At 72.0% G+C, this 224,971-nt stretch carries 204 protein-coding genes, 7 tRNA genes, 3 pseudogenes and 1 riboswitch (1 of these 215 cut by a window edge); of the genes and pseudogenes, 60 read left to right on the forward strand and 154 right to left on the reverse strand.

Annotation, left to right across the window (positions count from 1 at the left end; all coding sequences use genetic code 11):
• Window positions 1–1,005: 1,005 nt before the first annotated feature.
• Complete coding sequence (locus N4G70_RS24480) at window positions 1,006–2,178, reverse strand: acyl-CoA dehydrogenase family protein (protein WP_261714870.1); 1,173 nt, start codon at window positions 2,176–2,178, stop codon at window positions 1,006–1,008.
• 377 nt (window positions 2,179–2,555) lie between these two features.
• On the opposite strand from N4G70_RS24480, the gene N4G70_RS24485 reads away from it, so the two are divergent.
• On the forward strand, window positions 2,556–3,845 hold the full coding sequence (locus N4G70_RS24485) for a glycoside hydrolase family 18 protein (RefSeq protein ID WP_261714871.1): 1,290 nt from the start codon (window positions 2,556–2,558) through the stop codon (window positions 3,843–3,845).
• Window positions 3,846–3,901: 56 nt separating this feature from the next.
• Here N4G70_RS24485 and N4G70_RS24490 read toward each other — a convergent pair whose 3' ends face one another.
• Window positions 3,902–4,528 carry a TetR/AcrR family transcriptional regulator gene (locus tag N4G70_RS24490; protein ID WP_261714872.1) on the reverse strand — a complete coding sequence of 209 codons (627 nt, stop codon included), beginning with the start codon at window positions 4,526–4,528 and terminating at the stop codon, window positions 3,902–3,904.
• Window positions 4,529–4,642: 114 nt separating this feature from the next.
• Here N4G70_RS24490 and N4G70_RS24495 point away from each other — a divergent pair, with 114 nt between their 5' ends.
• The 3 genes from N4G70_RS24495 to N4G70_RS24505 are packed head-to-tail and all read left to right on the forward strand — an operon-like array spanning window position 4,643 to window position 7,193.
• Complete coding sequence (locus tag N4G70_RS24495) at window positions 4,643–5,257, forward strand: DUF6230 family protein (protein WP_261714873.1); 615 nt, start codon at window positions 4,643–4,645, stop codon at window positions 5,255–5,257.
• On the forward strand, window positions 5,248–6,336 hold the full coding sequence (locus tag N4G70_RS24500) for a DUF6114 domain-containing protein (RefSeq protein WP_315904288.1): 1,089 nt from the start codon (window positions 5,248–5,250) through the stop codon (window positions 6,334–6,336). Before N4G70_RS24495 ends, N4G70_RS24500 begins: the two co-directional genes overlap by 10 nt.
• A complete protein-coding gene (locus N4G70_RS24505; protein ID WP_261714874.1) occupies window positions 6,333–7,193 on the forward strand; it encodes a hypothetical protein in 861 nt (286 codons plus the stop codon). Before N4G70_RS24500 ends, N4G70_RS24505 begins: the two co-directional genes overlap by 4 nt.
• Window positions 7,194–7,204: 11 nt before the next feature.
• Here the strand turns inward: N4G70_RS24505 and N4G70_RS24510 are convergent, their stop codons facing one another.
• Together N4G70_RS24510 and N4G70_RS24515 are read right to left on the reverse strand one after the other, a co-directional pair.
• On the reverse strand, window positions 7,205–7,369 hold the full coding sequence (locus N4G70_RS24510) for an SCO1431 family membrane protein (protein WP_261714875.1): 165 nt from the start codon (window positions 7,367–7,369) through the stop codon (window positions 7,205–7,207).
• 119 nt (window positions 7,370–7,488) lie between these two features.
• A complete protein-coding gene (locus N4G70_RS24515) occupies window positions 7,489–8,853 on the reverse strand; it encodes a C39 family peptidase (RefSeq protein ID WP_261714876.1) in 1,365 nt (454 codons plus the stop codon).
• Between the two features lie 287 nt (window positions 8,854–9,140).
• Here N4G70_RS24515 and N4G70_RS24520 point away from each other — a divergent pair, with 287 nt between their 5' ends.
• Together N4G70_RS24520 and N4G70_RS24525 are read left to right on the forward strand one after the other, a co-directional pair.
• Window positions 9,141–9,791 (forward strand): uridine kinase, encoded by a 651-nt coding sequence (locus N4G70_RS24520; protein WP_261714877.1) that lies wholly within the window; start codon window positions 9,141–9,143, stop codon window positions 9,789–9,791.
• A 332-nt stretch (window positions 9,792–10,123) separates the two neighbouring features.
• Entirely contained in the window at window positions 10,124–12,013 is a 1,890-nt protein-coding gene (locus N4G70_RS24525) for an AAA family ATPase (RefSeq protein WP_261714878.1), read from the forward strand.
• Here the strand turns inward: N4G70_RS24525 and N4G70_RS24530 are convergent, their stop codons facing one another.
• The 10 genes from N4G70_RS24530 to ribD all read right to left on the reverse strand — a co-directional run bounded on the left by N4G70_RS24530 (window position 12,014) and on the right by ribD (window position 20,616).
• The gene (locus tag N4G70_RS24530) at window positions 12,014–13,117 is read right to left on the reverse strand and encodes a hemolysin family protein (RefSeq protein ID WP_261714879.1); all 1,104 of its coding nucleotides are present in this window, start codon (window positions 13,115–13,117) and stop codon (window positions 12,014–12,016) included. It abuts the gene before it with no gap.
• Complete coding sequence (locus N4G70_RS24535; RefSeq protein WP_261714880.1) at window positions 13,114–14,451, reverse strand: hemolysin family protein; 1,338 nt, start codon at window positions 14,449–14,451, stop codon at window positions 13,114–13,116. Before N4G70_RS24535 ends, N4G70_RS24530 begins: the two co-directional genes overlap by 4 nt.
• Window positions 14,452–14,634: 183 nt before the next feature.
• The gene (locus N4G70_RS24540) at window positions 14,635–15,153 is read right to left on the reverse strand and encodes a PH domain-containing protein (RefSeq protein WP_261714881.1); all 519 of its coding nucleotides are present in this window, start codon (window positions 15,151–15,153) and stop codon (window positions 14,635–14,637) included.
• Window positions 15,154–15,188: 35 nt separating this feature from the next.
• Entirely contained in the window at window positions 15,189–16,046 is an 858-nt protein-coding gene (gene hisG / locus N4G70_RS24545) for an ATP phosphoribosyltransferase (protein ID WP_261714882.1), read from the reverse strand.
• Window positions 16,047–16,095: 49 nt separating this feature from the next.
• A complete protein-coding gene (locus tag N4G70_RS24550; RefSeq protein ID WP_261714883.1) occupies window positions 16,096–16,377 on the reverse strand; it encodes a phosphoribosyl-ATP diphosphatase in 282 nt (93 codons plus the stop codon).
• A gap of 35 nt (window positions 16,378–16,412) precedes the next feature.
• Window positions 16,413–16,898: a 6,7-dimethyl-8-ribityllumazine synthase gene (ribH, locus tag N4G70_RS24555; RefSeq protein ID WP_120725285.1), complete on the reverse strand. Its 486-nt coding sequence runs from the start codon at window positions 16,896–16,898 to the stop codon at window positions 16,413–16,415.
• Between the two features lie 73 nt (window positions 16,899–16,971).
• The gene (locus tag N4G70_RS24560) at window positions 16,972–18,270 is read right to left on the reverse strand and encodes a bifunctional 3,4-dihydroxy-2-butanone-4-phosphate synthase/GTP cyclohydrolase II (RefSeq protein ID WP_261714884.1); all 1,299 of its coding nucleotides are present in this window, start codon (window positions 18,268–18,270) and stop codon (window positions 16,972–16,974) included.
• Entirely contained in the window at window positions 18,267–18,911 is a 645-nt protein-coding gene (locus tag N4G70_RS24565) for a nicotinamide mononucleotide transporter family protein (protein WP_261715055.1), read from the reverse strand. Before N4G70_RS24565 ends, N4G70_RS24560 begins: the two co-directional genes overlap by 4 nt.
• A gap of 5 nt (window positions 18,912–18,916) precedes the next feature.
• Window positions 18,917–19,525 (reverse strand): riboflavin synthase, encoded by a 609-nt coding sequence (locus N4G70_RS24570; RefSeq protein WP_261714885.1) that lies wholly within the window; start codon window positions 19,523–19,525, stop codon window positions 18,917–18,919.
• A gap of 2 nt (window positions 19,526–19,527) precedes the next feature.
• Complete coding sequence (gene ribD / locus N4G70_RS24575; RefSeq protein ID WP_261714886.1) at window positions 19,528–20,616, reverse strand: bifunctional diaminohydroxyphosphoribosylaminopyrimidine deaminase/5-amino-6-(5-phosphoribosylamino)uracil reductase RibD; 1,089 nt, start codon at window positions 20,614–20,616, stop codon at window positions 19,528–19,530.
• Between the two features lie 164 nt (window positions 20,617–20,780).
• Window positions 20,781–20,911: riboswitch (FMN riboswitch) on the reverse strand.
• Window positions 20,912–21,210: 299 nt separating this feature from the next.
• Here ribD and N4G70_RS24580 point away from each other — a divergent pair.
• Window positions 21,211–23,574, forward strand: coding sequence for a chitinase C-terminal domain-containing protein (locus N4G70_RS24580; RefSeq protein WP_261714887.1), 2,364 nt, complete (start codon window positions 21,211–21,213; stop codon window positions 23,572–23,574).
• Window positions 23,575–23,689: 115 nt separating this feature from the next.
• Here N4G70_RS24580 and N4G70_RS24585 read toward each other — a convergent pair whose 3' ends face one another.
• Complete coding sequence (locus N4G70_RS24585; protein WP_261714888.1) at window positions 23,690–24,829, reverse strand: ROK family transcriptional regulator; 1,140 nt, start codon at window positions 24,827–24,829, stop codon at window positions 23,690–23,692.
• Between the two features lie 123 nt (window positions 24,830–24,952).
• Here N4G70_RS24585 and N4G70_RS24590 point away from each other — a divergent pair, with 123 nt between their 5' ends.
• On the forward strand, window positions 24,953–26,152 hold the full coding sequence (locus tag N4G70_RS24590) for an MFS transporter (RefSeq protein WP_261714889.1): 1,200 nt from the start codon (window positions 24,953–24,955) through the stop codon (window positions 26,150–26,152).
• Window positions 26,153–26,194: 42 nt separating this feature from the next.
• On the opposite strand, the gene N4G70_RS24595 is transcribed toward N4G70_RS24590, so the two are convergent.
• On the reverse strand, window positions 26,195–27,472 hold the full coding sequence (locus tag N4G70_RS24595; protein WP_261714890.1) for an alginate lyase family protein: 1,278 nt from the start codon (window positions 27,470–27,472) through the stop codon (window positions 26,195–26,197).
• A 283-nt stretch (window positions 27,473–27,755) separates the two neighbouring features.
• On the opposite strand from N4G70_RS24595, the gene N4G70_RS24600 reads away from it, so the two are divergent.
• Both N4G70_RS24600 and N4G70_RS24605 read left to right on the forward strand, forming a co-directional pair.
• Window positions 27,756–29,135, forward strand: a complete 1,380-nt coding sequence (locus tag N4G70_RS24600) for a uracil-xanthine permease family protein (RefSeq protein WP_261714891.1) — start codon at window positions 27,756–27,758, stop codon at window positions 29,133–29,135.
• A 195-nt stretch (window positions 29,136–29,330) separates the two neighbouring features.
• Window positions 29,331–30,095: a DUF5995 family protein gene (locus tag N4G70_RS24605; RefSeq protein ID WP_261714892.1), complete on the forward strand. Its 765-nt coding sequence runs from the start codon at window positions 29,331–29,333 to the stop codon at window positions 30,093–30,095.
• 52 nt (window positions 30,096–30,147) lie between these two features.
• On the opposite strand, the gene N4G70_RS24610 is transcribed toward N4G70_RS24605, so the two are convergent.
• From N4G70_RS24610 to N4G70_RS24625, 4 genes are all read right to left on the reverse strand, one after another.
• A complete protein-coding gene (locus N4G70_RS24610) occupies window positions 30,148–31,839 on the reverse strand; it encodes an NAD(P)/FAD-dependent oxidoreductase (RefSeq protein WP_261714893.1) in 1,692 nt (563 codons plus the stop codon).
• A 160-nt stretch (window positions 31,840–31,999) separates the two neighbouring features.
• Entirely contained in the window at window positions 32,000–32,797 is a 798-nt protein-coding gene (locus N4G70_RS24615) for a carbon-nitrogen hydrolase family protein (protein WP_261714894.1), read from the reverse strand.
• Between the two features lie 757 nt (window positions 32,798–33,554).
• Window positions 33,555–34,010 (reverse strand): Lrp/AsnC family transcriptional regulator, encoded by a 456-nt coding sequence (locus tag N4G70_RS24620; RefSeq protein ID WP_261714895.1) that lies wholly within the window; start codon window positions 34,008–34,010, stop codon window positions 33,555–33,557.
• A 10-nt stretch (window positions 34,011–34,020) separates the two neighbouring features.
• Window positions 34,021–35,490 carry an amino acid permease gene (locus N4G70_RS24625; protein WP_261714896.1) on the reverse strand — a complete coding sequence of 490 codons (1,470 nt, stop codon included), beginning with the start codon at window positions 35,488–35,490 and terminating at the stop codon, window positions 34,021–34,023.
• Window positions 35,491–35,850: 360 nt separating this feature from the next.
• Between N4G70_RS24625 and N4G70_RS24630 the strand changes: the two genes are divergently transcribed.
• The gene (locus tag N4G70_RS24630; RefSeq protein WP_261714897.1) at window positions 35,851–36,930 is read left to right on the forward strand and encodes a GDSL-type esterase/lipase family protein; all 1,080 of its coding nucleotides are present in this window, start codon (window positions 35,851–35,853) and stop codon (window positions 36,928–36,930) included.
• Here N4G70_RS24630 and N4G70_RS24635 read toward each other — a convergent pair.
• The 3 genes from N4G70_RS24635 to N4G70_RS24645 form a co-directional block, all read right to left on the reverse strand.
• On the reverse strand, window positions 36,927–38,408 hold the full coding sequence (locus tag N4G70_RS24635) for a GuaB1 family IMP dehydrogenase-related protein (RefSeq protein ID WP_261714898.1): 1,482 nt from the start codon (window positions 38,406–38,408) through the stop codon (window positions 36,927–36,929). The genes N4G70_RS24630 and N4G70_RS24635 overlap by 4 nt on opposite strands.
• 89 nt (window positions 38,409–38,497) lie before the next feature.
• Entirely contained in the window at window positions 38,498–38,842 is a 345-nt protein-coding gene (locus N4G70_RS24640) for a barstar family protein (protein ID WP_261714899.1), read from the reverse strand.
• Window positions 38,839–39,279, reverse strand: a complete 441-nt coding sequence (locus N4G70_RS24645) for a ribonuclease domain-containing protein (RefSeq protein ID WP_261714900.1) — start codon at window positions 39,277–39,279, stop codon at window positions 38,839–38,841. Before N4G70_RS24645 ends, N4G70_RS24640 begins: the two co-directional genes overlap by 4 nt.
• A gap of 71 nt (window positions 39,280–39,350) precedes the next feature.
• Here N4G70_RS24645 and N4G70_RS24650 point away from each other — a divergent pair, with 71 nt between their 5' ends.
• Genes N4G70_RS24650 through N4G70_RS24660 form a run of 3 tightly spaced genes read left to right on the forward strand, consistent with a single transcriptional unit; the run spans window position 39,351 to window position 43,383 of the window.
• Complete coding sequence (locus N4G70_RS24650) at window positions 39,351–40,922, forward strand: ATP-dependent DNA ligase (RefSeq protein ID WP_261714901.1); 1,572 nt, start codon at window positions 39,351–39,353, stop codon at window positions 40,920–40,922.
• Between the two features lie 22 nt (window positions 40,923–40,944).
• On the forward strand, window positions 40,945–42,294 hold the full coding sequence (locus N4G70_RS24655) for a glutamine synthetase family protein (RefSeq protein ID WP_399036699.1): 1,350 nt from the start codon (window positions 40,945–40,947) through the stop codon (window positions 42,292–42,294).
• On the forward strand, window positions 42,295–43,383 hold the full coding sequence (locus tag N4G70_RS24660) for an amidohydrolase (protein ID WP_261714902.1): 1,089 nt from the start codon (window positions 42,295–42,297) through the stop codon (window positions 43,381–43,383). It abuts the gene before it with no gap.
• 37 nt (window positions 43,384–43,420) lie between these two features.
• Here N4G70_RS24660 and N4G70_RS24665 read toward each other — a convergent pair whose 3' ends face one another.
• The 4 genes from N4G70_RS24665 to fmt form a co-directional block, all read right to left on the reverse strand.
• Entirely contained in the window at window positions 43,421–44,470 is a 1,050-nt protein-coding gene (locus N4G70_RS24665; protein ID WP_261714903.1) for a sugar-binding transcriptional regulator, read from the reverse strand.
• Window positions 44,471–44,572: 102 nt separating this feature from the next.
• Entirely contained in the window at window positions 44,573–45,256 is a 684-nt protein-coding gene (gene rpe, locus N4G70_RS24670) for a ribulose-phosphate 3-epimerase (RefSeq protein WP_261714904.1), read from the reverse strand.
• Window positions 45,257–45,534: 278 nt separating this feature from the next.
• The gene (locus N4G70_RS24675) at window positions 45,535–46,992 is read right to left on the reverse strand and encodes an RsmB/NOP family class I SAM-dependent RNA methyltransferase (protein ID WP_261714905.1); all 1,458 of its coding nucleotides are present in this window, start codon (window positions 46,990–46,992) and stop codon (window positions 45,535–45,537) included.
• A gap of 38 nt (window positions 46,993–47,030) precedes the next feature.
• Window positions 47,031–47,975: a methionyl-tRNA formyltransferase gene (gene fmt / locus N4G70_RS24680; RefSeq protein WP_261714906.1), complete on the reverse strand. Its 945-nt coding sequence runs from the start codon at window positions 47,973–47,975 to the stop codon at window positions 47,031–47,033.
• 338 nt (window positions 47,976–48,313) lie between these two features.
• On the opposite strand from fmt, the gene N4G70_RS24685 reads away from it, so the two are divergent.
• Window positions 48,314–48,853, forward strand: a complete 540-nt coding sequence (locus tag N4G70_RS24685) for a hypothetical protein (protein ID WP_261714907.1) — start codon at window positions 48,314–48,316, stop codon at window positions 48,851–48,853.
• Between the two features lie 113 nt (window positions 48,854–48,966).
• Here the strand turns inward: N4G70_RS24685 and N4G70_RS24690 are convergent, their stop codons facing one another.
• The 14 genes from N4G70_RS24690 to pyrR form a co-directional block, all read right to left on the reverse strand.
• Complete coding sequence (locus N4G70_RS24690; RefSeq protein WP_261714908.1) at window positions 48,967–51,114, reverse strand: primosomal protein N'; 2,148 nt, start codon at window positions 51,112–51,114, stop codon at window positions 48,967–48,969.
• A 112-nt stretch (window positions 51,115–51,226) separates the two neighbouring features.
• A complete protein-coding gene (gene metK / locus N4G70_RS24695; RefSeq protein WP_261714909.1) occupies window positions 51,227–52,435 on the reverse strand; it encodes a methionine adenosyltransferase in 1,209 nt (402 codons plus the stop codon).
• Between the two features lie 231 nt (window positions 52,436–52,666).
• The gene (coaBC, locus tag N4G70_RS24700) at window positions 52,667–53,899 is read right to left on the reverse strand and encodes a bifunctional phosphopantothenoylcysteine decarboxylase/phosphopantothenate--cysteine ligase CoaBC (protein WP_261714910.1); all 1,233 of its coding nucleotides are present in this window, start codon (window positions 53,897–53,899) and stop codon (window positions 52,667–52,669) included.
• A 134-nt stretch (window positions 53,900–54,033) separates the two neighbouring features.
• Window positions 54,034–54,306 (reverse strand): DNA-directed RNA polymerase subunit omega, encoded by a 273-nt coding sequence (gene rpoZ / locus N4G70_RS24705; RefSeq protein WP_005319902.1) that lies wholly within the window; start codon window positions 54,304–54,306, stop codon window positions 54,034–54,036.
• Window positions 54,307–54,401: 95 nt separating this feature from the next.
• Complete coding sequence (gmk, locus tag N4G70_RS24710; RefSeq protein ID WP_261714911.1) at window positions 54,402–54,995, reverse strand: guanylate kinase; 594 nt, start codon at window positions 54,993–54,995, stop codon at window positions 54,402–54,404.
• A gap of 38 nt (window positions 54,996–55,033) precedes the next feature.
• Complete coding sequence (locus N4G70_RS24715) at window positions 55,034–55,357, reverse strand: integration host factor (RefSeq protein WP_053724505.1); 324 nt, start codon at window positions 55,355–55,357, stop codon at window positions 55,034–55,036.
• A gap of 373 nt (window positions 55,358–55,730) precedes the next feature.
• Window positions 55,731–56,564 (reverse strand): orotidine-5'-phosphate decarboxylase, encoded by an 834-nt coding sequence (gene pyrF, locus N4G70_RS24720; protein WP_261714912.1) that lies wholly within the window; start codon window positions 56,562–56,564, stop codon window positions 55,731–55,733.
• Window positions 56,561–57,673 carry a quinone-dependent dihydroorotate dehydrogenase gene (locus N4G70_RS24725; RefSeq protein WP_261714913.1) on the reverse strand — a complete coding sequence of 371 codons (1,113 nt, stop codon included), beginning with the start codon at window positions 57,671–57,673 and terminating at the stop codon, window positions 56,561–56,563. Before N4G70_RS24725 ends, pyrF begins: the two co-directional genes overlap by 4 nt.
• A gap of 81 nt (window positions 57,674–57,754) precedes the next feature.
• Window positions 57,755–61,063, reverse strand: a complete 3,309-nt coding sequence (gene carB / locus N4G70_RS24730; RefSeq protein ID WP_261714914.1) for a carbamoyl-phosphate synthase large subunit — start codon at window positions 61,061–61,063, stop codon at window positions 57,755–57,757.
• Window positions 61,056–62,225 carry a glutamine-hydrolyzing carbamoyl-phosphate synthase small subunit gene (carA, locus tag N4G70_RS24735; protein ID WP_261714915.1) on the reverse strand — a complete coding sequence of 390 codons (1,170 nt, stop codon included), beginning with the start codon at window positions 62,223–62,225 and terminating at the stop codon, window positions 61,056–61,058. Before carA ends, carB begins: the two co-directional genes overlap by 8 nt.
• Window positions 62,222–62,812 carry a hypothetical protein gene (locus tag N4G70_RS24740; RefSeq protein ID WP_261714916.1) on the reverse strand — a complete coding sequence of 197 codons (591 nt, stop codon included), beginning with the start codon at window positions 62,810–62,812 and terminating at the stop codon, window positions 62,222–62,224. The genes carA and N4G70_RS24740 overlap by 4 nt, the downstream gene beginning before the upstream one ends.
• A complete protein-coding gene (locus N4G70_RS24745; protein WP_261714917.1) occupies window positions 62,809–64,095 on the reverse strand; it encodes a dihydroorotase in 1,287 nt (428 codons plus the stop codon). Before N4G70_RS24745 ends, N4G70_RS24740 begins: the two co-directional genes overlap by 4 nt.
• A 2-nt stretch (window positions 64,096–64,097) precedes the next feature.
• Window positions 64,098–65,081: an aspartate carbamoyltransferase catalytic subunit gene (locus N4G70_RS24750; RefSeq protein WP_261714918.1), complete on the reverse strand. Its 984-nt coding sequence runs from the start codon at window positions 65,079–65,081 to the stop codon at window positions 64,098–64,100.
• Between the two features lie 94 nt (window positions 65,082–65,175).
• Complete coding sequence (gene pyrR, locus N4G70_RS24755; RefSeq protein ID WP_261714919.1) at window positions 65,176–65,778, reverse strand: bifunctional pyr operon transcriptional regulator/uracil phosphoribosyltransferase PyrR; 603 nt, start codon at window positions 65,776–65,778, stop codon at window positions 65,176–65,178.
• A 296-nt stretch (window positions 65,779–66,074) separates the two neighbouring features.
• Here pyrR and bldD point away from each other — a divergent pair, with 296 nt between their 5' ends.
• Window positions 66,075–66,575, forward strand: a complete 501-nt coding sequence (gene bldD, locus N4G70_RS24760; protein ID WP_014044812.1) for a transcriptional regulator BldD — start codon at window positions 66,075–66,077, stop codon at window positions 66,573–66,575.
• A 211-nt stretch (window positions 66,576–66,786) separates the two neighbouring features.
• On the opposite strand, the gene nusB is transcribed toward bldD, so the two are convergent.
• From nusB to N4G70_RS24830, 14 genes are all read right to left on the reverse strand, one after another.
• Entirely contained in the window at window positions 66,787–67,215 is a 429-nt protein-coding gene (gene nusB, locus N4G70_RS24765; RefSeq protein ID WP_261714920.1) for a transcription antitermination factor NusB, read from the reverse strand.
• Between the two features lie 2 nt (window positions 67,216–67,217).
• The gene (efp, locus tag N4G70_RS24770; RefSeq protein ID WP_261714921.1) at window positions 67,218–67,784 is read right to left on the reverse strand and encodes an elongation factor P; all 567 of its coding nucleotides are present in this window, start codon (window positions 67,782–67,784) and stop codon (window positions 67,218–67,220) included.
• A 69-nt stretch (window positions 67,785–67,853) separates the two neighbouring features.
• On the reverse strand, window positions 67,854–68,960 hold the full coding sequence (locus N4G70_RS24775; RefSeq protein ID WP_261714922.1) for an aminopeptidase P family protein: 1,107 nt from the start codon (window positions 68,958–68,960) through the stop codon (window positions 67,854–67,856).
• A gap of 510 nt (window positions 68,961–69,470) precedes the next feature.
• Window positions 69,471–70,388, reverse strand: coding sequence for an ATP-binding protein (locus N4G70_RS24780; RefSeq protein WP_261714923.1), 918 nt, complete (start codon window positions 70,386–70,388; stop codon window positions 69,471–69,473).
• 130 nt (window positions 70,389–70,518) lie between these two features.
• Complete coding sequence (gene aroQ / locus N4G70_RS24785; RefSeq protein ID WP_161257918.1) at window positions 70,519–70,968, reverse strand: type II 3-dehydroquinate dehydratase; 450 nt, start codon at window positions 70,966–70,968, stop codon at window positions 70,519–70,521.
• Entirely contained in the window at window positions 70,965–72,059 is a 1,095-nt protein-coding gene (gene aroB / locus N4G70_RS24790) for a 3-dehydroquinate synthase (RefSeq protein ID WP_261714924.1), read from the reverse strand. The genes aroQ and aroB overlap by 4 nt, the downstream gene beginning before the upstream one ends.
• The gene (locus N4G70_RS24795; protein ID WP_261714925.1) at window positions 72,056–72,574 is read right to left on the reverse strand and encodes a shikimate kinase; all 519 of its coding nucleotides are present in this window, start codon (window positions 72,572–72,574) and stop codon (window positions 72,056–72,058) included. The genes aroB and N4G70_RS24795 overlap by 4 nt, the downstream gene beginning before the upstream one ends.
• Window positions 72,571–73,755 carry a chorismate synthase gene (gene aroC / locus N4G70_RS24800; protein WP_261714926.1) on the reverse strand — a complete coding sequence of 395 codons (1,185 nt, stop codon included), beginning with the start codon at window positions 73,753–73,755 and terminating at the stop codon, window positions 72,571–72,573. Before aroC ends, N4G70_RS24795 begins: the two co-directional genes overlap by 4 nt.
• 194 nt (window positions 73,756–73,949) lie before the next feature.
• Window positions 73,950–74,792 (reverse strand): shikimate dehydrogenase, encoded by an 843-nt coding sequence (locus tag N4G70_RS24805; RefSeq protein WP_261714927.1) that lies wholly within the window; start codon window positions 74,790–74,792, stop codon window positions 73,950–73,952.
• The gene (gene mltG / locus N4G70_RS24810; protein WP_261714928.1) at window positions 74,773–76,500 is read right to left on the reverse strand and encodes an endolytic transglycosylase MltG; all 1,728 of its coding nucleotides are present in this window, start codon (window positions 76,498–76,500) and stop codon (window positions 74,773–74,775) included. Before mltG ends, N4G70_RS24805 begins: the two co-directional genes overlap by 20 nt.
• 101 nt (window positions 76,501–76,601) lie before the next feature.
• Window positions 76,602–77,066, reverse strand: coding sequence for a Holliday junction resolvase RuvX (ruvX, locus tag N4G70_RS24815; RefSeq protein WP_261714929.1), 465 nt, complete (start codon window positions 77,064–77,066; stop codon window positions 76,602–76,604).
• Between the two features lie 94 nt (window positions 77,067–77,160).
• Entirely contained in the window at window positions 77,161–79,830 is a 2,670-nt protein-coding gene (gene alaS / locus N4G70_RS24820; RefSeq protein WP_261714930.1) for an alanine--tRNA ligase, read from the reverse strand.
• Complete coding sequence (locus tag N4G70_RS24825) at window positions 79,830–80,177, reverse strand: DUF6167 family protein (protein WP_261714931.1); 348 nt, start codon at window positions 80,175–80,177, stop codon at window positions 79,830–79,832. The genes alaS and N4G70_RS24825 overlap by 1 nt, the downstream gene beginning before the upstream one ends.
• 7 nt (window positions 80,178–80,184) lie before the next feature.
• Window positions 80,185–80,625, reverse strand: coding sequence for a DUF948 domain-containing protein (locus N4G70_RS24830; protein WP_261714932.1), 441 nt, complete (start codon window positions 80,623–80,625; stop codon window positions 80,185–80,187).
• Between the two features lie 176 nt (window positions 80,626–80,801).
• On the opposite strand from N4G70_RS24830, the gene N4G70_RS24835 reads away from it, so the two are divergent.
• Complete coding sequence (locus tag N4G70_RS24835) at window positions 80,802–82,967, forward strand: tetratricopeptide repeat protein (protein WP_261714933.1); 2,166 nt, start codon at window positions 80,802–80,804, stop codon at window positions 82,965–82,967.
• A gap of 21 nt (window positions 82,968–82,988) precedes the next feature.
• Here N4G70_RS24835 and rpsD read toward each other — a convergent pair whose 3' ends face one another.
• Window positions 82,989–83,603: a 30S ribosomal protein S4 gene (gene rpsD, locus N4G70_RS24840; RefSeq protein WP_053723667.1), complete on the reverse strand. Its 615-nt coding sequence runs from the start codon at window positions 83,601–83,603 to the stop codon at window positions 82,989–82,991.
• A 225-nt stretch (window positions 83,604–83,828) separates the two neighbouring features.
• On the opposite strand from rpsD, the gene N4G70_RS24845 reads away from it, so the two are divergent.
• The gene (locus tag N4G70_RS24845) at window positions 83,829–84,509 is read left to right on the forward strand and encodes a DUF2470 domain-containing protein (RefSeq protein WP_261714934.1); all 681 of its coding nucleotides are present in this window, start codon (window positions 83,829–83,831) and stop codon (window positions 84,507–84,509) included.
• Between the two features lie 55 nt (window positions 84,510–84,564).
• On the opposite strand, the gene N4G70_RS24850 is transcribed toward N4G70_RS24845, so the two are convergent.
• The gene (locus N4G70_RS24850; protein ID WP_261714935.1) at window positions 84,565–85,920 is read right to left on the reverse strand and encodes a replication-associated recombination protein A; all 1,356 of its coding nucleotides are present in this window, start codon (window positions 85,918–85,920) and stop codon (window positions 84,565–84,567) included.
• A 90-nt stretch (window positions 85,921–86,010) separates the two neighbouring features.
• Window positions 86,011–86,649, reverse strand: coding sequence for a vitamin K epoxide reductase family protein (locus tag N4G70_RS24855; RefSeq protein ID WP_261714936.1), 639 nt, complete (start codon window positions 86,647–86,649; stop codon window positions 86,011–86,013).
• A 148-nt stretch (window positions 86,650–86,797) separates the two neighbouring features.
• On the opposite strand from N4G70_RS24855, the gene N4G70_RS24860 reads away from it, so the two are divergent.
• The 4 genes from N4G70_RS24860 to N4G70_RS24875 are packed head-to-tail and all read left to right on the forward strand — an operon-like array spanning window position 86,798 to window position 90,343.
• Window positions 86,798–87,667, forward strand: a complete 870-nt coding sequence (locus N4G70_RS24860; RefSeq protein ID WP_261714937.1) for an ABC transporter ATP-binding protein — start codon at window positions 86,798–86,800, stop codon at window positions 87,665–87,667.
• A complete protein-coding gene (locus N4G70_RS24865; protein WP_261714938.1) occupies window positions 87,664–88,509 on the forward strand; it encodes an ABC transporter permease in 846 nt (281 codons plus the stop codon). Before N4G70_RS24860 ends, N4G70_RS24865 begins: the two co-directional genes overlap by 4 nt.
• Window positions 88,467–89,726 (forward strand): sensor histidine kinase, encoded by a 1,260-nt coding sequence (locus N4G70_RS24870; protein WP_261714939.1) that lies wholly within the window; start codon window positions 88,467–88,469, stop codon window positions 89,724–89,726. The genes N4G70_RS24865 and N4G70_RS24870 overlap by 43 nt, the downstream gene beginning before the upstream one ends.
• Window positions 89,723–90,343, forward strand: coding sequence for a response regulator transcription factor (locus N4G70_RS24875; protein WP_261714940.1), 621 nt, complete (start codon window positions 89,723–89,725; stop codon window positions 90,341–90,343). Before N4G70_RS24870 ends, N4G70_RS24875 begins: the two co-directional genes overlap by 4 nt.
• 555 nt (window positions 90,344–90,898) lie before the next feature.
• Here the strand turns inward: N4G70_RS24875 and hisS are convergent.
• Window positions 90,899–92,161, reverse strand: coding sequence for a histidine--tRNA ligase (gene hisS, locus N4G70_RS24880; RefSeq protein ID WP_261714941.1), 1,263 nt, complete (start codon window positions 92,159–92,161; stop codon window positions 90,899–90,901).
• Window positions 92,162–92,175: 14 nt separating this feature from the next.
• Window positions 92,176–92,886: an MBL fold metallo-hydrolase gene (locus tag N4G70_RS24885; RefSeq protein WP_261714942.1), complete on the reverse strand. Its 711-nt coding sequence runs from the start codon at window positions 92,884–92,886 to the stop codon at window positions 92,176–92,178.
• Between the two features lie 152 nt (window positions 92,887–93,038).
• Here N4G70_RS24885 and N4G70_RS24890 point away from each other — a divergent pair, with 152 nt between their 5' ends.
• Window positions 93,039–93,788 (forward strand): peptidylprolyl isomerase, encoded by a 750-nt coding sequence (locus N4G70_RS24890; protein WP_261714943.1) that lies wholly within the window; start codon window positions 93,039–93,041, stop codon window positions 93,786–93,788.
• A 204-nt stretch (window positions 93,789–93,992) separates the two neighbouring features.
• Window positions 93,993–95,222: a DUF349 domain-containing protein gene (locus N4G70_RS24895; protein WP_261714944.1), complete on the forward strand. Its 1,230-nt coding sequence runs from the start codon at window positions 93,993–93,995 to the stop codon at window positions 95,220–95,222.
• Here the strand turns inward: N4G70_RS24895 and N4G70_RS24900 are convergent, their stop codons facing one another.
• The 18 genes from N4G70_RS24900 to pgsA form a co-directional block, all read right to left on the reverse strand.
• Window positions 95,223–96,419, reverse strand: a complete 1,197-nt coding sequence (locus N4G70_RS24900) for a caspase domain-containing protein (protein WP_261714945.1) — start codon at window positions 96,417–96,419, stop codon at window positions 95,223–95,225. It lies immediately after the preceding gene.
• Complete coding sequence (locus N4G70_RS24905; RefSeq protein ID WP_261715057.1) at window positions 96,400–96,771, reverse strand: effector-associated constant component EACC1; 372 nt, start codon at window positions 96,769–96,771, stop codon at window positions 96,400–96,402. The genes N4G70_RS24900 and N4G70_RS24905 overlap by 20 nt, the downstream gene beginning before the upstream one ends.
• Before the next feature lie 85 nt (window positions 96,772–96,856).
• Window positions 96,857–98,152: a serine/threonine-protein kinase gene (locus N4G70_RS24910; protein WP_261714946.1), complete on the reverse strand. Its 1,296-nt coding sequence runs from the start codon at window positions 98,150–98,152 to the stop codon at window positions 96,857–96,859.
• Window positions 98,153–98,253: 101 nt separating this feature from the next.
• Window positions 98,254–100,749: a bifunctional (p)ppGpp synthetase/guanosine-3',5'-bis(diphosphate) 3'-pyrophosphohydrolase gene (locus N4G70_RS24915; protein WP_261714947.1), complete on the reverse strand. Its 2,496-nt coding sequence runs from the start codon at window positions 100,747–100,749 to the stop codon at window positions 98,254–98,256.
• A 197-nt stretch (window positions 100,750–100,946) separates the two neighbouring features.
• Window positions 100,947–101,498 carry an adenine phosphoribosyltransferase gene (locus N4G70_RS24920; protein WP_261714948.1) on the reverse strand — a complete coding sequence of 184 codons (552 nt, stop codon included), beginning with the start codon at window positions 101,496–101,498 and terminating at the stop codon, window positions 100,947–100,949.
• Window positions 101,495–102,592, reverse strand: a complete 1,098-nt coding sequence (gene secF / locus N4G70_RS24925; RefSeq protein WP_261714949.1) for a protein translocase subunit SecF — start codon at window positions 102,590–102,592, stop codon at window positions 101,495–101,497. The genes N4G70_RS24920 and secF overlap by 4 nt, the downstream gene beginning before the upstream one ends.
• A 1-nt stretch (window position 102,593) precedes the next feature.
• Window positions 102,594–104,357 carry a protein translocase subunit SecD gene (gene secD, locus N4G70_RS24930; RefSeq protein ID WP_261714950.1) on the reverse strand — a complete coding sequence of 588 codons (1,764 nt, stop codon included), beginning with the start codon at window positions 104,355–104,357 and terminating at the stop codon, window positions 102,594–102,596.
• Window positions 104,358–104,499: 142 nt separating this feature from the next.
• Complete coding sequence (gene yajC, locus N4G70_RS24935) at window positions 104,500–104,973, reverse strand: preprotein translocase subunit YajC (protein ID WP_261714951.1); 474 nt, start codon at window positions 104,971–104,973, stop codon at window positions 104,500–104,502.
• A gap of 164 nt (window positions 104,974–105,137) precedes the next feature.
• Window positions 105,138–106,229 carry a Holliday junction branch migration DNA helicase RuvB gene (gene ruvB / locus N4G70_RS24940; RefSeq protein ID WP_261714952.1) on the reverse strand — a complete coding sequence of 364 codons (1,092 nt, stop codon included), beginning with the start codon at window positions 106,227–106,229 and terminating at the stop codon, window positions 105,138–105,140.
• Between the two features lie 49 nt (window positions 106,230–106,278).
• Window positions 106,279–106,884: a Holliday junction branch migration protein RuvA gene (gene ruvA / locus N4G70_RS24945; protein ID WP_261714953.1), complete on the reverse strand. Its 606-nt coding sequence runs from the start codon at window positions 106,882–106,884 to the stop codon at window positions 106,279–106,281.
• Window positions 106,881–107,411: a crossover junction endodeoxyribonuclease RuvC gene (gene ruvC / locus N4G70_RS24950; RefSeq protein ID WP_120725158.1), complete on the reverse strand. Its 531-nt coding sequence runs from the start codon at window positions 107,409–107,411 to the stop codon at window positions 106,881–106,883. Before ruvC ends, ruvA begins: the two co-directional genes overlap by 4 nt.
• 130 nt (window positions 107,412–107,541) lie before the next feature.
• Entirely contained in the window at window positions 107,542–108,294 is a 753-nt protein-coding gene (locus N4G70_RS24955) for a YebC/PmpR family DNA-binding transcriptional regulator (protein ID WP_261714954.1), read from the reverse strand.
• A 62-nt stretch (window positions 108,295–108,356) separates the two neighbouring features.
• On the reverse strand, window positions 108,357–108,941 hold the full coding sequence (gene pdxT / locus N4G70_RS24960) for a pyridoxal 5'-phosphate synthase glutaminase subunit PdxT (RefSeq protein ID WP_261714955.1): 585 nt from the start codon (window positions 108,939–108,941) through the stop codon (window positions 108,357–108,359).
• A gap of 6 nt (window positions 108,942–108,947) precedes the next feature.
• Window positions 108,948–109,868, reverse strand: a complete 921-nt coding sequence (pdxS, locus tag N4G70_RS24965; RefSeq protein WP_261714956.1) for a pyridoxal 5'-phosphate synthase lyase subunit PdxS — start codon at window positions 109,866–109,868, stop codon at window positions 108,948–108,950.
• A 130-nt stretch (window positions 109,869–109,998) separates the two neighbouring features.
• Window positions 109,999–110,544: a hypothetical protein gene (locus N4G70_RS24970; protein WP_261714957.1), complete on the reverse strand. Its 546-nt coding sequence runs from the start codon at window positions 110,542–110,544 to the stop codon at window positions 109,999–110,001.
• A gap of 819 nt (window positions 110,545–111,363) precedes the next feature.
• Window positions 111,364–112,524, reverse strand: coding sequence for a glycosyltransferase family 4 protein (locus tag N4G70_RS24975; RefSeq protein WP_261714958.1), 1,161 nt, complete (start codon window positions 112,522–112,524; stop codon window positions 111,364–111,366).
• Window positions 112,521–113,417, reverse strand: coding sequence for a phosphatidylinositol mannoside acyltransferase (locus N4G70_RS24980; protein ID WP_261714959.1), 897 nt, complete (start codon window positions 113,415–113,417; stop codon window positions 112,521–112,523). Before N4G70_RS24980 ends, N4G70_RS24975 begins: the two co-directional genes overlap by 4 nt.
• Window positions 113,414–114,079: a phosphatidylinositol phosphate synthase gene (gene pgsA, locus N4G70_RS24985; RefSeq protein WP_261714960.1), complete on the reverse strand. Its 666-nt coding sequence runs from the start codon at window positions 114,077–114,079 to the stop codon at window positions 113,414–113,416. Before pgsA ends, N4G70_RS24980 begins: the two co-directional genes overlap by 4 nt.
• A 271-nt stretch (window positions 114,080–114,350) precedes the next feature.
• Here pgsA and N4G70_RS24990 point away from each other — a divergent pair, with 271 nt between their 5' ends.
• Together N4G70_RS24990 and N4G70_RS24995 are read left to right on the forward strand one after the other, a co-directional pair.
• Entirely contained in the window at window positions 114,351–116,549 is a 2,199-nt protein-coding gene (locus N4G70_RS24990; protein WP_261714961.1) for an elongation factor G-like protein EF-G2, read from the forward strand.
• A gap of 164 nt (window positions 116,550–116,713) precedes the next feature.
• A complete protein-coding gene (locus N4G70_RS24995) occupies window positions 116,714–118,387 on the forward strand; it encodes a hypothetical protein (RefSeq protein ID WP_261714962.1) in 1,674 nt (557 codons plus the stop codon).
• Window positions 118,388–118,390: 3 nt separating this feature from the next.
• Here N4G70_RS24995 and N4G70_RS25000 read toward each other — a convergent pair whose 3' ends face one another.
• The 4 genes from N4G70_RS25000 to N4G70_RS25015 all read right to left on the reverse strand — a co-directional run bounded on the left by N4G70_RS25000 (window position 118,391) and on the right by N4G70_RS25015 (window position 122,914).
• A complete protein-coding gene (locus N4G70_RS25000; RefSeq protein ID WP_261714963.1) occupies window positions 118,391–118,948 on the reverse strand; it encodes an HIT domain-containing protein in 558 nt (185 codons plus the stop codon).
• 112 nt (window positions 118,949–119,060) lie between these two features.
• Window positions 119,061–121,043, reverse strand: a complete 1,983-nt coding sequence (gene thrS / locus N4G70_RS25005; protein WP_261714964.1) for a threonine--tRNA ligase — start codon at window positions 121,041–121,043, stop codon at window positions 119,061–119,063.
• 99 nt (window positions 121,044–121,142) lie between these two features.
• Window positions 121,143–122,336: a hypothetical protein gene (locus N4G70_RS25010; RefSeq protein ID WP_261714965.1), complete on the reverse strand. Its 1,194-nt coding sequence runs from the start codon at window positions 122,334–122,336 to the stop codon at window positions 121,143–121,145.
• Window positions 122,336–122,914 carry a DUF4365 domain-containing protein gene (locus N4G70_RS25015; RefSeq protein WP_261714966.1) on the reverse strand — a complete coding sequence of 193 codons (579 nt, stop codon included), beginning with the start codon at window positions 122,912–122,914 and terminating at the stop codon, window positions 122,336–122,338. Before N4G70_RS25015 ends, N4G70_RS25010 begins: the two co-directional genes overlap by 1 nt.
• A gap of 190 nt (window positions 122,915–123,104) precedes the next feature.
• On the opposite strand from N4G70_RS25015, the gene N4G70_RS25020 reads away from it, so the two are divergent.
• Complete coding sequence (locus N4G70_RS25020) at window positions 123,105–123,830, forward strand: 3'-5' exonuclease (protein WP_261714967.1); 726 nt, start codon at window positions 123,105–123,107, stop codon at window positions 123,828–123,830.
• Window positions 123,831–123,881: 51 nt separating this feature from the next.
• Here the strand turns inward: N4G70_RS25020 and N4G70_RS25025 are convergent.
• The 4 genes from N4G70_RS25025 to N4G70_RS25040 form a co-directional block, all read right to left on the reverse strand.
• Window positions 123,882–123,953 (reverse strand) — tRNA-Val (locus N4G70_RS25025).
• A gap of 39 nt (window positions 123,954–123,992) precedes the next feature.
• Window positions 123,993–124,493, reverse strand: coding sequence for an SRPBCC family protein (locus N4G70_RS25030; RefSeq protein ID WP_261714968.1), 501 nt, complete (start codon window positions 124,491–124,493; stop codon window positions 123,993–123,995).
• Between the two features lie 101 nt (window positions 124,494–124,594).
• A tRNA-Val gene (locus N4G70_RS25035) sits at window positions 124,595–124,666 on the reverse strand.
• Between the two features lie 52 nt (window positions 124,667–124,718).
• On the reverse strand, window positions 124,719–125,120 hold the full coding sequence (locus N4G70_RS25040; RefSeq protein ID WP_261714969.1) for a TIGR02611 family protein: 402 nt from the start codon (window positions 125,118–125,120) through the stop codon (window positions 124,719–124,721).
• A gap of 199 nt (window positions 125,121–125,319) precedes the next feature.
• On the opposite strand from N4G70_RS25040, the gene N4G70_RS25045 reads away from it, so the two are divergent.
• Together N4G70_RS25045 and N4G70_RS25050 are read left to right on the forward strand one after the other, a co-directional pair.
• Entirely contained in the window at window positions 125,320–125,736 is a 417-nt protein-coding gene (locus tag N4G70_RS25045) for an SsgA family sporulation/cell division regulator (protein ID WP_053723613.1), read from the forward strand.
• 195 nt (window positions 125,737–125,931) lie between these two features.
• The gene (locus N4G70_RS25050; protein ID WP_261714970.1) at window positions 125,932–126,489 is read left to right on the forward strand and encodes a CGNR zinc finger domain-containing protein; all 558 of its coding nucleotides are present in this window, start codon (window positions 125,932–125,934) and stop codon (window positions 126,487–126,489) included.
• Window positions 126,490–126,522: 33 nt separating this feature from the next.
• Here N4G70_RS25050 and N4G70_RS25055 read toward each other — a convergent pair whose 3' ends face one another.
• Window positions 126,523–126,696: a hypothetical protein gene (locus tag N4G70_RS25055; protein ID WP_162952646.1), complete on the reverse strand. Its 174-nt coding sequence runs from the start codon at window positions 126,694–126,696 to the stop codon at window positions 126,523–126,525.
• A gap of 177 nt (window positions 126,697–126,873) precedes the next feature.
• Entirely contained in the window at window positions 126,874–127,317 is a 444-nt protein-coding gene (locus N4G70_RS25060; RefSeq protein ID WP_261714971.1) for a hypothetical protein, read from the reverse strand.
• 140 nt (window positions 127,318–127,457) lie between these two features.
• Between N4G70_RS25060 and N4G70_RS25065 the strand changes: the two genes are divergently transcribed.
• Window positions 127,458–127,976, forward strand: coding sequence for a DsbA family protein (locus N4G70_RS25065; protein WP_261714972.1), 519 nt, complete (start codon window positions 127,458–127,460; stop codon window positions 127,974–127,976).
• A 1-nt stretch (window position 127,977) separates the two neighbouring features.
• Here the strand turns inward: N4G70_RS25065 and N4G70_RS25070 are convergent, their stop codons facing one another.
• Genes N4G70_RS25070 through N4G70_RS25080 form a run of 3 tightly spaced genes read right to left on the reverse strand, consistent with a single transcriptional unit; the run spans window position 127,978 to window position 130,730 of the window.
• Entirely contained in the window at window positions 127,978–128,811 is an 834-nt protein-coding gene (locus N4G70_RS25070; RefSeq protein WP_261714973.1) for a GNAT family N-acetyltransferase, read from the reverse strand.
• 41 nt (window positions 128,812–128,852) lie between these two features.
• Complete coding sequence (locus tag N4G70_RS25075) at window positions 128,853–129,674, reverse strand: aminotransferase class IV (protein ID WP_261714974.1); 822 nt, start codon at window positions 129,672–129,674, stop codon at window positions 128,853–128,855.
• A complete protein-coding gene (locus tag N4G70_RS25080) occupies window positions 129,675–130,730 on the reverse strand; it encodes a chorismate-binding protein (RefSeq protein ID WP_261714975.1) in 1,056 nt (351 codons plus the stop codon).
• Between the two features lie 191 nt (window positions 130,731–130,921).
• On the opposite strand from N4G70_RS25080, the gene N4G70_RS25085 reads away from it, so the two are divergent.
• The 5 genes from N4G70_RS25085 (at window position 130,922) to N4G70_RS25105 (ending at window position 131,420) form a co-directional block, all read left to right on the forward strand.
• A tRNA-Gly gene (locus tag N4G70_RS25085) sits at window positions 130,922–130,994 on the forward strand.
• Between the two features lie 38 nt (window positions 130,995–131,032).
• A tRNA-Cys gene (locus tag N4G70_RS25090) sits at window positions 131,033–131,106 on the forward strand.
• A gap of 1 nt (window position 131,107) precedes the next feature.
• A tRNA-Val gene (locus N4G70_RS25095) sits at window positions 131,108–131,179 on the forward strand.
• Window positions 131,180–131,226: 47 nt separating this feature from the next.
• Window positions 131,227–131,298: transfer RNA gene (locus tag N4G70_RS25100), tRNA-Val, on the forward strand.
• Window positions 131,299–131,345: 47 nt separating this feature from the next.
• A tRNA-Val gene (locus N4G70_RS25105) sits at window positions 131,346–131,420 on the forward strand.
• Window positions 131,421–131,832: 412 nt separating this feature from the next.
• On the opposite strand, the gene N4G70_RS25110 is transcribed toward N4G70_RS25105, so the two are convergent.
• Together N4G70_RS25110 and N4G70_RS25115 are read right to left on the reverse strand one after the other, a co-directional pair.
• Complete coding sequence (locus tag N4G70_RS25110; RefSeq protein WP_120728447.1) at window positions 131,833–132,042, reverse strand: hypothetical protein; 210 nt, start codon at window positions 132,040–132,042, stop codon at window positions 131,833–131,835.
• A gap of 277 nt (window positions 132,043–132,319) precedes the next feature.
• Window positions 132,320–132,598, reverse strand: coding sequence for a hypothetical protein (locus tag N4G70_RS25115; RefSeq protein ID WP_261714976.1), 279 nt, complete (start codon window positions 132,596–132,598; stop codon window positions 132,320–132,322).
• A gap of 193 nt (window positions 132,599–132,791) precedes the next feature.
• Between N4G70_RS25115 and N4G70_RS25120 the strand changes: the two genes are divergently transcribed.
• Window positions 132,792–134,075 carry a protein kinase domain-containing protein gene (locus N4G70_RS25120; RefSeq protein WP_399036745.1) on the forward strand — a complete coding sequence of 428 codons (1,284 nt, stop codon included), beginning with the start codon at window positions 132,792–132,794 and terminating at the stop codon, window positions 134,073–134,075.
• Window positions 134,076–134,398: 323 nt separating this feature from the next.
• Here N4G70_RS25120 and N4G70_RS25125 read toward each other — a convergent pair whose 3' ends face one another.
• The 9 genes and pseudogenes from N4G70_RS25125 to N4G70_RS25165 form a co-directional block, all read right to left on the reverse strand.
• Window positions 134,399–135,217, reverse strand: coding sequence for an RNA methyltransferase (locus N4G70_RS25125; RefSeq protein WP_261714977.1), 819 nt, complete (start codon window positions 135,215–135,217; stop codon window positions 134,399–134,401).
• A 116-nt stretch (window positions 135,218–135,333) separates the two neighbouring features.
• Window positions 135,334–136,554 carry a uroporphyrinogen-III C-methyltransferase gene (cobA, locus tag N4G70_RS25130; protein WP_261714978.1) on the reverse strand — a complete coding sequence of 407 codons (1,221 nt, stop codon included), beginning with the start codon at window positions 136,552–136,554 and terminating at the stop codon, window positions 135,334–135,336.
• Window positions 136,555–136,722: 168 nt separating this feature from the next.
• The gene (gene cobT, locus N4G70_RS25135; protein ID WP_261714979.1) at window positions 136,723–140,217 is read right to left on the reverse strand and encodes a nicotinate-nucleotide--dimethylbenzimidazole phosphoribosyltransferase; all 3,495 of its coding nucleotides are present in this window, start codon (window positions 140,215–140,217) and stop codon (window positions 136,723–136,725) included.
• Between the two features lie 340 nt (window positions 140,218–140,557).
• Window positions 140,558–141,772, reverse strand: coding sequence for a precorrin-6y C5,15-methyltransferase (decarboxylating) subunit CbiE (gene cbiE / locus N4G70_RS25140; RefSeq protein WP_261714980.1), 1,215 nt, complete (start codon window positions 141,770–141,772; stop codon window positions 140,558–140,560).
• A gap of 124 nt (window positions 141,773–141,896) precedes the next feature.
• Window positions 141,897–142,553 carry a GNAT family N-acetyltransferase gene (locus N4G70_RS25145; protein WP_120725105.1) on the reverse strand — a complete coding sequence of 219 codons (657 nt, stop codon included), beginning with the start codon at window positions 142,551–142,553 and terminating at the stop codon, window positions 141,897–141,899.
• A 184-nt stretch (window positions 142,554–142,737) separates the two neighbouring features.
• Window positions 142,738–143,589 (reverse strand): MetQ/NlpA family ABC transporter substrate-binding protein, encoded by an 852-nt coding sequence (locus N4G70_RS25150; RefSeq protein ID WP_261714981.1) that lies wholly within the window; start codon window positions 143,587–143,589, stop codon window positions 142,738–142,740.
• A gap of 69 nt (window positions 143,590–143,658) precedes the next feature.
• Window positions 143,659–144,327 carry a methionine ABC transporter permease gene (locus N4G70_RS25155; protein ID WP_261714982.1) on the reverse strand — a complete coding sequence of 223 codons (669 nt, stop codon included), beginning with the start codon at window positions 144,325–144,327 and terminating at the stop codon, window positions 143,659–143,661.
• Complete coding sequence (locus N4G70_RS25160; RefSeq protein ID WP_261714983.1) at window positions 144,324–145,379, reverse strand: methionine ABC transporter ATP-binding protein; 1,056 nt, start codon at window positions 145,377–145,379, stop codon at window positions 144,324–144,326. Before N4G70_RS25160 ends, N4G70_RS25155 begins: the two co-directional genes overlap by 4 nt.
• 366 nt (window positions 145,380–145,745) lie before the next feature.
• A pseudogene (locus N4G70_RS25165) lies at window positions 145,746–146,114 on the reverse strand (HAD-IA family hydrolase); the annotation flags it as partial.
• Between N4G70_RS25165 and N4G70_RS25170 the strand changes: the two are divergent.
• The gene (locus N4G70_RS25170; protein ID WP_261714985.1) at window positions 146,062–146,421 is read left to right on the forward strand and encodes a hypothetical protein; all 360 of its coding nucleotides are present in this window, start codon (window positions 146,062–146,064) and stop codon (window positions 146,419–146,421) included. The pseudogene N4G70_RS25165 and the gene N4G70_RS25170 overlap by 53 nt on opposite strands.
• Window positions 146,422–146,423: 2 nt before the next feature.
• The gene (locus N4G70_RS25175; RefSeq protein ID WP_261714986.1) at window positions 146,424–146,840 is read left to right on the forward strand and encodes a hypothetical protein; all 417 of its coding nucleotides are present in this window, start codon (window positions 146,424–146,426) and stop codon (window positions 146,838–146,840) included.
• Between the two features lie 3 nt (window positions 146,841–146,843).
• Here the strand turns inward: N4G70_RS25175 and N4G70_RS25180 are convergent, their stop codons facing one another.
• The 3 genes from N4G70_RS25180 to N4G70_RS25190 form a co-directional block, all read right to left on the reverse strand.
• Window positions 146,844–147,347, reverse strand: a complete 504-nt coding sequence (locus N4G70_RS25180) for a GNAT family N-acetyltransferase (protein ID WP_261715059.1) — start codon at window positions 147,345–147,347, stop codon at window positions 146,844–146,846.
• 36 nt (window positions 147,348–147,383) lie between these two features.
• Complete coding sequence (locus N4G70_RS25185) at window positions 147,384–147,887, reverse strand: sigma-70 family RNA polymerase sigma factor (protein WP_261714987.1); 504 nt, start codon at window positions 147,885–147,887, stop codon at window positions 147,384–147,386.
• Between the two features lie 84 nt (window positions 147,888–147,971).
• Window positions 147,972–149,132, reverse strand: coding sequence for a glycerophosphodiester phosphodiesterase (locus tag N4G70_RS25190; protein ID WP_261714988.1), 1,161 nt, complete (start codon window positions 149,130–149,132; stop codon window positions 147,972–147,974).
• Between the two features lie 222 nt (window positions 149,133–149,354).
• Between N4G70_RS25190 and N4G70_RS25195 the strand changes: the two are divergent.
• Window positions 149,355–150,084: pseudogene (locus N4G70_RS25195) on the forward strand (lysophospholipid acyltransferase family protein).
• A gap of 379 nt (window positions 150,085–150,463) precedes the next feature.
• Here the strand turns inward: N4G70_RS25195 and N4G70_RS25200 are convergent.
• From N4G70_RS25200 to argH, 3 genes are all read right to left on the reverse strand, one after another.
• On the reverse strand, window positions 150,464–151,957 hold the full coding sequence (locus N4G70_RS25200) for an MFS transporter (RefSeq protein ID WP_261715060.1): 1,494 nt from the start codon (window positions 151,955–151,957) through the stop codon (window positions 150,464–150,466).
• 38 nt (window positions 151,958–151,995) lie between these two features.
• Complete coding sequence (locus N4G70_RS25205; RefSeq protein ID WP_261714989.1) at window positions 151,996–152,547, reverse strand: TetR/AcrR family transcriptional regulator; 552 nt, start codon at window positions 152,545–152,547, stop codon at window positions 151,996–151,998.
• A 69-nt stretch (window positions 152,548–152,616) separates the two neighbouring features.
• A complete protein-coding gene (argH, locus tag N4G70_RS25210) occupies window positions 152,617–154,044 on the reverse strand; it encodes an argininosuccinate lyase (protein ID WP_261714990.1) in 1,428 nt (475 codons plus the stop codon).
• A 247-nt stretch (window positions 154,045–154,291) separates the two neighbouring features.
• Here argH and N4G70_RS25215 point away from each other — a divergent pair, with 247 nt between their 5' ends.
• A complete protein-coding gene (locus N4G70_RS25215; protein ID WP_261714991.1) occupies window positions 154,292–154,981 on the forward strand; it encodes a L,D-transpeptidase in 690 nt (229 codons plus the stop codon).
• 48 nt (window positions 154,982–155,029) lie between these two features.
• Here N4G70_RS25215 and N4G70_RS25220 read toward each other — a convergent pair whose 3' ends face one another.
• Genes N4G70_RS25220 through argC form a run of 5 tightly spaced genes read right to left on the reverse strand, consistent with a single transcriptional unit; the run spans window position 155,030 to window position 159,875 of the window.
• The gene (locus N4G70_RS25220) at window positions 155,030–155,572 is read right to left on the reverse strand and encodes an arginine repressor (protein ID WP_053723584.1); all 543 of its coding nucleotides are present in this window, start codon (window positions 155,570–155,572) and stop codon (window positions 155,030–155,032) included.
• A 7-nt stretch (window positions 155,573–155,579) separates the two neighbouring features.
• Window positions 155,580–156,776, reverse strand: coding sequence for an acetylornithine transaminase (locus N4G70_RS25225; RefSeq protein WP_261714992.1), 1,197 nt, complete (start codon window positions 156,774–156,776; stop codon window positions 155,580–155,582).
• The gene (gene argB / locus N4G70_RS25230) at window positions 156,773–157,693 is read right to left on the reverse strand and encodes an acetylglutamate kinase (RefSeq protein WP_261714993.1); all 921 of its coding nucleotides are present in this window, start codon (window positions 157,691–157,693) and stop codon (window positions 156,773–156,775) included. Before argB ends, N4G70_RS25225 begins: the two co-directional genes overlap by 4 nt.
• On the reverse strand, window positions 157,690–158,847 hold the full coding sequence (argJ, locus tag N4G70_RS25235) for a bifunctional glutamate N-acetyltransferase/amino-acid acetyltransferase ArgJ (protein ID WP_261714994.1): 1,158 nt from the start codon (window positions 158,845–158,847) through the stop codon (window positions 157,690–157,692). Before argJ ends, argB begins: the two co-directional genes overlap by 4 nt.
• Entirely contained in the window at window positions 158,844–159,875 is a 1,032-nt protein-coding gene (gene argC / locus N4G70_RS25240; RefSeq protein ID WP_261714995.1) for an N-acetyl-gamma-glutamyl-phosphate reductase, read from the reverse strand. Before argC ends, argJ begins: the two co-directional genes overlap by 4 nt.
• A gap of 139 nt (window positions 159,876–160,014) precedes the next feature.
• On the opposite strand from argC, the gene N4G70_RS25245 reads away from it, so the two are divergent.
• The 3 genes from N4G70_RS25245 (at window position 160,015) to N4G70_RS25255 (ending at window position 162,556) form a co-directional block, all read left to right on the forward strand.
• On the forward strand, window positions 160,015–160,233 hold the full coding sequence (locus N4G70_RS25245; protein WP_261714996.1) for a DUF397 domain-containing protein: 219 nt from the start codon (window positions 160,015–160,017) through the stop codon (window positions 160,231–160,233).
• A 64-nt stretch (window positions 160,234–160,297) separates the two neighbouring features.
• Window positions 160,298–161,242: an RNA polymerase sigma-70 factor gene (locus N4G70_RS25250; RefSeq protein ID WP_261714997.1), complete on the forward strand. Its 945-nt coding sequence runs from the start codon at window positions 160,298–160,300 to the stop codon at window positions 161,240–161,242.
• Between the two features lie 105 nt (window positions 161,243–161,347).
• Window positions 161,348–162,556, forward strand: a complete 1,209-nt coding sequence (locus N4G70_RS25255) for an NAD(P)/FAD-dependent oxidoreductase (protein ID WP_261714998.1) — start codon at window positions 161,348–161,350, stop codon at window positions 162,554–162,556.
• A 64-nt stretch (window positions 162,557–162,620) separates the two neighbouring features.
• On the opposite strand, the gene N4G70_RS25260 is transcribed toward N4G70_RS25255, so the two are convergent.
• The 4 genes from N4G70_RS25260 to N4G70_RS25275 all read right to left on the reverse strand — a co-directional run bounded on the left by N4G70_RS25260 (window position 162,621) and on the right by N4G70_RS25275 (window position 166,378).
• On the reverse strand, window positions 162,621–163,877 hold the full coding sequence (locus N4G70_RS25260) for an RNA polymerase sigma factor (RefSeq protein WP_261714999.1): 1,257 nt from the start codon (window positions 163,875–163,877) through the stop codon (window positions 162,621–162,623).
• Window positions 163,874–164,239 (reverse strand): YciI family protein, encoded by a 366-nt coding sequence (locus tag N4G70_RS25265; RefSeq protein WP_261715000.1) that lies wholly within the window; start codon window positions 164,237–164,239, stop codon window positions 163,874–163,876. The genes N4G70_RS25260 and N4G70_RS25265 overlap by 4 nt, the downstream gene beginning before the upstream one ends.
• A gap of 114 nt (window positions 164,240–164,353) precedes the next feature.
• Entirely contained in the window at window positions 164,354–164,785 is a 432-nt protein-coding gene (locus N4G70_RS25270; protein WP_261715001.1) for a GNAT family N-acetyltransferase, read from the reverse strand.
• 141 nt (window positions 164,786–164,926) lie between these two features.
• A complete protein-coding gene (locus N4G70_RS25275; RefSeq protein WP_261715002.1) occupies window positions 164,927–166,378 on the reverse strand; it encodes a PLP-dependent aminotransferase family protein in 1,452 nt (483 codons plus the stop codon).
• Window positions 166,379–166,406: 28 nt separating this feature from the next.
• On the opposite strand from N4G70_RS25275, the gene N4G70_RS25280 reads away from it, so the two are divergent.
• The gene (locus N4G70_RS25280) at window positions 166,407–167,303 is read left to right on the forward strand and encodes a DMT family transporter (RefSeq protein ID WP_399036767.1); all 897 of its coding nucleotides are present in this window, start codon (window positions 166,407–166,409) and stop codon (window positions 167,301–167,303) included.
• An 88-nt stretch (window positions 167,304–167,391) separates the two neighbouring features.
• Here N4G70_RS25280 and N4G70_RS25285 read toward each other — a convergent pair whose 3' ends face one another.
• A complete protein-coding gene (locus N4G70_RS25285) occupies window positions 167,392–168,720 on the reverse strand; it encodes a glycoside hydrolase family 10 protein (protein ID WP_399036770.1) in 1,329 nt (442 codons plus the stop codon).
• A 139-nt stretch (window positions 168,721–168,859) separates the two neighbouring features.
• Between N4G70_RS25285 and N4G70_RS25290 the strand changes: the two genes are divergently transcribed.
• Window positions 168,860–169,720: a 3-hydroxybutyryl-CoA dehydrogenase gene (locus N4G70_RS25290; RefSeq protein WP_120725057.1), complete on the forward strand. Its 861-nt coding sequence runs from the start codon at window positions 168,860–168,862 to the stop codon at window positions 169,718–169,720.
• Between the two features lie 192 nt (window positions 169,721–169,912).
• Window positions 169,913–170,170 (forward strand): hypothetical protein, encoded by a 258-nt coding sequence (locus tag N4G70_RS25295; RefSeq protein ID WP_261715005.1) that lies wholly within the window; start codon window positions 169,913–169,915, stop codon window positions 170,168–170,170.
• An 11-nt stretch (window positions 170,171–170,181) separates the two neighbouring features.
• On the opposite strand, the gene N4G70_RS25300 is transcribed toward N4G70_RS25295, so the two are convergent.
• The 9 genes from N4G70_RS25300 to infC all read right to left on the reverse strand — a co-directional run bounded on the left by N4G70_RS25300 (window position 170,182) and on the right by infC (window position 180,244).
• Window positions 170,182–170,718 carry an NUDIX domain-containing protein gene (locus tag N4G70_RS25300; protein WP_261715006.1) on the reverse strand — a complete coding sequence of 179 codons (537 nt, stop codon included), beginning with the start codon at window positions 170,716–170,718 and terminating at the stop codon, window positions 170,182–170,184.
• Between the two features lie 51 nt (window positions 170,719–170,769).
• Window positions 170,770–172,110: a transcriptional regulator gene (locus N4G70_RS25305; RefSeq protein WP_261715007.1), complete on the reverse strand. Its 1,341-nt coding sequence runs from the start codon at window positions 172,108–172,110 to the stop codon at window positions 170,770–170,772.
• A 364-nt stretch (window positions 172,111–172,474) separates the two neighbouring features.
• Window positions 172,475–175,003 (reverse strand): phenylalanine--tRNA ligase subunit beta, encoded by a 2,529-nt coding sequence (gene pheT, locus N4G70_RS25310; RefSeq protein WP_261715008.1) that lies wholly within the window; start codon window positions 175,001–175,003, stop codon window positions 172,475–172,477.
• Entirely contained in the window at window positions 175,003–176,124 is a 1,122-nt protein-coding gene (gene pheS / locus N4G70_RS25315; protein ID WP_261715009.1) for a phenylalanine--tRNA ligase subunit alpha, read from the reverse strand. Before pheS ends, pheT begins: the two co-directional genes overlap by 1 nt.
• 147 nt (window positions 176,125–176,271) lie before the next feature.
• Complete coding sequence (locus N4G70_RS25320) at window positions 176,272–177,384, reverse strand: ATP-binding protein (RefSeq protein ID WP_261715010.1); 1,113 nt, start codon at window positions 177,382–177,384, stop codon at window positions 176,272–176,274.
• Window positions 177,385–177,450: 66 nt separating this feature from the next.
• Entirely contained in the window at window positions 177,451–178,305 is an 855-nt protein-coding gene (locus N4G70_RS25325) for an RNA methyltransferase (RefSeq protein WP_261715011.1), read from the reverse strand.
• A 483-nt stretch (window positions 178,306–178,788) separates the two neighbouring features.
• A complete protein-coding gene (gene rplT, locus N4G70_RS25330; protein WP_003970214.1) occupies window positions 178,789–179,172 on the reverse strand; it encodes a 50S ribosomal protein L20 in 384 nt (127 codons plus the stop codon).
• Window positions 179,173–179,276: 104 nt separating this feature from the next.
• Complete coding sequence (rpmI, locus tag N4G70_RS25335) at window positions 179,277–179,471, reverse strand: 50S ribosomal protein L35 (protein ID WP_053723558.1); 195 nt, start codon at window positions 179,469–179,471, stop codon at window positions 179,277–179,279.
• Between the two features lie 104 nt (window positions 179,472–179,575).
• Complete coding sequence (gene infC, locus N4G70_RS25340; RefSeq protein WP_261715061.1) at window positions 179,576–180,244, reverse strand: translation initiation factor IF-3; 669 nt, start codon at window positions 180,242–180,244, stop codon at window positions 179,576–179,578.
• A 372-nt stretch (window positions 180,245–180,616) separates the two neighbouring features.
• Here infC and N4G70_RS25345 point away from each other — a divergent pair, with 372 nt between their 5' ends.
• A complete protein-coding gene (locus N4G70_RS25345; RefSeq protein ID WP_120725041.1) occupies window positions 180,617–180,976 on the forward strand; it encodes a DUF1844 domain-containing protein in 360 nt (119 codons plus the stop codon).
• Window positions 180,977–181,020: 44 nt separating this feature from the next.
• Here the strand turns inward: N4G70_RS25345 and N4G70_RS25350 are convergent, their stop codons facing one another.
• The 3 genes from N4G70_RS25350 to N4G70_RS25360 are packed head-to-tail and all read right to left on the reverse strand — an operon-like array spanning window position 181,021 to window position 184,194.
• Window positions 181,021–181,749, reverse strand: coding sequence for an SseB family protein (locus N4G70_RS25350; RefSeq protein WP_261715012.1), 729 nt, complete (start codon window positions 181,747–181,749; stop codon window positions 181,021–181,023).
• 49 nt (window positions 181,750–181,798) lie between these two features.
• Complete coding sequence (mycP, locus tag N4G70_RS25355; protein ID WP_261715013.1) at window positions 181,799–183,142, reverse strand: type VII secretion-associated serine protease mycosin; 1,344 nt, start codon at window positions 183,140–183,142, stop codon at window positions 181,799–181,801.
• Window positions 183,139–184,194 (reverse strand): hypothetical protein, encoded by a 1,056-nt coding sequence (locus tag N4G70_RS25360; RefSeq protein WP_261715014.1) that lies wholly within the window; start codon window positions 184,192–184,194, stop codon window positions 183,139–183,141. Before N4G70_RS25360 ends, mycP begins: the two co-directional genes overlap by 4 nt.
• A 194-nt stretch (window positions 184,195–184,388) precedes the next feature.
• Here N4G70_RS25360 and N4G70_RS25365 point away from each other — a divergent pair, with 194 nt between their 5' ends.
• Window positions 184,389–185,591 carry an amino acid deaminase/aldolase gene (locus N4G70_RS25365; protein WP_261715015.1) on the forward strand — a complete coding sequence of 401 codons (1,203 nt, stop codon included), beginning with the start codon at window positions 184,389–184,391 and terminating at the stop codon, window positions 185,589–185,591.
• A 57-nt stretch (window positions 185,592–185,648) separates the two neighbouring features.
• On the opposite strand, the gene N4G70_RS25370 is transcribed toward N4G70_RS25365, so the two are convergent.
• From N4G70_RS25370 to N4G70_RS25390, 5 genes are all read right to left on the reverse strand, one after another.
• Window positions 185,649–186,566 carry a DUF2510 domain-containing protein gene (locus N4G70_RS25370; protein WP_261715016.1) on the reverse strand — a complete coding sequence of 306 codons (918 nt, stop codon included), beginning with the start codon at window positions 186,564–186,566 and terminating at the stop codon, window positions 185,649–185,651.
• 23 nt (window positions 186,567–186,589) lie between these two features.
• Window positions 186,590–187,903: an HAD family hydrolase gene (locus tag N4G70_RS25375; RefSeq protein ID WP_399036782.1), complete on the reverse strand. Its 1,314-nt coding sequence runs from the start codon at window positions 187,901–187,903 to the stop codon at window positions 186,590–186,592.
• Window positions 187,904–187,991: 88 nt separating this feature from the next.
• On the reverse strand, window positions 187,992–188,807 hold the full coding sequence (locus N4G70_RS25380) for a 3-oxoacyl-ACP reductase (protein WP_261715018.1): 816 nt from the start codon (window positions 188,805–188,807) through the stop codon (window positions 187,992–187,994).
• A gap of 6 nt (window positions 188,808–188,813) precedes the next feature.
• Window positions 188,814–190,184, reverse strand: coding sequence for an aldehyde dehydrogenase (locus tag N4G70_RS25385; protein WP_261715019.1), 1,371 nt, complete (start codon window positions 190,182–190,184; stop codon window positions 188,814–188,816).
• 8 nt (window positions 190,185–190,192) lie between these two features.
• Window positions 190,193–191,557: a glutamine synthetase family protein gene (locus N4G70_RS25390; RefSeq protein WP_261715020.1), complete on the reverse strand. Its 1,365-nt coding sequence runs from the start codon at window positions 191,555–191,557 to the stop codon at window positions 190,193–190,195.
• A gap of 77 nt (window positions 191,558–191,634) precedes the next feature.
• Here N4G70_RS25390 and N4G70_RS25395 point away from each other — a divergent pair, with 77 nt between their 5' ends.
• The 4 genes from N4G70_RS25395 (at window position 191,635) to N4G70_RS25410 (ending at window position 195,913) form a co-directional block, all read left to right on the forward strand.
• Complete coding sequence (locus N4G70_RS25395; protein ID WP_399036787.1) at window positions 191,635–192,387, forward strand: FadR/GntR family transcriptional regulator; 753 nt, start codon at window positions 191,635–191,637, stop codon at window positions 192,385–192,387.
• Window positions 192,388–192,653: 266 nt separating this feature from the next.
• Window positions 192,654–194,105, forward strand: coding sequence for an ethanolamine permease (gene eat / locus N4G70_RS25400; protein ID WP_261715021.1), 1,452 nt, complete (start codon window positions 192,654–192,656; stop codon window positions 194,103–194,105).
• Between the two features lie 27 nt (window positions 194,106–194,132).
• The gene (locus N4G70_RS25405; RefSeq protein ID WP_261715022.1) at window positions 194,133–194,819 is read left to right on the forward strand and encodes a gamma-glutamyl-gamma-aminobutyrate hydrolase family protein; all 687 of its coding nucleotides are present in this window, start codon (window positions 194,133–194,135) and stop codon (window positions 194,817–194,819) included.
• Between the two features lie 410 nt (window positions 194,820–195,229).
• Window positions 195,230–195,913 (forward strand): GNAT family N-acetyltransferase, encoded by a 684-nt coding sequence (locus N4G70_RS25410; protein ID WP_261715023.1) that lies wholly within the window; start codon window positions 195,230–195,232, stop codon window positions 195,911–195,913.
• A gap of 79 nt (window positions 195,914–195,992) precedes the next feature.
• Here the strand turns inward: N4G70_RS25410 and N4G70_RS25415 are convergent, their stop codons facing one another.
• On the reverse strand, window positions 195,993–196,931 hold the full coding sequence (locus tag N4G70_RS25415) for a LysR family transcriptional regulator (protein ID WP_261715024.1): 939 nt from the start codon (window positions 196,929–196,931) through the stop codon (window positions 195,993–195,995).
• A 70-nt stretch (window positions 196,932–197,001) separates the two neighbouring features.
• Between N4G70_RS25415 and N4G70_RS25420 the strand changes: the two genes are divergently transcribed.
• Window positions 197,002–198,114, forward strand: coding sequence for a TDT family transporter (locus N4G70_RS25420; protein ID WP_261715025.1), 1,113 nt, complete (start codon window positions 197,002–197,004; stop codon window positions 198,112–198,114).
• A 13-nt stretch (window positions 198,115–198,127) separates the two neighbouring features.
• Here N4G70_RS25420 and N4G70_RS25425 read toward each other — a convergent pair whose 3' ends face one another.
• The 4 genes from N4G70_RS25425 to N4G70_RS25440 form a co-directional block, all read right to left on the reverse strand.
• Window positions 198,128–198,841 (reverse strand): helical backbone metal receptor, encoded by a 714-nt coding sequence (locus N4G70_RS25425; RefSeq protein WP_261715026.1) that lies wholly within the window; start codon window positions 198,839–198,841, stop codon window positions 198,128–198,130.
• Window positions 198,842–198,905: 64 nt separating this feature from the next.
• Window positions 198,906–199,460 carry a helix-turn-helix domain-containing protein gene (locus N4G70_RS25430; protein ID WP_261715027.1) on the reverse strand — a complete coding sequence of 185 codons (555 nt, stop codon included), beginning with the start codon at window positions 199,458–199,460 and terminating at the stop codon, window positions 198,906–198,908.
• A gap of 223 nt (window positions 199,461–199,683) precedes the next feature.
• Window positions 199,684–201,486 (reverse strand): ABC transporter permease/substrate binding protein, encoded by a 1,803-nt coding sequence (locus tag N4G70_RS25435; protein ID WP_261715028.1) that lies wholly within the window; start codon window positions 201,484–201,486, stop codon window positions 199,684–199,686.
• Window positions 201,479–202,582 (reverse strand): glycine betaine/L-proline ABC transporter ATP-binding protein, encoded by a 1,104-nt coding sequence (locus N4G70_RS25440; protein ID WP_261715063.1) that lies wholly within the window; start codon window positions 202,580–202,582, stop codon window positions 201,479–201,481. Before N4G70_RS25440 ends, N4G70_RS25435 begins: the two co-directional genes overlap by 8 nt.
• Window positions 202,583–202,880: 298 nt before the next feature.
• Here N4G70_RS25440 and N4G70_RS25445 point away from each other — a divergent pair, with 298 nt between their 5' ends.
• Both N4G70_RS25445 and N4G70_RS25450 read left to right on the forward strand, forming a co-directional pair.
• Window positions 202,881–203,789 (forward strand): 5'-3' exonuclease, encoded by a 909-nt coding sequence (locus N4G70_RS25445; RefSeq protein WP_261715064.1) that lies wholly within the window; start codon window positions 202,881–202,883, stop codon window positions 203,787–203,789.
• Window positions 203,790–203,905: 116 nt separating this feature from the next.
• Window positions 203,906–204,751 carry a siderophore-interacting protein gene (locus N4G70_RS25450; RefSeq protein WP_261715029.1) on the forward strand — a complete coding sequence of 282 codons (846 nt, stop codon included), beginning with the start codon at window positions 203,906–203,908 and terminating at the stop codon, window positions 204,749–204,751.
• 69 nt (window positions 204,752–204,820) lie between these two features.
• Here N4G70_RS25450 and N4G70_RS25455 read toward each other — a convergent pair whose 3' ends face one another.
• Window positions 204,821–207,037, reverse strand: a complete 2,217-nt coding sequence (locus N4G70_RS25455; RefSeq protein WP_261715030.1) for an MMPL family transporter — start codon at window positions 207,035–207,037, stop codon at window positions 204,821–204,823.
• 259 nt (window positions 207,038–207,296) lie between these two features.
• Here N4G70_RS25455 and N4G70_RS25460 point away from each other — a divergent pair, with 259 nt between their 5' ends.
• The 4 genes and pseudogenes from N4G70_RS25460 to N4G70_RS25475 form a co-directional block, all read left to right on the forward strand.
• Window positions 207,297–208,814, forward strand: coding sequence for a sensor histidine kinase (locus N4G70_RS25460; protein ID WP_261715031.1), 1,518 nt, complete (start codon window positions 207,297–207,299; stop codon window positions 208,812–208,814).
• Window positions 208,811–209,515, forward strand: a complete 705-nt coding sequence (locus tag N4G70_RS25465) for a response regulator transcription factor (RefSeq protein ID WP_261715032.1) — start codon at window positions 208,811–208,813, stop codon at window positions 209,513–209,515. Before N4G70_RS25460 ends, N4G70_RS25465 begins: the two co-directional genes overlap by 4 nt.
• A 234-nt stretch (window positions 209,516–209,749) precedes the next feature.
• Window positions 209,750–210,661 (forward strand): hypothetical protein, encoded by a 912-nt coding sequence (locus N4G70_RS25470; protein WP_261715033.1) that lies wholly within the window; start codon window positions 209,750–209,752, stop codon window positions 210,659–210,661.
• A 99-nt stretch (window positions 210,662–210,760) separates the two neighbouring features.
• A pseudogene (locus N4G70_RS25475) lies at window positions 210,761–210,970 on the forward strand (ADP-ribosylglycohydrolase family protein); the annotation flags it as partial.
• Window positions 210,971–210,983: 13 nt separating this feature from the next.
• Here N4G70_RS25475 and N4G70_RS25480 read toward each other — a convergent pair.
• From N4G70_RS25480 to N4G70_RS25540, 13 genes are all read right to left on the reverse strand, one after another.
• A complete protein-coding gene (locus N4G70_RS25480; RefSeq protein WP_261715034.1) occupies window positions 210,984–212,351 on the reverse strand; it encodes a cytochrome P450 in 1,368 nt (455 codons plus the stop codon).
• A 379-nt stretch (window positions 212,352–212,730) separates the two neighbouring features.
• Complete coding sequence (locus tag N4G70_RS25485) at window positions 212,731–215,559, reverse strand: RNA helicase (RefSeq protein WP_261715035.1); 2,829 nt, start codon at window positions 215,557–215,559, stop codon at window positions 212,731–212,733.
• Window positions 215,560–215,604: 45 nt separating this feature from the next.
• Window positions 215,605–216,537, reverse strand: coding sequence for a diacylglycerol kinase (locus tag N4G70_RS25490; protein ID WP_261715036.1), 933 nt, complete (start codon window positions 216,535–216,537; stop codon window positions 215,605–215,607).
• A gap of 37 nt (window positions 216,538–216,574) precedes the next feature.
• Window positions 216,575–217,528, reverse strand: a complete 954-nt coding sequence (gene tatC / locus N4G70_RS25495) for a twin-arginine translocase subunit TatC (protein ID WP_261715037.1) — start codon at window positions 217,526–217,528, stop codon at window positions 216,575–216,577.
• 70 nt (window positions 217,529–217,598) lie between these two features.
• Window positions 217,599–217,883 carry a Sec-independent protein translocase subunit TatA gene (tatA, locus tag N4G70_RS25500; RefSeq protein ID WP_261715038.1) on the reverse strand — a complete coding sequence of 95 codons (285 nt, stop codon included), beginning with the start codon at window positions 217,881–217,883 and terminating at the stop codon, window positions 217,599–217,601.
• A gap of 214 nt (window positions 217,884–218,097) precedes the next feature.
• Window positions 218,098–218,295, reverse strand: coding sequence for a hypothetical protein (locus tag N4G70_RS25505; protein WP_261715039.1), 198 nt, complete (start codon window positions 218,293–218,295; stop codon window positions 218,098–218,100).
• A gap of 11 nt (window positions 218,296–218,306) precedes the next feature.
• Window positions 218,307–218,561, reverse strand: a complete 255-nt coding sequence (locus N4G70_RS25510) for a hypothetical protein (RefSeq protein ID WP_261715040.1) — start codon at window positions 218,559–218,561, stop codon at window positions 218,307–218,309.
• Window positions 218,562–218,576: 15 nt separating this feature from the next.
• Window positions 218,577–219,551, reverse strand: coding sequence for a YafY family protein (locus tag N4G70_RS25515; protein WP_261715041.1), 975 nt, complete (start codon window positions 219,549–219,551; stop codon window positions 218,577–218,579).
• 16 nt (window positions 219,552–219,567) lie between these two features.
• Window positions 219,568–220,518 carry a YafY family protein gene (locus tag N4G70_RS25520; RefSeq protein WP_261715042.1) on the reverse strand — a complete coding sequence of 317 codons (951 nt, stop codon included), beginning with the start codon at window positions 220,516–220,518 and terminating at the stop codon, window positions 219,568–219,570.
• A gap of 146 nt (window positions 220,519–220,664) precedes the next feature.
• Window positions 220,665–221,042, reverse strand: a complete 378-nt coding sequence (locus N4G70_RS25525; RefSeq protein ID WP_261715043.1) for an FKBP-type peptidyl-prolyl cis-trans isomerase — start codon at window positions 221,040–221,042, stop codon at window positions 220,665–220,667.
• Between the two features lie 40 nt (window positions 221,043–221,082).
• On the reverse strand, window positions 221,083–222,096 hold the full coding sequence (locus N4G70_RS25530; protein ID WP_261715044.1) for an FKBP-type peptidyl-prolyl cis-trans isomerase: 1,014 nt from the start codon (window positions 222,094–222,096) through the stop codon (window positions 221,083–221,085).
• 137 nt (window positions 222,097–222,233) lie between these two features.
• Window positions 222,234–223,595: a Pup--protein ligase gene (pafA, locus tag N4G70_RS25535; RefSeq protein WP_120724981.1), complete on the reverse strand. Its 1,362-nt coding sequence runs from the start codon at window positions 223,593–223,595 to the stop codon at window positions 222,234–222,236.
• A 9-nt stretch (window positions 223,596–223,604) separates the two neighbouring features.
• The gene (locus N4G70_RS25540) at window positions 223,605–224,864 is read right to left on the reverse strand and encodes an MFS transporter (RefSeq protein WP_261715045.1); all 1,260 of its coding nucleotides are present in this window, start codon (window positions 224,862–224,864) and stop codon (window positions 223,605–223,607) included.
• Between the two features lie 102 nt (window positions 224,865–224,966).
• Between N4G70_RS25540 and N4G70_RS25545 the strand changes: the two genes are divergently transcribed.
• Window positions 224,967–224,971, forward strand: partial view of a LacI family DNA-binding transcriptional regulator gene (locus N4G70_RS25545; RefSeq protein WP_261715046.1) — the beginning only. Its footprint extends 1,093 nt past the window's final position; only the first 5 of its 1,098 coding nucleotides appear in the window; its start codon is at window positions 224,967–224,969; the stop codon falls past the right edge of the window.

Here is a 224,971-nt window from a genome sequence, read left to right on the forward strand (position 1 = left end):
GGGGGATGGGGCGGGTCGGGGGCATGGGGTGACCTCCACGTGGACGAAAACCTGACGGTACGTCAGCTAACCCCACCTGGCCATACCCCGTCACCCTGGCCGGCCCCCGAGGCACGTTCCCCACCCACCCGTGACGGGGGTTGAATGCCCCCGGCCCTCCTGGGGCTCCGCCCCAGACCCCGAAGCACCTTTGCCCACCCACCCGCCCGTGACCCGGGGTTGGCTGGTTCGGGCCTTCCTGGGGCTCCGCCCCAGACCCCGTATCGCGCCTGAACGGCGCTCGTCCTCAAACGCCGGACGGGCTGAAATGCCCGATGCAGGCCAGCACCAACACCGCTAAGGGGCGCGGGGAACTGCGCGACCAGCCCCGCACGGCCCGCAAGCCAAAAGCGGGTTTGGGGGCGCGGGGAACTGCGCAAAAGGCCACGCACGGCCCGCAGCCGAAGACGGGTTTCGGGGCGCGGGGAACTGCGCGAGAAGCGGGCACGGTCCGCGGACCAAAGGGGTTGGGGCCGCGGGGAACCGCGCGAGAAGCGACCGCCATCCGCGGACGCAAAGGGGGTTGGGGGCGCCGCGGGGAACTGTGCAGAAATCGTGCCGGCCGCAGGGGCGCCGCCCCCAGCGCGAGGGGCCGGGGCGCGGCAGGGCCGCAGGGGGGCGGGACGGGGGCACCGGTCACGCCGCGGGAGGCGGCACCGTACAGAGGGGCGATTCCGCCGAGGGGTGACCACCCCTCGGCGGCCCGCGTTGGCCAGACCATGAGCCTGCTCTATTCGTCCGCACCCGGCCGAGGACGGCGTCGACGCGTGACGCCCCCACCCCCACCCACCCCCGCCGCGACCCCAGAGGAATCGGTTCTGCAGTACGCCGACGCCGATCCGCCCATCTATCAGTCCCTGCTGCGCCACTGGGCGAGCAGGGGGCGGACCCTGCCGGGGCACCGGGACCAGGAGTGGGCCCGGATCGTGTCGGCCCCGGTGTGGCCGGGGCGGGGGCCGACGGGGGTCAGCGCGTCTCCGGACCCGCGAGGTGGCGGGCGATGACCATGCGCTGGATCTGGTTGGTGCCCTCGACGATCTGAAGGACCTTCGCCTCGCGCATGAAGCGCTCGACGGGGAAGTCCGCGGTGTAGCCGTAGCCGCCCAGGACCTGGACCGCGTCCGTGGTCACCTTCATCGCCGCGTCCGTACAGAACAGCTTGGCCATCGCGGCCTGGCGGGAGAAGGGGCGTCCGGCGTCGCGGAGCCGGGCCGCGGCCAGGTAGAGCGCGCGGCCCGCCTCGATCTGGGTCGCCATGTCCGCGAGCATGAAGCGCAGGCCCTGGAAGTCGGCGATGGGCCGGCCGAACTGCCGGCGGCCGGTGGCGTAGGCGAGCGCCTCGTCGAGGGCGGCCTGGGCGACGCCGATGGCGCAGGCCGCGATGCCCAGTCGGCCGGAGTCGAGGGCGGAGAGGGCGATCGCGAAGCCCTGGCCCTCCTCGCCGATGCGGCGGGCGTCGGGGACGCGTACGCCGTCGAAGTGGAGCTGGGCGGTGGGCGAGCCCTTCATGCCCATCTTCTTCTCGGGGGCGGCCGGGCTCAGCCCCGCCGCGTCGCCCGGCACGAGGAAGGCCGTGATGCCGCGGGCGCCCTCACCGCCGGTGCGGGCCAGGACGGTGTAGAAGTCGGCGACCCCGCCGTGGGTGATCCAGGCCTTGGTGCCGGTGATGACCCAGTCCGAGCCGTCCCGCACGGCCTTGGTGCGCAGCGAGGCGGCGTCCGAACCCGAGGCGGGCTCCGAGAGGCAGTACGCGCCGAGCAGGCCGCCGCCGAGCATGGCGGGCAGGTGCTCGGCCCGCTGTTCCTTGGTGCCGTAGCCCGCGAGCGCGTGGCAGGCCAGCGAGTGGACGCTCACGCCGAGGCCGACCGTGAGGCGGGCCGACGCGAGCTCTTCGAGCACCTGGAGGTAGACCGCGTAGGGCTGGTCGCCCCCGCCGAACTCGGAGTCGTAGGGAAGGCCGAGGAGGCCGGATTCGGAGAGCAGGGTGAAGATCTCGCGCGGGAAGTGCCCGGCGTCCTCCTGCTCTGCGGCCCGAGGCGCGATCTCCCGCTGGACGATGTCGCGCACCAGCGTGACAAGGTCCCGGGCCTCTTCGGTGGGCAGCTCTCGTTCCACCGGCTGTGGGGCACGGTCGGGCATGGCGCGCTCTCCTCCCTGTCGGGCGCTACGACGGACGCACGCGCAGGGTGTGGCGGCGCCGCCGGTGACTCTGCTCTACGGCCGATGCCTTCCCTTCCGGGTCACGGAAGTAGCAGGCGGGTGGCCGTGGCGCTGTGAGTATGCCCGATCGGACGCGTCCCGTCACTGGCCCCAAGATCACGATTTCCCCGGGCCGCGACGGGCACCGGGCGGGACCCCGCGCCGGAGTTGAGCACTCCGGAATTGGTCCGAACCATTGACCGCACTGGTCTAGTCCTTCTAGCGTTCCCTTCGGCGCCTTAGTGCGTTCATGTCAAAGAAGACGTCACAGCGGTCGTGCCCAGCCCCCTCTCTCCCCTCCCCACGAGGAGATCACGATGCTCGGACCCCGTCCTTCACTCCCCCACGCTCCCGGCTCCGGCCGGGCCGGGCGCGCCCCCGGCCGCGTCAAGGCCCTGGTCGCCGCCGCGTGTACCGCCGCGCTCGGCGTGACCCTGCTCGCCGGCGCGGGCAGCGCCACCGCCTCCCCCGAACGTGCGGCCCCGGCCCCGCAGGCGGCCGCGGCCGGTTCCCGGGTCGTCGGATACTTCACCGACTGGGGCGTCTACCAGCGCAATTACCACGTCAAGAACATCGAGACGTCCGGCTCGGCGAGCAAGCTCACCCACATCAACTACGCGTTCGGCAACGTCACCGGCGGCAAGTGCGCCATCGGTGACGCCTACGCCGACTACCAGAAGACGTACGACGCCGCCTCCAGCGTGGACGGCACCGCCGACACCTGGGACCAGCCGGTCGCGGGCAGCATCAACCAGCTGCGCGAGCTCAAGAAGAAGCACCCCGGGCTCAAAGTGCTCTGGTCGTTCGGGGGTTGGACCTGGTCGGGCGGCTTCGCCGAGGCCGCGAAGAACCCGGCCGCGTTCGCCTCCTCCTGCTACGGCCTGGTCAAGGACCCGCGCTGGGCGGACGTCTTCGACGGCATCGACATCGACTGGGAGTACCCCAACGCCTGCGGCCTGTCCTGCGACACCAGCGGGCGCGCGGCCTTCAAGAACCTTCTGGCGGCGCTGCGTTCGAAGTTCGGCGGGTCCAGCCTGGTCACCGCCGCCATCACCGCCGACGCGTCGGCGGGTGGCAAGATGGACGCCACCGACTACGCGGGCGCGGCGAGTTACGTCGACTGGTACAACCCGATGACGTACGACTTCTTCGGCGCCTGGGCCGCCAAGGGCCCGACCGCCCCGCACTCCCCGCTGACCTCCTACAGCGGCATCCCCACGCAGGGCTTCACCACCGACGCGGCCATCCAGAAGCTGAAGGGCCTCGGCATCCCGCCGAACAAGCTCCTGCTGGGCATCGGGTTCTACGGGCGCGGCTGGACCGGCGTGACCCAGAAGGCGCCCGGCGGCACCGCGACGGGGCCCGCGGCGGGCACGTACGAGCAGGGCATCGAGGACTACAAGGTGCTCAAGACCAAGTGCCCCGCCAACGGCACGGTCGCCGGCACCGCGTACGCCTACTGCGGTACCGACTGGTGGAGCTACGACACCCCCTCCACCATCGCCGGGAAGATGACCTACAAGAACAACCAGGGGCTCGGCGGCACCTTCGTGTGGGAGCTCAGCGGCGACACCACCAACGGTGAGCTCATCAAGTCCATTCACTAGCACGGGAGTTGGACCGAGGGGGCGGACGGCCGTGACCGTTCGCCCCCTCGGCACGTCTAGGACGGCTCCGGCGAGGGGCAGGACGGCTCGAACTCCTCGATGGTGTCCAGGGTGCGCCGCAGCATCCGCACCAGCAGCTCGCGCACGGTGTCGCGGGAGGGCTCCAGGGTGCCCAGCCAGTCCAGGGTGACGCTCTCCACGCTGCCCAGCCAGCCGAGCAGCGCCAGGCGCGCGAGGACCGGGATGTCCCGGGTGCCGTAGGCGCCTTCGGCGAGGGTGGCGATCAGTTCCTGGCGGACCGCGTCCCGGATCGCCTGCACCTGGGTGTCGAAGCCGACCCCGCCGGTCACGATCGTGCGGTACGCCGCCTGGTGGTGTTCGGCGTAGCGGAGGTAGCCGTCGATGGTGCGGTGGACGCGTTCGGCGCGGGGCAGGTCGGTGTCGCTCCCTGCGCGGGACACCAGATCGGCGACGGAGTCCTCGACGATGGCCAGGTAGTAGCCCCGTTTGGACTTGAAGTAGTAGTAGATCAGCCCCTTGGCGACTCCGGCGTGCTTGGCGATGTCGTCCATCGACAGCGCGTCATAGGAGGTGTCGGCGAACAACTTCCGGCCGGTTGCGATGAGTTCGGAGCGACGGACCTGGGATCTCTCGGTCGTACCGCCCTGTTGACTATTATTCAAATTCGGCCCTACTCTCCAACTGCCACAGGATGCCCGCAGAGTATGGCAGACCTGTCCGCACGCCCCCCCTGCACCGCCTCTTCGAAGCTTCGCCGTCTCGTACGGGAGGATCAAGTGAGCGCAGCCGCACGGCCGTTGGCCGAGGGAAGAACAGCCTGGAAGAAGACGGCGATCGTCGCACTGCCGGCGGTCGTCGCGGTCGGGATCATGGCCAATGTGATGGCCGAGGGCGCGCTCGCCGCGTCGTTCGCGGTCTCCGGGACCAGTTTCCAGGTCGCGTCGGGGAAGCTGACCAGCTCGGGGCTCTCCTCGTTCGTCCAGACGGACAAGTCGGTCGACGGGAAGGGCCACCCGGTGGCGCTGCTCGGCATCGGCGACGCGAAGCTCAGCGACATCTGCCAGTCCGCCGAGGTGGGCACCCCCGTCGGCACCGTCGTGTTCAAGTTGACGGCGGGCGGCGACGCGGGCGAGGTGACGGCCAGCAACCTGGTCATCGACGGCGAGGACCTGGTCGGCGATGCCCGGTTCGGCACGGCCGAGATCGGGCGGGACGCCTCAACTCTGGACGCCGTCAAGGGAGTTCAGGGCGAAAAGGGCAAGTTCGGGCTTCAGGCCGGGGACATCGAGGTCGCCGGTGTGCGCTCGCACGCCTGGTCGGCGACCGGCGGCAACTTCCGGCTGAAGGGGATGAAGGTCGATGTGAGCCTCGGCGGCAAGAAGTGCTTCTGAGACGGCTCGGCCTGCTGCGGATCCCTCGCACCGGCGCGACCACCCCCACGCCCCGGCCGCCGGTGCGAGTGCAGGGCGCCCCCCGGGCACCCGAGCCCACCGCCCCCCGGCCGGACGCCACGGAGGACCGCGCCTCCTGGGGCGGGCCCGCCGGGGGCGGGAGCCGGGTGCGGTCCGGGTGGCTGGATGAGCGGCTGCCGCTGCCCGAGGCGCGGCGCTCGTTCCGCGGCTGGCGGCGGACCCGGCCGTTCTGGGCGGGCCTGTTCCTCCTGCTCGGCGGCGTCGAACTGCTGGTGGTGCCGCTGTCGCCCCTGACCATCCTGGTCAGCCTCGGACTCGGCGGCATCGCGGCGATCGGGATCGGTCTCGCGCTGGTGGTCGCCGGGCTCTTCCTCTGGTTCCTGCCGCACACCCGGCACTATGTGTCCATCAACGCGCTGATCCTGTCGGTGCTCTCGTTCGCGGCCACCAACCTGGGCGGGTTCCTGATCGGGATGGCCCTGGGCATCACGGGCAGCGCGATGGGCTTCGGCTGGACGCCGAAGGAGGAGACGGGCCCACGGGTGGGGAACGTCCGCACCCAGCGCACCCTGGCCGCCGCCCTGCCGGTCGCCCTGCTCGTCACGCTCGGCGGGCGCCCCGTCGAGCAGCCGCCCGGGCCCGGCCCGGTGACCGTCGCCCCGGCCGTCCCGCCCACGGTCACCACGACCCGGTTCTCGCCCCACGGCTTCCTGCTGGCGGGTGTGACGACCGTGCCGACCGCGCGCGGCCCCCTCAAGGCGATGGTCCTCAGGATGACCTCGGCCTCGCTCACCGACTACCGGCTGCGCACCCGGGACGGCCACGACGAACTCGCCCTCGGCGCACGCTCGTTGGACCTCAGCGGACGGGTGACGCTCTATCTCACCAAGTTCAGCGGCTGCCTCGAAGGGCTGATCTGCGTCACCTTCGACCCCAACACCCTTCCGGTGCCGCCGATCGTCCCGCCGTTCGTCTTCATGACCGATGTGACGGCCGAACAGGCCCTGGTCACCTCGGACTCGATCGCCGCGAACGGGCTGACCCTGGGGGCCTCGTGATCCAGATCCAGGCCGCGCTCTTCTGGGCGTACGCGACCGGCGCGACCTTCGCCCTCTCCGCGGCCCGCCAACTCCAGTGGTGGCAGCGCTCGGTGCACGAGGAGGGCGTCCGCACCCGCAGCCGGGCGGCCAACCCCTATCTGCTGCTGACCCTGCTGTTCGCGGCCGTACTCCTGGTGCCCACCGGCCTGTTCATGATGTGGCGCAACCCCTCGTGGGCCACCATGCAGGTCGCCGGGGACCACCGCGGCATCTGGGCCGGGTTCGTGCTGTTCTACGCGGGCGGGATCGTCGTGGCCACCCTGCTCGGCTTCGTCGTGGCGCAGTCGCTGGTCCTCGTCGGGGCGGGCTACTGGGCGTATCTCCAGTGCGTGGGCGGGCACTTCCTGCTGTTCGGGGTGCTCGTGCACGGCTGGGACGGGAACGGTTACCGGCGGCTGCTCACCACGAACCGGGCGGCCCTGCGGGAGTGGCCCAAGGACAGCGTGGTCAACGACCTGCTGCGTTTTGTGACGTCGGGGACGTTCCTGGCGCTGCTCGTCCTCGGGGCCGCCGTGATCGGCACCCTGGTGGTGACGGAGATCGGCTGGCTGATGGAGGGCTGGGCGCTGCCGGGCGCGGACGAGGACCGGAAGGTGGCGCGGGTCCTCGCGGTCGCCGTCGCCGCGGCCGGGGTCTACGGGCTGCCCTTCGCCGGCGCCGTCACCGCGAGCCTGCTCATGCGCCTGCTGGGCCCGGCGCCGGGGCTCGCGCTCTTCGCCGTCCTGGCGGGCGCCGTGCTGCTCGCCCGGCGCTCACCGGTGCGGGCGCTGTACGCGGTCGTGGGCATCCCGGCACGGCACTGGACGGCGCTCTGAGCCCAGCCGCCCTACAGCAGGCCGGTCTGGGTGACCAGCATCGCGATGACCACGACGAGGGTCCAGCCCAGGACGTGCTCGAGGATCTTGGGGCCGGTGTCCTTGGGGCCGCCGGTGCGGGCGCGGAGCTCGGCCAGGGCGCGGGGGTCGTCGAGCGTGGTGGCAGGCAGGGTCATGTGAACTCACTCGGTCGTGTGGCGGTGCACGGTCCCCCCGGTGACCGTTCCACAGTGCCAGCGGACCGGGCCCCCGGGGTAGAGACGTTCATCACTGCCCGGGGGCGCAGGCCGCCCTCTCAGCGGATGCCGACGGCCGCGAGGGCCTTGCGCTGCCTGGGCGAGGGGTGTGCGGGCCAGTACAGGTAGCAGATGCCCCCTGTGCCGGACGCCACGTTTCCGCTCGCGTTGTGGCGCTTGGTGCGCAGCCAGATGTTCTCGAACTCGCGCCGCCGGTAGACACGGCGTACGGCCGCGTCATCGGGCGATGCCGGGTCGTGGGCGATCACGTCGCCGTCCTCGGTGAAGCCGGTCACGGTCATCAGGTGACCCGAGGTCCCGTAGCCCGCGCCGGTCAGCTCGGACGCCAGGAAGGACTGGGACGTTATGGCCGGGATGCCGGCCCGGACCAGCGTCTCCACGTCGTTCAGCGAGCGCAGCCTGGTCACCACGGCGCTCAGGTCCCGGTAGGTGGCGGCGTAGGCGGCGTTGAAGGGCCAGTTGCCGCAGCCCTTGTACTGGTGGTCGTACGTCTGACGGGCGGCCTGGCAGACCTGTGGGTCGGCATAGGAGGGGTCGACCCACGCGAGGTCGGCCGGGTCCGGCTTCCGCCCCCAGTGCTCGATGATCATCTGCGAGGAGGTGGGACTGCACCAGGCCTCGCCGCCGTTGTCGTACTGCGGGTACTGCCCCTTGTGGATCTCCTGCGAGTAGCTCGGCACCTCCAGCTCGCCCGCGTAGGTGGGGGTCGAGGCGTCCACCGTGAAGCGGTCGGGGATGTCGGAGGCCATCGCGCCGAGCCGCCACACGGTCGGCGTGAGCCGGCTGCCGGGCGGGCGGTGGAGGGTGACCCGCAGCCGGTAGGAGGCGAGGCGGGCACCGCCGGCCGGGGCGTCGATGGCGAAGGTGTCCGTCGAGATGGAGCTCCTGCCGTCGCCCTGGCCGTCGACGGAGGTGCGCCGGATGTCGCTCTCGCCGTCGCCCGCCGTCCAGCGGCCCATGACGTACGCCGGGGTGGGGGTCCCGTCGCCGTAGGTGCCGAGCAGTTCGATCTGGATCCAGGTGCCGGCCGGGGTGTGCGCGTTCCAGTGGGCGACGGCCTCGGTGGCGGGCACCGCGCAGCGGTGCTCGGGCGAGGTCCAGCTCGCGTACTCCCAGGTGGTGGTCGTCCCGGTGTGCGGGTCGGTGTAGACGGTGGTTCCGGCGGGGTGGGCGATGACGATGCCGGGGCGCGGGCCCCCTTCGGCGCGCACCCCGTTCGCGGAGCCGGAGCGCCACTGGGCGTACGAGGTCCAGGCCTGGTTGTCCACGAGCTGCTGGCCCTGCTTGGGTCGGGAGGCGGCGCCCGCGGCGGCCGCCGGTCCGCCGGACGCGGTCACGACGGCACCGGCCGCGACGGCGACGGCCGCGGCGAGGACGGTTCTGCGGGGGGTGGAGCTGGTCACGGTGAGGACCCCCAGTCGGTCACGGATGGGGTGGCGAGTGCACGACAGCGGGCCAACTATCGCGGGTGAGGACCCCCTTCGGCCAGTGATTCGGCACGCGCCCCGCCGCCAATATTGGTCTCGTCCACTGGCATGACCTGGGCGGGGGCCGCCGCATCCGGGTAGTCCGGCCGCGACCGTGGCCGCGCGGCGGCACGGTGCCGCCGCGCGCGTCGTCACCGGGTACGGTCGAACCCCTCCCCCGGGCCCGGCCCGGGGCCATCCCCCGCACCACCAGGCAGGACGCGATGACCAGCACGCCCTCCTCCGGCGCCGCCGTGGACCAACTGGCCGCCCTGGTACGGAAGTTGCCGCCGTCCTGCGGGCCGGTGCGGCTGGTCGCGGTGGACGGGCACGCGGGTTCCGGCAAGTCCACGTTCGCGGGCCGCCTGGCGGGGGCCCTGGGCGGGGCGCCGGTGCTGCACCTGGACGATCTGGCCACCCATGAGGAGTTCTTCGGCTGGACGCGGCGACTCCGTCTCCAGGTGCTCGATCCACTGGGGCGCGGCGAGACGGCCCGGTACGACCCGTACGACTGGGAGCTGCGGCGCTTCGGGGCCCCGCGCGCCCTGGAGCCGGCGCCGGTGGTCCTCGTCGAGGGCGTCGGCGCCGGCCGCCGGGCGCTGCGCCCCGCGCTCGCCCTGGTCATCTGGATGGAACTCGACGCGGCGGACTCCTGGGTACGGGGCCGGCACCGGGACGGGAGGGGACTTTCCGCCTTCTGGGACGACTGGACGGAGGCGGAGATACGCCATTTCGCCGAGGACCCGTCGAGACCTTTCGCCGACGCCCTGGTGCGCCAGGTGCCAGAGGGGTACGAGTGGCTCCCGGGGCCCAGTGCGACAGCCCGTACGACCCATTCGCTCACTGAGCGTGACGACCTCACCCCACCGCCCTGAACCGTCGCAAAACAGCCCCTGAAGTGCTTCAACTCCGCTTGACCCGGGGGCCATACAGGTCTTACGTTCTCAATGTGCGGCTTTCCGAAGCCGCCGCGGACGCGAAGCCCCCGGTTGTTCCCCCGTGATCGGGGGCTTCGTTCTGCCTTTTCTCCCCCTTTGAGCCCGTCACCCAGGGCGTTCCGCTCACCCTCGGTCACCATCGGTGCTCCTCCCCGGCCCCCTTCGGCAGCGGCCTTTCCGCAGGTACGATGCACATCGGTGCGGTCAACTCCCGTCAATTCCGTTGTGTGAATGGGCGGTTCAGCACGGGGCACGGTGTGGGGGACGTGATGGACTTCGGCACTACGGGCGCACACGCCCCGGCCGATCTCGCCTGGCTGCGCGGTGTGGACGCGTACACCATGGGCGCGTATCCGCAGGCCGGGGAGGAGTTCCGCACCGCGGTGCGGCTCGACCCCGCCATGGCGGACGGCTGGCTCGGGCTCCACGCCCTGCGCGTGGACACCACGACCGCGCTGCTGCGCATGTACCGCCATCGCGAACGCTTCGGCGAACAGCGGGCGGCCCACCGCAGGACCCTCAACTCCTGGTACTGGCTGGGCTGGTGGGTGCAACCCGTCCTGGAGAGCCCGCGCGATCTCCTGCTCGCCCATGCCTCGCACTGGCTGGACGGCCGCCATGTCCCGGAGCTGGACCGGGCGTTGGCGGGGCTGCCGCCCGTCGACGCCGATCCGCAGGTGCGCTTCCTGCATGCCTGCCGTGCCTATCTGGTCAAGGACTGGGACCAACTGGTGCGCCACACGGAGCCGTTGGTCGACGATCCCCTGCTCGGCATCGAGGCCGGCCTGTTCGCCGGGATGGCGCGGGTGCGCCTGGAGATGTTCGGCCAGGCCGAGCCGCTGCTCTCGGCCGCCCTGATGCGCTGCCGCAGCGAGCAGCCCCAGCGCAAGGAGTTGCGCTACTGGCTGGCCCGCGCCCACGAGGGCACCGGGCGCTCGGCCGCTGCGCTGCCCCTGTACCGGGCCGTGCACCGGGTCGACCCGGCGTTCATGGACACCTCGGCACGGCTCACCGCCATCACCGAGAACGACGGGTACGAGGGCTCCGACGACTCCGGCGACCTCGCCGCGGTCGCCCTGACCGGCTTCGGCGACACGGTGGAGGCGGAGGCCGAGTCCGCGCTCGGGCCCGATCCGGCCGAGGGGCGGGAGCTGCGGCTCGGCGGCGAACCACAACCGCCGCTCGCCGGGCCCCCGGCGCGCGACGGCGCCCGGGACAAGCCCGGCGTTCCCGCGCAGCCCGCTCCCCCGGCCTTCCCGGCCGGCCCCACCGACTCCGTCCTGCTCGCCGAGGCCTTGGCCCAGCTGGAACGGATGGTGGGGCTCGAACCGGTCAAGCGTCAGGTCAAGGCGCTGTCCGCGCAGCTCAACATGGCGCGGCTCAGGGCCAGTCAGGGGTTACCGGTCCAGCCGCCGAAACGTCACTTTGTCTTCTCCGGCCCCTCGGGCACCGGGAAGACCACCGTGGCCCGCATCCTGGGCCGGGTGTTCTACGCGCTCGGCCTGCTCGGCGGCGACCATCTGGTGGAGGCCCAACGGGCGGACCTGGTGGGCGAGTTCCTCGGCCAGACGGCCGTCAAGGCCAATGAGCTGATCGACTCGGCGCTCGGCGGGGTCCTCTTCGTGGACGAGGCGTACTCGCTCTCCAACTCCGGTTACAGCAAGGGCGACGCGTACGGGGACGAGGCACTCCAGGTGCTCCTCAAACGCGCCGAGGACAACCGGGACCACCTGGTGGTCATCCTGGCCGGCTACCCCGAGGGCATGGACCGGCTGCTCGCCACCAACCCGGGCCTGTCCTCCCGCTTCACCACCCGCGTCGACTTCCCCTCCTACCGCCCCCTGGAGCTGACCTCGATCGGCGAGGTGCTCGCCGCCGAGAACGGCGACGCCTGGGACGAGGAGGCGCTGGAGGAGCTGCGCTCGATCAGCGGTCATGTCGTCGACCAGGGCTGGATCGACGAGCTGGGCAACGGCCGCTTCCTACGCACCCTGTACGAGAAGAGCTGCGCCTACCGGGATTTGAGGCTGTCGATGTATCCGACGACGCCGACCCGCGACGACCTGGCCACCCTGCGCCTGCCGGATCTGATGCAGGCGTACGGCGAGGTCCTGTCGGGTCGCGGCCCCACGCGCCGCGACCCCCAGGAACCGCTCTAGCTATCCGGCCAGCGCCTGCTGGGCCTGTTCGCCGCGCTGCTCGGCGAGGCGGGCCGGCGGGGCCGGCTCCTCGCGGTGGGCGGGGTCGCGGACCTCGCCCACCAGCTTTTCGAGGACGTCCTCCAGGGCGACCAAGCCGAGTACCCGGCCCGAGCCGTCGGTGACCTGGGCCAGGTGGGTGGCCGCGCGGCGCATCACCGTCAGGGCGTCGTCCAGGGGCAGTTCGGCCCGCAGGGTGATGAGCGGACGCCACAGCTGCTGGGGCACCGCGCGCTCCCGCTCCTCCACGTCGAGGACGTCCTTGACGTGCAGGAACCCCATGAAGGCACCGTAGGCGCCACCCTCCGCGCACACCGGGAAGCGGGAGTAGCCGGTGCGTACCGTCAGCTCCTCCAGCTCCCGGGGGGTCACCGAGCAGCCGACCGTCACCAGCGAGGCCCGGTCGAGCAGGACGTCGGTTACCGGCAGGCTGCCCAGTTCCAGGGCGTCCTCCAGGCGCTCCTGGGCCTCGGGTTCCAGGAGCCCGGCCTGGCCGGAGTCCTCGACGAGGCGGCCGAGCTGGACGCTGGTGAAGACGGCCTCCACCTCGTCCTTCGGCTCGACCCGGAACAGCTTCAGGACGAGCCGCGCACAGGCTCCGAGCGCGACGGTCACCGGCTTGCAGACCCGGGCGAAGGCGACCAGGCCCGGGCTGAACCAGAGCGCGGTCCTCTCGGGCGCGGCCATCGCCAGGTTCTTGGGCACCATCTCGCCGATGACCAGGTGCAGCGAGACCACCAGGGCGAGCGCGATCACATAGCCGAGCGGGTGGACGAGCCCCCCGGGGATCCGGGCCACCTCGAAGAGGGGCTCCAGGAGCCGGGCCACGGTCGGCTCGGCGACCGCGCCGAGCGTCAACGAACAGACGGTGATGCCGAATTGGGCCGCGGCCATCATCTGCGGCAGGTTCTCCAGGCCGTGCAGCACCTGGCGGGCCCGCTTGGACGTCGCGGCCAGCGGCTCGATCTGGCTGCGGCGCACCGAGACGAGTGCGAACTCGGCCCCGACGAAGAACCCGTTGGCGAGCACCAGCAGCAGCGCGAAGAGGAGTTGGAGCACGCTCATCGGACCGCCTCCGCCACCGGTGCGTCGGCCGCCCGCACGAAGCGGACCCGCTCCGCGCGGTACCGCTCGACGCGGCGGACCTGGATGCGCCAGCCGGGCAGTTCGACGCGGTCGCCGGGGACCGGGATGCGGCCCAGCAGATCCGCGACGAGGCCGGCGACGGTCTCGTACGGGCCCTCCGGCGCGTCCAGGCCTATCCGGCCGAGGGAGAGGACCCGGCAGCTGCCGTCGGCCTCCCAGGCGGGCCTGCCGTCCTCGCCCGCCACCACGGCCAGCTCGGGGCGGGCGGCGTCCGCGCCGTCGTGCTCGTCGCGGACCTCGCCGACGAGCTCCTCGATGATGTCCTCCAGGGTGACCACGCCGGCCGTGCCCCCGTACTCGTCAACGACGACGGCTATCGGCTGTTCGCTGCGCAGCCGACCCAGAAGCTGCTGCACGGGCAGTGTCTGGGGGACGAGCAGCGGTGGCACGGCGATCAGACCGACCGCGGTGCGCAGCCGCTCGGCCGGCCGCACCGCGAGCGCGTCCTTGAGGTGGACCATGCCGACGACCTCGTCGATGCGCTCCCGGTAGACCGGGAAGCGGGAAAGCCCGGTGGCCCGGGTGAGGTTGAGGACGTCGGCGGCGGTCGCCGTGGTCTGGAGCGCGCTGACCTTGACGCGCGGGGTCATCACGTTCTCGGCCGTGAGGTGGCCGAGCGAGAGGGTCCGTACGAAGAGGTCGGCGGTGTCCTGTTCCAGGGTTCCGGCCCGCGCCGAGTGCTTGACCAGCGAGACCAGCTCACCGGGGGTGCGGGCGGAGGCCAGCTCGTCGGCGGGCTCCACGCCGAGCGCCCGCACCAGGCGGTTGGCGACGGTGTTGAGCAGCGCGATGACCGGCCGGAACAGCCGCGAGAAGCGGTCCTGCGGCCCGGCCACGAAACGGGCGACCTGGAGCGGCTTGGAGACCGCCCAGTTCTTCGGTACGAGTTCGCCGACCACCATCTGGACGGCGGCGGCGAGCAGCATGCCGAGCACGACGCCGATGCCGGAGACGGCGCCGGCCGGGAGGCCGGTGGCGCCGATCGGGCCCTCGAGCAGATCGGCGAGGGCGGGCTCGGCGAGCATGCCCACGACGAGCGAGGTGATGGTGATGCCGAGCTGGGTGCCGGAGAGCTGGAAGGACAGCTCGCGCAGGGCGCGCACCACGGCGCCGGCCCTGCGGTCGCCCTCGGCGGCGGCCCGTTCGGCGTCCGGCCGGTCGACGGTGACCAGGCCGAACTCGGCCGCCACGAAGAAGCCGTTGGCGAGGATCAGAAGGAATGCCGCGACGAGCGGCACAAGCGTGATGGTCATGCCGCCGCCTCCTGGGAGGGGGCGGCGCACGTACTACCGGACGATCCGTCCATTGCTGGAGGGAGTCACTCCTCGGGTCGCAGGTACCCCGCGGCCGATGACGCAGGCCCGTGTGCGGGGTGGGGCGCGCGGGGCGCCCCCGACATCAGGGTAATCAAGATGGTGCCGGGCGGGGCAGCGGGCTCAGCCGTTGTCGCGAGCCGTGCCGGGCGCGGCGGGTCCGGCGCCGTGGGCGCCGTGCGCCTCGGCGAGCGCGCGCAGCGCCCGGGCGTCCCGGACGGCCCTGGCCCTGCCGCTGCCGGGCTGGATGCCGAGGGCGGGCAGGCTGGTGCCGTCACTGAGGTCGAGGAAGACCCAGGGGTCGCCCTGGCGCAGGTTGACCCGCAGGATCTCCGCCCAGGCGAGCCGGCGCCGCGCGGTGAGGTTGACCACGGTGACGCCCGATTCGTCGGCGACGACCTTGGGCCTGCTGAGCAGTACGAGCACCCCCGCGAACAGGGCGGCCGTCACGATGAAGCTGGCCCGCTCGCCCCCGCTCAGGGTGTCCAGGAGCAGCGACATCACCGTCATCGCGACGAAGAGGGCGGCGGCGCTGGTCAGCAGGACGGCCCGGGTGACGGTCGGCCTGAACGTGACCGGCAGGACGGGCGGTTGGGGCACGGGGGCGGACACGGTGTCGTTCGCTTTCGTCGCTGTCGTCATGTCACCGGCGGCTTGGGCGCCGGCGTGGCCGGGTGTCAGAGGCGGCAGGCGTGGATGGCCGTGGTGAGGATCGCGCGGGCACCCAGTGCGTACAGGTCGTCCATGACGCGCTGGGAGTCCTTGGCGGGGACCATGGAACGCACGGCGACCCAGCCCTCGTTGTGCAGCGGCGAGATCGTGGGCGACTCCAGGCCCGGGGTGAGCGCGACCGCGCGCTCCAGGTGCTCGGCGCGGCAGTCGTAGTCCATCATCACGTAGCTGCGGGCGACCAGGACGCCCTGGAGGCGGCGCAGGAACTGCTCGATCTTGAGCTGCACCGCGGGGTCGGCCTCGGCGCCGGTGCGGCGGATGACCGCCGCCTCGGACTTCATGATCGGGTCGCCGAAGACCTCCAGGCCCGCGTTGCGCAGCGAGGTGCCGGTCTCCACGACGTCCGCGATGACCTGGGCGACGCCCAGCTCGATCGCGGTCTCCACGGCGCCGTCGAGGTGCACCACGGAGGCGTTCACGCCGGCCTCGGCGAGGTGCTTGGCGACGATGCCCTCGTAGGAGGTGGCGATCGTCTTGCCCGCCAGGTCCTCGATGCCCGAGACGGTGCCGGGCTTGGCCGCGAAGCGGAAGGTGGAGCGGGCGAAGCCGAGCGGCAGGATCACCTCGGCGTCGGCGCCGGAGTCGACCAGCAGGTCCTGGCCGGTGATCCCGATGTCGAGCCTGCCCGCGGACACGTAGATCGCGATGTCCTTGGGGCGCAGATAGAAGAACTCGACCTCGTTGACGGGGTCGACGAGGACGAGCTCCTTCGACTCCTTGCGCATCTGGTAGCCGGCCTCATGGAGCATCGCCGACGCAGGCCCGGAGAGTGAACCCTTGTTGGGGACGGCGATGCGCAGCATGAGGTCGGCTTCCTTCGGTGCGGAGGGGGTGGTGACGGGACGGGCTGGCTCAGAGGTGGGCGTAGACGTCGTCGAGGGAGATGCCGCGCGCCACCATCATCACCTGGACGTGGTAGAGCAGCTGGGAGATCTCCTCGGCGGCGGCTTCCTTGCTCTCGTACTCGGCGGCCATCCAGACTTCGGCGGCCTCCTCGACGACCTTCTTGCCGATGGCATGCACGCCCTTGCCCACCAGTTCCGCGGTGCGGGAGGTGGACGGGTCGCCGCCTGCGGCCTTGAGCTGGAGCTCGGTGAAGAGCTCTTCGAAGCTCTTGGAGGGTGTGTTCGCCATGATGCTTCTCAGGGTAAGGGGTGGCTTCGGGTCGCTCAGCGCCAGGGTTCGCTGACCGTGCGCAGCGTGGCCGCGGTGGCGACGGCGGCGGTGACCGCTTCGTGCCCCTTGTCCTCGTTCGACCCTTCGAGGCCGGCCCGGTCGAGGGCCTGCTCCTCGGTGTCGCAGGTCAGCACGCCGAATCCGACGGGTACGCCGGTGTCCACGGTGACCTGGGTGAGGCCGAGGGTGACACCCTGGCACACGTACTCGAAGTGCGGGGTACCGCCCCTGATGACGACGCCGAGCGCGACGATGGCATCGTAGCCGCGGCCCGCGAGCACCTTCGCCACGACCGGCAGTTCGAAGCTGCCCGGGACGCGCAGCAGCGTCGGCTCGTCGATGCCGAGCTCGTGCAGGGCGCGCAGGGCGCCGTCGACGAGTCCGTCCATCACCTTCTCGTGCCACTGTGCCGCCACCACGGCGACACGGAGGTCCCCGCAGTTGCGTACGGACAGTTCGGGTGCGCCCTTGCCACTCACGTGCTCTCCTTCAGGTGTTCTCGGTCTTGCTGAGCTGTGCGGTGTTTTTCGCCGTGCGGTGTTCCGCGTGTCGTTACTGGTTGCCGCAGGCCGAGATGGGCGACGGGGCGCCCTCCAGCCACGGAAGGTCGTGTCCCATCCGGTCCCGCTTGGTGCGCAGATAGCGCAGGTTGTGCTCGCCGGCCTGGATGGGCATGGGCTCGCGGCCCGACACGGTCAGGCCGTACCGGACGAGCGCGGTGATCTTGTCGGGGTTGTTGGTCATCAGCCGCAGGCTGTGTACGCCGAGGTCGGCGAGGATCTGGGCGCCGGCCGCGTAGTCGCGGGCGTCGGCGGGCAGGCCGAGCTCCAGGTTGGCGTCGAGGGTGTCGCGGCCGCGCTCCTGGAGTTCGTACGCCCGCAGCTTGGACAGCAGGCCGATGCCGCGGCCCTCGTGGCCGCGCAGATAGACCACGACACCCCGGCCGGCCTCGGTGATGCGCTGCATGGAGGCCTGGAGCTGGGGGCCGCAGTCGCAGCGCAGGGAGCCGAAGATGTCGCCGGTCAGGCACTCGGAGTGGACCCGGACCAGGACGTCCTCGCCGTCGCCGATCTCGCCGTGGACCAGCGCCACGTGCTCGACGCCGTCGACGGTGGAGCGGTAGCCGTAGGCGGTGAACTCGCCGGAGGAGGTGGGGAGTTGGACCTCGGCCTCGCGGCGGACGGTCGGCTCGGCGGAGCGCCGGTAGGCGATCAGGTCCTCGATGGAGATGATCGTCAGGCCGTGCTTGCGGGCGAAGGGGATGAGCTCGGGCAGGCGCAGCATGACGCCGTCCTCGCCGGCGATCTCCACGATGGCGCCGGCCGGGGCGAGCCCGGCGAGCCGGGCGAGGTCGACCGCGGCCTCGGTGTGGCCGTTGCGCACCAGGACGCCGCCGGGCTTGGCGCGCAGCGGGAAGATGTGGCCGGGGCGGACGAAGTCGCCGGGGGCCGAGCGGCCGTCGGCGAGCAGGCGCAGCGTGGTGGCGCGGTCGGCGGCCGAGATGCCGGTGCTCACGCCGTGCGCGGCGCTGGCGTCCACGGAGACGGTGAAGGCGGTCTTCATCGACTCGGTGTTGTGGTCGACCATCTGCGGCAGTTCGAGCCGGTCGAGGTCCTCGCCCTCCATGGGCGCGCAGATCAGGCCGCGGCACTCGCTCATCATGAACGCGACGATCTCGGGGGTCGCCATCTCGGCGGCGATGACGAGGTCGCCCTCGTTCTCGCGGTCCTCGTCGTCGACGACGACCACGGGCCGCCCGGCCGCGATGTCGCGGATGGCCTGCTCGACGGGGTCCAGCGAGAGGTCCTCGCGGTTGTCGGTGGAGTACCAGGTGGGTGCGTGCGTGGTCATGCCGTCGCTCCTTCCAGGACGGGCTTGACGCTCAGGCGCGAGCGCAGCCACCAGTCGCGCAGGCCCCACAGGACGAGCGCGCCGTAAATGACGTAGACGAAGCCGGAGAAGGCGTAGCCGTTGGCGAAGTTGAGGGGGACGCCGACGACGTCGACGAGCAGCCAGGCGAACCAGAACTCGACCATGCCGCGGGCCTGGGCGTACATGGCGACGACGGTGCCGACGAAGACATAGGCGTCGGGCCACGGGTCCCACGACAGGGCGGGGTAGGCGGTGAACAGGCCCGCGACGGCGACCGTGCCGAGCGCGGCGCCGCCGAGCAGGAAGGCCCGCTCGCGCCAGGTCGCGAACCGTACGGCGATGGAGCCGTCCTGCGCCTGCCGCCTGCCGCGTGTCCAGGCGAGCCAGCCGCCGGCGGCCACGACCATCACCACGACCTGCTTGCCCGCGCTGCCCGAGAGGTGTCCGGCGGCGAAGGCCACGAACAGGATGAGGCCGGAGACGAACTGGGCGGGCCAGGTCCATATGGACCGGCGCCAGCCGAGCGCCAGGGCGATCAGGCCGATCGTGTTGCCGATCATGTCCGACCACTTGATGTGCTGATCGAGGACCGTGAAGGCCTCGCCGTTCAGCCAGTTCACTGCGCTCACTTGTCGTTCCCCCCGTGGCTCGCGCCGAGCAGTCGCTCGACGTACTTGGCGATGACGTCGACCTCGAGGTTGACCGGGTCGCCGGGCTGTTTGATGCCGAGCGTGGTCAGCGCGAGGGTGGTCGGGATGAGGCTGATGGTGAAGTAGTCGGCGGCGGCCTCCACGACCGTGAGGCTGACGCCGTCCACGGTGATGGAGCCCTTCTCCACGACGTACTTGGAGAGGTGCCCGGGCAGGGCGATCTTGACGATCTCCCAGTTCTCCGAGGGGGTGCGGGCGAGCACCGTGCCGGTGCCGTCGACGTGGCCCTGCACGATGTGCCCGCCGAGCCGGCCGCCGACGGCCATGGGCCGCTCCAGGTTGACCCGGGAGCCGACCTCCAGGGCGCCGAGGCTGGAGCGCTTGAGCGTTTCGTCCATGACGTCGGCGGTGAACTCGCCGTCGCCGAACTCCACGACCGTCAGACACACCCCGTTGACGGCGATCGAGTCGCCGTGTCCGGCGCCCTCGGTGACGAGGGGGCCGCGCAGACGGAAGCGGGAGGCGTCACCGAGGGTCTCGATGGCGGTGACCTCGCCCAGCTCTTCGACGATTCCGGTGAACACGTTCAGCGCTCCTTGGCGACAGGGGTGGCGGTGATGCGCAGATCGGGGCCGATGCGTACGGCCTCGGTGAGGGTGAGACGCAGCGCCTCGGCGATGGTGGGGATGCCCGCTCCGGCGAGCGCGGCGGGTCCGGCGCCGAGCAGGGCGGGCGCGAGGTAGCCGACGACGCGGTCCACGGCGCCCGCGGCGACGAAGGCCCCGGCCAGGGTCGGGCCGCCCTCCAGGAGTACGGAGCGCACGCCCCGGGTGTGCAGGGCGGCGAGCAGGGCCGGGATGTCCAGACCGGTGGCGGCGCGCGGGACGCGCAGGACGGCGGCTTCGGGCAGATGGGCGGCGTCGGCGTCCTCGGCGACCGCGATCAGGGTGGGCGCCGCGTCGTCGAGGATGCGGGCGCCGGGCTTGACGGCGGTGGCGTTGGTGTCAACTGCCAGGCGCAGCGGCTGCGTTGCTCCCTCGATGCCCCGGACGGCGAGGTGCGGGTCGTCGGTGCGCGCGGTGCCGGAGCCCACGACAACGGCGTCGCACTCGGCGCGCAGCCGGTGGACGTCGGCGCGGGCCTCGACGGAGGTGATCCAGCGGCTGGTGCCGTCCTCGGCGGCCGTCCTGCCGTCGAGGGTGGCCGCGTACTTCCAGGTGACGTGCGGGCGGCCGAGGCGTACGGAGGTGAGCCAGGCGGTGTTGCCGGCCTCCGCCTCGTCACCGAGCAGCCCCTGCTCGACGTCGATCCCGGCCGCGCGCAGGGTGTCGGCGCCGCCGGTGGCCTGCAGGTTCGGGTCACCGACGGCGTAGTGGACACGGGCCACGCCGGCCTCGATGAGCGCCTGGGCGCAGGGCCCGGTGCGGCCGGTGTGGTTGCAGGGTTCGAGAGTGACGTACGCGGTGCCGCCCCGGGCCCGCTCACCGGCGGCCGCGAGGGCGTGGACCTCGGCGTGCGGTCCGCCGGCCCGCTGGTGGAAGCCCTCGCCCACGACGGTGCCCGAGGCGTCGGTGATGACGCATCCGACGACCGGGTTGGGGCTGGTGGCGCCGAGTCCGCGCGCCGCGAGCTCGATGGCTCGGCGCATGGCGTCCGCGTCGGCTGTGGGTGCCACCGGGTCCTCCTGCCTCTTGGGGCACGGACTCCGGGGCCTGTCGATGACGACAGAGAGCGGGAAACAGACCATCACGCACAGCTCACGCCACGGCCGAAAGAGACCGGTGCCACGGAGGGCGACCGGTAACAGACGGCCGGCGCGACCGTGGAACGGTCCGCCCGCCGCGCACTGCCTCCCATCCGGACTTTCACCGTCGGTCCAGGAATTTCACCTGGTCAACCGGCCGCTGGATGCGGACGGGTCGCGGACTATAACCGCCGGTTCGGAATTACACCGACCCCGGAGTGCGCTGCTGCTGGTACAGGGCCAGTGTGCCACGCCCGATCGAAGGCCATGCGAGTGAGTGGATGTGGCCTGGCTCACAGAGTGGCCGGATTCGAGCGCCACCCCACCGGGGGTCCCTCGCGCGTCGAGTGCGGGCCCAGCACCTGCCGTTTCGCTTTGGTCCATACCTATTGACGCACTGGTCTAGTCCTTTTAATCTCTGCGTCACCTCCGAGGAGAGGCCCGCCGGTGTGCGCACACCGGGGCCGTGCACGACCACCGCCTTGTTCGTTGCGTTCCGCCCGACCTCCCAGGAGGAACCCGCTCGTGTTCTCCCCCACCCGCAGACGCACCGTGCTGCTCACGACCGCCACCGCGGTCGCCGGGCTGCTGTTCGGCGCGCTGTCCACCGGCGTCTCCCAGGCCGCCGTCGCCAACGAGGCCTGTCGCCCCGACGGCCTGTACAAGACCCCGGGCGTCGACGTCCCGTACTGCTCGGTGTACGACACCGAGGGCCGCGAGAAGATGGGCGCCGATCACCAGCGCCGCGTCATCGGCTACTTCACCGGCTGGCGCACCGGCCAGGACGGAACGCCGGCCTACCTCGCGTCCGACATCCCGTGGGACAAGGTCACCCACGTCAACTACGCCTTCGCGCACGTCGGTTCGGACAACAGGATCTCGGTCGGCTCCGACAGCGAGAAGAACGCCGCGACCGGCATGACCTGGCCGGGCGTCGCGGGCGCCGAGATGGACCCGGCCCTCCCCTACAAGGGCCATTTCAACCTGCTCAACAAGTTCAAGAAGCAGCACCCCAACGTCAAGTCCCTCATCTCCGTGGGTGGTTGGGCGGAGACGGGCGGCTACTTCGGCGACGACGGCAAGCGCGTCGGCTCCGGCGGCTTCTACTCCATGGCCACCAACGCGGACGGCTCGGTGAACCAGGCGGGCATCGACACGTTCGCCGACTCGGCGGTCGCCTTCATCAAGAAGTACGGCTTCAACGGCGTCGACATCGACTACGAGTACCCGACGACGATGAAGGACGCGGGCAACCCGCTCGACCTGACCCTCTCCAACGCGCGGCGGGCCGGACTGGTCAAGGGCTACGCGGCGCTGATGAAGTCGCTGCGCGAGAAGCTCGACCGCGCGGGGGCGGCCGACGCGAAGCACTATCTGCTGTCCGTCGCGGCGCCGTCGTCGGGCTATCTGCTGCGCGGCATGGAGACCTTCCAGGTCCAGCGGTACCTGGACTACGTCAACATCATGTCCTACGACCTGCACGGCGCCTGGAACCAGTACGTGGGCCCCAACGCCTCCCTCTTCGACGACGGCAAGGACCCCGAACTCGCCTCCGCCGGCGTCTACTCCACGTCCCAGTACGGCGGGATCGGCTATCTCAACGCCGACTGGGCCTACCACTACTTCCGCGGCTCGATGCCGGCCGGGCGCATCAACATGGGCCTGCCGTACTACACCCGCGGATTCCAGAACGTGCAGGGCGGCACCAACGGGCTGTGGGGCAAGGCGCCCTCGACCACCTGCCCGGCCGGGGCGGGCCTGACCACCTGCGGTGACGGCGCGGTCGGCGTCGACAACCTCTGGCACGACCTGGACGCGAACGGCAAGGAGGCCCCGGCCGGCTCCAACCCGATGTGGCACGCCAAGAACCTGGAGAAGGGGATCGTCGGCGACTACGTCACGAAGTACGGCCTGCCCGCCGACACCAAGCTGACGGGCAGCTACGTCCGCAACTACGACACGACGCTGGTGGCGCCCTGGCTGTGGAACGACCAGAAGAAGGTCTTCCTGTCCACCGAGGACGAGCAGTCGGTCGGCGCCAAGGCCGACTACGTGGTGGACAAGGGCATCGGCGGCACCATGGTCTGGGAGCTGGCCGGCGACTACCAGTGGAACGCGGCCAAGGGCCAGTACCAGCAGGGCTCGACCCTGACGAGCGCGATGTACGACAAGTTCAAGTCGGCCACCCCCTACGGCAACAAACGCTCCACCATCGCCCTGCCCAGCCAGGCGCTGAACATCGGCGTGGACTTCGGGCAGTTCCCGCTCGGCGACTCCAACTACCCCATCAGCCCCAAGGTGACGCTCACCAACAACACCACGGCGACGCTGCCCGGCGGCACGGAGTTCCAGTTCGACTACGGCACCTCGGCCCCGGCCAACGCCAAGGACCAGTCCGGCTTCGGCACCACGATCGTGCGCAGCGACCACACCGCGGCGAACAACATCGGCGGGCTCAAGGGCGACTACAACCGCGTCTCGCTGAAGCTGCCGAGCTGGCAGTCGCTCGCCCCGGGCGCCTCGGTCACCCTCGACTTCGTCTACTACCTGCCGGTTTCCACCCCCTCGAACTGGACGGTGACCTTCGGTGGCAAGACCTACGCACTGGCCGGCGACCACAGCCGGGGCGCCGTCGTGAGCGACCCGGGCACCTCCTCGCCCTCCCCCACGCCGACCCCGACGCCCTCGGGCTCGACCGGCCCCTCGCCGTCGCCCACGCCCCCGGGCGGCACCTGCTCGGCGCCCCTGTGGTCGGCGGGCTCGTCGTACGGCGGCGGCACGACCGTCTCGTACAAGTCGCACACCTGGAAGTCCAAGTGGTGGACGAAGGGCGAGGAACCGGGTACTACCGGTGACTGGGGAGTCTGGCAGGACCTCGGTCCCTGCTGAACCGGCTCCCCGCCCAGACGCCCGGCGGCGGTCTCCCGGCCCTTGGCCGCCGTCGGGCTCCAGGGGTCTGATGGTTCGTCATGAGGCATGCGGCCACTGCGTGTTCGGGATGTCCTCAGGCCTTCGGCCCGAAGAGTTCGTCCTGGGCGGCGTCCCTCGCGGTGAGCAGGGCGCCGCTCAGGACCGCGCCGTCGCCCAGCGCGCTCGGCCTGACCTCGGTGGCGAGCGGGGTGAGGGCGGACAGGGCGCGCTGCACGCGGGCCGCCAGCAACTGCCCGCCCGCGTGACCGAGTTCGCCGCCGAGCACGATCAGGCCGGGGTCGAGGACCGCGACCACGCCCGCCGCCCCGATCGCGAGGCGCTCGGCCAGCGCGTCGAGGAAGGGACCGTCGGCGTCGCGGACGGCCTCCTCGGCGCTGCCGGACCGCCCGTGCGCGGCGGCGAGCCGGGTCACCGCGCCCGCGTGCGCCAGCTCGTGGAAGCCTCCGTCGCACCCGGTCGCGGACGGCAGCCCGCCGGTGCCCGGCACCGGCATGAAGCCGATCTCGCCCGCACCGCCCGACGCTCCCCTGCGCAGCCTGCCGTCGAGGACGACGGCCGCGCCGATGCCCTGCCCCAGCCACATCAGCACGAAGGTGTCCCGACCGCGGGCCGCGCCGAGCCGCTGCTCGGCCACGGCGGCCAGGTTGGTCTCGTTCTCGACGAGTACGGCGGCCGGCAGCCGCCGGGCCAGGACGCGGACGAGTTCGCGGTGCCAGGCGGGCAGCCCGCTGGTGTCCCTCAGCTCCCCGCTCGCCGGGTCGATGAGCCCGGGGGCGCCGATCCCCACGCTGTGCAGCCGCTCGGCGCCCGCCTCCTTCGCGGTGCGCTCCAGAAGGGCGACGGCCTGCTCCACGGCGGGGCCGGTCCCGGCCTCCGGCTCGACGGGCAGCGTCGCCTCGGCCAGGGTGCGCCCCAGGAGATCGGCGACCACCAGCGAAACGCCCTCGGTGCGCACGTCCAGGGCCGCGAGGTGCGCCCGGTCGGCGACGAGCGCGTACAGGCGCGCGTTGGGGCCGCGCCGCTCGGCGCCCGACTCGCCCACGACATGGACCAGGCCGGAGCCCTGGAGGCGCTCGACGAGGTCGGCGACGGTGGGCCGGGAGAGCCCGGTGAGGTGCTTCAACTGGCCTGCCGTCAGCGGTCCCTCGTCCTGCAACAGACGCAGGGCGAGACGGTCGTTGATGGCCCGGGCGGTGCTCGGGGATGCGGGCATGCGGGGGATCCTTCCAGATCACCGAAGGCGGGGTTGCGGTCTCTTCCATTTATCAGGCAGGGTTCCTGATAGTTTACGGCTCGGCGGCGAGGAAGCCGCCCCCCAGGGAGGGAAACCCGGTCGATGGCAGCCGAACTGGCTCTGGACCAACGGCAGTTGAGGCGGGCGCGGATCGCGATCGCGGCGGTGTTCTGTGTGCACGGGGCGGTGACAGGCAACTTCGCCACCCGGGTCCCCTGGATCCAGGAGCATGCCGGAGTCTCGGCGGGACAGCTCGGCCTCGCCCTCGCCTTCCCGGCGATCGGCTCGTCCCTGCTGATGCCGCTCACGGGGGCGATCACCCATCGGTTCGGCGCGCGGGGCGCGCTGCGCGCACTGCTCGCCCTGTGGACGCTGGCCCTGGCGCTGCCGGCGCTGGCCCCGAACGTCTACACCCTGTGCGCGGTGCTCTTCGCGTACGGCGCGAGCGCCGGCATGGCGGATGTGGCGATGAACGCGCTGGGCGTGGAGACCGAGAACCGGCTGGGCCGTTCGATCATGTCCTCGCTGCACGGCATGTGGAGCGTGGGCGCCCTGATCGGCTCGGCCGCGGGCACCCTGGCCGCTCACCTCGGGGCCGACGCGCGACTGCACCACACGATCGCGGCCGGCGTGCTGACCTTGCTCGGGCTCGCCGCCTGTCACGGCGTACTCGATCTGCGCAGCGCCCCCGGCGAGGCGCCGCCGCCCCGGTTCACGCTGCCTCCCAAGTCGGCGCTCCTCATCGGGATGGTGGGGTTCTGCGCGGTGTTCGCCGAGGGGGCGAGTCTGGACTGGTCGGCGGTCTATCTGCGGGACGTGCTCGACACCTCGGCCGGTACGGCCGCGGCCTGCACCACGGCGTTCACGCTGACGATGGCGGTGGCCCGGCTCGCCGGCGACCGGGGCGTGGACCGCTTCGGCGCCGTACGCACGGTGCGCGCCGGCGGGGTCCTCGCCACCCTGGGCGGGGCGCTCGTGGTGATCGCGCCGGGGGCCGCCGTCGCGATGGCGGGGTTCGCCCTGCTGGGTCTGGGGGTGGCGGTGGTGGTGCCGCTCGCGTTCGCGGCGGCGGGCCGCAGCGGACCCAACCCGAGCCAGGCCATCGCGGGCGTCGCGACCATCACCTACACCTCGGGCCTGGTCGCGCCGTCCGCCATCGGCGGCATCGCCGATCTCACCTCCCTGGTCGTCTCGTTCGGCCTGGTCACCGTGTTGGCGCTGGGCCTGGTGGTGGGGGCGCGGGTGCTGCGGACGGACGCGGGTCCGCAGGAGGCCGTGGCGGCGCCGACCCGCCGGGCCTGAACCGGCGCCGCGCGTCCGGGATCGCCGTACGGCCAGGTGGGATCAGCCGGCGATGGAGTCGAGCTGCTCGGCGGCCGGTCGCAGGGCCCACAGGTCGCCGCCCGGCGGGGCCTGGAGCCGGGGAACGGCCGCCTTGGCCGCCGGGTCCCCCGCGTCGGCGGCGGCATGGACGACATCGCTCGCCGCGTACCGGTAGAACTCCAGCTCGGGATGGGGCCAGGCGGCCGCCCCCGTGGCGGCGGGCAGCAGATAGCGGACGGCCTTGAACAGGCTCTGCCCCTGGGGCCCTCGATAGGCCCAGAGAGGGACGCCGACCTGGTTCCCGATGGCGGCGAGCCGGGTGTAGGCGACGAGGTCGAAGGTCGAGTAGTGCCAGCTGCGGGTCCTGGTCAGCTCCTGCGGCTGGCTGCCGTCGGCCGCGATCTGCGGGTCGATGCGCAGTTTCCCGGCGCCGAGCACGGTCCTGCGGGCCAGTGCCCGGTCGCCGGTGGCCAGGGCGAGGGCGGCGATCTGGAGGTCCTGGAAGGTGCCGTGGTTGTTGGCGGCCGCCGACTCCTGCTTGCCGAAGGCCGAGCCGACCTCCCAGTCCAGGAACGCCTTGTTCCAGGCGAGCATGGCGGAGCGGTCGCTCGCCCTCCAGCCGGGCGCCCCGGTGTCGAGGACGGCGATCGCGTCGAGGACGCTGGAGTACTGCTGGGAGAAGTCGATGATGCCGATGGCCCGGCCGTCGTACTTGCAGGGGATGAACTGGCCGTGGTCCAGGTTCGGGTTCATCCGTGTGGCGGGGTCCAGGAACCAGGTGCGCAGGATGGTGGCCGCGTGCTCGGCGTACCGCTTCTTGCCGGTGTAGTACCAGGCCAGGCTCAGGCTGGTGACCGAGTTGAACACCTTGCCGAGGTCCGGTCGGTCGGTACCGGTGTCGACCTCGGGGTTGCGCTGCCCGTCCTTCTGGACGTACGGGCAGCCCCAGGGGTTGTCGGCGGTCCTCGGCCGGGACGGCCACCAGTAGGGCGCCTGGCTGAGGTAGTCGTGCACATCGCCGCCCGGGGCGGGTTTCGGTTTGTCGACCACCGTCCAGGGCCCCTGTCCGAGCCACCCGTCGGCGGCCGCCGTCAACTGGCCAAGCGCGGCCCGTAGTTGGGGGTCGCCGTGGTCGAGGCGCCGCTCGGTGTCCTGGAGCCGTGCGCCGTCGAGGACCACGGTGCGGGGGGCCTTGGCCGAGGCCGGGGCGGCGTACGTGGTCGCGGGTACGAGCGCGGCGGCGATCGCCACCGCGAGGGACAGCACGGCGACCAACCCGCGCCGGGGTCGTCCTTTCATCGGGCACTCCGATCGGTAGGACAGTGAGGGGAAGGCCGGAGCGGGGGAAACCACTGACAGAGCCACAGACAGAGCCACACCAATTCAGCTATATGAACTGAGTTCATGCTCCGGACCGTGTGAGCGTAGGGCTCGCTGCTCCGGCTGACAACGGCCTCGGCGCGGATTCACGGATGGGACCTTCGGCCCGCCCGCTCCGGTGCGTGGTGCCGCTGATCCGGCATTAATATTTGGCCTGAACTTTTCGCGGTACCGATCCCCCTACGGACGAACTGGAGCGACCATGCGTCTCGGCGTGCGCTGGACCCTGCACGGCGACGGGCGGACCCCCGCTCCCGGAGCCGTCGTACGCCCCGACGAACGGCTCTCCTGGCCGCGCACCATCGGCCTCGGCGCCCAGCACGTGGTCGCCATGTTCGGCGCCTCGTTCGTCGCTCCGGTCCTGATGGGTCTCGACCCCAACCTCGCGATCATGATGTCCGGCGTCGCGACGGTCATCTTCCTGCTCGCCACCAAGGGCCGGGTGCCCAGCTACCTCGGCTGCTCGCTCTCCTTCGTCGGCGTCGCCGCCGCCATTCGCGCCACCGGAGGCACCAGCGCCACCGTGACCGGCGCGGTCCTCGTCGTGGGCGCCGTGCTGTTCCTCGCGGGCCTCGCGGTGCAGCGGTTCGGCGCGCGGATCATCCACGCCGCGATGCCGCCCATCGTCACGGGCGCCGTCGTCATGCTGATCGGCTTCAACCTGGCGCCGGTCACCGCCGCCACGTACTGGCCCCAGGACCAGTGGACGGCCCTGATGGTGATGCTGTTCACCGGTCTGGCCGTGGTGTGTCTGCGCGGTTTCTGGTCACGTGTCGCGATCTTCCTCGGACTGATCTTCGGATACGGCGTCTCCTGGCTCCTGGACCGCGTCTTCGGGAAGATCCACTCGGTGCACGGCGGCCCGGAGGCCGTCGACCACTGGCGCCTGGACCTGTCCGGCCTCGCCAAGGCCGACTGGGTCGGGCTGCCCAGCTTCCACGGGCCCACGTTCGAATGGTCGGCGATCCTCGTCGCGCTGCCCGTCGTCATCGCCCTGATCGCGGAGAACGCGGGCCATGTCAAGGCCGTCGGCGAGATGACCGGCGCCGACCTCGACGACAAGCTGGGCACGGCGATCGCCGCCGACGGCGCCGCCTCCATGCTGTCCACGGCCGTCGGCGGCCCGCCGAACACCACGTACTCCGAGAACATCGGCGTCATGGCCGCCACCCGTGTCTACTCCACGGCCGCCTACTGGGCCGCCGCCGGATTCGCGCTGCTCTTCGGCGTGTGCCCCAAGTTCGGCGCGGTCGTCGCGGCGATCCCGGGCGGTGTGCTCGGCGGCATCACCGTCATCCTGTACGGCATGATCGGCCTGCTCGGCGCCCAGATCTGGATCAACGCCAAGGTCGATCTGCGCAACCCGCTGAACCTGGTGCCGGCCGCCGCGGGCATCATCATCGGCATCGGCAACGTCACTCTGAAGTTCAGCGAGAACTTCCAGCTCAGCGGCATCGCCCTGGGCACGATCGTGGTGATCACCGGCTATCACGTGCTGCGCGCCCTCGCGCCTGCCCACCTCAAGGAGCAGGAGCCGCTGCTCGACTCGGGCACCTCGTCCTACGAGAACGACCGGGCCTGAGCGGCTCGCGGGACGAAACCGGCCGCGCCCGGACGCCTCGCCACAACGAAGGCGCATCGGGCGGGGCCCGTCGCGAGTGACCATCCATAGCCCCTCGACGTACGAACCGGGGCTCCGCGCCGCCTTGTTCATCCGTTCCGGTCATGCCCTCGTACGGCGGTGCTCGGCGCGGCGGCCAACTGGGACGCTGCCCCCATGACGCAGACCGCATGGAGCGAGACCGGACACCTTGCGCACACCCACCGGTTCGCCACGCCGCTGGACCCCGTGGTCCGGCGGATGCGGGCCCTGCGGGCCGATCTGCCTCCCCGGGACGGCATCGCGGTCTTCAACCGCGTCTATCTGACGGTGACCGAGGAGATCTCCCGGCTCCTCGCACACGGCGCCTTCGCCGACCCCCGCGCCGCGGCCACCCTGGACATGCTCTTCGCCGGGCGCTATCTCGCGGCCGTGGAGGGGACGTCCTTCGGCCGTCGGCCACCGGACTGCTGGCGCCCGCTGTTCCAGTACCGGCGCCATCCGGGAGTGCGGCCGCTTCAGTTCGCCCTGGCCGGGATCAACGCGCACATCGGGCACGATCTGACGCTCGCGGTGGTCGACAGCTGCCGCGCCCTGGAGTGCGAACCGGAGTCCCTGGAGCGGGACTTCGACCGCGTCGGCGACACCCTGACGCTGCTGGAGGAGCGGATCCGCGAGGAACTCATGCCCGGGCCCGACCTGTTCCAGGTGGCCGACCCCATGACCCATCTTCTGGCGTCATGGAGCCTGGACCGGGCGCGGGACGCCTCCTGGTCGGCGGCGAAGGTCCTGTGGCAACTGCGTGAACTCCCCTCCCTGGCACGGGAGTTCACCGACCGCCTGGACGCGGGCGTGGGCCTGGTGACCCGCTGCCTGCTCACGCCGCTGTCGCCCGCGGCGCCCGCTTCGACCCGCCCGGCGTTCGAGGGCGGGCGCTCGTGAGGCGCGGCCGGGGCGCGGGGACCGGAACCCCCGGGCGCCCGGCCGCGCGAGGCTAGTCCTCCGGAAGCTCGACCGGGGCGATCGAGTCGTAGAGGTCGCCCGGCCCCGGGTTGGACGCGTCGGTGGAGCCGCCGAAGTGGTGCATGACGCCCCACACCGCGTTGAGCGCGGTCTGCACGGCGCCCTCGGCCCATCCGGCCGTCCAGGAGATGTCGTCGCCCGCGAGGAAGATCCCCCGCTTGTCCTCGGGCAGCGAGTCCTGCATGAAGTGCGTGAACAGACGGCGCTGGTAGCGGTAGTGCCCGGGCAGGTTCGCCTTGAACGCGCCCATGAAGTAGGGCTCGTTCTCCCACGACACCGTCACCGGGTTGCCGATGATGTGCTTGCGGATGTCGACCTTGGGATAGATCTCGCCGAGCGACTTGAGCATGACCTCCATGCGCTCGCTCGCCGACAGCGGGAGCCACTTGAGGCTGTCGTCGCACCACGTGTAGGAGAGGCAGATGACGGCGGGCTTGTCCGGGCCGTTGTCGAGCAGATACGTGCCGCGCGTCATGCGGTCGGTGAGCGTCATCGACATGACGTCCCGGCCGGTCTCCTCGTCCTTGTCCAGCCAGAACGGCCGGTCCACCGGCACGAACAGCTTGGAGGACTCCATGTAGTGGGTGCGCTCGATCGCCGTCCAGTGGTCGATCGGGAACAGCGAGTCGTCACAGGCGATCTTGGACAGCAGCATCCAGGACTGGGCGGTGAAGATCGCCGCACGGAAGGTGCGGATGTCGCCGTCCGCGTCCGTCACGGTGATGCGGTTGCCCGCCGTGCGGTGCAGCCGGGTCACGGCCGGCCTGGGCGCGCCGTCGTGGAGCGAGGAGAGCGAGGTGCCGGGCGCCCAGTGCACGAGCTTCTCGGGCTCGCGCTCCCACAGCCGCAGCGGCAGCTGCTGGGAGCCGCCGACGATGCCGCGGTGGAGGTCGTCGGCCTCGGTGTAGACGACCCGCAGGATCTCCAGGATGGAGTTCGGGAAGTCGGTGTCCCAGCCACCGGTGCCGAAGCCCACCTGGCCGAAGATCTCGCGGTGCCGGAAGGACTTGAAGGCCTCCGAGTCGCAGAGGAAGCCGTAGAAGGTCTGGTTGTCGAACTTCTCGACGAGCTTGGCCCAGATCTCGCGGATGCGCGGGATGTCGCGCTCGCGGATGGCCTGGTTCATGTCGGAGAAGTCGGCGCCCTCTTCGAGACAGGCGTTCCACGCGTCCATGACCTCGCGGTACACGGTCGGCAGCTCGTCGACCGAGGTCGCGTAGTGGGACTCGCCCTTGAGGTCCACGACCGTCGAGGGGGTGTCGGCGGCGAGCGGGTTGGGGAACGGCTTGGTCTCCAGGCCCACCAGGTCGATGTAGTGCTGGAGCGCGGTGGAGCACGGCGGGAACCGCATGGCGCCCATCTCGGCGGTGAGCTCGGGGTCGCAGCCCGGGAAGCCGACGGTACGCAGCCGGCCACCGATCTGGTCGGCCTCGTAGACGACGGGCTTGAGGCCCATCTTCATCAGCTCGTACGCGGCGACGATGCCGGAGAGGCCGCCGCCGATGACCGCGACCTCCGCGCCGTGCTCGGTCGCGGGTATCTGGCCGAGCCCGGCCGGGTGCGCCAGGAAGTCGTCGTACGCGTAGGGGAAGTCCGGCCCGAACATCGTGACGGGCGGCTGCTCGTCGATGTGCTGGACGGCGGTGGGCACCGTGGACGTCATGGGGTACGGACTCCTTGCACAGTACGGAAGGTGAGGGGGCAGGACCTCGGACCCGGGGCTCGGGGGCGGAGCTCGGGGATCGGGACCGAGGGCTGGGGAGGGGCTCAGGGCTCGAGGCTCGGGGCCCAGAACTCAGGACTCAGGACTCAGGACTCGGGGTTCAGACGAGGGAGGCGTAGAGGCCCGGGCGGCGGTCGCGCAGATACGGGTTGTTCGCGCGCGAGGCGGCCAGGAACTCGGGGTCGACATCGCCCACGACCAGCTCGGTGCCGCGTCCGGCGCGGGCCCGGGCGGCCCCGTCGGGTCCGGCCAGGCAGCTCAGACCGACGAACTCGAACTCGCCCTCGGGGCCGGTGCGGTTGACGTACGCGACATAGAGCTGGTTCTCGAAGGCGCGGACCGGGACGAGGGACTCGGCGACGAACTGGAAGGGGTGCATCTGGGCGGTGGGCACAAGGAGGAGGTCGGTGCCGGCCAGCGCGTGGGCCCGTACGTTCTCCGGGAACTCCACGTCGTAGCAGATCATCATGCCGACGCGGAGGCCGTTCAGCTCGGCCTGGACGACCGGCTGGTCGCCGGGGGTGAACGCCTCCTGCTCGAAGCAGCCGAAGAGGTGGGTCTTGCGGTAGTTCGCCAGGCGGGTGCCGTCGGAGCCGATGAGCTGGACCGCGTTGTAGACGGCGTCGCCGTCGCGCTCGGGATAGCCGTAGACGACCGCCAGGCCGTGGCACACCGCGATGTCGGCGATCGCCCGCGCGGAGGGGCCGTCGGCGGCCTCGGCGAGCTTGGCCACGTCGTCGCCGATGGCGTATCCCGTGAGGAACAGCTCGGGGCAGACGATCAGACCGGCACCGGTCGCGGCCGCCCGCCCGGCGGCCTCGTCCAGCGTCTTCAGGTTCGCGGCGACGTCCGAGAGACTGCCGGAGCTCTGGAGCAGGGCGGTGCGCAACGCGGGCATGGGCAGTCCTCGGCAGGGGCGGAAGTGCGGGGTGGGGTCACTAGACGGTACGTTCCGCCGCTCGACCCGGACAAGGCGGGAGCGTTGCGTGTGGCCGCGCGATTCGTTGCGCAAGATCGGTGGGTGGCGGTGATTCGTTGCGCTGGGTCGTGCGGCGGGGGGGCGTGTGGCGCGCTGGGCCGTGCGGCGGGGGGCGTGCGGGCGTGCTGCGCGTTCGTGCCGCGCGGGGTCCGCGTCCCTGGCGGTGCTGGGCGACTGCGGGGCGTGCCCGACCGCGCGCGGGGCGGTGCTGGTTGGCTGCGGTCGGGTGCGGGCCGGTGGTCGCTTCTCGCGCAGTTCCCCGCGCCCCTAAAAGCCCTTCGGTCTGCGGGCCGTGCGTGGCTGGTCGCGCAGTTCCCCGCGCCCCTGGCGGGATCTGTGCCGGTCGGCGTGGACGGCTGCGGCGCATCGGCCTTCGGGCCAGGGGCCGTCTTTGCGGGTGCGGCCCGGTGGGGGTACTCGCGCAGTTCCCCGCGCCCCTTAACCACTCGGTGCCGGCCCGCATCGGGCATTTCAGCCCGTCCGGCGTTTGAGGACGAGCGCCGTTCAGGCGCGAACGGGGTCTGGGGCGGAGCCCCAGGAAGGCCCGAACCATCCAACCCCGCCGCACGGGCGGGTGGGTGGGCAAGGCGCCTGGGGTCTGGGGCGGAGCCCCAGGGGGCCCGGAACCAGCCAACCCCGCTGCATGGGCGGGTGGGTGCGAAAACGGGGCCGGGGGTCAGGCTGGGGAGCCTGAGGTGTAGCGGCGTAGCAGCGGCGAGAGGACCAGCACGGACTTCGTCCGTTCCACGTACGGCTCCCCCGCGATCCGCTCCAGCACCCGCTCGAAGTGCCGCATGTCGGACGCGAAGACCTGGACGATCGCGTCCGCCTCACCGGTGACGGTGGAGGCGGACGCGACCTCGGGGTACCGCTCGAGCCCCCGCCGAATGGCGTCGGGCGAGGTGTTGCGACGGCAGTAGATCTCGATGAAACCCTCGGTCTCCCAGCCCAGGGCCGCCGGGTCCACCCGTACGGTGAAGCCGGTGATGGCACCCTCGGCCCGCAGCCGGTCGACGCGCCGCTTGACGGCCGGCGCGGACAGGCCGATCAGCGAGCCGATGTCGGCGTAGGAGCGCCGGGCGTCTTCGGCGAGCGCGTGGACGATGCGTTCATCGAGGTCATTGAGTCGCACTGCGGGTGGATCACTTCTGTGAGGCGGTGGCCAGCCTGGAACGGCGGTAGCCGTATCCGAAGTAGATCACGAGACCGGCGGCCATCCAGTATCCGAAGTACTCCCAGGTGACCCCGGACAGGTTCCACATGAGGTAACCGCAGCTGAGGAAGCCGAGGATCGGGACGACCCAGCCGAGCGGCACGCGGAAGGTGCGCGGCATGTCGGGGCGGGTCTTGCGCAGGATGACGACAGCGACGTTGACCAGCGCGAAGGCGAAGAGCGTACCGATGCTGGTGGCGTCGGCGAGGTTGCCGAGCGGGACGGCGGCGGCGAGCACACCGCAGAACAGCGAGACGGCGACGGTGTTGGCGACCGGGGTTCCGCTGCGCGGGCTGACCTTGGCGAACACCTTGGGGACAAGGCCGTCGCGGGACATCGCGAAAAGGATGCGGGTCTGGCCGTACAGCACGGTCAGGACGACGCTGGCGATGGCGATCACGGCGCAGGCCGCGAGGAGCGTGGCCCAGAAGGAGTGTCCGGTGACGTCCTTCATGATTCCGGCGAGCGCGGCCTCGGAACCCTCGAACTGCTTCCAGGGGCGTGCGCCGACAGCCACGAAGGCGACCAGGACGTACAGCGCGGTGACGATGATCAGCGAGAGCATGATCGCGCGCGGCAGGTCCTTCTTCGGGTTCTTGGCCTCCTCGCCGGCCGTGGAGGCGGCGTCGAAGCCGATGTAGGAGAAGAACAGCGTCGAGGCCGCGCCGCTGACACCGGCCGTGCCCAGCGGCATGAAGTTCGAGTAGTTGCCCGACTTGAAGCCCATGAATCCGATCACGCAGAACAGCACCAGGGCGGCGATCTTCACCCCGACCATGATCGTGTTGATGCGGGCGGACTCGCGCGCGCCACCGAGCAGCAGACCCATGGCGAGGACCACGACGATGAGGGCCGGCAGGTTGAATATCCCGCCGTCGCCGGGCGGGGCGGACAGCGCGTCGGGGATGGTGACGCCGATCGTGCCGTCCAGGAACTCGTTGAGGTACTGGCCCCAGCCGACGGCCACGGCGGCCACCGAGACGCCGTACTCCAGGATCAGGCACCAGCCGCAGATCCACGCGACGAGTTCGCCGAGCGTTGCGTAAGTGTACGAGTACGACGAGCCCGCGACGGGGATGGAGCCCGCGAGCTCGGCGTAGGAGAGGGCGGAGAAGAGGGCCGTGAGACCGGCGAGGACGAACGAGAGCGTGACGGCGGGTCCGGCCTTGGGGACGGCCTCGCCGAGCACCACGAAAATACCGGTGCCGAGCGTCGCACCGATGCTGATCATGGTGAGCTGCCACATGCCCAGGGAGCGCTTGAGGGAGCCGCCCTCACCCTGGCCACCCTCCGCCACCAGCGCTTCCACCGGCTTGCGCCGCATGAGACCGCGACCGGGGCGCGGGCCCCCGGCGGCTGGGGATTCGGTCGAGGGTGGCGCTGCGCCATGATCCAACACTGAGGTGGCTCCTTATCGCTGCCAATCGGACGGCGGGTGACCGCGGCGGTCCGGCCGTCCACAGAGGGATGTTTCGGGCAGCATGGAGCCTTCCCGTGGCCGGTTCCGCCGAGCAGGCGGTCCCCGCCACTCCACGTACGGCGAGAACCCTATGGGTTTCCGCTTCCCGCTCGTAATGCAGCAACCTTGCGCACTGGCGGTAGATCATTGCGCACGACGGCCAGGGGTGGATGTTTGTTGCACGGCATCGTTCGATCCGTGCGTATGCCCTGCTCGGGGCCCTGTTCACGGCTCCGCGCAGTGGCTCTGGTCACGGGGCCCGCTTGACACCGCATCAGGCCTGTTGCAGGGTCGCGCCCCATGGATCTGGACACACCGCACGAGATCGCCGGAGACCCGGCCACGGGCTGGCAGGACCCGGCCCCCTTCCTGCGCGGGGTGGCCTGGCTGGACGCCGAGGGGCAACCGGTCCGCGTGGATCCGCAGGACGCGATGCGGCTGCCGTGGGACACCGGTGAGCGCGCCGCGCTGCCCATCGGGATGCGGATCGAGTTCACCGCGCGGGACGCCTCGGCGGTGGAGATCCGTTACCGCGCCCGGGTGCCGGAGCCCGGCGAGGCCCTGCATGACCTGGCCCACACCTTCGCGCTCTGGCAGGGCGACCACTGCCTCAGCGAGACGACGGCCACCCCGCATCAGGATGGCCACGTACGCATCCAACTCCCGCGCTCCCACGGCCCGTTCACCATCCACCCGCCCGAGACGCAGGCGCCGCACATCGACGCGGTGCGGGCGGTCGGCGGCACGATCGCACCGGCCCGGCGCACGGCACGCTGGCTCGTGCACGGGGACTCCATCACGGAGGGCTGGTGGTCGACCCGGCCCGCGCACGCCTGGCCGGCCGTCGTCGGACGGACGCTGGGCCTGGACACGGTGAACCTCGGCTACGCGGGCGGGGGCCGCGGCGAGCTCGCCACCGCCGAACAGCTCGCCCGGCTGCCCGCCGACGTCCTCACCCTGGCCTTCGGCACCAACTGCTGGTCGGCCGTTCCGTTCTCGGCACCGCTGATGCGCGAGACCACGCTCGCGTTCGTCCGTCTGGTGCGCCGCGGCCACCGGGAGACCCCGCTGCTCCTGGTCTCCCCGCTGCTGCGCCCGGAGGCCGAGGGGACGCCGAACGCGCTGGGCGCGACGCTCGCCGAATTGCGGGCGGCCATGGAGAGCGCGGCCCGGGAGTTGATCGACGCGGGCGACCACGCCCTCCAACTCCTGCCCGGGCAGGGCCTGTTGACGGCGGATCACCTCATGGACGGGCTCCATCCCACCGACGAGGGCCATGCCCGGGTCGCCGGCGCGGTGGCGCGGGCGCTGGCCCCGCACGTGCCGGAGCCCCCGCGAGAGGACTCACGGGGGCTCCGGGCGGTACAGCCGGGCGACTAGCTCCAGCTCGCGTGCAGCGGCTTGCCCTCGGCGTAACCGGCGGCGGACTGGATGCCGACGACGGCCTTCTCCTCGAACTCGGCGAGCGAGGAGGCACCGGCGTAGGTGCAGGAGGAGCGCACGCCCGCGATGATCGAGTCGATCAGGTCCTCGACACCCGGGCGGGTCGGGTCCAGGAACATGCGCGAGGTGGAGATGCCCTCCTCGAACAGGGCCTTGCGGGCCCGGTCGTACGCGGACTCCTCGCTCGTACGGTTCTTGACCGCGCGGGCCGAGGCCATGCCGAAGGACTCCTTGTAGAGGTGGCCCTCGGCGGAGGTGTGGAGGTCGCCCGGGGACTCGTAGGTGCCCGCGAACCAGGAGCCGATCATCACGTTGGAGGCGCCGGCGGCGAGCGCCATGGCGACGTCGCGCGGGTGGCGCACCCCGCCGTCGGCCCAGACGTGCTTGCCGAACTTCTTGGCCTCGGCGGCGCACTCCAGGACGGCGGAGAACTGCGGGCGGCCCACGCCGGTCATCATCCGGGTGGTGCACATGGCGCCGGGGCCCACACCGACCTTGATGATGTCCGCGCCGGCCTCGATGAGGTCGCGCACGCCCTCGGCGGCGACGATGTTGCCCGCGACGATCGGGACGTGCGGGTCCAGGCCGCGGACGGCCTTGATCGCGGCGATCATCGACTCCTGGTGGCCGTGCGCGGTGTCCACCACCAGGGTGTCGGCGCCGGCGTCCAAGAGCTGCTTGGCCTTGCCGGCCACATCGCCGTTGATGCCGACGGCGGCCGCGATGCGCAGCTTGCCCTGGGCGTCGGTGGCCGGCGTGTACAGCGTCGCGCGCAGGGCGCCCTTGCGGGTCAGAATGCCCGCGAGGCGGCCGTCGGCGTCCACGGCCGGGGCGTAGCGGCGGTTGGCGTTGTCGAGGCGGTTGAAGGCCTCGCGGGGGTCGATGTCGGCGTCGAGGAGGAGCAGGTCCTTGGACATGACCTCGGAGAGCCGGGTGAAGCGGTCGACGCCGGTGAGGTCCTGGTCGGTGACGACACCGATCGGCTTCTGGTCGGCGTCGACGACGACGCCCGCGTTGTGGGCCCGCTTGGGCAGCAGGGCGAGCGCGTCGGCGACGGTCTGGCTCGGAGCGAGGACGATCGGGGTGTCGAGCACCAGGTGGCGCTTCTTGACCCACGAGATCACGTCGGTGACGACCTCGATCGGGATGTCCTGGGGGATCACGACGATGCCGCCGCGCCGGGCCACGGTCTCGGCCATGCGGCGGCCGGCGATCGCGGTCATGTTGGCCACGACGAGCGGGATGGTGGTCCCGGTGCCGTCGGGGGAGGCGAGGTCCACGCCCTGGCGGGAGCCCACCGCTGAGCGGCTCGGCACCATGAACACATCGTCGTACGTCAGGTCGTACGGCGGCTTGATGTCGTTGAGGAAACGCACGTGCTGAACATCCCAGTCGATCGAGGTGGCCCCAGGCATTTCAGCCAGGGGAAAAGCACGTAGTTCATTGTCCCATGTTCGTACGATCGCGCCGCCCGGGCCGATCGTCCAGGGACCGGGCAGCGGGCCTAGTGCGATCCTCCGAGCGCGAGGTGCACGGCCAGCGTCCCGTGCGGCCCGGCCACGGCCGCGCCGCCCAGCACGTCCAGGGCGAGCGCCCACTCCTCGGGCCGCAGCACCGCGTACTCCTGCCAGCGGGTCACCACGACGAGGCGGCCGGGGCGGGCCGGACCCCAGTCGGGGTCACCCAGACAGTCGGCGAGGGCGTCCCAGTTCCGGCCGAACCAGTCGGGCAGCCGCAGCGCGGTGGCCACCCGGTCCATGAAGGCGGCCTTGTCGTCCACTCCGTCGAGGTCGACGAGATCGACCAGCCACCCCGCGGCCCGCACGGAGTCGAAGGGTTGGGCCGTCATCGCAGCACCGCCTTGAACGTCTTGTAGTGGTCGTCGGTGTAGTAGAATTCGCCGCCCTGCCCGGTGATCAGGCGTCGCGCGCCGCGGTCCCGGGAGTTCGGGGTCTCGACGGTGTACTCGTGGTAGTAGCCGCGCTTCTGCCGGGGCAGCAGCTTCTCGACGTTGCCGAACACCACACCGTCCTTGCTGTACGGGTACGGGCCGCCCTTGTCGATGAGGGTCAGGGTCCGGCGTGCCTCGGGCGGCAGCCGGTCCGCCGGGACCGTGGCCATGCCCTTGGCCCAGGCGGGGGTGGAGGCGGAGGCGGAGGCGGGGACGGACGCGGAGGCGCTGGGACCGGCGGGTTTCGCGCTGTCCTTGCCGCCGCAGCCGACGAGCAGCACGGCCAGACACGCCAGCACCGAGGCGAGGGCGATCCGGGCAAACCTGGTGATCATGTGCCGATGCTCCCATCCGGTGGCGGCGCGAGCGAATGCGTGGGCGGCCGATTCCGGGTCACGATGGAGTCATGCTGCTCGCCGACGTGGCCACGACCTCGGCCGACATCGCCGCCACCGCCTCGCGCTCGGAGAAGTCCGCGCTGCTGGCCCGGCTGTTCTCGGCCACCGAACCGGACGAGGCGCCGCTGGTGGTGACCTATCTCGCGGGGCGGCTCCCGCAACGGCGCACGGGGCTCGGCTGGAACACCCTCAAGGACCGTCCGGCGCCCGCCGACACGCCCACCTTGACCGTGCGGGACGTCGACCAGCGCCTGGAGGCCATCTCGGCGGTGGCGGGCAAGGGCGCGCAGGGCGAGCGCCGGAGGCTGGTCGGGGAGCTGATGGCGGCGGCCACCGAAGGGGAGCAGCGCTTCCTGGTCGCGCTGATCACCGGCGAGGTCCGCCAGGGCGCGCTGGACGCGGCGGCCGTGGAGGGGCTCGCGGCGGCGGCCGGGGCCCCGCCCGCCGAGGTGCGGCGCGCGGTGATGCTGGGCGGTTCGCTCGGCACGGTGGCCCGGGCGCTGCTCGCCGAGGGTCCGGCCGCGCTCGCCGCGTTCCGCCTGGAGGTGGGCCGCCCCGTCCTGCCCATGCTGGCGCACAGCGCGAAGGACGTCGCCGAGGCGCTCGACCGGCTGGGCCCGTGCGTCGTCGAGGAGAAGCTCGACGGCATCCGCGCCCAGGTGCACAAGGACGGCGACACGGTACGCGTCTTCACCCGCACCCTCGACGAGATCACCGAGCGCCTCCCCGAAGTGGTGGACGCGGCACGGGAGTTGGCGGCCGAGCACGCCGTGCTCGACGGCGAGGTGATCGCGCTCGGACCCGACCGCAGGCCGCGCTCGTTCCAGGACATCGCCGGGCGCGTCGGCTCCCGGCTCGATGTGGCGGGAGCCCAGGAGCGCCTGCCACTCTCCCCCGTCTTCTTCGACCTTTTGTCGGTGGACGGACGGGACCTGCTCGACCTGTCGGTGCGCGAGCGCCACACGGAGCTGGCCCGCATCGCGCCCGAGCCACGCCGCGTTCGGCGGTATGTGGTGGAGGACCCCGCCGACCCCGAACAGCGGCGCGGCGCCGAGGAGTTCGCCGCCGAGACGCTGGATCTGGGGCACGAGGGGGTGGTGCTCAAGGCGCTCGACTCGACGTACGCGGCCGGTCGGCGCGGGGCCTCGTGGCTGAAGGTCAAGCCCGTCCACACCCTCGATCTGGTGGTTCTGGCCGCCGAGTGGGGTCATGGCCGGCGCACCGGCAAGCTCTCCAATCTGCACCTCGGGGCGCGCCGCGAGGACGGTACGTTCGCCATGCTCGGCAAGACCTTCAAGGGGCTCACCGACGCGCTCCTGTCCTGGCAGACCGAGCGGCTGCGGGAGTTGACGGTGGCCGAGGAGCCGTGGGGGGTGCGGGTGCGGCCGGAACTCGTCGTCGAGGTGGCCTATGACGGCGTACAAAGATCATCGCGTTACCCGGAAGGGGTCACACTGCGTTTCGCACGGGTAGTGCGCTATCGCGAGGACAAGAGGGCCTCGGAAGCGGACACGGTCGCCTCGGTGACCGCTCCCCCCGGTTCTCGGCCTGGGTCGAACGGGGAGGACCGGGACACCTGAGGCGACGGGAGGGATTGAAGCGGTGGAGCAGGGTCACAGCGCGGGGCAGGCGGAGCGGGCACAACGGCGGGCGCAGGAGGCCGGGTTGGCGGCCGCCCGGCTGACCGCGGAGGGGGTGCGGGCGATCGCGCTGACCTGGGTGGACGTCGCGGGCCTGACCCGCGTCAAGGTCGTGCCGACCACACGGCTCGCGCAGGTCGCGGCGCACGGCGTCGGCATGTCGCCGGTCTTCGACGTGTATCTGGTGGACGACTCGGTCACCACCAGCCCCCACATCGGCGGCCCCGACGGCGATCTGCGGCTGATCCCCGACCTCGACCGCCTCACCGTGCTCGCCGCGCAGCCCGGGTGGGCCTGGGCGCCGGCCGAGCGCTTCGAGCAGTCGGGGCAGCCCTACGACGCCTGCCAGCGGCAGTTCGCGCGCCGCATGACGCGGCGGGCCGCCGAGCGCGGCATCGAGCTGCGGATGGGCTTCGAGACGGAGTGGGTCGTCGACCCGCCGCTGGGCGGCCCTGCGTACGGAATGGCGCGGATCGTCGAGCGCTCGGCGTACGTGGGTGATGTGCTCGCCGCGCTGGAGGCGCAGGGCGTGGAGGTGCTCCAGATCCACCCGGAGTACACGCCGGGCCAGTTCGAGGTGTCGGTGGCCCCGGCCGATCCGGTGGGCGCGGCCGATCTCGCGGTGCTCGTGCGCGAGACGATCCGGGCGGTGTCGCTCCAGCACGGCCTGACCCCCTGGTTCGGGCCGGTCGTCGATCCCGAGGGCGTCGGCAACGGCGGCCATCTGCACCTCAGCCTCTGGCAGGACGGCCGCAATCTGTGCCGGGGCGGCGAGGGCCCCTCGGGGATGAGTACGACCTGCGAGTCCTTCCTCGCCGGCATCCTGGAGGCGCTGCCCGCGCTGCTCGCCATCGGCGCCCCCACCCCGGCGAGCTATCTGCGTCTGGCGCCGTCGCGCTGGGCCGGCGCCTTCCAGTGCTGGGGGCCCGAGAACCGGGAGGCGGCGCTGCGCTTCGTGCCCGGGCCGCCCGGCGCCGAGAGCGCGGCCAACGCCGAGGTCAAGTCGTTCGACCCGGCAGCCAACCCGTACCTGGTGACCGGCGCGGTGATCGCCGCCGGACTGGCCGGACTCGACGCGGGGCTGCGGCTGCCGCCCCCCGTGGCGGGCGACCCGGTGAACACGGTCGGCGCCCGGCGGCTGCCCGCCTCACTGCCCGAGGCGCTCGGGCACTTCACCGAGTCGGCGGTCCTGCGCGAGGCGCTCGGCGACCGGCTCTTCGAGGCGATCGCCGCGGTGCGCCAGGCCGAGACGAAGCTGTTCGACGGCCGGACCCCGCAGGAGATCGCCGAGGCCACGCGCGGGAGGTACTGAGTGCTGCCGCTCGTCGACCACCACTGTCACGGCGTGCTGCGCTCGGACCCCGACGACGCCGCCTTCGAGGCGTTCTTGACCGAGTCCGACGCACCGGCCGCGCCCGGCACCAGCTTCTTCGACACCCAGCTCGGCTTCGCGGTGCGCCGCTGGTGCCCGCCGCTGCTGGGCCTTGAGCCGCACTGCCCGCCCGAGCGCTATCTGGCCCGGCGTCGTGAGCTCGGCGCCGAGGAGGCCAACCGGCTGCTCCTGAGGGCCACCGGCATCGGCACCTATCTGGTGGACACCGGACTGCCCGGGGATCTGACGGGCCCGGCCGAGCTGGCGGCCCTCGGCGGGGCCCGGGCGCGCGAGATCGTACGCCTGGAACACCTCGCGGAACGCGCGGCCGAGGGGGTGCGGGATCCGGACAAGTTCCTGGCGGTGCTGAGCGACGCGATCGCCGCCGCGGCGGACGGCGCCGCGGGCTTCAAGTCGGTCGTCGGCTACCGGCACGGCCTGGACTTCGCGCCGGAGCCGCCGGGCCCGGCCGAGCTGCGCGCCGCCACCGCGGACTGGCTGGCCGCCGGGGCGGGCCGGATCACCTCGCCCGTCCTGCTGCGCCACCTGCTGTGGTCGGCGGCCGGGACGGGGCTGCCGCTCCAGCTCCACACCGGATTCGGCGACCCGGACCTCACCCTGCACCGCTGCGACCCGCTGCTGCTCACCGACTTCATCCGGGCGATCCGCCCGACGGGCTGCCGTCTGGTCCTGCTGCACGGCTACCCCTACCACCGGGGCGCGGGATATCTGGCGCACGTGTACCCGCATGTGTACGCCGACGTGGGGCTCTCGCTCGGGCACACGGGGGCGCGGGCCGAGGCGGTGCTCGCCGAGTTCCTGGAGCTGGCGCCCTTCGGCAAACTGCTGTTCTCGACGGACGCGTACGGACTCGCCGAGCTGTACGTGGTGGGTGCCCGGCTCTACCAGGAGGCCCTGGAGCGGTTGCTGAACGGCTGGACCGGGTCCGGCGCGTGGTCGGCGGCGGACGCGGAACGGGTGGCGGCGCTGGTGTCGGCGGGCAATGCCGAGCGGGTCTACGGCGGGTGACCGGACGGGGCTCCGGGGGCTGGGCGCCCCCGGAGCCTCAGACGCCGTCCGGGTCCGCGCGGTTGAGGGCGGGCCGGGGCTTGGGGCCCGTCTCGTTGAGCAGGAAGTCGGCGGCGGCCGTGTCCGTGACGAGGCTGGTGACCAGGCCGGACCGCAGCACCGCGTCGATCGCGGCGGCCTTGCGCTGGCCCCCGGCGATCGCGACGACCTCCGGGATGCGGCGCAGCCGGTCCGCCTCGACGGTGATGCAGCGCTCCCCCAGGTCGCGGCCGACCCGCCGGCCCTGCGCGTCGAAGAGGTGCGCGGACATCTCGGCGGCGACGCCGAGCGAGGCGTAGTGGGCCCGCTCCTCGTCGCTCAGCATGTCGTGCACGGTGGAGATGCCGGGCTCCCACGAGCCGATGGAGACCGCGGCGACGGTGACCTTGTCGAAGTACTCGAAGGCGCGGGCGATCCCGGTCTGGTTGCGCAGCGCCGCGGCGGTCGCCGGGTCGGGCAGGAGCATCGGGGCGTAGATGGGGTGGGCCTCGCCGCCGGAGACCTGGGCGGCCCGGCGCACCGCCTCGACGGAGCCGCGCTCGGCGGTGCCCGCGTCGTAGACCCCGGTGAGCTGGACGACCGTGCAGGGCGGCAGCCGGTCGAGGGCGGCGGCCATGTGGATGGTGGAGCGGCCCCAGGCCAGGCCGAGCACATCGCCCTCGCTGACCAGCTCCCCGAGCAGGTCGGCGGCGACCTCGCCGAGGTTCTCCGGGTCGGGCGAGGTCTCCTCGCCCTCCGCCGGGGACTCGACGACGACCGCGTGCCGCAGTCCGTACCGGGCACGCAGGGCGTCGGAGCGCTCCGCGTCCAGCTCGGCGGGGACCCGGATCTCGATCCGTACGAGGTCGCGTTCCAGGGCGGTCTCCAGGACCCGGGCCACCTTGAAGCGGCTCACGCCGAACTCCTCGGCGATCTGGATCTTGGACTTCCCCTCCAGGTAGAAGCGGCGGGCCATGGCCGCCGCCTGAACCAGCTCCGCGGGTCCCATCCGCAGGGCTGACCGACCCGCCGACATTGCAGACACCGCGATCTCCTCACTGCTGTTCACAACTGCTGTTCACGCACCGGACTCGCTGTTCATCCTGTCAGATCCCACGGTCCTTGATCAGCCCGGAGGGTTCCGTCGCCGCGGTGGCGGCTCGGAGGCGGCTCAGTGGGCGCACGCCCAGGGTGCGCCCGCCGTCGCCGCTTGCGCCAGGGAGCGCAGGGACCGCACCGCTTCGGCCGGGTCCTGCGCACCGTAGACGGCCGAACCGGCGACGAAGACATCGGCGCCGGCCTCGGCGCAGCGCTCGATGGTGGAGGCCGAGACGCCGCCGTCGACCTGGAGCCAGAGTTCAAGTCCGTGTTTGCCGATCAGCTCACGGGTCCGGCGGATCTTCGGCAGCATGATGTCGAGGAAGGACTGACCGCCGAAGCCGGGCTCCACCGTCATGATCAGCAGCATGTCGAGCTCGGGGAGCAGGTCCTCGTACGGCTCGATGGGCGTCGCGGGCTTCAGCGCCATCGAGGCGCGGGCGCCCTTGGCGCGGATCTCCCGGGCCAGCCGTACGGGAGCGGCGGCCGCCTCCACGTGGAAGGTGACCGAACCGGCCCCGGCCTCCACGTACTGCGGGGCCCAGCGGTCGGGGTCCTCGATCATCAGATGGCAGTCCAGCGGCGTGTCCGTCGCCCGGCTGAGGGATTCCACGATGGGAACCCCCAGCGTGAGGTTGGGCACGAAGTGGTTGTCCATGACGTCGACGTGCAGCCAGTCGGCGCCTTCGACGGCCTTGGCCTCGTCGGCCAGCCGGGCGAAGTCCGCGGAGAGGATGCTGGGGTTGATCTGAGCCATGCCCCAAGCCTGCCATGCCCTGGGCGACTTGCCTGCCACGGCGGCGGACCAAGCCTGTCCGGTTCCGCGCGGGGCGGGCGATCCTGCCGGTACCGCGGGGCTTCGGCGCATGATCCTTCGCCCGCGCACCCGATGGCCGGAGCCCCTGCGGCGCGGCGACGACACTGCGCCGACCGAACCGTGATCCGCCCAACTGCCGTGCCCCGGCGCCGAGTTCGGGGGCGTCGCGCTGCGCGCACGCGCCGCGACGCCCCGCGATCGGAGAGGTCCGCCCGGCGTCAGGCCAGGCGCCGGAGCAGCGCCAGATACATCGCGTCCGTGCCGTGCAGATGCGGCCAGAGCTGGACGTCGGGGCCTTCGCCGAGACCCGCGACCCCCGGCATCAGCGGCCGCACGTCGATCCACTCGGCCTCGACGGGCTCGGCGCCGCCACGGCCCTTGAGGACGTCCTCGACCACGATCCGGGTCTCGGCCAGGTGCGGCGAGCAGGTGGCGTACCCGACGACACCGCCGACGCGGACCGCCGAGAGTGCCTCGCGCAGCAGCGAGCGCTGAAGCGGTGCGAAGCCCTCCAGGTCCTCCGGACGCCGGCGCCAGCGGGCCTCGGGACGGCGGCGCAGGGCGCCGAGACCCGAGCACGGCACGTCGACCAGGACCCGGTCGAAGGAGTGCGCCAGCCACGGCGGCCGGGTGCCGTCGGCCGCGATGACCTGGTACGGGCCCGGGTTGCCGGCCAGCGCGCGCTCGACCAGGCGGGCCCGGTGCGGCTGCTTCTCGGAGGCGAGCAGGGCAGCCCCGCGCCCCGCCGCGAGGGCGGCGAGCAGCGCGGCCTTGCCGCCGGGACCCGCGCAGCCGTCCAGCCAGCGCTCGTCACGGCCTTCGAGCGGGGCGTTGGCGAGGGCGGCGGCCACGAGCTGGCTGCCCTCGTCCTGGACGCCCGCCCGGCCCTCTCGCACGGCGTCGAGGGCTCCGGGCTCGCCGCCCTCGGCCATCCGCACGGCATACGGCGACCAGCGGCCGGGCAGGCCGCCGTCCTCGCCCAGCGCGTCGAGGAGTTCGTCGGTGGTGGAGCGGCCGGGGCGGGCGACCAGGGTCACCTCGGGACGCTCGTTGTCGGCCTCCAGAAGGTCCTCGATGCCGGCCCGGCCGCCCCCGAGCGCGTCCCACAGCGCCGAGACGACCCAGCGGGGGTGCGAGTGGACGACCGCGAGATGGTCCTCGGCGTCGTCCTCGTAGGGGGGCGCGACCTTCTCCAGCCAGCCGTCGAGATCGTGCGCCGCGACCTTGCGCAGTACCGCGTTGACGAACTTGGCCCGCCCGTCGCCGAGCACCACCCGGGCCAGCTCCACGCTCGCGGAGACCGCCGCGTGGGTGGGGATGCGGGTGCCGAGCAGCTGGTGGGCGCCGAGGGCGAGCACATCGAGCACCGGCGGGTCGACCTCGCGCAGCGGCCGGTCGATGCAGGCCGCGATGACCGCGTCGTAGGTGCCCTGGCGGCGCAGCGTGCCGTAGACCAGCTCGGTGGCGAGCGCCGCGTCCCGGGTGTCGAAGTCGCCGCCCTCGCGCGCCTTGCGCAGCAGCGGGGGCAGCACGAGGTTGGCGTAGGCGTCGCGCTCGTCGACGGCCCGCAGCGCCTCGAAGGCGAGGATGCGGACCGGGTCCTTCTTGGGACGGCGGTAGGGCTTGCCGCCCTTGCCCGCTTGGGGGGCCGGGCTGCGACGTGGCGAATCGTTCACGTGAAAGGTGCTCCGCGGATCAGATGGGGCGAACCCCCTCAGCGTACGTCCGCCGCTCCGAGGCGCTCACCCGGGGCGATGCGCACTCCGCGCGCCCAGTCCGCGCCGCGCATCGGCTTCTTGCCCTGCGGCTGGACCCAGAGCAGCTCCACGGCGTGCGAGCCGGTGCCCACGTGCACGTTGTTCTTGGCCGCGGCGAGCTCGCCGGGCGCCAGGTCGGTGCGGTCGGTGACCAGGGCCGCCTGGATGAGCTTGAGGCGCTCGCCGCGGAACACCGTCCAGGCACCGGGGGCCGGGGTGCAGCCGCGCACCACGCGGTCCACGCGCAGCGCGGGGGCCGCCCAGTCCACGTGCGCCATCTCCACGGTGATCTTCGGCGCGAGCGAGATGCCGTCGGCGGGCTGCGGAACGGCCTTCAGGGTGCCGTCCTCGATGCCGTCCATGGTCGCGGCGAGCAGCCCGGCGCCCGCGAAGGCGAGCCGGGTGAGCAGGTCTCCGCTGGTGTCGGTGGGCCGGACCTCCTCGGTGACGGTGCCGTACACCGGACCCGAGTCGAGCCCCTCCTCGATGAGGAAGGTGGCGGCACCGGTGATCTCGTCGCCGGCCATGACCGCGTGCTGGACGGGCGCGGCCCCGCGCCAGGCGGGCAGCAGCGAGAAGTGCAGGTTGACCCAGCCACGCGCCGGGATGTCGAGGGCGACCTTGGGCAGCAGCGCGCCGTACGCGACGACCGGGCAGCAGTCCGGCGCGATCTCGCGCAGCCGGGCCAGGAACTGCTCGTCCCGCGGCTTCGCCGGCTTCAGCACCTCGATACCGGCCTCCGCGGCGCGCTCGGCGACGGGGCTCGCCACCAGGTGGCGGCCGCGTCCGGCGGGGGCGTCGGGCCGGGTGACGACCGCGGCGACCTCGTGCCGGCCGGAGGCGATCAGGGCGTCCAGGGCGGGGACGGCGACCTCGGGGGTGCCTGCGAAGACGAGCTTCACTGGGGGTTACCTCGCTTTGTCGAGAGCAGCGTCTCAGTCTATGGGCCCGTGAGCGGCGGCCGTACGCCCAGGTGCGCCGGGCCTCGCGCGCGGCTTCGCGCCTCCCCGTACGGCAGGGGCGTACGGGGACGCGCGCGCCCTGCGCATATGCCCATACGCCCCCGCAGCGTGACCACAACAGGAGGTGGCGCGTTGGTCAAGAGAGATTGACCGAATCGGGCCGCTTGTGCGGCCCGCGCCTTTTCAGCACCCGCACCACGTCAACACAGCAGACAGCACCACGCAGTACCAGCACCGCAGTCACCCTCCCTTTCACCGCCGGTTCGAGAGGCTTGCCCATGGCCGACCACGCAACCCACGACGCCCAAGCGCGGGCCAGCCTGCATCTGTTGGTGCGGGACATCGAGCGGGTCCGCCGACAGGTGGACGCACTGCGCACCCTCACCGCGCAGCTGGGCAACGTCTACCGCCCCCGCCGCTCGGGTCCATCCACGGGCTTCGTCGTGTACGGACGCGCCCCGGCCCCGACCGTACGGCTCGCCCAGGAGTTGCGGGACAGCGTCGAGACCCTGGTGACCGCCGCCGTCGACTTCGACCGCTCCCTCGGCTTCTCCTGGGACGCGGTGGGCTCCGCGCTCGGCGTCACCAAGCAGGCGGTGCACCGCCGTTACGGGTCCCGCCGGGCGACCGCCCAGGCCGCGGGCCAGGTCGACGCCGAGCGTCCGGCCGAGGCCGTGCCGCCCCGGGCGCTGCCCCCGCTGCCCGCCATGCCTTCGGTGCCCGCCGCCCGTTCGATGCCGCCGCAGCCGACGGCGAGCAGCCAGTCCCTTCGCGAGGAGGTCCGCACCAGCGCCTTCCCCGGTCCCCGCAACGGCTGACCCGCTTTCGCCCCTTCGTGCCCTCGCGACCCCGGTACGGGGTACCGCGAGGGCACACCTCTGTGCGCGCCAGGACCCATGGGGTACGCGGCGGCGCGCCCGGGCCGGGAGGCTCAGCCGATGTCCGGCGGGTCGATCCTGATGCGCACCGGATCGCCGCCGCCGCGGGCGAGGCGCGAGGCCTGGGCGGCCTTCAGGGCGGCGGCGAGCGCGGCACCGCTGCCCGGCGGCACCCGCACCAGCGCCCGCTCCCAGCGCTCCCCCACGGGCGGGTCGCCGGGCCTGCGCGGGCGTCCGGGGTCGGACACCGGGAGCGGGACCGGCCCCAACACCTGTGCTTCGGGCGGCAGTTGGGCCGCCTTCAGGAAAGCCTCGACCGCCTCGGGGCGGCCGATGGCCTCGGCCATCCGGGAGACCGGCGGGAAGTTGAGCTCGGCGCGCTCGGCCAGTTCGCGCAGGGCGTGGCCCACCGGATCCCAGCGGACCAGCGCCTGCACGGGGCGCAGCGTGGGCTCGGCCACCACGACCACGGTGCCGCCCGCCTCCTGCCCCCGTACCAGCGAGGACGCCGAGATCCAGCGCCGAAGCGCCTCCTCGCCGGCCCGGATGTCGGGACGGCTCAGCATCGCCCAGCCGTCGAGGAGCAGCGCCGCCGCGTAGCCGCCCTCGGCCACCGGCTCGGCACCGGGTGTGGACACCACGAGGGCGGGCTGTCCCGGCACGCTGTCCAGGACGTGGTCCCGCCCGGAGGTGCGCACGGGCACCGCGGGGAAGGCCCGGCCCAGCTCCTCGGCGGTGCGCCGGGCGCCGACGATCTGGGCGCGCAGCCGGTTCGCACCGCACTCCGCGCAGTGCCAGTCGGCCTCCGGTGTGCCGCACCACGCGCAGGCCAGCTCGCGCTCGTCCGGCGCCTCCAGGGGGCCCGCGCACCGTCCGCAGCGGGCGGGGGCGCGGCAGCGCGCGCAGGCCAGGCGGGGCGCGTACCCCCTTCTCGGCACCTGCACCAGGACCGGGCCGCTCTTCAGGCCCTCGCGCACGGCCTGCCACGCCAGGCTCGGCAGGCGGGCCGCGCGGGCCGCCTCGTCACGCGCCAGTTCGCCGTCGCCGACGGTACGCACCAGCGGGGCGGCGGACCGCACCACCGTGCGATCGGCGACCAGGGGCGCGGCCCAGCCGCTCTCCACGAGCTGGGCGGCCTCGACCGTGCAGCTCGTACTGCCGAGCAGAAAGCCGCACGTGTCGTGGGCCGCCCGCAGTTCGAGCACCTCGCGCACATGAGGGAAGGGCGCGTTGTCGTCGCTGTGGCTGGAGTCTCCGTCCTCCCACACCACGACCAGGCCCAGGTTCTCGACGGGCGCGAACATGGCGGCGCGGGTGCCGACCACGGCCCGCACCGCGCCGCGCCGCACCGCGAGCCACTGCCGGTAGCGCCGCTCCGGGCCGGAGTCGGCGGTGAGCAGGGCGTGCCGGCCCTCGCCGAGGAGTGTGGTCAGGGCCGCGTCGAGACGGCCCGCGCTGCGCCCGTCCGGCACGACGACGAGGGCGCCGCGGCCCGAGGCGAGCGTCGCGGCGACGGCCCGCGCGATCTCCTCGCACCAGTGCGGCCCCGGCAGTGCGGTCCACACCGCGCGGGGTGCGCCGCCGGTGCCCAACGCCCGCAGGAACGCGGGGCCTTGGGGGTAGCGCGCCCAGGTGCCGGGCTCGGGCCGCGCCGGGCGTGGCGGCGGCTCGGGAGACGGCTTGGCCTCGGCGCGGGCGTTCCTGGGCGGCACGGCGAGTTGGAGCACGTCGGCGAGGCTGCCCGCGTACCGGTCGGCGACGGCACGGGCGAGCGAGAGCATCTCCGGGCTCAGCACCCGCTCCGGTGAGACGACACCGGCAAGCGCGGCCAGCGGACCCGAGTAGTCCGACTCGGCCCGGCGCTCGACGAGGAACCCGTCGATCAGCCCGCCGCCCTCCCGGCGCCCGTCCCGGACATGGCGCGCCCCGGCCCCGAACCGCACCCGCACCCGCACCCCGGGCTGCGCGTCGGCGTCCAGCTCCTCCGGCACGGCATAGTCGAAGAACTGGTCGAGGTGCAGCACCCCCTTGTTCACCACGACCCGGGCGACCGGCAGCTCCCTGGCGAGCGCTGCCCCCCGCCAGGTGCGCGGCTTGGCCTTGGGCACCTTGGCCTTGCGCACCGTCTCCCGAATCAGCGCAAGCTGCTCGGGCGCCCCACCCTCGGGGCCCCCGCCCTGCCGTTCGTTCTCGCTGCTCACAGCCAAATTCCTACCAGAGGGGACTGACAACCGCGGCCCTCGGCCGACGCCGGTACGCGCACGAGAGCCCCGGACCGGCTTCGGTCCGGGGCCCTCGTCGGGTGGCTCGTGCCTACAGACCCGCGGCGCGGCGCAGCGCGTCCACGCGGTCCGTGCGCTCCCAGGTGAAGTCGGGGAGCTCGCGTCCGAAGTGGCCGTACGCGGCGGTCTGGGCGTAGATCGGGCGGAGCAGGTCGAGGTCGCGGATGATCGCGGCCGGGCGCAGGTCGAAGACCTGGGTGATGGCGGTCTCGATCTTCTCGTTGTCGACCGTGTTGGTGCCGAAGGTCTCGATGAACAGGCCGACCGGCTCGGCCTTGCCGATCGCGTACGCGACCTGGACCTCGCAGCGGGCGGCGAGGCCGGCCGCCACGACGTTCTTGGCGACCCAGCGCATGGCGTAGGCGGCCGAGCGGTCCACCTTCGACGGGTCCTTGCCGGAGAAGGCGCCGCCGCCGTGGCGGGCCATGCCGCCGTACGTGTCGATGATGATCTTGCGGCCGGTCAGGCCGGCATCGCCCATCGGGCCACCGATCTCGAAGCGGCCGGTCGGGTTCACCAGGAGGCGGTAGGCGTCGGTGTCCAGCTTGATGCCGTCCTCGACGAGCTGCTTGAGGACGTGCTCGACGACGAACTCGCGGATGTCGGGGGCGAGCAGCGACTCCAGGTCGATGTCGCTCGCGTGCTGCGTGGAGACGACGACGGTGTCGAGGCGGACGGCCTTGTCGCCGTCGTACTCGATGGTGACCTGGGTCTTGCCGTCGGGGCGCAGGTAGGGGATGGTCCCGTTCTTGCGGACCTCGGTCAGACGGCGCGAGAGACGGTGCGCGAGGTGGATCGGCAGCGGCATCAGCTCGGGCGTCTCGTCGCAGGCGTAGCCGAACATCAGGCCCTGATCGCCGGCACCCTGCTTGTCCAGCTCGTCCTCATCGCCCTCGACCCGCTTCTCGTACGCCGTGTCGACGCCCTGAGCGATGTCCGGGGACTGGGCGCCGATGGACACCGAGACGCCGCAGGAGGCGCCGTCGAAGCCCTTCTTCGACGAGTCGTAGCCGATTTCCAGGATCTTGTCGCGCACGAGCTGGGCGATCGGTGCGTACGCCTTGGTCGTGACCTCTCCGGCCACGTGCACCAGGCCCGTGGTGATGAGGGTCTCCACGGCGACGCGCGAGGTCGGGTCCTCGCGCAGGAGCGCGTCGAGGATCGTGTCGCTGATCTGGTCAGCGATCTTGTCGGGGTGACCCTCGGTCACGGACTCCGAGGTGAACAGACGACGGGACACAATGCTCCCTGGGGTTGCAGCGGCTGCTGGCTGATCATGGTAGGTCGCGCCGGGAGCTGCGCCCGGCTGCGTTCCGAGACCAGTTTATCGGTCGGTTCTGCTCGTGGGACCACGTGTCTCGATCCGTGGAGTGCGGAAGATCTCCGGATCCGGTCGTTCCGGCGTCCGGTGCGCACGGCACGGGCGCCGCGCGCGGGCCCGCCGGCACGGGCGGGGGCGGGTGCCGCGCGGCTAGGAACGGTCGGCGGCCGGGGTGTCCGGCCGGCCGAAACGGGGGCCCACCAGATCCCACACCGTGTCGGCGAGGGCTTCCTTGGGGCCGTGGGGGACGGGCGTCTCCGAGCCGTCGGAGGCCAGGACGACGGCCTCGTTCTCCTCGGAGCCGAACGTCTTGCGCTCGCCGACCTCGTTCACGACGAGCAGATCGCACCCCTTGCGGCGGAGCTTGAGGCGGCCGTTGGCCAGCACGTCGTCGGTCTCGGCGGCGAAGCCGACAACCACCTGGTCCGGCCGGGCCCGCTCGGCCGAGATCTCGGCGAGGATGTCCGGATTGCGGACCAGGGCGAGCGGCGCGGGCTCCTCACCGTCCTTCTTCTTGATCTTCCCGGCGGCGTACGCCCCCGGCCGGAAGTCGGCGACGGCGGCCGCCATGACCACGGCGTCGGCGTCCGCCGCGGCCTTCAGGACGGCCTCTCGCAGCTGTACGGCGGTGCCGACGCGGACCACGTCAGCACCGGCCGGGTCGGGCAGACCGGTGTTGGCCTCGATCAGAGTGACCCGGGCCCCGCGCGCGACGGCCGTCCGGGCCAGCGCGTACCCCTGCTTGCCGGAGGAGCGGTTGCCGAGATAGCGGACGGGGTCGAGCGGCTCGCGCGTGCCCCCCGCGCTGACCACCACATGCCGTCCGGCCAGATCCCGCTCGGCACTCCCCCGCGCGAGCACCCGGCGGCACACCTCGAACAGCTCGCCCGGGTCGGGCAGCCGGCCCTTGCCGGTGTCGACGCCGGTGAGCCGGCCGACGGCGGGCTCGACGACGACCGCGCCGCGCCGGCGCAGGGTGGCCACGTTCTCCTGGGTCGCGGGGTGCTCCCACATCTCGGTGTGCATCGCGGGCGCGAAGACGACCGGACAGCGCGCGGTGAGCAGGGTGTTGGTGAGCAGGTCGTCGGCGAGGCCGTGGGCGGCCTTGGCCAGCATGTCGGCGGTGGCGGGCGCCACGATCACCAGGTCGGCGCCCTGTCCGATGCGGACGTGCGGCACCTCGTGGACGTCCGACCAGACCTCGGTCGAGACGGGGTGGCCGGAGAGCGCCGACCAGGTGGCGGCCCCGACGAAGTGCAGCGCCGACGCGGTCGGCACCACCCGGACGTCGTGCCCCGACTCGGTGAGCCGGCGCAGCAGTTCGCACGCCTTGTAGGCGGCGATGCCGCCGCTGACCCCCAGAACGACCTTCGGCTTGCCCATCGGAAAACTCGCCTCTCCCCGCGCGCCTGATGCGTGCGCCTACCTGCGTGTGTGCACCTGCGTGTACGTACCCATGACACACCACAGGCCCGGCAGTCGCGCTGCCGGGCCTGGGGTGGAAAACGTCACGCTGCCTACTGGGCGGGGCCCTCGATGGCCTCGGAGGTCAGCAGACCCGCGTTGATCTCACGCAGCGCGATCGAGAGCGGCTTCTCGTGGACGTGGGTGTCCACCAGCGGGCCGACGTACTCGAGCAAACCCTCACCGAGCTGCGAGTAGTACGCGTTGATCTGGCGGGCACGCTTGGCCGCGTAGATCACCAGGCTGTACTTCGAGTCGGTTGCCTCGAGGAGCTCATCAATCGGAGGGTTGATGATGCCCTCGGGGGCGGTAATGGAAGAGGACACTCTCTGCCTTCCGATGGGGATCGAAGATGCGCGTCGCGCGATGCCGGTCGTCTCGGCGTCATCGGTATGACTACGGATGACGTCATACGACGGAATCAAACAACTCGCATCAAGGCTAGCAGCTCACGGGCCACGTCCTCGACCGAGGTGTTGACCAGGGTGGTGTCGAACTCCGCCTCGGCGGCCAGTTCGACCTTCGCGGCGGTGAGCCGGCGCTCGATGACGTCGGGCGCCTCGGTGCCGCGACCGGTGAGCCGGCGGACCAGTTCGTCCCAGCTCGGCGGTGCGAGGAAGACGAGCTGCGCCTCCGGCATCGACTCGCGGACGAGCCGGGCACCCTGGAGGTCGATCTCCAGGAGGACGGGCTCGCCCGCTTCGAGACGTTCCAGAACGGCCTGGCGCGGGGTTCCGTAGCGGTTGCCCGCGAACTCGGCCCACTCCAGCAGTTCGCCGTTGGCGACGAGCTTGTCGAACTCCTCGTCGTCCACGAAGAAGTACTGCACGCCGTGGCGCTCGCCGGGGCGCGGCTTGCGGGTCGTCGCCGACACCGAGAGCCAGACCTCGGGGTGGACCTTGCGCATATGAGCGACGACCGTGCTCTTGCCGACCCCGGAGGGGCCGGAGAGCACGGTCAGCCGCGGACGTGCGTCCGGGGGTACGGGGGTGGTCCCCCGGGGGGTTACTGCCATGCGGCGATTATTCCAGCTTCTCGGGCATGCCCGAGACGTCAGGCCCCGGAGCCGCCGAACTCACGCTCAAGGGACGCGATCTGATTGGAGCCGAGCCCCCGCACGCGGCGGCTCTCGGAGATCCCGAGCCGCTCCATGATCTGCTTGGCACGGACCTTGCCCACACCGGGCAGGGACTCAAGGAGGGCGGAGACCTTCATCTTCCCGATGACGTCGTTCTCCTGGCCCGACTTGATGACCTCGTGGAGGGAGGCGCCGGAGTGCTTGAGTCGATTCTTGACCTCGGCCCGCTCCCGGCGAGCCGCGGCGGCCTTTTCGAGCGCGGCTGCGCGCTGTTCAGGGGTAAGGGGCGGAAGAGCCACGCCTACGTCACCTCGGATGTCGAACTGTCGGATACGGACCGGTGAGGAACCTAATCGCCCCACACCAGGCGAGCAACGAACAACGCACTCGCGCACGTGCTCGTCTGCTCTCGTCGGAGACTAGCGGCCAAGGCCGCTCCAGTCAGCGAGAACAGACGAAAAGTCCTGGTCAGCCTCGACCGACCGGGACTTTCCGGACATAACACCCTGGTTTCGTGTAAGGAAATTGTCAACGATCGGTACGCGCGCACCGCGCAGCCTCCCGCGAGGGGTGGATTCCGGGTCGTGGCGGCCGGGAACCGGACCGTCGCCGCATGTCGGGAAAGCACGGCGCCCCGGTGCGACGCATGTCACACCGGGGCGCCGCCGTGGATCAGGCGCGCTCGATCGCCTCGCGCACCTCGTCGGCGTACCGGGCCGCCGCCGCGCGCAGGGCGCTCACGTCCGGGCCGTGGCGCAGCACACCGCGGCTGACGCTGGGGACCACGTTGCCGACGGCGGAGCCGAAGACACCGGGCAGATCGGCCGGGGTCGCGCCCTGGGCGCCGATGCCAGGGGCGAGCAGCGGGCCGTTGATGTCGAGGTCCACACCGGCGTCGCCGAGTGTGGCGCCGACCACGGCGCCGACCGAACCGAGCGGGGAGGCATCCGCGTTCTCGGCCCGCATGTGGTCCAGCATCACCTGGGCGAGCGGCCTGCCGTCGGCAGCCGTCGAGCGCTGCACCTCGGCGCCCTCCGGGTTGGAGGTCAGGGCGAGCACGAAGACGCCCGAGCCGGACGCGGCCGCCAGGTCGAGCGCGGGGCGCAGCGAGCCGAAGCCCAGATACGGCGACACCGTCACGGCGTCCGAGAAGAGCGGGGAGGCGGGGTCCAGGTAGGTGGCCGCGTACGCCGCCATGGTCGAGCCGATGTCGCCGCGCTTGGCGTCCATCAGGACCAGCGTCCCGGCCGCGCGGGCCTCCTCGACGGCCCTCTCCAGGACCGCGACGCCGCGCGAGCCGAACCGCTCGAAGAACGCGGACTGCGGCTTGAGCATCGCGACCCGGTCGGCGAGGGCCTCGACCGTGGTGCGGGTGAAGCGCTCGAGGCCCGCGATGTCGTCGTTCAGGCCCCAGTCCGCGAGCAGGGAGGCGTGCGGGTCGATGCCCACGCACAGCGGGCCGCGGGTGTCCATCGCCTCGCGCAGGCGGGTACCGAAGGGGGTCATGCGGCGGCCTTCTTCCGGGTCTCGGCGCCGACGGCCTCGGCGAGCGTCGCGTACGGGGAGGTGGCGAGGCGGGCCGCGAGGCCCTTGTGGATGGCGCGGGCCCAGAACGGGCCTTCGTAGATGAAGGCGCTGTAGCCCTGGACCAGGGTGGCTCCGGCGAGGATGCGCTGCCAGGCGTCCTCGGCGTTCTCGATGCCGCCCACCCCGATGAGGACGAGCCGGTCGCCGACGCGGGCGTACAGGCGGCCGAGCACCTCCAGGGAGCGCTCCTTGAGGGGGGCGCCGGACAGGCCGCCGGTCTCCTTGACGAGGCCGGCCGGGGACTTCAGGCCGAGCCCCTCGCGGGCGATGGTGGTGTTGGTGGCGATGATGCCGTCCAGGCCGAGTTCGACGGCGAGGTCGGCGACCGCGTCGATGTCGGCGTCGGCGAGGTCGGGGGCGATCTTGACGAGCAACGGGACGCGACGGCCCCGGACGCTGCGGTCGGCGGCCTCGCGCACGGCGGTCAGGAGCGGGCGCAGCGACTCGGTGGCCTGGAGGTTGCGCAGGCCGGGGGTGTTCGGCGAGGAGACGTTCACGACGAGGTAGTCGGCGTGGGCGGCCAGGCGCTCGGTCGACTTCACGTAGTCGGCGGCGGCCTCGGCCTCCGGGACCACCTTGGTCTTGCCGATGTTGACGCCGACCGTGGTGCGGAACACGGCCTTGCGGGCCGCCAGGCGCTCGGCCACGGCCGCCGAACCCTCGTTGTTGAAGCCCATGCGGTTGATGAGCGCGCGGTCCGGCACGAGGCGGAACAGGCGCTTCTTGGGGTTGCCCGGCTGGGGCTCGCCGGTGACGGTGCCGATCTCGATGTGGTCGAAGCCGAGCATCGCCATGCCGTCGATCGCGACGGCGTTCTTGTCGAAGCCGGCCGCGAGGCCGAACGGGCCGTGCATGCGCAGACCGAGGGCCTCGGTGCGCAGCTCCTTGTAGCGGGGCGCGAGGACGGCGGCGACGAAGGTGCGCAGGACGGGGACGCGGGCCGCGAGGCGGATCCAGCGGAAGGCCATGTGGTGGGCCTGCTCGGGGTCCATCCGCTTGAAGACGAGGTTGAAGAAGAGCTTGTACATGGTCGGTGTCCTCAGGGGCTCTGGAAGAGGGCTCATGAAGAGGGGGACACCGTTTCCGGTGTCCCCCTGCTTCCCCGTCTGCTAGTCGCGGGCCGCGGTCAGGTGTTCCGCGTGCTCCTGGAGCGAACGCACCCCCACGTCCCCGCGGTTGAGCGCGTCGATGCCCTGGACGGCGGCGGCGAGCGCCTGGACCGTGGTCAGGCAGGGCACGGAGCGGGCGACGGCCGCCGTGCGGATCTCGTAGCCGTCGAGCCGGCCGCCGGTGCCGTACGGCGTGTTGACGATGAGGTCGACCTCGCCGTCGTGGATCAGCTGGACGATCGTCTTCTCGCCGTTCGGGCCCTCGCCCTCGCTGAGCTTGCGCACGACCGTGGCGTTGATGCCGTTGCGGCGCAGGACCTCGGCGGTGCCGGAGGTGGCCATCAACTCGAAGCCGTGGGCGACCAGTTCACGCGCCGGGAAGATCATCGTGCGCTTGTCCCGGTTGGCGACCGAGATGAACGCGCGGCCCTTCGTCGGCAGCGGACCGTACGCGCCGGCCTGCGACTTGGCGTACGCGGTGCCGAACACCGAGTCGATGCCCATGACTTCACCGGTGGAGCGCATCTCCGGGCCGAGCACGGTGTCGACGCCGCGCCCGTGGACGTCGCGGAAGCGGCTCCACGGCATCACGGCCTCCTTGACGGAGATCGGCGCGTCCAGCGGCAGCGTGCCGCCGTCGCCCTCCTTGGGCAGCATGCCCTCGGCGCGCAGCTCGGCGACGGTGGCGCCGAGCGAGATGCGCGCGGCGGCCTTCGCGAGCGGCACCGCGGTCGCCTTCGAGGTGAAGGGGACGGTGCGCGAGGCGCGCGGGTTGGCTTCGAGGACGTACAGGATGTCCCCGGCCATCGCGAACTGGATGTTGATCAGTCCGCGGACGCCAACTCCCTTGGCGATGGCCTCCGTCGAGGCGCGCAGCCGCTTGATGTCGAAGCCGCCCAGCGTGATCGGGGGCAGCGCGCAGGCCGAGTCGCCGGAGTGGATGCCGGCCTCCTCGATGTGCTCCATGACGCCGCCGAGGTAGAGCTCGGTGCCGTCGTAGAGGGCGTCCACGTCGATCTCGATCGCGTCGTCGAGGAAGCGGTCGACCAGGACGGGCCGGGTCGGGCTGATCTCGGTGGACTCGGCGATGTACGAGGACAGCCGCTCCTCGTCGTACACGATCTCCATGCCGCGTCCGCCGAGCACGTACGACGGGCGTACGAGGACCGGGTAGCCGATCTCGTCGGCGATGGCCTTGGCGCCCGCGAAGGTGGTGGCGGTGCCGTGCTTGGGGGCGGGCAGGCCTGCCTCGGCGAGGACGCGGCCGAAGGCGCCGCGGTCCTCGGCGGCGTGGATGGCCTCGGGCGAGGTGCCCACGACCGGGACGCCGTTGTCCTTGAGCGCCTGCGCCAGACCCAGCGGGGTCTGGCCGCCGAGCTGGACCACGACGCCCGCGACCGGGCCCGCGAGGGTCTCGGCGTGGACGATCTCAAGGACGTCTTCGAGGGTGAGCGGCTCGAAGTAGAGGCGGTCGGAGGTGTCGTAGTCGGTGGAGACCGTCTCCGGGTTGCAGTTGACCATCACGGTCTCGTAGCCGGCGTCGCTCAGCGCGAAGGAGGCGTGGACGCAGGAGTAGTCGAACTCGATGCCCTGGCCGATGCGGTTGGGGCCCGAACCCAGGATGATCACCGCGGGCTTCTCGCGGGGCGCGACCTCGCTCTCCTCGTCGTAGGAGGAGTAGAAGTACGGCGTCTTGGCGGCGAACTCGGCGGCGCAGGTGTCGACCGTCTTGTAGACCGGGCGCACGCCGAGCGCGTGGCGCACCTCGCGCACGACGTCCTCGCGCAGGCCCCGGATGTCGGCGATCTGGGCGTCCGAGAAGCCGTGCCGCTTGGCCTCGGCGAGCAGCTCGGGGTCGAGCTTGTCGGCGGCGGCCAGCCCGTCGGCGATCTCCTTGATGAGGAAGAGCTGGTCGACGAACCACGGGTCGATCTTCGTGGACTCGAAGACCTCCTCGGGGGTGGCGCCCGCGCGGATCGCGTACATGACCGTGTTGATCCGGCCGTCGGTCGGGCGCTTGGCCTCTTCCAGGAGGGTGGCCTTGTCGCCGACGGGGCTCGTGAAGTCGAACTGCGAGCCCTTCTTCTCCAGGGAGCGCAGCGCCTTCTGGAGCGCCTCGGTGAAGTTGCGGCCGATCGCCATGGCCTCGCCCACCGACTTCATGGTGGTGGTGAGGGTGGAGTCGGCGGAGGGGAACTTCTCGAAGGCGAAGCGCGGGGCCTTCACCACGACGTAGTCGAGGCTCGGCTCGAAGGAGGCCGGCGTCTTCTCGGTGATGTCGTTGGGGACCTCGTCGAGGGTGTAGCCGATGGCGAGCTTGGCCGCGATCTTGGCGATCGGGAAGCCGGTGGCCTTGGAGGCGAGCGCCGAGGAGCGCGAGACGCGCGGGTTCATCTCGATCACGATGACGCGGCCGTCGGCCGGGTCGATCGCGAACTGGATGTTGCAGCCGCCGGTGTCGACGCCGACCTCGCGGATGATCGCGATGCCGATGTCCCGCAGGCGCTGGTACTCGCGGTCGGTCAGCGTCATCGACGGGGCGACGGTGATCGAGTCGCCGGTGTGCACGCCCATCGGGTCGAAGTTCTCGATGGAGCAGACGACCACGACGTTGTCGTTCTTGTCGCGCATCAGCTCCAGCTCGTACTCCTTCCAGCCGAGGATGGACTCCTCCAGGAGCACCTCGGTGGTCGGCGAGAGCGTGAGGCCCTGCCCGGCGATGCGGCGCAGTTCCTCCTCGTCGTGCGCGAAGCCGGAGCCGGCGCCGCCCATGGTGAAGGAGGGGCGCACCACGACGGGGTAGCCGCCGAGGGTGTCGACGCCCTTGATGACGTCGTCCATGGAGTGGCAGATGACCGAGCGGGCGGACTCGCCGTAGCCGATCTTCTCCTTGACGGCCTCGACGACGCCCTTGAACAGGTCGCGGTCCTCGCCCTTGTTGATGGCCTCGACGTTGGCGCCGATCAGTTCGACGCCGTACTTCTCCAGGACGCCCTGCTCGTGCATGGAGATCGCGGTGTTGAGCGCGGTCTGGCCGCCGAGGGTGGGCAGGAGGGCGTCGGGGCGCTCCTTGGCGATGATCTTCTCGACGAACTCGGGGGTGATCGGCTCGACGTAGGTGGCGTCGGCGATCTCCGGGTCGGTCATGATCGTGGCCGGGTTGGAGTTGACCAGGATGACCCTGAGGCCCTCGGCCTTGAGGATGCGGCAGGCCTGGGTGCCCGAGTAGTCGAACTCGGCGGCCTGGCCGATGACGATCGGGCCGGAGCCGATGACCAGGACGGACTGGATGTCGGTGCGCTTAGGCACGCTCGGCCTCCATCAAAGATACGAAGCGGTCGAAGAGGTACGCGGCGTCGTGCGGGCCCGCGGCCGCCTCGGGGTGGTACTGGACGCTGAAGGCCGGCTGGTCGAGCAGTTGGAGGCCTTCGACGACCTGGTCGTTCAGACAGACGTGGGAGACCTCGGCGCGCCCGTAGGGCGTCTCGGAGACCTTGTCGAGCGGCGCGTCGACGGCGAAGCCGTGGTTGTGCGCGGTGACCTCGACCTTGCCCGTGGTGCGGTCCTGCACCGGCTGGTTGATGCCGCGGTGGCCGTACTTCAGCTTGTACGTGCCGAAGCCGAGCGCGCGGCCGAGGATCTGGTTGCCGAAGCAGATGCCGAACAGCGGCGTCCTGCGCTCCAGGACCGCCCGCATCACGGCGACGGGGCCGTCGGCGGTGGCCGGGTCGCCCGGGCCGTTGGAGAAGAACACGCCGTCGGGGTTGACGGCGTACACGTCCTCGGCGGTGGCGGTCGCGGGCAGCACGTGCACCTCGATGCCGCGCTCGGCCATGCGGTGCGGGGTCATGCCCTTGATGCCGAGGTCGACCGCGGCGACGGTGAACTTCGCCGTGCCGATCGGGACGGCTTCGCCGTCGGGCCCGATCGCGGGGACCACGTAGGTCTCCTTGGTGGCGACCTCCGCGGAGAGGTTCGCGCCGACCATCTGGGGCGCTTCCTGCACCCGGGCCAGCAGCGCCGCGTCGTCCGCGACCGCCTCGCCGGAGAAGATGCCGACGCGCATGGCGCCGCGCTCGCGCAGGTGGCGGGTGAGGGCGCGAGTGTCGACACCGCTGATCCCGACGACGCCCTGCTGGACGAGTTCGTCGTCCAGGGAGCGGCGCGAGCGCCAGTTGGAGGGCATGCGGGCGGGGTCGCGCACGACGTAGCCGGCCACCCAGATCCGCTGCGACTCGGGGTCCTCGTCGTTCACGCCGGTGTTGCCGACGTGCGGGGCGGTCATCACGACCACCTGGCGGTGGTACGACGGGTCGGTGAGGGTCTCCTGGTAGCCGGTCATTCCGGTGGAGAACACGGCCTCGCCGAAGGTCTCCCCCACGGCCCCGTAGGCGCGGCCGCGGAAGATGCGGCCGTCCTCCAGGACGAGTACGGCGGGAACCTTGGCGGCTCCCCGGGTGGAGGTCGTCATCGTGCGGCGCCTTCCGTCGTGTTGGTGGGTTGTTCAGGAGTTTTCGTCATGGAGTTGATGGCCTCGACCCAGGCCGGGTGCTGCTCGGCCCGGTCGGAGCGGAAGCCCGAGTCGATGAGGCGGTCGCCGTGGCTCCAGGTGACGACGAGCAGGCCGCCCTCGGTGAGGACCTTGCCCGCGATGCCCTTGTCGAGCCGGGCGCCGCGGAGCCGGTCGGCCGGGACGAAGAAGTCGTTCGCCCCGGGACGTACGACGTCCAGGCCCGCGTCCGTCAGGGTGAGCTCGGCCTTGCTGCGTACGCCCAGGCCGTGCGCCACGATGCGGTCGAGCCACTGCCCGGCGGTGGTGGAGCCGTGGTAGCGGCCGCTCAGCCTCAGTTTCGCCTCGCCGGGCTCTTCGGGCGCGGTGAAGAGGTCGGGCAGGTCCGCCTGGAGGCGCCGGCGCCACTGCCAGCCCTGGCGCATCAGCCAGTAGACGAGGGCCACGAAGAGCGCGAGCCCGACCAGCCAGCCGATGCGTCCGCCCCAGTTGGTCACCTCGGCGGACTTCTCCTCGGCGGCCAGATCGATCAGTGATGCGTACGTCACGCGAGCTTCCCGTCCACAAGCGTTGCCCGGCCCCGCAGGAAGGTGTGGGTGACACGCCCGGGCAGCTCGCGGCCCTCGTAGGGGGTGTTGCGGCTGCGGGAGGCGAAGCCCGCGGGGTTCACCTCTCCACGGTATGCCGGATCCACCAGGGTCAGGTTGGCGGGTTCGCCTGCCGAGACGGGGCGCCCGTGGCCCTGGGCCCGGCCGATCTCGGCGGGCTTGTGCGCCATGCGGTCGGCGACGCCGGCCCAGTCGAGCAGCCCGGTCTCCACCATCGTGTGCTGGACGACCGAGAGCGCGGTCTCCAGGCCCACCATGCCCATGGCGGCCGCGGCCCACTCGCAGTCCTTGTCCTCGTGCGGGTGCGGGGCGTGGTCGGTGGCGACGATGTCGATGGTGCCGTCGGCGAGCGCCTCGCGCAGCGCCATGACGTCCTTCTCGGTGCGCAGCGGCGGGTTGACCTTGTAGACCGGGTTGTACGAGCGGACCAGCTCGTCGGTGAGGAGCAGGTGGTGCGGGGTGACCTCGGCGGTCACGTCGATGCCGCGGGACTTGGCCCAGCGGACGATCTCGACGGAGCCTGCGGTCGAGAGGTGGCAGATGTGCACCCGGGAGCCGACGTGCTCGGCGAGCAGCACATCGCGGGCGATGATCGACTCCTCGGCGACGGCGGGCCAGCCACCGAGGCCGAGCTCGGCCGAGACGACGCCCTCGTTCATCTGGGCGCCCTCGGTCAGGCGGGGCTCCTGGGCGTGCTGGGCGACGACGCCGCCGAAGGCCTTCACGTACTCCAGGGCGCGACGCATGATCACCGCGTCGTGGACGCACTTGCCGTCGTCGGAGAAGACGGTGACACCGGCGGCGGAGTCGTGCATGGCGCCGAGCTCGGCGAGCTGCTTGCCTTCGAGGCCGACGGTTACGGCGCCGATGGGCTGCACGTCGCAGTAGCCGGACTCCTTGCCGAGCCGCCAGACCTGCTCGACGACGCCCGCGGTGTCGGCGACGGGGAAGGTGTTGGCCATGGCGAAGACCGAGGTGTAGCCGCCGCGCGCGGCCGCCCGGGTGCCGGTGAGGACGGTCTCGGAGTCCTCGCGGCCGGGCTCGCGCAGATGGGTGTGGAGGTCGACGAGGCCGGGCAGCAGGATCTGGCCCGCCGCGTCGACGACCGTCGCGTCGCCCGCGTCGAGGCCGGTACCGACGGCGGCGATGGTCTCGCCGTCGATCAGTACGTCCTGGACGTCACCGCCGAGGACCTTCGCACCACGGATCAGGATCGTGCTCATGGTTACTTGTTCTCCGAATCGGTGGGGCGGGCGTGGCTGACGGCGGGCTCGTTGCCGCCGAGCAGCAGGTAGAGGACCGCCATGCGGGTGTGGACGCCGTTGGCGACCTGTTCGACGACCGTGCAGCGGTCGGAGTCGGCGACCTCGGCGGTGATCTCCATGCCGCGGACCATCGGGCCGGGGTGCATCACGATGCCGTGCTCCGGCATCTTGGCCATGCGCTCGCCGTCCAGACCGTAGCGGCGCGAGTACTCGCGCTCGGTCGGGAAGAAGGCGGCGTTCATCCGTTCTCGCTGCACACGCAGCATCATCACCGCGTCGGACTTCGGCAGCACGGCGTCCAGGTCGTACGACACGTCGCAGGTCCAGTGCTCGACGCCGACCGGGAGCAGCGTCGGCGGGGCCACCAGGGTGACGTCGGCGCCGAGCGTGTGCAGCAGGTCGACGTTGGAGCGGGCGACCCGGCTGTGCAGCACGTCGCCGACCAGGGTGATGCGCTTGCCGGCCAGGTCCTGGCCGAGCGCGTCCCTGCCGACCAGGCGCCGGCGCATGGTGAACGCGTCGAGCAGCGCCTGGGTGGGGTGCTGGTGGGTGCCGTCGCCGGCGTTGATGACGGGGGCGTCGATCCAGCCCGAGGTGGCCAGGCGGTAGGGGGCGCCGGAGGCGCTGTGCCGGATGACGACGGCGTCGACGCCCATCGCCTCCAGGGTCTGCGCGGTGTCCTTCAGGGACTCGCCCTTGGAGACCGAGGAGCCCTTGGCGGCGAAGTTGATGACGTCGGCCGACAGTCGCTTCTCGGCGGCCTCGAAGGAGATCCGGGTGCGGGTGGAGTCCTCGAAGAAGAGGTTGCAGATGGTCCGGCCGCGCAGCGCGGGGAGCTTCTTTATCGGCCGGTCGGAGACCCGGGCCATCTCCTCGGTGGTGTCGAGGATGAGCACGGCGTCGTCGCGGGTGAGGTCGGCGGCCGAGATGAGGTGACGCATCATCGGGGGTTCTCCAGGTGTGGTGGAGGGTGGGGCGTGCGGGCGCGCAGAAGCAGGCCGTACGGCTCGGTGCGGGCCGTACGGGGCCGTGTGGGGCTTACTGCTCGCCGGCCGGAGCGGTCTGCTTGACGCCGAGCAGCACGGCGTCGCGGCCGTCCTCCTCGGCGAGCTGGACCTTGACCGTCTCCCGCAGCGACGTGGGGAGGTTCTTGCCGACGTAGTCGGCGCGGATCGGGAGTTCGCGGTGGCCGCGGTCGACCAGGACCGCGAGCTGCACGGCGCGGGGGCGGCCGATGTCGCCGAGCGCGTCGAGGGCGGCGCGGATGGTGCGGCCGGAGAAGAGGACGTCGTCGACCAGGACGACCAGGCGGCCGTCGACGCCGTCGCCGGGGATCTCGGTGCGGCCGAGCGCGCGGGCGGGCTTCATCCGCAGGTCGTCGCGGTACATGGTGATGTCGAGGGAGCCGACCGGGGTCTTGCGCCCGGTGATGCCCTCCAGCTTCACGGCGAGCCGCTCGGCGAGGAAGACGCCGCGAGTCGGGATGCCGAGAAGCACGACGTCGTCGGCGCCCTTGGCGCGCTCGACGATCTCGTGGGCGATACGGGTCAGGACGCGGGCGATGTCGGGGCCTTCGAGAACGGGCCGCGCCGCATCGGGGTGCGCCGGATCCTGCTGGTTCTGCGGGTGCTGCGTGTCCATATGAAACGGACCTCCTTCTCCGCCTCACGGGACGGACCTTAAAGGACGTCGAAATTGCGTCCCCACGGTACCAGGGGCCGGAGGCCGCCCCGCACCGGGGCCGTCACTCGAACGGGTGAAGCGGGCCGGGGAACCGCCCTGCCCCGTGGGGGCGCGCCCCACGCGGAGCGTGTCACTCCTGCGGGGCGGGGGTGTGGACCATTCGGCTTGACGCGGCCAAGTAACGCTGCGTAACCTCACAGTGAGTTACAGCCGCGCGGCGGAGCCGCACGTTGTCACAGCGTCCGGGGAGCTATATGTCCAGCGAATACGCAAAACAGCTCGGGGCCAAGCTCCGCGCCATCCGCACCCAGCAGGGCCTCTCCCTCCACGGCGTGGAGGAGAAGTCCCAGGGCCGCTGGAAGGCCGTCGTGGTCGGTTCGTACGAGCGCGGCGACCGTGCCGTGACCGTGCAGCGCCTTGCCGAGCTGGCGGACTTCTACGGCGTTCCGGTGCAGGAACTGCTGCCGGGCACCACGCCGGGCGGGGCCGCCGAGCCGCCGCCGAAGCTGGTCCTCGACCTCGAGCGCCTCGCGCACGTCCCGCCGGAGAAGGCGGGCCCGCTCCAGCGTTACGCGGCGACCATCCAGTCGCAGCGCGGCGACTACAACGGCAAGGTCCTCTCGATCCGCCAGGACGACCTGCGCACCCTTGCCGTCATTTACGACCAGTCGCCCTCGGTCCTCACCGAGCAGCTCATCAGCTGGGGCGTCCTGGACGCGGACGCGCGCCGCGCGGTCGCCCACGAAGAGGGCTGACGCCCCTTCAGCAGAAACGTGCCGCCGGGCCCGGTGGGAGCACTCGCTCCCACCGGGCCCGGCGGCGTTTCGGCAGCCCGGTGGGTTGGTGACGGGTCGGCGGGTTCGTGACGGGCCCCGGGGGTTTGTGGCGGGCCGGCGCGGACATGCCGAAGGGCCCGCGGCACGGATCGTGTCGCGGGCCCTTCGTTGGCCTTGTCCCCGCCGGAGGCTAGTCGCGGCGCAGGCTCGGCTTGAGGTCCTTGAAACGGGCCAGCAGCCCGTTCACGAAGGCCGGGGAGTCGTCCGTGGAGAACTCCTTCGCCAGCTGGACGGCCTCGTCGATGACGACCGCGTCGGGCGTCTCGTCCTCCCAGACCAGCTCGTACGCGCCGAGCCGCAGGATGTTCCGGTCGACGACCGGCATCCGGTCGAGCGTCCAGCCCACCGCGTAGGTGGAGATCAGGTCGTCGATGCGGTCCACGTACCCCGCGTAGCCCTCGACGAGCTGCATCGTGTACTCGGTGACCGGCGGCTGACGGTCGTCGGACCGCGAGTGCCGCACCCAGTCCGCGAGGACCGTCTGCACGGACTCGCCGCGCTGGTCGGCCTCGAAGAGGATCTGGAAGGCGCGCTTGCGGGCCTTGTTCCGGGCAGCCACGGTTAGCTGTTCACCCGGCCGAGGTAGTCGCCGGTGCGGGTGTCGACCTTGATCTTCTCACCGGTGGTGATGAAGAGCGGGACGCCGATCTCGTACCCGGTCTCCAGCTTGGCCGGCTTGGTGCCGCCGGTGGAGCGGTCGCCCTGGACGCCCGGGTCGGTGTGCTCGATGGTCAGCTCGACGGCGGCGGGCAGCTCGACGTAGAGCACCTCGCCCTCGTGCTGCGCGACCGAGGCGGTGAAGCCCTCGATCAGGAAGTTGGCGGCGTCGCCGACGGCCTTGCGGTCGACCATCAGCTGGTCGTACGTGGTCATGTCCATGAAGACGAAGTACTCGCCGTCCATGTACGAGAACTGCATGTCGCGGCGGTCAATGGTGGCCGTCTCGACCTTCACACCGGCGTTGAAGGTCTTGTCGACGACCTTGCCGGAGAGCACGTTCTTGAGCTTGGTGCGCACGAAGGCCGGGCCCTTGCCGGGCTTGACGTGCTGGAACTCGACGACGGACCAGAGCTGGCCTCCGTCGAGCTTGAGCACCAGGCCGTTCTTGAGGTCGTTCGTGGAAGCCACGGTTGCGGAATCTCCTGGACTGAAAGCTGGTGGACGACCGAGGGTACGTACACGGGGCACGTACGCGTGCTAGAGCGCTAGCAGCTCCTTGGTCGTGATGGTGAGTAGCTCGGGGCCGCCGTCCGCCTCGGGGCGTACGACGAGCGTGTCATCGATCCGGACGCCGCCCCGGCCCGGGAGGTGGACCCCCGGTTCGACGGTGACCGGCACGCAAGTGTCCAGTTTACCCATGGCTCCAGGTGCCAGCTGCGGCTCCTCGTCGATTTCGATCCCGACCCCGTGTCCGGTGAGCGGTCCGAAGGCCTCCGCGTGACCCGCGGCGTCCAGCACCTGACGGGCGGCGCGGTCCACCGCACGGTACTCGGCCCCCGGCACCAGGGCCTCGCGGCCGGCCCGCTGGGCTGCGAAAACGGCTTCGTACAGCTCGATCTGCCAGTCCGCTGGGGTGGTGCCGATCACGAAGGTACGGCCGATCTCGCAGCGGTATCCGCGGTAGGTGGCACCCAGGCAGACCGACAGGAAGTCGCCCTCCTCGACCCGGCGGTCGGCCGGACGGTGGCCTGCCCGGCCGGAGTTGGGGCCGGTGCCGACCGAGGTCATGAAAGCGGGCCCGTCGGCGCCGTGGTCGACCAGGCGGCGCTCCAGCTCCAGCGCGAGATGGCGTTCGGTGCGGCCCACCAGGATCGACTCCAGGAGCTCGCCCAGCGCCTGGTCGGTGATCTCGGCGGCGATGCGCAGACAGGCGATCTCCTCCTCGTCCTTGACCAGCCTGCGCTGCTCCACGGCTCCCCCGAGGTCGTTCAGGAGCAGCCGGGGCGCCACCGAGCCGAGGGCGCGGTGGCGGGCCACGGACAGGTGGTGCTCCTCGACGGCGAGGGAGTCGGCGCCGCTGGCCTGCGCGAGGTCGGCGGCCGCGACGGCCGGGTCGCCGTCCGGCGCGGGCAGCACGGTCAGCCGCAAGTGCTCGTCCAGGTGCCCCTCGATGAGATCGCCCGACGGTGTGCGCGGACACAGCAGTACGTCCTCGACGGGCCCGAGCAGCAGGACCGCGCCGGGCGGGGCGCCACCGGCGAGATAGCGGACATTGGCCGGGCGCGAGACCAGGGCGGCCGCGCTGCCTGCGGCCGCCGAGCGGTCCCGCAGCCAGCCGCGGCGTGCCGCGAACACCTCTGACATGACCCGAGCGTATGAGGGGGGCGGGGGTTCGGCTGGTTCTGCGCGTCCGACCGGGGGCCGCCCCGGTGGTCGGTCCGTCCTTGCCCTCAGTCGCCGGGCGGGCTGGGGGTTGCTGCTTGGCCCCCTGCATGGCCCCCCGTACTTGGTCCTCAAACGCCGGACGGGCTGAAGGGGGTGCGACCTACCCCACTGCACGGCCCCCACGCTTCGTCCTCAAACGCCGGGCGGGCTGAGGTTGCCCATGCCGGCCAGCACCGAGCACTTGAGGGGCGCGAGGAACTGCGCGACCAGCCACCCACGGCCCGCAGCCAAAAGAAACCTGGGGCTCCGCCCCAGACCCCGATCGCGCCTGAACGGCGCTCGTCCTCAAACGCCGGACAGGCTGAAGTGCCGGCCAGCGCCGAGTAGCTAAGGGGCGCGGGGAACTGCGCGACCAGCCCCCCACAGCCCGCACCGGACAGACACCCCCGGAGGGTTTCGGGAAGGGGCGGGGTGGGGAAAACCCGGCCCCTACCAGCTCGGCGGGCTCGCGATCGTTCGGGCCAGGACGTCGTCCAGGAGGCGGGCCGTGGTGGGGACGTCGTACTGGGAGTTGTCGATGATCGGGAGCCCCGAGCCGTACCAGCCGGCCATCCGGCCGTGGATGCCGGCCACCTCCTCGTCCGAGAGGCGACGATTGCCGCTGCGTTCCGCGTTGCGCTCCAGGACCACTTCGAGGCCGGGCAGGAGGACGACCGGGAGCAAGCCCGGGCCGACGTGCCGCTTCCAGCCGCCGAGGCCGACGACCGGCCGGTCGGGGAAGACCGCGTCGTCGAGGATGCAGGAGATCCCGTTGGCCAGGAAGTTGCGCGCGGCGAAGCCGCAGGTGCGGCGGGCCAGGCGGTACTGGGCCTCGGAGTGGTCGTTCCAGCCGGACTGCGGGTCGGCGAACCCCGAGCACACCCATTCGCGTACGTCGTCGAGACTGATGTGCGCGGTGGGCACCCGGCGGTGCTGCGCCCAGTACCGGGCCACGGTCGTCTTGCCCGCTCCGGCGGGGCCGATGAGCAGCACCGCGAGCGTGGTGGCCCCGGTGCCCTCGGGCGCCTGCGGCATCGGAACGGGGCCGCCGGGCGGCAGGGCGACGTGCCCCGTCGTGTCGCGGGAGGGCGGCCGTGCCGAGGCGTGCTGCGGCGCGGGCCCGTGCCAGCCCTGGCCGGGCGGCTGGGCCGCTCCGGGGTGGTGGGGCGCCGGAACCTGGGCAACCCCGGATCCCGGTGGCGGCCCCGGTTGGTAGGGCGGGACGCCACCCGGCACGGGCGGCGCGGCCGGGGGCGCGCCCGGCCTGAGCGGAGCCGTGCCCTCCGGCTCGATCGCCCGGGCCCAGTCGTGCGGGGGCTGCCCCGGGGCGTGGGGCGGCGGCAGTGGAGCCCCCCCTGCGTGCTGCATCCGGTGCCACTCCGTCTCGTACAGGCAACTGGCGCTGGTCGGGCGCCCGTCGGTGTGGGCGGCCCGGTGCAGAACCGTACCTCCCCCGGCCGCCACAGTGTGAACGGCCGAGGGAGGCGAGCCGTGCCCGTCAGCCGAGTTCGTCGGCCAGTTCGTCGGCGAGTGCACGCAGTGCCAGGCGGTAGGAGCCGATGCCGAAGCCCGCGACCGTGCCGGTGGCGACGGGTGCGATCACCGAGGTGTGGCGGAATTCCTCACGGGCGTACGGGTTCGAGATGTGCACCTCGATGAGCGGCGCGGTGCGCTGGGCGGCCGCGTCGCGCATTCCGTACGAATAGTGCGTGAAGGCACCCGGGTTGATGACGACCGGAATTCGACCGTCCGCGGCCTCGTGGAGCCAGCGGATCAGCTCGCCCTCGTCGTTGGTCTCGCGGACCGAGACCTCGAAGCCGAGTTCCTTGCCGAGGCCTTCGCAGACCTCTACGAGGCCCGCGTAGGTGGTGGCGCCGTACACGTCGGGCTCGCGGGAGCCCAGGCGGCCGAGGTTCGGGCCGTTGAGGACGAACACCCGCCGGGTCATGCGGAGACCTCGCCGTAGGCGGCGAGCAGCACCGCCGGGTCGGGACCCTCCAGGACGGTCGGCTTGGCGAGGCCGTCCAGGACGATGAAGCGGAGCAGGTCGCCGCGGGACTTCTTGTCCAGCTTCATGTTCTCCAGGAGCTTGGGCCACTGGTCGCCGCGGTAGGTGAGCGGAAGACCGACCGACTCCAGGATCGCACTGTGCCGGTCGGCGGTCGCGTCGTCCAACCGCCCTGCCAGACGGCCGAGTTCGGCCGCGAAGACCATGCCGACGGAGACGGCCGCGCCGTGCCGCCACTTGTAGCGCTCGTTCTTCTCGATGGCGTGCGCCAGGGTGTGGCCGTAGTTGAGGATCTCGCGCAGACCCGATTCCTTCAGGTCGCTGGAGACCACGTCGGCCTTGACGCGGATGGAGCGCTCGATGAGCTCGGCGGCGTGCGGCCCCCCGGGGGTGCGGGCGCCGGCCGGGTCGGCCTCGATGAGGTCGAGGATGACCGGGTCGGCGATGAAGCCGGCCTTGATGACCTCGGCCAGGCCCGACACGTAGTCGTTGACCGGCAGCGAGTCCAGCGCGGCCAGGTCGCACAGGACGCCGACGGGCGGGTGGAAGCAGCCCACCAGGTTCTTTCCCTCGGCCGTGTTGATGCCGGTCTTGCCGCCGACGGCCGCGTCCACCATGCCGAGCACGGTGGTCGGCACCGAGATCCAGCGCACCCCGCGCAGCCAGGTGGCCGCGACGAAGCCGGCGAGGTCGGTGGTGGCGCCGCCGCCGACGCCCACGACGACATCGGTGCGGGTGAAGCCGGACTGGCCGAGCGCCTTCCAGCAGTAGGCGGCGACCTCGGCGGTCTTGGCCTCCTCTGCGTTGGGCACCTGGATGGCGATGACCTCGTAGCCCTGGGCGTCGAGGTCCTCGCGGATCGCGTCACCGGTGCCGGCCAGGGCCTCGGGGTGGATGATCGCGACGCGCTTCGCCCGGTCGCCGATGAGTCCGGCCAGCTCGCCCAGCAGGTTGCGGCCGACGAGCACGTCGTACGGGTCCGTCCCGGCGGTGCCGCCGACCGGAATCCGGGTGGGTGCCTGCTCCGTCATGCGTCCTTCAACTCCAGTGCGTCGAGGACCGCCTGGGCGACCTCTTCGGGGGTGCGCTCGTCGGTCGCGACGACCACACGGGCGACTTCGGTGTACAGATGGCGCCGCGCGTCCATCAGCTCGCGCCACTGCCGGCGCGGGTTGACCGCGAGCAGCGGCCGGGCGGTGTTCAGGCCGACGCGCTTGACCGCCTCCTCGACGTCCATCGACAGATAGACGACGGGGTGCGGCGCGAGCAGCGCGCGGGTGTCGGCGTCGAGGATCGCGCCGCCGCCCAGCGCGAGCACGCCGGGGTGCTCGGCGAGTGCGAGCCGTACCGCGTCCCGTTCCAGGGCGCGGAAGTACGGCTCGCCGTCCTCGATGAAGATGTCCGAGATCGGGCGGCCCTCGGCGGCCACGATGTCGGCGTCGGTGTCCCGGTAGGGCGCGCCGAGCCGCTCGGCGAGCAGCGCGCCCACGGTGGACTTGCCGGAGCCCATCGGCCCGACCAGCACGACCAGGGGTGAGGTGCTCACCGGATCTGGAGGTTGTCGAGGTAGGACACGACGTTGCGACGGGTCTCGGGCACGCTGTCGCCGCCGAACTTCTCGGCGACCGCGTCCGCGAGGACGAGCGCGACCATGGCCTCGGCGACGATGCCCGCGGCCGGCACGGCACACACGTCGGAGCGCTGGTGGTGGGCCTTGGCGGCCTCGCCGGTGGCGACGTCGATGGTGGCGAGCGCGCGGGGCACGGTCGCGATCGGCTTCATCGCCGCGCGCACGCGCAGCAGTTCACCGGTGGTCAGTCCGCCCTCGGTGCCGCCGGAGCGGCCGGAGGTGCGCTTGACGCCCTCGCCGGTGTTGACGATCTCGTCGTGCGCCTGCGAGCCGGGCACCCGGGCGAGCCCGAAGCCGTCGCCGACCTCGACGCCCTTGATCGCCTGGATGCCCATGAGGGCGGCGGCGAGCCGCGCGTCCAGACGGCGGTCCCAGTGGACGTGCGAGCCGAGGCCCACGGGCACGCCGTAGGCGAGCACCTCGACGACTCCGCCGAGGGTGTCGCCGTCCTTGTGGGCCTGGTCGATCTCGGCGACCATCGCCTTCGAGGCATCCGCGTCCAGGCAGCGCACCGGGTCGGCGTCCAGCTTCTCGACGTCGGCGGGGGTCGGCAGCACGCCGTAGGGGGCCTTGGCCGCGGCCAGCTCCACCACATGGCTGACGATCTCGATGCCGGCCGTCTCCTTGAGGTAGGAGCGGGCCACCGCGCCGAGGGCGACGCGGGCCGCGGTCTCCCGGGCGCTGGCGCGCTCCAGGATCGGCCGGGCCTCGTCGAAGCCGTACTTCTGCATGCCGGCGAGGTCGGCGTGGCCGGGCCTCGGACGGGTCAGCGGGGCGTTGCGGGCCAGCTCGGCGAGGACCTCGGGGTCCACCGGGTCGGCCGACATGACCTGTTCCCACTTGGGCCATTCGGTGTTGCCCACCATGATCGCGATCGGCGAGCCCATGGACAGGCCGTGCCGTACGCCGCCGAGGAAGGTCACCTCGTCGCGCTCGAACTTCATGCGGGCGCCGCGTCCATAGCCGAGCCGCCGCCGGGCCAGGTGGTCGGCCACCATCTCCGTGGTGATCGGTACGCCGGCGGGAAGACCCTCCAGCGTCGCGACAAGTGCGGGTCCGTGGGACTCCCCCGCGGTCAGCCAGCGCAACCTGCTCAACGGTGCTCCTCGTTGCTCGCGCGTCCAGGACTACTACGGCGCCCGGGGTGCGCGGCCCTGGCCCGCCACCCCTGATCCTCCCACGTCCGAGATGGTGGGCCGGGCCCCGGTCCAGCAGACGGACTGGGACGGGGCCGGGAGCGGGCGGCCGCGCACCGTCCCGAGGTCCCGCGGGGCCGGTCGGCGAAGCGGTCTCAACGGCCCGCCAGCGCCGCCTCGCCCGCCTTGCGCATGGCGTCGAGCGGGGCGCTCGCGCAGCCCGTCATCTGCTCGACCTGGAGCACGGCCTGGTGCACAAGGAGGTCGAGCCCGCCCACCACGGCTCCCCCGCGCCTCGACCAGGCGGCCGCCAGCGCGGTCGGCCAGGGCTCGTACAGCACGTCGAAGAGGGTGCCGACGCGCTCGGGGACGGCCGCGGCGAGCGCGTCGGTGGTGCCGGCCGGGGTGGTGGCGATGACGAGCGGCGCCGCGAACGCTTCGTGCGCCCGCGACCAGTCGGCTGTGCGGACGTCGACGCCGAGCCGCTCGCCCCAGCCGCGCATCTCCTCGGCCCGGGCCTCGCTGCGTACGTACGCCGTGACCGGGCCGACGCAGATCCGGGCGAGCGCGGCAAGCGCCGAGGAGGCGGTGGCGCCGGCGCCGAGGACGGCGGCGGACTCGACCCGGGTCACCCCTTGCTCCCCCAGGGCCGCGATCATGCCGGGGATGTCGGTGTTGTCGCCCAGGCGCCGGCCGTCGTCCGTGAAGACGACGGTGTTGACCGCCTCGACGGAGGCCGCCGTCGCGCTCACCGCGTCGAGCAGCGGGATGACCGCCCGCTTCAGCGGCATCGTGAGCGAGAGACCGGCCCAGGAGGTGTCGAGCCCCGCGAAGAAGCCGGAGAGCCCTGCCTCGTCGATCTCGAACCGGTCGTAGGACCAGTGGCCGAGGCCGAGTTCGGCGTACGCGGCCCGGTGCAGGACCGGAGAGAGGGAGTGCGCGATGGGCGACCCGAGTACGGCCGCCCGTCGCGCTCCCTCACTGGCCGGACTGGGCATTGAACTCGTCCTTCAGCTTGTTGAACTCGGCCAGCGTCTTGGCGAATTCGGTCTTGTGCTTGCCGTCGGTGGCCACGAAGTACATCCAGCCCTCGCTCGTCGGGTCCAGCGCCGCGGCCATCGCCTCGCTGCCGGGGTTGCCGATCGGACCGGGGGTCAGGCCCCGCCACTTGTAGGTGTTGTACGGGTCCGGGTTGCTGTTGATCTCCGACAGGCCGATCTTGATGTTGCTCTGGTTGGTGAGGTAGTTGTACGCCGAGTCGAACTGGAGCTTCTGGTTGGTCTGGGTGTTGTCCGGCTTGAGGCGGTTGTAGACGACCTCGGACATCCTGCGGAAGTCGTCGGGCGTCTTGCCCTCGGCCTGCACCAGGCTCGCGACGGTGATGAGCTGCCAGGGGCCTTCCAGATGGAGCTTCTTGGCCTCGGCGGCCAGGTCCTGCTTGCCGTACTCGGAAGTGGCCCGGTTGACCATCTTCTTGAGCACGTCCTCGGGCTTCATGCCCTTGGCGACCGGGTAGCTCGCCGGGTAGAGGAACCCTTCCAGCGGGTCCTTGACGTTCTTGTGGTTCTTGGCCCAGTCCGGCAGACCCATGCTGTCGGCGTTCTTGAGCGCGACCTCCTTGGTGGTGCCGGAGGAGACGCCGAGCCGCTTGTCGATCTCGCCATAGACCCAGGCGTTTCGTTTGCCTTCGGGAATGATGAGGGAGTTGCGGCTGGCCGGGTTGAGCATCAGCTTGATCGCGCTGGCCGCCGACATGCCCTTCCTCAGCGTGTAGGCGCCGGCCTGGATCGTCTTGCCCTTGGGGTCGTCGTTCTGCGCCTGGACGAAGGCGTCGATGCTCTTGACGACACCGGCCTGTTTGAGGAGCTGGCCGATCTCGGAGCCGCCGGCGCCGGTCGGCACCTCGATGGTGACGCTCTCGCCTGCGCCTTCGCCCACATAGTCGGGGGCCGCGCCGAACTTCTTCTGGTAGAAGTCGTAGCCCACGTAACCGATTCCGCCGGCCCCGACCGCGAAGATCACCGCGAGGACGAGGCAGGCGCGCCCGCTCTTGCCCTTCTTCTTGGTCTTGCTCCGCCGGTCGCGGCCGCCGGTCGCCGCGCCGCGGCGGGACTCGCGCGGCTCGTCGTCGTCGCGTTCGCTGTCGTCAACACCGGTGAAGAACGGGTGGTTCTCCTCCTGCGGTTCGGCGTTCCACTCGTGGCCCTGCTCGGGCACCTCGGGCACGGTGGGGGCCTGCCGCTGACCGGGCGGCTGCGGCGGCGGATACGCCTCCGCCGTGCCGTAGGGGTCATGGCTCTCGTCGGCGTAGCCGTTGAGATACGGGTCCGGCTGCTGGCCCGCGTACGGCATCGCGGCCTGCCGACCGGTGGCGTCCCAGCCCCCGTCGTAGTGCTGCGGCTGCTGCGGCGGGGCCGCGTACTGCTGCGCGTACTGCTGCTGGGGGTAGCCCTGTTGGGGCTGTTCGACGTAGCCCTGCTGCTCGGCGTAGTGCGGCTGCGGCTGCGCCTCGGGGTAGGGCTGCTGCCCGTACGGGTCCTGCGACTGCTGCGGGTAGTACTGCTGCTGGTACTGCTCCTGCTGCTGGTGGCCGTCGTGCGAAGCCTGACCGGAGGCAGCCTGCTGCGCTCCCCACCCCTGGTCCCCGAAGAGGGGGTCCTCTGGGTGCCACGGTTCGGAGCCTTGGCCCCGGCCATACTCAGTCATCGGTCCCCTAGAGCCGCGAGGCATCCGGACGGTCCGCCTCTTTTGCTGTGCGGTGACTGTTCGAATGCCTCCGCATCGGCCGGAACGTTACCGTATCGCGATCAGATAACCACTTCGACGCCTTCGCCCGGAGCGTTACCTGACACCCGTTCGGCCTCAAGCGCGTTCTGAAGGATGATCACGGCGGCTGCCTGGTCGATGACGGAACGTCCCTTCTTGGACTTCACCCCCGAGGCGCGCAGTCCCTGCGTGGCGGTCACCGTCGTCATCCGCTCGTCCACGAGCCGCACGCCGATCGGGGCGATGCCGCGCGCCAGCTGCTGGGTGAAGACGCGGACCTTGGCGGCCGCCGGGCCCTCGCCCCCGTTGAGGGAGCGGGGCAGTCCGACGATCACCTCGATCGGCTCGTACTCCTCGACGAGTTGGCGCAGCCGCCGGTGGGCGGCCGGGACATCGCGGCCCGGCACGGTCTCCACCGGCGTGGCGAGCACCCCGTCGGGGTCGCACGAGGCGACCCCGATGCGTGCGTCCCCGACATCGATCGCGAGTCGGCGTCCTCGTCTCATCGGGCACCTGCCCGATGGTTCGCTTCTCCGACCGCGCGGCGCGCGGCCGCGGTCATCGTCGTCGGCCGCGGCCCGGCTGCCGCGCGGTCGTCGCTCACGAGGTCTCGGCGACCTGGCGCTCGACGGCGTCGATGGCGTCGCCGATCGCGTCCGGGTGCTGGCCGCCGCCCTGGGCGACGTCCGGCTTGCCGCCGCCTCCGCCACCGAGGGTCTTCGCCGCGGTGCGGACCAGCTCGCCGGCCTTGAGACCGCGCTCGCGGGCGGCCTCGTTGGTGGCGATGACCGTCACCGGACGGCCGTTGGCGGTGGTGAACAGGGCGACGACCGCCGGGCGGTCGCCCGGGATGCGGCCGCGCACGTCCAGGACGAGCTTGCGCAGGTCGTCGGCGGAGGTGCCGTCCGGCACCTGTCCGGTGACGAGCGCGGTGCCGCGGATGTCCTTGGCGGAGTCGACCAGACCGGCGGCGGCCTGGAGGACCTTCTCCGCGCGGAACTTCTCGATCTCCTTCTCGGCGTCCTTCAGCTTGCCGAGCATGGCGGAGATCTTCTCCGGGAGCTCCTCGGAACGTCCCTTGACCAGCTCCTGGAGCTGGGCGACGACGGTGTGCTCGCGGGCCAGGAAGTTGTACGCGTCGACGCCGACCAGGGCCTCGATGCGGCGTACCCCGGAGCCGATGGACGACTCGCCGAGCAGCTTCACCAGGCCCAGCTGGGCGGTGTTGTGGACGTGGGTGCCGCCGCACAGCTCCTTGGAGAAGTCGCCGATGGTGACCACGCGCACCCGCTCGCCGTACTTCTCGCCGAACTCGGCGATGGCGCCCTGCTTCTTGGCCTCGTCGATCGACATGACCTCGGCCTGCACGTCGAGTTCGCGGGCGAGGACCTCGTTGATCTTCTGCTCGACATCGGTGAGGACCGTGCCGGGAACGGCGGCGGGCGAGCCGAAGTCGAAGCGGAAGCGGCCCGGCGAGTTCTCGGAGCCGGCCTGGGCGGCCGTCGGGCCGAGCGCGTCGCGCAGCGCCTGGTGGGTGAGGTGGGTGGCGGAGTGGGCACGCGCGATGGCGCGGCGGCGCTTGGTGTCGATGGCGGCGTACGCGGACGCGCCGACCGTCACCTCGCCGACCTGGACGACGCCCTTGTGCACATGGACGCCGGGGACCGGCTTCTGCACGTCGCGGACCTCGATGACCGCGCCGCTGTCGAGCTTGATGCGGCCCTGGTCGGCGAGCTGGCCACCGCCCTCGGCGTAGAACGGCGAGCGGTCGAGGACGACCTCGACCTCGTCGCCCTCGGTCGCGGCGGGCGAGGGCACACCGTCGACGAGGAGGCCGACGATGGTCGACTCGTTCTCGGTGGCGGTGTAGCCGGTGAAGTCGGTGGCGCCGGAGGCGTCGGCCACCTCGCGGTAGGCGGACAGGTCGGCGTGACCGGTCTTCTTGGCGCGGGCGTCGGCCTTGGCCTGGTCGCGCTGCTGCTTCATCAGGCGGCGGAAGCCGTCCTCATCCACGGACAGGCCCTGTTCGGCGGCCATCTCCAGGGTGAGGTCGATCGGGAAGCCCCAGGTGTCGTGGAGCAGGAACGCCTTGTCGCCGGCCAGGACCGTGCCACCGGTGGCCTTGGTCTCGGTGATGGCGGTGTCCAGGATGTTGGTGCCGCCGCGCAGCGCCTTGAGGAAGGCGGCCTCCTCGGCGAGCGCGACCGTCTCGATGCGCTTGCGGTCGGTGACGAGCTCCGGGTACTGCTGGCCCATCGTCTTGATGACGACGTCGATCAGTTCCTGAACGACGGGACCGGTGGCGCCCATGAGACGCATGTTGCGGATGGCGCGGCGCATGATGCGGCGCAGCACATAGCCGCGGCCCTCGTTGCCGGGGGTCACGCCGTCGCCGATGAGCATCACGGAGGTGCGGATGTGGTCGGCGACCACACGCATCGAGACGTCCGACTCGTGCTTGTCGCCGTAGCGCACACCGGTCAGCTCGGTGGCCTTGTCCATGACGACGCGCAGGGTGTCGGTCTCGTACATGTTCTGCACGCCCTGCAGGATCATCGCGAGGCGTTCGAGGCCGAGGCCGGTGTCGATGTTCTGCGAGGGGAGGTCACCCAGGATCGGGAAGTCCTCCTTGCCGTCGCCGGCGCCGCGCTCGTACTGCATGAAGACCAGGTTCCAGATCTCCACATACCGCTCGTCGTTGACGGCCGGGCCGCCCTCGGCGCCGAACTCGGGGCCGCGGTCGTAGTTGATCTCGGAGCAGGGCCCGCACGGTCCGGGCACGCCCATGGACCAGAAGTTGTCCTTCTTGCCCAGGCGCTGGATGCGCTCCTTGGGCACGCCGACGACCTCGTGCCAGATGCGCTCGGCCTCGTCGTCGTCCAGGTAGACGGTGATCCAGAGCTTCTCGGGCTCCAGGCCGTAGCCGCCGTCCGCCACGGAGCTGGTGAGCAGCTCCCAGGCGTACGTGATGGCGCCTTCCTTGAAGTAGTCCCCGAAGGAGAAGTTGCCGCACATCTGGAAGAACGTGCCGTGCCGGGTGGTCTTGCCGACCTCTTCGATGTCCGGCGTCCGCACGCACTTCTGCACGCTGGTGGCGCGCGGGGCGGGCGGCTTGGTCTCACCCAGGAAGTACGGCTTGAAGGGGACCATGCCCGCGTTGACGAGCAGCAGAGTCGGGTCGTCCGCGATGAGCGACGCCGAAGGGACGACGGTGTGGCCGCGCTCCTCGAAGAAGCTCAGCCAGCGGCGGCGAATCTCGGCCGACTCCATCAGTGGTCCTCATTCCGGTCGTACGAATGCTTGGTGTGCGGGTGCTGCTGCTTGGTGTGCTGCTGTGAAGGGGTCTCGAGGGCGACGAGGCGGCGCTGCGCGGGCAGTTCGCGCGGCTCGCTCCCGTCGATGCCCAGGACGTCGTTGAGTTCGGCCTCGCGCTGTGCCATGCCGGACTTGATGTCGAGGGCGAAGTCCTTGAGCCGGTGGCCGGCTTCGACCGCCTTGTCGGCGGTGCGCGCGGCCAGGCTCTCCGGGGTGAGCTGTTTCAGCTTCCGGTTGACCTTGGTGGTGGCCCAGACCCCGGCGGCCGCGCCCGCGGTGAACCAGAACGTACGGCGGAACATCGCAGCGTCAGCCCTTTCGCTTCGAGCGCCGCGCGGGGGGCACGGTCCGCCCGACGATCACGGTACGTCGTGCCGACTTGGCGGGCACATCGGCCGGGGCGGCGCCCTTGCGCCCGATCGCCCGGCGCACCCCGTACCCGAACGCGGCCACCTTCACCAGCGGGCCGCCGAAGGTGGAGGCCACGGTGGTGGAGAGCGCGGACGCGTTGGAGGTGACCTCCTGGACGTCGGAGGCGATGGCGTCGACCCGGTCGAGCTGGGTCTGCGCGGAGCGCACCGCGACGGAGGCGTCCGCGAGCAGCGGGACGGCCTGGTCCGTCACCTCCGCCACCAGCTTGGTCGTCGCCCTCAGCGTCTGGGCCAGCCTCACGAGAACGACCGCGAGGAAGGACACCAGGATCGCCCAGAAGACGGCCACCAGGATCCCGGCCACCTCTCCACCGGACACTTGCACCGCTCCCCGCAACCCGTCGGAACCCGAAAACCTCGAAAACCTCGAAAAAAGGTGTCCTACGAGCCTATCGCGCCGCCGATGGCTTCCCGTACCGCGTTCCCCGCCGCCACAAGCGGAGTTGCGCAAGCCGATTGTACGCAGTGCATACCCTTGAGTACGCTGCGTGTTCCATGCGCTCCCATCTGCCCGCAGAGTTGAACCGCTTCGTCGGGCGAGACCGAGAACTGGCCCGGGTGGACCGGCTGCTCCGCGAGGCGCGCCTGGTCACCGTGACCGGCGTCGGCGGGGTGGGCAAGACCCGTCTCGCGCTGCGGGCCGCGGCCACCGCGGCGGAGCAGGAACGCTACTGCGACGGCGTCCGACTGGTCGAGCTGTCCTCGCTGAACGACCCCGCCCTCCTCGACCACGCCGTCGTCGAGGCGCTGGGCCTGACCGACCACACGGCGAGAGCGCCGCGCCGGCTGCTCCTTGACCACCTCGCGGAGCGTGAACTCCTGCTGGTGCTCGACGGGTTCGAGCAGCTGGTGGCGGACTGCGCCGAGCTGGTGCGGGATCTCTTGCGGAGCTGCCCGCGTCTGCGGGTCCTGGCCGCCGGGCGGCTGCCGCTCAGGATCGAGGGCGAGCGGATGTTCACGCTGGCGCCCATGAACGAGCGGGACGCGCTGCTTCTGTTCACCGAGCGGGCGGCCGACTCCCGGGGCGGCGAGCGGCCGACCGAGGGGCACGAGGCGGCCGCCGCCGAGCTGTGCCGGCGTCTCGACGGGATTCCGCTGGCCCTGGAGCTGGCGGCCGGGCGTCTTGGCACGCTGTCGGTCGAGCAGTTGCTGCGCCGCCTGGACGACCGGTTCCGGCTGCTCACCGGAGGCGGGCGGGGGGTGCTGCCCCGCCACCAGACGCTGCGTACGACCATCGGCTGGAGCCATGAACTGTGCACGGGGGCGCAGCGGTTGCTGTGGGCGCGGCTCTCGGTGTTCGCGGGCGCCTTCGATCTGGAGGCCGTCGAGTACATCTGCGTGGGCCCCGATCTGCCGCAGCAGGACGTGCTGGACGTCCTCGGCGAGCTGCTCGACCAGTCGGTGGTGGTGCGTGAGGACGGCGCGGGCGGCATCCGCTACCGGCTGCTCGACACGGTCCGCGAGTACGGCGCCGAGTGGCTGACGGCGATGGGCGACGAGGAGCGGCTGCACCGGCGCCATCGCGACTGGTACCTGGGGCTCGCCACCTGGTGCGAGCTGGACTGGTTCAGTCCGCGCCAGGCCGAGGTGGCGGCCCGGGTGGAGGGCGAACTGCCCAACTTGCGTGCCGCGATGGAGTTTTCGCTGGCCTCTCCCGAGGACGCGCACCTCGCCCAGTACCTGGCGGGCACGCTCTGGTTCTACTGGGCCGGCTGCGGGCGGCTCGCAGAGGGCCGGCACTGGCTGACCCAGGTCCTGGACGCCGAGAGCGAGCACGACAGTTCACGGCTCAAGGCGCTGTGGGTGCTCGGCTATGTGGCGGTGCTCCAGGGCGACGCGGTGGCGGCGATCGCCGCGTTGCAGGAGTGCCGCGAGGAGGCCGAGCTGCGTGGCGACGCGGTCGCCGTGGCGTACGCGGTGCACCGCTCCGGGTGTCTGGCGCTGGTCACCGACGACATGCCGCGCGCCGAGGAGTTGCTGCGCGAGGCCCTCGCCGGGTACGAGGAGGTCGGCGAGCTCAACAGCAATGTGCTGATGGGCCGGGTCGAGATGGCGATGGCGGTGGGCTTCAGGGGCCGGCTGGACGAGGCGGTCTCGGTCTGCGAGCACGTCGTGGAGGTCTGCGAGGAGCACGGCGAGCGCTGGGCGCGCGCCTATGCGCTGTACGTCCTGGCCTACGCGGCCTGGTACGCCGGTGATCCGGCCCGCGCGCGCACCTTGCTGCGCGAGACCCTCGCCGTCAGTCACACCTTCCACGACCTGGTCGGCACGGTGCTCACCCTGGAGATGCTGGCGCTGGTCGAGGTGGACGCCGGGGACCCGGCGGAGGCGGCCGTGCTCCAGGGCGCGGCCGAGCGGATCTGGCCCTCGGTGGGGCTGCCCCTGTTCGGTTCGGCGTACTTCTACGCCGCGCACGTGCTCTGCGAGGAGCGGACGCGGGAGCGACTGGGTGACGCGGCGTACGAGGAGCACCGGCGGCGCGGCGCCCGGATCGAGACGGAGGTCGCGGTGGCGCGGGCACTCGGAGGAGGCCAAGAGGCCGACGACGTACGGGAGTTGCCGTCCGCGCGCGAGGGGCAGCAGCCCGAGGGCCCCGCACATGCGGAAGCCCGCCGCCTCCCGCTCCGTGCGGAGCGGGGGGACGGCGGGCTGAAGCGCTGAGGCTCCGGAGTTACGCCTGGATCAGCGGGCGTAGTACTCGACGACGAGCTGCTCGTCGCAGATGACCGGGATTTCCTTGCGGTTCGGGTCGCGGTCCAGGCGGAAGGCCAGGGCCTTCAGGTTCACCTGGAGGTAGCGCGGGGTCTCGCCCTCGCCGGCGTAGCCACCCTCGCGGGCGACCTGGAAGGGGACCTTCTCGCGGCTGCGCTCGCGGACGGTCACGACGTCGTCCGGACGGACGCGGAACGACGGCTTGTCGACCTTGCCACCGTTGACCTGGATGTGACCGTGCACGACCATCTGGCGGGCCTGGTAGATGGTGCGGGCGATGCCCGAACGCAGGACCAGGGCGTCGAGGCGACGCTCGAGCTCGACGACCAGCGCCTCGCCCGTCTTGCCCTCGGCCTTCTTGGCGCGGTCGTAGGCACGCGCCATCTGGCGCTCGCTGATGTCGTACTGGGCGCGCAGACGCTGCTTCTCGAGCAGACGGACCTTGTAGTCCGAGTTCTGCTTGCGGCCACGGCCGTGCTCGCCCGGCGGGTAGGGGCGGGCCTCGAAGTACTTGACGGCCTTCGGCGTCAGCGCGATGCCGAGCGCACGAGACTTCTTGACCTTGGGACGCGACTGGTTAGGCACGTTCTCCAAACCTCCATGGTTGGGTTAGGTTAGGCTCACCTTACTCAAGGAGATCGCATGTCGCGTCCGGGGAACACCAGTCACATCACGGACAACACGAAGAAGGCCGGCCAAACGCCGCTTTCGCGGGAGGCCGACTCTCCCGGCTCCGCTGGAGCCGGGCACGTGACGGAGGTCCGATCAGATCGTGGTCAGCCGCGTCCCAGCGGACTTGAAATCGCGCGGATGCCGTCAGCAGCCGAGCGCACACGAACTCTCGTACAGAGTACCTGCTCGGCGGTGCTGCTCGTACCGGGCCCCCGGGGCGCCCGCCCGGAGCAGCTCCTGACCGGCGAACGGGGCGTCGGTCCCGACGGGGATCTGTTCCTCGTCCTGCCCGCCCGTTCCCCGGCGGGCAGGGCCGCCGAGGGCGCACCGGACGACGAGGTCCCGGCGGTCCTGGAGCTCACGGATGTGGCCCCGGTCTCCGTTCCTCACCGTATCCGGGGCCGGGCCTGGATCTCCGGGCGGCTGACCCCGGTGCCCGGGCAGGCGGGGCCCGGGCAGGTGATGCTGCGCCTCACGGTGGGCGAGGCCTCCGTGGACGACCTGTGGGGCGCGGCCACGGTGGACCGGCGGGACTTCGCCCTGGCCGCGCCCGATCCGCTGGTGCGGTACGAGACCGAGCTCCTCCAGCACCTCGCCTCCGCCCACGGTGAGCAACTCGGGCTGCTGTGCGGGCTCGTGGAACGGGAAGGAGTGGAGCGGGTCACTCCGCTGGCACTCGACCGCTTCGGGCTGCGGGTCCGTTTCGGCGGGAGCGACGGCCACACCTTCGACGCCCGCTTCGACTTCCCCGAGCCGGTGACCGACATCACGGCGCTGCGCCGCGCGATGCACCAGCTCTTCGAGGCCGCGGGCGGCTAGGCACGGCCGCCCGCGCTCCCCCCGTGAGACTCCCCTGTAGAAACCGAAAAAGGGGTCAGTCCCCGTCCCTGCCCAGGCGCTCGCGCACCTTCTCCACCACGTCCGCGTACCGCGCCTCCGCGCCGTACCGCGTCGGCTCGTAGTAGCGCTTGTCCGCCACCGCGTCCGGCGCGTACTGCTGGGAGGCGATCGCGCCCGGCACGTCGTGCGGGTAGATATAGCCCTGCGCGTGGCCCAGCTTGGCCGCGCCCTTGTAGTGGCCGTCGCGCAGATGGGGCGGGACGGGGCCGGCAAGCCCCGCCCGGACGTCCGCCATCGCGGCGCCGATCGCGGTCGTCGCCGAGTTGGACTTCGGGGCCAGCGCCAGCGCGATCGTGGCGTGGCTCAGGGTCAGGGCCGCCTCGGGGAAGCCGATGAGGGCGACGGCCTGCGCGGCCGCGACCGCGGTGGGCAGCGCCGTCGGGTCGGCCAGGCCGATGTCCTCGCTCGCGGAGATGATCAGGCGTCGCGCGATGAAGCGGGGATCCTCGCCCGCCTCGATCATGCGGGCCAGATAGTGCAGGGCCGCGTCCACGTCCGAGCCGCGGATCGACTTGATCAGCGCGCTCGCCACGTCGTAGTGCTGGTCGCCACCCTTGTCGTACGTCACCGCCGCCCGGTCGACGGTCTCCTCCAGGGTCTGGAGCGTGATCTCCTGCTCCGACTTGGCGAGCGCCGAACCGGCCGCCGCCTCCAGGGCGGTCAGGGCGCGCCGGGCGTCACCCCCCGCGATGCGCAGCAGATGCGCCTCGGCGTCCGAGGGCAGGGTGACGGCGGACCCGAGGCCCCGCTCCTCGGTGAGCGCCCGCCGGACCAGGGCGCGCAGGTCGTCGTCCGTGAGCGGTTCGAGGGTGAGCAGCAGGGAGCGCGAGAGCAGGGGGGAGATCACCGAGAAGTACGGGTTCTCGGTGGTCGCCGCGATCAGGGTGACCCAGCGGTTCTCGACGGCGGGGAGCAGCGAGTCCTGCTGGGCCTTGGAGAAGCGGTGGATCTCGTCGAGGAAGAGGACGGTCTCCTTGCCGAAGCCGCCGATGGCGCGGCGGGCGCCGTCGATGACCGCGCGGACCTCCTTGACGCCCGCGGTGATCGCCGAGAGCTCCACGAACCGCTTGTTGGTGGCCTTGGACACCACATACGCGAGCGTCGTCTTTCCCGTGCCGGGCGGACCCCACAGGATCACCGAGGACGGGCCGGCCGGGCCGCCCGCCCCCTCCCCCACCAGGCGCCGCAGGGGCGAGCCCTGCTTCAGGAGGTGCTGCTGGCCGACCACCTCGTCGAGGACGCGCGGACGCATCCGTACGGCCAGAGGGCTGCCCGCCGGGTCTTTCTCCTGGCGGTCCTCTGCGGCTGCGGTAAACAGGTCGGGTTCCACGTCAACGAGCCTATGGCACACCACTGACAACGCGGCCCGGCCTGCGCGAACGCGGGCCGGGCCGGGAGGGAAGGAGGCGGGGGGGGCGGGTCAGCTCGTCCAGAAGTCCCACCAGCGGGTCAGGATCAGCATGCCGATGATCCCGACGTGCAGCACCGGCAGCACCCAGGTGAACTCGGACAGCAGGTTCTTGGCCCAGCGCGGCGCGGGCAGCAGCCCCTTGCGGAGGTTGAACGACGTCACGTACCAGAACATGAAGATGGTGGCGACCCACGCCAGGCAGCACCACAGGCACAGCGAGTTGATCCGGTACAGCGACTCGAACTGGAGCCAGCTCACGAAGCCGACGCCGAACAGCGTGCCCGCGTTGAACGTCAGCCAGTACCAGCGGCGGAAGCGGGCACCCGCCAGGATGCTCATGCCGACGCAGACCACCATGCCGTAGGCGACCAGACCCAGCATCGGGTTGGGGAAGCCGAAGGCCGCCGCCTGGTCGCTCTTCATGATGTTGCCGCAGGACACCACGGGGTTGAGGCTGCACCCCGGCACGAAGTTCGGGTTCTCCAGCAGCTTGAACTTGTCGAGCGTGATGACCCAGGCCGCCACCAGCCCGGCCACGCCGGTGATGACGAGCAGCCAGGCGAAGGCGCGGCTGCCGCCGATCGCTCCCTTGCCGCTCACCTCGCGGTGGCCGGAGTCGGAGGAGACGTCGTCAAGTGTTGTGGTCATAGCTCCGGTCCGTCATCCCGTCTAGGTGATCGCCTGTGCTGCCGCCGCCTCATTCTGCCGCACGGGGAGCACTGTCCACCGTTCGATGGACATAAGGAGGTACGCACGGGGGGCCCTGAACCGCGGGCTCCGCGCGAGGCTCTTTGCCATGACAGCACTGGCGGTTGATGTACGCGGCCTTCGCAAGCAGTACGGCGAGGTCAGCGCGGTCGACGGACTGGACCTCGGGATCCGGCACGGAGAGGTCTTCGGCATCCTCGGCCCGAACGGGGCCGGCAAGAGCACCACCGTGGAGATCCTCCAGGGGCACCGCGACCGGGACGGCGGCGAGGTGACCGTCCTCGGGGCCGACCCGGCGACCGCGGGGCGCGCCTGGCGCTCCCGGGTGGGCATCGTGTGGCAGGACGAGTCGGCGCCCGCCGAACTCACGGTCCGCGAGACCGTGCACCACTTCGCCCGCTACTACCCGAGGCCGCGCGACCCCGAGGAGGTCATCGCGCTGGTCGGCCTCGAAGCCAAGGCCTCGGCCCGGGTCAAGGGGCTCTCGGGCGGGCAGCGGCGGCGCCTGGACGTGGCGCTCGGCGTGATCGGCGGTCCCGAGCTGCTGCTCCTGGACGAGCCGACGACCGGCTTCGACCCGGCGGCCCGCCGCCAGTTCTGGGAGCTGATCCGGCGGCTCGCGGCGGAGGGCACCACCATCGTGCTGACCACGCACTACCTGGAGGAGGCGGAGGCACTGGCCGACCGGCTCGCGGTGATCGCGGGCGGCCGGGTCGTCGCCGAGGGCGAGCCCGCCGCGCTGCGCCAGAGCCTCGGCACCGGCGCCACCGTCGAGTGGACCGATTCCGGCGGTGTCCCGCGCAGCGTGCGCACCGAGACGCCGACCCGCACCGTCGCCGAGCTGATGCACCGCTTCGACGGCGAGATACCCGGCCTCAAGATCGGCCGCCCCACCCTCGAGGACGTCTATCTGCGGCTCACCGGCCAGCTGGACCCGCAGCAGGAGGAAGCACGATGACCACCGCCGACACCCTCGCCCCCGCCCGCACCGGCGAACCCGAACTGCCCGGCGTCTGGTCCCTGGGACTGCGGCGCGGCGCCCTGGAGATCCGGCAGTTCGTCCGCCAGCGGGACCAGGTGATCTTCACCTTCGCCTTCCCGGTCGTCTTCCTCGCCCTGTTCGCCTCGATCTTCAGCGGCCGGGTCGAGAACGCCGGGATCACCGCCTCCCAGCTCTACGCCGCCGGAATGATCGCAGCGGGGATCATGTCGGTCAGCTTCCAGTCGCTCGGCATCTCCATCGCCATCGAACGGGACGAGAAGGTGCTGCGCCGGCTGCGCGGCACACCGATGCCACCGGCCGCGTACTTCCTCGGCAAGGTCTGGCTCGTGCTGGCCACCGGTGTCGCCGAGACGGCCGTGCTGCTCCTGTTCGGCTCCACCCTGTTCGATCTGGACCTGCCGAGCACGGCGGCCAAGTGGTTCGACTTCTCCTGGATCTTCGTTCTGGGCATCACCGGCTGCGCCCTGCTCGGGATCGCGATCAGCAGTCTGCCCAGGTCGGGCAAGAGCGCGAGCTCGGTGGTCGTGCTGCCGTTCCTGGTCCTCCAGTTCATCTCCGGCGTCTACATTCCGGTGGGCACCGTGCCCGACTGGCTGCTGAACATCAGCGCGTTCTTCCCGCTGAAGTGGATGTGTCAGGGCTTTCGCGGGGTGTTCCTGCCGGAGTCCGCCTCGGTGCTCGAACAGGCGGGGAGCTGGGAGTTCGGACGGATCGCGCTGGTGCTCGGCGCCTGGTGCATCGGAGGATTGGCGCTGTGTCTGATGACCTTCAGGTGGAAGAGCCGTCGCGACGGCTGACGGAGTTCGCGGCCGCGGCGGGAGCGCGCGACACCCATGTGTGGGACCGCTCGTTCCTGCCGTGGGACGCCTACTTCGCGGTGGTGTGGCTGGCCACGGCGGTCTTCGTGCTCGGCGCCGACCTCCCCTCGCTGCCGTACCGGATCACCGCGGTGGCGCTGATGTCGCTGCTGATCCCGTGGTACCTGCGGGCCGGGCGGCCCGCCATGCTCAGCGACGGGGCCGACGAGCGGCAGTCCCTGCGCTACGTCGTGGCCTCGGTGGTGATCTTCCTGCCGCCCGCCTTCCTGGTCGGCGAGACCCGGCTGATCACCTTCGCGCTCGCACCGCCCTGCTTCATGCTGCTGCCGCTGCGCAGGGCGATGGTCACCATGGCGGTCGTGAACGTGGTGCCCGTGGCGGGCTGGGCGCTGATCTGGCGGCCCGGGTCCCAGGTGGTCTTCTTCAACTCGGTCTTCGCGGTGGCCACCCTCGCCTTCTCCGGGTTCTTCGGGGCCTGGGTCATCCGGATCATCGAGCAGAGCAAGGAACGGGCTTCCCTGATCGGCGAGTTGGAGCACAGCCGGGAGGAGGTGGCCCGGCTCTCCGCGGAGCGCGGCGCGCTCACCGAGCGGGAGCGGATGTCGAGGGAGATCCACGACACCCTCGCACAGGGCTTCACCAGCGTGCTGATGCTGGTGCAGGCCGTCCAGTCGGAACTGGACCACGATGTTCCGCTGGCCCGCCGCCATCTCGACCTCATGGAGTCCACCGCCCGCCAGAACCTCGCGGAGGCCCGGGCCCTGGTCGCCGGGGGCGCCCCCGCCGACCTGGACGGCGGTTCCCTGCCCGACGCGGTACGCCGCCTGACCGCCCGGCACGAGTCGCCCGCCGTCCTCGAAGTGACGGGCGCCGTAAGGGAGTTGCCCGCCCCGCTCGAAGTGGTCGCGCTGCGCTCCTGCCAGGAGGCGCTCTCCAACGCCCGCAAGCACGCGGGCCCCGGGGCGCCGGTGCGGCTCTCGCTCGCATACGGTGAGGCCGAGTTGACCGTGTCCATACGGGACGAGGGCGACGGCTTCGACCTCTCGGCGCCGCGTGCCGGCTACGGCCTGGCCGGGCTGCGGGCGCGGGCCGCCGAGGTGGGCGGCACCGCCGAGGTCCGCAGCGCGCCGGGCGAGGGCACCACGGTCGGCGTCCACCTGCCCGTCCCCGCCCCGCCCCCGAGGAGCCCTTCGTGATCCGCATCCTGCTCGCCGACGACCATCCGGTGGTACGGGAGGGCCTGCGCGGGATGCTCGCGGCCGAGCCCGACCTGGAGGTGGTGGCCGACGCCGCCAACGGCCCGCAGGCCGAGGCCCTGTGCGCCGAACTGAGGCCGGACATCGTGCTGATGGACCTGCGGATGCCGGGCGGCGACGGGGTGGAGTCGATCGGGCGCCTCACCGCGTCGGGGCTTCCGTGCCGGGTGATCGTCCTGACGACGTACGAAACGGACCGGGACATTCTGCGGGCCGTCGAGGCGGGGGCGGCCGGCTATCTGCTCAAGGACCTGGCCCGGGGCGAGCTGGCCCAGGCGGTGCGGGCGGCCGCGCGGGGCGAGACGGTCCTCGCGCCCTCGGTCGCGGCCCGCCTCGTCGACCAGCTCCGCGCCCGCCCGGAGCGGCCCCGGCTCTCCGACCGCGAGGTGGCGGTGCTGCGGCTGGTGGCCGAGGGGTGCACGAATGCCGAGATCGGCCGGCGGTTGTTCGTCGCGGAGTCGACGGTGAAGACCCATGTGGTGCGGATCTTCGGCAAGTTGGGGGTGGACGACCGCACGGCGGCGGTGACGCGAGCGATGTCCCTGGACCTGCTGTAACCCCGGCCCACCCAGGCAGGGGCTCCGCCCCCCGCACCCCCGCATCGCTCCTCAAGGGCGCTCGTCCTCAAACGCCGGACGGGCTGAAGGTGCCCGGCACCGGCAGGGGCTCCGCCCCCGCACCCCCGTTCGCCCCTGAACGGCGCTCGTCCTCAAACTCCCCCAAGGCCTTAAGGGCCAGGGGGACCCCCATGACGGGCTGAGGTGTCCCCCACTGGCCGGCACCGAGTAGCCAGGGGCGCGAGGAACAGCGCGAAACGCGACCACGACCCGCAGCCCGAAGGGCCTTGAGGGGCGCGGGGAACTGCGCGAAAAGCGACCACGGCCCGCACACGGCCGCGGGTTCAGGGGCGCGGGGAACTGCGCGACCAGCCACCTGCGGCCCGAGGCCGAAAACGGGTTTCCAGGGGCGCGAGGAACTGCGCGAAAAGCGACCACGGCCCGCACACGAACAGCGTCCCCGAGGCACCGCGCGGGCGGGCCCGCAACCCGGGGGCGGGCGATGGCCCGGGGCGGGGGTGGCCCACCCTCGGGACGGCCACCCCCGGCCCACCGTCAGGCCAGACGCTCCCGGACCGCGTCCACGATCGCGTCCAGCGCCACCGGCCCCTGCTCCCCCGACTCCATGTCCTTGAGCTGGACCACACCCTCCGCGAGGTCACGCTCGCCCGCGACCAGGGTGAAGCGCGCACCCGAGCGGTTCGCGTTCTTCATCGCGCCCTTCAGGCCCTTGCCCCCGAACGCGAAGTCCGCCGCGATGCCGGCCCGGCGCAGCTCCATCACCTTGGTGAAGAGCACGCGCCGCGCCTCCTCGCCGAGCGGAACCGCGAACACGCTGGTCGTGGAGGGCAGTTCGAGAGTGACGCCCTCGGCCTCCAGCGCCAGGACCGTACGGTCGACGCCCAGCGCCCAGCCCACCGACGGCAGCGCGGGGCCGCCGATCATCTCGGACAGGCCGTCGTAGCGGCCGCCACCGCCCACCGCGGACTGCGAGCCCAGACCGTCGTGGACGAACTCGAACGTCGTGCGCGTGTAGTAGTCCAGGCCGCGCACGAGCCGCCCGTCGTCCTCGAAGGCCACGCCCTGCGCGGTGAGCAGGTCGCGCACCTCCTCGTGGTACGCCTTGCAGGCGTCGCACAGGTAGTCGCGCAGGAGCGGGGCCCCGGCGAGCTGCTTCTGGACCGCCTCCCGCTTGTCGTCGAGCACCCGCAAGGGGTTGATCTCGGCCCGCCGCAGGGTGTCCTCGTCGAGGTCGAGCCCGCGCAGGAAGTCCTGGAGCGCGGCACGGTAGACCGGGCGGCACTCCTTGTCGCCGAGCGAGTTCAGCAGGATGCGGAAGTTCCGCAGACCGAGCGAGCGGTACGCGTCGTTGGCCAGGACGATCAGCTCGGCGTCCAGCGCCGGGTCCTCCGCGCCGATCGCCTCGGCACCCACCTGCGAGAAGTGCCTGTACCGGCCCTTCTGCGGGCGCTCGTAGCGGTAGTACGAGCCGGAGTACCAGAGCTTGACGGGGAGGTTGCCCGCCTTGTGGAGGTTGGCCTCCAGGGCCGCGCGCAGCACGGAGGCGGTGCCCTCGGGGCGCAGCGCGAGCCTGTCGCCGCCCTTGGTCTCGAAGGCGTACATCTCCTTCGTGACGATGTCGGTGGACTCGCCGACCCCGCGCGCGAAGAGCTCGACGTTCTCGAAGCCCGGAGTCTCGATGTAGCCGTAGCCCGACCGCTTCAGCGGCGCCGCGATGGCCTCGCGCACGGCGAGGAAGCGGGCCGAATCCGGCGGGATCAGGTCGTAGGTGCCCTTGGGGGCCTGGAAGGTACTCATGGAAAGGCTTCTCGTCACATTCCTCGTCGGGGAGAGGCGGTCTGCTCTCCCTGGCCCGCGGCCACCTGCCGCAGATACGGGTTGGTGGCGCGCTCCTGGCCGATGGTGGTCTGGGAGCCGTGGCCGGACAGCACCACGGTCGAGTCGTCGAGCGGCAGGCACACACGGCCCAGCGACTCGAGGAGCTCGGCGTGGCTGCCGCCGGGCAGGTCGGTGCGTCCGACGGAGCCGGCGAAGAGCAGGTCGCCCGAGAACAGGATCGGAGGAATGTCCTCCGCCTCGGGCAGCCCGAACGTCACCGACCCCCTGGTATGGCCGGGCGCGTGCGACACGGTCAGCTCCATCCCGGCCAGCGCCAGCTTGGCGCCGTCGGTCAGCTCCTTGACGTCGTCCGGCTCCCCCACCGTCAGATCGCCCATCAGCTGCGCGCCGAAGGCGCGGCCGAGGGCCTTCTCCGGGTCGCTCATCATGTAGCGGTCCTCGGGGTGGATCCAGGCGGGTACGTCGTGGGCTCCGCAGACCGGGACGACCGAGGCGCAGTGGTCGATGTGGCCGTGGGTGAGGACGACGGCGACGGGCTTGAGCCGATGCTTCTTCAGCGTTTCCTCGACGCCCTGGGCGGCCTGGTGGCCGGGGTCGATGATCACGCATTCCTCGCCTGCGGCGGGGGCGACCAGGTAGCAGTTGGTCCCCCAGGCCCCGGCGGGGAACCCGGCAATCAGCACGATCGTCCTCGATTTCTTGCGCAGCGGGTGATGACGGCTGTTCAGAGCCTACCGGCGCCGCTCCGGTCACAGCGAACCCATATACGGTACGGGTCACAGTCAGCTCGCAGGCACATACCAGCACCCCTCGAGCCCGTACAAGGAGACGACCGGTGGTCAGCAGCGAACAGCGTCGGCGCCAGCTCGCGCGCGAGAAGTTCGAGCGGCAGCAGCAGCGCCGGGAGGCGGCCCGGCGCAAGGCCAGGCGCCGCAACACGATCATCGCGACCACCCTCGCGGTGGTCGTGGCGGCGGGCGGGGTGGCGTTCGCGACGGGCGCCTTCTCCGGCGACGGCAAGAAGTCGGACAGCGCCGACCCCTCGGCCGAGCCGAAGATGACGGTGGACGCGAAGGCCAAGTACGACATGGCCCTCAAGACCAACGCCGGTGACATCAAGATCACGATGGACGCCGCGAAGACGCCGCACACCGTGAACTCGTTCAAGTACCTCGCCGACAAGGGGTACTTCGACAACACCAAGTGCCACCGGCTCACCACGCAGAACATCTATGTGCTCCAGTGCGGCGACCCCAAGGGCACCGGTTCGGGCGGCCCCGGCTACACGATCCCGGACGAGGACCTGACCGGGCTCGGCAAGGCGGGCGCGGACGGCACGGTGACCTATCGGGCCGGCACCGTCGCGATGGCCAATACCGGCCAGGCGCACACCGGCGGCAGCCAGTTCTTCCTCGTCTACAAGGACACCAAGCTGCCGCCCAGCTACACGCCGTTCGGCACGATGGACGCGGCCGGCCTCAAGGCGGTGCAGGACGTCGCCAAGGAGGGCGTCGAGGGCGGTTCGACGGACGGGGCGCCCAAGAAGGCCGTCACCATCCAGAAGGCCGCCGTCACCAAGGAGTGACGCCGCCGGACGCCCGGCACCGAGCGTGAGGCGCTGAATTCGGCCGCGCTGAGTGCGGACAGCCGGGCGGCCGGTCGCCTAGATTGGCGTTGTGCAGCGCGGGCTCGAACCGCGCTGTGGAGGGCGGGCGAGGCCCGCCGGGAAACTGTGGACGATGCCCCGGGGGACGAACCCCCCGCGCAGGCATCATGTGGAGGAGGCGCTGTGAGCAGCGACCCGTGGGGCCGCGTCGACGAGACGGGCACCGTGTATGTGCGTACAGCCGAGGGCGAAGCGGTCGTCGGATCGTGGCAGGCGGGCTCTCCCGAGGAGGCCCTGGCCTACTTCGAGCGCAAGTACGAGGGCCTGGTTGTCGAGATCGGCCTCCTCGAACGACGGGTGAGGACCACCGACCTGTCGGCGAAGGACGCGCAGGCCGCGATCGACCATCTGCGGGCGCAGGTGGACGAGCATCACGCGGTCGGTGACCTCGACGCGTTGCGGGGGCGCCTCGACAAGCTGGTCGCGACCGTCGAGTCGCGCCGCGAGGAGCGCAAGGTCCAGAAGGCCAAGCAGACCGACGAGGCCAAGCACGCCAAGGAGGCGCTGGTCGCCGAGGCCGAGGAGCTGGCGCAGAGCGAGCAGTGGCGCTCGGCGGGCGAGCGGCTGCGTGCCCTGGTGGACACCTGGAAGGGCCTGCCGCGTCTGGACCGCAAGTCCGACGACGAGCTGTGGCACCGCTTCTCGCACGCCCGCTCGGCGTTCTCCAAGCGCCGCAAGGCGCACTTCGCCTCCCTGGACGCGCAGCGCGAGGACGCCCGCAAGGTCAAGGAGAAGCTGGTCGTCGAGGCCGAGGCCCTGTCCGGGTCCACGGACTGGGGCACGACGGCGGCGCGCTACCGCGACCTCATGGCCGAGTGGAAGGCGGCGGGCCGCGCCCAGCGCGAGGCCGAGGACGAGCTGTGGAACCGCTTCCGCGGCGCCCAGGACGTCTTCTTCGCGGCGCGCAGCGAGGTGTTCGCCGAGCGCGACGCCGAGCAGACCGAGAACCTGAAGCTCAAGGAGGAACTGGCCGTCGAGGCCGAGAAGATCCTCCCGGTGACCGACCTGAAGGCGGCCCGCGCCGCGTTCCGGGCGATCAACGAGCGCTGGGAGGCCATCGGTCACGTACCGCGGGACGCACGCCCCAAGGTCGAGGGCCGGATGCACACCGTGGAGCGGGCGATCCAGGAGGCCGAGGAGGCCGAGTGGCGCCGCACGAACCCGGAGGCGCGGGCGCGTGCCGCGGGCCTCACCGGACAGCTCCAGGACGCGGTCGACAAGCTGCACAAGCAGATCGACGCGGCCCGCGCGGCCGGTAACGACGCCAGGGCGGACAAGCTCGGCCGCGAGCTGGAGGGCCGCCAGGCCCTGCTCGACCAGGCGCTGAAGGGCCTTCAGGAGTTCGGCGGCTGATCACGCACCGCCCAGTAGGCCCCCGGAGCCGTCTGGTTCCGGGGGCTTTCGCGGCTGGGCCGCCGGGCCGGAGGCGCGCTCCAGCATGTCCAGGGCGTGCAGCAGCACCTCGCAGGCCTGGCTGTGGTTGCCGGCGGACTGCAGGAGGGCCGCGAGGCGGCGGCAGACGGTGACGGCCTCGGGGCCGAACCGCTTGCGCGTGATGTGGAAGGCCTGTTCCAGGATGTCGATCGCCTGGGTGTCCTGGCCCGACTCGGTGAGCAGGTCGGCCAGTTCCAGGTGGACGACGACGGCGTCGCCCGTCGCGCCGGGCACCTTGCTCTGCAGGATCATCCGCAGGATCGGCAGCGCGTCGCGACTGCGGCCCACCGATCGGAGCAGGCGCGAGAGTTGGAGCCCGGCGGAGATCATCGCCCCTTCGACCTCGGCATCGATGACCGGGCCCGCGGGCGTGCCGCCCGAGGCCCTCGCACGGTTGCGTACCAGCGGCAGCCGGCCCACGTCGTTCTCCTGGCTGCGCTGTGGGCGCGGGCGGTTCTTGGAGCCGAGCCGGGCGTCCACGGCCCGGTACAGGGTCTCCAGGTCGAGGGTGTCGGGCGCGTCGGGCAGGCCCCGGCGCAGCACGTCGAGCAGCTCCCCGGTGAAGGCGGTGTGCCGCTCGCCGTCCGGCGCGAGGGCCACATGGTCCTTCGGGGACGCGGTCAGGACGTACACGCCCTGCATCCCGGCCTGTGCGGCGAGGGCGCCCGGGCCACCGAGGGTGCGGGCGGCCCGGCCGCTGAAGCAGCAGTCGAGCACGACGATCTTGCGCTGCGCGGGCGAGGCGAGGATGGCGCTGCGCAGGTGCCGGTACTCGACCGCGGTGTAGCCGGCGCCCTCCCTCGATCCGGTGAGGGCGACGTAGAGGTCGGCCGACTCCGAGTCGCGCAGGCCGTGCCCGCAGTAGTACACGAACAGGGTGTCCCGGGCGCGCTCGCCGGCCGCGTACACCGGGTCGAGGAACTCCGCCGGCGTCCCCGGGTCGGCGACCGTGAACGTGTGCGCCTGGGGCAGCCCCCAGATCGTGGCGTCCTGGAGGACGGTGGCGAGATCGGCGAGGTTCGAGCGCACCGCGGGGAGCTGCGCCAGGTGCAGATAGTCGGCCGTGCCGATCAGGACGGCGGCCGACGCCGAGGGGTCAGGCAGTTCCGCCGTCACCGGCCCGCTCCTCCTCCGCCAGGAGGGCGGTGACGCCCCGGAGCACGGCCGGGTCCGCCCCGTGGACCTCGATCTCGACGCCGCCTCGACGCAGGACCACCCCCGTCGGCGCCCGGCGGGCGGCCCTCCACTGGTGGATGGAGAGCGCGAACTGGGCGGCCGCGAGCCCGTTGCCCACCGTCAGCGAGATGACGTCGAGCAGGGCGCCCATGTGCTCGGGGTCCGCCGGCGCCGAACTGCCGAGCATGCCGTGGACTCGGGGGCCGATCTCGTCGTCCGCCTTGAGCCACCGCAGCAGCGAACGCAGTTCGGCCTCGGTGTCGGCGACGCCGTGCACCCGGATCTCGATCATCGGCACCGAACGTTCCTTTCCTTCCCCCGTACGCCGCCGGGGTGGTTGACGTGTGTCGTAGCGCGGGGAGGTCGTCCGGGACGGGTCACTCGAGCAGGGTGCCCTCCGCCGCCGACACCTCGGCGAACTTGGCCACGGCGTGATCCCCCGCGCCGAGCCGGGCCAGGCACACGCCCTGCCAGTAGACGCAGGTCAGCGTCGTGGGGTGGACCGGCCCGAGCGAGGCGCGGCAGGCGTCGGCCAGCCTGCTCAGCAGGCCCACGGCCTCCTCCAGGGAGCCGCGCAGCACCATGCCGACGGCTTCCCGCTGCCGGGCCTCGGCCACGGCCGGGGTCATCGCGTGCAGGATCTCGCTGCGGGTGGCCTCGCTCAGCGCGAGGGCCGAAGTCCCGTGCGGGACACGGGCGTCGAGGTCGGCCATCTCCGCGACCCGCGCGGTGGCCGTGGCATCCCGGCCCGCTACGGCGGGCGGGGACCCGGGGCCGCCGACGACCGCCGCCGGGGCCGGCCCGAAGTCGCGTACCGCCCGGGCGCGCAGGTCCTCGGTGACCGTCTCGGCGATCAGCTCGGCCGCGTTCGGGGGGCAGCGCAGCCGCTCCAGCGTGCCGGCCGCCGTGGGGCGCGCGGTGGGTTCCTTCGCCATCAGGTCCCGCACCAGGTCGGCGAGGTCGTCCGGGGTGTGCGGCCGGCCGCGCAGCCGGGGGGCCTCCTCCTGGACGATCTTGAAGATGACCTCCACCATCGAGCCGCCGCTGAAGGGCTGCTCCCCGGCGAGCATCTCGAAGACGCAGACGCCCAGGGCGTAGAGATCGGTGTACGGGCCGGGGGCTTCCCCGCGCACCACCTCGGGCGCCATGTAGGAGGGCGTGCCGACCACGACGCCGGTCGCGGTCTGGTGGGTGGCGTCCAGGAGGTGGGCGATCCCGAAGTCCTGGAGGACGACCCGGCCGGCCCGGGTGAGGTGGACGTTTCCGGGCTTGACGTCCCGGTGCAGGATGCCGGCCTCGTGGACGGCGGCGAGCCCCGAGCACATGCCGGCGGCCACGGCCCGTACGAGCGCGTGCGGCAGGCGGGACCTGCGGCCGAGCAGGCTGCGCAGGTCGACGCCCTCCAGGAGCTCCATGACCAGGTAGGGCACGTCCCCGTGGAGTCCCACGTCGTGCACGACGACCGTGTTGGGGTGGGCGACGCGGGCGAGCGCCCGGGCCTCCCGGCCGAACCGCTCCCGCATGTCGGAGCCCCCGAGGTCGGAGCGGATCATCTTGACCGCGACCCGGCGTTCCAGTTTGACGTCGAGTGCCTCGTACACCTCTCCCATGCCGCCCGACCCCAGGCGTCCAAGGAGCTGGTAGCGATCGGCGATCACGCTCTGTTCCGCCATGGCACCCCCCCCGGCCCGTTTGACCCGATCATCGCCCTCAACTCGCCTTGCGGGCAAGCCACTTGGGCAATTGCGGGGCACCGGCCCAGGGGGTGGAACCGCTACGGCCGGCGGGCCGAGGTCACGCGGTACACGTCGTACACGCCCTCCACTCCCCGGACCGCCTTCAGGACGTGCCCCAGGTGCTTGGGGTCGCCCATCTCGAAGGTGAAGCGCGAGGTGGCGACGCGGTCGCGGGAGGTCTGCACGGCCGCCGACAGGATGTTGACGTGCTGGTCGGACAGGACGCGGGTGACGTCCGACAGGAGCCGGGAGCGGTCCAGGGCCTCGACCTGGATGGCGACCAGGAAGACCGAGGACTGGGTCGGCGCCCACTCCACTTCGAGGATCCGCTCGGGCTGCTGGGACAGCGAGTCCACGTTCACACAGTCCGCGCGGTGCACCGAGACGCCGCTGCCCCGGGTGACGAAGCCGATGATGGGGTCGCCGGGAACGGGCGTACAGCAGCGGGCCAGCTTGACCCACACGTCGTCGACGCCCTTGACGACCACACCCGGGTCGGCGTTCTTGCGGCGCTTGCTGCGGCCCCGCGAGGGCGGCGCCGACTCGGCGATGTCCTCGTTGGCCGCCTCCTCGCCGCCGAGCGCCTGCACCAGCTTCTGGACGACGCCCTGGGCTGCCACATGGCCCTCGCCGATCGCCGCGTACAGCGAGGAGATGTCGGGGTAGCGCATCTCGTGGGCGAGGGTGACCAGGGAGTCGCCGGTCAGGATCCGCTGGATCGGCAGGTTCTGCTTGCGCATGGCGCGCGCGATGGCGTCCTTGCCGTGCTCGATGGCCTCCTCGCGGCGCTCCTTGGAGAACCAGGCGCGGATCTTGTTGCGGGCGCGCGGCGACTTGACGAAGCCGAGCCAGTCCCGCGAAGGCCCTGCCCCGGCCGCCTTGGAGGTGAAGACCTCCACCAAGTCACCGTTGTCCAGGGTCGATTCGAGCGGGACGAGCCGCCCGTTGACCCGCGCGCCTATCGTGCGGTGGCCGACCTCGGTGTGGACGGCGTACGAGAAGTCGACGGGCGTCGAGCCCGCCGGGAGCGCGATGACGTCTCCCTTGGGCGTGAAGACGAAGACCTCGTTGCGGGAGAGGTCGAAGCGCAGCGACTCCAGGAACTCGCTGGGGTCCTCGGTCTCCTTCTGCCAGTCGAGCAACTGGCGCAGCCACGCCATGTCGTTGAGGTGGTCGTCCTTGCCGGTCTTGCGCGGCACGTCGGTGCGCACCTTGGAGGCGCCGGCGACGGCCTCCTGCTTGTACTTCCAGTGCGCGGCGATGCCGTACTCGGCCCGGCGGTGCATGTCGAAGGTGCGGATCTGTAGCTCGACCGGCTTGCCGTTGGGCCCGATCACCGTCGTGTGCAGCGACTGGTACATGTTGAACTTGGGCATCGCGATGTAGTCCTTGAACCGGCCGGGGACCGGGTTCCATCGCGCGTGGACGGTGCCGAGTGCGGCATAGCAGTCGCGGACCGTGTCCACGAGGACGCGGATGCCCACCAGGTCGTAGATCTCCGCGAAGTCACGGCCGCGGACGATCATCTTCTGGTAGACGCTGTAGTAGTGCTTGGGGCGGCCGGTGACGGTCGCCTTGATGCGGGCCGCGCGCAGATCGGACTGGACCTCGTCGGTCACTATGGCGAGGTACTCGTCGCGCTTGGGGGCGCGCTCGGCGACCAGCCGCACGATCTCGTCGTACATCTTGGGGTAGAGGATCGCGAAGGCGAGGTCCTCCAGCTCCCACTTGATGGTGTTCATGCCCAGGCGGTGGGCGAGCGGCGCGTAGATCTCCAGGGTCTCGCGCGCCTTCTTCTCCTGCTTCTCGCGCTTGAGGTACCGCATGGTGCGCATGTTGTGCAGGCGGTCGGCGAGCTTGATGACCAGGACGCGGGGGTCCTTGGCCATGGCGACGACCATCTTGCGTACGGTCTCGGCCTGCGCGGCGTCGCCGAACTGGACCCGGTCGAGCTTGGTGACGCCGTCGACGAGCAGCGCCACCTGGTCGCCGAAGTCGCGGCGCAGGGTGTCCAGGCCGTACTCGGTGTCCTCGACGGTGTCGTGCAGCAGGCCCGCCATCAGCGTGGCCGGATCCATGCCGAGCTCGGCGAGGATCGTGGTCACCGCGAGCGGGTGCGTGATGTACGGGTCGCCGCTCTTGCGCTTCTGGCCGCGGTGCCAGCGCTCGGCGACCTGGTAGGCACGCTCGACCTGGCGCAGCGTGGCGGTCTCGATCTTGGGGTCGTTGCTGCGCACGATCCGCAGCAGCGGTTCGAGCACCGGGTTGTACGCGGAGGAGCGCTGCACACCCAGACGGGCGAGGCGGGCGCGTACGCGGTTGGAGGACCCACCGGAGCGGGACACCGCGCCGGCCGGCACCACGGGCTTGGCGACCGGCGCCGGAGCGGGCGCCTTGGCCGCGTCCCGGTCGGGCCCGGGCGCCGCCTGCTTCGGCTCGGCCGGGGGCTCGGAGGGCGTGGCCGGAGCCGCCGCGGCCTCTGCGGCCTGTGGATCGGGCTGCGCGGCGGAGAGTGGCTGGGCCTCGTCTGGCAAGAGCGCTCCTCTGGGGGTCCCCCGGACGGACTCTGGGGGAGGGTCCCGGGTCCCCCGGTCAGGCCCGGAAGTACCCATGATATCGAGCCGGGCGCCCCGCCTCTCCCCCGGCCGGTGTGACGGCTGTGCCCGGAGAAACGCCGACGGCGGGCACCGGATTCCTCCGGGCCCGCCTCGACGGTGGTGCGACCGCTCGTTCAGATGGTGATCAGGGCGTCCAGCGGGGCGCCCCGCAGGGCCGGCTCCAGGCGCTCCCGGCCGCCCAGGAAGCCGAGCTCCATCAGGACGGCCACTCCGGCGACCTCGGCCCCGGCCCGGCGGATCAGTTCGAGGCAGGCCCCGGCGGTGCCGCCGGTGGCCAGCACGTCGTCGATGACCAGGACGCGGTCGCCCGCGCCGAGGTCCTCGGCGTGCACCTCGATCTCCGCGGTGCCGTACTCCAGCTCGTACGCCTGCTTCAGCGTGGCTCCGGGGAGCTTGCCCGCCTTGCGTACGGGGATGAAGCCGATCCCGGCGCGCACCGACACGGGGGCGGCGAGGATGAAGCCCCGCGCCTCCAGGCCGACGATCTTCGTCGCGCCGTGCTGGACGCACAGCGCGGCCAGCGCGTCGGTGAGGGCCGTGAACGCCTCCGGGTCCGCGAGCAGCGGGGTGATGTCCTTGAACATCACGCCGGGCTTCGGATAGTCCGGCACGTCACGGATGCGGCTGAGCAGCAGCCCCGCGGTCTCGGTGGAGACGCTGGTCATCGACGCTTCCCCCGGTTGTTGCGGCTCGGCTGGCGGCGCTGGCCGACGACCGCGCCGGCGGTCCCCAGGTCGTCGTCCTCGTCGAGCGGGGCGGCGTCCTGCGACTCCTCGGACTCGCCCTTGGCGGCGGCCGCCGCGCGCTTGGCGAGCACCCGCTTCTTGAGGGCCTTCATCTCCGGCATGGTCTCCTTCAGGTCGGCGACCAGCGGAGTGGCGATGAAGATCGAGGAGTACGCGCCGGCCGCGAGGCCGACGAACAGCGAGAGGGAGATGTCGTTCAGCATGCCGGCGCCGAGGACGCCGCCACCGATGAACAGCAGGCCCGCGACCGGCAGCAGCGCCACGACGGTGGTGTTGATGGAGCGGACCAGGGTGCCGTTGAGGCTCTTGTTCGCCATCTCGCTGTAGGTGACGCGGGTCTGCTTGGTGATCCCCTTCTGGCCCTCCTTGAGTCCGTCGAAGACGACGACGGTGTCGTAGAGGGAGTAACCGAGGATGGTGAGCAGACCGATCACGGTGCCCGGGGTGACCTCGAAGCCGACCAGGGCGTAGACGCCGACCGTGATCGTGAGGTCGTGGATCAGGGCGACCAGGGCCGCGAGTGCCATCCGCCACTCGAAGGCGATGGCCAGGTAGATCACCACGAGGATCATGAAGACGATCAGACCCGTCCAGGCCTTCGTGGCGATCGTCTCGCCCCAACTCGGGCCCACCAGATCGGCGTTGATGGTGTTCGCGTCGACCTTGAGGTCCTTGGCGAGCTCCGTCTTGATCTGGTCGGACTTGGCGGTGTCGATGCCGCCGATGGTGATGCGGATCGAGCCGTCGCCGAGCTTCTGGGCGATCGCGTCGTGACCGGAGGCCGTCTGGGCCGCGTGCTCCGCCTGCGAGGCGGACATCGAGGTCTTCGGGGTGGTGAAGACCGCGCCGCCCTCGAACTCGATGCCCATCGTCAGGCCCCGCACCGCCAGGCCCACGATGGCCGTGATGGTGATCAGGATCGAGATGCCGTACCAGATCTTCCGCTTGCCGACGAAGTCGTAACCGACCTCACCGCGGTACAGCCTGGCGCCGAGAGTGCCGAGCTTCGACATCTCACGCCTCCTTCGGGTTGTCGACGGGGGCGGAGGTGGTGCGGCGGGCGCGGCGCAGCGGGGGCTTGGCGCCGAGCCGCTTGGGGTCGAGCCCGGACCAGGGGTGGCCGCTCGCGAAGAACTTGCGGCGGGCCAGGAGCGTCATCACCGGCTTGGTGAAGAGGAAGACGACGACGACGTCGAGCAGGGTGGTCAGACCCAGGGTGAACGCGAAGCCCTGGACCTTGCCGACCGTCACGATGAACAGCACCGCGGCGGCCAGGAACGACACGAAGTCGGAGACCAGGATGGTGCGCCGGGCGCGCGGCCAGGCACGCTCCACGGCGGGACGCAGGGTGCGGCCCTCGCGGATCTCGTCACGGATGCGCTCGAAGTACACGATGAACGAGTCCGCAGTGATGCCGATGGCGACGATGGCGCCGCAGACCGCGGGCAGGTTCAGCGCGAAGCTGATGGTGGAGCCCAGCAGCGTCATGATCGTGTACGTCAGGATCGCCGAAACGACGAGGCTGAGGATGGCGATCGTGGCGAGGCCGCGGTAGTAGGCCACCAGGTAGATGACGACCAGCGCGAGGCCGATGGCACCCGCGATCAGACCGGCGTGCAGCTGGTCGGCGCCGAGGGCCGCGGTCACGGTGGAGACGCTCTGCTCCGTGAAGGAGAGCGGCAGCGCACCGTAGGACAGCACGTTGGCCAGGTCCTGGGCGGTGGACTGGGTGAAGTTGCCGGAGATCTCGGCGGAGCCGCTGAGCGTGGAGCTCACGGTGGGGGCCGAGACGACCTGGTTGTCCAGCGCGATTGCGAAGCGGTTGTTCGGGTACTGCTGCTGGGAGAGCTTGCCGGTGATCGCCGCGAACTTCTTCGAGCCGCCGCCCGTGAAGTCCATCTGAACGATCCACTGACCGTTCTGCTGGTTGATCACGGCCTGCGCCTTGGCGACGTCGGTGCCGTCGACCTCGGCCGGGCCCAGGATGTACTTCTCCTGGCCGTCCTTGTCGCACGCCACGGTCGGCTCCGAGGACTTGGCGCCCTCGCCGGCCTTGGAGCGGGCTTCCTTGGTGGTGCAGTCGAGCGAGGCGAACTGGGCCTGGAGCTTGGCCGCGGCCGCCGAGTCACCGGCACCGGTCGGGTTCGGCGCGGGGGTGGGCGGCTTGCTCGCGCCGGGCGTGGGCGTACCGGAGGCCTTGAGCGCGTCCGTGAGGGCGCGGCCCTGGGGCGTGCCGGTGGCGCTCGGCTTGCCCGTGGCGCTCGGCGTGGCCTTGCCCGTGGGGCTGGGGGTCGTCTTGCCGGAGGGAGTGGGCGTGGCCTTGCCGGAGGGGCTCGGAGTACCGCTCGGGGTGGGCGGGGCCGCGGCCGGCTGGGCGGTCAGGACCGGCCGGAAGTACAGCTTGGCGGTCTGGCCGACCTGCTGGCGGGCCTGCTCCGAGTCCGTACCCTTGGGGATGTTGACAATGATGTTGTCGCTGCCCTGGGTCTGGACCTCGGCCTCGGTGACGCCAAGACCATTGACACGGCGGTTCATGATCTCGACCGCGGTGTCCATGTTCTTCTTGTTGATCGCCGACTTCTGGCCGGGCTCCGGCTTGGCCTTGAGCGTGATGCTCGTGCCGCCGGCGAGGTCGATGCCCAGCCTCGGTGTGGTGGTGTGGGAAATGAACATCCCACCGGTGAGCGCGACCATGGCGATGAGGATGAAGGCCAGGGCGCGGCCCGGCTTGCTCTGACCCCCCGCCGCCGGCCTTCGGCCCTTGTTCGGTGCTGCCACCTTGTCGTTTCTCCCTGTCCAACCGCCCTGCGCCGGGTGTGCGCGTGGGCGGCCACGAAGTGTTGTGGGGACGTCCCCCGTGGAAGTGGGCGCGCTCCGGGGACCGTCCGCGCCGGTCGGGCGCCGCGGTCCCGGTGCGTGACTACTTCGTGTCGGCCCCGCCGTCGGCCTTGCCGTCCTTGCCGTCCTTGGGCGCGGCGGCGTCCTCCGCCTCGTCCTTCTTGCCCAGGTCGATCTTGGCGTCCTCGGCGACCGCGGCGTCGGCCTCGGCGGCCTCGGTGCTCTCCGTCAGCGAGGAGGCGTCGTCCGGCACCGCCGGGAGCTCCTCCTCGGTGTCACCGTGGACGATGCGGTTGTACTCCTCGTCGCTCAGGACCGCGCCGATCGCGTTCTTGGCGTAGACGGCGTGGACGCCGGGCGCCACCTCCAGGAGGACCGTCTCGTCGCCGATCTCCTTGACGGTGGCGTACATGCCCCCGATGGTGCGGACGCCGGTGCCGGGCTGCATCTCGTTGCGCATGGCGGCGGCCGCCTGCTGCTTCTTCTTGGCGGACCGGGTCATCAGGAACATGGCCCCGATAAGCACAATGAAGGGGAGGAGAGTGATAGGGCTCACGGGACGGAACTTCCTTCGCATGACCACGCCAGGGGCGCGGCCTGATCTGGGGGTGGGTACGCCGGCCTGGAAGGGCGGCATCGGCGGAGTCTAAGCGAGTCCGCACAGATGGAACAACGCCCAGCATCCCACCGGGGTTCCTCGCCGTGCGACCCTCCGCGCCGTCACGCCCCGAACAGCCCCTGTTGTCCGCTTCCTGCCGCGCCGCCGCCCTGCTGCGGGGGGACGAGGCCGAGGTGGGCCCAGGCGGCGGGCGTGGCCACCCGGCCGCGCGGGGTGCGGGCGAGCAGCCCCTCGCGGACCAGGAAGGGCTCGGCCACTTCCTCCACCGTCTCGCGCTCCTCCCCCACCGCGACCGCGAGCGTCGACAGGCCCACCGGGCCGCCGCCGAACAGCTTCAGGAGGGCTTGCAGGACGGCCCGGTCCAGGCGGTCGAGACCGCGGGCGTCGACCTCGTACACCCCGAGCGCGATGGAGGCGATCTCGGGGGTGATGACGCCGTCCGCCTTGACCTGGGCGTAGTCGCGGACGCGGCGAAGCAGCCGGTTGGCGATGCGCGGGGTGCCCCGGGAGCGGCCCGCGATCTCTGCGGCGCCGGCCCCGTCGATCTCCACGTCGAGCAGCCGGGCCGAGCGGTGGATGACCCGCTCCAGCTCGGCGGGCTCGTAGAACTCCATGTGCCCGGTGAACCCGAACCGGTCGCGCAGCGGGGGCGGCAGCAGGCCGGCCCGGGTGGTGGCGCCGACCAGGGTGAAGGGGGGCAGCTCAAGCGGGATGGCGGTGGCGCCGGGGCCCTTGCCGACGATGACGTCGACCCGGAAGTCCTCCATCGCCATGTAGAGCATTTCCTCGGCGGGCCGCGACATCCGGTGGATCTCGTCGAGGAAGAGGACCTCGCCCTCCTGGAGGGAGGACAGGATCGCGGCGAGGTCGCCGGCGTGCTGGATGGCCGGGCCGCTGGTGATGCGGATCGGGGCGCCCATCTCGGCCGCGATGATCATCGAGAGGGTGGTCTTGCCGAGGCCGGGGGCGCCGGAGAGCAGAACGTGGTCCGCGGTGGCGCCCCGGGCGCGGGCCGCGCGCAGGACCAGGTCGAGCTGTTCGCGGACCTTCTCCTGACCGACGAACTCATCGAGGTCCTTGGGTCGCAGGGCGGCCTCGACGGCGGTGTCCTCACCGTCCGCGTCGGGCCCCACGAGGCGGTCGCCGGCCGTCGCGGACAGGTCCGCCGTGTCGGAGCCGTCTTCCCAGTTCATGACGTGTGCCTCGGATCGTGGTCGCGGTGGGGGGTGCGGGCGGGCGCGCTCAGCGGGCGCGGTTCAGGGTCTGGAGGGCGGCCTTCAGGAGGGCGCCGACGTTGGGCTTGTCGGAGGCCTCCGCCTGGGGCGCTACCGCCGAGACCGCCTCGTCGGCCTCTCGGGGCGCGTAGCCGAGCCCGACGAGGGCGGCGTGCAACTGGTCGCGCCAGCCCGAGGCGGCCGGGGCGCCGGCCGCCGGGGCGGTGCCGGTGGGCGCGCCGAGGCGGTCCTTCAGCTCGATGAGGAGCTTCTGGGCGCCCTTCTTGCCGATGCCCGGCACCGCGGTGAGCGCCTTCTCGTCGCCACTGGCGAAGGCGCGGCGCAGCGCGTCCGGGGTGTGCACCGACAGGACCGCCTGGGCGAGCCGGGGACCGACCCCGTTGGCGGTCTGGAGCAGCTCGAAGACCTGCTTCTCGTCGTCGTCGGCGAAGCCGTACAGGGTCAGCGAGTCCTCCCGTACGACCAGGGAGGTGGCGAGTTTGGCGTGCTGCCCGATGCGCAGTTCGGCCAGGGTGTTGGGCGTGCACTGGAGGGCCATGCCGATGCCGCCGACCTCGACCACCGCGGCGTCGGGTGCGAGGGCGGCGACCGGGCCGCTGACGAAGGCGATCATCGGGTGACCTTCCGTACGGAGTGCTGGGCGTGGGCCTGTTGGAGCCGGTTGAGCGCGGGGGCGCGCCAGATGTGGCAGATGGCGAGGGCCAGCGCGTCCGCCGCGTCGGCCGGTTTGGGCGGGGCGTCGAGCCTCAGCAGCCGGGTCACCATCGCGCCGACCTGTGCCTTGTCGGCCCGGCCGCTGCCGGTGACGGCGGCCTTGACCTCGCTCGGGGTGTGCAGGGCGACGGGGATGCCGCGCCGCGACGCGCACAGCATGGCGACCGCGCTCGCCTGGGCGGTGCCCATCACCGTGCGCACGTTGTGCTGGCTGAACACCCGCTCCACGGCGACGAATTCGGGCCGGTGCGCGTCTAGCCACTCCTCGATGCCGCGCTCGATGGCGACGAGGCGATGGCCCAACTCGGCGTCCGCCGGGGTCCGTACGACGCCGACGCCCAGCATCGTCAGGGGCCGGCCCGCGAGCCCCTCGACCACGCCGACGCCGCACCGCGTCAGCCCGGGGTCCACCCCGAGTACCCGCATGGCCCCTCCCCCTGACGATCCCCTGACGATCTTCGACTTCCTGCCAGGCTATCCGCTGCCACTGACAACGGCGGCGGGCCGATGGGACGTGTCCCATCGGCCCGCCGAAAACGCCCGGTCCGCGACCGCGTTACGCGTCGACCTTCTCCATGACCTCGTCGGAGATGTCGAAGTTGGCGAAGACGTTCTGCACGTCGTCGCTGTCCTCCAGCGCGTCGATCAGCTTGAAGATCTTCCGCGCGCCCTCCTCGTCCAGCTCGACCTGCATGGTCGGGACGAAGTTGGCCTCGGCCGAGTCGTAGTCGATGCCGGCCTCCTGAAGCGCCGTGCGGACCGCGACCATGTCGGTGGCCTCGGAGATGATCTCGAAGGTGTCACCGAGGTCGTTGACCTCCTCGGCGCCCGCTTCCAGAACGGTCTCCAGCACGTCGTCCTCGGAGAGTTCGCCCTTGGGCAGGACGACAACGCCCTTGCGGTTGAACAGGTACGAGACGGACCCCGGGTCGGCCATGGAGCCGCCGTTGCGGGTCATCGCGACACGTACGTCGGAGGCGGCGCGGTTGCGGTTGTCGGTGAGGCACTCGATGAGCACCGCGACACCGTTGGGGCCGTAACCCTCGTACATGATCGTCTCGTAGTCGGCACCGCCCGCCTCGAGACCGGCGCCGCGCTTGAGCGCGGAGTCGATGTTCTTGTTGGGCACCGACTGCTTCTTGGCCTTCTGTACGGCGTCGAAGAGGGTCGGGTTGCCGTCGATGTCGGCGCCCCCGGTGCGGGCCGCGACCTCGATGTTCTTGATCAGCTTCGCGAAGAGCTTGCCGCGCTTGGCATCGATCACGGCCTTCTTGTGCTTCGTCGTAGCCCATTTAGAGTGGCCGGACATCTGCCTGTCTCCTTCGCGTAACCCATTCTGCGTCGTTCGGCAGAGATCCTACCGGGACCCGGTCACCGGGCGGCGCGCACCATGTCCACGAACAGCTCGTGCATGCGGTGGTCGCCCGTGAGCTCGGGGTGGAACGAGGTCGCCAGCGCGTTGCCCTGGCGCACGGCCACGATGTGGCCGCCGTGCTCGGCGAGCACCTGGGCGCCGGCGCCCACGGACTCGACCCAGGGGGCGCGGATGAACACGCCTTCCACCGGGCCGACTCCCGTGACCTCGACCGTCGCCTCGAACGACTCGTTCTGGCGGCCGAAGGCGTTGCGGCGGACGATCATCTCGATGCCGCCGATGGTCTCCTGGCCCGAACGCGGGTCGAGGATCTTGTCGGCGAGCATGATCAGCCCGGCGCAGGTGCCGTACACGGGCATGCCCGCCCGCACCCGCTCGCGCAGCGGCTCCAGCATGCCGAACAGTGCGGCGAGCTTGGAGATGGTGGTGGACTCGCCGCCGGGGATGACCAGGCCGTCCACCTCGGCGAGCTCCTCGGGGCGCCTGACCGGCCTGGCCACGGCGTCCGCCGAGGCCAGGGCGATGAGGTGCTCCCGTACGTCGCCCTGGAGCGCCAGGACTCCGATCACAGGGGTGTTCATGAGTGACTACCAGCCGCGGTTGGCGTAGCGCTCGGTCTCGGGCAGCGTGTCGCAGTTGATGCCGACCATGGCCTCGCCCAGGTTGCGGGAGGCGTCCGCGATGATCTTCGGGTCGTCGTAGAAGGTGGTGGCCTTCACGATGGCGGCGGCGCGCTTGGCCGGGTCGCCCGACTTGAAGATGCCGGAACCGACGAAGACGCCCTCGGCGCCGAGCTGGCGCATCAGCGCCGCGTCGGCCGGGGTGGCCACGCCGCCGGCGGAGAACAGCACGACCGGGAGCTTGCCGAGCTCGGAGACTTCCTTGACCAGCTCGTACGGGGCGCGCAGCTCCTTGGCGGCGGCGTACAGCTCGTTGTTGTCGAAGCCACGCAGCTTGGCGATCTCGTTCTTGATCTGGCGCAGGTGACGGACGGCCTCGACGACGTTGCCGGTGCCGGCCTCGCCCTTCGAGCGGATCATGGCCGCGCCCTCGGCGATGCGGCGCAGGGCCTCGCCCAGGTTGGTGGCGCCACAGACGAACGGCGTGGTGAAGGCGAACTTGTCGCTGTGGTTGACCTCGTCGGCCGGGGTGAGGACCTCGGACTCGTCGATGTAGTCGACACCGAGGGACTGGAGGACCTGGGCCTCGACGAAGTGACCGATGCGGGACTTGGCCATCACCGGGATGGAGACCGCCTCGATGATCTCCTCGATCATGTTGGGGTCGGACATCCGGGCCACGCCGCCGTCCTTGCGGATGTCGGCCGGAACCCGCTCCAGGGCCATGACGGCGACGGCGCCCGCGTCCTCGGCGATCTTCGCCTGCTCGGCGTTGACCACGTCCATGATCACACCGCCCTTGAGCTGCTCGGCCATGCCGCGCTTGACGCGGGCGGTGCCGAGGGCGGGGCCGTCGGACTGGGGGGTGCTGGAAGGGGTGCTGGACACGGAGCGCCTCACTGAGTGAAGAAGGGGATTCTGCTTCTCCGAGACAACCCCGGCCGTCCAGTCCACATCAAGGGCCAATGCTCAGCCGGTGGATCGTTTTCGCGGATCGGCCGGGCGCCGGTCGCACGGCTCAGGTCCCCGGACGGTCGGCCAGCGCCGTCGGGGGCTCGTCGTCCATCTCGAACGCGAGCGGGAACGGCGCGTGGCCCGCGAGCCGCAGCCAGCGCACCGTGCGGTGCCTGCGCAGGGCGCGGGCCGCGCGCACCGCGTCGTTGTGGAAGCGCCGGGCCATCGGCACCCTGCGCACCGCCTGCGCCAGTTCCTCGGCGGCCTCCACTCCGCCGGGCGCCTCGCGTACGGCGTCGACCTGCGCGGGCTCCCCGAAGACGGCCCGCAGCGCCTGGCTGAGCTCGCTCTCGGCGACCTCCCGGTGCTCCTCCTCCGCCTGGCGCGCGGCGTGCGCGGCCTCGTACAGCACGATGGAGGCGGCCGGGTCTAGCACCCCGCTGGTGGCCAGTTCCTGGGTGACCGAGGCGCGGCGCAGCAGCTGGGCGTCCAGGGAGGCGCGGGCCAGGTCGATGCGGGCGTGCAGCCGGTCGAGCCGGCCGGCGGTCCAGCTGAGGTAGAGGCCGATCGCGACGAGGGCGACGACGATCCAGATGAGGGTTACGGTCACGGGCCGCAAGGCTACCGGGGGGCCCTTGGCAGGGTGCGCAGTACGGCCCACCTTCGCCCCTCCCGCCGCGCAACACCGGCCCACGCGGCCCACCTCAGTCGACGCCCTGCCCGGCGCGGGCCCACGCGGCCCACCACTGCCCCGCCGGCTGCTCAGCACCGGCCCATGAGGCCACCCCAGCCCGTCCGGCGATTGAGGACGAGGGCCCTCCAGGCCCGAACGGGGTCTGGGGCAGAGCCCCAGGCAACCCCGCATTCGACTGCGGACCGTGCCCGCATCCCGCGCAGTTCCCCGCGCCCCCAAGCGGTACCGGCGCCGGCCAGCACGCGCACCCCCAGCCCGACATGGGGGCCGTCGACTGCGGACCGTGCCCGCCCCCCGCGCAGTTCCCCGCGCCCCCAAGCGGCACCGGTGCCGGCCAGCACGCGCACCCCCAGCCCGACACGGGAGGCCGTCGACTGCGGACCGTGCCCGCAACCCGCGCAGTTCCCCGCGCCCCCAAGCGGTACCGGTGCCGGGCGGCATGTGCACCCTCAGCCCGACATGGGGGCCGTCGACTGCGGACCGTGCCCGCAACCCGCGCAGTTCCCCGCGCCCCCAAGCGGTACCGGCGCCGGGCAGCATCCGCACCCCCAGCCCGACACGGGGGCCGTCGGCTGCGGACCGTGCCCGCATCCCGCGCAGCTCCCCGCGCCCCAAGCCGCACTGGTGCCGGCCAACATCCGCAGCCTCAGCCCGTCCGGCGATTGAGGACGAGGGCCCTCCAGGCCCGAACGGGGTTCGGGGCGGAGCCGCGGCGCCCCCGGAGTGAGGCGGGGTTCAGTCGCGGGCGAGGCCGAACCGCGCACGGAATCCGGTGCGTTCGTCCGCCGCCACCGCCGCCGCCCCGTGCGTCACCGTCTCGTACACCGCGAGGATGTCCGCGCCGACCGTCGCCCAGTCGAAGCGCCGCACATGGGCGGATCCGCGCTCGCTGAGGCCCGCGCGGCGCTCGGGGTCGCCGAGCAGGCGTACCGCGGCCGAGGCCAGCGCGTCCGCGTCCTCGTTGGCGAAGAGGTCGCCGGCCGCGCCCTGGTCCAGGACCTGGGCGAAGGCGTCCAGATCGCTGGCGAGGACCGCGGCGCCGGCCGACAGCGCCTCGACGAGGATGATGCCGAAGCTCTCGCCGCCGGTGTTGGGGGCGACGTAGACGTCCACGCTGCGCAGCAGCCGCGCCTTGTCCTCGTCGCTCACCATGCCCAGGAACTCGACCCGGGAGTGCAACTCGGGCGGAAGCGACGCCACGGCTTCCTCCTCGTCGCCCCGGCCCGCGACGAGCAGCCGGGCCTCCGGACGCTCCGCGAAGATGCGCGGCAGCGCCTTCATCAGGACCGGCAGGCCCTTGCGGGGCTCGTCGATGCGGCCGATGAAGCCGAGGGTCCCGCCCTGCCACTCCTTCTTCGGCTCGGCCTTGGCGAAGAAGTCGACGTCGACGCCGTTGGGGATCACCACAGCGTCACCGCCCAGGTGTTCCACCAGAGTGCGCCGGGCGTACTCGCTGACCGCGATGCGCGCGCTGATCTTCTCCAGGGCGGGCTGGAGGATCGGATAGGCCGCGATCATCGCGCGGGAGCGGGGGTTGGAGGTGTGGAAGGTCGCCACGATGGGCCCCTGGGCGGCCCAGCAGGACAGGAGGCCGAGCGAGGGCGAGGCCGGCTCGTGGATGTGGATGACGTCGAAGGTGCCGTCGTGCAGCCAGCGCCGCACCCGGGCGGCCGAGAGGAACCCGAAGTTGAGCCGCGCCACCGAGCCGTTGTACGGGACCGGGACGGCGCGGCCGGCCGAGACGACGTAGGGGGGGAGCGGGGTCTCGTCGTCGGCCGGGGCCAGGACGGACACCTCGTGGCCCAGCCGGATCAGGTGGTCGGCCAGGTCCCTGATGTGGAACTGGACGCCGCCGGGGACGTCCCACGAGTACGGACAGACGATGCCGATCTTCACGGCCGTCGCTCCTCCAGGTCCACGAGCCACAGGCGTTGCAGCATGTGCCAGTCCTCGGGGTGCTCGGCGATTCCGGTGGCGAAGGCGTCTGCCATCGCCTGTGTCATCGAGGACGTCCTGGAGGCCCGGTCACCTGTCTCGGGCACCTCGATGGGCGGATGCACCCGGCCCTTCATGACGGGCGTCTCGTCGTACCAGAGCGTCACCGGCAGGAGCAGCGCGCCGGTCTGCTGGGCGAGCATGGCGGGCCCGGCCGGCATCCGGGCCGTCTCGCCGAAGAACTTGACCTCGACGCCGGAGGCCGACAGGTCGCGGTCGGCGACCAGGCAGACCAGACCGCCCGCGCGCAGCCGCCGGGCGAGTATGCCGAAGGCGGCGCCGCCGGTGTGCGGCAGCACCTCCATGCCCAGGCCCTCGCGGTAGGCGACGAAACGGTCGTAGAGGGTCTCGGGCTTGAGGCGCTCGGCGACCGTGGTGAAGGGGATGTCCAGCTTGGTGGTGACCCAGGCACCGGCGAGGTCGTAGTTGCCCATGTGGGGCAGCGCGACGACGACACCGCGGCCGGAGGCCAGCGCGTCGCTCAGGTGGTGGACGTCCTCGGGCACGAAGCCGTTCCTCATCCGGTCCCTGCTCCACGCGGGCAGCCGGAAGGACTCCATCCAGTACCGCATGTACGAGCGCATCCCGGCCCGGGAGAGTTCGGCGAGCCGGGCCGGACCGGCGTCGGGCACGACGCGCGCCAGGTTGGACTCCAGGCGCAGCACGCTCTTGCCGCGCCGCTTCCAGACCTGGTCGGCGATGCGCCGCCCCAGCCCGTTGGCGACGGGTTCCGGCAGCTTCTTGACGGTGGACCAGCCCAGGCCGTAGAGCGCGTCGGTCAGGCGGTCCTTCATGCGTCCGCCCCGTCGGCCGTCCGGGCGGCGGCCGCGTCGGCCTCCTCGGACTCGCGGCGCACGGTCACCACGCGCTGGATCAGCGTGATCAGGCTGCCCACGGCGACGATCCACAGCGCGATGGGGAGCAGCACCTGGATGCCCGGCACCCCGAACTTGTGCAGGCCCGCGAGGCCCGCGGCGACCAGCGAGATGACGAGCCGTTCGGCGCGCTCGACCAGGCCGTTGACCGCGACCGGCAGGCCGATCGCCTCGCCGCGCGCCTTCGTGTACGACACCACCTGGCCGCTGGCCAGGCAGAAGATGGCGACCGCGCACAGGACGTCGTTGTCGCCCTGCCCCGCGTACCAGAGGGCGAAGCCGCCGAAGATCGCGCCGTCGGCGACCCGGTCGAGCGTCGAGTCGAGGAAGGCGCCCCAGCGGCTGGAGATCCCGGCCTGGCGGGCCATGTTGCCGTCGACCAGGTCGGAGAAGACGAAGAGGGTGATGACGATCGTGCCCCAGAACAGCTCTCCACGGGGGAAGAAGACCAGCGCACCCGCCATCACTCCGGCCGTGCCGATGAGGGTCACCGCGTCGGGGCTGACTCCGCGGCGGAGCAGAAATGCGGCGAACGGCGTGAGGACACGCGTGAAGAATGCACGCGCGTACTTGTTCAGCATGGCCTTCCCGAGGGGTCGGTGTGGCCGCGCGGCCCCTGCTGGCCACCGGCCGACCCATCGTAGCCACGACTGCGCGGCCGCACCGCCGGGCACCCGCCGGGCGCCCTCCGGGCCGCCGACGTGGCGCGATCGCGCACGACGTATGGACGCACCGTGGGCGGAGTGGAAAGCTCGAATTATCGCGGGCGTCGCAGATGCCGCCTCCGCACGCGGAGTCCGCGTGTCCGCGCCCCTCACGACCTCACCGCGCACGAAACCGGGAGGAACGGACATGGGCGACAGGACCAACGCACACCCCGGAGCCGCCGGCAGGGCCCCAACGGCCGACCACCCCGCATCCCTGCGGAATGTGGTGCTGGTCGGCCACAGCGGATCCGGCAAGACCACACTGGTGGAGGCGCTCGCGCTGGCGGCGGGGGCCGTCACCCGCGCGGGCCGGGTCGAGGACGGCGCCACCGTCTCCGACTACGACGAGATCGAACACCGCCAGCAGCGTTCCGTACAGCTCTCGCTGGTGCCGGTCGCATGGGGCGGGTTCAAGATCAACGTCCTGGACACCCCCGGATACGCCGACTTCGTCGGGGAGCTCAGGGCCGGTCTGCGAGCGGCGGACGCGGCCCTCTTCGTGGTCTCGGCCGCCGACGGCGTGGACGGCTCGACCCGGATGGTCTGGGAGGAGTGCGCGGCCGTCGGGATGCCGAGGGCCATCGTGATCACGCACCTGGAGGCGGCCCGCGCCGACTTCGACGCCATGACCGCGATCTGTGCCGAGGCGTTCGGCGGCGACGACCCCGACGCGGTGCTCCCGCTCTACCTGCCCGTGCACGGCACACCGGGCGCCGACGGCCACGCCCCGGTGACCGGTCTGATCGGGCTGCTCTCGCAGCGGGTCTTCGACTACGAGTCCGGCGAACGCAAGGAGACCCAGCCGGACGCGGCCCAGCTTCCGCTGATCGAGGAGGCCCGCAACCGGCTCATCGAGGGGATCATCGCGGAGAGCGAGGACGAGACCCTGATGGACCGCTACCTGGGCGGCGAGGAGATCGACTTCTCGACCCTGGTGGCGGACCTGGAGCGGGCGGTCGCCCGCGGCACCTTCCACCCCGTCCTCGCCGCGGCACCGGCTGCCGAGGGCGCCCGGCAGGGCCTCGGCACGGTCGAGCTGCTCGAACTCGTCACCGGCGGCTTCCCCTCCCCGCTGGAGCGGGCGGCCCCCGAACTCACCACCCCCGAGGGCAAGCCGCGCCCGGCCCCCGCATGCGCGGTCGACGGTCCCCTGGTGGCCGAGGTGATCAAGACGTCCTCCGACCCGTACGTGGGCCGGATCAGCCTGGTGCGGGTCTTCTCCGGCACCCTGCGCCCGGACGAGACAGTGCACGTGTCCGGCCACGGGTTGGCGGACCGCGGCCACCAGGACCACGACGTGGACGAGCGCGTCGGCGCCCTGTCGTCGCCGTTCGGCAAGCAGCAGCGCCCGCTCACCCGGTGTGTGGCGGGAGATCTGGCGTGCGTGGCGAAGCTGTCCCGGGCCGAGACCGGCGACACCCTGTCCTCGAAGGACGACCCCCTCCTGATGTCCCCCTGGGACATGCCCGACCCGCTGCTCCCGCTGGCCATCGAGGCCCACAGCAAGGCCGACGAGGACAAGCTCTCGCAGGGCCTGGCCCGTCTTGTGGCCGAGGACCCGACGATGCGGCTCGAACAGAATCCGGCCACCCACCAGTTGGTCCTGTGGTGCCTGGGCGAGGCCCACAAGGAGGTCGCCCAGGAGCGGCTGCGCGGCAGGTACGGCGTCCAGGTCGACGTCGTCCCGCACAAGGTGTCGCTGCGGGAGACCTTCGGCGCGAAGGCGGCCGGGCGCGGCCGGCACGTCAAACAGTCCGGCGGACACGGACAGTTCGCGATCTGCGAGATCGAAGTGGAGCCGCTGCCGCCGGGCAGCGGCATCGAGTTCGTGGACAAGGTGGTGGGCGGCTCCGTGCCCCGGCAGTTCATCCCCTCGGTCGAGAAGGGCGTACGGGCCCAGGCGGCCAAGGGCGTGGCCGCGGGCCATCCGCTCGTCGACGTGCGGGTCACGCTGGTGGACGGCAAGGCGCACTCGGTGGACTCCTCCGACGCCGCCTTCCAGACCGCGGGCGCGCTCGCGCTGCGCGAGGCGGCCGGCGAGGCCCGCATCGACCTGCTGGAACCGGTCGCCGAGGTCCAGGTGCTGGTCGCCGACGACTACGTGGGCCCGGTGATGAGCGATCTGTCCGGGCGCCGGGGCCGGGTGGTCGGCACCGAGCAGTCCAGTGGCGGCCGCACCCTGGTGCGGGCCGAGGTGCCGGAGCTCGAGATCGGCCGGTACGCCCTCGACCTCAGGTCGCTCTCGCACGGCACCGGACGCTTCAGCCGCAGGTACGCGCGGCACGAGCCGATGCCGCCTCAGCTGGCCGACAAAATGCGCGAACAGGCCGAAGAGGGACGGTAATTGACAGATCCTCAGCAATCCGCTCGCCGCACCGGCCGCGCGGCGGGCGGCATTGCGATGTCCCCTGACGGGCGGGCCGTGTCCCCGATACGCTGGGGTGCCAGTTCAGCAGGTGTGCGGGGCACGGTAGTCGGGAACAGGCCGCAGAGCGACGGTGTGCGGCGATGGGGGCGGCAGTGACGACGGAAGAGCCATTCTTCGACTTCTTGCCCAGGCCGCAGGTGCCGCTCCAGGGCGGCGCGGGCCAGACGGCGGCGACCCAGGCACTCGCCTCGGCCGCGTACCGGGACAGCCCGGTCCAGGACATACTCAAGGCCAACAGCGAGTGGCACGAGTCCACGGTCACCAAGGGCAGGCTCTCGCTGCTCGAACCCAACCTCGGCGAGGCGTTCGCGCGCGCCGTGCAGTCCCGGATGCTCGGCGCCACCCGCAAGGGCATCATCCAGTCCTTCGGCACCGAGCCGGGCACCATCGTCGAGCACTGCCTGGCCTCGATCCGCATCCGCAAGGAGCGGGACACCAAACTCACCCTGGTCATGGCCGTCTTCGGGCTGCTCTTCCTGCCCGGGATGCTGCTCTGGCTCGGCCTGTTCCAGTTGCGCCGCACGCTGGCGGGGGCCAAGGACCGGCGGGCCGGAGCTCTCGGTACGATCCTGCTCGGGGCGGCCGGGGTGCTCGCCGTGATCTTCCTGATCAAGCTGCCGTTCCACGGCGTGCTCGGGCTCTATCTGCGCGCCATGATCGTGGCCCCGATCATCGGCTGGTACTGGGCGAAGGTCATCTGCGAGAAGACCGCGCGCGATCTGCGCTCGCGCTGGGACAGCCTGCTCGGCGGCGGAGGGGTCGGCGCCAAGATCCCCGAGGCGGTGCCCAAGAGCGCGGCGGCCGGCTCCGCGGAACAACTGCGCCAGTCGCTGGTCAAGCTGGCCGCGGAGGACCAGAGCAACATCGTCTTCTACGCGGGCCCCAAGGGCATACTCGGCATGGGCACCCGCTGGGGCAGTTGGCAGCTCGCGGAGGAGCTGGAGCCCAAGGAGCCCGGCAAGGAGATCCACGGCTTCCGCAGCTGGGACGTGATACGCGCCATCCAGGACCGCCTCCAGCTCCTGGAGCGCGGCCCCCTGCACACCGGCGGCTTCCCCACCCCCTCCATCAGGAACTGGGTGGTCTCGCCGATCGGCGAGGGCGCCAAGGAGGTGTCACGCCCCGGCGGCCAGGACATCGACAACTTCCAGGTGCGCCAGCACGAGATACAGCGCATCTGCAACGAGCAGCAGTTCTCCAGCGGCAACCGGCACTACCTCGGCATCCAGTTCACGCTCTGGGACGGCCAGTTGGTCATCACCATGATGGTCACCGTCACCGTGCTGCACGAGACGCTGAGGATCGAGGTCACCGGGCACGCGCTCGGCCCGGTGCACGCCCTGTTCACCACCAAGCCCGCGCCCAAGACCAAGGAGGTCGACAAGGCCTTCAAGTTCTGGGAGAAGAAGACGGTCCAGTTGCCGCTGGTGGACGCCTCCGAGGTGGTACGCCTGGCCGCACGCGCCCCGCTGACCTGGTTCCCGCCGCTGCTCGACCACCTGGGCGGGCGGATAGCGCTGCCGGAGCCGTTCGGGCTGCGGCACGCCTGGGCGGACAAGCCCTGGCGCCACCGCTTCATGGCCGACGACGCGATGCGTGCCGCGACGCCGGTCCTTCGGGTGGTGCACTCCGCCGCCATGAAGGTGCTGGACGAGCACGGAGTGAACACCGACCGCTTCACCAACCGCTCGATGATCCTCAGCGGTCTGGTGCAGGACCCGGCGCCGCGGAAGGCGGACGTGTACGACGCGTAGGGCTCAGCGCGGCCAGGCGTCGGCCAGCATCGCGCGGGTGTCCGCGAGGAGTTGGGGCAGCACCTTGGTGTGGCCGACGACCGGCATGAAGTTGGTGTCGCCGCCCCAGCGCGGCACGATGTGCTGATGCAGGTGGGCGGCGATCCCGGCGCCGGCCACCGAGCCCTGGTTCATGCCGATGTTGAACCCGTGCGCCCCCGAGGCGGAGCGCAGGGCGGTCATCGCCTGCTTGGTGAGCTCGGCGAGCTCCAGCGTCTCGGACTCGTCCAGCTCCGTGTAGTCGGCGACGTGGCGGTAGGGCACGACCATCAGGTGCCCGCCGTTGTACGGGTAGAGGTTGAGCACCGCGTACACGTGCTCGCCCCGCTTGATGATCAGCCCGTCCTCGTCCGACTTCGCCGGAAGGGAGCAGAACGGACATCCGTCGCCGGACTCCGGCCCCGTCGGCTTGTTCTCGCCCTGGATATAGGCCATCCGGTGGGGCGTCCACAGGCGCTGGAACGCGTCCTGCGTCCCCACTCCGATCTGCTGCTCCGGCTCAGTCGTCATGATGTGCAGCATATGACTTGGACGGCCGTGGGCGTCGCCCGGGTGGCCGATGACGCAACGCCCGAGGTCCCCGGGAAGACGGGCTTCCCGGGGACCTCGGACCCCGTATACGGGCGGGGAGGGCTCAGACCTGCACGCGACGCTCCACCACGTCCACGAGCTTGGCCAGCGCCTCGTCGCGCGGGATGCCGTTCTCCTGCGAGCCGTCGCGGTAGCGGAAGGAGACGGTGCCCGCGGCCATGTCCTCGTCACCGACGATGATCATGAAGGGGACCTTCTGCTTCTGCTGGTTGCGGATCTTCTTTTGCATCCGGTCCGACGACGCGTCCACGTCGACCCGCAGCCCCTTCTTCTTCGCCTCGGCGGCGAACTCCCGCAGGTAGGGGATGTGGGCGTCGCCGATCGGGATGCCGACGGCCTGGACCGGGGCCAGCCACGCCGGGAAGGCACCCGCGTAGTGCTCCAGAAGGACCGCGAAGAACCGCTCGATGGAGCCGAACAGGGCGCGGTGGATCATGACCGGCTGCTGCTTGGTGCCGTCCGAGCCGGTGTATTCGAGGCCGAACCGCTCGGGCTGGTTGAAGTCGACCTGGATGGTCGACATCTGCCAGGACCGCCCGATCGCGTCCCGCGCCTGCACCGAGATCTTCGGCCCGTAGAAGGCGGCGCCGCCCGGGTCCGGGACGAGCGGGAGGTTCTGCTTCTCGGCCGCCAGGCGCAGCGCCTCGGTGGCCTCCTCCCAGGCCTCGTCGGTGCCGATGAACTTGTCCGACTCCGGGTCGCGGGTGGACAGTTCCAGCTCGAAGTCGTCCAGGCCGTAGTCGCGCAGCAGGTCCAGCACGAAGGTCAGGAGCGAGTCGAGCTCCTGGGGCATCTGCTCCTTGGTGCAGTAGATGTGCGAGTCGTCCTGGGTGAAGCCCCGCGCACGGGTCAGGCCGTGCACCACGCCCGACTTCTCGTAGCGGTAGACCGTGCCGAACTCGAAGAGCCGCAGCGGCAGTTCGCGGTAGGAGCGGCCGCGCGCCTTGAAGATCAGGTTGTGCATGGGGCAGTTCATCGCCTTGAGGCGGTAGTTCTGCCCGTCGAACTCGACCGGCGGGAACATGCCGTCGCCGTAGTGCGGCAGGTGCCCCGAGGTGACGAAGAGCTCTTCCTTGGAGATGTGCGGGGTGTTCACGAACTCGTAGTCCGCGTCCTCGTGCTTCTGGCGCGAGTACGCCTCCATCTCCCGCCGGACGATGCCGCCCTTGGGGTGGAAGACCGCGAGGCCGGAGCCCAGCTCCTCGGGGATGGAGAACAGGTCGAGCTCGGCGCCGAGCTTGCGGTGGTCGCGCTTCTCGGCCTCGGCGAGGAATTCGAGGTGGGCCTTGAGCTCTTCCTTGGTCGGCCAGGCGGTGCCGTAGATGCGCTGGAGCATCGGGTTCTTCTCGCTGCCGCGCCAGTAGGCGCCGCCGGAGCGCATCAGCTTGAACGCCGGGATGTTCCGCGTGGTCGGCAGGTGCGGGCCGCGGCAGAGGTCCTTCCAGCACAGCTCGCCGGTCTTGGCGTCGAGGTTGTCGTAGATGGTGAGCTCGCCGGAGCCGACCTCGGCGTCCGCGCCGTCGGCGGCCTGGGCCGCGTTGCCCTTCAGGCCGATGAGCTCCAGCTTGTACGGCTCGTCGGCGAGCTCGACGCGGGCGGCCTCGTCGGTGGTGACGCGGCGCGAGAAGCGCTGGCCCCGCTTCTGGATCTCCTGCATCTTCTTCTCGATGGCCTTGAGGTCCTCGGGCGTGAACGGCTTCTCGACGTCGAAGTCGTAGTAGAAGCCGTCACGGACCGGCGGGCCGATGCCGAGCTTCGCCTCGGGGTGGAGCTCCTGCACGGCCTGGGCCATGACGTGCGCGGTGGAGTGGCGCAGGATGTTCAGGCCGTCCTCGGAGGAGATCTCGACGGGCTCGACCTCCTCGCCGTCCCGCACCTCGTACGCGAGGTCCTTCAGCTCACCGGCCACGCGGGCCGCGACGACGGTGCGCTCACCGGCGAAGAGCTCGGCCGCCGTAGTGCCCGTCGTCACCACGCGCTCTTCCCGCTCGGAATCGCGTTGGATGATCACACGGACGTCTGACACCGGACTTCTCCTGCCGTAGGGGGGCGCGCAGCGCGTGTCGCGTACGCGGGACGATCCTACCGAGCCGGTGGGCCGTGCCGCGAAACGGTTATGGCCCCCTCAGCCGTCCGCCGGGTCCGGTTCCGCTCCGCAGGCCTCCTCGAAGAAGTCGAGGTTCTCCTGGAGCGACTTCATCAGCCGGTCCCGCTCGGCGTCGTCGACCTGTACGGGGGTGACCTCGCCCGCGCCGGACAGCCGCCGGAAGGCGCCCCTGCTCTCCAGGCGTCCCGCGACCCGGATCGGAAGCCCGACCAGATGGGCGTGCCCGGCGATGCGGTACGCCTCCTCGTCCAGCTCGACGCGTACGTACGGGATCTCGGCGCCCGCCAGCACCCGCAGCCGTACGACGCCGGGGCCGCGCGGCGCCGAGCGGCGCAGCCGCACCACGGCGCCGGTGATCCGCACCGGCATGGAGGGCTCGGCGCCCAGGTAGCGGGTGCCGGCGGCGCGCAGGGCCGGCAGGTCGCCGGGTGAGAAGTCGACGGGTTCGGGCCGGGCCGCGCATCCGGCGGGCACCCCGGCCGCGGGCGACCAGGCGAGGGCGATCCGCACGCCTTCGGTGCCGTGCACCAGGGCGACGACGGACTCGGTCAGCTCCCGGCTGACGCCCGCGCGTACGGCCGCGTCGAAGGCCTCCATGCCCCCGGTGGTGCGCTGGTAGTCGACGGCGTCGCGCACCGCGTTGAGGCCCGCGTAGAGCCGGACCACCGCGGGCCGCCCGGAGGCCGTCGGCACGAAGGCGGTGAGCCCGCCGCCGGTTCCGGGCTCGACCAGGACGCCTTCCAGAGAGGCGAGGGCCGGCCCGCGGTGGCGGGCCCCGTGGTACCCGGCGGCTGCGCGCACGGCGAGCGCGCCGGCGAGCAGCATCCGGTGGGCCGCGTCGCGCAGGCGTTCCTGCTCGCTCCAGGAGGCGGTGCCGGCCGGCCCTTCGGGCACCTCGCGCCACCAGCGCACCTCGTCGCTGGGCACCGCGAGCGAGACCAGCACCTCGCGGGCGGAGGGCGCGGCGCTGCGGGCGAGCGCGGTGAGGGCCTCGCCGAGCAGGTCGTCGCTGTCGGGGAAGGCCCTGCTCTCGGGGACCAGCAGGCTGGTGCCGGACCCGGCCGGACCGGGCGGCGTCCAGCGGGCATAGTGGCCGGGCGCTCCCCCGCGACGGCGCCAGCCATGCCGGTGGAGCAGCGCCCCGAGCACCGCTGGGTCGATGGGGCCGGGAACCGGCGGGCTCCCGCCGGGTTCGTCGTCGAGCCGACGCATCAGGGCCTCCCTCCCACCCCGACCCGCGTCATGATCTCGCAGAGCGCGCGGTCGTCGAAGATCCGCGAGGTCGGTACGCGCACCGTGGTCCTGCGCCGGCCGGTCACCGGGTGTCCGGCCAGATTGATCCAGTAGCAGCAGTGCCGAAGGGCCAGGCGGTCGTGGCCCGCGCGCAGCCACTCGTCCCGGCTCCTGGGCGCCAGCATCACGACCAGGATCTTGTGCACCGACACCGGCGTGCGGGCCAGCTTCACCAGGTGGTCGTTGTCCAGCGTGAAGGAGAAGGTCCCGCCCGGCGGACGCGGCGGGATCTGGTAGGTGCACTTGAGCTGCACCTTGATCGTCACTTCGTCGTCGACCGTGTGGCCGGGGGCGCTGTGACTCACGTGCCAGTCGATTCCGTTGTCGGGGAAGGGCTGCGACAGCGAGCACCCCGCCGCTGCCGCCACCGCGTGCAGGTAACCCACCTGAAGGGTCTCCATGCAGGCGGTGGTGGCGAGCGAGCCGCGCAGCGGTGCGATCCGCTCGGGCAGCAGACCGTGCCCGGGCGCGGCCGGATCGGGCTGCGCGAGCGCCATGGCTGTCGTAGGCCTTCCGGAACTGTGCCGAACTTTTCCGTGACGGCCCGTCACATCCCGTACCCGTCACCTGTGTTGTCTCCGAACTCGGGGCCCCGCAAACGGCGTATGCCGCAAACGGCCCGGGTATCACGGAATCGGGCAGGGGATGCACGCCATCTGCCGCGAGTACGCGAGGAGTTGAGTAGACATGACGTGCTGGTACGAGGGCCCCCTGGCGGCATTCGACACGGAGACGACCGGGGTGGACGTCGAGGGCGACCGGATAGTGGCGGCCGCGCTGGTGGTCCAGGACGGGCCGGGGGCGCGGCCCCGGTCGACGCGCTGGCTGGTGAACCCGGGGGTGCCCGTCCCCGCGGGCGCGACCGCCGTCCACGGGCTGACCGATGAGCACCTCCAGCTGAACGGGCGCTGGCCGGCCCCCGTGATGGACGAGATAGCCAAGGGCCTGGCCGAGCAGTGCATGGCGGGCCGGCCGCTGGTCATCATGAACGCCCCGTTCGATCTGACGCTCCTGGACCGGGAGTTGAAGCGCCATCGCGCCGCCCCGCTCGCCCACTACCTGGGCCAGAACCCGCTGCGGGTGCTCGATCCCCGGGTCCTGGACAAGCACCTGGACCGCTATCGCAAGGGCCGTCGCACCCTCGCCGACCTGTGCGAGCACTACGGCGTGACGCTGGAGGGGGCGCACGACGCGTCCGCCGACGCGCTGGCCGCCCTGGAGGTCGTCCGGGCGGTGGGGCGCAGGTTCGCGGCCCGCCTGGAGCGGCTGACGCCGACCGAGTTGCACACCCTCCAGGCGACCTGGCACGCGGCGCAGGCGCGCGGTCTCCAGGCCTGGTTCACCCGGCAGGGCACGCCGGAAGTGGTGGACACGGCGTGGCCGCTGCGGCCCGAACTCCCGGCGGCGGCCTGAGCGTTGACAGCAAGAAGGCCGGCCCGTCGATGACGGACCGGCCTTTCCCGGTGGGCGATACTGGGTTCGAACCAGTGACCTCTTCGGTGTGAACGAAGCGCTCTCCCACTGAGCTAATCGCCCGGGAACGCACCGAACAATACAGGCCCCCGGGCCCAGCTTTCAAACCGCCCGCCGGTCATCCGGCCGGCGCCCCCCGACGGCGCGCCCGGTGGGGCTTTCTTCGTCGAGCCGGCGCCGCAGCCCGCGCAGGCCGGACCTCATCATCAGGGCGTGGTTGGCGCGGAACACCGGCCGGCCGGGCACCGCGAGCCGTCGCATGAGGGGCTTGCGCACCTCGACGGCCTGCTCGTAGACGGCCCGCGTTCCGCCGCGGTGCCCGAACAGCGTCCAGCGCGCCCAGCCTTCGAGGTCACCGCTCAGCGCGGCCTCCAGGACGAGCCCGGCGGGGTCGCGCCGGCTCTCGCGGGCGGTGACACACAGGTCGTACGGGACGAGGGAGCGGAAGCGGGTGGTGGCGGTGCGCTCGTCGACGCGGTGCACCTCGCGGACCTCGCGCCACCAGCGCGGGTACTCCTCGACGCGCTCCAGGACGGCGTACACGGCGCCGGGCGGCGACGCCAGGTCCCAGACGCTGCGGAAGCGGTAGCGGCACCAGTCCATGCCCCCAGTCTGCGCGCCGGGGCGGGTGGCGAAACGGGTGGCGGCCGGGAACGCCGAAGGCCCCGGAGATCGAGGTGATCTCCGGGGCCTTCGGTCCGGGGTGGGCGATACTGGGTTCGAACCAGTGACCTCTTCGGTGTGAACGAAGCGCTCTCCCACTGAGCTAATCGCCCGGGCGCACCGCAAACATTACCGCATGTCAGCGGGGCCTTTGACCAGGTGCGGTCACTCGTTGATCTTCCACGGCATCACGAAGCCGAACTTCCAGACGTAGATCGCGACGAGCACGGCGACGATCACCAGGCCGACCGTGGTCAAGATGATGTTGCGCCGCCGCACCTTGGGGTCCAGCGCCTTCTGCGCGGCCTCGGTGACCTTGCGCTTGGTCCAGCGCAGCACGAGCTGGGCCCAGACGAATTCGGTCGCCCAGATCGCCATGCCGCCGAAGATCACCAGCCAGCCGGGGCCCGGCAGCGGCAGCATCACGACGCCTGCCGCCACGACCGCGAGACCCACCACGAAAACGCCGACCTGCCAGCTCAGATGCAGCGGCCTGGACGCCTTGATGAACTTCGGCGCCCGCGAGCCGAGAGCCACGTCGCCCTGTTCGTCACTCCCCGTATCCATGCCTCCCAACCTACCGGAAGGGTGTCTCGAAAGGGGTTCACCGAAATGGACCTATAACCCAAAGTAATAGTCCGCCGTACGAGCTACGTGAACCCCTGCAAAACGGTCAGAGGGGTTTACAACGGCACCGTAGGTGGCATGTCGATTTCGCCGACGTGCGAATCCCCGAGCGCACACTGAGCGAAAGGCCCTGGCGCTTATGAACACCACGGTCAGCTGCGAGCTGCACCTGCGCCTCGTTGTGTCGAGCGAGTCCTCACTGCCTGTACCCGCGGGCCTGCGGTATGACACGGCCGATCCCTATGCCGTGCACGCCACCTTCCACACCGGAGCCGAGGAGACCGTCGAGTGGGTATTCGCCCGCGACCTCCTCGCCGAGGGCCTGCACCGGCCCACCGGAACCGGCGACGTCAGAGTCTGGCCGTCACGTAGTCACGGCCAGGGCGTCGTCTGTATCGCCCTGAGCTCGCCGGAAGGAGAAGCCCTGCTCGAAGCCCCGGCGCGGGCCCTGGAGTCGTTCCTGAAGCGGACCGACGCCGCGGTGCCGCCCGGCACCGAGCACCGTCACTTCGATCTCGACACGGAACTCTCACACATCCTGGCCGAGAACAACTGAGGTCAGGCCGAGAGCCGCACGGCGCCGTCCGACTCGGGGCGACGGCGCCGCGCGGACAACCACATAGCGGCACGCACCGGTGCCGTCCCCCATGAAAGCCGTCATGGGGGACGGCACCGGTGCGTGCCGGGCACGAGCCGCTAGAGTCGGCCAGCACCGACGGGCGCCCGCCCGCGGCAGGCCAGGGAGCGAATCGTGCTGATCCCTCACGACACCCGGATCGCCCTCGACATGGTGGTCGATCTGGTGAACACCGCGCCGGAGAGCGAGCCGACCGACCGCCTCGCGGACGTGGACGCGCTGTACGGCTTCGTCCAGGACCACAGCGTCAGCGGTGTGGAGCGGCTCTCCGCCGGTGACCTCCTGGGCGTCCAGGGCGTGCGGAGCAGGTTCGCCGAGATCTTCGCGGCGCCCGACGCCCGCACCGCCGCCGAGCTCGTCAACCAGCTCGTAGCGGCCGCCGGCACCACCCCCCAGCTCACCGACCACGACGGCTACGACTGGCATGTGCACTACTTCGCGCCGGGCGCCTCGGTCGCCGACCACCTGGCCGCCGACGGCGGCATGGCGCTCGCCTTCATCGTCGTCACCGGCGAACAGGAACGCCTTCGCCGGTGCGAGGCCCCGGAGTGCGGGCGGGCCTTCGTGGACCTCTCCCGCAACCGCTCCCGCCGCTACTGCTCCAGCCGCACCTGCGGAAACCGGCTGCACGTGGCGGCGTACCGGGCCCGGCGCAAGGAAGCCGCGGGCTGATCCCGGACCCCCTCTCCCCCGGCGCCGGACCGCTCAGAGCAGGAACAGATCGTGCACGGCCGCCATGAGGAGCAGGCACCCGATCACCCCCAGGAAGATCATCAGGGGCGGCTGGGAGAGCGCGAAGAGACAGCCCCGTGCCTGCGGGTCGGGCGCGCTCGGCTTGTCGGTCGGTGCAGGGGTGGAGCCCTGGGAAGTGTCCAGCATCTCCGGGCGATGATGACCCAGCCGCACCGCATGGGTATACCAACACGCCCATAAGCAGAGGGAGTTCGCCCGAACTCGTAGCGCGTACGGGGACGGACACGCTAGATTTCCGCGCCCTCGGGCTGCCGTGCTCCGGCTCGCGGTCGCCCGGCCGGCCCGGACGGGCGACCGGGGCCCTCAGATGCCGTGTTTCTTCAGGATGGCCTCGATGTCGCTGAAGTCCTCGCTCGCGGCGGGCTCGGCCCGCGCCGTCGGCTGCGCGGCCGGCGCCCGGCCGGCGCCGAGCGAGGGGGCCGAGGCGGTCGGGGCCACCGCGCCCCGCTGGGCGCCGGCCGCGGCGGCCTTGCGCTCCTTGCGGGTGCCGCCGCCGCGCCGCTCGACGGCCCGGGTCGTCAGGAACAGCAGCCACGCGACCCCGAGCAGGCCGAAGCCCAGCCACACGCTCGGTTTGAAGACGATCCCCGACACCCACGCCACGACCCCGGTCATGACGAGACCGACCGGGACCAGCGCATAGGCGGCGATGCGCGTGGCCGCGAGGAAACGCCTGCGGTACGCCGTGACGGCAGCGATGCCCAGTCCGGCCGCGGACACGGCGGAGCAGACGGTCTCGGCTAGCATCCGGTTCCTCCAGGCATGGGGGGTATGGCTTCTTCCATCCTGCACCGGAACCCGCCCCTCGGGCCACGCTCCGCCGCGACCTCAGGGAGATCTCCGGGGCGGCATCCTCCCCAGGTCCCGGTTGCTGGAAGACTGGTCCCATGAGCGACACCACCCCCTCCAGCACCGCCGGCCCCGTCGTCCTCGACGTGTGGTGCGAGCTGCAGTGCCCCGACTGCCGTACCGCCCTCGACGACATCCGCGCCCTGCGCGCCCGCTTCGGCGACCGGATGGACATCCGGCTGCGGCACTTCCCGCTGGAGAAGCACCAGCACGCCTTCGCCGCGGCCCAGGCCTCGGAGGAGGCCTTCGAGCAGGGCCGGGGCTGGCCGTACGTGGAGGCGGTGCTCGCCGGCACCGAGCGCCTCGCCGCCCAGGGCGAGTCCTTCCTGGTGGAGGTCGCGGCCGAACTCGGCCTGGACGCCGAGGAGTTCGAGACCGCTCTCATCGACGGCCGGCACATCCTGATCGTCGACGCCGATCAGGCCGAGGGCAAGGCGATCGGCGTGACCGGAACGCCGACGTACGTCATCGGCGACGAGCGCCTGGACGGCGGCAAGAGCCAGGAGGGTCTGCGCGAGCGCATCGAGGAGATCGCGGAGCGCCTGCTCGCCGCCTAGCTCAGAGCAGGCGCTTGTACTGGTGGAAGAGGGTGGGCCGGTACCCGAGCGACTCGTACAGGCGCAGCGCCGGGGTGTTGTCCGCGAAGACGTGCAGCCCGATCGTGTCCATCCCGTCGGCCAGCGCCACCCGCTCCGCCAGCAGCATCAGCGAGCGGCCGTGACCCCGGCCCCGGTGCTCCTCGGCGACGTTGACGTCGAAGACGTACGCGCCGTCCCCGGGGGCCGGCGCCCTGGCGACCCATACGGTGCCGACCGCGCTCCCCCGCTCTTCGAGGACCAAAAAGCGCGCCCCCGCGGTGGCGAGCCCTTCCGGCATCAACGCGCGGTGTTCCGCGGCGGAGCGCTCCCGGGCCTGCGCCTCGGGCACGCCCCGCTCGGTCCAGCTCCGCGCGTAGCTCTCCACCTCCGCGCGCTCCCAGCGCTCGAACTCCTCCGCCGTCATCGCCCGCCCGGTCACGGTGGGCGCCAACTCGGGCGCGGCTGACGGGAGTTGCTTGACCATGTTGCGGCTGCCCTCCAGGTATCCGAGGGCGCGCGCCATGCGCAGCGCCGCGTCCGCGTCGGCCGGAACGGAGAGGCGGACCTGTTCGCAGCCCCAGCCGCGCAGCACCTCCTCGGCGGCGAGCGCGGCGACGGTGCCGCGCCCGCGGCCACGGTCGGGCCGGTCGATGTGGAGCTCCTCGATCCGGCCCATGGCGGCCCCGAACCGCCCATCGGTGGTGATCTTGATCCGTCCGACGCGTCGGCTGTTCACACACACGTCGTACATACGCGACTTGGCGCCGTCGGCGCCCTGCTGAAGCGGCTCGGTCGGCCGAATGGTGGTGGTCATCAAGGCCGTTGTACCTGCCGGGGCGCCGTCCGTCACCAGCTTTACGGGTCCAGATCCGATCCGGCCCGCTCGTCGAAGATCCGCATGGCCTTGACCGTGACGGGCCCGGGCGCGGCGGCCAACTGCCGTCCGTCCACGCGGTGTACGGCCTGCACATCGCGCAGCGTGGAGGTCAGGAAGATCTCCTCGGCGCTCTCCAGGACGTCGAGCGGCAGCTCGGTCTCGTGGGCACCGGTCCACTCGACGGTCAGGGCGCGGGTGATCCCGCCGAGGCAGCCGGAGGCGAGCGGCGGGGTGTGCAGCCGGCCGTCGACGACCACGAAGACGTTGGTGCCGGTGCCCTCGCAGAGGTGCCCCGCGGTGTTGGCGAAGAGGGCCTCCGAAGCACCCGCTTCATGAGCCTTGGCGAGGGCGACGACGTTCTCGGCGTACGACGTGGTCTTCAGGCCCGCGACCGCGCTGTGCTCGTTGCGGGTCCACGGGACGGTGATCACAGCCGTGGTGTCGGGCCTGCGGGCGGTCTCGCCGATCGCGACGACCAGGGTGGGCCCGGTGGCTCCCCGCTCGGAACCGAGGGGGGAGAGCCCGCCGGTGTAGGTGATCCGCAGCCGGCCGAGCGGCATGGGATTGGCCTCGACGACGGCCGCGCAGGCGCGCCGCACCTCGTCGAGGTCCGGATCGGCCAGGCCGAGTCCCCGGGCCGAGCGGGTCAGCCGCTCCAGATGGCGGGTGAGCGCGAACAGCCTCCCGCCGGTCGCTTTGACCGTCTCGAAGACACCGTCGCCCACGGTGAGCCCGTGGTCGAGGACGGACACCCGCGCGGCGTCGGCGTCGCGCAGAGCGCCATTGACCCAGATCTGCATTTACCCGGTCCTTCCACTGTGCCCGCTGTGGGCACCCGCGCCCGACGCTACCGTCAGCAGGCGCGACGCCTTCAGCTCGGTCTCCTCCCACTCCCGCTCCGGGTCCGAACCCCAGGTGATGCCCGCCCCGGTGCCGAAGCGCAGTACCCCGCGCGGCCGGTCCACCCAGAAGGTACGTATCCCTACGGCGAGCTCGGCGGTGCCCCGGTCGGCGTCGACCCAGCCGATGCCGCCGCAGTAGGGGCCGCGGGGCGCGGTCTCCAGGGCTTCGATGATCCGCAGAGCGCTGGTCTTCGGCGCACCGGTGACCGAGCCCGGCGGGAACGTGGCCCTCAGCAGATCGCGCCAGCCCGCGCCCGCGCGCAGCTCTCCGCGCACGGTGGAGACCAGGTGGACCAGGCCGGGGTGCTCCTCGACGGCGCACAGCTCGGGCACGGTCACCGAGCCCGTGGCGCAGACCTGCCCCAGGTCGTTGCGGACGAGGTCCACGATCATCACGTTCTCGGCGTGGTCCTTCTCCAGAAGGTCCTCGGCGGTCCGCCCGGTCCCCTTGATGGGGCCCGACTCGATCACCCGACCGGTGCGCCGCAGAAACAGTTCGGGCGAGGCGGTCGCGATCTCGACCCCGTGCGCGGGCAGCCGAATCGTTCCGGCATAGGGCGCCGGGTTGCCTCGGGCCAGCAGCGCGGTGAGCGCGTCGACGTCGGCCGCCGCCGGGTCGGGCAGCGGCGCGGTCAGCACCCGGCAGAGGTTCGCCTGATAGACCTCGCCGGCCGCGATGTGCTCGCGGATGCGGCGCACTCCGGCCGTGTACGCGGCCCGGTCGAGGGAGGACGTCCAGTCCTCGGCGGCGGGCCCGCGCCAGGCCCCGGGCACCGGTTCGGGGACCGGTCGCGTACGGACGTCCGCGAAGCGGGCGCAGACGAGACGGCCCTCGAAGTCGGCGGAGACGGCCCAGAAGCCGGTGGAGTCGAGAGCCTCGGGATCACTGGTGACATCACGCAGGTCCGAAGCGACAAGGCGGCCGAAACGGGCCAGCGGAGCGAGGTCGTGCACGCAGACGAGTCTAGGGCCGGTGCAGGTGGGGTGCCCCGGAGTGACCTGGAGACGAACAGGCGACCGCCCCCTGACCGGGGTCCGGACCGGGTGCAGGGCAGCACGCTGCACAAACGCGTTTTTGTGCTGGCCCGGGAATCCGCTAGAGTTCAACACGTCGCCGGGACGCGCAAGCGAAACGGAAACGACAAGCGGACGTGGCTCAGTTGGTAGAGCATCACCTTGCCAAGGTGAGGGTCGCGAGTTCGAATCTCGTCGTCCGCTCGATGTGGGGGATCTTCCCGAACCCCATATGCACTCCTGGTGGAGTGGCCGAGAGGCGAGGCAACGGCCTGCAAAGCCGTCTACACGGGTTCAAATCCCGTCTCCACCTCCAAGCGCGATTAGCTCAGCGGGAGAGCGCTTCCCTGACACGGAAGAGGTCACTGGTTCAATCCCAGTATCGCGCACGCAGTAACACGAAGTAACCGGCCCCGGTAGGTTGGGGGGCCGTCCCGCGCGATTAGCTCAGCGGGAGAGCGCTTCCCTGACACGGAAGAGGTCACTGGTTCAATCCCAGTATCGCGCACGCAGTAACACGAAGTAACCGATCCCGGTAGGTCTGGGGATCGTCCCGCGCGATTAGCTCAGCGGGAGAGCGCTTCCCTGACACGGAAGAGGTCACTGGTTCAATCCCAGTATCGCGCACCACCCGGAACCCCCGGCCTTCTCCAAGGCCGGGGGTTCCGCCGTTCCCGGCGCTGTACGGCGGCTCTGCCGGGCGGGCCCGCATGAGGGGCGCCTGCGAGGGGCCTGCGCGAGGGGCCCGTAGGTCAACTCGCTTGCGGGGAAGGCCGGTTGGGCCGGGGCTCGGCGAGTCCGGTCGGCGTCCGGGAGAGCGGGCAGGGAAGCGGGCGGGACGCGGGGACGCGGGCGGGACGGCGGGCGGGACGCGGGGAAGCGGGCGGGACAGCGGGCGGGCATGCAAAAGGCGTTGCCCGATCGGCTCCCCAGCCGATCGGGCAACGCCTTCTACTGCCGTCCGCCGCACCCCCGTCCCCACGGGGCTGAAAAGAGGCCGGATGTCCCGACCCGGTCCGCTCTACCGGGTCCGGAGCGCCGCTCAGCGCCCCAACATCACGCCCACGGACGACGCCTGTGTGACCACCGCGTCCCAGCCACCGAAGACGACGACGAGCAGGGCGGCCAGGGGAAGGACCATGGCCGTCGCCACCAAGGGGTGGCGCGGGCCGGAGCTGCGGGCACCGAACGCCGCGCTGTACGCCCTGCGTCCCCGCGTGCGGATGATCGTCCGCGCAGCCGTGTCCGCCATGGTCCTCTCCTGTTCGCTCATCGGTCGGTTCGCCGATCGCGCCGCGTCGCATGCGTTGGTACTTCGCCTGCGCGGGTTCGGCGGTTGCGCTGGTCTGCCGGTTGTCGGTTTGCAGCGGCGGGCGTCTGACCTCGGGGGACGAGTGCATCACCCGCCGCTTGACTTCAACACTAGGGATCCTCGCGGCGCCGGACGTCATGCCCTCGTACCGATCCCCGGGCCTCCCAGGGGATGAGCCGTCGCCCCGCGCCTACTCCCCAGGGTGGAGACGGACCCCCTACGCCTTGGGGTCTTCCCGGAGGGGGCGGCCCTGCGCCCGGGCCTCGGCCTCCCCCACGTCCTGCCTCGGGACGGGCTGCTCCACCAGGGCGAGCACCCGGGTGGCCATGAAGCGGGCGGTGCGCACGACAGTGCCGCTGCGGGTGACTTCGCTCACTTCCACCACCCCGCGCCGGACCGCCGTCTCCACCCTGCGACCCGCCCGGCTTGCCACCACTTCGTACGTCCGGGTCGTGTCTCCCGCGTCCACCACTATCTCCACGCGGTCACCCTTCATAGATCCAAACCCCCTTCTGCGACGGACCGTTGAGATCTCGCACGGGGCAGCGGCCATGGATCCGCGGCCTGCTGACCACTCCTCAAGTTTCCCACCGGGCACTGACAATCGCTCGGGCCGCGAGGGCGCGGCCTATGAGCACACCGGGCGACGGGTACGTAAGCTGTGCCCGTCAACAGGACTGGCAGCGGGGATGAAAATGGCGATGATGCGGCTCCGGCGCGAGGACCCGCGTGTCGTCGGCTCGTTCAGGCTCCACCGGCGGCTCGGCGCGGGCGGCATGGGGGTCGTGTACCTCGGGTCCGACCGGCGCGGACAGCGGGTGGCCCTGAAGGTGATCCGGCCCGATCTCGCCGAGGACCAGGAGTTCCGGTCCCGGTTCGCCCGTGAGGTCTCGGCCGCGCGCCGGATCCGGGGCGGTTGCACGGCCCGCCTCGTGGCGGCCGACCTCGAGGCCGAGCGGCCCTGGTTCGCTACGCAGTACGTACCCGGGCCCTCCCTGCACGACAAGGTCGCGGAGGAGGGGCCGCTCGCGGCCGCCGACGCCGCCGCGATCGGGGCCGCGCTGTCGGAGGGGCTCGTGGCGGTGCACGAGGCCGGTGTCGTCCACCGCGACCTCAAGCCGTCCAACATCCTGCTGTCTCCGAAGGGGCCCAGGATCATCGACTTCGGCATCGCGTGGGCCACGGGTGCCTCGACGCTGACCCACGTCGGCACCGCGGTCGGCTCCCCCGGCTTCCTCGCGCCCGAGCAGGTACGCGGGGCGGCCGTCACCCCGGCCACCGACGTCTTCTCGCTGGGCGCGACGCTGGCGTACGCCGCGATGGGTGACTCGCCCTTCGGGCACGGCAGTTCCGAGGTGATGCTCTACCGCGTGGTGCACGAGGAGGCTCAGCTGCGCGGTGTTCCTGACGCGCTGGCGCCGCTCGTACGGGCCTGCCTGGCGAAGGATCCGGAAGAGCGTCCCAGCACGCTTCAGCTCTCGATGCGGCTCAAGGAGATCGCGGCGCGGGAGGCGCAGGGGGGGTTGCACGGGCAGGGGGCGGAGGGGCGGCCGCCGGCCCAGCGTGAGCGGGTGGAGGTCGATCGGCTCGATCGGGCTGAGCGGCTTGAGCGGTTGGAGCGGCCTACGGGGCGGCTCGATGACCGTACGCAGCGGTACACCGAGGCCGGTCGGGATCGGGGTACCGGGGCGTCGGCCTCCCGTCCGGAGGGGCGGGGTGGTTCCGTGCCCCGTACGGGGGGTTCGCGTACGGGGGGGTCGGCTACGGGCGGGGCACGTCCGGGGAGCTCGCGTACGGGGGGTTCGCGTGGCACCGGCTCGCGGCCCGGGCGGCCGGGCACCCGGACCGGGGCGCGCACGTCGGGCGGAGGGCTGCGGCCCGCCAACCCGCGGCTGCTGCGGCAGCGGCTTACCGTGTTCGTGCTGGTGACGTTGATCGTGTTGCTCGGGATTGCTGCGGTCAAGCAGTTCTGAGGGTTCTGGTGGGTTGCGGGGGGCCCGCTGGTGGTTCGGCTGCGGGTTGTGTGGGGTTGCTCGCGCAGTTCCTCGCGCCCCTATAGGGCGTGCTGCTCGGCGGGGCCGTGTAGCCGGGCTCTGCTTCCCCGGGGCGGGGCGGGTGTTCGGGTGCGGATCGTGCGGGGTGCTCGCGCAGTTCCCCGCGCCCCTCAAGGGCATGCGGCTCGGCGGGGCCGTGTAGCCGGGCTCTGCTTCCCCGGGGCGGGTGTTCGGGTGCGTGCCGTGGTTGGTTGCTCGCGCAGTTCCTCGCGCCCCTCAAGGGCACGTCCTCGCCCGGGGGGTCAGGGGGTTGGGGTGCCTGTTGCTACGGCGTAGAAGGCCACTGCCGCTGCCGCTCCCACGTTCAGGGAGTCGACCCCGTGGGCCATCGGGATGCGGACCCACTCGTCGGCCGCCACCAGGGCCTGGGTCGAGAGGCCGTCGCCCTCGGCGCCCAGCATCAGGGCCACCTTGTCGAGCTGGTGGGGGGCCGCCTCCTCGATGCTGGAGGCCTTTTCGTCGGGGGTCAGGGCCAGCAGGCGGTAGCCGGCGCCGCGGACCGTCTCCAGGCCCTTGGGCCACGACTCCAGACGGGCGTACGGGACGGAGAAGACCGCGCCCATCGACACCTTCACCGAGCGCCGGTACAGGGGGTCCGCGCAGTCCGGGGACAGCAGGACCGCGTCCATGCCCAGGGCCGCCGCGCTGCGGAAGATCGCGCCGATGTTGGTGTGGTCGTTGACCGCCTCCATCACCACCACCCGGCGCGCGGCGGCCAGGAGCTCGTCCGAGGCCGGAAGCGGCTTGCGCTGCATCGAGGCGAGCGCGCCCCGGTGCACGTGGTAGCCGGTGACGCGTTCGGCCAGGTCCGGGCTGACCGCGTACACCGGCGCCGGGAGCTCGTCGATGACGTCCCTCATGACGTCGACCCACTTGGCCGAGAGCAGCATCGAGCGCATCTCGTAGCCGGCGTCCTTGGCCCGTCTGATGACCTTCTCGCCCTCGGCGATGAAGAGGCCTTCGGCGGGCTCGCGGCGGCGCCGCAGCTCCACGTCGGTCAGGCCCGTGTAGTCGCGCAGTCGCGGGTCGTCGGGGTCGGTGACGGTGATGAGATCGGCCACAGGGTGATACTGCCTTGTCCTGGGTGGGGTGCCAACGGCTGGGACGGAGATCCGGCGCCGGTGGTCGTGGGTGGGGATGCCCGCCCCTGGGCGCTCATGGGCGGGCGTACGCGGCGCTACGGGCGGGGGTTCACCGCGACGACGTCACCGATGACGATGACCGCCGGAGGCTTGACCGCCTCGGCCCTGACGACCTCGCCGACCGTTCCCAGGGTGGCGTCCACGCGGCGCTGGGCGGCGGTGGTGCCCTCCTGGACGAGGGCGACCGGGGTGGACGGGTTCTTGCCGTGGGCGACGAGGGCTCCGGCGATCGCGCCGATCTTGTCGACGCCCATCAGGATCACCAGGGTGCCGCGCAGTTGGGCCAGCGACTTCCAGTCGACGAGTGAGCGCTCGTCGTCCGGGGCCACATGGCCGCTGACCACGGTGAACTCGTGCGCCACCCCCCGGTGGGTGACCGGGATGCCGGCCGCGCCCGGCACCGAGATGGAGCTGGAGATGCCGGGCACCACCGTGCAGGCGATGCCGGCCTCGGCGAGCGCCTGGAGTTCCTCCATGCCGCGCCCGAAGACGTAGGGGTCGCCGCCCTTGAGCCGCACGACCGCCTTGCCCGCCTTGGCGTGCTCGATCAGCGCGTTGTTGATGGCCTCCTGCGCCATGAACCGCCCGTAGGGGATCTTCGCGGCGTCGATGACCTCGACGTGCGGGGGGAGTTCGTCGAGCAGGTCGCGGGGGCCGAGCCGGTCGGCGATGACGACGTCCGCCTCGGCCAGCAGCCTGCGGCCGCGCACGGTGATCAGGTCCGGGTCGCCGGGGCCGCCGCCGACCAGGGCGACACCGGGGGTGCGGGTGCGCTGCTGCGGGGCGACCAGGGTGCCGTCGCGCAGGCCCTCGACGACGGCGTCGCGGATGGCGGCGGAGCGCCGCGGGTCGGGGGTGTCCGTGGTGAGCACGGCGACGGTGACGCCCTCGGAGCGGCCGGTGGCCGGGGTCCAGGCGGTGGCGGCGGTCGCGTCGTCGGAGCGTACGCACCAGACGCGGAAGCGCTCGGCCTCGGCCGAGATGCGCGCGTTGGCCTCGGCGTCGGCGGTGGCGACCAGGGCGTACCAGGCGTCCGCGAGGTCGCCGTCGGCGAAGCGGCGGCGCTCCCAGCGGATCTCGCCGGCGTCCGCCATCGCCTCGACGGAGGGGGTGGCGCTCGGGGAGACCAGGGTGACGTCGGCTCCGGCGGCGATGAGGGCCGGCAGCCGGCGCTGGGCGACCTGGCCGCCGCCGACGACGACGACGCGGCGGCCGGTGAGGCGAAGGCCTACGGGGTACGCGGGGTGTTCGACCATGGCGGCGGTGCTCCTCGGGCGGAGTGACGTGCGGTGAGCCGCTGCGGCGGTGAAGCGGCTGGTGGGAGGGGGTACGCGATCCCGCGGACAGCCTAAGGGGCGGGCGGGTGGTGCGGCACGAGTGGGGGCCGGGGTCTGTGACCCCGGCCCCCCGCTCATGCGTACGGGCTACTTCTCGGTGACGCCCGCCGAGTCGAACGTGGCGACCTCGTGCATCGCGCGGGCCACGCTCTGCACCACCGGGAGGGCGAGCAGGGCGCCGGTGCCTTCGCCGAGGCGGAGGTCGAGGTCGACCAGGGGGCGCAGGCCCAGCTTGTTGAGGGCGGCCGCGTGGCCGGGTTCGGCGCTGCGGTGGCCCGCGATGCAGGCGGACAGCACCTCGGGGGCGATGGCGCGGGCGACCAGGGCGGCCGCTCCCGTGCTGACGCCGTCCAGGATCACCGGCGTACGCAGCGAGGCGCCGCCGAGCAGGAAGCCGACCAGGGCCGCGTGCTCCAGGCCGCCGACCGCGGCGAGCACGCCGATCGGGTCGGCCGGGTCCGGCTGGTGCAGTTCGAGGGCGCGGCGGACGACATCGACCTTGCGGGCGTGCGTCTCGTCGTTGATGCCGGTGCCCCGGCCGGTGACCTCGGCCGGGTCGACGCCGGTGTACAGGGAGATCAGGATGGCCGACACCGTGGTGTTGGCGATGCCCATCTCACCCGTCAGAAGCGCCTTGTTGCCGGCCGCCACCAGATCGCGGGCGGTCTCGATGCCGACCTCGATGGCCGCGATCGCCTCCTCGCGGGTCATCGCGGGACCGGTCGTCATGTCGGCCGTGCCCGGGCGCACCTTGCGGGGCAACAGGCCCGGGGTGGCCGGGAGTTCGGAGGCGACGCCCACGTCGATGACGCACACCTCGGCGCCCACCTGGTTGGCGAAGGCGTTGCAGACCGCGCCGCCGCCGAGGAAGTTGGCGACCATCTGGCCGGTGACTTCCTGGGGCCAGGGGGTGACGCCCTGGGCGTGCACCCCGTGGTCCCCCGCGAAGATCGCGACGGCCGCGGGCTCCGGGATCGGCGGCGGACACTTGCGGGACAGGCCGCTGAGCTGCGCGGAGATGATCTCCAGCATGCCGAGCGCACCGGCCGGCTTGGTCATCCGCTTCTGCCGCTCCCAGGCCTCGCCGAGCGCCTTGGCGTCCAGCGGGCGGATGCCGGCGACGGTCTCCTGGAGCAGGTCGTGCGGGTCCTCGCCGGGCAGCGCGCGGCGGCCGTACGTCTCCTCGTGGACGACCCAGGACAGCGGGCGGCGCTTGGACCAGCCCGCCTGCATCAGCTCGGGCTCCTCCGGGAACTCGTCCACGTAGCCGACGCAGAGGTAGGCCACGACTTCGAGGTGCTCGGGCAGTCCGAGGGCGCGCACCATCTCGCGCTCGTCGAAGAAGGAGACCCAGCCGACGCCGAGGCCCTCGGCGCGGGCCGCGAGCCACAGGTTCTCGACGGCGAGCGCCGAGGAGTACGGGGCCATCTGCGGCTGGGTGTAGCGGCCCAGGGTGTGCCGGCCGCCCCGGGTCGGGTCCGCGGTGACGACGATGTTCACCGGGGTGTCGAGGATGGCCTCGATCTTCAGTTCCTTGAACTGCTTGGCCCGGCCCTTGGGCAGCGACTTGGCGTACGCCTCGCGCTGGCGCTGGGCGAGTTCGTGCATGGTGCGGCGGGTCTCGGCGGACCGGATGACCACGAAGTCCCAGGGCTGCGAGTGTCCGACGGAGGGCGCGGTGTGGGCCGCCTCCAGGACGCGGAGCAGCACCTCGTGCGGGATGGGGTCGCCGCGGAAGCCGTTGCGGATGTCGCGGCGCTCGCGCATGACGCGCAGGACGGCCTCGCGTTCGGCGTCGTCGTAGGCCGGGGCTGCGGGCGCCTGCTCGGGCACCTCGACGGCCTCGGCGACCTGCTCGGCGGCGGGCGCCTCCGGCTCGGCCGAGGGGGCGGCGGGCTCGGGCTCCGGTGCGGCGGACGGCTGGGGCGCGACGATCACTTCGAGGGGCTCGTCCGGCACGGACATGGCCTCGGAGACGACGGGAGCGGCCACCGGAGCCTCTTCGGGGGCCGCCGCCGGAACGGCGACGGACTGCTCGGCGGCTTCCTGCTGTCCCGGCTGCTCCTGCTGCGGTACGAGCACGGGCTCGGGCGCCTGGACGGGCTCGGCGACGGGCACCTGCGCCGTCTCGGGTGCCGGCACCTCGGCGGCGGGCTCGGCCGGGCTCGCCTGCTGCGGCGTCTGCTCGGCCACTGCGGCCTGCGGCACGCGCAGGGCCACGTGCGTGGCGGCCTGGCTCTGCGGCGCGGCCTCCTCGACGACGGGCGGTACGGCGACGGGCTGTTCGGCGACGGGCTCGACCGCCACGGGCTGCTGCGGGAGCGGCGCCTCGACGACGGGCTCGGCCACGGCCTGCTCGGCGGGCCCGGGCTCGCCCACGACCGGCTCGGGCGTGACGGGCTCGGCGGTGGCGGTCTCGGCCTGAGCCGGCTCGGTCACGATCGGCTCGGCGGACGCGGGTTCGTCGGCGACCGGCGCCGCCGGGGCGGCCTGCTGCTCGGCGACCGGTTCCGGCGCTGCCTGTTCCGCGACGGCCTGTTCGGCCACCGGGGCCTCGGCGGTGGCGGATCCGGCCCCGACCGGGGCGACGAACCCGGCGGGAGCGGCCTGCTCGGGCTGAGCGGCCGGCGGTACGGGCTCGGCGGCCATCGGCACGTCCTGCGCCACAGGCTCCTGGGGCACGTCCTGCGCGGGCGCGGCCGTGGCCGGCGCGAGGTGGGGGCCGGTCGGAACGGACCCCTCCACGGGCACGAACTGGCCGACGGGCTGCGGCTGTTCGGGCTGCCGCGCCATCTGCTGGGCGGCCTGCCGCGGCGCCTGCTGGGCGACGAGCTGGTCCACGAGGAGCGCGGGCTGGGCAAGGGCCTGTGCCTGCGCCGCGTGTTCGGCGCCCTGGTGCTGGGCGCCCGAAGTGGCGGCCTGCCCAGCGAACTCCTCGAACTCCTCGGGGACGACCGTTTCTGCAGGGGGCATGGGGGTGTTGAGCGAGGCGTGCGGCGCCGAACGCTGCTGAGGCGTCCATGCCATTCCGGGCCCCGGCGGGAGGTCCCCGAACTGCGGTCCCGGCGCCTGGGCGGCCGGCTCCTCGCGCGGGATGTCCAGGTATTCGGGGCCCGTGGTCGCGGGCCCCTGGGTGCGCGCGGCCGTCGGGTTGCCCGGCGTTCCGGCCGGGCCGCGGTCGGCGAGGGAGCGTACGACGCCCCCGGAGGCGTCCGGGACCTGCGGGCCGAGGTGCAGGGGGCGGCGGGACGGCGGCGGGGTGGTGGCCGCGGGCGCCTGGGCCGCGCGGGCGCCGCCGAGTTCCACCGAGCCGGTGTCGCGGCCGCCGGCCTCGTGCGCGCCTGGCTCGGCGCGGCCGGGCGCCTGGGCCATGACGGGAGCGGGGGCGGGCGCGGACTGCGGGTCGATCCAGGCGCCCTGGGCGCCCGGCATCAGCAGCAGATCGTCGTCGTCCACGGGGTTCACCGAACTGTCTGCGGGATCGAGGAAGGTGTAGGCGCCGGGAGCGGGGAAGCCCGGCTGTTCCACCATGCCTGCGTTCTCCGGCAGTCCCTCGCCCGGGACCTGGCCGGTGTCAGTCATGCGTACCCCTCGCCCATCTGTAGTGCTCCTTCGGCCTGCGCCCGGGGAGCCGCGCTCATGTCACGCGCGGCACCCGTCGCTCGCGACGAGTGCGCCGCGCGGTGGCGAGCGGCCCGCAGGCGTCAACGACACCATGCATTGTCGCGGGCCTTCGCCGCCGTGGCGGTCAGTCTCGGCCACGGACCGTGTGGGCTGCGCCACGTTGCGCGTCCCCCGGATGTGCCGTACCGCCGACGGCGCCAAAGGGGGCCCCTTTTCCGGCCCTTGACGAGGTGAGCGCCGAACGGCCGGGTGCGGTACAACGATCGGCCAGCCTACCCCCCGCGACGCGCCGGAGGAGTCACGGGGATCTTTCTTTCCGCCTTCCGGAGAGCAGGAAGGCGACCGAGCGTTCGCGCTCCGTCCAGGCGCTCGTGTCGAGGTCGACCGATTGCAGCAGGGCGCACTCGACGTCGTATCCGCCGGCGCTCAGCGCCGCTCCCACGGCCTCCGCCCCGTCCCGGGTGGCCGCGTGCGTCACGATGCGCTCCGGTCTGCGGTCGGCGCACGCCGCCACGACGGCGGCGCCGCCCCCTCCGACGCGTACGACGTCGGGTTCGGGCAGCGACTCCAGTGCGTGCGGGGCCCTGCCGTGGACGGCCTGGACCTGGACGCCGAAGCGGCGGGCGGTGGACTCGGTGCGTGAGCAGGCCTCCGCGTCGGCGTCGACGGCGATGACGGCGGCGCCGAACCGGGCCGCCTCGGCGGACAGCGCGCCGCTGCCGCAGCCGATGTCCCAGACGAGGTCGCCGACGCGCGGCCCGAGCCGGGCGAGTTGGGCGGCGCGCAGTTCGGTGGACTCGCCCGGGCCGAGCCCGGCGCCGTACTCGCGGGCGGGCAGCGCCCAGCCGCGGGGCGCGGAGGGGTAGCCGGGGGCGGGTCCGGCGAGCCAGCCGTCGCCCTCGGTGGCGGGGCCGCCGCCGAGGACGATGACCACGTTGGGGTCGCGCCAGGCGTGGTCGGCGGCGTTCTCGGAGGTGAGGACGGTGACCTGTTCGCGGTCGCTGCCGAGTTCCTCGCAGATGACGAACGTGCGGTGGACGCCTTCGAGGAGCAGCGCGAGTTCGGCGGGCCCGGCGCCGGGCGAGGTGAGGACGGCGACCTTGCGGTGGGCGCGGCAGACGTTGACGGCGCGGCGCAGGGTGCGGGGGTGGGCGACGACGATCCGGGCGTCGTCCCAGGGCATCCCGGCGCGGGCGAAGGCTCCGGCGACGGACGGGACGGCGGGCACGACCTCGACCTCGAGGCCGTGCTCGGGGTCCCTGAGGGTACGGACGACGCCGAAGAATCCGGGGTCGCCGTCGGCGAGGACGACCGCGCTGCCGCGGTGGCCGGCGATCCGGCGGGCGGCCAGGCCCACGCTGCCCAGGCGGATGCGCTCGGCGCCGGGCGGTACTTCGGGGAGTGCGAGGTGGTGGGCGGCGCCGGCCACCAGGGTGGCCGCGGAGAGGGCGGAGGTGGCCGCGGGGGTGAGGGGCGAGCCGTCCCAGCCGATCACCGTGACGCGGTCGGCCATCTTCGTCAGACTCCAGGTGTGGTCGCGGGTCGGGGCGGCAGCGGTGCCGGCGTACGGAACGAGGGTAGTCGCGGACGATCCGCGCGGCTGTCGGCGGTGGGCCGGTTCCCGTCGGTGCGGGGGATCAGTTCCAGTCGGTGTAGGAGGCGTATCCGGCGTCCGCGAGCTGGTCGGCGATCCCGTCCAGGTCCTCGGGGAGCAGGCTCCACACGATGAGGTCGGTGCGGATGTCCGTCCAGCCGCCGTCCTCGGTCTGCGTACGCGCTATCCACGCGTTGCGCAGCACCCCCTCGCTGATGCAGCCGATCTTCTGCGCGACCTGCTGGGAGGCGGTGTTGTCGGCGGCGGTGCGCAGTTCGAGGCGCTCGAACCGCTGGTCCCTGAACAGCCATTGGGCGGTGGCGAGCACGGCCTCGGTGGCATAGCCCTCGCCGCGCGCCCAGGGCGCCACGACATAGCCGACCTCGGTGGCCAGGGTGCGCCAGTTGGTGTTCTGGAGGTGAACGATGCCGACGAGGCGCTGGGTGAGGAACTCGGTGACCGCCAGAACGATTCCTCGGCCCTCGGTGCGCTCGCGCGGGGCGATGTGGCGGACCCAGTCGTCGGCGTCGCGGGCCGTGTAGGGGTGGGGCACGGCGGTCCAGGCGACGACCTGCTCGTCGTTCATCATCTCGATGAGCGCGGGGCTGTCGGCATCCTCGAAGGGGCGCAGCACCAGGCGGTCCGTGCTGATGGAGATGTCCGGGAAGACCGGAAAGGGGGTAGTCATGTGCCGCTCCATGCCGTGGACCGCCGTGGGGACCGCGGGGCCCCTGGGGCCTCCGTGGCCCGTCAACCGATAAGGACCGTAAAGGCACAGCATGCAGCATCGGGCCGTCGGCGCGCATGGCCGGGTGGCCGTGGCGACGAAGGTCCCGGACACCTGACGAGGCGTCCGGGACCTTCGTACGGCCTTACGGGGAGCGCTACTTGGCGGCGCCGAACGCGGGGACGACGGAGCCCGCGTACTTGTCGGTGATGAACTTCTTGACCTCGTCGGAGTTCAGGAGCTTGACGAGCTTCTGGACGCGCGGGTCGTTCTCGTTGCCCTGCTTGACGGCGAGGAAGTTGGCGTAGGGGTTGCCCTCCGCCTTCTCCAGGGCGAGGGCGTCCTTGGCCGGCTTGAGGTCGGCCTCGATGGCGTAGTTGCCGTTGATGACGGCGGCGTCCACGTCGCTCAGGGCGCGGGGCAGCGTGGCGGCCTCCAGCTCCTTGAACTTCAGGCCCTTGCTGTCCTTGATGTCGGAGAGCTTGGCGCCGGAGCCGGCCCCGTCCTTCAGGGTGATCAGGCCGTTGGTGGCGAGGAGTTGGAGCGCGCGGCCCTCGTTGGTGGTGTCGTTGGGGACGGCGACCGTCTGGCCGGAGGTGATGTCCTTGAGGGCCTTGACCTTGTGCGAGTAGAGGCCGAGGGGCTCCAGCTCCACATTGACGACGGGCACGATGTGGGTGCCGTTCTTCTTGTTGAAGTCGTCCAGGTAGGGCTTGTGCTGGAAGAAGTTGGCGTCGACCTGACCCTGCTCGGTGGCGGTGTTCGGCAGGACGTAGTCCGTGAACTCCTTCACCTCCAGCTTGAGTCCGGCCTTGGCCGCCAGGTTGTCCTTGACGTACTTCAGGATGTCGGCGTGCGGGGTCGGGGACGCCGCGACGACCAGCGCCTTGGACTCGTCGGCCTTGCCGCCGGCCGTCTTCGGGTCGGAGGAGGAGCCGCAGGCGGTGAGGCCGGCGGCGAGCGCGGCGGTGACGACGGCGACAGCGGTGATCTTGGTGTTCTTACGCACGAAAAGTGCCTCTTTCCGGTGGTGCGGTGTGACGCCCGGACAAGGAGTGCGGGCCGTTGGGGAGAAGGGTCAGGAGGTCCGGCCGCGGCGGGCGAGCAGGCGTACGACGCCGTCGCCGAGCAGCTGGATCACGGTGACGATGGCGATCAGGACGGCCACCGTGACGAGCATGAAGGTGGTCTCGAAGCGCTGGTAGCCGTAGGTGATGGCGACCGAGCCGAGACCGCCGCCGCCCACCGCGCCGGCCAGCGCGGAGTAGCTGACGAGGGTGATCACGGTGGTGGTGATCGCGGAGACGAGCGAGGGCAGCGACTGCGGCAGCAGCACCTTCCACACGATGGTGGGAATGCCGCCGCCCATGGACTGGACGGCTTCGACGAGCCCGTGGTCGACCTCGCGCACGGCGGTCTCCACGAGGCGCGCGAAGAAGGGGACGGCGCCGATGGACAGCGGCACGATCATGGCGCTGGGGCCGATGAAGGTGCCGACGAGCCAGGTGGTGAAGGGGATCAGGGCGATCAGCAGGATGATGAAGGGCAGCGAGCGGCCGATGTTCACGATCACGCCGATGACCTTGTTCACCGGGCGGTTCTGGAGCAGGCCGCCCTTGTCGGTGAGCACGAGCAGCACACCGAGCGGCAGCCCGAGCCCGATGGTGACCAGGGTCGCCCAGAGCACCATGTAGAGGCTGTCGTACGTTCCCTGCGACAGCAGCGGCTGCATGTCCGACCAGCTCACTTGGCACCTTCCTCGACCAGGTCGAGCGCCTGGCTGTCGTTCGGGACGCTGTCGTCCACGACGTCCACCTGGAGGCCCTGCTCGCGCAGGAAGCCGACGGGGACGACGTTCTCCTCGTAGCGGCCGGGCAGTTCGATCCGCATCCGGCCGATCTGCTTGCCGGCGACGGTGTCCATGGCCGCGCCGAGGATCGAGATGTCGATGTTGTACGTCCGCGACAGCTGGGAGATGACCGGCTGGGTGGCGGCCTCGCCGTGGAAGGTGACGTCGATGACGGTGCGCTCGGGGCCGGAGGCCTCTCCGGTCACGGGGAAGAGTTCGGAGGCGAGTTCGGAGCCGGGGGTGGCGAGCAGCTCGCCGACCGTGCCGGACTCGATGACGCGGCCCTTGCGCATGAGGGCGGCCGAGTCGCAGATCGTCTTCACGACGTCCATCTCGTGGGTGATGAGCAGGACGGTGAGGCCGAGCTGCTGGTTGAGGTCGCGAAGGAGCTGGAGGATCGAGCGGGTGGTCTCCGGGTCGAGGGCGCTGGTCGCCTCGTCGGAGAGCAGCACCTTGGGGTCGCCGGCCAGGGCGCGGGCGATGCCGACGCGCTGCTTCTGGCCGCCGGAGAGCTGGGCGGGGTAGGCCCTGGCCTTGTCGGCGAGGCCCACCAGGTCGAGCAGTTCCAGCGCCTTGCGGGAGCGCTCCTTGCCGGAGATCCCGAGGATCTCCAGGGGCAGCTCGACGTTGTCCTGCACGGTGCGCGAGGACAGCAGGTTGAAGTGCTGGAAGACCATGCCGATGCGGGAGCGGGCCCGGCGCAGGTCCTTGCCGGCCCGGCGGCCGCGCCCGGCGAGCGCGGTCAGGTCGACGCCGTCGACGGTCACCGTGCCGGAGGTGGGGCGCTCCAGGAGGTTGACGCAGCGGATGAGGGAGGACTTTCCGGCGCCGCTCTGGCCGATGACGCCGTACACCTCGCCCTCGCGCACATGCAGGTCGACGCCGTCGAGCGCGGTGATATCTCGTCCGCGCGACTGGTAGACCTTGGTCAGGCCCGTTGTGGTGATCACAGGATTTCCGTCACTGTCGAGTGCGCGGCGCGGGGTGGGCCGGGCACGGGGCAAACGTGTTCGGGGCGCGGCTCGGCCTCATCGGTGGATACCGGGGGCACGGTGGCGCGGGGCAGGCCGGATCCGTAGCTCGTGGTACGGAGACGGGCGCGGCCGACGTGGTCTCGCTTCGGGGCGCGAGGCTCAGGCGGGGGCCCTCAGAAGGCGCACATTCGACACAGACAACGAGCACCGGGCGTCGTGATCGCCTCGGTCGCAAGGGTGCGGCTGCTCGTCGTGGTCATGTCGCAAGTAAAGCAGAACCGGTCGGGAACGAATCAGGGATGTCCGAATACCGGACATCCCTGGACTGCCATGTGGACGCTCTCACTCCGCCGCGGTGATCTCCACTCCCCCGTCCGTGACCAGCGCGGAGACGGCCGACAGGTGCTTCCCGACCACATCGGCGAGGAGCTCCTCGGCCCGGTGCGTTGTGGCCAAGGCCACGGTGGTCACGCCCGCGGCCCGGGCGGCCGCGAGCCCCGCCGGGGCGTCCTCGAAGACCACCCAGCGGGCCGGGTCCACGTCGAGGCGGGCGGCCGCGAGCAGGAAGGGCTCGGGTCGGGCTTTGCCCCGGGTGAGCCTACGGGCGGGGGTGGGGGTGAGCGCATCGGGCCTTTCGGCCCGTAATACCCTCGACCCCATGCTCGATGCCCTGACGATCGCGGTCGCCGCCGCCGCGCTCGCCCTCGCCGCCTGGTGCGGATTGGCCGCATACCGGGACCAGGCCACCAAGGACTGGCACTTCATCGGCATGGCCGTGGTCACCGTCCTCGCGCTGGCCCAGCTCGTGGTCGGGCTCGTTCAGCTCGGCCGCGGCGAGCGGCCCGAACAGGGCGTCGCGATCTTCGTCGCGTATCTGGCCGGAGCCTTCGCGGCCGTCCCGGCGGCGGGCTTCCTCTCGCTCTCCGAGCGGACCAAGTGGGGCTCGGTGACGGTGTCCGCGGGCGCCGTGGTGCTCGCCGTGCTCGAAGTGCGTCTCTACGACATCTGGGGAGGCTGACCGTGACCGAGTCCGCCACTGACACCACGCCCGCCGAGAAGCTCGGCTCCGGGCCCGGCCGGGTACTCGTCTGGTTCTACGGGGTGTTCACCGTGGCCGCGGCGTCCCGCTCGATCGTCCAGATGATCATGGACTTCGGCAAGGCCCCGCTGGCGTACGTACTGTCCGCGATCGCGGCCTGCGTCTACGGCTTCATCACGTACTCACTGGTGCGCGGCGGCGAGAAGGCCCGCCGGGCGGCGCTGGTGTGCTGCGCGGCGGAGCTCCTCTTCGTCCTGATCGTCGGCACCTGGACCCTGGCGGACGCCTCCGCCTTCCCCGACGCCACGGTCTGGTCGGACTACGGCATGGGCTATCTCTTCATCCCGGTGATCCTGCCGGTCCTCGGCATGCTCTGGCTCAGGCGCGCCAAGCCCTGACGATCAGGCGCTGGCCGCGAACTCCGAGGCCGCCGCGTCCTTTTCGAGGGTGATCAGGGAGAGCCGCGCGCTCACGGCCTCGGTGGCCACGGTCGCGTACCCGTGTCTGCGGTAAAGGCGCAGGTTCGACTCGCTGCGGTGGCCGGTGAACAGCTGGAACCGCTTGGCGTCGAGTTCGGCCGCGCAGTGCGCCTCGATGGCGTCCAGGAGCCGGCCCCCCAAGCCGTGTCCCTGCATCCGGGGGTGCACGATCAGCTTGTCGATGCGGCCGGTGCCGGACGCGTCCACCCGCCCCCGCACCGAGGCCACGACCTCGTCGCCGAGCCGGGCCACCAGGGCGTATCCGGTGGAGAGTTCGGCCCTCAGCTCGTCGAGGGTCTGGGTCAGGGGCTGGATCGAGTAGTCGCCGTAGAGCTCGGCCTCGCGCTGATAGCACAGGAACTGCAGCTTCAGTATCTGCTCGGCATCCTGTGCGCCGGCCGCAGAGATGGTCACGCTCATGCCCATGTGTGCATGCCTCTCGCTCAACTGGTCCCCGATTGTCTACCGCTCCTTTCCCCCATGTTCAGGAGCGGCAACCTCCGCCGCCAGCATTCTGCGCAGGCATCCCAGGCAACGGGAACGCATCGGCCCCAGACTGCCCTGTGAGATATCCAACTCCCCTGCGATTTCCCGGTAGGTGGGGTCCTGCGGCGAGAGCAGCGCGGTCAGCAGCCGGGGGCAGTTGCCCGGGGTGCGGCCCACCGCGGCGCGCAGCGTGCGGCGCCGCTCGGCGGTGAGGGCGGCGAGTTCGGGCCCCGGTGCCGGGTCGGCGGCGGGCGCGCTGGCGTACGGACTCTCCCGGCGGCGCAGGCGGCGGGCCCGGCGCGCCTCGGCCCGCACGGCGGTGCGCACCCAGCGCGCCGGGACCGGGGCGCCCGACTGCTGTTGTTCCAACAGCCTGAGCCAGACGGCCTGTTCGAGGTCGGCGGCGTCGACCCCGGTGCCGGCCGCCTCCGCGGCGGCCTCGGCGGCGAGAAGCGGGCTGAGCTCTGTGACGAGATCCATGCCCGGCGGGACGCGCCCGCCGCGGCGACCGGTTTCCGCGACGGGCACTTCTCACTCGTACGGGGACGAAGGGCGCTCCGGCTCTCAGCGCCCGCGGAAGTCGGCCGCGGCGAGCAGCGCGGTGTCCGCGTTGTCGGAGAACACCGCGTCGATACCGGTGGCGAAGTACGTCCTGAAGGCGCCGAACGCGTCGCCGTAGGCGTTGGGGTCGGTGCCGCGGCGGAAGTCGGCGGGCAGGAAGGTGTTCTCGTTGCGCATCGTGTAGGGGTGCAGGATCAGCCCCCGCGCGTGCGCGTCACGGACGAGGGAGGTCGGCCGGGTCAGCCGGCCCGCCGCGTCCTTGGGGATGATCAGGTCGAGGGTGGGGCCGATGCCCTGGGCGTACGAGGCGATCCACTTCAGGCCGTCGGGCCTGACCAGGTCGTCGACGGTACGGGGGTCGCCGCTGACGACGAAGTCCCAGGGCCTGGTGCCCGCGTTGGACAGCAGCACCACCGAGGGCGTGTCGACCAGCTTCGCCAGGCGCTGGATGCTGCTGGGCTCGAAGGACTGGAGGAACTGCGGGGAGTCGGCGCGGTGGCGTCCGTAGCGGCGCAGCATCGAGGCGAGCCGGTCCTCCAGGGGCAGCCCTATGCCGCGGAAGTAGGTGGGGTGCTTGGTCTCGGTGTGCAGCCAGATCCGGCGTCCCAGGCGCCGGCCCTGCTCCTGCGCCCAGCGCAGCACCTCCTCGAAGGTGGGAATGTCCCAGCGGCCGTCGTACAGCGTGTTGCGCTGACGGTTGGCCGGGATGCGCTCCTTCGCGCGCAGCGTCTTGAGCTCGGCGAGCGTGAAGTCCTCGGTGAACCAGCCCGTGACGGAGACCCCGTCGATGCTCTTGGTGGTCTTGCGGGAGGCGAATTCGAGGTGGTCGGCGACGTCGGTGGTGGCCGAGATGTCGTTCTCGTGGCGGCACACCAGATGCCCGTCCTTGGTGGGCACCAGATCCTGCTCGATGACATGGGCGCCCAGATCGAGGGCGTGCTGGTAGGAGCCGAAGGTGTGCTCCGGGCGGTAACCGGCGGTCCCCCGGTGCCCGATGACATACGGGACGGGCAGGTCGCGGTAGGAGCCGGGGCCCCGGCCGTGGCGGTCGGCGGCCGAGGCCGGTGCGCCCGCGAGCCCGGTGGCCGCGGTCGCGAGCACGACGGCACCGGCCGCCCCCAGCACGCCGCGCCGCCCGGGACTCATCCGCTCACCCTCAGTCATGAACACTCCTCAGTCATCGGTTCCCCCGCGCCTTTTCGCGCGCCGGGCACGCTTGTCCCGCACCTGCCAGAGCGAGGAGTCGAGCGTAGGCAAAGAGAGCTGAAGAAAGGGATGCTTCGGGGGTACCCGGGGACCAACGCGGGCGGAAGTCGGCGCGAACACATGTCAACAGCGCGTATCCACTTCGTGAACCCGGTGTGCGATCAGAGGTGACCCGCGAGTATCGTCCTCACCTGCACACATCCCACCCACCCAGACCCAGACGACCCCGGAGGGCCCGTTGTCCCGCTTCGCGCTCATCAAGGCAGTGCTCGGACCGATCATGCGCCTGATGTTCCGCCCACAGGTGGAAGGCGCCGAGAACATTCCGGGCACCGGTCCAGTGATCCTCGCCGGCAACCACGTGACGTTCATCGACTCGATCGTGCTGCCCATCGTGTGCGACCGGCAGGTGTCCTTCATCGGCAAGGACGAGTACGTCACCGGCAAGGGTCTCAAGGGTCGCCTCATGGCGTGGTTCTTCACCGGGGTCGGAATGATCCCGGTCGACCGGGACGGCGCGAACGGTGGTGTGGCGGCGCTGATGACCGGCCGCCGCGTCCTGGAGGACGGCCAGATGTTCGGCATCTACCCGGAGGGCACCCGCTCCCCCGACGGCCGTCTCTACCGCGGCCGTACGGGTGTCGCCCGCCTCACCCTGATGACGGGTGCGCCGGTCGTGCCGTTCGCGATGATCGGCACGGACAAGTTGCAGCCGGGTGGTGCGGGGATGCCGCGGCCCGGCAAGGTGACGGTCCGCTTCGGCGAGCCGATGGAGTTCTCGCGCTACGAGGGCATGGACCGGGACCGCTATGTGCTGCGGGCGGTCACGGATTCGGTGATGGCGGAGGTCATGCGGCTGTCCGGGCAGGAGTACGTAGACATGTACGCCACCAAGGCCAAGGCCGCCTAACCCCAACTCCCCACCCCTTCAATGCCCTTGGCCCCCACCCCGCCAGGGCACGCCCCAACCCCGCCAGGGGCGCGGGGAACTGCGCGACCAGCCCCAGCCGACCCGCACCCAAACCCTCAGCCCCCAGGGCACAGCCCACGTCCGCTCCAGACCGCAGACCGTGCCGGGCCGATCGCGCAGTTCCCCGCGCCCCTGGCAGCACTGACGCCCAAGCACCCCGGGCCCCCGGCGGCGCCAACGCCCAGGCCCCCAAACCGCAGAGGGACGCCCGCACCCGGGCGGCGTCCAAGCGCGGGCACCCCCGACCGAGCGGGGTAATCGGCGCGGGCACCCCCGGCCAAGCGGGGTAATCGGCGCGGGCACCCCCGGCCGAGCGGGGTCAGTCCGGTGGGGACTCCGCGAGGGCCTGGCCGCGGAGGAGGAACCAGGCCGCCAGCGCCGTGGCGAACAGCACCACCGACCCCACCGCCGCCGCCGTCTGGAAGCCGTCCGTGAACGTGGCCCGCGCCGCCGCGAGCATCGCGTTCGCCTGGTCCGCCGGGAGCTTCGCGGCCGCCTCCACCGCCCCGCCCAGCGAGTCGTGCGCCTCGGCCGCGACATCCGCGGGGACACCGGCCGGGGCCTCGAAGCCCCGGTAGATGCCGGTCACCACCGAGCCGAGCAGCGCGATCCCGAGGGCCGCGCCGAGTTCGTACGCGGTCTCGGAGACCGCGGACGCCGCCCCCGCCTGCTCCTTGGGCACGCTGGAGAGGATGACGTCCGCCGTCACCGTGAAGGCGAGGCCCGCGCCGAGCCCGCCCACGAACAGGGCGATGCCGAGCGAGACCACCCGCGTGTCCGCGCCGAGCACCACGCAGGCCGCGAGGGAGAGCCCCACCGCCGCGAGCCCGCCGGCGACCGCGCTGCGTACCGAGGCCCGCCGCGCGATGGTGCCGGCCGCGAGTCCGGCCCCCACCGCTCCGACGGCGGCGGGCAGTTCGATGAGCCCGGCCTCCAACGGGGAACGCCCCTGGACGAGTTGGAGGAACTGGGAGAGGAAGAAGACGAGCCCCGACAGGCCGAGGATGGTCAGCAGGTCGGCCAGGACGGCCCCGGAGAAGCCCCGGTGGTGGAAGAGGCGGATGTCCAGGAGCGGCGAGTCCAGGGTGCGCTGGCGGCGTACGAACCAGACGAGGGCCGCGATGCCGAGCACGGCCGACACCGCGATGTCCCAGCGGAACCCGCTGACCGCCGCCTCCTTGACCGCGTACACCACGGCGACCATGCCGACCAGGGAGAGACCGACGCTGATGAGGTCCCAGGGCCCGGGGTCCGGATCGCGCGACTCGGGGAGCAGCTTGATGCCGACCAGCACCAGGACGGCCATCACGGGCAGGTTGATGAGGAAGACCGAGCCCCACCAGAAGTTCTCCAGGAGGAACCCGCCGACCACCGGCCCGACCGCCGCGCCCGCGGAGGCGGCCGCGCCCCAGATGCCGACGGCGAGGCTGCGTTCGCGGGGGTCGTGGAAGATGTTGCGGATCAGGGCGAGGGTGGACGGCATGAGGGTCGCGCCCGCGACGCCGAGCAGCGCCCGCGCCAGGATCATCATCTCGGGGCTGGAGGCGTAGGCATTGAGCACGGAGACCGCGCCGAACGCGACGGCGCCCACGAGCAGCAGCTTCTTGCGGCCGATCCGGTCGCCGAGGCTGCCCATGGAGACCAGCAGTCCGGCGATGACGAAGGAGTAGACGTCGCCGATCCACAGGAGCTGGGTGCCGGACGGTTTCAGGTCCTCGCTGAGGAAGGGCGTGGCGAGGCCGAGCACGGTCGCGTCGACAGCGACGAGCAGCACGGCGAGTACGAGCACCGCGAGCGCGAGCCAGCGGCCCATCGGGCCGACGGCCTGGGGCGCCCGCTGTTCGGTTGCGGTCACTTCTCCACGCTCCGCCGTACACCGCCGAGCAGCAACTCGGCGATCATGTACTGGAAGTCCTTGGCGGCGACCCGGCCGTCCTGCACCGCCCAGGCGCCGGACCCGATGAGCCCGTAGAGGGCCTCGGTGAGCCAGGCGGGGGTGAGGTCGATCCGGAACGCGCCCTGCTCCTGGCCGCGCCGGAACAGCGCGGAGACCCGGGCGTCGATGCGGGCCCAGCCCTGGTTCATCTGTTCGCCCTCGAAGAGCTGGTTCTCGGTGACCAGGAAGGCGAGCAGGCCCGCGACGGGCTCGACCTCGGCGACCAGGCGGCGCAGCGCGTCCGGCGCGCCGTCCTCGTCGAGCCGGGCCGCCTCCAGGGCGGCCTCCAGCTCGCGGATGCCGAGCTCTTCGAGCGCTCTGACCAGGGCCTCGCGCCCGGCGAAGTGGCGGTGGAGAGTGGCGCGTCCGATGCCGGCCGCGCGGGCCACCTCGTCCATGGTGGCGGTGGCCTTACGGGTGAGGAGGGCTGCGGCGGTGCGGAGCACCTGGTCTCGGTCCACGGTCATGAGACAAGCCTAGCCCCGATGAGACACGGACGTCTCATCGGGGCTTGAGGGGCTGCCCGCCGGCCGGGGCTACTTCTTCGCGGTCGCCCAGGCGTGCTGCGTCGTCAAGTCCGCCTTGACCTCGGCCAGTTGGGCCGCCACCGCCGAGGGCGCCGTGCCGCCGCGGCCGTTGCGGGAGGCGAGCGCGCCCTTGACGTTGAGGACCGTACGGACCTCGGGGGTCAGATGCTCGGAGATCTTCGCGAACTGCTCGTCGGTGAGCTGGTCCAGCTCGATGCCCAGCGCCTCGCACTCCTTGACGCACCCGCCCGCGACCTCGTGCGCGACCCGGAACGGCACGCCCTGCTTGACCAGCCACTCGGCGATGTCGGTGGCGAGCGAGAACCCGGCCGGGGCGAGCTCCTCCATGCGCTCCCGGTTGACGGTCAGCGTGGCCATCATCCCGGTGAAGGCGGGCAGCAGCAGCTCCAGCTGGTCGCAGGAGTCGAAGACCGGCTCCTTGTCCTCCTGGAGGTCCCGGTTGTACGCCAGCGGCAGCGCCTTCAGGGTGGCCATCAGGCCGGTGAGGTTGCCGATGAGGCGGCCCGACTTGCCCCGCGCCAGCTCCGCGATGTCCGGGTTCTTCTTCTGCGGCATGATCGACGACCCGGTGGAGAAGGCGTCGTGCAGGGTCACGAAGGAGAACTCCTTCGTGTTCCAGATGATGATCTCCTCGGCGATCCGCGAGAGGTTCACGCCGATCATCGCCGTGATGAAGGCGAACTCCGCGACGAAGTCCCGCGAGGCCGTGCCGTCGATCGAGTTGCCGACCGAGCCGTGCTCGAAGCCGAGGTCGGCCGCGACCGCCTCCGGGTCGAGCCCGAGCGAGGACCCCGCGAGCGCCCCGGAACCGTACGGCGAGACCGCGGTGCGCTCGTCCCACTGGCGCAGCCGCTCGGCGTCCCGCGACAGCGACTGGACGTGGGCGAGCACATGGTGGGCGAAGAGGACCGGCTGGGCGTGCTGGAGGTGCGTACGGCCCGGCATGGCGACGTCCGGGTGCGCCTCGGCGAGGCCGACCAGGGCGTCCTGGAGCTCGGCCAGCAGACCGCCGATGGTGCGGGCGTGGTCGCGCAGATACATCCGGAAGAGCGTGGCGACCTGGTCGTTGCGGGACCGGCCGGCCCGGAGCTTGCCGCCGAGATCGGCGCCGAGGCGCTCCAGGAGGCCACGCTCCAGGGCGGTGTGGCAGTCCTCGTCGGCGACGGTGCCGACGAACGAACCGTCGGCGACGTCGCTCTCCAGCTGGTCGAGGCCCGCGACCATGCGCTGGAGCTCGTCGGCGGTGAGCAGGCCCGCCGTGTGGAGCGCCCGCGCGTGGGCACGGGAGCCGGCGATGTCGTAGGGGGCGAGCCGCCAGTCGAAGTGGACCGACGCGGACAGCTTCGCCAGCGCCTCGGCGGGACCGTCGGCGAACCGGGCGCCCCAGAGCCGTACGTCACCGTTGTTGCTGCTCACAGCTCAAGCTCCTCAGAAGTGGATGTGCCGCCCGCCGCCAAGGAGCGGGGAGGTGGCCGTTCAACGATCCGCGCCCACCTGAGGTCGCGCCGCGCGACCCTCTCGATGATGAGCATAACTATGCAGTCCTCTGTATGTTTTGTCAAAGGCGTCGCCGCTCGCGCACGACCCGCGGGCATCGCGCGTACGGAGCAATTCCGGCCCGTCCCTGCGGCTCGACGGGCGGGCGGCGCATACGGTCCGGAGCATGCGCCTCACCGCCCTGCTCCTCGCGTCCCTGCTGGTCCCGCTCGCCGGGCCCGCGCCCACCGAGCCGCTGCCCGCGCGGATGGCCCGTACCGGGGGCGGCAGCCAGCTCCTGACCGCCGAGGCGCCGAGCCCCGGGGCCACCGAGGGCCGGCTCACCTGGTGGGACCGGCGCGGCCGGCGCTGGGTGGCGGTGGGCTCGGCGCCCGCCAGGTTCGGCGCCAAGGGCCTGGTGGAGGGCGCGAAGCGGGTCCAGGGCACCGACACCACGCCGACCGGCCTCTACGCGCTGCCGTACGCCTTCGGGGTGGCGGCCGCACCGCCCGGCACCCGCTACCCCTACCGGCGCGCGACGGACCGGTCCTGGTGGTGCCAGGACAACGAGTCGCACGCCTACAACCGCTGGGTGGAGGGGCTGCCCCGGGACTGCCGGGCGAGCGAGTCCGAACATCTGACGGCGTACGCCACGCAGTACGCCCGGGCGCTGGTCATCGCCTTCAACTACCGCAAGCCGGTGCGCGGCCGGGGCGCCGGGATCTTTCTGCACGTCAACGGGAAGGGTGCGACGGCCGGTTGTGTCTCGGTGCCCGCCGAAGCGATGGACCGGGTCCTTGCCTGGGCCGATCCCGTACGGTTCCCGCACATCGCGATCGGCACGGAGAGCGGCCCGACCGCGATCACCGGGTACTGAACTCGCCCTGCGAGGGCGGGAGTTGGGGGCTCGCGCCCCCGACTCGCCTCAGCGGTGGTCGTTCTGGGCCAGCCGCAGCAGATGGTCGGCAAGCGCCTGGCCGCCCGAGGGGTCACGGCTGATCAGCATCAGGGTGTCGTCGCCCGCGATGGTGCCGAGGATGTCGTGCAGCTCGGCCTGGTCGATGGCGGAGGCGAGGAACTGGGCGGCACCGGGCGGGGTGCGCAGCACCACGAGATTGGCCGACGCCTCCGCGGAGATGAGGAGTTCGGCGGAGAGCCTGCGCATCCGCTCCTCCTTCGCGGACTCGCCGAGCGGCGCCTTCGGGGTGCGGAAGCCGCCCTCGCTGGGCACCGCGTAGATCAGCTCGCCGCCGGTGTTGCGGATCTTGACCGCGCCCAGCTCGTCGAGGTCGCGGGAGAGCGTCGCTTGGGTGACGCTCAGCCCGTCGTCCGCGAGGAGTTTGGCGAGCTGGCTCTGGGACCGCACCGGCTGCCGGTTGAGGATGTCCACGATCCGGCGGTGGCGGGCGGTGCGGGTCTGCGGTACGGCGGGGCCGCCCGGCTCGAAGTCCTGCGCCTCGTCGGTCATCGTCGTCTCATTCTCCGGATCGTCCGTCCCCGCCTGCTTCGTCGAGAACACCGGGCAGCGCCTGGAGGAACGCGTCCACCTCCGCGTCACCGATGATGAGCGGCGGCATGAGCCGTACGACATCGGGGGCGGGTGCGTTGACCAGGAAGCCGGCATCCTGAGCCGCCTGCTGCACTCTTGGTGCGAGGGGCTCGTTGAGCACGATACCCAGCAGCAGCCCCGCACCACGGACGTGGGAGACCAGTGGGTGCCCCAGCGCCTCGATTCCGTCGCGCAGCCTCTCCCCGGTCCACTTGACCCGGTCGAGGACTCCGTCGGCGGACAGCGTGTCCAGGACGGCGATTCCGGCGGCGCAGGCGACCGGGTTCCCGCCGAAGGTGGTGCCGTGCATTCCGGGCCGGAACAGCTCCGCCGCGGCGCCGAAGGCGACGGTGGCGCCGAGCGGGAGACCGCCGCCCAGGCCCTTGGCCAGGGTCACGACGTCCGGGTCGACGCCCTCGTGCCGCTGGTACTCGAACCAGGCGCCGGTCCGCCCGATGCCGGTCTGCACCTCGTCCAGGACGAGCAGCGTTCCGGTGGCGCGGGTGATCTCCCGGGCGGCCTTGAGGTAGCCGGCCGGCGGGACGACCACGCCGATCTCGCCCTGGATCGGCTCGATGACGACGAAGGCGGTCTCCTCGGTGACGGCGGCCCGCAGCGCCTCCACGTCTCCGAAGGGCACATGGGTGACATCGCCGGGCAGCGGCACGAACGGCGTGCGCTTGCCCTCCTGGCCGGTGAGCGCGAGCGCGCCCATCGTGCGGCCGTGGAAACCGCCGTGGGTGGCGACCATGTGGGTGCGCCCGGTCAGCCGGCCGAGCTTGAAGACGGCCTCGTTGGCCTCGGCACCGGAATTGCAGAAGTACACGCGACCGGGCCGGCCGAAGAGCGTCAGGAGGCGCTCGGCGAGCGCCACCGGCGGCTCCGCCACGAACAGGTTCGAGACATGGCCGAGCGAGGCGATCTGCTCGGACACCGCCCGCACCACGGCCGGGTGGGCGTGGCCGAGCGCGTTGACGGCGATGCCGCCCACGAAGTCGGCGTACGCGGTGCCGTCCGCGTCCCACACCGTGGCCCCGGCGCCCCGCACCAGCGAGAGCTTCGGTGTGCCGTAGTTGTCCGTCATGACGTGCTGCCAGCGCTGTGCGAGTTCCTGGTTGGTCACCGCGCTCCCCCTTGTCCGTCCGTCACGCCTTTGTCGTCCGGCACGACCATCGTGCCGATGCCCTCGTCGGTGAAGATCTCCAGCAGGATCGAGTGCTGGACCCGCCCGTCGATCACGCGCGCGGTGTTGACGCCGTTGCGCACCGCGAACAGACAGCCCTCCATCTTGGGGACCATGCCGCTGGAGAGCTCGGGCAGCAGTTTCTCCAACTGGGTGGCCGTCAGTTTGCTGATGACGTCGTCGCTGTTGGGCCAGTCCTCGTAGAGGCCCTCGACGTCGGTGAGGACCATCAGGGTCTCGGCGCCCAGCGCAGCCGCAAGTGCCGCAGCCGCCGTATCAGCATTGACGTTGTAGACATGTCCGTCGTCCTGGGAGCGGGCGATCGAGGAGATGACCGGGATCCGGCCGTCGTCCAGGAGCGCCTGGATGGCGCCCGGGTCGATCGCGGTGATCTGACCGACCCGGCCGATGTCGACCAGCTCGCCGTCGATCTCGGGGCGGTGCTGGGTGGCGGTGATGGTGTGGGCGTCCTCGCCGGTCATGCCGACGGCGAGCGGCCCGTGCTGGTTGAGCAGCCCGACGAGCTCGCGCTGCACCTGCCCGGCGAGCACCATGCGGACGACGTCCATGGCCTCGGGCGTGGTGACCCGAAGGCCCGCCTTGAACTCGCTTACCAGGCCCTGCTTGTCGAGCTGGGCGCTGATCTGCGGTCCCCCGCCGTGCACGACGACGGGCTTGAGGCCGGACTGGCGCAGGAACACCACGTCCTGGGCGAACGCGGCCTTCAGCTCCTCGTCGACCATGGCGTTGCCGCCGAACTTGATGACGACGGTCTTTCCGTGGTGCCGGGTCAGCCAGGGCAGCGCCTCGATGAGGATCTGCGCCTTGGGCAGTGCGGTGTGTTTGCGAGTGCTCATGAGCTGTACGCGCTGTTCTCGTGGACGTAGTCGGCGGTGAGGTCGTTGGCCCAGATGACGACGGGCTCGCAGGTGCCGGCCGCCAGGTCGGCGGTGATCCGGACCTCCCGGTAGCGCATGTCGACCAGGTCGCGGTCCTCGCCGACGGAGCCGTTCCTGCAGACCCACACATCGTTGATGGCGACGCCCAGCCGGTCCGGGTCGAAGGCGGCCTTCGTGGTGCCGATGGCGGACAGCACCCGTCCCCAGTTGGGGTCCTCGCCGTGGATGGCGCACTTGAGGAGGTTGTTGCGGGCGATGGAGCGCCCGACCTCGACGGCGTCGTCCTCGCTCGCGGCGTTGATCACCTCGATGCGGATGTCCTTGGAGGCGCCCTCGGCGTCGCCGATGAGCTGGCGCGCGAGGTCGTCGCAGACGGTCCGTACGGCGTCCGCGAACTCCCCGTATTCCGGGGCGAGTCGAGAGGCTCCGGAGGCGAGCAGCAGCACGGTGTCGTTGGTGGACATGCAGCCGTCGGAGTCGACCCGGTCGAAGGTCTGGCGGGTCGCGTCGCGCAGTGCCTTGTCGAGGGTGGCGGCGTCCAGGTCGGCGTCGGTGGTGAGCACGACGAGCATGGTGGCGAGGCCGGGGGCGAGCATGCCGGCTCCCTTGGCCATGCCGCCGACCGTCCAGCCGTCCTTGGTGACCACGCTGGTCTTGTGCACGCTGTCGGTGGTCTTGATCGCGATGGCGGCCTTCTCGCCGCCGTGCGGGGAGAGTTCGGCGGCCGCCCGCTCGATGCCCGGCAGGAGCTTGTCCATGGGGAGCGTCACGCCGATGAGACCGGTGGACGCGACGGCGATCTCGCCGGCGCTGTGGCCTTCGAGGACCTCGGCGGCCTTCTCGGCGGTGGCGTGGGTGTCCTGGAAGCCCTTGGGGCCCGTACAGGCGTTGGCACCACCGGAGTTGAGGACGACGGCGCTCACCTCGCCGCCCTTCAGGACCTGCTCGGACCACAGGACGGGCGCGGCCTTGACGCGGTTGGAGGTGAAAACGCCGGCGGCGGCGCGGCGGGGCCCGGTGTTGACCACGAGGGCCAGGTCCGGGTTGCCGTTCTCCTTGATCCCGGCGGCGATGCCCGCCGCCGTGAACCCCTGCGCTGCGGTCACGCTCACGGCGCAACTCCAATCGTGGAAAGGCCGGTGGACTCGTCGAGTCCGAGGGCGATGTTCATGCTCTGCACCGCGCCGCCGGCGGTGCCCTTGGCGAGGTTGTCGATGGCGCTGACGGCGATGACCCGGCCCGCGCTCTCGTCGAGGGCGACCTGCACCTGGACGGCGTTGGACCCGTACACGGAGGCGGTGGCGGGCCACTGCCCCTCGGGGAGCAGGTGCACGAACGGCTCGTCCGCGAAGGCCTTCTCGTACGCGGCCCGCACGCTCTCGGCGCTCACGCCGTCCTTCGCCTTCGCCGAACAGGTGGCGAGGATGCCGCGGGACATGGGCGCGAGGGTGGGCGTGAAGGACACGGTGACGGCCCGGCCGGCCACGGCGCTGAGGTTCTGGATCATCTCGGGGGTGTGCCGGTGCCCGCCGCCGACGCCGTACGGGGACATGGAGCCCATGACCTCGCTGCCGAGCAGGTGCGGCTTGAGCGCCTTGCCCGCGCCGGAGGTGCCGGTGGCGGCGACGATCACGGCGTCGGGCTCCACGAGGTCGCCGTGGTACGCCGGGAAGAGCGCGAGGGAGACGGCGGTCGGGTAGCAGCCGGGCACCGCGATGCGCCGGGTCGACCCCAACGCGGCGCGCGCGCCCGGCAGTTCGGGCAGACCGTAGGGCCAGGAGCCGGCGTGCGCCGAGCCGTAGAACCTCTCCCAGTCCCCCGCGTCGCGGAGCCGGAAGTCGGCCCCCATGTCGACGACGAGGACGTCGTCACCGAGCCGCTCGGCGACCGCCGCGGACTGGCCGTGCGGCAGCGCGAGAAAGACGACGTCGTGCCCGGCGAGGACCTCGGCCGTGGTGGGCTCCAGGGTGCGCCCGGCGAGCGGAACGAGATGCGGCTGGAGTGAACCCAGGAGCTGCCCGGCGTTGGAGTTGGCGGTCAGCGCGCCGATCTCGACCCCGGGGTGCCCGAGCAGCAGACGCAGCAGCTCCCCGCCCGCATACCCACTGGCCCCTGCCACTGCCGCACGTACCGCCGCCATCGAATTCCTCCTCGGTGATGGCATGACTATACGCAGTTATGCAGTTTTATGCAAAGAAGTGGCGGAGCTCGGCGGATGTGCACAGGCGGCCGATCCGGCGCACGGTGGAACGTGGAGAAAGTGGAGAAAGGAGACCATCATGCGCAAGCACGAGTTGTACGAGCGGGACGTCTCGTCCGCCGCGTGGCGCACGAGCACCCGCAGCGAGGGCGGTGCGAGCTGTGTGGAGGTGGCCGGCCTCGGCGGCGGCGCGGTCGCCGTGCGGGACTCCAAGGATCCCGTCCGGGGCGACCTGCGCTTCACCGGGCAGCAGTGGGCGGCCTTCCGCGACGGGGTGCGCGACGGCGAATTCGGCTGACGGGCGGCGTCTTGGCGGTCCGGCCGGCGGGGTCGGCCCGCGAGGGGGGAGCTAGGATCCCGGCATGGCTGTGACCATGAGGGACGTGGAGCGGTTCGAGGCGTTCAGGCCTCGCCTCGAGGCCATCGCCTACCGGCTTCTCGGCTCCGCGAGCGAGGCCGAGGACGCGGTACAGGAGACGTACCTGCGCTGGCAGGCCTCCGGCGTCGAGCACATCGAGGTCCCCGAGGCCTGGCTCACCAAGGTCCTCACCCACCTGTGCCTCAACCAGCTCACCTCGGCCCGCGCGCGGCGCGAGACCTATGTGGGCCAGTGGCTGCCCGAACCGCTGCTCGCCGGGGACCCGATGCTCGGCCCCGCCGAGACCGCCGAACAGCGCGAGTCGGTCTCGTACGCGGTCCTCGCCCTGATGGAGCGCCTGTCCCCCAACGAGCGGGCGGTGTACGTCCTGCGGGAGGCCTTCGGCTACTCGCACCGGGAGATCGCGGAGGTCCTCGACCTCAGCGAGGCCGCCAGTCAGCAGATCTTCCACCGGGCCAAGAGGCACGTCGCGGAGGGCAGGCCCCGCACCGAGGTCGACGAGGCCGCGGCGCGGCGGATCGTCGAGGAGTTCCTGGCCGCGGCCACCAGCGGGAAGACCGAGCCGCTGGTGCGGCTGCTCACCGCCGACGCCGTATCGATCGGCGACGGGGGCGGGAAGGTACCGGCGCGCGCCAAGGCCTTCGAGGGCGCGCTCGCGGTGGCGACCTTCATGCGGGGGCTGTTCAAACCCGGCAAGGCCAAGCGCGCCCTGGTCGGCGGCACGGCCGAGATCCATGCCACGACCGCCAACGGCGCCCCCGCCGTCGTGGCGGTCGTCGAGGGCCGGGTCGTCGGCGTCATGTGCCTGGAGGTGGGCGCGGACGGCATCACCGCGTTCCGCAACCAGGTCAACCCCGACAAGCTCGACCGCGCGACCCGGCGCTGGGCGGCCGCCGACCACGGAGAGCCCCTGTTCCGCGCCTTCTGACCGGGCCTCCGGCCGCGATGTGAGCTGCTTCACACCACCCACCTGTCAGGAAAGGGCGGGCTGCCCGGTTCAAGGGGCGAAACCGCGCGAGACAGGAGCAGGGACATGCAGCACCGCATCATCGTCCTCGGAGCCGGCTACGCCGGAGCCATCGCCGCCGGGCGCCTCGCCAGGCGGCTCCACCGCGACGACGTGGCCATCACCCTCGTCAACGCCGAGTCCGACTTCGTCGAGCGGGTGCGGTTGCACCAGCTCGCGGCCGGCCAGGATCTCAGGCCCCGGCCCTTGAGCGGGATGTTCGCGGGCACCGGCGTCGACGTGAGGCTCGCGAGGGTCACCGGCGTCGATGTCGAGCGCGGGACCGTCACCGTGGTGGACGCGGACGGCGGGCGGGGCCAGGAGCACGAGCTGGAGTACGACACGCTCGTCTACGCCCTCGGCAGCGGCTGGAGCGACCAGGGCGTTCCCGGCAGCGCCGAACACGCCCACGAGATCGCCTCGCGCGCCGGTGCGCTGCGGCTGCGCGAGCGGCTGGCCCGGCTCGACGCCGGGCGGCCGGTGGTCGTGGTCGGCGGCGGCCTGACCGGTCTGGAGGCCGCGACCGAGATCGCGGAGGCCCGCCCGGACCTCCGGGTCGCCCTCGCGGCACGCGGCGGCCTCGGCGACTGGCTCTCCCCCAGGGGTCGTGACCATCTACGGCGCGTCTTCGGCCGGCTCGGCATCACCGCGTACGAGCACACCGAGGTCACCGGCGTCCGGGAGGATGGCGTCGTCCTCGCGGACGGCACGTCGATCGAGGCCGCGGTCACCGTGTGGACCACGGGCTTCGCCGTGCACCCCCTTGCCCGGGCCACCGCGCTCGAAGTCTCCGGAAGCGGCCGGATCATGGTCGACGCGACCATGCGCTCGGTCTCGCACCCGGACGTGTACGCGATCGGCGACGCGGCACAGGCGATCGGCCCCGGCGGCAAGCCGCTGCGGATGTCGTGCGCCTCGGGCACCCCCATGGCCTGGCAGGCCGCCGACGCGATCGCGGCCCGCCTGACCGGCGGAAAGCTCCCCGATGTGCCGCTGCGCTACGTCAACCAGTGCGTCTCGCTGGGCCGCGAGGACGGCCTGATCCAGTACGTGACCGCCGACGACCGCGCGGTGCGGGCCGCGCTCACCGGGCGGGTCGCCGCCCTCTACAAGGAGTTGGTCTGCAAGGGCGCGGCCTGGGCCGTCGCCCACCCGCTGCTGGGAATGCCGGCCCGGCGGCGCCGCGTGGTGCGGGAGCCGGTCCGGCCGGCCCCGGCGGTCAAGGCCTCGCTCTGACCCGCGAGCCGCCCTCGGCGCCGGGTCGTCCACGACCACCCACGCGCCCCTGCCGCCGGACCCTTCAGGCCTCCGGCCGCCCGCCCGACTCCGCCAACCTCCGCTCCAGGAAGGCGCGTTCGGCGTCGTTGGCGGTGCGGTCGAGGGCCCGGCCGTAGGCGAGGGCCGCCTCCCGCGTGCGGCCGAGGCGGCGCAGCAGGTCCGCGCGGGTGGCGTGGAAGAGGTGATAGGCCTCCAGGTCGAGCGCGTCGACGAGGGCGAGGGCCCGGTCCGGCCCCTCGGTCTCGGCGACCGCGACCGCCCGGTTGAGCGCGACGACCGGCGTGGGCGTGAGGGCGAACAACTGGTCGTACAAAAGCCGGATCTGGCGCCAGTCCGTCGCCTGCGGCGTCCGGGCGTCGCTGTGTACGGCGTTGATCGCGGCCAGGATCTGGTAGGGGCCCGGCCGGTCGCGGCGCAGGCAGCGGCGCACCAACTCCTGTCCCTGGGCGATGAGTTCGGGGTCCCAGCGGGTGCGGTCCTGGTCGGCGAGGAGGACGAGTTCGCCGCCGGGGGTGGACCGGGCGGCCCGGCGGGACTCGGTGAGCAGCATGAGGGCGAGCAGGCCGAGCGCCTCCGGTTCGTCCGGCATGAGCTCGACGAGCAGCCGGCCCAGACGCACCGCCTCGGCACACAGGTCCGCCCGTACGAGGTGCTCGCCCGAGCTCGCCGCGTACCCCTCGTTGAAGATCAGGTAGAGCACGCCGAGGACCGCCCGGAGGCGGTCGGGCAGGTCGGCCTCGTGCGGGACGCGGTACGGGATGCGGGCGTCGCGGATCTTGCCCTTGGCCCGCACCAGGCGCTGGGCCATCGTCGGTTCGGGCACCAGGAAGGCGCGGGCGATCTCGGCGGTGCTGAGCCCGCCCAGGAGCCGGAGCGTCAGGGCGAGTTGGGCCGCGGGGGCGAGCGAGGGGTGGCAGCAGGTGAAGATCAGCCGGAGCCGGTCGTCGCGCACGGGGCCCTCCTCCACGGGTTCCGCGGCGGCGTCCAGCCGTTCCCGGCGGACCGCCTCGGCCTGCCGGTCCGCGCGGGTCGCCTCCCGGCGGAGCCGGTCCACGGCCCGGTTGCGGGCGGTGGTGATGATCCAGCCGGCCGGGCTGGGCGGGATGCCGTCCTTGGGCCATCGGGCCACGGCCGTCGCGAACGCGTCCTGGACCGCCTCCTCGGCGAGGTCGATGTCCCCGAGGACGCGGACGAGGACGGCGACCGCGCGGCCGTACTCGGCGCGGAAGACCCGCTCGATCGCGGCGTCCCCGGGTTCGCCGGACTCCGGTGGCCTCACTCGTCGACGTGGCCGTGGAAGGGCCGGACCTCGATCGGCAGGGTGGTCGCGCGCAGCGCCTTGCGGCCCCACTCCAGGGCCGCGTCGAGGTCGGGCGCCTTCACGATGCACAGGCCGCCGAGGTACTCCTTGCTCTCGATGTACGGGCCGTCGGTGGTGAGCACCTCGCCGTTCTTGTCGCGCAGCACCGTGGCCGTGCCGGGGGCCGCGAGGCCTCCGGCGAAGACCCAGGCTCCGGCGTCCTTCAGTTCCTGGTGGAAGGCCTGGAGGTGCTCGGTGATCCGCGCCATGCCCTCGGCGTCGGGCGGGGTTCCCTCGGCCGGCTGGACCACGCTGAGCAGGTAGTACGCCGCGTTCGTCATCACGATCTCCTCGGACGGTGGCGCCCCGGCGGGGCGGCCCTCACCATCTATACGAACGGGGCCCCGCCGGATCGACACGGAACGCGAAGGCGCGCCGATGTTTTTTCGAGCGGGTCACTGCCGGCCGAGCGCCATCCACTTGTCCGTGGTTTCCAGGGGGCGGAAGCCGATCTTCTCGTAGACCCCGTGGGCGTCCGCCGTGGCCAGCAGGATCCTGCGCAGCCCGGCCGGTTCCAGGTGGTCGCGCACGGCGGTGACCAGTGCCGTGCCGAGACCCTGGCCACGTGCCGCGCGGTCCACGTACACATCGCACAGCCAGGCGAAGGTGGCGTGGTCGGTGACGATCCGCGCATAGGCCACCTGGTCCCCCGAACTCCGTTCGTACGCACCGAAGTTGAGGGACCCCGCGATGGCGGCGTCCTGCTTCTCGCGGCTGCGGCCGAGCGCCCAGTACGCGTCCGTGGAGAGCCAGTTGTGGACCCGCGCGGCGTCGAGGCGGCCGGGGTCGCTGGAGATCACGTAGTCGCGGAAGATCACTTCACTCATGGCGGGAGCCTGCCAGGTGGCGGGGCGATTGTCAGTGGCGGGTGCCACGCTGGAGGTCCGGGGTGGAGGTGATCGGGGCACGGGTCGACCAGGGGGTGTCCAGGGAGTATTGACCGTCCGGGAAGGCGAGCGGGGTGGGGGTCATTGGTCCAGCGGCCGGGCGAGCGCGCCGTCCAGGGCGGTGCGCAGTCTGCGGACCGCCTCGCCGATCTCCACGCGGCCCGTCACGCCCGCGAAGCTGAGGCGGAGGTGGCCGGCGGGGGGTTCGGCGCTGAAGTAGGGGCGGCCGGGGGCGACGGCGACGCCCGCGCGCAGGGCCGCGGACAGCATCGCGCTCTCGGGGAGCCCGTCGGGCAGGCGGAGCCAGAGGTGGTAGCCGCCGGAGGGGATGTGCGGCAGGGCGAGTTCGGGGAGGTGGTGCAGGACGGCGGCGGCGAGGGCCTCCCGGCGTGCGGTCAACTCGGCGGACACCGCGCGCAGATGACGGCTCCAGGCCGGGGAGCCGACGAGTTCGAGGGCGGTCTCCTGGAGGGGGCGCGGCACGAAGAAGGAGTCGACGACCTGGATGGCGCGCAGCCGTTCCAGTACGGGTCCGCGCGCGGCGAGCGCGCCGACGCGCAGGCTCGGCGAGGTCGCCTTGGTGAGCGAGGAGACATGGACGACGACGCCGTCCGGGTCGTCGGCGGCGAGCGGGGCGGGCAGCGGGCCCGCGTCCTCGTGGGCGAGCCGGCGGGCGAAGTCGTCCTCGACGACGAACGCGCCGCACTCGTGCGCTATGCGGACCACTTCGCGGCCCCGTTGCGGGGAGAGCAGGGCGCCCGTCGGGTTCTGGAAGAGGGGCTGGCAGACCAGGACGCGGGCGCCGGTGGCGGCGAAGGCCCGGGCGAGGAGTTCGGGGCGCAGGCCGTCGGAGTCGAGGGGGACGGGGACGGGGCGCAGACCGCAGGCGCGGGCGATGGCCAGCAGGCCGGGGTAGGTCGGTGATTCGACGAGGACGGGCGCGCCGGGCGCGGCGAGCGCGCGCAAGGTGGTGGTCAGCGCGGTCTGGCCGCCCGCGGTGACCAGGACGTCCGCGGCGGTGACGCCGCCGCCGATCTCACGGGCGAACCAGGCGCGCAGCTCGGTGAGCCCCTCCACGGGCGGACGGCTCCAGACCCCGGGGCGCCGGCCGGCCCGGCCGAGGGCCGCCGCCATGGCCCGCTCGGGCTGGAGGCCGGGGTCGAGATAGCCGCCGCTGAGGTCGATGACGCCGGTCGGCGGGACGGCGAGGGTGGCGAGGACCCCGGTGGCGTCGACGGCGCGGGGAGCGGCGTCGGTGGCGCCGTCGGCGCTGAGCGCGACCTCCTGCCAGGAGGTGTCGCCGGTGCGCGGGGTGGATTCGCGGATCTCGGCGCGATAGGCACCCGCGCCGGGCCGGGTGACCACCAGGCCCTCCGCGACGAGCTGGGCGAGCGCGCGCGACACCGTCACCGGGGAGACCCGATAGCGCTCCACGAGCGTCCGACTCGACGGCAGCTTTCCACCCGGCGAGTAGCGGTTCAGTTCGTTCCGCAGGGATGTGACCAGCTCGGACACACTGCTACGCTCGTGCATGACAGCACAGGATAGCGCTACTCTCCCGATGACGATAGCGGTCGACGCCGACAGCCGGGCCGGTTCCGTTCTGCCGCGCGGGGGGCTTCTCGCCGCGCTCGGCGTGGTCTCCTTCTCCCTGACCTTCCCCGGCACCATGTGGGGCCTGGAGAGCTTCGGCCCCTGGTCCCTGGTGTCGTTGCGGATCGCGCTGTCCGCGCTGATCGCGGGCGCGCTGCTGCTCGGGCAGCGGGTGCCCGTGCCCGACCGGGCGCACTGGGCCGGCCTCGCGGTGGTGGCGGGCGGCTCGCTCGTCGGGTTCCCGCTGCTCACCACCCTCGCCCTGGAGACCTCGACGACGTCGCACGCCGCCGTGGTGATCGGGCTCCTTCCGCTGGCCACGGCCGCGCTGGGCGCGGCACGGACCGGGCGCAGGCCCTCCCGCGCGTTCTGGGCGGCCGCGCTCGCCGGGGCCGCGGTGGTCGCCGTGTTCACGGTGCAGCAGAGCGGCGGGGCGCTGTCCGCCGGGGATCTGTACCTCTTCGCGGCGCTGCTGGTGTGCGCCGCCGCCTATGTGGAGGGCGGCCGGCTGGCCTCGGTCATGCCGGGCTGGCAGGTGGTCGGCTGGGCCCTGGTGCTGTGTCTGCCGTTCGCGCTCGCCGGGTCCGCGGTGGCGCTCTCCTACGAACCCTGGCACCTCACCGCGCACGGGGTGGCCGGTCTGGTGTGGCTGGCGGCCGGCTCCAACTGCTTCGGCCTGTACGTCTGGTACCGGGGGCTCGCCGCGGTCGGGGTGACCAAGGCCAGCCAGCTCCAGCTCGCCCAGCCGCTGCTCACCCTGGTCTGGTCGGTGCTGCTGCTCGGCGAGCACCTCTCGCCCGCCGCCCCGCTGGCGGCGGCCGGCGTCCTGGTGTGCATCGCGGTCACCCAGCGGGCCAGGTCCTGACCCGCCGCTCTCGCCGGCAGGCGCGCTGCCCCGGACGACCGGGGCCCGCCGGGGTCCGCCTGAGCGACGGCGGTTCGGGCCCGGGTCGTCAGCGAGCCCGAACCGCGTAGTGGTCGGCGACGACCCGGGCCATGGCCCCGATCCGGTCCTCTGCGACCTCCTTCGCGGCGAAGAAGCAGTGGCCGCGCACCGAGGCGTAGCGCCCGGCCAGGGTCAGATGGCGGGAGAGCTCGGCCGGGTCCTGCCAGGCGGCGGGCTGGGCCGGGTCGCCCGCCTTGTACAGGGCCTCGCCGACGTACAGCTCGACGCCGGTGCCCCGCGCGACCTCGTCCCACCAGGGCACCAGGACCGCGTAGTCGGCGGCGGGCAGCCCGATGTTCCAGTAGAGCTGGGGGCAGATGTAGTCGACGAGCCCCGCGCGCACCCAGCCCCGGGTGTCGGCGTACAGGTCGTCGTAGGTCTGCGCGCCGGCCGTCGTCGCCGAGCCGCGCGGGTCGCTCGCCGCGTTGCGCCACACCCCGAACGGGCTGATCCCGAACCGGACTTGGGGCCTGATCTCCTTGATCCTGGCGGCCGTCTCCCGCACCAGCAGGTCGATGTTGTCGCGCCGCCAGGCGGCCCGGTCGGGAAAGCCCGCGCCGTGGTCGGCGTACGCCTCGTCGTCGTCGAAGCTCTGGCCCGCCACCGGGTACGGGTAGAAGTAGTCGTCCCAGTGGACGCCGTCGATGTCGTAGTGGCGGACCGCGTCCAGCATGGCGTCCTCGACGAACCGGCGGACCTCGGGCAGACCCGGGTTGTAGTAGAGCTTCCCGCCGTAGGGCACGATCCAGTCGGGGTGCACGCGTGCCGGGTGGGACGCGATCAGACGCGAGGGGTCGGTGTGGTTGGCGACCCGGTACGGGTTGAACCAGGCGTGCAGGGCGAGGCCGCGCCGGTGCGCCTCCTCGACGGCGGTGCCCAGCGGGTCCCAGCCCGGGTCCCGCCCCTGCACGCCCGTCAGCCACTGGGACCACGGCTCGTACGGGGACGGCCACAGCGCGTCGGCGGTGGGGCGGACCTGGAGGACCACGGTGTTCAGACGGCGCTCGACCGCCTTGTCGAGGTGGCCGATGAGCTCGGCGCGCTGGGCCTCGGCGGTCAGGCCCGGCCGGGAGGGCCAGTCCCGGTTCACCACGGTCGCCAGCCACACCCCGCGGAACTCGCCCCCCGTGCCGTCGCCCGCCTCCCGCTCCGCCCGGGCCCGCCCCTGCGGGCGGCCCGCGGCCGCATCCCGCACGGCCCGCTCCAGGGAGCCGTCCCGGTCCGCGGCGGCGACCGCGCCGCCCGCCGTGATCAGCCCGCCGAGCGCTCCGGCCGTGCCCGCCACGAAGCCCCGCCGCGTGATTCGCCCCACGTTCGCCCCTCGCTCAGGTCCCATGTGCCCAGGTGTACCGGACGGCGTGGCCGCCCCGGACCCACGGGCCCGCGCGCGTTCGGAGTAACGTCAGGGGCCGAAGGCGGGCGCCGGAATCACACGGGGGACCTGCCGGGGACTGCAGTAGAGCGAAAGGCACGATGTGACCGACATCGAACGCGTCGGAATTGTGGGCTGTGGCCAGATGGGCGCGGGCATCGCGGAGGTGTGCGCCCGCAGCGGCCTGGACGTCATGGTCGCCGAGACCACCGGCGAGGCCCTGGAGATCGGCCGCACCCGGCTGCACAACTCCCTCTCGAAGGCCGCCGAGCGCGGCAAGATCTCCGAGGAGGAGCGCGACGCGACGCTCGCCCGTCTCAGCTTCACCACCGACCTGGGCGAGTTCGCCGATCGCGATCTCGTGATCGAGGCCGTCGTGGAGAACGAGCAGGTCAAGACCGAGATCTTCCAGATCCTCGACCAGGTGGTGACCCGCCCGGACGCGATCTTGGCGTCCAACACCTCCTCGATCCCGCTGGTGAAGCTCGCCGTGGCCACCTCGCGCCCGGACCAGGTCATCGGCATCCACTTCTTCAACCCGGCCCCGGTGCAGAAGCTGGTCGAGCTGATCCCCGCGCTCACCACCTCCGAGGGCACCATCAGCCGGGCGCAGGTGCTGGTCGAGAAGGTGCTCGGCAAGCACGCCATCCGCGCCCAGGACCGCTCCGGCTTCGTGGTCAACGCGCTGCTCATCCCGTATCTGCTCTCGGCGATCCGGATGTTCGAGTCGGGCATCGCGAGCCGTGAGGACATCGACAACGGCATGGAGCTGGGCTGCGCCCACCCGATGGGCCCGCTGAAGCTGTCCGACCTCATCGGCCTGGACACCGTCGCCTCGGTCGCGGACTCGATGTACGACGAGTACAAGGAGCCCCTCTACGCCGCTCCCCCGCTGCTCCAGCGGATGGTGGACGCCGGACGCCTCGGCCGCAAGACCGGGTCCGGTTTCTACTCCTACGCCTGAGCACATCGGCGTACGTCTGTATACGCGGGCATACGCCTGAAAGGCGTGGGCCGGGCTCGCGCCGCGCACACCCGGTGTGCGGTACGAGCCCGCATATGCCCGTCGCACACGCTCCCGCCCCTGGTGCACGGCGAGTTGACTCTGAGCCAGCACATTCCTGGCACGTCCGGAACAGGACTAAGGAGCCACACCGTGTCCACCCACTCGGGACATTCGACCAGCGTCGACGAACTGGCGGAGTTACGCCGCTGTCTGGAAGTCGGCATGGCCCACATGGACGGTCAGCTCGCGCTGCTCGCCCAGCGGGGCGAGCAGACGGAGCGTGAACTGACCGAGACGGCGGGACGGGTGGCGGCCCTCGAACACCTGAGGTGGCCGCTCCCCGCCCTCACCGTGCTGACCGCCATGGGCGCGTTCTCGCTCGCCCTGTGGCAGGCCCTGGGTCACTAGGGTCGCCGCGGTCAGCCGTCGGCCGGCCGCAGATGGTGCAGGAGGAGGAGTCCGGCCGCCATGTTGGCGGCCGGGACCTCCCCTCGGGCGACCATGTCGGGCACCAGCTTGAGGGGTATCCACTCACGGCGGGACGACTCGAAGTCGTCCTGGGGGTGGCCGATGTACTCGGCCGACTCGGACCAGAACAGATGGTGCCGGGCGTCGATGAGCCCGTTGGCGGGCTCGACGGTGAGCAGGGGTTTGAGCGGTCCCGGCCGCCAGCCGGTCTCCTCCTCCATCTCCCGGGCGGCGGCGGCCGCGATGTCCTCGCCGTCCTCGACGACTCCGGCGGCCAGTTCCCAGCCCCAGCTGTCGGTGATGAAGCGGTGCCGCCACAGCAGCAGCACCTCGTTGGCGGCGTTGACGGCGGTCGCGACGGCGACCGGCCGCAGCCTGATCAGGAAGTGGTCCAGGTGTCGCCCGTCCGGAAGCGCTACGTCCGCGAGGTTGACCCGAAACCAGCGATTCTCATACACGGTTTGTTCGTTCAGGTTCGTCCACTGCACGTTTCTGCCACCTTCCGACAAGTAGATGGCAATATCGCAGCAGGCTGACGGTTACAGGGGAACGCGAAGTGCCCCGTCGATCAGCTCGGCGGCCTCGTCGGCGCCCGCGCAACCGCTCTCGATCAGGTGCTCGCGCACCAGGCGCAGCCGGTCACGCAATCGCTGCGACTCCATCCCCCGGGCGCGCTCCGCCATCTCGACCGCGGTGGCCACGGCCCGGTCGGCGTCGCCCTGCCGCAGCTCGATCTGGGCGAGCATCGCAAGGCGGTGCACCCTGCCCCTGTCGTGGCAGGGCTCCTCGGCCGCGAGCGCGGCCTGTTCGCGCGCGGCCGTCAGATCGCCGAGACTGAGCAGGGCCTCGGCCACCTGGACGTTGACCAGGCCCGGCTGGACATAGCCGGTCTCGGCCGGCTCCTCGCCCGGCCTGATCCGCCCGGCGGCCGACTCCGCGCTCCTGATCGAGGACAGCGCGCTGTGCCCGTCTCCCAGATGCGCGTACGCCTTGCCCTGCATGGCGTGCAGATCGGCGGCGAGCGCGGGGCTCAGCCGGCCGCCCGCAGCCCGCAGCGCCGCCTCCGCGAAGGCGACCGACTGGCGGTAGTCCCGCATGAACAGGGACTGGTTGACGAGCAGCGCGATGACATAGGCCCCAAGTCCCCTGTCACCACTGGCCTTCGCGAGCCGCAGCGCCTGGTGGAAGTAGCGCTGGGCCAGACCCTGGGCGTTGGAGTCGTACGCGCAGATCCCGGCGACGGCCACCAACCCGCCGGTGGCGCGGTGGAGTTGGCGCCCGGTGGCGTCGGTGTAGCCGCCGCGCAGCAGCGGGGCGGTCTCGGCGTTGAGGAAGCCCACGATGCGCGAACGGGTCGCGATGCCGCCCGCCTTGCGGTACATCAACTCGTAGTGCTCACGCGCCGAGCGCAGCATCTCGATGTCGGACTCGCTCACCGCGGTCTGCCCGTCGCGGGACACGTCGGTATCCTCCGGCGGGTTCTCCCACTCCCATACGGGCATCACGGCCGGGGTTCCGGTGACGGCCGGGGCGTCGAGGATGTGGGTGCGCTGCTGTTCGTCCGAGCGCCACAGGGCGGTGGCGCGCTCGACGAACCCGGCGAGCGGCGAGCCGTGCACGGGGGCCGGCCCGCCCGGCACTCCGAGGCCGATGTCGTCGAGGGTGACCCGCCGGCGCAGCCGTCCCGCCAGCACCTCGCAGATCAGGTCGGGCACCTGACCGCGCGGCCGCTGGCCCTTCAACCACCGGGCGACCGCGGTGTGTTCGTATCTGAGTGCGAGACCTCTGGCACGTCCCGCCTGGTTCACCCGGGCCGCGAGCCCGGCGTGGGAGATCCCCGCCTCGTCCACCAGGGAGTCGAGCAGGGTGTTGGGCTGCATGGGGCCCTCCGTCGGCTCGGTGCGGCCAGCGTAATCGAGGGCGGTTCACACGGGGTGTGAAGCGAGTACCCGCATTTACGCGCCGCGCTCTCTGCCCGTGAGCGTCCCCAGTCGGTTGACTCTGAACCGCCTCCCGTTGAGGCGAACGGGCCGCCTGCTCCCCCTCGTACAGTGCGGCGGCCCGCTCCCGGCGCCGTCCGCCCTGTCCGCGCTGCCCGGCACTCCCGGCAGGGCGAACGGCGCCTCATCGCGCGGTGTGCCTCCGGCCCCGACGGGCTTGGTGGTACGGCCCGTTCACCCACGCCGAGAGGGGCGCACCGGACGTTCCCGGTGCGCCCCTCTCAGCGCGTTCTCGCGGCGCGGATCACGCCCCGCGCAGCACCGCGCCCGTTTCCTCACCGGCGCGGGCGACCGCGGCGTCGCGGGCGGCCGAGGCCTCCTCGACGGTCAGGGTCCGGTCGGCCGCGCGGAACCGCAGCGCATAGGCGAGCGACTTCTTGCCCTCGCCGATCTGCTCGCCGCTGAACACGTCGAACAGGCGGATGGACTCCAGGAGTTCACCGGCCCCCGAGCGCAGCGCGTGCTCCACCGAGGCGGCCGGCACCGAGGCGTCGACGACGAGCGCCACGTCCTGGGTCGCCACCGGGAAGGAGGAGATGCGCGGCGCCTGGACCACCCCGTCGACGGCCCGCTCCAGGGCGTCGAGGTCGAGCTCCATCGCGCAGCTCCGGGCGGGCAGCCCGAACGCCTTGACGACGCGCGGGTGCAGCTCACCGGCGTGCCCGACCAGGGTCTTCGCGCCGCCGGGGAACACATACAGCTCGGCGCAGCGGCCCGGGTGCCAGGGGCCGTACTGGCCCTGCTCCACGGCGAGTTCGAGGCCCGCCTCGGCGGCCACGGCACGCGCCGCCTCGACGGCGTCCGCCCAGTCGGCCGGGCGGCCCTTGCCCCACCAGCCGGCCTGCTCGCGCGCACCGGCCAGGACGGCGCCCACGTGGCGCGGCTGCACGGGCAGCACCGCGTCCAGGGAGGCGATCTCCGCCTCGGTGGGGCGGCGGTCGACGGGCAGCCGGGCCGCGACGCCCGGGTTCGGCGACGGGTGGAAGACCAGGCCCGTCTCGAAGAGCGCCAGGTCGTGGCTGCCGCGGCCGACGTTGCGGCGCAGCGTGGCAAGCAGCCCCGGAAGGAGCGTGGTGCGCAGCGCCGGCTCCTCGTCGCTGAGCGGGTTGACCAGCTTCACGACGTCGCGGTTGGCGTCGTCCTTGTCGAGACCGAGCTGGTCGAAGACCGACTCGGCGACGAACGGGTAGCTCGGCGCCTCGGTGAACCCGGCCCCGGCGAGCGCCCGGCCGACCCTGCGGTGCAGGCGCTGACGCTCCGTCAGACCCCGTCCGGCGGGCGGCTTGGGCAGCGTGGAGGGCAGGTTGGCGTAGCCCTCCAGGCGGATGACCTCTTCGGCCAGGTCGTTCGGCTCGGTGAGGTCGGGGCGCCAGGACGGCACGGTCACGACGAGCTCGTCCTGCCCGTACGCGTCGCAGCCGACCTCCTGGAGGCGGCGTACGACGGTCTCGCGGCCGTACTCGATGCCCGCGACGCGGTCCGGGTGGTCGGCGCGCATGGAGATGGTGCGCGGCGCGGACGGCGAGACGATCTCGGTGACGCCGGCCTCGGCCGTGCCGCCCGCGAGCAGCACGAGCAGGTCGACGGTCCGCTGGGCGGCGGCCGCCGCGGCCTGCGGGTCGACACCGCGCTCGAAGCGCTTGGACGCCTCGGAGCTCAGCCTGTGGCGGCGCGCGGTGCGGGCGATGGCGACCGCGTCGAAGTGCGCGGCCTCGATGACGACCTCGGTGGTGCCCCTGACCTCACCGGTCTCGGGGTCCGTGACGGAGTCGGCGATCTCGGTGTTGGCTCCGCCCATCACGCCGGCGAGGCCGATGGGGCCCCGGTTGTCGGTGATGACGAGGTCGGCGGCGTCCAGCGTCCGCTTGGTGCCGTCCAGCGTGGTCAGCACCTCGCCCGCCTCGGCGCGGCGCACGCCGATGGGGCCGTCGACCTGGGTGCGGTCGTAGGCGTGCAGCGGCTGGCCCAGCTCGATCATCACGTAGTTGGTGATGTCGACGGCCAGCGAGATCGGGCGCATCCCGGCCTTCTGGAGTCGGCGCTGGAGCCAGATCGGGGAGCGGGCCTCGGGGTCGAGACCGGTCACGGTGCGCGCCGTGAAGCGGTCGCAGCCGATCGGGTCGGCGACCTTGACCGGGTAGCCGTAGGAGTTGGGCGCGGGCACGTCGAGCAGGGCCGGGTCGCGCAGCGGCAGACCGTAGGCGATGGCGGTCTCGCGGGCGACGCCGCGCACCGACAGGCAGTCGCCTCGGTTGGCGGTGACCGCGATGTCCAGGACCTCGTCGACGAGTTCGAGCAGCGCGATGGCGTCGGTGCCGGCCTCGTGCTCCGGCGGCAGCACGATGATGCCGCCGGTCGGGTCCGGGCCCATGCCCAGCTCGTCGCTGGAGCAGATCATGCCGTGCGAGGTACGGCCGTACGTCTTGCGCGCGGCGATCGCGAAGTCACCGGGCAGCACGGCGCCGGGCAGCACCACGACGACCTTGTCGCCGACGGCGAAGTTGCGGGCGCCGCAGACGATCTCCTGCGGCTCACCGGTGCCGTTGGCCGCGCCGACGTCCACGGTGCAGAAGCGGATGGGCTTCTTGAAGCCCTCCAGCTCCTCGATGGTGAGGACCTTGCCGACGACGAGCGGGCCCTTGAGCCCGGCGCCGAGCTGCTCGACGGTCTCGACCTCGAGGCCGGCGTCGACGAGCCTGGCCTGCACATCGCGGCCGGTCTCGGTGGCGGGGAGGTCGACGTACTCCCGCAGCCAGGAAAGCGGGACCCGCATCAGATCTCCATCCCGAACGGCCGGGTGAACCGAACGTCACCCTCGACCATGTCTCGCATGTCTTCTACGTTGTGGCGGAACATCAGCATGCGCTCGATGCCGAAGCCGAAGGCGAATCCGCTGTACTTCTCGGGGTCCACACCGCAGGCGGTGAGCACCTTCGGGTTGACCATGCCGCAGCCGCCGAGCTCGATCCAGCCCTCGCTGGAGCAGGTGCGGCAGGGACGGTCCGGGTTGCCGACGGACGCGCCGCGGCAGACGTAACAGACCATGTCCATCTCGGCGGACGGCTCGGTGAAGGGGAAGAAGTTCGGCCGCAGCCGCGTCTCGATGCCCTCGCCGAACAGCGCCTTGACCATGTGGTCGAGGGTGCCCTTCAGGTCGGCCATGGTCAGGCCCTCGTCCACGGCGAGCAGCTCGACCTGGCGGAACACCGGGCTGTGCGTGGCGTCCAGCTCGTCGGTGCGGTACACCCGGCCGGGGCAGATCACGTACACCGGCGGCTCGCGGTGGAGCAGGGAGCGGATCTGCACGGGCGAGGTGTGGGTGCGCAGCACGACGCCGGAGTTGGCGGAGTTGTCCTGGCCCTGCACGAAGAAGGTGTCGTGCTCGGTGCGGGCCGGGTGGTCCGGGCCGATGTTGAGCGCGTCGAAGGTGAACCACTCGGCCTCGGCCTCGGGGCCCTCGGCGACCTCGTAGCCCATGGCCACGAAGACGTCCTCGATGCGCTCCGAGAGCGTGGTCAGCGGGTGGCGGGCGCCGGCCGGTACACGGTCGTGGGGCAGGGTGACGTCCACCGCCTCCTCGACCAGGACCCGGGCGTCGCGCTCGTCCTCCAGCTCGGCCTGGCGGGCGGCCAGGGCCTTGTTCACGGCGCCGCGGGCCATGCCCACGAGCTTGCCGGCCGCGGCCTTGGCCTGCGGCGGCAGCGCGCCGATCTCGCGGTTGGCGAGCGAGAGGGGTGAGGTGCCACCGGTGTGCGCGGTCTTCGCCTGGGCGAGCGCGTCGAGGTCGCCGGCGGCGGCGAAGGCGGCGAGCGCCTCGTCCCGCATGCGCTCGATCTCTTCCGGTTTCAGCGCCTCGACCTCAACAGGGTCGTACGACTTATTGGGTGCCGACATCTCTTCCCGTGCTTCCGATTGTCTTGGCTGGGGGTCCCCGCGACCGCGACGCGATACCGCGATAGCGCGCGGACACAAACGCGCCAAAAGTCGAGTCTAACGGGGTGAAGGAAGGCGAGTGCGCCCGTGGGCGGCTCGGAGGGCGATCTACTGGAGATACGCCGGAGCGCCGACGGGCAGGATAAATCGGAACTGGGCGCCGCCGCCGGGGCCCCGCCCGACCGCGATGGTGCCGCCGTGCGCCTCGACGATGCCCTTGACGATGTACAGACCGAGCCCGGTCCCGCCGCGCTTGCTCCCCCGCCAGAAGCGGGTGAAGACACGGCCCATCGACTCCTCGGGGATGCCGGGACCTTCGTCGCTCACGGTGACGGCCGTTCCCTTCTCGTCGTGCTCGTCGATACGGACCGGCGCGGACGCCACCTCAATGGTGACGGTTCCCTCGCCGTGGCGCACCGCGTTTTCCAGCAGGTTGCCCAGGATCTGGTCGATCTTGTCGGGGTCGGCCCACAGATCGGGCAGCGGCCGCTGGACGCGCACCAGGAAGCGGTCCGGGGTCTGGCCAGAGGCGACGTGGGCCTGGAGGTGGCGGCCGACGGCGGCCGGGATGTCGACCGGCTGGCGGCGCACTTCGAGGCGGCCCGAGTCGATGCGCGAGATGTCCAGGAGTTCGGCGATGAGCCGGGTGACGCGGTTGGCGTCGGCGTCGACCGTCTCCAGCATCAGCCGCTTCTGGTCGTCCGTGAACCGCTCCCACTTGGCGAGCAGCGTCGCGGTGAAGCCCTTGACGGAGGTCAGGGGAGAGCGCAGCTCATGGGCGACGGTGGCGATCAGCTCGGCGTGCGAACGCTCGGTGCGGCGCCGGGCCTCGGTGGAGCGCAGGCTGACCACGACCCGGCGCACGGGTCCCCTGGGGCGTTCGCGTACGTAGCGGGCGGAGACCAGCACTTCGCGTCCGCCGGGCAGCAGCAGATTGCGCTCGGGCTGGCCGACCCGGATGGCGAGGCCGCCGTAGGGGTCGGTGAGCTGCCACCAGCGACGTCCCTTGAGGTCCTCCAGGGGCAGGGCCCGCTCCAGCGGGAAGCCGATCGCCTCGTGCTTGGCGATGGCCGTGATCCGGACGGCGGCGGCGTTGAAGCAGATGACCCGGCCCGTGTCGTCGGCGACCACGATGCCGTCGGGCAGGTCGTCGGGGTCGAAGCCGAGGACGTCAGGACCGCCGGACGGACACAGCGCGGTGCTGTTGCCGTTGCTGCTCATGCCGACAGCCATCCCCCTATCCCACCTCCCCGAAGCGCTGAGTGGGCCCCCGGGCCCGCAACACTACTAGGAGGAGGTCACGGAGCGGCACCCTCCGGCAGCACGCTGCGCACGAGCGGAGGCGTAGAGGCACACGGCCGCGGCGGTGGCGAGGTTGAGGCTTTCGGCCTTGCCGTGGATGGGCACGCGCACCACGGCGTCCGCGAGCGCGCGGGTCTCCTCGGGCAGGCCCCAGGCCTCGTTGCCGAAGATCCAGGCGGTCGGGCCGCCCATCGTGCCCGCGTCCAGCTCGGCGTCGAGGTCGTCCTCGCCCGCGCCGTCGGCCGCCAGGATGCGTACGCCCGCGTCCCTCAGGCCCTGGACGGCCTGCTCCACGGGGACGCCCACGGCGACCGGCAGATGGAAGAGCGAACCGACCGACGCGCGCACGGACTTGGGGTTGTACAGGTCGACGGAGGCGTCGGTGAGGACGACCGCGTCGGCGCCGGCGGCGTCCGCGCAGCGCAGTACGGTGCCGGCGTTCCCGGGGTCGCGCACGTGCGCGAGCACGGCGACGAGCCGGGGCCGGGCGCGGAGGATCTCCTCGAACGGCGAGTCCAGGAAGCGGCAGACGCCGACCAGGCCCTGCGGGGTGACGGTCTGGGAGACCTCGGCGAGCACCTCGTCGTCGGCGTAGTGGACACGCGCCCCCGCGTCGAGGGCGGCGGCCACGATGTCGGCGTACCGCTCGGCGGCCTCGACGGTGGCGAACAGTTCGACGAGCGTGGCCTCACCACCACTGCGATGCCCCACGGCCTCCCTGACGGCCTGCGGCCCCTCGGCGATGAACCGGCGCTCCTTCCCCCGGAAATTACGCCGCGCGAGCCGCCGGGCGGCGGCGACGCGGGGGGAGCGCGGGGAGATCAGCTCGGGGGTGGGCATGTAGGCGGTCTCTCTACGAGGGGGGTGGGTCCAGGGGCGGGCCGGCATAGGTAAGCGGGTTGCGGAGGCGCGGAACCTCGACCCGCCCCCAAGAGGGGGCTGAGCGGCGCGGGGAACTGCGCGACCAGCCACCCAGGACCCGCAGACGTCAACGGGTTCCAGGGGCGCGGGGAACTGCGCGACCAGCCGCCTACGACCCGCAGACGTCGACGGGTTCAGGGGCGCGAGGAATCGCGCGAGAACCGACCACGGCCCGCAGACATAGCAGACATAAACGGGGGTCAGGGCGGAACGCCCCCGAAGAGGGAGCCGGGAAGCGCAACCCCGAAGCAGGGTCCAGGGGCGCGGCCCCGGAAGGGCCTCCTCGGGGCGCGGTCCCAGGAGGGGGCTCGGGGGCACAGCCCCCGCAGGTGCCCGCAACGCACCCGGACCCGCAGGCCAGCGGCCTGCGGGTCCGGTCCGGCTCAACCAGCCGTCAGGCGCTTACGCGGCCTTCGGGGCGTTGACGTCGCTCGGGAGGGCCTTCTGGGCCACCTCGACGAGCGCGGCGAACGCGTTGGCGTCGTTGACGGCCAGCTCCGCGAGGATCTTGCGGTCCACCTCGATGTTGGCGGCCTTCAGACCCTGGATGAGGCGGTTGTAGGTCATGCCGTTCTGGCGGGCAGCGGCGTTGATGCGCTGGATCCACAGCTGACGGAAGTCGCCCTTGCGCTTCTTGCGGTCGTTGTAGTTGTAGACCAGCGAGTGGGTGACCTGCTCCTTGGCCTTGCGGTACAGGCGCGAACGCTGACCGCGGTAGCCGGAGGCCGCCTCGAGAATTGCCCGGCGCTTCTTGTGGGCGTTGACTGCCCGCTTGACGCGTGCCACTTGTTAACTCCTTGTAGCGGGGCCGTGGTTGGACTCACACGACCCGAAATCGAATAGGTCCCGGTCTCGACGTTCCGCCTCCGGCGAGCGGAGGCGGAGGAACGTCACTTGCCGAGAAGCTTCTTGACCTTCTTGGCGTCGGCCGGGGCCAGAACGACCGTGCCCGTCAGCGAGCGGGTCTTCTTGGACGACTTGTGCTCGAGCAGGTGGCGCTTGCCGGCACGCTCACGGAGCACCTTGCCGGAGCCGGTGATCTTGAAGCGCTTGCTGGCACCGCTGTGCGACTTGTTCTTCGGCATAGCGCCGTTATCTCCTCGTCAGTGGCGCTCCCAGCCGGTCCGGAGACCGGCGCTCGGGAGCGTCATATGTATCGGATTGATATCCGGAACGGGCTGTCCCGGAATCAGGCCTCGGCGGGGTGTTCCTCGGCCACGGCTTCGGCGGCGGGCGCCTCGGCCACGGACTCGTCCTCGACGGACTCGTCCGACGTGGCCGACAGACCCTGGCGCTCCGCCTTGCGGGCCGCCTGGGCCTCGCGGGCTTCGGCCATCGCCTCGGTCTTCTTCTTGTGCGGACCGAGGACCATGATCATGTTTCGGCCGTCCTGCTTCGGGCTGGACTCGACGAAGCCGAGGTCCTCCACGTCCGAAGCGAGGCGCTGGAGCAGTCGGTAGCCGAGCTCCGGCCGGGACTGCTCACGACCACGGAACATGATCGTGATCTTGACCTTGTCGCCCTGCTTGAGGAACCGGACGACGTGACCCTTTTTGGTGTCGTAGTCGTGCGGGTCGATCTTCGGCCGGAGCTTCATCTCCTTGATGACCGTGTGCGCCTGGTTCTTGCGCGCCTCACGGGCCTTCATGGCCGACTCGTACTTGAACTTCCCGTAGTCCATGAGCTTGCACACGGGCGGACGGGCGGTCGCCGCGACCTCGACCAGGTCGAGGTCGTACTCCTGGGCGAGCTCCAGGGCCTTGGCAAGCGGAACAATTCCGACCTGCTCGCCGCTGGGGCCGACAAGTCGGACCTCGGGAACGCGAATCCGGTCGTTGATGCGGGGCTCGGCGCTGATGGATCCTCCTCAGTAGCACCACACGACTGTCTGGGGGACAGCCGCGTATGTCTCTAGTGACATGACCAACCGCCTGGAGGCACAAAAAATGCCCCGGACGGACACAGGCGGGGCTCCAAGAAAACCGGAACACCGCCGCGGTCCACCGCGGGGCGCACATCGGGCGGCTCCATCGTCCGTACGGAACGATGGGGGCCACCTGACCGGAAGACCCGCCTCCCGTGAGGGTGGTCGGGTGGGAGATCGGAGCCTCCACTTGTGGGCCGGGCACACGTGCCTGGCCGGTCGTTACACAAGGTTAGCAGCAACCGGACAGAGGGGCTAATCGAGTGCGCGGGAAGAGGGGGCGCGCGCACCGCATATCGTGTGGGCATGAGTGAGACGCCCCCCAATGAAACCGCAGACTTCGACACCATGGCCCGCGACATCGCGGAGGTTCCCGCGGTCGAGGTGATCGTGACGGTCGCCGTGAACCTGATGAGCGCCGCCGCCGTGAAGCTCGGTCTGACCGAGGAGGGCGACCAGTACAAGGACCTCGACGAGGCCCGCAAGCTGGTGCACGCCCTGGCCGGGCTCCTCGACGCCGGGGCCACCGAGATCTCGTCGTTCCACGCCGCTCCGCTGCGGGACGGCCTCAAATCGTTGCAGCTCGCGTTCCGCGAGGCGTCCATCGTGCCGGACGCGCCGGGCCAGGGGCCGGGCGAGAAGTACACGGGCGCCGTCTTCGGCTGAGCCCGCCTCCCCTTCCGGTTCCGGCGAACGAGCCGCTCCTCACCTCACCGGGTGAAGAGCGGCTCGTTCGGCTGTGGGGCCCCGGGCGGCAGCAGGGCGAGGTCGAGGCCCGCCACGAGCCGTGCCCGCAGGGTCTCGTCGGCGGCGAGCAGCTCGGCCACCCGGCGTCCCGCATCGGCGGGCGCCGCGCCGTCGGCCAGGACCAGGGCGAGCGTGCCGTCCGCGCTGCCGGGGCCGAGATGGGCGCGGACCACGGCGGGTACGGCCGCCACCGCCGAGCGCACCGCCTCGATCACCAAGGGGTCCCGGAGCGGGTCCGCGCTGTCGCGTCCCTCCGCGAGGGCGAGCAGGGCCGCACCCCTCAGTTCGTACGCCACCGGGCCCGCGAGGTCGATGACCACGGTGTCCGCCTTCTCGTGGACGGCGGCCGCGAGCGCCTGGTGCAGCGGTACGGCGACCGGCCGGGCCTCGGGGTCCCACAGCGCCAGCGCCTCGATCGAGGTGAACGCGGGCAGGGCCGTGCGGTCGCCCGCCTTCAGGGTGGGGACCGCCATGTCGCTGGTCTTCTCGCGCTTCAGACCGTTCTCGTCGATCTCGCTCTCGCCGAGCATCGCCACCACGGGCACGAGCAGCCGGGCCGTGCGCAGGGCGGCGAGCACCCGCGGCTCGGCCGATCGGTCCTTCGCCCAGGCGGCCAGCGCCTCGGTCAGTTCGGGGGCGGCAGTGCCGTCGTCGTCGGAGAAGCCGGAATCCGGAATGTTCTTGAGCGCCACGTCACGAGCCTAACCGGGCCCTTTCGCGGCCCCGCCGCGGCCCGTCGGCTCAGAGCCATTCGCGCGGGGTCCTGACCCGGGTGGAGCGCCAGAGCGCCACCCCGGCGCCGAGCAGCAGGACGCCGCCGCCCGCCGAGAGAGGGGCCAGCCAGTCCGCCGGGTCGTCGGAGGCGACGGGCGCGTCCGGGCCGCCCCCGAAGTACGTCGTGCCGTACGCCGCCGACTCCGGGCGCAGCCCCGCGGGCTTCAGCTTCGCGGCGGCGGTGAGGGCGGCGGCCGGGTCGATCATCCCGTAGCCGCGGGCGTCGTCGCGGCCGCCCTCGGGGGCGTTGCGGGCGGTGTCCTCGAGGAGCTGCTTGATCTGGGCCGGGGTGAGGCCGGGGTGGGCGGCGCGGATCAGGGCGACGGCGCCGGAGACGAACGCGGAGGCGGCGCTGGTGCCCCAGCCCTCGTAGTACTTGCGGTCCGGGTCGGCTATGACGACGTCCACGCCGGGGGCGCTGACGGTGGCGTACCAGCGCCGGGTGGAGAACGAGGCGTGGGTGCCGTTCTTGTCGACGGCGGCCACCGCGATGACGCCGGGGTAGGCGGCCGGGTAGGAGATGTGGTCGCCCTGGTCGCCGCCGTTGCCCGCGGAGGCCACGACGACGGCGCCCTTGCCGAGCGCGTACTGGATCGCGGCGTCCTCGCCGGGCTCGGGGTGGGCGGACTCGCTGTCGTCGCCGAGCGAGAGGTTGATGACGTCGGCGCCGTTGTCGGCGGCCCAGCGGATGCCCGCGGCCAGGGCGCCGCCCTTGGTCTCGCGGGCCTGCTTGCGGGCCGGGTCGGTGGATTCCAGGATGACCCGGACCGGCAGGATCTTGGCGTCGGGGGCGATGCCGAGCACTCCCGCGCGGTTCCCGGCGCCATGGCCGTGGCCCGCCACGATGCCGGCCATGGCGGTGCCGTGCCGGGCCCAGTCGCGGCTGCCCTGCCCGGCCCCGAACCCGATGAGGTCGTTGCCGGGCAGCACCTGCCCGGCGAGGTCGGGGTGGCTTCCGTCGACCCCGGTGTCCAGGACCGCGACGGTCACACCCCCGCCCCTGGTCGTACGCCACGCCTGCTCGGTGTGCATGGCGCCCAGCTCCCACTGCCGGTCCCGGATGCCGTCGGCGCGGGCCGGCGCGGCGGACAGGAGCAGGGTGAGCACGGCGACGGAGACGAGGGCGGCGGCGCGGCGCGGGCGGGGGCCGGGGAGGGCGGCACCGGTCGGCGCGGTCGTGGTGGGCGCGGTCGCGGTGCCGGTGGGCCCGGTGCCGGTCGGCGCGGTCGTGGTGGGCGCGGTCGCGGTGCCGGTGGGCCCGGTGCCGGTCGGCGCGGTCGCGAGGGGCGCGGGCTCGGGCGGTCGGGTCATGGGGCGGGCTCCGGGCTTGCGGCGGCCTTTTTGCGCAGGCCGCGTTCGACGTTGTCGGCGATGCCCTTGGCGTCGTGGCCGAGGCCCGACTCCGCGACGGGTCCGCTCGCACCGCCGGCCGTGGCCTGCTCGGCGGACTGGGGGGCGGCGAACGGGCGGCCGTCGGCGAAGCCGGAGGTGGCGGTCACCACCACGGGGGCGTCGGTGAGGACCCGCACCGTCCAGCTCGCCCGCTGTTTGTCGCCGAACGCGGCGGCTTCGGTGCCCTTGACTGGGTAGGCCCGCGGCATCAGATCGGAGCGGGCGCCCAGCTTCTCGGTGCTGAACCGGTTCGCCAGGGCGGCCATCGCGGCGGGTTCGGCACGGGTGAAGACCAGGCCGACGGTGGTCACGCCGCTGTGCGTGGCGTCGGTGTAGGTGGCGCGCACCATGCGGGCGCAGCCGACCGGTTCGAGCACCTTCAGCAACAGGGGGTCGAGCGCCTCCGCGCAGCCGCTGTCCGGCGCGACCCCGACGCGGGTCCACTCGCGGTCGGCGCCCCCGGGGCCCGCGCCGGTGCCCCGGATGGTGCGCGGGAAGAGGGTATCCACGGGCACGCTGTGCCACAGGTCACGGGCGGCCGTGTAGGTGCTGGTGGCGGTGGGCCCGTCGGAGTCCTGGTCGAGCCAGGTGCCCGCGGCGGCCCCGCCGATCAGGCCGGTGCCGAGCACCACGCAGATCATCGCGGCCGCCACGCGTCCGGGCCGGCGCGCGGGCACCGGCCGCAGCGGGCCCGGCTCGTCGGACAGCGGCTCCGGGGGAAGCAGGGGCCTCGGCGGAGCGAGGGGTGGCGGGGGTATCGCGGGAGGGCGCGGGGCCGAAGGCGTGGGCGATATGGGGGTGTTCGGCAGGACCGGTCCCGGATCGATGAGGTCGAGGGCGGAGCGGAGGCGGTCCGCCGCCTCGTCGGACGACGGCGCGGGGGCGCCCGCGGCGGGGGGCTCGAAGGGCGGGGATTCCGGTGCGGGCGGCGGCAGTTGAGGGGAGCTCGGGGGTCGTGCGTCGGTGGTCATCCGCCCCCCTCGTGCCCCTCTTGCCGTCCAGCTCAGCCCGTTACCGCCAGGGCGTCACTCTACGGGCTGCTCCCGGGCGAACGCAGACCGGCCGGGATCCGCATCCGTACCGGTCCCGGCCGCCCGCCACCGCTTCCCACATCCACCCCCGCCCTCCCCTACCTTGTGGTAACCCGTTCTGGCAGGCTTCCGCCATGACACCCCGCGCCGCTGACCGCGCCCGGTACGACCGGGCGACCGCTCATCTCGATGCGCCCGTGGCCATCGTCGACCTGGAGGCGTTCGACGCCAACGCGGACGACCTGGTCCGCCGGGCGGCGGGCAAGCCGATCCGGGTGGCCAGCAAGTCGGTGCGGTGCCGGGCTCTGCTGGAGCGGGTGCTGGCCCGGCCCGGGTTCGCCGGGATCATGTCGTTCACGCTCGCCGAGTCGCTGTGGCTGGCGCGGGCCGGGTTCGAGGACGTGCTGCTCGCCTATCCGTCCGCCGACCGGGCCCACTTCGCCGAACTGACCTCGGACCCCAAGCTGGCCGGGGCCGTCACCGTGATGGTGGACGATCCCGCGCAGCTCGACCTCGTGGACCGGGCGCGCGAGCGCGAGGGCCTGGAGGTGCGGGTCTGTCTGGAGCTGGACACCTCGCTCCAGTTGTTCGGCGGCCGGGTGCGCGTCGGGGCCCGCCGCTCCCCCCTGCGCACTCCGGCCCAACTCGCGGACCTGGCCCGCTCGGTGGCCCGTCGGCCCGGGTTCCGGCTGGTGGGTCTGATGGCGTACGAGGGTCACGTCGCCGGGGTCGGGGACGCGGTGGCGGGCAGTCCGCTGCGCTCGCGGGCGATCCGTCTGATGCAGGCCGCGGCGCGCAAGGAGCTGGCGGCGCGGCGCGCGGAGGTGGTGCGTGCGGTGCGGGCGGTCGTGCCGGACCTGGAGTTCGTCAACGGCGGTGGCACGGGCAGTGTGCAGCACACCGCGGCCGAGGCGGCGGTGACCGAGATCGCGGCGGGTTCGGGGCTGTATGTGCCGCGCCTCTTCGACAACTACACGTCGTTCAGCGGGCGTCCGGCCGCGCTGTTCGCCCAGCCGGTGGTGCGCCGGCCGGGCGTCGGCGTCGTCACGGTGCTGGGCGGGGGCTATCCCGCGTCGGGTGCGCCGGGCGCGGACCGGCTGCCGGTGCCGTATCTGCCGGAGGGACTGCGCTATGACGCGCAGGAGGGCGCGGGCGAGGTGCAGACCCCGCTGCTCGGGTCCGCCGCCGACGACCTGCTGATCGGCGACAAGGTGTGGTTCCGGCACGCCAAGGCGGGCGAACTGTGCGAGCGTTTCGAGGAGTTGAGCCTCGTCGAGGGTGACCGGGTGACGGCGACCGTACCGACGTACCGGGGCGAGGGCCGCACCTTCCTGTAGGCCGCGCGGTCGCCTCGTGCCACGGGACCCGGCCGCACCTTCCTGGGGCCCGGCCGGTCACAGGGACGGCGGGGGCAGGCTGGTGCCGACTCCGCCGTTCGTTCCGCCACCGCCGATCGGCGCGATGCCGCGGGTGATGGTGTCCATCAGGGCGAGCGGCGGCCCGCCGGGGCCCGCGTCGAAGGCGAACCGCGCGATGACCATCGCCTCGCTGCCCACCGTGGAGGGAAAGGCGAGCGACTCGACGTAACCGCCGGGCCCCGAGCCGGTCTTGACCTGCCAGCGCACCAGGTATCCGGTGCGGCCGTCCACCGCCACCGGGCCGGACTTCACCTCGTGATGCGCGGTGATGCCGTTGTAGAGGCGGGTGCCCACGGCGTCGTGGTCGTAGGCGTCGTCGGCGGCGTCCGCGATGTCGTTCTTGGCGACGGCTTCGGCGGTCTTGAGGTCGGTCGCGGTGGCCGTCGACGTGGTGGCCTTGCCGTGGTGGCAGAAGCCCGAGCCGCCGGGGCAGTCATAGGTGTCCTTCGTCGCCATGGTGACGAGGCCGCCCACCATGTCGTCGGACCTCTCCCAGCCGTCCGGGATGGGCAGGGTGATGCCGTTGAGCTGGTCGACCAGCGTGTGCGGATCACCCGAGGGAGCCGAACTCGCGGATGTAGAGGGCGAGTTGACGACCACTGGCGCGGTCGCGCTCCTGGTCGTGCCGGTGGTGCCCGGCTCGTCGTCCGTGTCGCCGAGGAGCGCGAGCCCGGTGGCGACCGCGGCCACCAGGACCGCGGCGGCCACGCCGGCCGCCACCAGCGGGCGGCGTCGTCGCGCCGCGGGCGCGGTCACCGCCGTGACCGGCTGCCCGAGCCCGAAGGCCTGACCGGCCGCCCGGGTGTGGGCGCTCCAGGCGGCGCCGTCCCACCAGCGTTCGGTGCCGGGCGCGCCCGGATCCGGGTACCAGCCGGGCGGGGTCGTCATGCTCATGGCCCACACCCTAGGACCCGTGCTCAGCCCCCGTACACCGAGTCCCGCTGGTTGGGGACGACCGAGCCGTCGGCCCGGCGCACCGGGGCCGGGGTGCCGTCGTGGTCGGTGTAGCCGGTGGTGGCGCAGGGGTAGGGCGCCGCCTTCCGGCCCTTGGGCTCGATGAACATCGGGTTCACGATCCAGCGGCCGTCGCTGTCGTCGTACGCCCGGCACATCAGCTCGTTCTTGTTGCGGTTCAGGACGAGCCGCAGCCCGGTGGCGTCGCGCAGGAAGGAGACGTCGGTGTCGGAGTCGCCGGCCGCGAACACCTGGCGCCTGGCGGCGGGCTGGACCTTCTCGGCGGCGGCACCCCGCACGCCGAAGATCTCCTGGTTGATCCAGCAGCGCTTGCCGTCGATGTAGGTGATCATCGAGTCGTCGCCGTCCTTGGCGGCGCCGCAGCCCTTGAGGTGCGAGGTGAGGCGGCCGTGCTCGGTGGTGGAGCGGATGCCGATCGCGTGGTCGGGGTCGACGCCCGCGCCGCGTGCCCAGGCGTCGACGACGGGCTCGGGCGAGGCCGAGGTGATCCAGACGTCGAAGCCGGCCTTCTTGAGCGTACGGATCAGATCGCGCTGCTGGTCGTAGTAGCGCACCCAGGCCGTCGCCTTGGTGTTGCTGCCCACGGTCTGGACGGCATCCGCCGGCGCGTTGAGGTTCTCGGCGCGGGCCGCGCTCGCGAAGGCCCTGACCTGGGCCGGGGACCAGCCGTGCAGGAGCTGGGCGAGCCAGGCGTAGGAGGGCTCGATGGTGCGGCGGTCGTAACCCGCGAAGGCGGGGGCGCCCTTGCCCGTCCTGCCCTCGCCGTAGACCGCGAGTATCTCGTCGGCGCAGCGGGTGTCGGTGGCGGTCGGCAGGGTCGTGGAGCGGCCGGCCGGGCAGGCGGTGGCGAGGGACGCCGCCGCGTCGTCGGTGAGATAGCGGCTGGTGGTGTGCCAGTCGCCGCGCACCGGGCGCTGGATCTTGGAGTGGCGCAGCAGCCAGTACATCGTGGCGTCGCCGACGTCGTTCTTGACGACGGTGTTGTCCCAGTCGAAGACGGCGACCGGCTTCTTGCCGTGGCCCGCGCCCGCACCGCACGTCCCGTACGTGTCGATCAGCTCCTGGAGGCGGGTCTGGTTGTCCCCGTACCACCCTGCGGAGATGGTCAATTGGGGGCAGTGGGGCGTCCGCGCCTCGGCGGGCTGGGCGGCGGCGAGGCCGGCGGCGGCGAGGGAGAGGGCCGCGGCGAGGACCGGCAGTCGCCGGGCGGTGCTGGACGTGGACACGCTGGAGGACTCCTGTCGTCGGTGGATCATCGCGGACGGTAGACAGGACAGCCGGGCGTCGTGCGACGCCCGGCTGCCGGGTGGGTGACCCCCGGGTGAACAACGGGGGTGGAGGACTCTAGAGGGGGGTGACGTACGCCCCGGAGATGCCGCCGTCCACCAGGAAGTCGGTGGCGTTGATGAACGAGGAGTCGTCGCTGGCGAGGAAGGCGACGGCGGCGGCGATCTCGTCGGCCTCGGCGAACCGGCCCGCCGGAATGTGCACGAGGCGGCGCGCCGCGCGCTCCGGGTCCTTGGCGAACAGCTCCTGGAGCAGCGGGGTGTTGACCGGGCCCGGGCACAGCGCGTTGACGCGGATGCCCTCGCGGGCGAACTGCACACCGAGCTCGCGGGACATGGCGAGCACGCCGCCCTTGGAGGCGGTGTAGGAGATCTGCGAGGTCGCCGCGCCCATGATGGCCACGAACGAGGCGGTGTTGATGATGGAGCCCCGGCCCTGGCGCTGCATGTAGGGCAGCGCGGCCTTGCAGCACAGATAGACGGAGGTGAGGTTGACCTCCTGGACGCGGCGCCAGGCGTCGAGCCCGGTGGTGAGGATGGAGTCGTCGTCGGGCGGCGAGATGCCCGCGTTGTTGAACGCGATGTCGACGCTGCCGTAGGTGTCGAAGGCCGTCTTGAAGAGGGCCTCGACCTGCTCCTGGTCGGTGACGTCGACCTGGACGAAGGTGCCGCCGACGGCTTCGGCCGCCGCCTTTCCGGCGCGTTCGTCGATGTCGCCGCACACCACGTTCGCGCCTTCGGCGGCCAGGCGCCGGGCGGTGGCGAGGCCGATGCCGCTGCCGGCTCCGGTGATGACGGCGGTGCGGCCGACCAGGCGGCGGCAGACGGGGGTCTGGGGGGAGCCCCCCGAAGTCGTTGCGGTGTCGTCGGTCATGGGTGCTCAGGCCTCCGTGCTGATGAAGACGTTCTTGGTCTCGGTGAAAGCGGTGAGGGCGTCGGGGCCGAGCTCGCGGCCGAGGCCGGACTGCTTGTAGCCACCGAAGGGGGTCGAATAGCGCACGCTGGAATGGGAGTTGACGGAGAGGTTGCCCGCCTGCACGGCCCGCGAGACGCGCAGCGCGCGCCCCACGTCCCGGGTCCAGATCGACCCGGAGAGCCCGTAGTCGGTGGCGTTGGCGAGCCGTACCGCGTCCTGTTCGTCGTCGAAGGGCAGCACGACCGCGACCGGGCCGAAGACCTCCTCGACGGCGGCGGGCGCGTCCGGGTCGAGCCCGGTCAGGACGGTCGGCGGGAACCAGAACCCGGGCCCTTCGGGCGCGCTGCCGCGCACGCCCGGTGCGTCGTCGGCGACGTAGGAGCGCACGCGCTCCAGTTGGACGCGCGAGATGAGCGGGCCCATCTGCGTCTTCTCGTCGGACGGGTCGCCGACCACGATCCGCTCGATCGCGGGGCCGAGCAGCTCCATGAAGCGGTCGTACGCGGTGCGCTGGACCAGGATGCGGGTGCGGGCGCAGCAGTCCTGGCCGGAGTTGTCGAGGAAGGACATCGGGGTGGCCGCCGCAGCCGCCTCGATGTCGGCGTCCGCGAAGACGATGTTGGGGCTCTTGCCGCCGAGTTCGAGGGTGACCCGCTTCACGCGGTCCGCGCACGCGGCCATGATCTGCTTGCCGACGCGGGTCGAGCCGGTGAAGACGATCTTGGCGACGCCGGGGTGTTCCACGAGCGCGTTCCCCGCGATGTCGCCCGCCCCCGGCAGGACCTGGAACAGGCCCTCGGGGAGCCCCGCTTCCAGGGCGAGTTCGGCCAGGCGAAGGGCGGTGAGCGGGGTGGTCTCGGCGGGCTTGAGGATCACCGCGTTGCCGGCCGCGAGCGCCGGGGCGGTCGCCCAGGCGGCGATCGGCATCGGGAAGTTCCAGGGGGCGATGACGCCGATCACGCCGAGCGGTTCGAGCAGCGTGATGTCGAGGCCGCCCGCGACCGGAATCTGACGGCCGCTCAGCCGCTCCACTCCCCCGGCCGAGAAGTCCAGCAGATCGCGGACGTTGCCGGCCTCCCAGCGGGCGTTGCCGATGGTGTGGCCGGCCTCGCGCACCTCCAACTGGGCCAGTTCCTCGACGTGTTCGTCGACGAGGGCCGCGAAGCGGCGCAGCAGGCGGGCCCGGTCGGCGGGGGCCGCGGCGGCCCACCGGTGCTGGGCGGCCCGGGCCCGTACGACCGCGGCGTCCACATCGGCCGGAGTGGCACCCGGGACGGTCGCGATCACCTCCTCGGTGGCCGGGTTGAGCACCCGAAGCTCGTATGCGGTGGACACGTCGTTCCTCACAGGCGTTCGAAGGAGCGGCGGAGCTCCCAGTCGGTCACCGCGGCGTCGAACGCGTCGAGTTCGACCCGCGCCATGTTGCGGTAGTGCGCCACGACCTCGTCCCCGAAGGCGGCCTTGGCGATGGGGCTGTTCTCCCACAGCTCGGCGGCCTCGCGCAGGGTGGTGGGAACGTGGGCGTAGTCGCCGGTGTAGGCGTTTCCGGTGCAGGCCTCGGGCAGTTCCAGTTCGTTCTCGATGCCGTACAGGCCGGCCGCGACGAGTCCGGCGACGGCGAGGTGCGGGTTGACGTCGCCGCCCGGGAGGCGGTTCTCGAAGCGGGTCCCGGCGCCGTGGCCGACGACGCGCAGCGCGCAGGTGCGGTTGTCGTGGCCCCAGGCGACGGCGGTGGGGGCGAAGGAGCCCGGCTGGAAGCGCTTGTAGGAGTTGATGTTCGGCGCGTACAGCAGGGAGAAGTCGCGCAGCGCGGCGAGCTGTCCGGCCAGGAAGTGGCGCATGACCGGCGACATGGGGTCGGGTCCGTCGCCCGCCATCACATTGCGGCCGTCCTCATCGGTGAGCGAGAGGTGGATGTGACAGGAGTTGCCCTCGCGCTGGTCGTACTTGGCCATGAAGGTGAGCGAGACGCCCTCCTGGGCCGCGATCTCCTTGGCGCCCGTCTTGTAGATGGCGTGCTGGTCGCAGGTGACCAGGGCCTCGTCGTAGCGGAAGACGATCTCGTGCTGGCCCGGGTTGCACTCGCCCTTGGCGGACTCGACGGTGAGCCCGGCGGCCTGCATCTCGTTGCGGATGCGGCGGAGCAGCGGCTCGATGCGGCCGGTGCCGAGCACCGAGTAGTCGATGTTGTACTGGTTGGCGGGGGTCAGGCCCTTGTAGCCGGCGTCCCAGGCCTGCTCATAGCTGTCCTTGAAGACGATGAATTCGAGTTCGGTGCCGACCTGGGCGGTGTAGCCGAGCTCGGCCAGGCGCTCCAGTTGGCGGCGCAGGATCTGGCGGGGGGCCGCGACGACCGGGGTGCCGTCGTTCCAGCCGAGGTCGGCGATGAGCATCGCGGTGCCCTCGTTCCACGGCACGCGGCGCAGCGTGGCCGCGTCGGGGTGCATGGCGAAGTCGCCGTAACCGCGCTCCCAGGACGACATCGCGTAGCCGTCGACCGTGTTCATCTCGGTGTCGACGGCCAGCAGGTAGTTGCAGCCTTCGGTGCCGTGGGCCAGGACCTCGTCGAGGAAGAACCCGGCGGCGAAGCGCTTGCCCTGCAACCGCCCTTGCATATCGGGGAAGGCGAGGACGACAGTGTCGATCTCACCGCTCGCGACGAGGGCGCGCAGCTCATCGAGCGCGAGCGGGGGTGTGCGGTCTGCCACGGGAAGCTCCTCCTTGGGTCAGCCGAGAGCCATAAGGTATGGGGTAGGACCATTGATTGGGAAGGGGAATCCACGACGTGGCGAAGAAGATCGACTCGGCGGGCCGTCCGGAGGGCCGGACACCGGACACGTTCGTCCCCGTCCTACGCACCGTACGGGCCGGGAACGGCTTCGAGGAGGCGCTGGAGCAGATCCTCCAGCTGCTGCGTCTGGGGCTGGTCCCGTCCGGTGAACGGCTGCCCGCCGAGCGGGAGTTGGCCGAGCGGATGGGGATCAGCCGGGTCACCCTGCGCGAGGTGCTCAAGGTGCTCCAGGACCAGGGCCTGGTGGAGAGCCGGCGCGGCCGCTACGGCGGCACGTTCGTGCTGCCCCGGGCGGACGGGGGCGGCGAGGACGAGCTGCGCCGGCGCGTCGCCTCGGTCGACGTCGAGGACATCCTGCGCTTCCGGGAGGTCCTGGAGGTCGGCGCGGCCGGGCTGTGCGCGGCGCACGGCCTGGGCGAGGCGGGCGCCGAGCGTCTGCGGGCCGCGCTCGCCGCCACCCACGACGCCGAACTCACCGACTACCGCCGCCAGGACACCCTGCTCCACCTCACCCTGGCCGAGCTCTCGGGCTCTCCCACGCTCACCGCCCAGTACGCGGCGGTACGGGCCACCGTCAACGACCTCCTCGACTGCATTCCGCTCCTGGTGCGCAACCTGGAGCACTCCCAGCACCAGCACACCGCGCTGGTCGAGGCGGTGCTGGACGGCGACGCGGACGGGGCGCGCGAGGTGATGCGCGAGCACTGCGGGGGCACGGCGGCTCTGCTGCGCGGCTTCCTGACCTGAGCGGCCGGGCTCGGCGCCCGACCCTGCCCGGGCCACCACACGTCGCGCGCGCCGCCGCTTCCCGGAATCGCCACCTCCGACGTCCGCCACTTCCCGGAACCGCCGCTTCCCGGAACCGCCACCTCCCAAGTCCACCGCTTCCCGGAACCGCCGTTTTCCGTAACCGCGGTTTTACGTCCACCTCTTGCGCATCCCCCCACCCGCCAGCAAAGGTATGCAGCCGAACCATTGACCTGATCTCTCTCGACGATCATCTGGAGCGGCTCATGGCCGAGCGCACCGACCTCCGCACCGCACCGCCCGCCTCCGCCGAGGACGACTATCTGCACCGGCGCACCCTGCGGCGCGGCAGCGCCGGATGGCTGCTGCTCACCGGGCTCGGCGTCGCCTATGTGGTCTCCGGCGACTTCTCCGGCTGGAACATCGGCCTGTCCAAGGGCGGCTTCGGCGGACTCGCCGCGGCCACCGCCCTGATGGGCGTCATGTACGCCTGCCTGGTGTTCTCGCTGGCCGAGCTCTCCGCCATCCTGCCCACCGCGGGCGGCGGTTACGGCTTCGCGCGCCGGGCGCTCGGCACCTGGGGCGGCTTTCTGACCGGCACCGCGATCCTCATCGAGTACATCCTGGCGCCCGCCGCGATCTCGCTGTTCATCGGCGACTACGTCGAATCGCTCGGCCTGTTCGGACTCACCTCCGGCTGGCCCGTCTACCTCGCCTGCTTCGCGATCTTCATCGGGATCCATCTGTGGGGCGTGGGCGAGGCGCTGCGCTTCAGCCTCGTGGTCACCGCCATCGCGGTCGCCGCCCTGCTGGTCTTCGCCATCGGCGCCTTCACCGACTTCGACGCCTCCCGGCTCAACGACATCCCGGTGGACGCCTCGGCGTTCGGCTCCAGCGCCTGGCTGCCGTTCGGTGTGCTCGGCATCTGGGCCGCGTTCCCCTTCGGCATGTGGTTCTTCCTCGGCGTCGAGGGGGTGCCGCTCGCGGCCGAGGAGGCCAAGGACCCGGTGCGCTCCATGCCGCGCGCGCTCGCCATCTCGCTGTCGGTCCTGGTGCTGCTCGCCGTGGTGACCTTCTTCGCCGCGACCGGGGCGCACGGCTCGGCCGCCCTCAAGGACGCGGGCAACCCGCTGGTCGTGGCGCTCCAGGGCGACGGCGGACCGACCGCCCTGAGCCGCTTCGTCAACTACGCGGGGCTCGCGGGCCTGGTGGCCTCGTTCTTCTCGCTGATCTTCGCGGGCTCGCGCCAGCTGTTCGCCCTGTCCAGGGCCGGCTATCTGCCCCGTTTCCTGTCCCTGACCAGCCGCCGCAAGTCGCCCTATCTGGGCCTGCTGATCCCCGGCGCGATCGGCTTCGCGCTCGCGGCCTGGAGCGGCAACGGCGGCCGCATGCTGAACGTGGCGGTGTTCGGCGCCACCATCTCGTACGCCCTGATGGCCCTCTCGCATGTGGTGCTGCGCCGCCGCGAGCCTCACCTGGAGCGGCCCTACCGCACGCCCGGCGGCGTCCTGACCTCCTCGATCGCCTTCGTCCTCGCGCTCTTCGCGCTGGTGGCGACGTTCCTGGTGGACCGGGACGCGGCGTTCATCGCGCTGGGCGTCTACGCGATCGCGCTGGCCTACTTCGCCTTCTACAGTCGCCACCGTCTGGTCGCCCACGCACCCGAGGAGGAGTTCGCCGCCCTGGCCGCCGCCGAGGCCGAACTCGCCCGGGACTGAACCGCCCACCGAACGGAGACCGCCCCCGTGTCCAAGCCGCTCATCGGCATCAGTACGTATCTGGAGCCCGCCCGGTGGGGCGTGTGGGACCTGCCCGCCGCCCTGCTGCCCGCCGGGTACCCCCGGCTCGTCCGGGCTTCGGGCGCGCTCGCCGCGATGCTGCCGCCCGACGAGGGAGCGACGGCGGCGGCCGAGGTGGTGGCGCGTCTGGACGGGCTGATCATCGCGGGCGGCGCCGATGTGGAGCCGGTCCGGTACGGGGCTGAGCCGTCGCCCCGTACCGGGCCACCCGCCCGCGAGCGGGACGCCTGGGAACTCGCCCTGATCGACGCGGCCCTGACCTCGGGCACCCCGCTGCTCGGCATCTGCCGGGGCCTCCAGCTCCTGAACGTCGCGCTCGGCGGCACGCTGGTGCAGCACCTGGACGGGCACACCGGCGGCCGGGGCGTCTTCGGCGAGCACACGGTCAAGCCGGTGCCGGGCACGCTCTACGCCTCGCTCGTGCCGGAGGCGGCGGAGGTGCCGACCTACCACCACCAGTGCGTGGACCGACTGGCCTCCGGCCTGACCGCCTCGGCCCACGCGGAGGACGGCACCGTGGAGGCGGCCGAACTCCCCGGCCCCGCCTGGGTCCTGGGCGTCCAGTGGCACCCCGAGATGGGCCGCGACACCCGTGTGACCGAGGGCCTGGTGCGGGCCGCGGCCGCGCGCTGAGCCCCCGCCCGACCTGTCGGCGCGGGGCCTTGGCCCGGTAGGGCCCGGCGGGCACCGTGCGCCCTCGGCCGGTGAGAAGAACGGCCACCGCGAGCTCTGCGCCCGACGGAGACCGGCGGTCACCGAGTGCCCTCACCCCGGCGGGACCGGGCGGACCGACACGCCCGGAAACCCGCGCCCCGGCGAGGGGGTGACGATGGGGGGATCAGCCGGGTATCTTCCTCTCGCCGCCCCTCATCAGGCGGATTCTCCGAGACTCCTCGCCTTCACCTGGCCGCTCGTTCCTCTTCGCGCACTCGTTCCTTCCTTGGCCATTTCACGGACACATCCTGACGGTGTGTTCCTCCGTGTCCCCGCTCCCCGCCCACCGGTGGGGCAGCTCCGCCGCGCCCCGAAGGACCGAAGGCCCCGTGCCCGCACCCGTCATCCTGTCGGGCCGTTCCGTACGGCTCGAACCGCTCGCCCCCTCCCACGCCCCGGCCCTGGCCGCCGCAGCGGCGGCCGACCGGACCTCGTACGCCTTCACGCCCGTGCCGCACGGCCTGGACGCGGCGTACGCCTACATCCACAGCGCCCTGGCCGACCAGGAGGCCGGCCGGACCCTGGCGTTCGCGACCGTACGGGCCGCCGACGGCCTGGTCGTGGGCTCGACCCGGTTCTGCGAACTCGACTACTGGGACGGGCCGGTGGTGTGGCCGCCCGCACCGCGCGGCCCGCTGACCGGCGCGGCCGACGCGGTTCCGGACGCGGCCGAGATCGGCGGCACCTGGCTCTCCGCGCACGCCCAGGGCACCGGCATCAACACCGAGGCCAAGCTGCTCATGTTCCAGCACGCCTTCGACACCTGGCGGGTGCGCCGGATCTCGCTGCGCGCGGACGCCCGCAACACCCGCTCGCGGGCCGCCATCGAGGGGCTGGGCGCGGTGTGCGAGGGGGTGCGCCGGGTCCACACCCGGGGCCTGGACGGACTCGTGCGGGGCACCGCGTTCTACTCCGTCCTCGACGAGGAGTGGCCGATGGTGCGGCACACCATCGAAGAGCGCCTGGCCCGAGCCCGACCGGAAGCCAACAGCCGCCGCCTGGTGCGCGCCTGACGACCCGTCAGGCCCTTGGCAGGGCGGGCCGGCAGCCGCTCGGCCGGGTGAGCCGTCAGGCAATCGGCCGGGCGGCTCGTCAGGCCGGGCGGGCCAGTGAGAGCAGATCGCGCGCGGGACCCGCGGGCAGCGGGCCCCGGCGCCACACCGCGCGCAGATCGCGGCGCAGCCGTACGCCCTCGACCGGGATCCGCACCAGGCGCCGGGCGGCCAGCTCCTCGCCGAGCGCGAGTTCGCTGAGCACCGAGGGCCCCGCCCCGCTGACCACGGACGCCTTCACCGCGGTGGTGGACGACAGCTCGATGAGGGGCTCGGCGAGCCCGCCGTGGGCGGCCAGCGCCGCGTCCAGGACCTGACGGGTGCCCGAGCCCTGCTCGCGCTGGATGAGCGGGGTCGAGGCCAGCTCGGCGGGTGTCAGCGGGTGCCGTCGCCGGGCCCAGGGATGGGTGGGGGCCGCCACCACGACGAGCCGGTCGTGGCCGATGACCGCCGAGTCCAGGCCCACGGGCACCCCCAGGCCTTCGACGAAGCCGAGGTCGGCCTCGTCGCCGAGCAGCCGCTCGGCGACCACGGCCGAGTTCCCCGCGCTCAGCGACACCGCGGTGCCGGGCCACCGCCCGCGCAGCGCGATCAGCCAGCCCGGCAGCAGATACTCGGCGATCGTCATGCTCGCGGCGACCCGGAGCCGCGAGTCCCGGCGCCCGCGCAGCGCCTGGGCTCCCGCGTCGAACGCCTCGGCCGCCTCCACCACGCGCCGCGCCCAGTCCGTCACGAGGACCCCCTCGGCGGTGAGCCGGGAGCCGCGCGGGGAGCGGTCGACGAGGGTGACGCCGAGGAGGCGCTCCATCGAGCGGACCCGGCTGCTCGCGGCGGGCTGGGTGATGCCGAGGTCGCGGGCGGCCCGCCCGAGGCTGCCGTACCGGGCGACCGCGAGCAGCAGCTCCAGGGCCCCCAGGTCCGGCACCCGGTGGGCTAGGGGGGCTGTGTCCATGTCCTCGGGGGGGCCGCTCACGCTCATAAACCCAGCTTATGGGCTCATAGCTCCAGGAGGCGTGGCGGGGGCCGGGGGCCGCGACGAAGCTGGAGGCATGGCCACACTCACCCAGCCCCACGCCCCCACCCGAGCCCCCGCCGCCGTCCGCCGGCCGGTGCTGCGCCACCTCGGACCGAACTGGTACGCCGCGGTCATGGGCACGGCCATCATCGCGAACGCGGGCGCGGGACTGCCGTTCCACGTCCCGGGCCTTCCGGTGGTCTGGGCGCTCTCGCTGGCCATGCTCGTGGTGCTGCTCGTGGCTCGCGCCGGGCACTGGCTGCACCACCGCGACCAGGCCCGCACGCACCTCCTGGACCCCGCCGTGGCGCCGTTCTACGGCTGTACGTCGATGGCGTTCCTGGCCGTCGGCATCGGCTCGCTGTCCGTCGGCGCCGGCCTGATCGGCGAGAGCGCGGCGGTGCCCCTGGCGTGGGTGCTGTACGGCGTGGGCACGGCGATGGGTCTGGTGGCCGCCGTGGCCGTCCCGTATCTGATGGTCGCCCGGCACGACGTCGCGCCGGGCAGCGCCTCCCCCGTCTGGCTGCTGCCCGTGGTCGCCCCCATGGTGTCGGCGACGCTCGGCCCGCTGCTCGTCCCCCACCTGCCCGCGGGGCAGGCCCGTGAGGCGATGCTGCTCGGCTCGTACGCGATGTTCGGGATGAGCCTGCTGGCGACCCTGGTCATCCTGCCCGTGGTGTTCTCGCGCCTGATCCACCGGGGCGCGCTGCCGCTGTTCCTCACCCCGACCCTGTTCCTGGTGCTCGGCCCGCTCGGCCAGTCCACCACCGCCGTGAACAAGCTGGCCGATGTGGCCGACGGCTCGATCGCCGCCCCGTACGCGGACGGCATGGGCGCCTTCGCGGTCCTGTACGGCGTGCCGGTGATGGGCTTCGCCCTGATGTGGCTGGCGCTCGCGGTGGCCATGGCCGTCCGGGCGGCCCGGCGCGGCATGGGCTTCGCGATGACCTGGTGGGCCTTCACCTTCCCCGTGGGCACCTGTGTCACCGGCGCCGAGGGCCTCGCCCGCCACACCGCACTGCACGCCTTCGACTGGCTGGCGGTCGCCCTGTACGCCTTGCTGGTGACGGCCTGGCTGGTGGCCGGGTTCCACACCGTGCGGGGGCTGGTGAACGGGAAGCTGCTCGCGGCGCCCGTGAAGAAGTAGCCCTGCTACGCCCTCATGCGAGGGTCCCGAGCGCCGCGCCGAGGACGGCCGGCGCGGTCACCAACGACGGTCCGTACCAAGTGAGTTGGCGGCCGTCGACGAGGGCGGCGGGCAGTCCCGGGAAGGCCTCGGGGCCGTCGTCGGGGGTGAAGCGGTAGGGCTCGTCGGGCAGCACGACCAGGTCGGCGCCCGCCGCGTTCAGCTCGTCGATGCCGATACGGGGATAGCGCTCGGCGTGTCCGGCGTAGACGTTGTGCACACCGAGCCGGGCCAGCACATCCCCCGCGAAGGTGTCACGGCCCAGCACCATCCAGGGACGGCGCCAGATCGGCACGACGGCCCGGCGCTCGGCGCCCGGACGCACCGCTGCCCAGGCCCGCTCGGCGTCGTCCAGCCAGCGGGGCCGGGCGAGGCCGCAGCCGTCCACCAGGACCCGCTCCAGTTCGGCGAAGGCCTGCGGCAGCGTGCGGATCTCGGTGACCAGGACGTCGAGCCCGGCGGAGGCGAGGGCGGCCAGGTCGGCGGGCCTGTTCTCCTCCTCGTTGGCGAGGACCAGATCGGGGGCGAGCGCGACGACCCGCTCCACGTCCGGGTTCTTGGTGCCCTTGACCCGGACGGCGTCGAGCCCGGCCGGATGGGTGCACCAGTCGGTGACGCCCACCAGGAGCCCGGGGGCGCTGACCGCGACGGCCTCCGTCAAGGACGGCACGAGGGAGACCACCCTCACCGGTGGCGCGTCCCCTCGACGGCCTCGCCCCTCAGGGGGCAGACCTCCACGATCGCCTCGCCCATCAGTGGCGGGTCTCCTCGATGGCCTCGATGTGGTCGGCGACGGCCACGATCAGGATGCGAGTGCCGGGCAGCGCCGCCCGCCAGCGGTGACGCACCCCGCCGGACAGGCACAGGGTGTCGCCGCGCTCCAGCCGGTAGGCGCGGCCCTCGGCCTCGACCTCGGCCGCGCCGTCGGCCACGTACATGACCTCGTCGTTGCGGTGCTGGAATTCGCGCCCGGTGTCCTGCTCGCCGGTGAACTCCATGGCGTGCAGTTGGTGGTGGCCGCGCAGCAGCGCCCGGACGCCCGTCGTCTCGCCCTCGGCCTCGGCCCGTACGACATCGACGGTACGGGCGCAGTCGGCGGCGTCGTACAGCTCGCCGACGGTGGTGTTCAGGGCGTCCGCCACGCGCTGGAGGGAGCGGGCGCTGGGGCGGGCGCGCTCGTTCTCGACCTGGCTGAGGAACGGCACCGAAAGGCCGCTGCGCTCGGCGACCACGGCGAGGGTGAGGCCGAGGCCACGGCGCAGGCGCCGCACCGCCACTCCGACCCGAAGAGTTTCCTTCTCGTCCATCTCCCGGGCTCCCTCCCCGTTCACCCGGTCCGTGTTCGCACCGGCTGCGTGCAGGTCACCCTACGCAGCTTCGGGCCCCGAGGGGACCGTCCCGCCGAGATCGTCAAGGGTCGGGCGGGTGATCGGGCCGGATCACGACCTCCGCAGCCGCGGCCGGAGGACCGGCCGCGGCTGCGGAAAGCGGAGGTGGGAGCGGGGTCCGCGAAGAACCCCCGGGGGTCCGTCAGGACGCCACCGGGGTCCACTTGTCGGCCAGACCCGGGTTCTCCTTCAGCCAGGCGCGCACCGCGTCCTGCTCTTTGCCCTTGCCGGTGGACTGGATCTTCGCCTCAAGGCTGGTGAGCTGCTTCTCGTCCATGTGGAAGTTCTTCAGCCACGTGCCGACCTCGGCGTTGTCGGAGGCGAAGCCCTTGCGCGCCAGGGTGTGGACCCCGTCGCCCTTGCCCCAGAGGCCCTTGGGGTCCTTGAGCTTCTTCAGGTCGTAGGTGTTGTACGCCCAGTGCGGCGACCAGAGCGGAACCACGATGGGCTCCTTCTTGGCGTACGCCCGCTTCAGCTCGGCCAGCATGCCGGGCGTCGAGCCGTCGACGACCTTGTACTCGCCGTCCAGGCCGTACCCCTTGAGGATCTTGTCCTTCAGGATGCCGGTCTCACCGGCGCTCGGCTCGATGCCGACGACCCGGTTCTGGAACCGGGCGCCCTTGCCCTTGAGGTCGTCGAGCGTGTTGACGTCCTTGACGTAGGACGGCACCGAGAGCTCCAGGGAGGTGGGCCCGTACCAGGAGCCCAGGTCCTCCAGCTTGTCCTGGTACTTCGCCCAGTACTGGGCGTGGGTGGTGGGCAGCCAGGAGTCCGTCTCGAAGTCGATCTGGCCGCCGGCCATACCGGTGTAGAGCGCGCCGGCCTCGTACTGGCGGGCGTCCACGGTGAAGCCGCGGCGCTCAAGGAGCTCCTTCCACAGGAACGTGGAGGCGACGCCCTCGTCCCACGGGATGTAGCCGAGCGAGATCTTCTTGCCCTTGCCCACGTTCTTGGCGCCGGTGGCCGAGGCCTCGCCGGAGGAGCCGAACATGTTCATGCCGCCCGCGACGAGCGCGAGGACGACCACGCCGACGAGCGCGACAACGGGCTGGGGACGGTAGTTCCAGGGCTTGAGACCCCCGGCGGCGGACTTCGCCCTGGCCAGCGCGCGCCGGCCGAGCGGCGAGACCTGGCGGCTCAGCGCGCCGGTCATCCGGTCCAGGTACATGGCCAGGACGACGATGGAGATGCCGGCCTCGAAGCCGAGACCGATGTCGACGTTGCCGATGGCCCGGTAGACGGCGCCGCCGAGGCCGCCGCCACCCGCCATGCCCGCGATGACGACCATGGAGAGGCTGAGCATGATCACCTGGTTGATGCCCGCCATGATGGTGGGCAGCGCCAGCGGCAGCTGGACCCGCACCAGTGTGTTGCGCGGGGTGGTGCCGAACGCCTCGGCCGCCTCGACGAGTTCACCGTCGACCTGGCGGATGCCGAGCTCCGTCATACGGACGCCCGGGGGCAGCGAGAAAACGATGGTGGCGATGATGCCGGGGACCACGCCGACGCCGAAGAAGATGATGCCGGGGATCAGATAGACCATCGCCGGCATGGTCTGCATGAAGTCGAGGACGGGCCGCAGGACGGCGCTGACCGTCTTGGAGCGCGCGGCCCAGATGCCGAGCGGGATCGCGACGACCAGCGTCACGATCGCGGCGACCAGCACCAGCGACAGCGTCGACATGGTGTCGTCCCAGAGCTGGATCGAGTCGATCAGCGCGAAACCGGCGAAGGTGAGCACACCCGCGGACAGGCCGCGCAGCCACCAGGCGACGACGGCGAGGATGCCCGCGAAGAGCAGCGGCTGGGGTGCGTCGAGCACCGTGTTGATGCCGTCGTACATGCCGTCGACGACGTGGGTGATGGCGTCGAACAGCCAGGAGAGATGGCTCTGGAGGAAGTTGACGGCGCTGTCGACCCAGTCGCCGAGGTGGAGCCTAGGCATGCGTGGCCGCCTCCTTCATCGAGCAGACGGCCGGGCCCTGCGTGTCGTCCCCCAGGAAGGCGATGAGCCGCTCCTGCGGCACGACGCCGAGCAGGGAACCCTCGCGGTCCTTCACCGCGACCGGGTGCGGTACCCGGGCGGCCACGGCGCAGACGTCGGCGACAGGGGCGTCGGGCAGCACGGTCTCGCAGTCGCACTCGCCCGCGTCGGGGCGGTGCGGGACGGTCATCACGGACACGGCCGTGAGCACCCGGGAGCGGTCGACGTCCTGGATGAAGGAGCTCACGTAGTCGTTGGCCGGGGTGAGCAGGATGTCCTCGGCGGTGCCGAGCTGGACTATGCGTCCGTCGCGCATCACGGCGATGTTGTCGCCGAGCCGCATGGCCTCGTTGAGGTCGTGCGTGATGAAGACGATCGTCTTCTTGAGGCGCTTCTGGAGTTCGAGGAGCTGGTCCTGCATGTCGCGCCGGATCAGCGGGTCGAGCGCGCTGAACGACTCGTCCATGAGGAGCAGGTCCGCGTCGGTGGCCAGGGCGCGGGCCAGGCCCACGCGCTGCTGCATACCGCCGGAGAGCTCGTCGGGCCAGGAGTCGCCCCAGCCGGACAGGCCGGTCAGCTCCAGGGCCTCGGCGGCACGTTTCTCCCGCTCGGCACGGGGCACACCCTGTACCTCCAGGCCGTACGCGGCGTTCTCCAGGACGCTGCGGTGCGGGAACAACGCGAAGTGCTGGAAGACCATGCTGATCTTGCTGGAACGGACCGTGCGCAGCTCGCGCGCGGGCAGGCCGGTCAGGTCCTGTCCGTCGAACAGGACCCGGCCCGAGGTGGGTTCGAGCAGCCCGTTGAGCATGCGCAGCAGGGTCGACTTTCCGGAGCCGGAGAGGCCCATGACCACGAAGATCTGACCGGGTTCCACCGTGAACGAGGCGTCGATCACCGCCGCGGTCGTCCCGTCCGCACGCAGCTCGTCGCGGCTCGCGCCGCCTTCGAGCCTGCGGACGGCTTCCTCGGGTCGTCTGCCGAACACCTTGTAGAGCTGCTCGGCTTGCAGCCTGGACACATACACCTCACGGGTCGAACCGAAAACGGCCCGCATCCCCCGCGGGCGGGCCGTGGAGCGGCGCGGATTCGGTCCGCAGCCCGAGAAATGGTTGAAATCCATACTTGGGTCCGCTCCGGCGACGCGCCTGCCCTCTTCGTCCGGGAGCAAACACGACAGTGACCCAGTTCACTTGTTCACGAGCGGAGGGCGCCGAGCACGGTGGGCCGAGCACAGCGGCCGAGCCGAGTGCGCCGAGCGCGGCGGGTCGAGCGCGGTGGCCGGACCCGGCGGGCCGAGCGGCGACGTGCGTGTCAGTGGGGTGCGGCATCATCGGGGTGTGACGCGACGCCTGATGCTCCTCGACACCTCGTCCCTCTACTACCGCGCCTATTTCGGGGTCCCCGACACCGTAAGGGCGCCGGACGGCACGCCGGTCAACGCTGTGCGCGGCCTGCTCGACTTCATCTCCCGGCTCGTCCACGACCACCGCCCGGACGACCTGGTGGCGTGCATGGACGCGGACTGGCGGCCGCAGTGGCGCGTCGACCTGATCCCCTCCTACAAGGCGCACCGGGTGGCCGAGGAGACACCGGCCGGACAGCCCGACGAGGAGGAGACCCCGGACACCCTGGCCCCCCAGGTCCCGGTGATCGACGCCGTCCTGGACGCGCTGGGCATCGCCCGCGTCGGCGTGGCGGGCTACGAGGCGGACGACGTCATCGGCACCCTGTCGGGCCTCTCGTCGGGCCCGGTCGACATCGTCACGGGCGACCGCGACCTGTTCCAGCTGGTCGACGACAAGCGCGGGGTACGCGTCCTGTATCCACGCAAGGGCGTGGGCGACTGCGACCTGGTCGACGACGAGCTGATCCGTACGAAGTACGGCGTACGGCCCGATCAGTACGCGGACTTCGCGGCCCTGCGCGGCGACACCAGCGACGGGCTGCCCGGCGTCAAGGGCATCGGCGAGAAGACGGCGGCCCAGCTCATCAACGAGTACGGCGACCTGGCGGGCGTCCGCGCGGCCGCCGCCGACCGCTTCTCCCGGCTGACCCCGGCCAAGCGCAGGGGAATCCTGGAAGCCGCCGACTACCTGGACGTCGCCCCGAAGGTCGTGCGGGTGGCGATGGACGTGGCGCTGCCCGCGTTCGACGCGACGCTGCCCTCGGAGCCGCTCGACCCGGCCACCCTGGAAGAGCTGGTGACCCGGTGGGGCCTGGCCGGGGCGACGGGCCGACTGCTGGCGACGCTGCGCCGCTGACGCGCTCCCCACCCTGCACGCCGCGCCTCGGGCCCCCTCTTTTTCTCTGGGGACTCTTCGCCACCGAGGTGTTAACTTAGGTAATCCTAAGCAATGGTGGATCAGGGGAGCGCACTGTGGCAGAACGCCCGTCTCGCAAGGCACCGAAGATCAACGAGGCACGGGTGGTGCGCACCGAGCGCCTCACTCCGCACATGGTGCGCGTCGTGCTCGGTGGCGAGTCGCTGGCCGGTTTCGGCGTCGGCGAGTACACGGATCACTACATCAAGCTGCTGTTCCCGGCGAAGGGCGTGAGTTACCCGGAGCCCTTCGACATGGAGCGCATCCGCGCCGAGTTCCCGCGCGAGCAGTGGCCGAGCACCCGCGCCTACACGGTGCGCGGCTGGGACGCCGAACTCGGCGAGCTGACCGTCGACTTCGTGGTGCACGGCGACGAGGGCCTCGCCGGGCCCTGGGCCACCCGGGTCAAGCCCGGCGAAACGGTCCGCTTCCTCGGCCCCGGCGGCGGGTACGCCCCGGACCCGGCGGCCGACTGGCATCTGCTCGTCGGCGACGAGAGCGCGCTGCCCGCGATCGCCGCGGCCCTGGAGCACATGCCGGCGGGCGCGGTGGTGCACGCCTTCGTCGAGGTGGCCGGGCCCGAGGAGGAGCAGAAGATCAGCACCGCCGACGGCACCACGGTGACCTGGCTGCACCGCGGCGAGGCCGCGGTGGGCTCCCAACTGGTAGGCGCCGTCAGGGACTTGGAGTTCCCGACGGGCGACGTCCACGCCTTCGTACACGGCGAGGCCGGTTTCGTGAAGGAGCTGCGCGCGCTGCTCCGGGTCGAGCGGAACATCCCGCGCGAGCGCCTTTCCATCTCGGGCTACTGGCGCCTGGGCCAGGATGACGACGCGTGGCGCGCGGTGAAGCGGCAGTGGAACGAGCAGGTGGAGCGCGAGCAGGAGTCGCAGGCCGGATAGGCGACCCCGGCGTGAGCGGCCCGTTCGCCGTCGGCGGGCATCCCCGCCGACGGCGAACCCTGGGCCGCGTCAGTACGACGTGACCCGCTCCGGCTCCCCGGCTGCCTCCTCCGTACGGTGACCGGGGCGGCCCTTGGCGCCGGCGGCCCCCGGACGGACGGGCCACCACAGGGCCCGGCCCAGGAGCGCGGCCAGGGCCGGGACGAGGATCAGCGACAGGACCAGCGCGGACAGCAGGATGCCGAGCGCCATCGCGAAGGCCATCTGCTCATTGCCCGGCATGGTGGCGAGGCCGGCGAAGGACCCGGCGAGCACCACACCCGCCGTCGCGATGGCCGGCGCCGTGTACCGCACCGCGCGGGCCACGGCGGAGCGGGCCGAGCCCGGGCGCCGCATCTCCTCGCGGATGCGGTCGGTGATCAGGATGTTGTAGTCGGTACCCAGCGCCACCACGAACAGGAACAGCACCAGCGGCAGGGCGAAGTTGACGCCCGGCTCGCCCAGTCCGTGCTGGAAGAGCAGGGTCGCGGCGCCGAGGGTGGCGGCGAAGCCGAGCCCGACGGAGAGCATCAGGGCCACCGGGGCGAGCAGGCTGCGCAGGAGCAGCAGGAGGATCAGCGCGATCAGCGCGGCGGCGACCGGGAACACGACCTTCAGATCGTGGTCGACGGCGGTCGAGATGTCGGCGAAGATCGCGGCCGTCCCGCCCACATGGCCCGAGGTCCCGGCGGGGGCGTGCCGGGCGACGGCGTCCCGGATGGGCCCCGAGGCCAGCTCGCGGGCCTCCCGGCTCCCCGGATCGGCGGTCGGATAGAGGTCGATCCGGGCGGCGCGGTGGTCCTGGTCGAGTACGGTCGGCGCGACCTTGCCGACGCCCCGCACCTGACCGAGCGCCCGGGAGAGCCCCTCCAGCCGGCCGGTGGTGAGGACGCCTCCGTCGTTGTCCGTGACGAAGACGCTGGTCGGGTCGGACACTCCGGCCGGCAGTGTCCGCGCGATCTCGGCCGCCGTGTCGGCCGCCGCGGTCCCGGTGCCGGAGTTGCCGTGACCGTAGTCCATGCGGATGCCGGTCAGTCCGGCGGTGAGCGCGGCGAGCAGCGCGACGCAGGCGAGCAGCATGGCCGCCGGTCGCCGTGCGATCAGCGCCCCCAGGCGGCCGGCCCGGCCCTCGCGGGGATCGGGGCGCAGGGCCGCCTTCGACGGCCAGAACATCTTGCGTCCGGCGGCGGCGAGCAGGGCCGGCATCAGGGTGAGACTGCCGAGCAGCATCACCAGGACCGCGGCGGCGATCGCGGGGCCGAGCGAGCGGAACTGGCCGAAGGTCGCGAGGCCCAGCGTGGCGAACGCGGCGACGATGGTGAGCGCGGCCGAGGTGATGGCGGTGCCCACCCGGGCGCAGACCTCACCGGCCGCCTCACGGGCCAACTGCCGTGGCCGGTCGCGCAGTTGCTCACGGAAGCGGAACAGCAGGAACAGCAGGTAGTCGATGCCTATGCCGAGCAGCACCACGTTGAGAAGGGCCGGGGTACTCGCGTCGAGCTTGAGGCCGGTGAGCATCGCGGCCCCCGCGACGACCCCCGCCGCCACGAAGCCGATCATGGCGACGGCGAGCAGCGGCAGCACGGCCGCGAGCACGCTGCGGAACACCAGCACGTTGAGCAGAATGATCAGCGCCGTGACGAGAGCGCCACCGATCTTCGTCGCCAGCTCGTGGGAGTCGGTGGTGTCGACGGCTTCGGCGAGCGCACCGGTGAATCCGGTACGCATGCCCGCCTCGGCGAACTGCGTCCGGGCAGCGTCGCGGAAGGCCCGGTAGACGCCCTGCACCCCCGGGTCAGAGGGGGCTCCGGCGAGCTCGACGGCAAGCAGCTGGAAGGTGCCGTCGGGCGCGGTCATGGCCGGGGCGGTCCGGGGCGTCTGGGAGCGGTCGGGGACCATGAACGCCGGCATGTCGTTCTCCCGGGGCATGACCACCCGGCGCTTGCCCAGCTTCGCCGCCTCGGTCTCGATCCGCTGCCGGTCCCCGCCCCCGAGGGCCTTGCCGTCGGAGCGGGCGACCAGCACCGTCACCGTGGTGGCGTCGGGGTTCATCCCGAACCGCTCCTCGGCGATGTGCAGCGCGGCCGCCGAGTCGTAGGTGCGGGGCAGGAAGTTCCCGGCCTGGTTCTGGGTGACGCGGGCGAACAGGGTCGGCGTCAGGGCGCTCAGGGCGACCCCGAGGACCGCCCACAGGGCAATCACCTTCCAGGGATGTCTGGTGGAGTATCCGGTCAGGGCGCGGATCACGAGGTCCTCCGGCGGACGGGCTTGCGTGACGTCTGCCGGGGGTTCCCGGCCATCTCCAGACCATCACCGGGAGCGGCCGTTCGGCGTCCTGGCCAGGGAGGATCCACGCCGGGGCCCCAAGTCCCGCCCCCCGCCCCGACCAGGACCGTGGTCCTGGTCCCGCCCCCGACCCGCGACCGGTGCGGGCACCGAAGCGGCTGTGCGAGGCTGGTGCGGCGGGGCGGGGGCGGACACGGGCGGACACACAGGGAGACCAGCGATGCGCACGAGCCAGCAGTCCGGGCGAGCGGAGCCGGACGGCGCCTGTGAGCCGACGCGCTCCGAAGGCGTGCGCACCGACCCCCTCACGCCCGCCGGCACCCCGACCCACCTCGACCGGGCCGGGGCGGCCGGTCCTTCGGGGGGCGGGGCTGAGGCCGGGTCCGAGACCGGGTACCGGTCCGCATCCGGGACGCACACCCACCGGTTCGGAGACCATCGCGACAAGGCCGGGCGCCGCGACGACCGGCCGGAGGGCACCGGCCGGCCCGAGGCGCGCGACGGCCGGACCGGGGCGGCCGGCCCCTCGGGGGCCGAGGCCGGGGCCGGGGGCAGGTCCGCACGTCGCGGCGACGCCGAGCCGCCCTGGACGCGCAACGACGCGCTCGTCGCCGCCGGCGCCTGTGCGGTCAATCTGCTCAGCTATGTCCTCGTCAACGACCCCGAAGGTCAGGGCGGGACGAGCGTGGTGGGGTTTCTGCTCATCGCGCTGGGCGGTACGCCGTTGCTGGCCCGTCGCACACACCCGGTCGCGGCGCTCGCCGCCACCCTGGCACTCGACTCCGCGGCCTCGCTGGCGCTGCGTCTGCCCACCCACTTCGGGGCGGTTCTGATCGTCGCCCTGTACTCGGTCGCCCGGGCCCGCCCCGGCCGCGTGACGGCGCTCGCTACCGTCGCGACGGCCGCGCTGACACTGCTCTGCCAGCGCACGGGCGGGATCACCCCCTGGCAGGCCACCCTGTCCGCGGTCCTGTCCCCCGTGATCGTCGTCGGCGCGGCTCTGGCCGTGAGCCGCTGGCAGCGGGAGGTGGACGCCAACCGCAGGCTCCTCGCCGACCGCGCGGTGGCCGACGAACGCCGCCGCATCGCACGGGAGTTGCACGACATCGTGGCCCACCACATCACCACCATGCAGCTGATGGCGGGCGGGGCCCGGGCCAATCTCGCCCGGCCCGAGGTGGCCCGGGACGCCCTGGTCACCCTGGAGTCGTCCGGACGGCTCGCGCTGGGCGAGATGCGCCAACTCCTCGACGTCCTGCGGGCCGACGACGAGCCCAAGGACGCGCCGTCGCGGCCGCAACCGGACGTCGACGACCTCGAACAGCTGGTGTCCGACTCCCAACAGGGCTGGCTGGAAACCGAGTTGAGCGTACGGGGCCGGCGGCGCCCCCTGCCGCCGACGATCGGCCTCACCGTGTTCAGGATCGCCCAGGAGGCACTCACCAACGCCCGTAAGCACGCGGGGCCGGCCCGCGCCACCGTATGCCTGACCTACCGTCAGGACGGGGTCACCATCGAGGTGTGCGACGACGGCGGGGGCGCCCCGCCCATGGAGGGGGGCGCGCCGCGGCCGGGTGGGTACGGCCTGATCGGCATGCGTGAGCGGGTCGCCCTGCACGGGGGCACCCTCACCGCGGGCCCTCGCCCCGAGGGGGGCTTCGCGGTGCTGGCCGAGCTGCCGGTCACCCAGGACGAGACGTCCGAGGCGGCCGTGCAGCGCGAGGGGGCGGCGCGATGAACGACTCCGGAAGCGGTACGCCGCCAATCAGGGTGCTGATCGCGGACGACCAGCCGCTGGTGCGGCGCGGTCTTTCGCTGATCCTCTCCCCCGACCCGGCGTTCGAGGTGGTCGGCGAGGCGGAGAACGGCGCGCAGGCCGTCGCCCTCGCCCGCCAACTGCGTCCCGACGTCGTGGTGATGGACATCCGGATGCCCGTCCTCGACGGGGTCGCCGCGACCGGCGAGCTCACCACCGCCGTGCCCGGCTGCCGGGTCCTGGCGCTGAGCACCTTCGACATGGACGAGTACGTGGTGGGCGCCCTGCGCGCCGGAGCGTCCGGCTTCCTGCCCAAGGACAGCTCCCCGGAGGATCTGGGCGCGGCGATCCGCACCGTCCACGCGGGCGAGGCGGCGGTCGCACCGCGACTGCTCACCCGGCTGATCTCCACCTATGTCACCGCACCGCGCGAAACGCGGCCCGCCTTCCGCGGCGCGGGCGACCTCACGCCCCGCGAGGTCGAGGTCTGGCGCCTGATGGCCGGCGGACTCGACAACGCGGCCATCTCCCGCGAGCTGGACATCAGCCTGTCCACGGTCAAGAACTACATCACCAGCATCTTCGACAAGCTCGCCGTACGGGACCGCGCCCAGGCGGTCATCGCGGCCTACGAATCAGGCCTGGTCACGGCGCGGGGCCCGGCGGAACGGGAGGCGGGGTAACCGACGGACGCGGCTCCGCCCCTCCCCGACCCGCCGGGACGATCCGGCCCGGCCACGGGCGCGGAGAGAAACCCGCCGTCGCCGTCGCCCTCGTCCGAGCCGCCGGCACCGCTCCAAGCCGGCCTCCACACATACCCGGCCGCCTGACGCACCGTCACCCGCGAGCCCCGCCCCGCGCAAGGGCGCCTCGCCGCAGCTCTTATCAACTCCCTTGCAGGGCCCTACCTTTGAGGCATGGACACCCGACATCCTGGGCCGCCGGCCAACGTCGTGGCCCCCGTGGCAGCCGGATGGCGGCTGCTGTTCGTGCCCAACCGGGCCCGCGAGCTGGCCTTCGCGTTCGGCGCGAGCATCATGGTTCCGTCGTTCATCGCCGCCCCCTTTCTGCTGACCTCTCTGGTGATCGCCGCGATCTGGGGAAGCTCGTTCCTGTGGGGCTGGTTCTGGGTCCTGCTGACACTCACGGTCGTCGCGGCGATCCTGCTCGCCGTGGCCATGGTGTACGTCACGGTCGCCACGGGGGTGCGGTGGGTCGAGCTCCGCCCTCTGGAAACTCCGGCCCAGGTCGTGATCGCCCGTTTTCTGCGTTCGTCCACCATGGCAATGAGTGAACTGCGACAAGTCGTCGTCATCGAGCACCTCAGCTTGGGACAGCGAAAGTCGATCAAGGTGGTGTTGCACACCCGCGGCGAGACGGTGGAGTGCGAACCGGCGACGTCCGCACCGCTCTCCCGGGTCGACGCCCAGGAGCTAACCGGCTGGCTGACCGATCAACTCGCCCCGTTCCAGGTGCCGGTGGAGCGTCGGACGGAGGTCAAGCGGGACTTCGTGCGTCCGGACGAATGGTGGACCCCGTCCCACACCGCCGAGCTGTGGCAGGTACCCGTCGACGAAGTCGACCGCATAGCCGCTCAGCGCGGCGTCGAAACCTATGGGTACACGCCCCGGGCCCACGCGATGTACAACCCCGGCGCTTCCGCCATCGTCTACGACCCGGCCCGGGCCTACGAGGTCGCCGAAGAACTCCGCACGGAACGAGCCGCCGGCCGCCCCGCCGCTCGGGCCGCCGGCCGGGCCGCCGCTCGGTCCTCCGACAGCCCGGCAGCCCCCGACCCGGCCCAGAACGACAGTACGGATCCCCACTGACCCAGCAACCGGGATCGCGGGCCTCGTCCTCCCCCCTTCCCTCTCCCCGGCGGCGCGCAGAAGGTAATCGGTTCGACCGGCCGCAGGCCACTCGAACGGACGCTGGGCGCCGCCATCGACCTGGGGGGCGACACGGACACCGTGGCGGCGGTGACGGGCGGGCTGGCCGGCGCCCGCTACGGCCTCCGCGCCATCCCGACCCGCTGGACGGCACCGCTGCACGTACCGATGCCGGGGTGCGGTGAGCGGGTACTGAGGGTCGCCGAACTCACGTCCCTGGCAGCGGAATTGGCGGGCGCGGCGCGGTAGCGACCACGGCCCCTCACCTCCTGCCCCGCACCGACGCCAGCACCTCCCCCGCCGCCTGAAGGGTCAGGCCGGGGACGGGGGTGAGGTCGCCCGGGTCCACGGCCAGGTCGAAGCGGCGGCCCAGGACGGCGAGGATCAGCACAGCCTCGACCAGCGCGAAGCGTGTGCCCAGACAGGCCCGGGGGCCGCCGCCGAACGGGAACCAGGCGTACTCGGGTATCTCCTCGGCGTCCCGCGCCCAGCGCTCGGGACGGAACTCCAGCGGATCGCGGAACCAGCGTGCGTCGCGATGGGTCGCCCACTGGCTCGTCCAGATCCGGGTCCCGGGCGGGATGGTTCGGCCGCCCAGGGTCGCGCCCGGCTTCGCCACTCCGGTGAGCAGCCAGATCGTCGGGTAGAGCCGGAGCGTCTCCTTCACCACGGCCTGCGTGTAGCTGAGCCGGGCGTAGTCGTCGTACCCGGGCTCGCGGTCACCGAGCACCCGGTCGAGTTCCTCACCGAGGGCCTCACGGACGCGCGGGTTGCGGGCCAGGAGGTGCCATGCCCATACGAGGGTGCTGCTCGTGGTCTCGTGGCCGCCGATGTAGAGCGTGACGGTCTCGTCGCGGATCTCGCGGTCGGAGAGGCGGGCGCCGCTCTCGTCCTGGGCGGCGAGCAGCCGGCTCAGCAGATCCGACCGACCCGTTTCGCCGGCGCGGTGGCGGGCGACGACCCGGCCGACCTCCGCGTCGATGACGGCGGTCGCCTTCTTGATGCGGGCCCGCCCCGGTGTCGGCACCCAGTCCGGCAGCAGCGCACCGAGTCCGCTGAACTCGACGCCGATCTCGTGCTGGGCCACCTCCATGGCCCGCCCGATGGCCTCGGCGTCGGCGGCCGTGTCGACACCGAAGATCGTGCGGACCGCTATCCGCTGGGTGAGGGCGGACATTTCCCGCTTCACGTCGATGCGTTGCCCGTCGGACCAGCGGTCGGCGAGGTCCACCGCGCACTGGACCATGGTGGCCGCGTACGAGCGCACTTGCTTGGGCCGCACCGAAGGCTGGACGAGAGACCTCTTGCGGCGCCAGTCCTTGCCCTTGGCGACCACGACCCCGTTGCCGAGCAGGGTGCGGAAGGCGACTCCGAGGTCGGGCTGGTCGAAGGTGTGCTCCACCTCGCTCAGGAGCTCGCCGATGCACTCCGGGTCGGCGACGAACAGACAGGTCGTGCGGCCGAACCGCCAGTGCACCAAGTCGCCCCGGTTCCGCAGCTGTTCGAAGAACGCGAGCGGGTCCTTGCCGAACTGGGGCAGGTTGCCCAGATACGGAAGTCCCGGTGGCCCCGCAACGACCCGCCGTAACGCGGTCCTTGTCGGGGCGGTCTCGGCCGCTTTGATGGTCAAGGGGTGCCTCCTTCCTCATGCATCGCGGGCAGCCAGCAGGTCACTGTCGCGGGCAGCCGGCAGGTCACTGTCGTGGGGAGCCGGCAGGTCACTGTCGTCGCCGGGAGCGACAGGTCCATGCAAGCGGACTCGTCGGTGCCTCGCCACCCCTGTGGATATCTCCGGCCGGACCACGTCCCCCACACGGGTCACCCGGTTGTCCACAGGCCCCGCCCTCGGGCGCCTTCGGGGCCCAACTCCCTTGCCACGCGCGGACAATGACACGAGCGGCCCCCGCCGGGTGGTCCGGCGGGGGCCGCTCGTGCTGCGCCGCGGGCGTAAAGAGATCCGCGACGCCGCGCTCTCAGCCAACTCAGCCAACTCAGCTGACTCGGCCGTCTCAGCCGACCGAGCTGTAGGCGACGACTCCCCTCAGCAGTGAGTCGACCGCCTTGCGGGCGTTCTTGGCGACGGTGCTGTTCTCGCGAGGCGCGGCGGCGGCGATCTGGCCGAGGACGTCGATGACCTGCTTGCACCAGCGGACGAAGTCGCCCGCGGGCATGTCGGCCTCGCGCAGCACCTCGTCCAGGCCCTTGTCGGAGGCCCACTGGTAGGCGGCCCAGGCGAAGCCGAGGTCGGGCTCGCGCTGGCCCACGCCCTCCGCCTGGTTGATCTTGTGATGCTCTTCCAGAGCGTCGAGCCGGCCCCAGATCCGCACCATTTCACCGAGCGCGGCCTTGGCCTTGCCGGAGGGGGTCTTGGGCGCCACCGCGTCGTCGGACTGGCGCGCCTCGTACACCAACGCCGATACGCAGGCGGCGAGTTCGGGCGGGCTCAGGCCCTCCCAGATCCGCGCGCGCAGGCACTCGCTGGCCAGGAGGTCGAGCTCGCCGTAGAGGCGGGCCAGCCGCCTGCCGTGCTCGGTGACCTCCTCGTCGCGGAGGTAGTCGAGCTCGGTGAGCAGGGCCACGATGCGGTCGAAGGTGCGCGCGATGGTGTTGGTGCGCCCCTCGATGCGCCGCTCCAACTGCTTGGTGTCGCGCTGGAGGCGGTGGTAGCGCTCGGCCCAGCGGGCGTGGTCCTCGCGCTCGTCGCAACCGTGGCAGGGGTGGGCGCGCAGGGCGGCCCGCAGCCGGGTGATCTCGCGGTCGTCCATCGCCTCCGAGGGGGCCTTGCGGTGCCGCTCGGGGACGATGTGCCCGGCCTTGGTCCGCAGCGCGGACGCCAAGTCCCGGCGGGACTGCGGCGAACGCGCGTTGAAGGACTTCGGGACACGCATCCGCTCCAGGGCCTCCACGGGCACCGGGAAGTCGATCGAGGCGAGCCGCTTGACCTGCCGCTCGGCGGTCAGTACGAGCGGGCGGGGCCCGTCGTGCTGCTCGAAACCGCGGTGGCCGTTGGTGCGCCCCGCCGGGATGCCGGGGTCGAGCACGAGCGCGAGGCCCGCGAACTTGCCGGTCGGCACATGGATGATGTCGCCCGGCTTGAGCTTCTCCAGGGAGGCCGCGGCGGCCGCCCGGCGCTGGGCCGCGCCGTGCTTGGCGATCTCGGTCTCGCGGTCCTTGAGGTCGCGCCGCATCCGGGCGTACTCCTCGAAGTCACCGAGGTGGCAGCGCATGCCCTCCCGATAGCCTTCGAGGCCCTCCTCGTTGCGCTGGACCTGGCGCGAGATGCCCACGACGGACTTGTCGGCCTGGAACTGCGCGAAGGAGGTTTCGAGCAGCTCGCGCGAGCGGTGCCGGCCGAACTGCTGGACCAGGTTGACGGCCATGTTGTACGAGGGCCTGAAGCTGGAGCGCAGCGGGTAGGTGCGCGTGCCGGCCAGGCCGGCGAGCGCCGCCGGGTCCATGCCGCGCTGCCACAGGACCACCGCGTGGCCCTCGACGTCGATGCCGCGCCGCCCGGCCCGGCCCGTGAGCTGGGTGTACTCGCCGGGGGTGATGTCGGCGTGCTGCTCGCCGTTCCACTTGACGAGCTTCTCCAACACCACTGAACGCGCGGGCATGTTGATGCCCAGGGCGAGCGTCTCGGTGGCGAACACGGCCTTCACCAGGCCGCGGACGAACAGCTCCTCCACGACCTCCTTGAAGGTGGGCAGCATTCCGGCGTGGTGGGCGGCGATGCCGCGCTCCAGGCCTTCGAGCCATTCGTAGTAGCCGAGGACGTGCAGGTCCTCGCCGGGGATGGAGGCGGTGCGCTCCTCGACGATCTCGCGGACCTTCTGACGCCCCTCCTCGTCGTTGAGCCTCAGCCCGGCGTACAGGCACTGCTGCACGGCGGCCTGGCAGGCGGCGCGGCTGAAGATGAAGGTGATGGCCGGCAACAGGCCTTCGGAGTCGAGCCGTTCGATGACCTCGGGCCTGCCGGGCGTCCAGATCCGGGAGCGCGAGCGGCGCTCCCGCTCCCGGTCGGCCTCGCGGACCATCTTGCCCCGGCGCCGCTCGCGCGGGTTGTACGTGCGCTGGTTCTCCATCCGCGCCATGCGCAGCAGGTCGGGGTTGACCTCGCGCCGGGCGCTGCCCCGGCCGCCGTGGTCGGACTCCTCCTCGAAGAGGTCGTACATCTTGCGCCCGGCCATGACGTGCTGCCACAGCGGCACGGGACGGTGCTCGGAGACGATCACCTGGGTGTCGCCGCGCACGGTGTCCAGCCAGTCGCCGAACTCCTCCGCGTTGGAGACCGTCGCCGAAAGGGAGACGAGCGTGACGGATTCGGGGAGGTGGATGATCACCTCTTCCCAGACGGCGCCCCGGAAGCGGTCGGAGAGGTAGTGCACCTCGTCCATCACCACATACCCGAGCCCGCTCAGCGCCTGGGAGCCCGCGTACAGCATGTTGCGGAGCACCTCGGTGGTCATCACGACCACCGGCGCGTCCGCGTTGACGCTGTTGTCGCCGGTCAGCAGGCCCACCTTGTCGGCGCCGTAGCGGCGGGCGAGGTCGGCGTACTTCTGGTTGGAGAGCGCCTTGATGGGCGTGGTGTAGAAGCATTTGCGGCCCTGCCCCAGGGCCAGGTGCACGGCGAACTCGCCGACGATGGTCTTGCCGGAGCCGGTGGGTGCCGCGACGAGCACGCCCTTCCCGGCTTCGAGAGCCTGGCAGGCCTCGATCTGGAACGGGTCCAGATCGAAGTCGTACAGGTCACGGAAGGGTGCGAGCGCGGTGGCCTGCTCGACGGCGCGGAGCCGGGCAGCTGCGTACGCTTCGGCTGGTGAGAGGTCCTCTGTCATCTTGTCTTCGAGCCTACCCGCCGCCTCTGACAGAGGTCGCGATCTTTATTGGAGGCCGGGACTGACGGCCTTCCGGCCGGGTGCCGGTAGGGGTGCCAATACCCGTACGGCGCCGCGCACACACTCCGCGGTGAGCGGCAGCGGACCGAGCCGCTCCCCGTCGGCGTACCCCGTGATGCCCTCGGCGGCGAGCGTGATCGAGGCGACACGGTACGTGGTGACCTTGGGGTGGCCGAGGTGGGTGCCCCGGTAGACCCGCGGGAAGACCTTGATGAGGGTGGCGCGCGAGCAGTCGCCGACGACCGTGACGTCGAAGAGCCCGTCGGCCGGATCGGCGTCGGCACAGATGCGCATGCCGCCTCCGTAGGAGGAGGTGTTTCCGACCGCGACGAGGGTCGCCTCGACCTCACGGGTCTCGCCGTCGTCGAGGGTGATCTTGTACGGAATGGGCGTGAAGGCGGCCAGTTCGGCGAGCATCGCCAGGTCGTACTTGAAGCGGCCGCTCGGCCACCGCATGCGGTTGCCCCGGTCGTTGACCTTGGAGTCGAAGCCGGAGGCGAGGACCGTCGCGAACCAGCGCTCACCGATCCGGCCGAGGTCGATGTCCGTGCCGTGGCCGCCCTTCAGGGCCCGGGCCACGAGTTCGCCGGCCCGGGCCGGGTCACGTATCGGAAGGCCGAGCGCCCGGGCGAAGTCGTTGCCGGTGCCCGCGGCGACGATGCCCAGCGGGGTGGTGGTGCCGGCGACGGCCTGGAGCGCGAGGTTGACCATGCCGTCGCCGCCGACGGTGATGAGCGCCCCGGTGCCCCCCTCGACGGCCTCCCGCGCGCGACGCAACGCGTCGTCGGCGTCCTGCCCGAGGACGGTGCGTACGGAGAAACCGGCGGCCCGCAACGCGGAAGCGGCCGGCTGCGCGGCGTGCGCGCCCCGGCCGCGTCCCGCGGTGGGATTGACGAAGAGGGTGATCTCGCTGGTCACCCGCCGGACCCTACAAGGTCCGGCGAACTCGTCAAGGTCAGGTGATGTCGTCGTACCCGTTGAGCTTGGCGGAGCGTCCCCCGTCGGACTGCTCGGGCAGCCCCGGCCCGGCACTCACGGGTTCGACCGCGCCGACGTCCTCGGGCGTCAGATCCAGCTCGGAGGCCTCGTCATCGGCGGGCCCGGCCTCGGCGCGCTGCTTGCGGCGCTTGTCGTTCATCAGGGAGATGAGGACGGCGACGAAGTAGAGGGCGACGATCGGCGTGGCGAGCGAGAGCATGGAGACCGGGTCGACGGTGGGTGTCGCGAAGGCCGCGAAGACCGTCACACCCATGATCATTCCGCGCCACCAGCCCAGCATCCGGCGGCCGGTGAGAATGCCGCTGAAGTTGAGCATGACGAGGAACAGCGGCAGCTCGAAGGAGAGGCCGAAGACGATGATCATGCGCGTGACGAGGTCGATGATCTCGTTGAGCGGCAGCAGGTTGGTCACGCCCGAGGGCGTGAAGCCGAGCAGCACCTCGGCCGCGGCGGGCAGCACGTGGTAGGAGAACCAGCCGCCGGCCACGAAGAGCGGGACGCCCGCCGCGACGAAGCTCAGCGAGTAGCGCCGCTCGTGCTTGTGCAGACCCGGCGAGACGAACGCCCACAGCTGGTAGAGCCAGACCGGGCTCGCCGCGACGATGCCCGCCACCATCGACACCTTGATCATCAGCGTGAACGGCCCCATGAGGCCGGACATTGTGATGTTGCCGCAGGTGTCCTTGTTCTTGCTGGTGAGCTCGTGGAAGTCGGACGGGCAGCCGACCGAGCGCGTGATCGGCTTGGTGATCAGCCCGGCGATGTCCTTGTAGTAGAAGGCCGCCACGATGGCGCAGATCAGGATCGCGAACACCGATTTCGCGAGCCGGTTGCGCAGCTCGCGAAGGTGGTCCGAGAGCGGCATCCGGCCCTCGGGGTCCCTCTGTTGTTTGCGGGCAGACTTGAGCAACCCACGTCCTCATCTCGTGCGGCAGGTCACTTTGGTCACAGAGGTGAACAGCGCCTGCTTCGGCCCGGTGTCAGCGCTGCGTCGTGTCCGTCGGCTCGTTCACCGGACGGGCGCTGCTCACGTCTCCGGGCGCCGACTGGATCGTGCGCTGGGCCGGCGGCTGCTCGCCCGGGACCGGCGGGTCGGCCGGGGCGGGCTGCTGACCGTCGGACTTCATGGCCTTGGCCTCGCTCTTGAGGATGCGGGCCGACTTGCCGAGCGACCGCGCCATGTCCGGGAGCTTCTTCGCGCCGAACAGCAGGACGACGACGATGAGGATGAGAATGATCTCGGGGGCGCCGAGCCTTCCGAACATAAGCGTTTACCTTCTCACCGAGGCTGCAGGGTAGGGGCTGCTGCGGGGTGGTGGCCGGACTGATGTCCGACCGCCTTACGTGCAGCGATCGTAACGCGCAGGGGTGAACACCGGGCAATCCCCGTGCGTACTCCCGTTTGCGGACCGGGCCTCGCTTCCTGGGCCGCGTTGTGCAGCGTACCGCCCCGAAACGGGCGACATCGGAGCGCACCGGTCATCGCAGCGTTTCCCCGGCACCCGCGAGGTCGACGGCGGCGCGTTCCAGGTCCTCGGCGGCCCGGTTGATCTTCCGTGTGGTGTCGGCCACTTGGCGGCCGAGCCGCTGGGCCTCGACGAAGACCTTGATGGCGAGGACGCCGAGCACGGCGATCCCGAGGAAACCGAGGGCGATGGCGATCATCGGCCAGAACATGGATGCGGACCCTAGACGGTGGAGTGGAGACGGAGGGTGCGGACGCCGCCCCCGGTGAGGAGTTCGATGATGCGCTCCCCGGCCGGCTTGCGGACGGCCGAGCCGCACTCGGGGCAGGTGAAGGAGTAGAAGGTGGTGCGGCGGCTGGCGCCGATCGCGAGGCGGAGCGCGGCGGGACCCAGCTCGAAGCGGGCACGGCACTCCGGGCAGGCGGCCTTGAAGAGGACCGGGATCACCGGACGGGAAATACCGGGGAATACCGACATGTTCCGTATGTCTCCTCAGCTGTGGTGGTCGGGCGCGGGCGATTCCTCGTAACCGGCCAGCGCCTCCCGGGCCGCCCGCCGGGCGCTCTCGGCGAGGTCGTCCGGCGTGACGATCCGGCCGTCCCGGCCCAGGCGCAGCGCCAGGCGCCGCAGCGAGGCGGGGTCGGGGGTGCGCAGCGTGATCCGCAACCCCCCGTCGGGCAGCTCCTCGGCGCTGTCGTGCGGGTAGTACTCGGCGACCCAGCGGCCGCCCGGGCTCACCTCGACGACGACCTCGGGGTCCTCGGCGGACGGCTGGACGAGTCCCTCGGACAGATCGCGCAGCTCCAGCTCGGGGGGCGCGGACGCCTCGTCGAGCAGCCTGATCTCGGCGACCCGGTCAAGGCGGAAGGTGCGCCGGGCCTCGGAGAGCCGGCACCACGCCTCCATGTAGGTGTGGCCGACGGCGAAGAGGCGGATCGGGTCGACCTCGCGCTCGGTGAGCTCGTCACGGGCGGGCGAGTAGTACTTCACCCACAGCCGGCGGCGCTCGGAGATCGCCCGGTCCACCTCGGCGAAGACCCCGCCCTCGGACTCGAAGGTGACCGAGAGCCGGGAGCTGGCGCCGGCGGCCTCACCGGCCGCGGCCTCCAGCTTGGCGGTGGCGCGCAGCAGCGCCTGCCGGTCGCCCTCGCGCAGTCCGGGCAGGGTGGAGACGGCCCGCGCGGCGACGAGCAGCGCGGTCGCCTCGTCGGCGGCGAGCCTGAGCGGCGCCGCGACGTCGTCGGGGTTGTGCCACCAGATGCGGTCGCCGTCGGTGTCGATGTCCAGGAGGTCGCCGCCGCGGAAGCTCGTGCCGCACATGGGCAGCACGTCGAGGTCGGAGATCAGTTCGTCCTCGGTGATGCCGAAGGCGCGGGCCACGTCCGCGACATGGGCGCCGGGGCGCTCCCGCAGATAGGTCACCAGCGACAGCATCCGCCGCGTCTGGTCGATGGCGTTTGCAGCCATGGTCGTACGGTCCCCCTCAGCCCTTGGCCACGGCGCGCAGCCGGTCCATCACGTCGGCCCGCAGATCGGCGGGTTCCAGCACGACCACATCGGGGCCGAACTCCACCAGGTGGGCGTCGAGCCCGTGCCCGTACGGAATCTCCAACTCGTCCCAGCCGTCGCCGAGTTCACTTGCCGAGGTGGCCCGCGAGCGCAGCGGGTAGCCGGCGCCCGCGCGCAGCCGGATGCGGGCCGAGCGGGTCGCGGTCTCCCCCGCCCAGCTCTCGACCGTCTCGCGCACGGTGACGACATCGGGCACCGGCGCGGTGAAGGCGCCCGCGCGCGAGCGCACCCGGCCGGAGATGCGGCTGAGGCGGAAGACCCGCTCGGCACCCCGGTCGCGGTCCCAGCCGGCCAGGTACCAGTGACCGCGCCAGCACTCCAGGCCCCAGGGCTCGACGTGCCGGGCCTCGGGGCGTACGGCGGTGACCTTGCGGTAGTCGAAGATCACCGGGCGCCGGTCGCGGCAGGCCAGCATCAACGGCTCGAAGGCCGCCTCGTGGACCGGGATGCGGGGTTCGATCGCACTGTGCTCATACGGATTATCGGCTTCCGGCATACCGGCGGCGCGCAGCTTCTGGAGTGCGCCGCTGGCCGCTCCCGCGAGCCGGGCCTGCTGCCACACGCGCGCCGCGAGCCCGAGGGCCGCGGCCTCCTCGACGTCGAGCTGGACGGGCGGCAGTCGGTTGCTGTCGCGGCGGGCGAGATAGCCGGTCTCCCCGTCGAGGTTCTCCACGGTCTCGATCACCAGGCCGAGTTCCCGCAGGTCCTCCTTGTCCCGCTCGAACATCCGGTTGAAGGAGTCGTCGGACCCCGCCTCGAGATAGGCCTCGATGGACTCGCGCAGCTCCCGCTTGCTGAGTGCGCGCCGTGTCCCGAGCAGACACAACGCCAGGTTCATCAGCCGCTCGGCCTTGGCAATCGCCATCGATGCCCTACGCCCTCTCTCGTTGTGCGCTACGACCGTTGACCGTACCGCTCCGGGCTGCCGGGGCAAAAGCCGAGGGCCCATGCCGGCAGGCATGGACCCTCGGTGCGATCGGCTCGGTCGCCCGGGGCCGATCGAGGCGTGTCTCAGCCGGAGACGGCGACCAGGTCGCAGACGAAGATCAGCGTCTCGCCCGGGGCGATGGCACCACCGGCGCCGCGGTCGCCGTAGGCGAGGTGCGCGGGGATGGTCAGCCGGCGGCGGCCGCCGACCTTCATGCCCTGGATGCCCTGGTCCCAGCCCGCGATGACCTGGCCGGAGCCCAGCTTGAAGTCCAGCGGGGTGCCACGGTTCCAGGAGGCGTCGAACTCCTCGCCGCTGGAGAAGGCCACGCCCACGTAGTGGACCTTGACGAAGTCCCCGGCCTTGGCGACGGCGCCGTCGCCCTCCCAGATCTCCTTGATCTCCAGATCCTTCGGCGGCTCGCCACCGGGGAAGTCGACCTCAGGCTTGTCGATGCTCACGTCATGCTCCTACTGATCGCTATGGGCAACCGGAACAGTCTTACATTGCTCCGACGATGTCCACGACGAAGACCAGGGTGGAGTTGGCGGGGATGTCCTCGCCCTGCGCCTTGTCCTTGTAGCCCTGCTCCGGCGGAATGACGAGCAGCACGCGGCTGCCGACCTTCTTGCCGACCAGGCCCTTGTCCCAGCCCTCGATGACCTGGCCCTGGCCGATCACCGTCGAGAACGGGGCGCCGGTCTTCCAGGAGGTGTCGAACAGCTTCGCCTGCGGCTTGCCCTCATTGGGCTTCCAGGTGGCGCCGCTGTACTGCATGTAGACGGTCTGGCCGTTCTTGACCTCGGCGCCCTTGCCCTCGATGAGGACCTGGTCGACCAGCTTCTTCGGCGGGTCGTTCTTCGGGACGGTGATCGTGGCGGCCTCGTCCTTGTCCGCCTTGATCTGCGGCAGGTCGGACGGAATGGCGGCCTGGGTGCCCTCGACCTTCTTCGGCATCACGCTGTCGATGTCAAGGACGAAGACCAGGTTGTCGGTGGGGCCGACCCCGAGCTGCTCCTTGCCCGCGGCGCCGAACGCGGCGGCCGGCGGGGCCACGACCAGGACGCGGGCGCCGACCTTCTGGCCGAGCACCGCCTGGCTGAACGCCGGGATGTAGGTCTGCGAGCCGGCCGGGATGACCTGGGGCACGCCGTCCTTGTCGTAGGAGCCGGCGAGGTCCTTGCCGCTCTTCCAGATCTTCCCGGTGTACTTGGTGACCGCGAGGTCGTCCTTCTTGACGTCGGGGCCGGTGCCCGCGGTCAGCGTCTTGATGACGAACTTCCCGCTCGGGTCGCCCTTGGGGATGGTGATCGTGGGCTTCTTGCCCGCGTCACCCTCGACGGTGGGCATCGGCGAGGCCTCGGACACCGGCTTGGGGGCCGAGGGCTGCGACGCCGAGTCGGAGGGAGAAGCGGACGCGTCCTTCTTCTTCGCTGCGTCGTCGTCACCTCCTCCGCAGGCCGCGGTGAGCATCAGGGCCGGCACGATGAGCACGGCAGCAAGTCGGCGTCGCACAGTGGTCCTCGGGGTAGCTGGAACGGTCGGAGCCGCCACTCTACGGCCCCACTCCCGTACCACAAGGCTCCGGCATGCCCGGGGGCCCCGTACGCAACCACGTACGGGGCCCCCGGATCAGCACGGCTGACGCCGCGTCACATGCCCGCGATCAGCTTCTCCACCCGGTCGTCCACCGACCGGAACGGGTCCTTGCACAACACGGTGCGCTGCGCCTGGTCGTTGAGCTTCAGATGCACCCAGTCGACCGTGAAGTCCCGGCGCTGCTCCTGGGCGCGGCGGATGAAGTCGCCGCGCAGCCGGGCCCTGGTGGTCTGCGGGGGCACCGACTTGCCCTCGAAGATCTTCAGGTCGTTGCAGATCCTGGCCGCCTGGCCCTTGCGCTCCAGGAGGTAGTACAGACCCCGCCGGCGGTGGATGTCGTGGTAGGCGAGGTCTATCTGCGCCACGCGCGGATGCGACATGGTCATGTTGTTCTTGGCCCGGTACCGCTCGATGAGCTTGTACTTCATGACCCAGTCGATCTCGGTGCCGATCCGGTCGAGGTCCTCGGCCTCGATGGCGTCCAGGGTGCGGCCCCACAGTTCGAGGACCTGCTCGACGGTGCCGGTGCGGATGCCGCGCCGCTCCACGAAGTCGACGGCCTTCTCGTAGTACTCGCGCTGCACTTCGAGGGCGGAGGCCTCGCGCCCGCTGGCCAGACGCACCTTGCGCTGGCCCGTGATGTCGTGGGAGACCTCGCGGATCGCCCGGATCGGGTTCTCCAGGGTGAGGTCGCGCATGACCGTACCGGCCTCGATCATGCGCAGCACGAGGTCGGTGGCGCCGACCTTGAGCAGCATGGTCGTCTCGGACATGTTGGAGTCGCCGACGATGACGTGCAGGCGCCGGTAGCGCTCGGCGTCGGCGTGCGGCTCGTCCCGGGTGTTGATGATCGGACGCGAGCGGGTGGTGGCGGAACTGACGCCCTCCCAGATGTGCTCCGCGCGCTGGCTGACGCAGTAGACCGCGCCGCGCGGCGTCTGGAGCACCTTCCCGGCACCGCAGATCAGCTGGCGGGTGACGAGGAACGGGATGAGGATGTCCGCGAGCCGGGAGAACTCTCCGTGCCGGGCGACCAGATAGTTCTCGTGGCAGCCGTAGGAGTTTCCCGCCGAGTCGGTGTTGTTCTTGAAGAGGTATACGTCGCCCGCGATTCCCTCCTCGTGCAGGCGGCGTTCGGCGTCGACGAGCAGGCCTTCGAGAATGCGCTCGCCGGCTTTGTCGTGCGTGACCAGTTCGGTCACGTTGTCGCATTCGGGAGTTGCGTATTCCGGATGCGATCCCACGTCCAGGTAGAGGCGGGCGCCGTTCCGCAGAAAGACGTTGCTACTGCGGCCCCATGACACAACACGGCGGAAGAGGTAGCGCGCCACTTCGTCAGGAGACAGTCGGCGCTGTCCCCTGAACGTGCACGTGACGCCGTACTCGTTCTCCAGCCCGAAAATGCGGCGGTCCATGAGGGAACATTACGCCTGATGGCCTGAGCTGAAACCGGGTTCGAGGGCACGGTTTCGATCATTTTCGTCAACTCCCACCACCGGGTGCGAACGCGCGGGAGCCGCAAGCACCCTTTGGGTCGCGAGCAGGACCACCAGCGCCGCGATGCCGCCACCGCCCGCGACGGCGAAACTCGCGCCCGTTCCGCCGAGTTCGACCGCGGGGCCGGCCGCCGCCGTACCGAGCGCGGTGCCCACGCCGAAGGCCGTCACCAGCCAGGAGAACGCCTCGGTCACCGTGCCGCGCGGGGCGTGCCGGTCGACGACGATGAACGCGCAGGCGATGGACGGCGCGAGGAAGAGCCCGGAGACGACGGTGAGCATCGCCATGGCGGGCAGGCCGGGCACCAGCGTGAGCGGCAGATAGCCGACGGCGAGCAGCGCCACGAGGATCCGCAGCCGCTTCTCGGGGGCACCGCTCCACTGCCGGGCCCCGTAGACGAGGCCGCCGAGGAGGGCGCCGAGTCCGTTGGCCGCCATCAGCCAGCCGTAGATCGTGTCGCTGCCGTGGTCGTCGGCGTAGGCGGAAGCGGCCACGATGATGGCGCCGAGCGCGAGACCGACGAAGAAGAACGAACCGAGCAGCGCCAGCAGCCCGGGCGAGCGCAGCGCGCCGAGCCAGTGCGCCTCGCGGGGCGCCGAACGCCAGGCCCTGGACGGCCGCGACAGGACGACGCTGAGCGCGCCCGCCACCCCGAGCGCGTTGATCAGGACCAGCGCGGCGGCGGGCGACCAGAGCGCGATGGACACGGTGACGAGCAACGGGCCGACCGTGAACATCACCTCCTGGGCTATCGCGTCCATGGCGTACGCGGTGTGCACCTGGTCCTCGCGCGTCAGCACGCTGGGCCACAGGGCGCGCAGCCCGCCCTCCAGGGGCGGTGTGGCGAGCCCCGCGACGAGGACCGCCGCGTACGCCACGCCCACCGGCCGGATGCCGACGGCGGCCAGCAGGACCATGGCGAGGGCGGACAGGACGGAGGCGGGGAGCATCACGCGCGGCTGTCCGTACAGGTCGACGGCGCGCCCGAGGAGCGGCTGGCCGACGGCGGTCGCCACGCCATAGACGGCGGTCAGGGCGCCCGCGAGCGAGTAGCTGCCGCCCTCGGCGCGCACGAAGAAGACGATGGCGATCGCGGCCGTCGCGTTCGGCAGACGCCCGGTGAGCGTGCCCGCGAGCAGCCGCGCGGCATGCCGGGTCCGAAGGATCTCCGCGTATCCCGCCGCCATGGTCACTCCTCAGTGTTACGTATAACGTCCGACGTCATACGTACCATGTGGCGAGTGCACGGGTCCACCCCCGCGCCCCTTCCCACCTGCCCTGGAGGACCCGTGAC

The sequence above is a fragment of the Streptomyces sp. ASQP_92 genome (assembly GCF_025399895.1).
GTDB lineage: Bacteria > Actinomycetota > Actinomycetes > Streptomycetales > Streptomycetaceae > Streptomyces.

What these genes read in the sequence shown, in the direction of transcription:
- N4G70_RS24480 (WP_261714870.1), bottom strand. Translation starts at nt 2,178, where the DNA reads ATGCCCGACCGTGCCCCACAGCCGGTGGAACGAGAGCTGCCCACCGAA.
- N4G70_RS24485 (WP_261714871.1), top strand. Translation starts at nt 2,556, where the DNA reads ATGCTCGGACCCCGTCCTTCACTCCCCCACGCTCCCGGCTCCGGCCGG.
- N4G70_RS24510 (WP_261714875.1), bottom strand. Translation starts at nt 7,369, where the DNA reads ATGACCCTGCCTGCCACCACGCTCGACGACCCCCGCGCCCTGGCCGAG.
- N4G70_RS24520 (WP_261714877.1), top strand. Translation starts at nt 9,141, where the DNA reads ATGACCAGCACGCCCTCCTCCGGCGCCGCCGTGGACCAACTGGCCGCC.
- N4G70_RS24525 (WP_261714878.1), top strand. Translation starts at nt 10,124, where the DNA reads ATGGACTTCGGCACTACGGGCGCACACGCCCCGGCCGATCTCGCCTGG.
- N4G70_RS24530 (WP_261714879.1), bottom strand. Translation starts at nt 13,117, where the DNA reads ATGAGCGTGCTCCAACTCCTCTTCGCGCTGCTGCTGGTGCTCGCCAAC.
- N4G70_RS24535 (WP_261714880.1), bottom strand. Translation starts at nt 14,451, where the DNA reads ATGACCATCACGCTTGTGCCGCTCGTCGCGGCATTCCTTCTGATCCTC.
- N4G70_RS24540 (WP_261714881.1), bottom strand. Translation starts at nt 15,153, where the DNA reads ATGACGACAGCGACGAAAGCGAACGACACCGTGTCCGCCCCCGTGCCC.
- hisG (WP_261714882.1), bottom strand. Translation starts at nt 16,046, where the DNA reads ATGCTGCGCATCGCCGTCCCCAACAAGGGTTCACTCTCCGGGCCTGCG.
- N4G70_RS24550 (WP_261714883.1), bottom strand. Translation starts at nt 16,377, where the DNA reads ATGGCGAACACACCCTCCAAGAGCTTCGAAGAGCTCTTCACCGAGCTC.
- N4G70_RS24560 (WP_261714884.1), bottom strand. Translation starts at nt 18,270, where the DNA reads ATGACCACGCACGCACCCACCTGGTACTCCACCGACAACCGCGAGGAC.
- N4G70_RS24585 (WP_261714888.1), bottom strand. Translation starts at nt 24,829, where the DNA reads ATGCCCGCATCCCCGAGCACCGCCCGGGCCATCAACGACCGTCTCGCC.
- N4G70_RS24590 (WP_261714889.1), top strand. Translation starts at nt 24,953, where the DNA reads ATGGCAGCCGAACTGGCTCTGGACCAACGGCAGTTGAGGCGGGCGCGG.
- N4G70_RS24595 (WP_261714890.1), bottom strand. Translation starts at nt 27,472, where the DNA reads ATGAAAGGACGACCCCGGCGCGGGTTGGTCGCCGTGCTGTCCCTCGCG.
- N4G70_RS24600 (WP_261714891.1), top strand. Translation starts at nt 27,756, where the DNA reads ATGCGTCTCGGCGTGCGCTGGACCCTGCACGGCGACGGGCGGACCCCC.
- N4G70_RS24605 (WP_261714892.1), top strand. Translation starts at nt 29,331, where the DNA reads ATGACGCAGACCGCATGGAGCGAGACCGGACACCTTGCGCACACCCAC.
- N4G70_RS24610 (WP_261714893.1), bottom strand. Translation starts at nt 31,839, where the DNA reads ATGACGTCCACGGTGCCCACCGCCGTCCAGCACATCGACGAGCAGCCG.
- N4G70_RS24615 (WP_261714894.1), bottom strand. Translation starts at nt 32,797, where the DNA reads ATGCCCGCGTTGCGCACCGCCCTGCTCCAGAGCTCCGGCAGTCTCTCG.
- N4G70_RS24630 (WP_261714897.1), top strand. Translation starts at nt 35,851, where the DNA reads ATGGATCTGGACACACCGCACGAGATCGCCGGAGACCCGGCCACGGGC.
- N4G70_RS24635 (WP_261714898.1), bottom strand. Translation starts at nt 38,408, where the DNA reads ATGCCTGGGGCCACCTCGATCGACTGGGATGTTCAGCACGTGCGTTTC.
- N4G70_RS24640 (WP_261714899.1), bottom strand. Translation starts at nt 38,842, where the DNA reads ATGACGGCCCAACCCTTCGACTCCGTGCGGGCCGCGGGGTGGCTGGTC.
- N4G70_RS24645 (WP_261714900.1), bottom strand. Translation starts at nt 39,279, where the DNA reads ATGATCACCAGGTTTGCCCGGATCGCCCTCGCCTCGGTGCTGGCGTGT.
- N4G70_RS24650 (WP_261714901.1), top strand. Translation starts at nt 39,351, where the DNA reads ATGCTGCTCGCCGACGTGGCCACGACCTCGGCCGACATCGCCGCCACC.
- rpe (WP_261714904.1), bottom strand. Translation starts at nt 45,256, where the DNA reads ATGGCTCAGATCAACCCCAGCATCCTCTCCGCGGACTTCGCCCGGCTG.
- N4G70_RS24685 (WP_261714907.1), top strand. Translation starts at nt 48,314, where the DNA reads ATGGCCGACCACGCAACCCACGACGCCCAAGCGCGGGCCAGCCTGCAT.
- coaBC (WP_261714910.1), bottom strand. Translation starts at nt 53,899, where the DNA reads ATGGGCAAGCCGAAGGTCGTTCTGGGGGTCAGCGGCGGCATCGCCGCC.
- gmk (WP_261714911.1), bottom strand. Translation starts at nt 54,995, where the DNA reads ATGGCAGTAACCCCCCGGGGGACCACCCCCGTACCCCCGGACGCACGT.
- pyrF (WP_261714912.1), bottom strand. Translation starts at nt 56,564, where the DNA reads ATGACCCCCTTCGGTACCCGCCTGCGCGAGGCGATGGACACCCGCGGC.
- N4G70_RS24725 (WP_261714913.1), bottom strand. Translation starts at nt 57,673, where the DNA reads ATGTACAAGCTCTTCTTCAACCTCGTCTTCAAGCGGATGGACCCCGAG.
- carA (WP_261714915.1), bottom strand. Translation starts at nt 62,225, where the DNA reads ATGACGACCTCCACCCGGGGAGCCGCCAAGGTTCCCGCCGTACTCGTC.
- N4G70_RS24745 (WP_261714917.1), bottom strand. Translation starts at nt 64,095, where the DNA reads ATGAGCACGATCCTGATCCGTGGTGCGAAGGTCCTCGGCGGTGACGTC.
- N4G70_RS24750 (WP_261714918.1), bottom strand. Translation starts at nt 65,081, where the DNA reads ATGATGCGTCACCTCATCTCGGCCGCCGACCTCACCCGCGACGACGCC.
- pyrR (WP_261714919.1), bottom strand. Translation starts at nt 65,778, where the DNA reads ATGGACACGCAGCACCCGCAGAACCAGCAGGATCCGGCGCACCCCGAT.
- bldD (WP_014044812.1), top strand. Translation starts at nt 66,075, where the DNA reads ATGTCCAGCGAATACGCAAAACAGCTCGGGGCCAAGCTCCGCGCCATC.
- N4G70_RS24775 (WP_261714922.1), bottom strand. Translation starts at nt 68,960, where the DNA reads ATGTCAGAGGTGTTCGCGGCACGCCGCGGCTGGCTGCGGGACCGCTCG.
- N4G70_RS24780 (WP_261714923.1), bottom strand. Translation starts at nt 70,388, where the DNA reads ATGCAGCACGCAGGGGGGGCTCCACTGCCGCCGCCCCACGCCCCGGGG.
- aroQ (WP_161257918.1), bottom strand. Translation starts at nt 70,968, where the DNA reads ATGACCCGGCGGGTGTTCGTCCTCAACGGCCCGAACCTCGGCCGCCTG.
- aroB (WP_261714924.1), bottom strand. Translation starts at nt 72,059, where the DNA reads ATGACGGAGCAGGCACCCACCCGGATTCCGGTCGGCGGCACCGCCGGG.
- N4G70_RS24805 (WP_261714927.1), bottom strand. Translation starts at nt 74,792, where the DNA reads ATGCCCAGTCCGGCCAGTGAGGGAGCGCGACGGGCGGCCGTACTCGGG.
- mltG (WP_261714928.1), bottom strand. Translation starts at nt 76,500, where the DNA reads ATGACTGAGTATGGCCGGGGCCAAGGCTCCGAACCGTGGCACCCAGAG.
- ruvX (WP_261714929.1), bottom strand. Translation starts at nt 77,066, where the DNA reads ATGAGACGAGGACGCCGACTCGCGATCGATGTCGGGGACGCACGCATC.
- alaS (WP_261714930.1), bottom strand. Translation starts at nt 79,830, where the DNA reads ATGGAGTCGGCCGAGATTCGCCGCCGCTGGCTGAGCTTCTTCGAGGAG.
- N4G70_RS24825 (WP_261714931.1), bottom strand. Translation starts at nt 80,177, where the DNA reads ATGTTCCGCCGTACGTTCTGGTTCACCGCGGGCGCGGCCGCCGGGGTC.
- N4G70_RS24835 (WP_261714933.1), top strand. Translation starts at nt 80,802, where the DNA reads ATGCGCTCCCATCTGCCCGCAGAGTTGAACCGCTTCGTCGGGCGAGAC.
- N4G70_RS24845 (WP_261714934.1), top strand. Translation starts at nt 83,829, where the DNA reads ATGCCGTCAGCAGCCGAGCGCACACGAACTCTCGTACAGAGTACCTGC.
- N4G70_RS24855 (WP_261714936.1), bottom strand. Translation starts at nt 86,649, where the DNA reads ATGACCACAACACTTGACGACGTCTCCTCCGACTCCGGCCACCGCGAG.
- N4G70_RS24860 (WP_261714937.1), top strand. Translation starts at nt 86,798, where the DNA reads ATGACAGCACTGGCGGTTGATGTACGCGGCCTTCGCAAGCAGTACGGC.
- N4G70_RS24865 (WP_261714938.1), top strand. Translation starts at nt 87,664, where the DNA reads ATGACCACCGCCGACACCCTCGCCCCCGCCCGCACCGGCGAACCCGAA.
- hisS (WP_261714941.1), bottom strand. Translation starts at nt 92,161, where the DNA reads ATGAGTACCTTCCAGGCCCCCAAGGGCACCTACGACCTGATCCCGCCG.
- N4G70_RS24905 (WP_261715057.1), bottom strand. Translation starts at nt 96,771, where the DNA reads ATGATCGAGATCCGGGTGCACGGCGTCGCCGACACCGAGGCCGAACTG.
- N4G70_RS24910 (WP_261714946.1), bottom strand. Translation starts at nt 98,152, where the DNA reads ATGGCGGAACAGAGCGTGATCGCCGATCGCTACCAGCTCCTTGGACGC.
- N4G70_RS24920 (WP_261714948.1), bottom strand. Translation starts at nt 101,498, where the DNA reads ATGACCAGCGTCTCCACCGAGACCGCGGGGCTGCTGCTCAGCCGCATC.
- secF (WP_261714949.1), bottom strand. Translation starts at nt 102,592, where the DNA reads ATGTCGAAGCTCGGCACTCTCGGCGCCAGGCTGTACCGCGGTGAGGTC.
- ruvB (WP_261714952.1), bottom strand. Translation starts at nt 106,229, where the DNA reads ATGAACTGGGAAGACGGCTCCGACACGGCGGACCTGTCCGCGACGGCC.
- ruvA (WP_261714953.1), bottom strand. Translation starts at nt 106,884, where the DNA reads ATGATCGCCTTCGTCAGCGGCCCGGTCGCCGCCCTCGCACCCGACGCC.
- ruvC (WP_120725158.1), bottom strand. Translation starts at nt 107,411, where the DNA reads ATGCGGGTACTCGGGGTGGACCCCGGGCTGACGCGGTGCGGCGTCGGC.
- N4G70_RS24955 (WP_261714954.1), bottom strand. Translation starts at nt 108,294, where the DNA reads ATGTCCGGCCACTCTAAATGGGCTACGACGAAGCACAAGAAGGCCGTG.
- pdxT (WP_261714955.1), bottom strand. Translation starts at nt 108,941, where the DNA reads ATGAACACCCCTGTGATCGGAGTCCTGGCGCTCCAGGGCGACGTACGG.
- N4G70_RS24980 (WP_261714959.1), bottom strand. Translation starts at nt 113,417, where the DNA reads ATGAAGGACCGCCTGACCGACGCGCTCTACGGCCTGGGCTGGTCCACC.
- pgsA (WP_261714960.1), bottom strand. Translation starts at nt 114,079, where the DNA reads ATGCTGAACAAGTACGCGCGTGCATTCTTCACGCGTGTCCTCACGCCG.
- N4G70_RS24990 (WP_261714961.1), top strand. Translation starts at nt 114,351, where the DNA reads ATGGGCGACAGGACCAACGCACACCCCGGAGCCGCCGGCAGGGCCCCA.
- N4G70_RS24995 (WP_261714962.1), top strand. Translation starts at nt 116,714, where the DNA reads ATGGGGGCGGCAGTGACGACGGAAGAGCCATTCTTCGACTTCTTGCCC.
- N4G70_RS25000 (WP_261714963.1), bottom strand. Translation starts at nt 118,948, where the DNA reads ATGCTGCACATCATGACGACTGAGCCGGAGCAGCAGATCGGAGTGGGG.
- N4G70_RS25010 (WP_261714965.1), bottom strand. Translation starts at nt 122,336, where the DNA reads ATGCGTCGGCTCGACGACGAACCCGGCGGGAGCCCGCCGGTTCCCGGC.
- N4G70_RS25015 (WP_261714966.1), bottom strand. Translation starts at nt 122,914, where the DNA reads ATGGCGCTCGCGCAGCCCGATCCGGCCGCGCCCGGGCACGGTCTGCTG.
- N4G70_RS25020 (WP_261714967.1), top strand. Translation starts at nt 123,105, where the DNA reads ATGACGTGCTGGTACGAGGGCCCCCTGGCGGCATTCGACACGGAGACG.
- N4G70_RS25030 (WP_261714968.1), bottom strand. Translation starts at nt 124,493, where the DNA reads ATGGACTGGTGCCGCTACCGCTTCCGCAGCGTCTGGGACCTGGCGTCG.
- N4G70_RS25040 (WP_261714969.1), bottom strand. Translation starts at nt 125,120, where the DNA reads ATGGATACGGGGAGTGACGAACAGGGCGACGTGGCTCTCGGCTCGCGG.
- N4G70_RS25045 (WP_053723613.1), top strand. Translation starts at nt 125,320, where the DNA reads ATGAACACCACGGTCAGCTGCGAGCTGCACCTGCGCCTCGTTGTGTCG.
- N4G70_RS25055 (WP_162952646.1), bottom strand. Translation starts at nt 126,696, where the DNA reads ATGCTGGACACTTCCCAGGGCTCCACCCCTGCACCGACCGACAAGCCG.
- N4G70_RS25060 (WP_261714971.1), bottom strand. Translation starts at nt 127,317, where the DNA reads ATGCTAGCCGAGACCGTCTGCTCCGCCGTGTCCGCGGCCGGACTGGGC.
- N4G70_RS25065 (WP_261714972.1), top strand. Translation starts at nt 127,458, where the DNA reads ATGAGCGACACCACCCCCTCCAGCACCGCCGGCCCCGTCGTCCTCGAC.
- N4G70_RS25070 (WP_261714973.1), bottom strand. Translation starts at nt 128,811, where the DNA reads ATGACCACCACCATTCGGCCGACCGAGCCGCTTCAGCAGGGCGCCGAC.
- N4G70_RS25075 (WP_261714974.1), bottom strand. Translation starts at nt 129,674, where the DNA reads ATGCAGATCTGGGTCAATGGCGCTCTGCGCGACGCCGACGCCGCGCGG.
- N4G70_RS25110 (WP_120728447.1), bottom strand. Translation starts at nt 132,042, where the DNA reads ATGGCGGACACGGCTGCGCGGACGATCATCCGCACGCGGGGACGCAGG.
- N4G70_RS25115 (WP_261714976.1), bottom strand. Translation starts at nt 132,598, where the DNA reads ATGAAGGGTGACCGCGTGGAGATAGTGGTGGACGCGGGAGACACGACC.
- N4G70_RS25120 (WP_399036745.1), top strand. Translation starts at nt 132,792, where the DNA reads ATGAAAATGGCGATGATGCGGCTCCGGCGCGAGGACCCGCGTGTCGTC.
- cobA (WP_261714978.1), bottom strand. Translation starts at nt 136,554, where the DNA reads ATGGTCGAACACCCCGCGTACCCCGTAGGCCTTCGCCTCACCGGCCGC.
- cobT (WP_261714979.1), bottom strand. Translation starts at nt 140,217, where the DNA reads ATGACTGACACCGGCCAGGTCCCGGGCGAGGGACTGCCGGAGAACGCA.
- cbiE (WP_261714980.1), bottom strand. Translation starts at nt 141,772, where the DNA reads ATGGCCGACCGCGTCACGGTGATCGGCTGGGACGGCTCGCCCCTCACC.
- N4G70_RS25145 (WP_120725105.1), bottom strand. Translation starts at nt 142,553, where the DNA reads ATGGAGCGGCACATGACTACCCCCTTTCCGGTCTTCCCGGACATCTCC.
- N4G70_RS25170 (WP_261714985.1), top strand. Translation starts at nt 146,062, where the DNA reads ATGCTCGATGCCCTGACGATCGCGGTCGCCGCCGCCGCGCTCGCCCTC.
- N4G70_RS25180 (WP_261715059.1), bottom strand. Translation starts at nt 147,347, where the DNA reads ATGGGCATGAGCGTGACCATCTCTGCGGCCGGCGCACAGGATGCCGAG.
- N4G70_RS25185 (WP_261714987.1), bottom strand. Translation starts at nt 147,887, where the DNA reads ATGGATCTCGTCACAGAGCTCAGCCCGCTTCTCGCCGCCGAGGCCGCC.
- N4G70_RS25190 (WP_261714988.1), bottom strand. Translation starts at nt 149,132, where the DNA reads ATGACTGAGGGTGAGCGGATGAGTCCCGGGCGGCGCGGCGTGCTGGGG.
- N4G70_RS25200 (WP_261715060.1), bottom strand. Translation starts at nt 151,957, where the DNA reads ATGGGCCGCTGGCTCGCGCTCGCGGTGCTCGTACTCGCCGTGCTGCTC.
- N4G70_RS25205 (WP_261714989.1), bottom strand. Translation starts at nt 152,547, where the DNA reads ATGACCGTGGACCGAGACCAGGTGCTCCGCACCGCCGCAGCCCTCCTC.
- N4G70_RS25215 (WP_261714991.1), top strand. Translation starts at nt 154,292, where the DNA reads ATGCGCCTCACCGCCCTGCTCCTCGCGTCCCTGCTGGTCCCGCTCGCC.
- N4G70_RS25220 (WP_053723584.1), bottom strand. Translation starts at nt 155,572, where the DNA reads ATGACCGACGAGGCGCAGGACTTCGAGCCGGGCGGCCCCGCCGTACCG.
- argB (WP_261714993.1), bottom strand. Translation starts at nt 157,693, where the DNA reads ATGAGCACTCGCAAACACACCGCACTGCCCAAGGCGCAGATCCTCATC.
- argC (WP_261714995.1), bottom strand. Translation starts at nt 159,875, where the DNA reads ATGGCGGCGGTACGTGCGGCAGTGGCAGGGGCCAGTGGGTATGCGGGC.
- N4G70_RS25245 (WP_261714996.1), top strand. Translation starts at nt 160,015, where the DNA reads ATGCGCAAGCACGAGTTGTACGAGCGGGACGTCTCGTCCGCCGCGTGG.
- N4G70_RS25250 (WP_261714997.1), top strand. Translation starts at nt 160,298, where the DNA reads ATGGCTGTGACCATGAGGGACGTGGAGCGGTTCGAGGCGTTCAGGCCT.
- N4G70_RS25255 (WP_261714998.1), top strand. Translation starts at nt 161,348, where the DNA reads ATGCAGCACCGCATCATCGTCCTCGGAGCCGGCTACGCCGGAGCCATC.
- N4G70_RS25265 (WP_261715000.1), bottom strand. Translation starts at nt 164,239, where the DNA reads ATGACGAACGCGGCGTACTACCTGCTCAGCGTGGTCCAGCCGGCCGAG.
- N4G70_RS25270 (WP_261715001.1), bottom strand. Translation starts at nt 164,785, where the DNA reads ATGAGTGAAGTGATCTTCCGCGACTACGTGATCTCCAGCGACCCCGGC.
- N4G70_RS25275 (WP_261715002.1), bottom strand. Translation starts at nt 166,378, where the DNA reads ATGCACGAGCGTAGCAGTGTGTCCGAGCTGGTCACATCCCTGCGGAAC.
- N4G70_RS25280 (WP_399036767.1), top strand. Translation starts at nt 166,407, where the DNA reads ATGACGATAGCGGTCGACGCCGACAGCCGGGCCGGTTCCGTTCTGCCG.
- N4G70_RS25285 (WP_399036770.1), bottom strand. Translation starts at nt 168,720, where the DNA reads ATGGGACCTGAGCGAGGGGCGAACGTGGGGCGAATCACGCGGCGGGGC.
- N4G70_RS25305 (WP_261715007.1), bottom strand. Translation starts at nt 172,110, where the DNA reads ATGCAGCCCAACACCCTGCTCGACTCCCTGGTGGACGAGGCGGGGATC.
- pheT (WP_261715008.1), bottom strand. Translation starts at nt 175,003, where the DNA reads ATGCGGGTCCCGCTTTCCTGGCTGCGGGAGTACGTCGACCTCCCCGCC.
- pheS (WP_261715009.1), bottom strand. Translation starts at nt 176,124, where the DNA reads ATGTCGGCACCCAATAAGTCGTACGACCCTGTTGAGGTCGAGGCGCTG.
- N4G70_RS25320 (WP_261715010.1), bottom strand. Translation starts at nt 177,384, where the DNA reads ATGAGCAGCAACGGCAACAGCACCGCGCTGTGTCCGTCCGGCGGTCCT.
- N4G70_RS25325 (WP_261715011.1), bottom strand. Translation starts at nt 178,305, where the DNA reads ATGCCCACCCCCGAGCTGATCTCCCCGCGCTCCCCCCGCGTCGCCGCC.
- rpmI (WP_053723558.1), bottom strand. Translation starts at nt 179,471, where the DNA reads ATGCCGAAGAACAAGTCGCACAGCGGTGCCAGCAAGCGCTTCAAGATC.
- N4G70_RS25345 (WP_120725041.1), top strand. Translation starts at nt 180,617, where the DNA reads ATGAGTGAGACGCCCCCCAATGAAACCGCAGACTTCGACACCATGGCC.
- mycP (WP_261715013.1), bottom strand. Translation starts at nt 183,142, where the DNA reads ATGACCCGACCGCCCGAGCCCGCGCCCCTCGCGACCGCGCCGACCGGC.
- N4G70_RS25360 (WP_261715014.1), bottom strand. Translation starts at nt 184,194, where the DNA reads ATGACCACCGACGCACGACCCCCGAGCTCCCCTCAACTGCCGCCGCCC.
- N4G70_RS25365 (WP_261715015.1), top strand. Translation starts at nt 184,389, where the DNA reads ATGACACCCCGCGCCGCTGACCGCGCCCGGTACGACCGGGCGACCGCT.
- N4G70_RS25370 (WP_261715016.1), bottom strand. Translation starts at nt 186,566, where the DNA reads ATGAGCATGACGACCCCGCCCGGCTGGTACCCGGATCCGGGCGCGCCC.
- N4G70_RS25375 (WP_399036782.1), bottom strand. Translation starts at nt 187,903, where the DNA reads ATGATCCACCGACGACAGGAGTCCTCCAGCGTGTCCACGTCCAGCACC.
- N4G70_RS25380 (WP_261715018.1), bottom strand. Translation starts at nt 188,807, where the DNA reads ATGACCGACGACACCGCAACGACTTCGGGGGGCTCCCCCCAGACCCCC.
- eat (WP_261715021.1), top strand. Translation starts at nt 192,654, where the DNA reads ATGGCCGAGCGCACCGACCTCCGCACCGCACCGCCCGCCTCCGCCGAG.
- N4G70_RS25415 (WP_261715024.1), bottom strand. Translation starts at nt 196,931, where the DNA reads ATGAGCGTGAGCGGCCCCCCCGAGGACATGGACACAGCCCCCCTAGCC.
- N4G70_RS25420 (WP_261715025.1), top strand. Translation starts at nt 197,002, where the DNA reads ATGGCCACACTCACCCAGCCCCACGCCCCCACCCGAGCCCCCGCCGCC.
- N4G70_RS25430 (WP_261715027.1), bottom strand. Translation starts at nt 199,460, where the DNA reads ATGGACGAGAAGGAAACTCTTCGGGTCGGAGTGGCGGTGCGGCGCCTG.
- N4G70_RS25435 (WP_261715028.1), bottom strand. Translation starts at nt 201,486, where the DNA reads ATGCCTAGGCTCCACCTCGGCGACTGGGTCGACAGCGCCGTCAACTTC.
- N4G70_RS25440 (WP_261715063.1), bottom strand. Translation starts at nt 202,582, where the DNA reads ATGCGGGCCGTTTTCGGTTCGACCCGTGAGGTGTATGTGTCCAGGCTG.
- N4G70_RS25445 (WP_261715064.1), top strand. Translation starts at nt 202,881, where the DNA reads ATGCTCCTCGACACCTCGTCCCTCTACTACCGCGCCTATTTCGGGGTC.
- N4G70_RS25460 (WP_261715031.1), top strand. Translation starts at nt 207,297, where the DNA reads ATGCGCACGAGCCAGCAGTCCGGGCGAGCGGAGCCGGACGGCGCCTGT.
- N4G70_RS25465 (WP_261715032.1), top strand. Translation starts at nt 208,811, where the DNA reads ATGAACGACTCCGGAAGCGGTACGCCGCCAATCAGGGTGCTGATCGCG.
- N4G70_RS25470 (WP_261715033.1), top strand. Translation starts at nt 209,750, where the DNA reads ATGGACACCCGACATCCTGGGCCGCCGGCCAACGTCGTGGCCCCCGTG.
- N4G70_RS25485 (WP_261715035.1), bottom strand. Translation starts at nt 215,559, where the DNA reads ATGACAGAGGACCTCTCACCAGCCGAAGCGTACGCAGCTGCCCGGCTC.
- tatA (WP_261715038.1), bottom strand. Translation starts at nt 217,883, where the DNA reads ATGTTCGGAAGGCTCGGCGCCCCCGAGATCATTCTCATCCTCATCGTC.
- N4G70_RS25505 (WP_261715039.1), bottom strand. Translation starts at nt 218,295, where the DNA reads ATGTTCTGGCCGATGATCGCCATCGCCCTCGGTTTCCTCGGGATCGCC.
- N4G70_RS25510 (WP_261715040.1), bottom strand. Translation starts at nt 218,561, where the DNA reads ATGTCGGTATTCCCCGGTATTTCCCGTCCGGTGATCCCGGTCCTCTTC.
- N4G70_RS25515 (WP_261715041.1), bottom strand. Translation starts at nt 219,551, where the DNA reads ATGGCTGCAAACGCCATCGACCAGACGCGGCGGATGCTGTCGCTGGTG.
- N4G70_RS25520 (WP_261715042.1), bottom strand. Translation starts at nt 220,518, where the DNA reads ATGGCGATTGCCAAGGCCGAGCGGCTGATGAACCTGGCGTTGTGTCTG.
- pafA (WP_120724981.1), bottom strand. Translation starts at nt 223,595, where the DNA reads ATGGACCGCCGCATTTTCGGGCTGGAGAACGAGTACGGCGTCACGTGC.
- N4G70_RS25540 (WP_261715045.1), bottom strand. Translation starts at nt 224,864, where the DNA reads ATGGCGGCGGGATACGCGGAGATCCTTCGGACCCGGCATGCCGCGCGG.